The sequence below is a fragment of the Candidatus Magnetaquiglobus chichijimensis genome (assembly GCF_045865675.1).
Lineage (GTDB): Bacteria > Pseudomonadota > Magnetococcia > Magnetococcales > Magnetaquicoccaceae > Magnetaquiglobus > Magnetaquiglobus chichijimensis.
The window spans coordinates 576,714-807,399 of record NZ_BAAFGK010000004.1 but is presented as its reverse complement, the minus strand read 5'-3'; the positions used below and the strand labels follow the sequence as shown (position 1 = coordinate 807,399).

The window sequence follows — 230,686 nt, the reverse complement described above, 5'->3', positions numbered from 1 at the left end:
ATTTCCTTGGTCTCGGATACGCTCATTTGGCGGACTCCTCGGCAGGGGTTTTGAAGATCGTGTCCTGATTTTCCGCGTAATAATCCAGACCGCGCTTGATGGCGTTTACGATGGCGCGCGGGGTGATGGTGGCCCCGGCGAACTGATCGAACTCGCCGCCATCCTTTTTGACCCCCCATCTGACATTCTTGAGATTCTTGCCGATGAAGGCGCCGAGCCAGTTGTTTTTGAAGATCTTGTCCCCCAGCCCTGGCGTTTCGGCGTGGGAGACGATGTTGATGCCGGTGACGGTCCCCGTGGCATCGACGCCCATCAGGATATCGATGTTGCCGGAGTAGCCATCCGGGGCGGTGATCATGAAGGCCACGCCATGATTCGCGCCACCCTTGCGGGAGCGGTAGAACGGCACCGGTTTGGCCTTGCGGTTGATGCGTTTGTCGCCGAGTTGGACGAAATCCTTCTCCGGCGCGTTGTCGAATCCCTTGGGCAGCACCTGGGTCAGGGCGTTGAGCAGTTCCTGCCGTTGGGTGTGAGCGATCGGCGCGCGGGTGACATCCTCGACGCCAGCCAGGATCGCCGTGGCGATAAGACCCACGATCATGAGCGTGACACCCATCTTGAGAAAATGCGGCATTGGCGGTCTCCTAGAGGGTCTGTTTCTTTTTGCCGTAGGTCAACGGCCTGGTATATTGATCGATGAGGGGCACGGTGGCGTTCATGATGACGATGGCGAACGACACCCCTTCCGGATAGCTCCCCCAGGTGCGGATCAGGAAGGTCAGAAGCCCGCAGCCGACCCCAAAGATGATCTGTCCCTTGGGAGTGACCGGCGAGGTGACGTAATCCGTTGCCATGAAGAAGGCGGCGATGATCAGACCGCCGGTGACCAGATGGAACAAAGGATCCGGATATTTGGTGTGATCGATGAGCCAGAAGATCGCCGCAGGCACGATGCAGCCAAGAATCATGGACATCGGAATGTGCCAGGTGATGATCTTTTTGCGCAGCAGGTAGATGCCGCCCAGGGTGAGCAGAATCGCCGAGGTTTCGCCCAGGGATCCCTTGATCATGCCGCCCATGGCGGCCAGGATGTCGAAGCCGAAGGCGCCGCCCAGGGCCTCGCGCACGGTTTTCCCCATGCCAATCTCGGTGTGGTATTGACCGAGCGGGGTGGCGGTGGAGAGGGCATCCAGCATTTCCGGGGTGTTGAACGGGGCGGAGATGATCATCGCCAGTCCCTGGGAGAGGGAGAGGGCGTGATCGCCGGTCAACGGGGTTGGCGCCGGCCAGGAGGTCATCTGCACCGGGAAGGAGATGAGCAGGAAAACACGGGCGATCATGGCCGGGTTGAACATGTTGTAACCCATGCCGCCGTAGAGTTGTTTGCCCAGAACGATCGCGAAGACGCCGCCCACCAGGCAGAGCCACCAGGGGGAGTTGGGCGGCATGCTCATGGCGAGCAGCAGGCCGGTGAGCAGCGCGGATTGATCGCCCACGGTGGAGGGGCGTCCCCGGATGGCGTTGAAGAGCCGTTCCGAGACCACGCAGGCGGCAACGGTGATCAGCATGACGAACAGGGCCGACCAGCCGAATACCATGACACCCATGGCCGCGGCGGGCAGCAGGGCCCAGATCACGCTTTTCATCACCTCGGAAATGGACAATCCCCCATGCACGAAAGGCGAGGAGGAGATCTTGAAGCTGCTTTTGGTCATGCGACACTCTCCACGGTGGCGGGGTTGGCGGTTTCATCCGCGAATTTCGCGGCAGCCGCCTTTTTGCGTGTACCGGCAGACGGATGAATCTCTTGTTGCGGTGCGATGCACGGTTCGCGGGGCTTCCCGGAGCGCTGCTGCGGAGGAATCGACAACCGGGCGGGCATCGGGATCTTCTCAAGGGCGCCGTACCTGACGAGAGGGTTGATCTCGGCAGGGTGCACTCTGGCGTGAAAGTTTTTCAATGTGCGTTGTATGAGTCCCATGTTGACGCCTCACGTGCCTCGAGCTTGCATGATGTGGGATCCATCTCTCCCGGGCATCTCTTTTTGAGAGCCCCTTTGGAAACGTTGCCGACCGGATGGCGGCAGGGATTGTCCATCAGTGAAGCGTCTGATACGGGTTCGGTTTGACCCATTGCCAATTCTGGAGGGTAGTTTGAATCGGCACCATTTCGATGCAATCGACCGGACAGGGTTCGACGCAGGCCTCGCAGTCGGTGCACATTTCGGTGATCACGGTGTGGGACTGCTTGTTGGCGCCGACGATGGCATCCACCGGACAGGCCTTGATGCAGGCCGTGCAGCCGATGCACTTCTCTTCGTGGATGTAGGCGGTACGGGGTCCATGCTCTTCCATGGCCACCGGTTCCACCCCCAGGATGGCGGCGATGGCCTCCATGGCTTGGGTGCCGCCGGGGCTGCACAGACCGATGGAGACCGGTTCCTCGCCGGCCAGGGCCTCGGCGTAGGCGTGGCAGCCGGGATAACCGCAGTTGCCGCAGTTGGTGGAGGGCAGGGCGGACTCCAGATTGGAGACCAGGGGATCCTCCTCGACATGGAACTTGATGGCCGCGTATCCGAGGCCCAATCCGGCGACGAGGGCCATGCCGCCCATGCTCAAGACCGCTTCGATCATGGTTTACTCCTACTCGCAGTGAGACGTTCCTTGCTGGATGAGCGCCGCATTTCAAGAAAGGGGGGTCACTTGACCATGCCCGCGAAGCCCATGAAGGCCAGCGACAACAGACCGGCGTTGACCAGGGCGATCGGCGCCCCCTTGAACAGGGTCGGCACGTCCGACAGATTGATCCGTTCGCGCATGCCGGCGAACAGAACCAGGATCAGCCCGAAACCGGAGGCGGCTCCGAAGCCGTTGATGGTCGCCTGAAGAAAATTGAGTTCCTTTTGGATGTTGATGATCGTCACGCCGAGCACCACGCAGTTGGTGCTGATGAGCGGCAGGAAGATACCCAGCGAGTCGTAGAGGGCCGGGCTGGTTTTGTGGACGATCATTTCGGTCAGTTGCACCAGGGCGGCGATCACCAGGATGAAAGAGAGGGTGCGCAGGTAGTCGAGTCCCAGGGGATCGAGAATGTAGCGCTGGGTCAGCCAGGTGATGATCGACGACAGGGTGATGACGAACACCACGGCATAGGCCATGCCCACGGCGGTCTCGACCTTTTTGGAGACGCCCAGAAACGGGCAGATCCCCAGAAATTTACTCAAGACGAAGTTGTTGACCAGAATCGTGCTGACCAGAATCATGATATAGTCCGTCATGGCGAGCGCACCTTTCGTGGAAGTTGCTTGGTCTGGCGGATTTCGACGCCCCTCAACGTCAAGATCCGATTGCGTGGCAGGATGAAAGCGGAATATTAGATACTACTTATTTAAATGCCAGACAATGGAAAAAATTCTTCCCCAACATCATGATGCCCCGCGACATCGCTTGACGGATCGGTGAAAGGGGGGCAAAATGATATCTTTTTGTAGCGGTAACAATGGCTTGTCAATTCAACACGATCGGGAGGATCGGAATGCCACATATTCAAGCAGAACAAATTTTGGATGCCTTGAAACAGGTCATGGATCCGGATTTGAAGCGCAATATCGTGAGTCTGGGTTTCGTAAAGGATATCGTGATCCAGGGAGGTCAGGTCTCTTTCAAGGTTGAGCTGACCACACCGGCCTGTCCGGTCAAGGGGTTGCTGCAAAAACAGGCACACGACGTCGTCGCCGCCCTGCCGGGGGTGGAGTCGGTCGAGGTGACCATGACCGCCCAGGTGCGTCATGCCCAGAAAAAGGAGAACACCGATCTGATCCCTGGCGTGCGCAACGTGATTGCCGTGGCCTCGGGCAAGGGTGGGGTGGGCAAGTCCACCACGGCGGTCAACCTGGCCCTGGCCCTGGCTGCGAGCGGGGCGTCGGTCGGCATCCTCGACGCGGACATTTACGGTCCATCCTTGCCGCGCATGTTGAATGTGAGCGAAAAACCGGAACCGGGCGAGGGGCGCAAGATGTCTCCGTTGCGCGCGCATGGTTTGGAGGCGATGTCCATGGGGTTTTTCATGGACGAGGCTCAGCCGGTGGTGTGGCGTGGTCCGATGGTGGGCATGGCGGTGGAGCAGATGTTGCGGGATGTCGATTGGGGCGAGTTGGATTATCTGGTGGTGGATCTTCCACCGGGAACCGGGGATGCGCAACTGACTCTGGCCCAGAAGGTGCCGATCACCGGCGTGGTGATCGTCTCCACGCCCCAGGCCGTGGCCTTGGCCGATGTGCGTCGTGGGGTGAACATGTTTTTGAAGGTGGATGTCCCGGTGCTTGGGGTGGTCGAGAATATGTCGTATTATCTCTGCCCGCAATGTGGGCATCGGGCGGATATTTTCGATCATGGTGGTGCGCGTGCCGAGGCGGAGGCCATGGGCACGGAGTTTCTGGGTGATATTCCGTTGGATATCGTCATCCGTGAGAAGATGGATGTCGGCACGCCGATCGTGGTGGCGGCTCCGGAGAGTCCCCAGGCGCTCAAGTATCGGGAAATCGCGGAGAAGGTGGCGGCCAAGGTGGCCAGCATGGGATTTGGGGAGAGTCGGTTCCCCAACATCGTCGTGGAGTAGGGATGGGGGAAGGGGAAAGCCCTGCTTGAGGATGAAAACCGTTCGTGACTCGGCGTGCGAAAGACAAAGACTCAAGAAAATTCAAGATAAAAGCAACAGCCAAGGTGAAAACCTCAGGGCTTCGCCCCGAACCCCACCAGGGGCCATTGGCCCCTGGATCCCGCCAAGTTTTGAAACCTGAACGGGATCCGACCGCCACCACGCTCAGGCCGCCGCGCTCTGTACCGCCGACAACTCCTCAATCGAGAAGATCTTGTCGATGTCCAGAATCATGATGAATCGGCCATCCTGCTTGCCCATCCCCTTCAGGAACTCCGCACGCAACCGCATGCCGATCTTCGGCGGAGGCTCGACCTGATCCGGCTCCAACTCCATCACCTCGCGCACCGAATCCACCAGAGCCCCCATCACCACCACACCGTCATCCTGGGCGATCTCCAGAATGATGATGCAGGTGTTGACCGATTTTTCACTCTGACCCATGTTGAACTTCAACCGCATGTCCACCACCGGCACCACGCTGCCGCGCAGGTTGATCACCCCGCACATGAAATCCGGCGTCCGTGGCACCTTGGTGACCGAAGAGTATTCCAACACCTCGCGGATCTTGGCGATGTCCACCGCGAAAACCTCGGCGCCAAGGGTGAAGGTGAGATATTGGGTCGAGGTGGTTGTATTCTTGCCGTTCATGCGTATCTCTCGATCAGGCAGGAGGGGAAGATCCGGAGCCATCACGCGCATCCGATGCGGAGCTGGCATCCAATGACAAACGCGAGGCGACATCCAGAGTCTCATGGCCCCGCGATGAAATCACGGTTTCAGACGCATTAGTACCCGCACTCGCAACAGGATCGGTCGGCGCAAAATAGGAGGTCGCCTGTTTCAAGGGACCGGTGGTGATGTCAAACACCCCCTTGGCGGCCAGAATGATCTCCCGCGCGATCCTCTGATTTTTCTTGAGCTGGTCGTCCAACTTGTCCAAGGTGACGAAAATTCTGTCTGGATTGTGCTCCAGGGCCACCACGGGTGTCAACTCCGCCGGTTGGGGCATGGGCACCACGGGCATGAGCCCATCCAAAGAGGCCACGGAGTGGTTGGCAGCCTCGAGCCGTTCGACGATCTGCCGGTCCATCTCCGCAATCTCGGCCTGCAACTCACTCACGAGCCGCTGGAATGATTCGCCGGGCCGGGACTCTTCCCGGTCGTGCTTGCCATGCTTGCCGTGCTTGCCCGACTCCTCGCCGTTCTTGGGGCTGGATTGGGCCCGTTTGACCAGTTCCACCAGACCGGCACGCAAACGCAAGGTACGCTCCTGGAGCGCATGCAACGTGCTGGCATCCTCATGCACCCAATGCTTGCCCTCGGTGACCGCGCGGGCGGTGACCACCGCCAACTGCTCGGATTCGCGCAACAGACGATCATACGTCTCGACCAGGCGATTCCGATCGTCGATCAGCCGGGCGTTCTCCTCGGCGGTCTGACGCGCCCCCTCGAGAATGGCCGCACGCACCTCGGCGAGACTCTCCGAACCCACCGCCGACTCTCGGGAGATGAGCATGGCCTGGGAGGCGAGCCGGCGGATGCGGATCGAAAGGGGATCGGCAGCCTGATGAATGCGCTGTCCGGCCAGGGTCACCTCCTGGGAGAGGGTGGACAGGGAGCGGGTCAAGGCGCCGAATTCGTCCTGACGTGCGAAGGTATCCGGCGTGCCGAAATGACCCGAGGCCATGCGGTTCAGGGCAAACGCGGTCTCCTCGAGGGGAATGAAGAGCGTGCGTCGCAGAAAACGGTAGCCGATCAGGGTCAGAACCAGCACCAGCAGGATGCCGGCCAACAGAATCCATCCGTTGCCCTGGCCGGTTGACGGATCGTCCCACTCCGCCTCGACGATCATCGTCCAGGTGAAGCCGTCGAGCGGCAACGGGGCGATCGCGGCCAGAACCCGCTTGCCATCGGCGCGACGGGTTTCCAGGGTGACCGTCTCCCCCGCCAGTCCGCTTTGGATCGCCTCGGCGGAGGCCAACGCCGTGGCGGGAGAACCGATGAAAGCCGTGGCCGTGGTGGGATTGGCCGGATCGGTGAAGGCGTCCGAACGCAATTTCTGATCCGGGCCAACCAGGAGCAGACGATACGGGGTCGATTGCACCAGGGGATGCAGCAGGGCGGTGATGGCGTCCGGCGCCAGCTGCAAGGCGGCGATCAGCACGATCCGTTCCTTGTCGAGCACCGGTTGGGCCATGAAAAAGGCCGGCTGGTTGTCGCTGGGCGGGTAGGGGAGCAGATCCGAGAGACCGGCCTGACGGCTCTTGACCACCCGGCGGATCAACTGGCCCAGATTGGTGGCGGCGTAGGGTCCGGTGATCAGATTGGTGCCGAAATCGGCTTGTCGGGCGACGCTGTAGAAGATCTCTCCCTCGGGATGGATCAGGAACAGATCGAAGTAACCTGCGGTTTCGCTGAATTTTTGCAGTCCGAGACGCTTCCCACCGGCTTCGGGATTGAAGATCTGGCGGGTATCCCTGGTCGCGAGGATTCCCCAGCGCAACCCCTTCACCCGCAACGGCGCCCAGGCCCCAAGCCGGGACGGACCATTGGTGTCGGTGAGAAGACCGGACCCCTCCTGACCATCGGAGATGGCCTTCTTGACCGTTTCCGCGACAGGCATGGCCTTGCCGCCGGTCCCCGTCGCCTCGAAGGGCATCCCGTCGCCGTCGATCAGGATCAGTTGTCCAGCTGTCTGGCCATCCACGCCGGCCTGGGCCAGACGGGCCAGGGAGGTGCGCGCCACTCGCATCAGCAGAGAGCCGATCACCACGCCATCCTTTTTCACCGGAACCCCGAGAATCAAGGAGGCGGCGTGATCCGCGGGCGCGCCGGGAAGGGTATCCTGCACCGTCACCCCTTCCATGGCCTGACGATGCGCCACGGCCAGGGGACTCTCCTTCAACGGTTTTTGCAGGATACTGGAACCCAGGTCCGCGCGGTGTTGCAGGGTGTAGACCACATCTCCGAGCGGGGAGATGAAATAGAGATCCTCCACCCCTTGATTGGTCTGACGCCCTTGCATCCAGGGGACGAACCCCTCCACCGTTTCGCGCCAGTGTTTGTCGTCGCTCTTGCGCCCCCCTTGCCGGAACAGCCAGTCGATGGCCGCGACCCGTTTGACGAAATCCGGATTGGTGGACAGTTGGGTCAGGTCTTGGAGTTGGTTGGCCAGATGGGATTCGATCCGTTCCCGCTTGAGATCGCGCAAGGCTTCGAGGGCGCCTCGGGCCTGCTGTTCTCCCTCGGCGACCAGTTGCGTGAGGATCTCCAGGTCGGCGCGTCGTTCGGCCAGATGACGCTTGATCTCGGACGCGGCCATCTGACGCACCGCCTCCAGGCGGGTCGAGGTCTGGGTCAGACGGCTCTGTTCGTTTTGATGATCGCGCAGCCACCAGAGGATCGAGAGGGGAATCAGCCCACAAAGCAGCAACAGACCCGTGAGCTTGGTGCGCAAGCGGATGTCTTGCAGTCTGATCATGCCGATTCCACGAGGCTGTTTACCGTTTCGATCGCTTGGAGAGTCGCGAGGGACATGAAAGATGCGATCACCGTCCCCGCAAGGTACGTGGGAACGTTCCATCGAGGCGGTTTGGGGCACAAACCGGCCTCGGCGAACGTTTGGATCAACGTCAGCGGGCAACCAGGCAAACTTAAAGCCGCTCGCTTGATCAAGAGAACGGGTGGGGTGCGCTTACGCTGCATCCAACTCGCGGATCTCCTCCTCCTCGACGTAACGGACCATCTTGTTGAGGTCCAGAATCAACGCCACGCCGCCATTGCCCAGAATCGTGGCCCCGGAGAACTCCTCAGAGTGCTGGAAATTCTTGCCAAGGGTTTTGATGACCGTTTGATGCTGCCCGACCACCTTGTCCACCACGAAGCCGATCCGTTTTTCATCCACCTCGGCGATGACGATCTGTTCGATTTCGGGCGCGGTTCCGGAGATCTCGAACCGGTCGCGAATGCGGATGTAGGGGATGATCTCGCCACGCACGTTGATCACATGCCGGCCATGGGCCTTCTTCACGTCTTCGCGCGAAAGCTCGACACACTCCTCGACCGCAGCCAGAGGCAGCACGAAATACTCATCTTCCACCATCACCAGCAACCCTTCGATGATGGCCAGGGTGAGTGGAAGTTTCAGGGTGATGGTGGTGCCCTTGCCGAGCACGCTGGCCACATCGATCGAACCGCGCAGCCCCTCGATGGAACGACGCACCACGTCCATGCCCACGCCGCGACCCGAAACGTTGGTGATTTTGGCCGCCGTGGAGAAGCCGGCGGCAAAGATCAACAGGAACGCCTCCTTCTCGGTCAACTCGTCGTCCGCCGAGATGAGCCCCTTTTCGATCCCCTTGGCGCGCAGCTTCGCCGCGTCGAGCCCGGCGCCGTCATCCTCGACCCGGATCAACACGCTGGCGCCGGAATGGATCGCGGCCAGGGTTATCTTGCCGACCGGATTCTTGCCGCGCGCCCGACGCACATCCGGGGATTCAACGCCATGGTCGATGCTGTTGCGGATGATGTGGACCAGAGGATCGTTCAATTGATCGATCACCGTCTTGTCGAGCTCGGTTTCGCCACCCGAGGTGATCAGTTCGATCTCCTTGCCCAGTTCGGTGGAGAGATCACGCACCAACCGCTTGAATTTGTTGAACGTGGTGTCGATGGTCAGCATGCGGATGCTCATGGTGTTGTCACGCAGTTCCGCAGTGAGTCGCTCCACCTCCTCGGCGATCAATTGCAAGGTGTGATCGCCGATGGTGTTGGCCGTTTGGGTGAGACGCGCCTGCATGGTCACCAACTCGCCGACCAGATCGACCAGGTTGTCGAGCTTGTCGGAGGGGACACGCACGCTGGTGGCGGCCTCGGCGGTTTTTTTCTTGTCCTGCTTTTCCTGGACCACCTGCTGCTCGGTCAGGGCGGCCTTGACCTTGTCGTGGGAGATGACGCCGGCCTGAACCAGTCGATCCCCCAGGGGCAGCAGGGCGGTTTCCAGCTCCTTGGGGTTGATGTCGCCGCGCTCCAGAAGGATCTGTCCGAGCTTCTTGCCCTCCTGCTGGTCGCGCATCGCCTGGTCGCGGTCGATCAGACGGATGTTCAGCTCGCACTCATCCTCGACGAAGATGAAGACATCCCGAATGGCATTCTCGGCGATCTGTGCGGTGAGGAAAATTTCCCAACCCGTGTAGCAGGTCTCCGGATCCATATCCTCGAACTCCGGGATCTTGTCGGTGATCGCCACCACCCGGCAATCGCCCAGATCGCGCAGCTCGTTCAAAAGCAACAGAGGATTGGTGCCGGTGCCGAAGATGTCGGTGTTGGGCACGAAACGGACCCGGAAGATGTTGGATTCGTTGGCTGCGGGCGCGGGGGCCGGTCCCTTGCCGGGCGCGCCGCCAGACGAGGCGGGCGCCGCGCCGGCGGATTTTTTGTCCGGGGTCAGGGAGCGCAGACCGGCAATGATCTTGTTGGCATTGGCCTGATCCGCCGGTTCGCCGCCGGCAGCCGCGTCGAGCATGGCGCGGATCTGGTCTCGCGCCGCCAGCGTGAGGTCGATCAACTGCTTGGTGACCGGGATCGTACCGTTGCGCGCCATGTCGAAGACCGTCTCCACCTCGTGGGTGAATTCGGCCACGGCATCGAAACCGAACATCGCGCCCGAGCCCTTGATGGTGTGCATGGCCCGAAAGACCCGGCTGATCAGCTCCTGTTCCGCTGGAGAGGCTTCCAATTCCAGAAGCGAATCCTCCAGTTCGGAGAGCAGTTCGTAGGCCTCTTCGGTGAAGGCGCTGGTGTCGATTTCCACGTTCATGGCTCGTATTCCCTGCTGGCTTGCAAATGGGAAAACCCCTTCACGGACCGTCCGCCCTCCCGGGAGATCCAGACCGGACCCCAGGAGTGTGGATCAGCCCAAGACCTTCTTGACCACTTCCAACAGCTGTTCCGGCTTGAACGGCTTGACGATCCAACCTGTGGCCCCGGCGGTCTTCCCTTCCTGCTTGCGGGTCGCCTGGGATTCGGTCGTCAACATGACGATCGGCGTGAATTTGTAGGCCGGCAGAGTACGCAGATTGGTGATCAACGCGATGCCGTCCATGTTGGGCATGTTCAGATCGGTGATGATCATATCCAGATTGCTCGCCTTCGCCTTGGCCAGACCGTCCACGCCATCCACGGCCTCCACCACGGTATAGCCGGCACCCTTGAGGGTCATGCCCACCATCTGCCGCACGCTGGACGAGTCATCCACCGTCATGATCGTTTTTGCCATCAGTTCGTTACTCCCTTCCAAAGGCCACTGGTCTCTTTTTCTCCCGCGCACTCCGCAAAACCGGCAAGTTGCACGGTTTCGCGAAAGATGGCGGGAATCGAACCGCCAATCGATAAAATTCTACCTTTTTTCAACAGGGTGCGATGTGCTGCGCAAAGAATCTGCAAGGTGGTCAGATCCAAACGTTCCACTTCGCTGAGGTTCAGTTCCAGCTGTTTGGACTGATCCATGGCATTGGCCACGGCCTCCTTGAATTCTGCCGCGTTGCGAATGGTCAAGTCTCCGGAGAGGGAGAGCGTCCCGACGGAGCGGGCGGAGTCCAGACTGAAATGGAACACGATCTTTCTCCTTACATTCTGTTTCGGGGCAAGCGTGAGGCCGGCACAAATCCGGTCAGTTTAAAAATATAGCATATTCCATCTAATGCCGGAAGGAAAAGTTCGCCTGATGGGAAAATAGTGATCCAACCACGCGCGTTCAGGAGAAGCTAAGGGGCAATCGATGCACACGATTGCCCCATGATCAGGAGTTTTCGCACGGCATCTGCCGGATCCTGGGCCTGGAATACACCACGGATGAGCGCGATTCCGGATGCTCCGGCCTGCCAGACGGCATGGGCATTTTCCCCCTCGATGCCTCCAAGGGCGAGCACCGGGCCAGGTATGGCGTCCCGCATGGTCGCGAAACGTTCCAGACCCAACGGGGTGGCGTCGGGATGGGACAGAGTTACGAAAACAGGCGACAGGGTGACATAATCACCGCCAGCGAGCAAGTGTTTTTGGGCGCAGGCCACGGAATGACAGGAGCGACCCAGCAGTCTGTTTGTGCCGAGGAGTCGTCGAGCCTGGGCGGTTTCCATGCCGTGTTCGGAGAGATGGAGACCGTCGGCGTCGATGCGGAGCGCCATTTCGGGTCGCTCGTGCAGCAGCAGCCGACCGCCGGCGGCATGGAGGATTGTTCGAAGGGATCGCGCCAGGGGTTCGAGGTGCGCGTCGCTCGTGCCTTTGTCGCGGATCAACAGATCGAAAATGCCGCCGGTCAGGGCTCGGGCGATGGTCCGGTCGAGATCCGAGGGGAGCGGCGTGTCGGTGATCAGGAGGAGTTTGGGTGGGGTGGGCATGTCGGAGACGGAAACCGGGACACGCGACGAAAGCGCGTGTCCCGGTTGGGATGTGGAGAACGGGTGGATCAGAAGGTCTTGAGGAGACTGACCACGAAGTTGCTTCCGCCCAGATCATGCAGTTCGGTGCCACCCTTCACCGAGGTCGCCTTGTCGTACATGCGGGTGTTGTCGGCATAGATGTAGGCTGCGCTCACGCTGATCCCGCCGTCGAAGGCCTTGGTGAGACCGACCTTGTAATCGACGTAATCCGGATTGGTGGCGCCCGCGGCATTGGCGGCGGCCAACTTGTTGGTGTAGTTGGTATAGCCCACATGCAGCGGCATGGTCACGTCCTTGGTGAAAATCGACTCCGGCAGCGGCACGTTGGCGGTCAGATCCCAATAGGTGGTGCCTTTGGAATTGTCGCTGTAGAAGGTCTTTTTGTTGGCGCCGAAGTAGTCGGTCACGGCAACCGAAACCTTGGCCGAGACCCACTTGTAGCCGAGGCCCGCGTTCAACTCCAGGGTGTTGTAGGACTGGGAGTCCGGATAGGTGCCAGACGGGGTGGCATCCTTGAAGTTGGCGCTCGGATAGAGATACCCGATCGTACCCACGGTCCAGGTCCAGTCGTCGTTGATCTTGCCGTTGTAGCCGCCATACAGGTCGATTTCAGCCCAGCCGTCCGCGAAAAACTTGTCGCTGACGTTCGAGATCCAGGTTCCGGCATACAGCCCCGAGGCGTGGGAGTAGTCGATGCCACCCTGCACCGCCGGCTTGTCCCAGGTCTGGGTCAACCCCCGGAACAGGTAGTTGCTGACCACGCCCACGTTGGCCGTCACGGTGTGGGGAGAGGTCGGGGCCGCAGGGGCCGCATCTGCGGCGATTGAGGTGGTCGGGGTGGCGAGGATGGCCGCGCAACCCATGAGGCCAGCCCATTTCAAGGTGTTTGCAAAGATTTTCATGATTGTTTCGACTCCGAGTTCTGCTTCGGTTGAGTTAAGATGACACGATGATCGTATCGGTCAGGATTGGGTTTGGATAAATGTTTTTTTGACCATGAAGGGGTGTTGCCGTTTTTTATCAAAGCATGCCGGGGGCGTTGTCCGCCCCCGGCATGTTTGTTCATGGAAAGGTCTTGATTCCAGGGATCAGTAGTTGTAACCACGCTCGCCATGCAGGGCGATGTCCAGACCCGTGCTTTCCGACTCCTCATCCACCCGCAGACCCATCAGTCCGTCGATGATCTTCAAGAGGATGTAGGAGATGACCGCGCAATACAATCCGGTGGCGATCACACTCACGAACTGTACCCACACCTGAGCGGCCATGTCCACATCCTTGGCATACCCCACGCCACCCAGATCCGCGGAAGCGAAGACGCCGGTCAGGATCGCGCCGACGATGCCCCCGATGCCATGCACGCCAAAGGCATCCAGGGAGTCGTCATACCCCATCTTCCGCTTGATGGTCGTGGCGCCGATGAAGCAGACTACACCCGCGATGCCACCCAGGGCCAGGGCGCCCATGGGGCCCACGAAACCCGACGCCGGGGTGATGGCCACCAGACCCGCCACCGCGCCGGTGGTCAGACCCAGGGCGCTCGGCTTGCCATGCGACATCCACTCCATGAGCATCCAGGTCAGGGCCGCCATGGCCGTGGCCAGTTGCGTCACCACCATCGCCATGCCCGCCGCGCCATTGGCCGCCGCCGCGCTGCCGGCGTTGAATCCGAACCAACCCACCCAGAGCATGCCCGCGCCGGTCACGGTCAAAGGCAGGCTGTGGGGAGGCATGGCCACATGCGGAAAACCTTTACGTTTGCCGAGGACCAGCGCCGTCACCAGACCGGCGATACCCGCGTTGACATGGACCACCGTGCCGCCCGCATAGTCCAGGATCCCCTTGGTCATCATCCAGCCGCCACCCCACACCCAGTGACAGATCGGGAAGTAGACCAGCGTCACCCAGGCAGCCATGAAGATCAGCATCGACGAGAACTTCATCCGTTCGGCGAAGGCGCCGACGATCAGCGCCGGGGTGATGATGGCAAAGGTCAGCTGAAAGGTGAGAAAGACCGATTCCGGGATGGTATTGGTCAGGGAATCGACCTTGATGCCAGCCAGGAAGGCCTTGCTCAGGCCACCGATCCAGGCGTTGTTGTTGCCGCCGTCCGTGAAGGCCAGCGAATAGCCGTACAGACTCCAAAGCACCGTGACCACGGCGGTGATGGCAAAACACTGCATGAAGATCGACAAGGTGTTCTTGGCGCGCACCATGCCGCCGTAGAAGAGCGCCAGACCCGGCAGGGTCATGAACAGCACCAGGGCGGTGGAGGTGAGCATCCAGGCGGTATCGCCCGAGCTGAGCACCGGCGGAGGCGCTTCGACGACTGCGGCGGCGGCCTCCTCGGCCAGGGCCAGGGAGGGCAGGAGCAGCGTGGTGGGCAGGGTGGCCATGAGGCCGTACAGACTCAAGCGTTTCATCTTTGATGGCTCCTTCTGAATAATGGCGCGTGCGTCCTTAAAGGACGTCGGATCCGGTTTCGCCGGTGCGGATGCGCACCGCTTGTTCTATGGGCATGACGAAGATTTTTCCGTCTCCGATCTTGCCCGTCTTGGCCGACTCGCGGATTGCATCCACCACCTGATCGAGACGATCGTCCGAAACGGCGACTTCGACTTTGATCTTCGGAAGGAAGTCCACCTGGTATTCGGCCCCCCGGTAAAGTTCGGTATGTCCTTTCTGTCGTCCGAATCCCCGCACCTCGGTGACGGTCATGCCGGTGATGCCAATGGCGGTGAGAGCCTCGCGAACGTCATCCTGCTTGAAAGGTTTGATGATTGCGGTGACCCATTTCATGTCTAATCTCCCAGGAAAGCCTTGTGATGTCGATTGGTGCAAACGCGCACCGGATAATCCTATCCAGGGCAACATGCGGGCCATTCCTGATATTTTGTTGATTTTTATATATTAATAGACGTTTCAGGCGGGTTTTTCATGCGCGCTTCATTAGAATCTGATTATGATTTGATCAATAAAGTGTGCAATTGCGAGATGAATGCTTAATTCGCAGGCAGACAAAGGGCGGCGCTCAAACCTGAATCCGCAAGCATGCGGAGGCAACCGGGGGAACAACCTTCAAGATGGATCTGGCGGAAAGGGCTGAAAGCCGGGCGTGGGCCGGGCTGAAACACTCAGGGGAGGGGGACGACGGGGAGGTGCGGCACAAGGGGGGCGGGCGGCGTCGATGGACCCGGAGGGTTGGGGGAGACAACCCTCCGGGCATCTGGCCTTACGACTGTTTGCAAGAACAGGTGTTCAGGCCGAATAAAGGATAGAAGGGGCAGAATTTCAACAGTCCGGTCGCCAGGGGGATGATGCCGATCAATCCCCAAATGGTGTGCATGCCGAAAAAGACCTGGGACAGCAGAACCAAGCCGATCACAATCCGTAAAATGCGGTCCAAGCCGCCCACATTGGCCTTCATGCGAAACATCTCCTTAATGATTGAAAAAGAAGAAAACTGATTTTAGTTCTTTGGCGACGGCTGCGCTTTTTTGCCGTACACACCCATCAGATCCATGCGCTGAACGAAAAGTTCCAGGAATTTTTACCGGATTGGCCCAAACCTTGACCACGCGGCGAGCGGAATCTATACTTGAATCGTGGAAACAGGCCGCTCGGGGAGATCCCGGGGGAGGGGCGGCACTCCCCATCCTGACCCTTTCACCAAGGAGTTCGTTCGTATGGCTCAAATCGCTTTCAAAGGCAATCCCATCCACACCTGTGGACAACTCCCCGCCGTGGGTTCCCAGGCCCCGGATTTCAAGCTCACCGGCACGGATCTCGCCGATGTCACGCTCGCCACCTTCGCGGGCAAACGGGTGATCCTGAACATCTTCCCGAGCGTCGATACCGCCGTGTGCGCCATGTCGGTACGGCGCTTCAACGCCGAGGCCTCCAACCTCGACAACACCGTGGTGCTGTGCGTCTCCCTCGATCTCCCCTTTGCCCACAAACGGTTCTGCGGCGCCGAGGGGTTGTCTGCGGTCCATGCGGTCTCCGAGATGCGTGCACGGGGATTCGGCGAGGCCTATGGCGTGCGCATGGTGGATGGTCCCCTGGCCGGACTGCTGGCCCGTGCCGTGGTGATCATCGACGCGGCGGGGAAGGTGGTCTACACCCAGCAGGTGCCGGAGATCGTCGAAGAGCCCAACTACGAGCAGGTTCTGGCCGCCCTGGCCTGATTTTTTTCAACAGGTTGCGCGCAGGCGGGGGATCCCCATGTCCCACGGACTCCCCGCCTGCTTTGTGTCCCACGGACTCCCCCGCCCGCTTCGTGGGGATCCCCATGTCCCACGGACTCCCCGCCTGCTTCGTTTGAGTCTGCCGAGCCGCTCTCCCCAACCGAACCCCGCCCGTCTTCCCCTCGCATCACCATGGGACACGACTCGATCCGATCGAGCATCGATTCGTTCCTGTCGTCCCGGATCAGCAGATCCACCAGAACCGGCAGCTCGCTCTTAATCCGACGCCTCCTTGAGTTCGATCACCCTGGAACGCGCCTCGCGTGGACATAAGACCTCAAGACCCAGGCGGTCATGAGCGCGGCGGAAAGATCCCATCCCAGTCGGCGGGGGGCGGGTGGGCGAGCAGATGGTGGATCCGGGCCAGATAGAGTTCGTGAATCGACCGTTCCGGATCCCGTTCCATGAGCAGACGGAACCGCGTGCGCGCCTCGTCCCGGTCCCCGGCCCGGTAGAGCCGCAAGGCTTCGTGATACGCCTCCAGGGCATCGATCTGTTCGCTGGAGAGATCATCGGCGAACCCGAGCGGTTCGTGAATCTCCAGCGTCGTGGCTCCCAGGCGCGAACGAATCCGATCCAGTTGACGAAACACCGCCTCCGGCACGGCGCGTCGTGTTGCGTCGCCGACCACCACGGTCACGCCGTAACGTTTGCCGAGCAGTTCCAGACGTCGCGCCTGTTCCACCGTGGCGCCGACCGCGCCGTAGACCGAACGGAAACCGCTCGCCAGTTCACCCACATGGGCCTCGCCGGTATGAATGCCGATGGAGATGGTCAGGCTCGGCAACCCTTTGGCCCGGAGTTCGTCGTTGAGTTCATCCGTGGCGTTCTGCATGGCCAGGGCACAGCGCAGGGCCTCGCGGGCATGGCGTGGGTTCTCTTCAGGCGCTCCCCAGAATCCCATCACCACATCCCCGCTGAAATGGTCGAGGGTGCCGTGGTGTTCGTGGATGGCGCGGGTCATGCGGGTCAGATAGGGGTCGAGGAGCTGTTTCAATTCCCGTGAGGTCAGGTGGGTGGTCAGGGCAGGAAAATCGCGGATGTTGACGAACAGGACGCTGATCTCCCGTTGCATCCCGTGCAGGGTGGATTCGACCCGTGCCCAATCGAGTCGGGCGAGCAGCGCGCCTGGCAAGTGGTCCGCGAGCAGCCGGTTCGGACGCCCTCCCCAGGCACGAATCGCCCCGCGCGCGAATCCGAAATGCAGGAACAGCAAAAGGAGCGTGAAGAGCAGGGGGGTGACCAGCGGAAGGACCAGATCGGCGCGCCGCCAGAGCAGGGCGTTGCTCCAGGCGAGCAGGATCAGGATGATCGCGGCGCCCTGAACCGCGCGCCATGGGGCGAGACGGGGCATGAGGAACAGAAAAATTCCGGCGATCAACAGCATCTGGACAACCGTGAGGAGGCTTGCGAGCGGTTCGGGTTGACGTTTGATCATCCCGTCCAGGATGCCGCCGATGACGGTGGCGTGGATTTCGACCCCCGGATGGAAGGGGTGGAGCGGGGTGGCATGCAGATCCATCATGCCTGGAATCGCGGAGCCGATCAGGACGATGGCATCGTTCAGGGTTTCGACCGGCAGACTCTTTTCCAGCACGTCGAGGGCGGAGAGATGGGTGAAGCCGTTGGGTGCGGCGCGAAAGGGGATGAGGATCGCTCCCCGACCATCGACCGGGATGCGGTGCGGACCCAGACCGATCCACTCCAGAAGAGGATTGTCCCGACGGCTGCCGAATGGGGGGGGCTGGAGACCGAGCGTGACTGGCGGATCGCCCAGGATCGCGCGCACCACCCCCAGGGCGAGGGATTGATGCAACCCGCCCCGGAACTCCTGGATCAGGGGGATGGCGCGATGCACGCCATCGGCATCGACCAGGGGGTTGTCCAGAAAACCGCCCCCCTGGGCGGTCTTGCGCAGGATCTCCAGGTTGGCGCCGTAACCGCTGGGTTTGACCAGGGGCAGGCCTTCAACCCCCAGCTCTTTTAGGGTGATGAGCGGGTCGGGGAGCGCTCCGGTCTGGCTGGAGGAACCTGTCGCATCCGAGCGAAAATAGTGCCCCAGGATCACCGGACGACCCGCGAGGCTTTTGGCGAACCGCTCGTCCCGTTCCAGGGAGGGACGCAGACGGTTGAGTTCGAAGAGAAAGGCCGGTTGATTGCGCAACGGACCGGCGGCCAGGCGCTCGAGTTGCGTCAGGCCCGAACTTTCGTCGCGCTCCATGAACAGCACGTCGAAGCCGAGGGTGAGAATGCGGTAGTGATCGAACAGGGTATCGGTCAGTTGCGCCAGGTGATGCCGACCCCAGGGCCAGCGACCGAGACGCGCCAGACTCTTTTCGTCGATATCCACGATGACGATGCGACTGTCGTGGCTGTTGGGCAGGTTGATGCGCACGCGCAGATCGTAACCCGCCTGTTCCAATCGTTCCAGCACCGGCACGGGGACAAGGCCCAGCGCGTGCAGCGCGAAAAGCAGGGTCGCGGCAAACACGGTCAACGTCCGGATCCAGGAGAGTTGGTACAAGGGATGCGGCCCCCTGAGGGTCAGACCGGAAGCGTCGTCATGCGACGGGACCGGGAATCGGCTCCGGCATCACCGCGTCGATCGGAGCAGCGGGGAGGGACGGGAGGGCGAACGGATGCTGGACCGGGTTGTCGGTGAACGGTGTGCCGGGAACCGGATCGATAGGCCGGTCAATGTTCATGGTTCGCTCCAGACTGGCGTCGGACTCGAGGCACTCCCTTCGTGGATTCGGAATGCACCCAAATGTTTGGAGTATATACCAGCCTGGGCCGTTTGCACATGGTTTCGATGGGGCTGGACGCGGTTCGAAGGCAGGGTTCGTCGCGATTTGTGTGGGTGGTATCAAGGAGGTCCAGGGGAGGAAGGGTGAAACGAAAAAATACGAAAATTTACTGTATTAACAAACAGATATTGATTATTTTTTTGTGAAATTAACTTGATCGTACGCGGACTTCTTGATAATCTTGCATGGATTGCTGGTTTTTCCTGTTTTCTTTGTTGGTGTGTCATAAGAGGAAATCCAAACGATGCAGATGCGAATGCGGACCAAGTTCATCATCATCCTGCTGCTGCCGATCCTGGGATTGGTCATGGTCGGCGGGAATACCATTTGGGAAAAATATGATTTTGCCGGACGCATGGCGGCCATGGAGTCGTTGGGCGCCTTGGCGGTGCGCATCGGCGCCCTGGTGCATGAGCTTCAGAAGGAACGGGGCATGTCTTCGGGCTTTCTGGGCAGTAAGGGGGAGAAGTTCAAGGTCGAACTTCCCAGGCAACGTCAGGCTTCCACCGACCCCCGCGATGCCGATTTGCGCGCGTTCCTGAAGGATTTCGATCGACAGGCGCATGGCGAGGGGTTGAACACAAAGCTCGACGACTCCCTGAAACGTCTGGACGGCATCCAGGAAATGCGCGGCAAGGTCGATGGATTGGCCATTCCGACCATCGAGGCCCTGGGCTACTACACGGGGACCATCCAGGCATTGCTCGAGGTGGTCGGCGTGGTGAACACCCTGGCCGCGGACGTGGAGATGGCCAACCGCGCCACCGCCTATGTGAATCTGCTGTTGGCCAAGGAGCGCATGGGTCTGGAGCGGGCCACGCTCACCAACACCTTTGCCCGTGACGGTTTCGCGCCAGGCATTCTGCAAAAATTCGGACAACTGCTCGGCGGACAGGAGAGCCATTTGCAGGTCTTTCTCGCCAACGCCATGCCCGAGGATGTGTCCACCTACCGGGAGAAGATTCATGGCAAGGCGGTGGAGGAGGTGGATCGGATCCGGCAGATCGCCTTCGAGAAGGCCGGCACGGGTGGTTTCGGCATCGAGCCGGCCTACTGGTTCGGTCAGATCACCCAGAAGATCGATCTGGTCAAGCATGTCGAGGATGTGGTGGCCGAACGGCTTCAAAACCGTGCTTATGTTCTGCGGAAGGCGGCCACCCAGACCCTGTATGCCATGGTGGTGGGACTGGTGGTGATTCTGATCGTGGCCAACACCATGAGCGTGAAATATACCCGGCAGATCCTGCGTCAACTCGGCTGCGACATGGCCGATCTGGAGGATGTGACCCTGATCAGCCAGAGGGTGGCTCAGGGGGATCTGACGGTGCGGTTTACCGCCTGCAACACCGGATTGGGGATTTATGGGGCGATGCGGGGCATGGTGGACAACCTGCGCGACACGGTGGGGACGATTCGGCAGATCGCCGGCGCGGTGGTGGAGAGCAGCGAGGTGGTGCGCGGCGAGTCCGAACGGTTGGCCGAGGGGTCGCGGGCCCAGGCAACGAGCATCGCCGCCACCGGCCAGACCATGGCGTCGATGTCCGGCAACATCGCCCGCAATACCGACAGTGCCCGCGTCACCGGCGAGATGGCCATCCATGCCGCGCGGGATGCCGAGGCGGGCGGCAAGGCGGTGGCCCAGGCGGTGGCGGCCATGAAAGAGATTGCCAGCCGGATCGGCATCATCGAGGAGATCGCCCGGCAGACCAATCTGTTGGCCTTGAACGCGGCCATCGAAGCGGCGCGGGCCGGCGAGCATGGCAAGGGGTTCGCGGTGGTGGCCGCCGAGGTGCGCAAGCTGGCCGAGCGCTCCCAGGGGGCGGCAGGGGAGATCAACCGGCTGTCGATCGACTCGGTGCGGGTGGCCGAGGATGCGGGCGGGATCATCGCGCGACTGGTGCCGGAGATTCAGCGCACCGCCGGATTGGTACAAGAGATCGCGACGGCCTCCGAAGCGCAGAATCGCGGTGCCGAGGAGGTGTCACGGGCGGTCGGGGAGCTGGATCGGATGATTCGTCAGGTCTCGGAGTCGTCGGAGCGGATGAACGACATGGCTGGCGAAATGAGTCGGCATGCCGGGGATCTGGTGGAGAAGATGCGCTTCTTCCGGCTCGAAGGGGGAAGTTGAGCCGGACTTTGTGCCGAGGATGGTTCAGAACCAGCTCGACGGATGCCACAACCGTTGCCACCCCTTGGGCTTGCGCCGTTCCCACAGGCTGGCGATCAGGAATTGGAAACGGTTGGCAGGGGTGGTGATGTCGGTCAATTCGGCCAGAAACTGCTCCTGACGCCGATAACCCTCGGTCCAGCGCCGGATGCGCGCTTCGTAGGCCAGGATGCCGCCTTCCAGGGAAACCACCGTATAGGGGGTGCGTCGGTTTTTGCGCATGAACAGATCGACCGCCTCCTGGCTGCCGTTGCCGCTGGCGCACACCAGCACCACCGGCACGCCTGGCTCGAAACGCACGCCGAGCATGTCCTGGACCCAGTCTGCATCTTCATAGAACATGTCCGCATGGAAGCGGGTGGGAATCGCGCCGGGAAGGGCGTGCTGGTAGTCGCCGCGCAGATCGATGACCCGGAACCGTTCGCCACGCGCCACGCCTCGCAGATAGCTTTCCACGTCCAGGGATCGTTTCATGGCAAATGTCGCATAAGGAATATTATGTTAAATGACGACCCAATCGTAAAAAGCATTATAGATAACGATAATCAAATTATCAATACTTGAACTGCATGGAAAGATCTATCTGGATAACGTTACATGAATTAATGATTGTTTGGTTATCGAATCCAAAACGACCAGTTTACGTAACCATGGCCGGATTTGCCGTTTTTTGGCAATCAAAATGATTCAAAAGGGTCATCGCGAGTCTTGCCGGTCGCCGGGAACCGGCATAGAATATCCGTCGCATCAAGCTGTTCGGATTCAAAATTCAAGCCAGGACCACCATGCGCCGCATTCTCGTCACCAGCGCCTTGCCATATGCCAATGGACAGATCCATTTGGGGCATCTCGTCGAAACCATTCAAACCGACATTTGGGTGCGCTTCCAGAAGTTGCAAGGCCACGAATGTCGCTACTTCTGCGCGGATGACACCCACGGCACGCCGGTGATGATCCGAGCCCGCCAGGAAGGAATCACCCCGGAAACCCTGGTCGCTCGCATCCACGCCGAACATTCGAGCGATTTCGATGGCTTCCACATCGAATTCGACAACTACTACACCACCAACAGCGAAGAGAACCGCCTGCTCTCCGAAGAGGTCTATCGCAACAATCGTCAGGCGGGCAACATCCGTGTCAGTCAGGTCCGACAGGCCTATTGCGAACGGGATGGGATGTTCCTTCCGGATCGCTTCATCCGCGGTCGCTGCCCGGCCTGCGGCGCCGAGGACCAATACGGCGACGCCTGCGAGGTCTGCTCCGGAAGCCACGCCCCGCTGGATCTCAAGGAGCCCCGCTGCGCCCTCTGCGGCGATGCCCCGGTGGAACGGGAGTCCGAGCACTTCTTTTTTCGTCTCACCGCTTTCGAGTCGTTTCTGAAATCCTGGATCCGCTCCGGCGCCCTGCAAACGGAGATGGTCAACAAACTTGACGAATGGTTCGAAGCCGGCCTTCAGGATTGGGACATCTCCCGCGACGGACCTTATTTCGGCTTCGAGATCCCGGATGCGCCGGGCAAATATTTTTACGTCTGGCTGGATGCGCCCATCGGCTACATGGCCTCCACCTGGGCGTGGTGCAAGCGCGAGGGGCGCGATTTCGACGCCATCTGGCGTCGCGACGACCAGATGGAGGTCTACCATTTCATTGGCAAGGATATCCTCTATTTTCATACCCTTTTCTGGCCAGCCACCCTGCATGGAGCCGGATTCCGGGTACCCAACGCCGTCTACGTGCATGGATTCCTGACCGTCAATGGTCAAAAGATGTCCAAATCGCGCGGCACCTTCATCACCGCCCGCCAGTATCTGGAGTTGCTCGATCCGGAGTATCTGCGCTATTACTACGCCGCCAAACTCACCGCGCGGGTCGATGACCTGGACCTGAACCTCGATGACTTCATCCTGCGGGTCAACAGCGATCTGGTCGGCAAGGTGGTGAACATCGCCTCCCGCTCGGCGGGCTTCATCCAGAAACGGTTCGACGGCGAGCTTTGCGCGCGCTATCCGGAGGATGGCGGCCTGCGCGACCGTTTCGTCGCCGCCGGAGATGAAATCGCCACCTTCTACGCCGGACGCGAATACGCCAAGGCGATGCGCGCCATCATGCAACTGGCCGACGAGGCCAACCGCTACGTCGAGGCCAGGGCCCCCTGGACCCTGGCCAAGGATCCGGACAAGAGCGACGCCTTGCACGCCACCTGCACCGTGGCTCTGGAACTCTTCCGGATCCTGATGATCTACCTGCAACCGGTGCTGCCGAAACTGGCGGAACGGTGTCGCGATTTCCTGCGCCTGCCGCCTTTTACCTGGGAGGCCCGTCTGCAACCCCTCCAGGCCCATCGCATCGGTGAGTTCTCCCATCTTATGGCGCGGGTCGATCCCAAAAAGGTCGAACAACTGATCCAGAACGTGGCCCCGCCCGTCGAGAGCATCGCCCAGGCCAACGCCAAGTCGGCGATCAAGGCCGGAAAGAGCGCTCCAGCCGCTTCGAACGGCGATGCCAAGGTCGCCGCCTCGGCCTCCGCCCCTGCCGCGCCGACTCCGCCGGTTCCCCCCCCCTCCCCGACCTCGGCGAGCGCGACCATCGATATCGAAACCTTTGGAAAGATCGATCTGCGCGTGGCCCGGATCCTCGCCGCCTCGCTGGTCGAGGGGGCCGACAAACTGCTGCGCCTCACCCTCGACGTGGGGGAACTGGGCGAGAAAACCGTCTTCGCCGGCATTCGCGAAGCCTGTCCTCCCGATACCCTGCCCGGACGACTGACCGTCCTGGTCGCCAATCTCCAGCCCCGCAAGATGCGTTTTGGCCTCTCCGAGGGGATGGTTCTGGCAGCCGGACCGGGCGGCAAGGAACTTTATCTGCTCTCCCCGGACTCCGGGGCCACCCCCGGCATGCGCATTCGCTAAGCAACCCATTAAGGCAAGCACGCACCATGGATATCTCGCCGAAAAAAGTGCTCCTCCTGACCGACTCGGGCACGGTCAACCAGATGCTCAAAAGCACGCTGCAAAGCCATGGCTACGCGGTGACCATGCTGCAATCGGGCAATGCCGAATTTTTCGCCGCCATGGTCGATGATCCGCCGGACATCATCTTCCTGCGTACCGAACTCACCCATGCCAATGGCCTGGAGGTGTGCGACCGGATCAAGAAGGAGCCCACCCTTTCGTCCACGCGCATCGTCTTTCTCTCCTCCAACCCCAAGGTGCGCGAGCAGGCGATCGAACATCGGGCCGATCGTTTCCTCACCATGCCCTTCTCCTCCGCCGACGTGGTGGAGACCGCCAATCTCCTCTCGGTGGTCAAGCCGGTGATCCTTTATGTGGATGACAGCGACCTGATGCACCGCACGGTGGTCCCGCCGCTCAAGGAGGAGGGTTACGAGGTGGTCGAGGCCTGGGATGGTCGCGAGGCCACCGAGATCATCGACGAACGCAACGGGCGCATCGACCTGATCCTCTCGGATGTCGAAATGCCGGTCATGGACGGCATCAGCCTCTGCAAAAGCATTCGCGCCTCCCGCACCGAGGATATCCCCTTTGTGCTGATGACCTCGCTGGACTCCGCAGAGGCGGTGTCGCGCGGGTTTGCCGCCGGCGCGGACGACTACCTCACCAAGCCGGTGCTGGTCCACGAGATGCTTTCCCGCGTCAAACGGCTGATCAAGAGCGTGCGCTATGAAGCCGCCCGTCCCGAACGGATCCTGATCGTCGATGACTCGGCGGTGATTCGCGGCATGATGCTCACCGCCCTGCGTTCCCACGGTCTTTCCGCCGACTCCGTGGAACACGGCGTCGCGGCCCTGGCCAAGCTGCGCGAAAAACGCTACCACCTGATGATCTCCGACTATGACATGCCCCACATGAACGGTCTGGATCTCTGCATGAAGGTGCGTCAGGATCCCACCCCCTGGCAGAAGATGCCGATCATCTTCGTCACCGCCCGTGACGCCAAACAGGATGAAGTGCGTGTCAAGTCGCTGGGTATCCAGGCTTTCATCACCAAGCCGTTCCAGGCCGACCGTTTTCTGGCCGAGATCGAACGGGTGCTCTCCGAGGAGCATCTGGCCCGTCAGAACCGCAAGCTCGGCTACTACTTTGCCGAGCAGGTCTCCACCGGACAGACCAACCTGGCCAACGATCAATTCCGCACAATCCTTTCCGTGGGAATCGCCGATTTTCGCGTCATGTCCAAGAATTTCGATCCCAAGACCCTGGTCATGCTGCTCAACAACTATTTCGCAGCCCTCGGGGATGTGCTGGAGCGGTGCGAGGCGGTGGTGGACCGCATCCAGGAGGATCATCTGATCGTCTCCTTCGGCAATCAGGACAAGGGGGCCATGCAGGCGATCGAGTGCGCGCGCGCCATTCACGCCGCCCTGCCGGAGATCCAGCGTCGCACGGACAACAAGGAGTTGCGCATCCAGACCGGCATCCACTCCGGTCGGGTGATTCTGGGCGCTTTGGAACTCCTCTCCTCCCGCGACAAGACCATCCTCATGATCGGCGAGAGCGTGGATCTGGCCAGGCGAGTCCAGGAGGTGGCTCCCGCCGGGGATGTGGTCCTTTCCGAAACCACCTTCGCCCTGGTGCAAAGCCTGGTCAAGACCCAGCCCATGGGGTATGTGAAGACGGGTGAAGGAGCGATTCGCGCCTTCCAGGTGGTCGGTTGATGATCGCCCCCGATCTGGTCGATGGCAGCGGAAACGATTCTCCCCTTGCCGAGGTGGTGGGATTGGTGGAGCGGGCCGAGGCATTGGCCTGGTCCACGGAGTGGCGCAAGGGGGCCAAGGAGTTTCGTCAGTTGCGTGAACGCTGGGAGATCCTGGAACACACCTCCCCGGGCTGGGCCAGGGAGTTGACCACCCGATTCCGGGCCGCACAACAGACCTTCATGGATCGACGTGCCGATTTTTTCAATCGGGGCAACATCCGCAAGGGGGCGGGTCTGTTGGATCAGTTGGAGGGGAAACAGGTCGATATGGAACGGCTCACGGAGGAGTTGAACGGCTATCACGCCGCCCTGCGGGATTTCTCCCGTCGTCTCGCCGAAACCTCGATGGAAGGTCACGGACTGGCGATTCGCGCCTTCATCGGTGAGTCGATCACCAACCTTCAGGCGGAAATTCAACGCAAGGAGCGCGACCTGGCCAAGCTCGAGCGTTCCATGGTGGAGATCTCATCGCGTTATTATTGCGTGGAGTGAGGTTCCGGTTCCACCCCCCTCCCCGCTTCTTTCCCCACGCTGCCCCGCGTCGGTTCTGGCAGGTACGTCGAAAAAACCTCGCCGGCGGCACGTCGGAAAAGCCCCCTTTCCGGCGGGGCACCTGCGTCGGAAAAGCCCCTTTTCCGGCTGGCATCCACGTCGAAAAAACCTCGCCGGCGACACGTCGGAAAAGCCCCCTTTCCGGCTGGCACCCACGTCGAAAAAACCTCGCCGGCGACACGTCGGAAAAGCCCCCTTTCTGGCTGGCACCCACGACAACGCCCCTCTTTCCGTCTGGCCCGAAGGGTCACTGGCGTGGGGCGGGTCTCACGCCAGACCGATCTTCCTTAGCATCAGCAGCCAGATGCGCCGGGCCGTTCCCAACAGGGCATCCTGTCCGCTCGGACTCAGGGAGATATAGATGTTGCGCTTGCGCATCGTGTAGTAGACGATGCCGCCGAAAATGGCCAGGACAACGAAAAATTTGAACATGGGATCGTTCGTGGAGTCGCGACAGGCGGTTGATGGGGCGTGATCAACTGGAAAAAACGGTCGGATCCCCTGCCCCGGCACGCAGAACCTCTGGAGAGGGTCCGGTGAGATCGACCACCGTGGAGGGCGAGGCGGGCAGCATTCCGGCATCGATCACCAGATCGACCAGGTGATCGGTTCGTTCGTGGATGATGTAGGGATCGCTCATGATTTCGGTTTCGTTGGCGAACCGCATCGAGGTGGAGAGCAGAGGTTCCCCGAGGCTTTTCAACAGATCCAGACAGATGGGATGATCCGGGATTCTCAGGCCGATGGTCTTGCGGCGCGGCAGGATGCTTTTGGGAACTTCGCGGGTCGCATCCAGGATGAAGGTGTAGGGTCCGGGCAGAAACCGTTTCAACAGCCGGTAGGTGGCGTTATCGACCCTGGCGTAGTGGGCGATGTCCGAGAGATCCGAGACCAGAATGGAGAGTTGGTGGGAGTTGGCCAGTTGTTTGATGCGCATGATCCGCTCCACCCCCTTGCGGCTGGAGATGCCACATCCCAGGCCATAGGTGGTGTCGGTCGGGTAGACGATCACCCCGCCCTCGCGCAACACCTCGACCACCTGGGCGATCAGGCGTGGCTGGGGATTTTTTGGATGGATGTTGATGAACTGCGCCATGGACCCGGCCCGCTATAAAAAAGTAGTCCTGAATGTTTATTTTCTCTACCCTCTCTGGTGAGTTGACGGCATTATTCACCACATCGGCCCCTTTGACAATCCACTTTCACGTTCCAGCATCCCTTTCATAAGACCATCCGGAGTAGATTCATGCCTGCCTATCGTTCCCGCATCTCCACCCATGGCCGCAACATGGCCGGCGCCCGTGCCCTGTGGCGCGCCACCGGCATCGCCGAGTCCGAGTTTGGCCGTCCGATCATCGCGGTCGCCAACTCCTACACGCAATTCGTTCCGGGTCATGTCCACTTGAAGAATCTCGGGGACCTGGTGGCCGGGCAGATCCGTGCGGCAGGGGGCATTCCACGCGAATTCAACACCATCGCCATCGATGACGGCATCGCCATGGGCCATGGCGGCATGCTCTACTCCCTGCCCTCCCGGGAGATCATCGCCGATTCGGTCGAATACATGGTCAATGCCCACGCGGCGGATGCCATGGTCTGCATCTCCAACTGCGACAAGATCACCCCCGGCATGTTCATGGCCGCCATGCGACTCAACATCCCGGCGGTGTTCGTCTCCGGCGGTCCGATGGAGGCCGGCAAGGCCCGGTTGAGCAACGGCGTCACCCGCAAGCTCGATCTGATCGACTCCATGATCGCCGCCGGCGACATGGGGGTTTCGGATGGGGATCTGACCACCATCGAACGGTCCGCCTGCCCCACCTGCGGCTCGTGCGCCGGGTTGTTCACCGCCAACTCCATGAACTGTCTGATGGAGTCCCTGGGGCTGGCCCTGCCCGGCAACGGTACGTTGCTGGCCACCCATGCCGATCGCAAGTCGCTGTTCCTGGAGGCTGGTCGCTTGATCGTTTCGTTGTGCCAGCGGTACTACGAACAGGAAGACGCCTCGGTGCTGCCGCGCTCGATCGCCACCTTCCAGGCTTTCGAGAACGCCATGTCCCTGGACATCGCCATGGGCGGCTCGACCAATACCGTGCTGCATCTGCTGGCCGCCGCCCGCGAGGGCGAGGTCCCCTTCACCATGGACGACATCGACCGGCTCTCCCGCCGGGTGCCCTGTCTGTGCAAGGTGGCCCCATCCACCGATCGCTACCACATCGAGGATGTGCATCGCGCCGGCGGCATTCCGGCGATTCTCGGCGAACTCAAACGGGCCGGGCTTCTGCACGAAGGATGCGCCACCGTCCACGCTCCCACCCTCGCCGAGGCCCTCGACCGGGAGGACATCGCCGCGCCAGGCGCCACCGAGGCGGCCAAACGGCGTCATCTGGCCGCGCCCGGCGGCATCCCGACCACCGAACCCTTCGCCCAGGAGGCGCGCTGGCCGTCGCTGGATCTGGATCGCGCCAATGGCTGCATCCGCAGTCTGGAATACGCCTACTCCAAGGATGGGGGTCTGGCGGTGCTGTTCGGCAATCTGGCCGAGGAGGGATGCATCGTCAAGACCGCCGGGGTGGACGAATCAATCTGGAAGTTCTCCGGACCGGCACGCATCTTCGCCAGTCAGGATGCGGCCTGCGAGGCGATCCTGGGCGATCGGATCCAGGCCGGCGACGTGGTGCTGATCCGTTACGAGGGACCGCGCGGCGGACCGGGCATGCAGGAGATGCTCTATCCTACCAGCTTCCTGAAATCCAAAGGGCTCGGCAAGGCGTGCGCCCTGATCACCGATGGTCGTTTCTCCGGGGGAACCTCCGGGCTCTCCATCGGTCACGTCTCCCCAGAGGCCGCCGAGGGGGGAACCATCGCCCTGGTCGAGGAGGGAGATCGCATCGAAATCGACATCCCCAACCGCTCGATCCGTCTGGCGGTCGATGACGCGACCCTGGCCGCGCGTCGCGCCGCCATCCCGCGTTTCTTCCCGGAGGGGCGCGATCGTCCGGTTTCGGCGGCCCTGCGCGCCTACGCTGCCCTCACCACCTCTGCGGCCAAGGGCGCGGTGCGCGATTTGTCTCGGGTGGAGGCCCGACACGGATGAACAGGCGGCGCCTGATCAGCTTCGACTGGGCCTTGAAACAGCTGTTGCGCAGCAAGGCCAACTTCGTGATCCTCGAGGGGTTCCTCACCGAACTCCTCAAGGAGGAGATCACCATCCTGGAGGTGCTGGAGAGCGAAAGCAACAAGTTCGACCGCTTCGACAAATCCAACCGGGTGGATCTCAAGGTGCGGAACAGTCGCGGCGAACTGGTGCTCATCGAGGTGCAATACGAGCGGGAACTCGACTATTTCCATCGCCTCCTGTACGGGGGGGCGCGCGCCATCACCGAGCATCTGTCCGAGGGACGCCCCTACTCCGATGTGGTGAAGGTGATCTCGGTGAGCATCCTCTACTTCGATCTCGGCCAGGGCGACGACTACATCTACCACGGCACCACCACCTTCCGCGGACTGCACACGCGGGATGAACTGCGCCTCAACGACGGACAGAAGGCCCTGTTCAAACGGGAATCGGTGGCCGAGATCTTTCCGGAGTATTATCTGATCAAGGTCAACCGCTTCAACGATCTGGCCCGCGACACCCTGGACGAATGGGTCTATTTTCTCAAGAATGAGGAGATCCGCGAGGAGTTCACCGCCAGGGGGTTGCGTCAGGCCAAGGAGGAGTTGGACCTGATGCGCCTGCCCGAGCCCGAACGTCAGGCCTATGCCGCCTACAAGGACGATCTCCACTACCAGGCCAGCATGGTGGAGTCATCCTACGGACTCGGCAAGTTGGAGGGGCGCCAGGAGGGACGCCAGGAGGGGCGCCAGGAGGGGCGTTTGGAAGGCAGGGCCGAAATGCTGCTCGAACTGATCGAGGCCCGTTTTGGAACCGTGCCGACCACGGCGCGCCAACGGGTGGCTACGGCCAGCGACGGAGAGATCGCGCTGTGGAGTCGTCGGATCGTTCAGGTGGAGACCCTGGAGGGGATCTTCACCGATTGACCACCCAGGGGGGTGGCGCGGGTCGTGGGCGGTCGCCAGCCACGCCTCATGGCCATCTTGTTTCGAAATCATCATCAAACGAGGGTAGGCATGCTGCATCAATTACGTCTCTGGGCCAAGATCATGTTGGCGATGGGCTTTGCCATCGTGCTGGTCGGGCTCCTGTTGACCACGGACAACCTCCAGAACATGAGCGATCTGATCCGCCAGTCGGAACGGACCGCCCTGGATGCCCATCTCAAGGCCGCTCACAACGCCATCGCGGCGGAAAGCCGCTCCGCGGTCACCATGAGCGCCCTGGTGGCCAGCATGCCTCTGGTCCAGGAGAAGTTCGCCGCTGGCGATCGCAAGGCGCTGGCCGAGCTGTTCGTGCCCGGATATCCGGACCTCGCCAAGAATCACGGGGTGGAGCAGTTCCAGTTTCATACCCCGCCGGCCACCTCCTGGTTGCGGGTTCACAAACCGGAAAAGTTCGGGGACGATCTCTCCACCTTCCGGTATACGGTGGTGACCACCAACAAACAGCAAAAGATCTCGTCGGGTCTCGAGGGGGGCGTGGCCGGACTCGGAGCGCGCGGCGTGGTGCCGCTTTTGCACAACGGCAAGCATCTCGGTTCGGTGGAGTTCGGCCTCACCTTCGGTCAACCCTTTTTCGACACCTTCAAGCAGCGCAACGGCGTGGATGTCGGCATGCATCTGCTCGACAAGGACGGCTTCAAGACCGTGGGATCCACGTTGGGGGACAAACCGCTTCTGGAAACGGATCTGTTGAAAAAGGTCATGAACGGCGAACCGATTCTGGAGCATCGGGAGATCCACGGGGAGAGCCATGCCGTGCTGGCCGCGGAGATCTCCGATTTTTCCGGCAAATCCATCGGCGTCCTGGAGATCGCCATGGAGAGCACCGCCTATCAAGAGGCGTTGCGACACGCACGCCTCTCCTCGTTCGGCATGGGCGCGATTTCGATCGTGATCGGCCTGCTGCTGGCCATGTTCATCGCCCGGCATCTGGTGGGACGCATCCAGGCCGTGACCCAAGGGGTGAACCGGGTCGCCGCGGGTGATCTGACCATGGCCATCCCCCTGGTGGGGCGCGACGAGATCGCCGATCTGGCCCGCGCCACCGAAGAGATGCGCCTGAAACTCCACGAGATGGCCGCCGAGGTCGATGCCAGGGCCGGACAGGTGCATCGTGCCGCGCGCGAGATCGCCGACGCGATTTCGGGTCAGGCGACCACCACCAGTCAGATGTCCTCGTCGGTGGCCGAGATCACCTCCACCATGGAGGAGCTTTCCGCCTCCTCGACCCAGATCGCCGAGCAGGCCAAATCGGTGGTCGATATCGCCAACCAGACCCTGGACGGCAGCCGCAAGGGGTCCGAGGCGATGCAGACGGTGATGGGACGGATGAACGACATCCGCGATGACCGGCAGATGGTGTTGAAGGAGATCGTCGATCTGGGCACCAAATCCAAGCAGATCGGCAAGGTGATGGAGATCATCAACAATCTGGCGGATCAGACCCGCCTGATCGCTTTCAACGCGGCCCTCGAGGCTTCGAGCGCCGGCGAGGCGGGGCGTCGTTTTTCGGTGGTGGCCAGCGAAATCCGCCGACTGGCCGACAGCGTGACCGACTCCACCAAGGAGATCGAAACCAAGATCAACGAGATCCAGGATTCGATCAGCCGTCTGGTGGTGAACACCGAACGGGGTTCGGTGGGCATCATCGCCGGCACCACCGCCTCGACCCACACCGCCGAACGACTCGGCGAGATCGTCAAGGCGGCCACCCATGCCAGCCATTCGGCGCAACAGATCTCGCTTTCCACCCAGCAACAGAAGATCGCCAGCAATCAGGTAGTGATCGCGCTGCGGGAGATCGTCACCGCCAGTTCGGTGACCGCCCAGTCGATCACCCGCGTTTCGGGCGTGAGCCGGGAGATGCTGGGACTCTCGCAGCGTCTCGAGGAGATGGTGCGCCAGTTCAAACTCACGGATCCGATGGGGGGCAAGGTTTCATGATTGGCGTTCGGGAGTCCATGCATCCAGTCGTGGCACGGGAAAAGGAGGTTCCGTGGAATGAGGTGGTTCAGAAGGCTTTCACCAAAGGGCCACAGTTCATGGCATTGCAGGATTCACGCCCGCGGTTATCATGAGCCGTGAAGATTTATGCGGAGAGCGTTCCATGAGCTTCATCGACTTCATGCATTCCCGGTTGCCAGGACTTGTTGTGGTCAATCCATGGAAATTTATACACTGATACAGCCTCACATGCCGTTCATCGGGAGAAGCATGCATGATTCGCGTCGTCATTGCCGATGACAGTATGATGGCCCGTCAGATTCTGCGGCAGATTCTGGAGGATGCCGGCGGGATCGAGGTGGTGGGCGAGGCGACCAACGGACGGCAGGCCGTGGAGCTGGTGCGCGCGTTGCAACCGGATCTGGTCTCCATGGACCTGGAGATGCCGGTGATGGGGGGGCTCGGGGCGATCGAGGAGATCATGTGCGCCAAGGCGGTGCCGATTCTGGTGGTGAGCAGCGCCGCCGGAGCCCGTGAGGCCCTGGAGGCCACCATGCTCGGAGCCCTGGAGGTGATCGAAAAGCCGGGTTTGGTTGGCGAGTCGGCCACGCTGTTCGTGGATAAGGTTCGTCTGTTGGCCGGGGTGTCGGTGGTCACGCGCCTGAAGTCGAAAAATTTCTCTCCCAGGCCCCCTGTGGTGCCGTTGTCTCACGACGCCTGCCATCCGTTCGTCTATCCGCGTTTGTTCGCCATCGCCTCCTCCACCGGCGGACCCCAGGCACTGGCCAGGATTCTCGCCGCGTTGCCGAGCGATTTCGCCTGTCCGGTGCTCATCGCCCAACACATCTCCGACGGCTTTGCGGGCGGACTGGTGGAGTGGCTGTCCACGGTGACCCGGTTGCCGGTGCATCTGGCCGAGGATGGGGACTCCCTGCGGGCCGGCGTGGTCCACATCTCCCCTTCGGAGATGCACCTCACGGTCACCCCGCAACGTCGTCTGGCCCTTATAAAACGGGTCGATTCGGACATCTACCGACCGAGCTGCGACCGGTTGCTCGCTTCCACCGCCGAGGTGTTCGGATCGCGTGCCGTGGGGATCATTCTGACCGGCATGGGCAGCGATGGCGCGGCGGGAATGCTGAACATCCACCGCCGAGGAGGCGTCACCCTCGCCCAGGATGAAGCCACCTCCCTGATCTACGGCATGAATCAGGTGGCCATTCTCGCCGGCGCGGTGCAACGGATCGTGCCGTTGGATCTGATCGCCCCGGAAATGGTCCGCCTGGCCCAGACCGACCTGGCGTTTGCGGAGATCGGACGATGACCCTCGATCTCGCCCCCTTCAAGGCCCTGATCAAGAACGGCTGCGGTCTGGTTTTCGAAACGAGCAACGAAGCCAATCTGGTCCGCGTGCTTCACGAGCGGCTGGGCGCCTTGAATCTTTCCCCGCGCCTCTATCTGGATCATCTGCGCGCCAGCGATCAGGAGTTTCGGGAGCTGGTCAATCGGTTGACCATCAACGAAACCTTTTTTTTCCGCGAACCCGAGCAGCTCCGGTTTCTGGTAGAACGGATCGTGCCACGTTTGTTGTCCAGGCGTCTCCGGCTTGCGCCGGTGCGCATCCTGAGCGTGGGGTGTTCGTCGGGTGAAGAGATCTATTCGCTGGTCATGGCCTTGAACGAGCACCATGGAGAGGGGATTGGCGCGCGCTTCACCTTCGCGGGCTGCGACATCGACGGCACGATTCTGGCCAAGGCGCGCCGTGGCTGTTATTCGGATTTCTCCTTTCGCGGCGTGGAGCGGCACTGGCGTGAACGTTTTTTCACCAGTCAGGACAAATCCCACTGTCTGCACGAACGGATCAAGCAGGCGGTCACCTTTCACGAGTTCAACGTGGTCACCGATCCGATTCCGACCCGGTTCAAGGGGATCGACATTCTTCTGTTCCGCAACGTCTCCATCTACTTCGATCCGGCGACGCGTCTGGAGGTGTTGCGGCGCATCGCCTCGATGCTGAACGAGGAGGGGGTATTGATCGTCGCGGCCTCGGAGACGCTGGCCAACGATCTGGGGGTTTTGCGCCTCGTGGAGGAGGAGGGTCTGTTTTATTTCATCAACGCCGCGCGTTCCGAGGAGGCGCCTTCGCCCGTGCCCCTGGTGGCGTCGCCCCCGTTGTTCCCGATTGTGGAGCCTCATCCGACGATCGGGCGCGATCCGGCGATTTCATTCCCGTTGCCGGTGGTGGACTCCCCCTCTCTGGATGCCGCGCTCCAAGCGGCCCGATCCGATGTGTCCGACGGGCGTTTCGATCAGGCGCGCCGTCTGGTGGACGAAAAACGCCACGACGAAGCCCGCACACGGCTCGATGAGCTGCTTGCCAGCGATCCGGGCCATGTCGGTGCGTCGTTGCTCCGGGCCTATCTTTTGATCGAACGTCGTGAATTCGCGCAGGCCGAAAGCGTGGCCCGCATGGCCTTGGCGAGTAATCCGGACTCCATCGATGCCCTTCTGCTGCTGGGCGTGGCCGCGAAGTGGCAGAAAAAGAGCCACGAGGCGATTGCCTGGTTCAAGCAGGCGGTCTATCGGGCCCATCACTGCTGGCCGGCCCATTATCATCTGGCCGAACTGCACCGTTTCGGCCACGAATTCGAACGGGCGCGGCACGGCTATCGGGTGGTGTTGCAACTGCTCTCCGAGGGGGGCGGAGAAACCGGGTTGAATTACCTGCCGCCGGGGCTGCCATTGGCCGAGGTGCGATTTCTGAGCGCCCATCAGCTGGAGAAGATGCGCGCGGTCGGTTCTTCTTCCGGAGTCATGGCGACCCATGGCCCTTGACCTGAAAAAGTTCATCACCCGCTTCGTGGAAGAGGCGCGGGACCATATCCGGCAGTTGGGCGAAGGGGTGGCATCCCTCGAGTCGGGGGATGCCGGCGTGGTGCATGCCATGTTCCGTTCCGCGCATACGATCAAGGGATCGGCGCGCATGCTCAAGCTGGATCCGATCACCGAAACCGCCCATCGGGTCGAGGATTTTTTCGCCAGTCTGCGCGAAGGGCGGGTGCGTTTCCAGGCCGAGTCGGGTGAATGTCTGCGTCAGGCGCTGGATGCGCTCTCCGCTCAGGTGGACATTCTGGCCGAAACCCCGGATGGGGCGCGGCTGGCGCCATCCGATCCGGGGTTGTTGGCCACCCTGATCCGTCTGGCCGCCGAGGAGTCCCCGTCCGTGGCGCCGGAGAGCGTCCCCGCCCAGACCAACCCGGAGCCGGTCGTCTCGACGGGCGTGCCGGAGCGTTCCGACTCCCCGGCCCCGCCCGGGTCGGATGTCCGCTCAACGCCGCTCCCGCCGCCCCCCTCCCCCGTCGTCACGCCGGACCGGGCGCCATCCAAACCGGAGGGGCCGCGCGAGGAACCGCGTTTGAAAAACGTCGAGACCGTGCGCGTGCGGCTGGAGAAGCTCGACGAGTTGATCAAGCTCATGGGGGAGCTGCTCTCCAGTCACGCCCGCATGCGCCAGAGGCTGGTGGAGATCGCCACCCTGGATCGACAGTTGGCCACCAGCGGCCTGGACGGTTCCGTGACGGTTCCGTTGCATCTGTTCGCGGGACGGTTGCGCGAGGATGTGCTGGATCAGGAGTCGCTGATGACCGAGCTGCACGACAAAACCCTGATGATGCGCATGTTGCCGTTGGCGGTGATCTTCGAGCCCGCCCAACGGTTGGCGCGGGATCTGGCCCGTTCGGTGGGCAAGCAGGCGATGTGTCAGACCCGTGGCGCGGAGATCGAGCTGGACCGACGCATCATCGACAAACTCTCCGATCCGTTGATCCATGTGATCCGCAACGCCATCGATCACGGTCTGGAGACCCCGGATATCCGTCTGGCCGCCGGCAAGCCGGCCCAGGGACGGTTGACGTTATCGGCGCGCCAGGAGTCGGGACAGGTGGTGATCGAGATTCAGGACGACGGGGCCGGGATCTCCCTGGAGCGGATCCGGGCCAAGGCGCTGCGCATGGGGTTGGTGAACGAGGAGAGAGTGGCGGCGCTCACCGAGCGCGAAACGCTGGATCTGATCTTTCTGCCCGGTTTTTCCACCACCACCTTCGTGACCGACCTTTCCGGGCGCGGGGTGGGCATGGACGTGGTGCGCCAGACCGTGCTCGAAGAGTTGCGCGGGGCCATCGAGATCGATACCGTGGCGGAGGTGGGCACCACATTGCGGTTGCGGGTGCCGTTTTCGCTGGCGATGATGCGGGTGCTGCTGGTGGAGGTGAACGGAGCCCATTACGGCTTCACGGCCCGGCATGTGGGCGCGATCCGGCGTCTGTCCCGCTCGGCGGTGTTCTCCCTGGGCGATCGCGATATGGTGATCCTGGGCAATGAGTTCGTGCCGTTGCTCCGGTTGAGCGAACTGCTCGACGCGCCGGGAGCGGTCAGCTCCGGTTCGACGCCCCGCACCCATGCGGAGGAGCCGTTCGGGATGCTGGTCGTGGTACTGGCGATTCGGGATGAAAAACTCGCCCTGGAGGTCGATGACCTGGTGGATGAGCACGACATGGTGATCCACCCCATGCCGGAGCTGCTTCGGATGGCGCCGTTGGTGTCGGGACTGGTGGTCACGGGTGAGAACGCCCTGGTGAGCGTGTTGCATGCCCCTGGTTTGCTGGAGCGGGCGAGACGTTTGCGGGGTGGCCATGTGGCGACGATTCCGGAGCGTCGCGAGCCGGGACACGACCGGGTTCTGGTGGTGGACGACTCCCTGAACACCCGTGAGATCGAAAAGGACATGCTCGAGGCGTGCGGTTTTCGGGTCACTCTGGCCGAGGATGGCCTGGACGGTTTGCGGCATGCGTTGGCCGAGGAGTTCGACGCGGTGCTGACCGACGTGGAAATGCCGGGCATGGATGGTTTTTCGCTCACCGAACGGTTGCGGCGCGAGGATCGCTATCGGGACAAGCCGATCATCATCCTGACCTCCCGCGACCGGGAGGAGGACAAGCAGAGGGGCATGCGCGCCGGCGCGGATGCCTATATCGTCAAGGGGGATTTCAGTCAAGGTAACCTGGTGGATACGCTGCGCACCCTGTTGGGGTGGCGTGGTCACGGGGGATGAGGGAGGAGTCGGGACATGCGCATTCTGGTGGTGGATGACGATCCGGTGGCCGGGGAGATGTCCCTGGCGGTACTCGAGGGGTTGGGGCACGAGGTGGAATGGGTGGAAAATGGTCTGGATGCCTTGCGGGCGCTTGACACGGGTGGTGAATTCGCGATGATCATCAGCGACATGAATATGCCGCTGCTCTCCGGGATCGATCTGTTTCGGGAGTTGCGGGAGCGCGGGGACGATCGTCCCTTCATCCTGCTCACCGGGGATGATCCGGAAGGCCCCCTGGCCAAAGAACCGCGTCTGGATGGGTGCATCACCAAGGACTTCACCCTGGAAGAGAGTCTCTCCAGGGTGATCGACGAGGTGCGGGCGCGCCGCCGCGAGCTTTAGCGACAAACGCTTGATAGCTTGCATGATGGGGGATCCCCTCACCCCCGTACCATGGACCTCCCCTTCGGGAGTTCCATGATCCTTTGCATGATGGGGGGGAGATCCCTTCATCCCCCCGTACCATGGACCTCCCCCTTCGGGAGTTCCATGATCCTTTGCATGATGGGGGGAGATCCCCTCACCCCCCGTACCATGGACCTCCCCCTTCGGGAGTTCCATGATCCTTTGCATGATGGGGGGGGAGATCCCCTCACCCCCCGTACCATGGACCTCCCCCTTCGGGAGTTCCACGGTAAAACAGCCTGGAAAGTTGGATGATTTGATGGGAAAGGGACTGTCATCGGTGCAAGAGCGGATCAACCGGCTGCGGGCGGGGTTTGTCGATCAGTTGCCGGAACGGATCGCCCAGGCGCGGGGAAGCGTGGAAACCCTGAAAAGGCGCCCGGATGACCCCGGCGCGCGCGAGGAGTTGCACCGCTTTTTTCATGGCATCAAAGGCACCGGACGTTCGTTTGGTCTCAAGGAGTTGGGGGTGGTCGCCGCCCAGGGTGAGGCGTGGGTCACGCGTCACGATGCCGGGGAGGATGCAATGTCTCCCGAGGCGTGGCTGGAACAACTCGAGGAGTATCTGAACCTGCTCTCCTCCATGGCCGGGGAGATCGGCAACACCCAGCGACAGACTTTGCCTCCCGCGTTGGAGTGTCAATGTCCCGTGGCGGGCGAGAGCGACGAGGATGGTTTGGAGCGGCGCGGACGGGTGGTTTACGTCTGCGATGACGACAAGTTGATGCTCGACCAGCTCTCCATGCAGCTGCGCTGTTTCGGTTTCAAGGCCGTGACCTTCGTCGATACCCGTTCCCTTCGGAACGCGGTCATGAACCATCCGCCCGACGCGGTGATCATGGACATCATGTTCCCTTCCGGACACGATGCCGGCACCGAAGCGGTGTTCGCGCTGCAACAGGAGATCGGACGGGAAATTCCGACCATTTTCCTCTCCTCACGCACCGATTTCAGCGCGCGCCTGGATGCGGTGCGCGCTGGCGGGGATGCCTATTTTCTCAAGCCGGCGCGCACCTTGGAACTGGTCTCCTCCCTGGATGAGCTGACCACGCCCCGTCAGACCGATCCGTTCCGGATCCTGGTGGTCGATGACGAACCGGAGATCGGCGCGTATCACGCCCTGATCCTCGAGGGGGCGGGGATGGTGACCCGCTGTCTGCACGATCCGGGGCGCATCCTGGAGGAGTTGCGCGAGTTTCGTTCCGATCTGGTGCTGATGGACATGTACATGCCCGCCTGCAACGGTCGCGACTTGGCGCGGCTGATCCGGCAGATTCCCGATTACGTCGGGTTGCCGATCGTTTTTCTGTCTGGCGAGACCGATCGCAAGAAGCAGGATTCGGCCATGCGCATCGGCGCGGAAGGTTTCTTGACCAAGCCGGTCCAGCCTGCGGATCTGATCACCGCCGTGGCGGTGCGCGCCGAACGGATGCGCACGTTGCGCTCCCTGATGACCCGCGACAGCCTGACCGGGCTGTTCAACCACACCACCACCTCGCAACTCTTGGACAACGCCATCGCCAGCGCCCAGCGCACCGATGCCACGCTCTGTTTCTCGATGATCGACATCGACCATTTCAAGCTGGTCAACGACACCCATGGTCATCCGATGGGCGATCAGGTGATCATGGCTCTTTCGCGGGTTCTTCAACAACGGTTGCGCAATTCCGACGTGGTGGGACGGTACGGCGGCGAGGAGTTCGCGGTCATCCTTCAGGATGTCTCGTTGGAACGGGCGGCACGTTTGATCGATGATCTGCGGCTTGATTTCGGCAAGCTGGTCTTTCAATCGGCCCAGGGGAGTTTTTCATGCACCTTTTCCGCCGGTGTCGCCAGCCTCACCCAACACAGTTGTCTGGAGACCTTGCGCGAGGCGGCGGATCGGGCGTTGTATCTGGCCAAGCATCACGGTCGCAACCGTGTGGAGGTGGATTGACCGACGATGCCCCCAACTGTCGCAGAGATCCGAGGACCGTTTCGCATGCAACCCACCCTGGATGAGATGCTCGCCCAACCCCGCCCCTCCCGTGACGCCATCGTCTCCGTGGACGAGGAGACAAGCAAGTGGGTGATCTTCGAGCTGGCCGGAGAGCGTTTCGGGTTCCAGGGGGAGCGGGTGCGCGAGATTCTCGCCCGTGCGCGGGTCTTCTTCGTGCCCGGATGTCCGCCCAGCATGGAAGGGGTGATCAACGTGCGCGGGGATATCGAAACCGTGATACGTCCCCACGCGCTGTTGCAATTGCCGGAAGGGAGGGAGGAACCGGGACGCGCCTCGACGATTCTCATCGGTCGTGGCGACGGGATCACCAGCGGCATTCGCGTCGATCGGGTGGTGGATCTGCTCGATCTGCCGCAAAGCGCCATCCAGCCTCTGCCTGTCACCCTGCCCGAGGCGTGGCGGAGTTTGGCCGTCGGCGTGACCCGCCACGACGAGCGGGCGGTGACCCTGCTCGATCTGGTCCTGCTGCTTGCCGCCTACGCGCGTGGACTCGGATGAACGATGCCGCCACCCTGGATGTGGTGCGCTTTCTGGCGGGTGGTCATCCCATGGCCCTGCCGGCGGGTCAGGTGCGCGCCTGCCGTCCCATCGCCCCCGGATCCGAGTCGGAGGTCACCCCCATCGAACCCCTCCTGGGGCTCGATCGTCCGGATGCAACCGCCGATCACAGGCTTCTGGATGTGGCGCGCGGCGGTACGATCGTCACCTGGCGGGTGGGCGGACCGGTCACCCTGCATGCCCTCTCCCGAGGCGATATCCATCCCCTGCCCCCCCTTCTGGCCGCGCGTCTGGCCATCTCTGGCCCGCGCGCCCTGGCCCTGCTGTTGTCCGAAGGCGATCCGAACCCCGCGCCGATCCTGTTGATCGACGCGGAGCGGATCGAATCGTCCCCCCGGTGACTGACCAATCCCAGTGGGATCTGATCGTCCTCGGCGCCGGCGCCTCGGGGTTGATGTGCGCCGCGACAGCCGGAAAACGCGGACGCCGCGTGCTGGTTCTCGACCACGCCCGCCGCGCGGGCGAGAAGATCCGCGTCTCGGGTGGCGGACGCTGCAACTTCACCCATCTGGAGAGCCAACCGGAACGCTACCTGGGAACCGATCCCGATTTTCCGCGCGCTGCCCTGAATGCCTACACCCCGCGCGATTTTCTGGCCCTGCTCGCCCGGCACCGGGTCGCGCATCGGGAGAAGGCCCCCGGCCAGCTCTTTTGCGACGGCTCCGCCGAAACCATCGTCGCGGTGCTTCTTGAGGAGTGCCGTCGCGCGCGGGTGACCATCGTCCCCGGCACTGAAATCCGCCAGGTGGAACGGGTGGATGAACGGTTCGTGGTCACCACGGCCAAAGGCGCGGAGAGGGGCGCCGCCCTGGTGGTGGCCCTGGGCGGACGATCCATGCCCAAGCTCGGCGCCACCGGTCTCGGTCATGCCATCGCCCGTCAGTTCGGCCTCAAGATCACCCCCTTGAGACCCGGTTTGTGTCCCCTGAACTTCAACGGTCCGTGGCTCGAAGCCTGTCGCGACTGGAGCGGCATCTCTCTGCCCGTTTCGATCGCGAGCCCACGGGCACGCTTTGCCGATGATCTGCTTTTCACCCACCGGGGTTTGAGCGGTCCGGCCATTTTGCAGATCTCCTCCCATTGGTTGCCCGGAGAGCCTCTCGATATCGATCTGGCCCCTGGAATCGACCTGGCCGCACGACTTCTGAAGGCGAAACAGACCGAATCCAGGGTGTTGCCGCGTACCGTATTGTCACGCTTCTTGCCTAAACGACTGGCATGTCGGAAAATGGAGATGCCAGAGGTGGAGGTTCCATTGGCTGGAGTCGGCGACAAGGTGTTGCGGGAGTTGGCCGACACATTCCATCATTGGCGCGTCGTGCCGATCGGCACCGGCGGTTTCGAACGGGCCGAGGTGACGGTCGGTGGCGTGGATACCCGCGCCATCGATCCCGTGACCATGGGGTGTCGCACGGTGCCGGGACTCTTTTTCGTTGGCGAGGTGTTGGATGTGACCGGATGGCTCGGGGGGTACAATCTGCAATGGGCCTGGTCTTCGGGACACGCGGCGGGTCGCGCGGCATGAATTCCAGGCGCGGAACGGGGTATGGGATCACGGGAGGACCGGGTTGGCTGATGCTGGTCTGGCTCCTGATCGGATCGTTTCTCCCTGTCTCCGCGAGCCTGGCCGGCGAAGAGCGCACCTTGCATGCCGATCTGCGCCATCGACCGCCGGAGATGATCGTCGATGGGGCGTTTCTAAGCGGTCCCTTGAAGGATCTGCTCGACGAGGCCGCCGCCCGCTCCGGCTGGCAGGTCGAATGGCACGCCATCCCTTTTCCGGAGAGTCTGGAACGGCTGAAGAAAGGGACCGTGGATGTGGTGCCGCGCGTGATCCGCACCCCGGATCGGGAACCGTATGTCCAGTTCCTGGGACCGGTCAGCTCGCAGCGCAAGGATATCCTCTTCATGGTCCCCAAGGGCCGCGAGGCGAGCGTCACCGATTACGAGGATCTGGTCGGAAAACGGATCGGCATCAAGAAGGATACCGCCTATTTTGCCCGTTTCGATGGCGACGCCTCCTTGCGGAAGGTTCTCTCCGACGGCAGCGATTACGCCCTGGCCCGGGATCTGATCGAAGGACGGGTCGATACCCTCGCGGTCCTCGATCAGGGGGCGCTGGAGAGCGCCATGACCGGCTTCGGTTTTTCCGGCTTTGGCTACGCCTTTTTCCGGCATTCTCAAGTCCTGGACAACTATTACGGCTTTTCGAAGTTCTCCCGGAACGCCGAACTTGCCAACGGCCTGAGCGCCACCTTGCAATCCATGGCCACCTCCGGTCGGGTGGCGGAGATCTACGCCAAACACCAGCTTAAGGTGGAGACTCTCTCCCAGGAGAGCATCCTGTTGACCGAGGGGGAGAAGAACTGGCTGGCCAACCATCCCGGTCCCCTCAAGGTGTCGATTCCCGCCCCCTGGCCGCCGATCGCCTATCCCGATGAACAGGGTCGGCTCCAGGGGATCGCCATCGACACCTTGAAAACCATCGGCGAGCGGCTCGGCATCGTCTTCGAGGTGGTCGCGGATTCTGGAAAATCCCCTGGCGCGGATCTCACCCTGCTCATCGACCGCCAGTCGAAGATCCCCACCGGACTTCATGTCACCGATCCGCTGCTCGCCATTCCCCAGGTGATCATCACCCGTCAGGATGCCCCTTTCCTCGGCAGACTGGAGGGGTTGCACCACCGGCAGACACGGGTGGTGAACGGCTCCCGTGCCCATGCGGAGCTGCTCAAGGAGCATCCTGCCATCCGGCTGGAGATCACGGAGACCCTGCCGGAAGGGTTGCGACAGGTCTCCAACGAAGAGGCCCACGCCTTTGTCGGGGATCTTTTCGAAAGCATGCACGAGATCCAGAAGGGCGACCTGAACAATCTCAAGGTGGCCGCGCACACCCAGTTGACCAAGGAGGTGCGGTTCGGCGTGGCTGCGGACCGACCGGAGCTGGCGGCGATTCTCAACAAGGCCCTGGCCGCGATGAGCGATCGCGAACGCAACGCCATCCAGAACGCCTGGCTCAACATCCGGATCGAAATCGGCACCGACCTCTCGACCATTCTGGCCTGGGCCAGGCCTGCGGTCGGCGGAATCGTCCTGCTGTTTCTCACCTTCATTTTCTGGAACCGACGTCTGAAACGGGAGGTGCGGCAGCGGCGCGAGATCGAGGCGAGCCTGAACGCCGCCCTGGCCGGTGGCGAACTCGGGGTGTGGGATCTGGATCCACGCACCAGGATCATGCGCGTCAACAGCCGTGGAGAGAAAATGCTCGGGTTTCCTCCCGCCGGGGTGATCTCCCGGGATGAGTGGATCGCCAACATCCATCCCGATGACCGGCCCAGGGTGCGGGAGATGGATCGCGCCATCCTGAACGGTGAAACCACCCGTTACGAGGTGGAGTTCCGCGCCATGACCCAGGATGGCGGGGAACGGCTCCTGCTGGCCCGTGGCGCGGTGATGGACAAGGATGACCGGTGGGGAACGCCGACGCGGGTGGTGGGGACGATTCAGGACATCACCCAACGCCGGGCCATGGAGGATGCCCTCACCGAGTCCGAGGCGCGCAGCCGGTTGCTGCTTACCTCGGTGACCGATGGCATCATCGGCATGGATCGGTCGGGTCGGATCACCTTCGTCAACCCCGCCGCGCTGGCCATGCTGGGATTCACCGAAGAGGAGTTGGCCAATGCTCCGCTCCACGAAACCATCCACCACACCCGTATCGATGGCACGGCCTATCCTGCCGGGGAGTGCCGTCTGGCCCGCTCCTATCGGGAGGGAGAGACCTGTCACGTCGATGGCGAGATGTTCTGGCGCAAGGATGGCTCCGGTTTCTTCGTCGAATACACCGCCGTGCCCATGTGGCGCGAGGCGGTGCTGATCGGCGGGGTGACGGTGTTTCGCGACATCTCGGCGCGCATGCGGGAGCAAAAAAGGCTGCTCACCCTGTCCAATGCGGTGGAGAACAGTCCGGTGAGCGTGATCATCACCAATCCTGCCGGGATCATCGAATACGTCAATCCCCAGTTCACCCGTGTCAGCGGATTCTCCGCCCAGGAGGCCATCGGGCGGTCGCCGAACATTCTCAACGCCAGCATCCAGGATCGGGCATACTACCGCCATCTCTGGTCCACGATCCACTCCGGGCAGGTCTGGCGGGGCGAAATCTTCAACCGCAAGAAGAACGGTGAGCTGTTCGTGGAACAGGCATCGATCTCGCCGATCCGGGACGAAAACGACCGGATCACCCATTTCGTGGCGGTCAAGGAGGATATCACCGAACGCAAGCAGGCCGAGGAGAAGTTGGCCCTGGCCAACTACCTGAGTGAAAACGCGCTCGATCTGACCAAGGCCGGTCACTGGCATCTGCCGTTGCCTCTCGATGAGTTGGGGCACTACAACGCCTCGGAGCGGACCGCGCGCATCTACGGCGATCCGCCGCGCGAGGGGTGGCGTTACCGCTGGGTCGAAGAGTGGTTCGCCAACGTCCAGGCCGGCAACCGGATGGCCGCAGAGACCACCTGGAGCAACTTTCAGGATGCCTTGGCCGGACGCGTGCCCCGTTTCGACGCGGTTTACGCCTACAAGCGTCCGAGCGATGGCCGCGTGGCCTGGTTGCACACCATCGGTCATCTGGTGCGCGGACCCTCCGGGGATCCCACCGACATGTACGGCGTGACCCAGGACATCACCGATACCATGCTCACCACCCTGGAGATCGAACGGCAGCGTGCCACCATGCGGGCGCTGATCAACGCGATCCCGGATCCGATCTGGTACAAGAATCCGGAAGGGGTCTATCTGGATTGCAACGAGGCCTTCGCGGCGCGGGTCGGCAAACCGGTGGATCGGATCATCGAACGCACGGACCACGAACTGCTCGAACCCGAGATCGCCGACCGGTTCCGTGCCAGGGAGCAGGCCACCCTGGCGGATCTCAAGCCCCAGACCGACGAAGAGTGGGTGGTCTATCCGGATGGGCGCCGGGTTCTTCTGGAGGAGGTTCGCACCCCGTTCTGGAACGAACATGGACAGTTGTTGGGGATTCTGGGGATCAGCCGCGACATCACCGAACGCAAGCAGGTCGAGGAGAAGCTGCGCGAGAATCTGGCGTTGCGGGATCGGATGGCCGATGTGGAGCGGTTCAACCGGTTGGCCCTGGGGCGCGAACAGCGCATCATCGAGTTGAAGTATCTGGTCAACGCCATGGCCAAGGAGCGCGGACGGGAGCCGATGTTCCAATCCCCGGAACAGGATGACCTGCCAGAATCCGCGGAGCCGTCCACCGACGAGCTGTTTCAGCAGCGTCTGGCGGCCTTGAGTCTGGCCGAGGATGCGGAGCGGTCGCGGGTGGAACTGGAGGCCTACAAGGAGCATCTGGAGGAGCTGGTCGATGAGCGTACCCGCGAGTTGACCGTGGCCATGGGCAAGGCCCAGGCGGCGGCCAAGGCCAAGAGCGACTTTCTGGCCAACATGAGCCATGAAATCCGCACCCCGATGAACGCCATCATCGGCATGACCCATCTGGTGTTGCGCACCGAACTGAACGACAAGCAGCGCAACCACATCCAGAAGGTGGAGGGCGCGGCCAAGAATCTGTTGGGGATCATCAACGACATTCTCGACTTCTCCAAGATCGAGGCCGGCAAGATGAACGTGGAGCAGGCCGACTTCTCGCTCAAGGTGGTGCTGGATCATGTCAACGACATCTCGCTGCTCAAGGCCCGTGACAAGGGGTTGGACCTGGTGTTCCGGATCCCCTCCACGGTGCCGGATGCCCTGATCGGCGATGGGATGCGGTTGGGACAGGTGTTGACCAATCTGGTCAACAATGCCATCAAGTTCACCGAAAAGGGTCGGGTGTTGGTGGCCGCGAGCCGTATCGCCGACGAAGATGACCATGTGCGGTTGCGGTTCGCGATCACCGATACCGGCATCGGCTTGAGCCGGGAGCAGATCGGCAGGCTGTTCGAGGCCTTCTCCCAGGGGGATGGCTCCACCTCGCGCCGATACGGCGGCACCGGACTGGGATTGAGCATCAGCAAACGGCTGGTGGAACTCATGGATGGCGAAATCGGCGTGGAGAGCGAGCCGGGTGTGGGCAGCACCTTCCATTTCACCGCCCGATTCGGGCTCCGGCATGTGACCTGTAGGGCGGAGCCCGCCAATTTCCAACCCGACGGGGAGATTCCGGAAGCGGCTCGCTCCGCTCTGATGGGCCGGCATCTGTTGTTGGTGGAGGATCACCCGGTCAATCGGGAGCTGGCCCTGGAGTTGCTGCAACTGGCCGGAATCCGCGTCGAAGTGGCGGTCAATGGCGCCGAGGCCCTGACCAGGCTCGACCAGGGGAGCTTCGACGGGGTGTTGATGGATTGCCAGATGCCGGTGATGGATGGGTACGAGGCCACGCGCCGGATCCGCGCCAATCCCAGATTCGCGGATCTGCCGATTCTGGCCATGACCGCCAACGCCATGGTCGAGGATCGCGAGAAGTGTCTGGCGTGCGGCATGAACGACCACATCGCCAAGCCGCTGGATGTGTCGCAACTCTTCGTCACCCTGGCGCGCTGGATCCGGAGCGAACGGCAAGACATGCCCCCGTCCCCGGTCGAACCTCCGTCGCTTGCGCCCACCCCGCCGCCCGCCGCGCCCACGGTTCCCCATCTGCCCGGCGTGGATACCGCCCAGGCCCTCAAGCGCATGGGAGGCAGTCACAACCTGTTGCGCAAGATGATCGTCCGATTCCGTGAAACGCAGGCCTCGTTCGTCACCCGTCTGGATGCCGCGCTCAAGGATCGGGAGTTGATCATCGCCATTCGCGAAACCCATACGCTCAAGGGGTTGGCCGCCAATATCGGCGCCACCGATCTGGTCGAGAGGAGCCGTGAGGTCGAAGAGATCCTGAAAAAAGGCGGGGAACTGGAGGGGGTCGTCGAGGCGCGCGCTGCCCTGGATACGGAGTTGACCCGCATTGTGCGCGCCATCGATGCGGCGATGGAGGAAAACGGCCCCCCTCCTTCTCCCCCGTCCCCCCCTTTGGCGTCCGCGTCGGTCACGGTGGATCGGGAGGAGTTGGCCACCGGAATGAGCGAATTGGCCGTCCTGCTCGGAGAGTACGACTCAACGGCCAGCGGCAAGGTGTTGGGAATCTCCGAAAAATTGGGCGCCATGGGCATGCATCGGGAGGCGGATCGTCTCAAGCGGTTGATCGATCAATACGAGTTCGAGGATGCTCTGGACAAATTGCGGGAAATCGCCCAAAATTGCCAAATCAAGTTGTGATCCCTCTACCAAGATAGCCCATGTCCACGCACGCCCCTCTGCCGCGGACCATCCTGCTGGTGGACGACATCCCGGACAACATCACCGTGTTGACCGAGATGCTCACCCCCCCGTACCGCACCCGCGTCGCCACCCAGGGAGCGATCGCCTTGCGCATCGCCGCTTCCCCCAATCCGCCCGATTTGATCCTCCTGGATATCATGATGCCGGGCATGGATGGTTACGAGGTGTGCCGTCGTCTCAAGGAGAACCCGGATACCCGCCGGATTCCGGTGATCTTCATCACGGCCCTCGACGAACTGGAGGACGAACGGATCGGGCTGGAACTGGGCGCGGTCGATTATCTGACCAAGCCGATCCGACCCACGATCGTGCTGGCGCGGATCAAGACCCATCTGGCGTTGCGGGACCAGACCCTCGAGTTGGAACGACTGGTGGCCGAGCGGACCGCCGACCTGGAACGCACCCGCCGGGAGATCATCATGCGTCTGGGTCGGGCGGCGGAGTTCAAGGACAACGAAACCGGCCATCATGTCATGCGCATGAGCCACTTCGCCCGTCTGCTCGGACGGGCCGCCGGCATGGGCGAGGAGAGCGCCGAACTGCTCTTCAACGCCGCTCAGCTCCACGACGTCGGCAAAATCGGCATTCCGGACCATGTGTTGCTCAAAAAGGGCCGACTCGAAGGCGACGAGTGGGCGATCATGAAGCGTCATCCGGAGATGGGGGGCGCGATCATCGGGGAACACGACGACGACCTGCTCAAGACCGCGCGCATCCTGGCCCTGACCCACCACGAAAAGTGGGATGGCAGCGGCTATCCCGAGGGACTCGCGGGGGAGTCGATCCCCCTGGTGGGCCGGATCGTGGCGATTGCCGATGTCTTCGATGCCTTGACCGCGGAGCGTCCCTACAAACCGGCCTGGGAGATCGAGGATGCGCTCTACTACATCGAATCCCAGGCCGGCATCCATTTCGATCCACGGCTGGCGCCTTTGTTCCGGTCACTGCTCCCGGATATCCTCGCCATCCGGGCGCGATTCGCCGACACACCTCCTGCGGATATCGCCCCGTGACCATGCCATCCCCCATCCCCGCATCGGTTGACCCCCTCCCCTCCGAGTCTGGGGAGGTGGGGCAGAAGTCGCGTTTTGATGCCGGTTTTGTCCCTGCCCTGTTGGCGCGACTCGGCAGATCGGTCCCCATGCTCGTGCTGATCGCCGCCCTCGGGGGGATCATGCCGTTCTACTGGCTTCAGGCCCGTCCGCTCGCCGAAACCAACGCTTTTTTGCATCAGCAGGTCGTTGCGGATCGGGTGACACGGGAGTTCGCGGCCATGGCCGAGCAGATCGATGCCCTGCTGCTGTCGATTCGCGATCTGGCCAGGGATGGACGGATCAGCCTGGATGACACACCCGGCCTCAATGGTCTGCTCATCCCGATTATTCAGAGTCACGGACTGATCAGCAGCTTTCATCTGGCCGGCGATGGGGCACGGGAGACCATGCTGCTCAAGAGTCCGGAAGGATGGAAGAACCGGCTCTCCGATCTGAACAGGAATCCCAGGCGTCACCAGTGGCTTACCTGGCAAAATTCCCGCACTCCCGCCGGAGAGGAGTGGCGCGAACAGGATTACGACATGCGCAAACGCCCCTGGTTCGCCGGCGCCTTGTCCACCCCGGAGGATCAGGTTCACTGGACCGAGCCCTACATCTTCGCCACCACCAGGGAACCCGGCATCACCGCCTCCACCAGCTGGTCGGATCGGGCCAGCGGCCAGCGTTTCGTGGTGGCCTTCGATGTGCTGCTCAACGACATGTCGCGCATGACCACCCGGATGCGCTTCGGCAAGCGGGGATACGTGGCCCTGCTGGCCGCGGACGGCAAGGTGCTGGGTCTGCCGGGCGAGGAGCGTTTCGCGAATCGCGACGTCGTGCTTCAGTCCGTGCTGCGCGAATCCGGTAAGATCGGTCTGCCGGTCCTGGCCGAAGCCCTGCGGCTGGCCGCGAACAGCGACGATCGCGAAACCTTCCGGATCCCTCCCGAGATCGTCGGACAGGAAGAGGCCTGGCTGGTCGGCCTGCACCCCTTCATGGTGCATCAACAGAAATTCCGGGTGGCGACCTTTGCCCCGGAAAGCGAAAGCCGGGTGATCTCGGGCCATCTGTTGTCGGTTTTGCTGGGGGTGATGGGGGCCATTGCCCTGACCGCCATGCTGGCTGCGCGCGCTCTGGTGAGTCGTGTCCGCAAACCGCTTCTGCGGGCCTTCGCGGAGCTTGAGTCCAACCATGCCCGTCAGCGGCAATTGACCGCCCGGAGCGTTCTGGTCGGCGAGATTGTCACCCGTCTGCAACAGGCGCACACCCCCCTGGAGCTGGGCCAGACGCTTCTGTCGTCGCTGGCCGCGCCCCTGAATCTGGGACTCGGACTCATCTGCCTCTGGAACGAAGCGGAACAACGACTCGTTCCCCTGGCCCGTTACGCGGGAATCGGCGGCACGCCGGAGGAGACGGCCCGTCCCGTTGGCGCGCTGCTGAGGCAGTGTGCCCTGGAACGACGTCCGTTCACCCTCGACAGGCCGGGCAGAAGCTATTTCCACATCCGCTCCGGGCTCGGGGACAGCGTGCCGGGCACCATCCTGCTGCAACCGGTGATGCATGCCGGTCGGCTCTTCGCGGTGCTGGAGTTGGCCATGTTTCGCCCACTGACCGACGAGGATCATGCCCTGCTGGGTGAGTTGCAACCCACGGTGGCCATGAGTCTGGACATCCTGTTGCGCGCCGAGCGCACCGCGGAACTGCTGGCCCAGGCCACCGCCGCCGAGGAGTGGAGCCGGCAGATTCTGGGCGCGGTCGAAGGGGGCATCCTGGGGGTGGATGCCACAGGTCGGATCATCTTCATCAACCGGTCGGCCCTGGCCATGTTCGCCATGCCCGAAAATTCGGCGATCGGCCTGGCGATCGTCGATCTGTTCCATGCCAGCGCCGAGGAGCATCCTGCCTCCGGCGAGACGCCGATCGATCGGACCCTGCGCGATGGTCGCCCGCGTACCCGGCAGGAGGTACGCTGCCGACGTCGCGACCGGACCCCGTTGCTGGTCGATTACGCCTGCACCGCGATCGAACGGGATGGGCGGATCATCGGCGCGGTGGTGACCTTCGAGGAGAGCGAAACCACCGCGCCCGGTCCGGCGCGGTCCGGTGACTCCGAATCCGGGTCGGCGGGGTGAGCGGCATGCGCATTCAACTGGCCAATCGGATGATGATCGGCATCTACCTGGTGATCGCCTTGTTGAACACCGCCAGTCTGGTCTACCTGTGGGATCTCTCCAAGGAGCGCGACCGGATCGCTCTGTTGCGGGAGTCGGCCTTGCATCAGGCCGATGCGTTGATCGTGGCTTCCAAAAAGATGACCATGCACGTCCGGGTGTTCACCGCCACCGGGGATACCCTCGAAGAGGAGGAGTATTGGCGCGAGGTGCGGCATAACCGGACCCGCGAAAAGGCCGAGGCCGCCCTGATGGCCATGAAGCTCTCCATCGAGGAGATCAGCTGGATCGCCCAGGCCAAAAGCCATTCGGATCAGCTCATCGATCTGGAGTCCAAGGCCTTCACCCTGATGAATCAGGGTCAGAAGGAAGCCGCGATGAAACAGGTGTTTGACGATACCTATCAGCGGGTTCTCCACAATGTCCATGCCCCCATCGAACAGTTCCGGGATCGGGTCGGTTCTCGTCTGTACAGGACACTCTATCTCATCGATGACCAGATCAGCATCGTCTGGCAGCTCTGTCTCGGGCTGGGGGTGACGAATCTGGTGCTGATCATTGGCGTGCTGGGGATCTACTACCGTCGTTCGATCATCCTGCCCCTGGCACAACTGAACGAACTGGTGCAGGCGATGCTCTCCGGCGGACACGCCCCATCGGTTCATTTCGGGACGGCGGCCACCGAGGTGCGGGAATTGGCCAATTCTCTGGGCGCCTACAGCGTCATGGCGCGTCAGATCGCCAATGAACAGTGGATCAAAGGGCACCAGGCACGCATTTCGGCGGAGTTGCAGGGATCCGGAAACTTCACGGTCCTGGCGCGGCGCTTCTTGTCTCAGCTCGCGCCGATCTTAAGAATCGGACACGGGGTGTTCTACATCCACGACGAGGAGTCCAGACATCTGCGTCTGTTGGCCAGTCACGCCTTCCGGGAGCGCAAGGAGTTGTCGCGGGTCTTTGCGATCGGCGAGAGCCTGGTGGGACAGTGCGCGCTGGAGCGGACCCCTCTGATCATTCACGACCCGCCGGTCGATTACATCCTCGTGGGCGGTGCGCTGACCGAAACCCCGCCCAGGATGATCATGCTGTTGCCGGTGTTGAGCGCCGATCGGTTGATGGGCGTGGTGGAGCTGGCCAATTTCCAGGGGTTCGACGAGCGGGAACAGGCTCTGCTCGAAGCGCTGTTGCCGATCGTGGCGATGAATCTGGAGATCCTGGAGCGCACCGCGCGCACCCAGCGTCTGTTGCAGGCCACCCAGGAGCAGACCACGCAACTGCTGACCCAGGCCGAGAAGCTCGAAGCCCAGCAACGGGTGATCGCGGCCACGGAACGGTGGTTCAAGGGGATCGTGGAATCGGCCCCGGATGGATTGCTGGTGGTCGATGGCCAGGGTCGGATCATCCTGGCCAATGCCCGTGCCGAGGCGATGTTCGGCTATGCCCGGGGCGCGTTGGACGGTCTGGGGGTGGAGACGCTCCTGCCGCTCGGTCCCGAGGAGGATCCCAAGGCCCAACCCTTCTGGCGTGGCGCGGGGGACGGCGAACGGGCCGGCAGGCGTCGGGATGATGGTCTGTTCCCGGTGCAGGTCGGCATTTCGCGTCTGGCGGTCGATGACGATCGCGGCGTCAACATCTGTCTCTCCCTGCGGGACATCAGCCAGCAGAAAGAGGTCGAACGGGTCTTGCAGGAGGCCAAGCGGCTGGCCGACGACGCGGCACGCACCAAGAGCGATTTTCTGGCCAACATGAGCCATGAGATCCGCACGCCGATGAACGCGATCATCGGCATGTCGCACCTGGTGCTGAAAACCGATCTGACCACCCGGCAGCGCGATCAGATTCAAAAGATCTGGCAGTCCGGCCAGCATCTGTTGGGGATCATCAACGATATTCTCGATTTCTCCAAGATCGAGGCCGGGAAGCTCTCCATCGAACAGACCCCCTTCGAGCTGACCAGGGTGCTCGATAACGTCACCAATCTGATCGGCGAGAAGAGCAGTTCCAAAGGGTTGGAGCTGATCTTCGACGTGGCCCAGGATGTCCCGGACGCCCTGATCGGCGATCCGTTGCGTCTGGGACAGATTCTGATCAACTACTGCAACAACGCGGTCAAATTCACCGACCGCGGCGAGATCACCATCGTGGTGCGCAAGCTGGAGGAGCGTTCCAGGGATGTTCTGATGCGCTTTGGCGTGCGCGACACCGGCATCGGCCTCACCCAGGAGCAGATGGGACGGCTGTTCCAGAGTTTCAGTCAGGCGGATGCCTCGACCACGCGCAAATTCGGCGGCACCGGTCTGGGACTGGCCATCTCCCGGAATCTGGCCGCGCTGATGGGGGGCGAAGTGGGGGTGGAGTCCCAGGTGGGGGTGGGATCGACCTTCTGGTTCACGGCCCGACTCGGCAAGGGGCAGAGGTCCGAGCGGTTGCTGGTGCCCTGTCCGGACCTGCGCGGACGACGCGTGCTGGTGGTGGACGACAACGACAATGCCCGCGTGGTGTTGATGGATCTGTTGGGTGGAATGGGCTTTGTGGTCGAGGGGGTGGAAGGGGGCTATCAGGCGATCGACGCCATCCGGGTGGCGGATGGACGCGGTACGCCGTTCGAGATCGTGTTTCTGGATTGGCGCATGCCGGTGTTGAACGGCGCCGAGACGGCGGAACGGATTCAGGAATTGGTCTTGCGGCGCATGCCGCGTCTCTCGCTGGTCACCGCCTACGGACGCGAAGAGGTGTTGAAGGATGCCGAGGATGCCGGCATCGGCGAGGTGTTGATCAAGCCGGTCAATGCCTCGATGCTGCTGGATTGCGTGATGCGACTTCTGGGGGGGGAGCGGAACGACCCCGAGGATGCGGAGCGGCATGCCGGTGAGCCGAGCGATGCGGCCAACGATCTGGCCACGATTGCCGGAGCGCGGATTCTGGTGGTGGAGGACAACGATCTCAACCAGGAGGTGGCCAAGGGGATCCTGGAGGATGCCGGTTTTGTGGTGGAGTTGGCGGACAATGGCCGGATCGCGGTCGAGATGGTGCAACGGCATCGCTACGATGTCGTGTTGATGGATATGCAGATGCCGGTGATGGATGGGGTGACCGCGACCATGGAGATTCGCAAGATTCCCGATCTCGCCGGGCTGCCGATTCTGGCCATGACCGCCAACGCCATGCAACAGGATCGGGAACGCTGCTCGGCGGCGGGGATGAACGATCACGTCGCCAAGCCGATCGATCCGGACGTCTTGTGGCGCGCGCTGCTCAAGTGGATTCCTCCGAGACAGGCGGTCGCGGCTCCTGCCGTGACGCCACAACCGATCCCCGCTCCGCTCCCGACCGCGCCGGTCTCCCCCGCTCCGCTTGCGACCGCGCCGGTCTCTCCTGCTCCGCTCCCGACCGCGCCGGTCTCCCCCGCTCCGCTTGCGACCGCGCCGGTCTCTCCTGCTCCGCTCCCGACCGCGCCGGTCTCCCCCACCACGCCGCTCCAGCCCGCCGAAGCGGACGGCATCCCGCGTGACATTGACGGGCTGGATGTCAACCTCGGACTCAAACGGGTGGTGGGCAAGACACCCCTCTATCTCTCCATGCTGCGCAAGTATCTGGCCGGACAGGCCGATGTGCTCGCCCGGATTCGCGCCTCGCTGGACGCCGACGACTGGATCACCGCCGAACGGGAGGCCCATACCCTCAAGGGATCCTCGGGGAACATCGGCGCGAGCGGCTTGCAGGAGCAGGCCGGCGGGATCGAGTCGGCGATTCGCAATCACGCCGAACGGGAGGCTATTGAAGCGCTTCTCGAGGCGATCGAGCCTCCGCTGCGTGCCATGATCGAGGGTCTTCGGCGTGCCCTGCCCGAGGAGTCGTCGCCGACCCCGCCGGTTGCCGCGGCGATCGATCGGGAACGACTCGCGATCGTGGGCCGGAAACTGGCCAGAGTGCTGGCCGACTTCGGCAGCGAGGCCGAGGAGATCTGGAGCGGGGAGGCGTCGTTGTTTCAATCCGCCTGCGGCGCGAACTGGAGTCGCATCGACAAGGCCTTGCGGGCTTACGAATTCGAGGACGCGCTGGCCGCGCTCCAGGAGTCTCTCGCCGCCTGCCAGGTGGAGGTCTAGACCATGCGCGTCCTTTCCCACTGGTTGTTGAATCACGGACGGATCGCCATCCTGCTGATTCTGCTCGTGGCGGTGGCGAGCGGCATGTTGGCTGGCCATCTGTTCCGTTCGGTGATGGAACGGGACTACCGCAACCAGCTCGATGGCAAGGCGCAACGCGAGGCGATCGGTCTGGAACTCGAGACCATGCGGGGACAGGCCATGGGCGTGACCTCCCTGCTGGGGCTCAACGAACCGATTCTCAAGGAGTTGGTGACCGGAAAACGTTCGCAAAACGACCCGGAGGGGCTGGCGCGCATGAAGGTGGCGCGGCTGATGCTCGATGCCGACGGGGTATACGTGATGAACAACGAGGGCAAGATCGTGGTCCACGAGAGCGATCACGAATCGAGCGTGGGCAAGAACATCAAGTTCCGACCCTATTGGCAACAAGCCATGGCCGGCAATGAGAACGTCTATGCCGCAGTCGGTTCCAAGACTCTCGAACGTGGCCTTTATGTCGCAGATGCCATTTATACCGGCACCATCCGGCAAGGGACGATCATCGGCGTGGTGGTGATCAAGCTGTTGGGAGACTATCTGGATCAGAAGATTGCCGTGCCGGGCACCCTCTCCCTGCTGCTCTCCCCGCAAGGGGTGGTCTTCGCGACCACCGAAAAGGATTGGCTTTTCCGGCTTAACGGGGATCCCACCCCGCGTCAGCTGGAGGAGATCGCCAAACTCAACCAGTTCGGCAAGAGTTACGAAAAGGGCAATGTTCCCCACTCTCTGCCATTCGATGTTTATCGGGAGGAGATGATCCTCGGCGAAAGGCGCCATGCCCGCGCGATGGCGCCGGTGCGTTGGAACGATCCCGCCGGCGATTGGTCGTTGGTGCTGCTCGGCGATCTGGAGAGCGCCACGCCCTTGGAAGAGAGCCTGTTGGTGGTCTTTCTGGCCGGCTTCGGGGTGTTTGCCTTGCTGTTCATGGGGTTGCGCGCCATGCGCGAGTCGCGTGCCAAGCGGGAGGCGATGGCCAAGACCCACGAAGCCGCAGAGAAACTGGTGGTCGAGGCGCGCACCAGGAGCCGACATGCCGAATTCGCCGTCACCTTGCAGCAGGCCCGGGATCTGGAAAGCCTGAGCCGCAGCTGGTTCGGTCAGTTGAGTCAATTCTTTTCCGTGCATCAGGCCACCCTGTATATTCTGGAGGGAGAAGGCGCCGAGGCCGGTTTGACGCGGGTGGGTCGGTTTGGCGATGATCAGGCTCCCGAATCGATTCGTCCCGGCGAGGGGTGGTTGGGGCAGTGCGCGATCGACCATCAACCGATGGCCTTCAATCTCCCCGAGGAGGGGTTCTGGAAGATCCAGTCCGGGCTTGGTTCGGTGTCGCCGCGCTCGTTGCTGATCCTGCCGGTCCTGCGTGGCGAACGGCTGCTCGGGGTGCTGGAACTGGCTTCCCTGGATGCCACGTTCGGGGCGCATCTGCGTGAAATTCTGGAGATGACCCAGCAGTTGGCGGTCAACCTGGAGATTCTGTTGATCGCCCGACGCACCGAAGAGACCCTGACCGGAGCGCGTTGTTTCAAATCCTGGCTGTTGGAGCTTATTGACGGCATTCCCGATGCGGTGGTGGTGGTCGATGGGGAGGAACGGATCAGGATGGCCAATCGTCCGGCGCACCGCCATTGGGGGATCGAACATCCGGGGGACGGGTTCGTCTCGTTGATCGATCTCATTCCAGGGGAATGGGCAGGCGCGCCGACCGGCGCCCGCGACGTGAAAAATCGCGCCGGCGCGCTGGTCCCGGCGCATCTGGAGAGTTTTTCGGTCCCCGATCATCCGGATTGGGGGGCGTGCAAGGGAATTTTGATTCGACACCTTGGGGACGGTTTCATGCCATGAGAGCTGTTTCGATCGCATTATGCGCGGTGACGATGCTGATTGGCGCATTGGAGACCGTTTGGGCGGGTGAGGTGCCCCCGGTGGGGGCGTCGGTCGGCGAACTGTTGGAGTTGGCCCGGCGCATGAATCCGGAGTTGGCCGCCGCATCCCTGGAGCGTGATGCCGCCAGGGCGCGGGTGGATGGATCGGACGGTTGGCCGGATCCGAAGTTTCAGATCACCTTCGACGACATCTCCCGGAACGATGCCGGCTGGCCGAGCCGCACGGCCATTTACAAATACACTCTGATTCAAGAGGTTCCGGGCTGGGGCAAGCGTCAAACGAAACGGGAGATCGCCGAGGCCGGTCATCGGGAGGCCGAGGGACAGTTGCAGGAGCGGATGGCCGAGGTGGTGATGCGCGTCAAGAGCGCTTATGCCGACTATCACCGGGTCCATCTCTCCATGGATGCCACCTCGGAGTTGATTCAGGTGATGCGCGCGTTGGTGGAATTGGCGCGGGTGCGGTATGCCCAGGGGATGGGCGGTCAGTCCGAGGCCACTTCCGCCGAGGCGGAACGTGGGGCGATGAGTGCGGAGTTGGCGCGCATGGAGAAGGAGCGTCATCGGATTCGCGCCCGGTTGAATGCGTTGGTGAACCGCTCTCCGGACGCCCCCCTGGTCGAGCATCCCCAGATGCGTCCGATCCCTGCGGAGGAGGCGTTGCGATTCGTCCCGCTTTTGGAGCGGGCGATGGGGTCCAATCCGGGTTTGAAGATGAGTCAAGCCCGTCTGGAGGGCGCCCAGGGTGAGAAGCGGCTGGCCGGCAAGAACTGGCTGCCGGATTTTGAGTTGGGTTTTGGTCTGGTGGATCGCAAGGACGAGGGGATGAAGGACGGTTTCGAGGCCATGCTGAACCTCAATCTGCCTGTGGTGACCGGTTGGCGTCGGGCTGGGGAGCGGGAGGCCGAGGCGAAAACAGGGGCGGCGCAAGAGCGTTGGAACGCGGCCCGCTTGCAGCTCGAGTCAAGTCTGCGCGAGGCGTTGTTGAGCCTCGAGGAGGCCAGGCTGGTGGAAAAGAGCGCCGATGAGGTGTTGTTGCCCCAGGCGCGGGTGGCGGTGCGCTCCTCCTTGAAGGGGTACGAGACCGGCATCACCGAGGCAAGCATGGTGTTGGACGCGGTGCAGCGGTTGAAAAAATTCCAGATCGAGCGGCTCAAGGCGCAATTCGATCAGCAGGTTCGTCTGGCCGAAATCGAGCGGTTGGTGGGAGGAGATTTATGAACAGGGCCGGATCCGGACGAAAGTCGTTCATGAGGGTGGTCTGGTGGGTGGTGTTGGTTGCGATGCTGGCATCGTCATTCCTGGTCGAAGCGGGCGATGCCGAGCGAAAAATCCTTTATTATCGCAATCCCATGGGTCAGCCGGACATCTCGCCCACCCCCAAGAAAGATTCGATGGGCATGGACTACATCCCGGTCTACGAGGATGAGATGGCCGGGGATGCCGGATCGGGCGCGGTCCGCATCAATCTGGACAAGGTGCAAAAGTTGGGCGTCAAGACCGAGGTCGCCACGAAGCGTTTCTTGAGTCGCGAGGTTCGTGCCGTGGGTGCGGTGAGTGTGGACGAGCGCCGCTTGCGGGTGGTTACGCTGAAGTATGAGGGGTGGATCGAGAAGTTGCATGCCGATGTCACCGGTCAGAAGGTCAAGAGCGGTCAACCGCTCATGGAGGTCTATGCCCCGGTCGTGTTGCAGGCCCAGCAGGAGTATCTGGCGGCGTTGCGTGCCAGCGAGGCGTTGAAGCAGGCGGATGCCGAAACCCGGCGCACTGCCGACGATCTGGCCGAGGGAGCCTTGGCCCGGCTTGGCAACTGGGATTGGCCCGCGAGTCGGATTCGGCAGTTGGCCGAGAAGCGGGTTGCCACCCGCACCGTGACCATTCCTTCGCCGGTTTCCGGGGTGGTGATCGAGAAGAGTGCCGTGCAGGGGATGCGTTTCATGCCTGGCGAGATGTTGTATCGCATTGCCGATCTGTCGGTGGTGTGGGTGTTGGCGGACGTGTTCGAGCAGGATCTTCCGTTCGTGCGGGAGGGGCAGGAGGTGGAGGTGATTTTGAACGCCCTGCCTGGCAAGAGTTTCACCGGCAGGATCGCCTTCATTCAACCGATGCTCTCCCCGGAAACGCGCACTGCCAAGGTACGGGTGGAGTTGGCCAATCCGGACGGGCAGTTGCGACCGGCGTTGCAGGCCACGTTGCGATTGCAGGTCATGTTGGGTGAGGAATCGATTTCGGTGCCGGATTCGGCGTTGTTGGATAGTGGGGCGCGTCAGGTGGTGTTGGTGGAGCGTGGCGAGGGGTTGTATGAGCCGCGTATGGTGCGTGCCGGAGCCAAGGGTGGCGGGTATGTGGAGATTCTCGAGGGGTTGATGGCGGCGGAGAAGGTGGTGGTGCGCGCCAATTTTCTCATCGATGCCGAGGCGAATTTGAGGGCGGCGTTGGGTCATTTTTCGCACTGATGCAGAGCCAAGAGTGACACCGTTGCGGGGGACGGGGGGCCGAAGGCCCCCGGCGGGGGCGGGGCAGCGCCCCGCGACCTTGATTTTGACCTTGTTTCTGATGGTTCCTTTTTGACATTGGCTTTGTTGTTCGCGCGCTTTTCACGATAAGCGATTTTTCGCGTTTTCTGCGAAAAATCGTGCAAGCGCGCGGTTTTTTCTTTTGGCTTTTGTCTGTTCGCGCGCTTTTCACGATAAGCGATTTTTCGCGTTTTCTGCGAAAAAACGCGCAAGCGCGCGGGTCTCATGTGCCCTGAGTCGTTACCGTTTTTGGGTAACGACTCAGGGCGAATTGCACGCGGCGGAACGCCACCTTCGACGGCTTGTTTTCCGGGCCATGTTTGCCGGATCGTTTCGCCAAAAACGCGAAACGATCCGGCAGCCAAGGCGGCGCGCAGCGTTTTTTTCGCAAAAAGCGCGAAAAAAACGCTTTTTTGAAGAGCGCGCCAAAAGCAAAAGAACAGACAAAACAAAAGAACAGACAAAACAAAAGAACAGACAAAACAAAAGAAAACAAAAGAAAATAAAAGACAAAAGGCAAGCAAGACAACGCATGAGTCAAGCGTGAATCAAACAAACGGATAAAAACAAACGTCACAAAGGCAAAGTCGTGGGGCGCTGCCCCACTCCCCGCCGGGGACCTTCGGCCCCCCGTAACGGTTTTAGTCCGAACCTTTTTCACCCTCACCACCCCGAGGCCCGCATGATCGCCGCACTCATCCACTGGTCTGGCCGCAACCTCCTCCTGGTCCTGCTCGCCACCCTGTTCGTGACCGCCGCCGGCATCACCGCCCTCGCCCGCACCCCGCTCGACGCCATCCCCGATCTCTCGGACGTGCAGGTGATCCTCTACACCGACTACCCCGGCCAGGCCCCGCAAGTGGTCGAAGATCAGGTCACCTACCCCCTGACCACCGCCATGCTCTCGGTGCCACGCTCCAAACTGGTGCGCGGATTTTCGTTCTTCGGCACCTCGTTCGTTTATGTGATCTTCGAAGACGGCACCGATATCTATTGGGCTCGCAGCCGCGTGCTCGAATACCTCAACTTCGCCGCACGCCGCCTGCCCACCGGTATCACCCCCACCCTGGGACCGGACGCCACCGGCGTCGGCTGGGTCTACCAATACGTGGTGCTGGCCAAAGAGAAATCCCTGGCCGAACTCCGTACCCTGCAAGACTGGTATCTGCGCTATCATCTCGCCAAGGCCGAAGGGGTGGCCGAAGTCGCCAGCGTCGGCGGCTACGTGCAACAGTACCAGGTGATCGTGGATCCACAACTGTTGGAAGGGTTCAAAATTCCCCTCTCCACCGTTACCCGCGCCATCGCCATGAGCAACCGCGACGTCGGTGGACGGGTGGTGGAAATGGCCGAAACCGAATACATCGTGCGCGGCAAAGGGTATCTGCGCGGCATCGAGGATATCGAAAAGATCGTCTTGAAAGAGGAACGCGGCACCCCCATCCGCCTGCGCGACGTGGCCCGCGTGGAACTCGGACCCGACGAACGACGCGGACTGGCGGAACTCAACGGCGAAGGCGAGGCGGTGAGCGGCATCGTCATGCAACGCTTCGGACAAAACGCCTTGGCGGTGATCCGCAACGCCAAGGCCAAAATCGCCGAAATGGCCGGCAGCCTCGGGGAAGATGTGCGCATCGAGGCGGTGTATGACCGGTCGGAGCTGATTTTGCGGGCCGTGGAAACCCTCAAAATCACCCTGATCGAAGAGAGCCTGATCGTGGCCGCAGTGTGCGTGATCTTTCTGTTGCACATTCCGAGCGCCTTGGTGGCCATTCTCATGCTGCCGGTCGGGGTTCTGATCGCCGTCCTGCTCATGAACGCGTTGGGCATGACCTCCAACATCATGAGCCTGGGCGGCATCGCCATCGCCGTGGGCGCCATGGTCGATGCCGCCATCGTGATGATCGAAAATGCCCACAAACACCTGGAACGGGCCCCGCCCGACACCCCGCGAACCGAGGTGCTGATGAAAGCCGCGGTCGAAGTGGGTCCGGCGCTGTTCTTTAGCCTGTTGGTGATCACCGTGTCGTTCCTGCCGGTCTTCACCCTGGAAGATCAGGAGGGACGGCTGTTCAAACCCCTCGCCTACACCAAAACGTTCGCCATGGCCGGCGCGGCGTTCCTCTCCGTGACCCTGGTGCCGGTGCTGATGCTGTTGTTCGTGCGCGGCAAGATCATGCCGGAACAAAAAAATCCCCTGAACCGTCTGATGATCTGGCTCTATCGCCCGGTGATCCGCCTGGTGCTGCGTTTCAAACTCACCTTTATCCTCATGGCCGTGGTCACCCTGGTGGCCACCGTGGAACCGGCCAAACGGATCGGCGCGGAGTTCATGCCGGCCCTGAACGAAGGTTCGATCCTCTACATGCCCACCACCCTGCCCGGCCTGTCGATGACCAAGGCCGAAGAGCTGATCCAGACCCAGGACAAGATCATCAAGGGGTTCCCGGAGGTCGCCTCGGTGCTCGGCAAGGCGGGACGCGCGGCCACGGCCACAGACCCAGCCCCTACCGAGATGTTCGAAACCGTAATCACCCTGAAACCCGAGTCCGAATGGCGACCGGGCATGACCATGGACAAATTGATCCAGGAGATGGACGAGGCGTTGCGCATGCCCGGCATCAGCAACGCCTGGACCCAACCGTTGAAAGCGCGCATCGACATGCTCTCCACCGGCATCCGCACCCCGATCGGCATCAAGGTGTTCGGCAAGAGCCTGGAGGAGATCGAACCGATCGCCCAGCAGATCGAAGCGGTGGTGCGTAAGGTGCCGGGCACCACCAGCGCTTATGCCGAACGGGTGATCGGCGGCTATTATCTGACCATCGATCCGGATCGGGACGCCATCTCCCGCTATGGTCTGACCATCGGCGATTTGCAGGAAACCATTCTCACCGCGTTGGGCGGCGAGGCGGTCACCACCACGGTGGAGGGGCGCGAACGGTTTACGGTTAACGTGCGCTATCCGCGCGATTTCCGTTCCGATCCGGATGCCATCGCCCAGCGGGTGTTGTTGCGGGCGGAAAACGGCGCCTCGGTGCCGTTGGGACAGCTGGCCACCTTGCGTCTGGAGAAGGGACCGGCCACCATCCGCACCGAAAACGCCCTGCCGGCGGTCTACATCTACATCGACATTCGCGAACGGGACATCGGCGGCTATGTGGCCGATGCGCAAAAGGCGGTGCAGGAGGCGGTGCAGCTCCCGCCGGGCACTTTCTTGCAGTGGAGCGGCCAGTTCGAGTACATGGAGCGGGCCAAGGAGCGGTTGCGGGTCGTGGTGCCGCTCACCATTTTCATTATTTTTGTCTTGTTGTACATCAACTTCGGCAAGATCGCCGAGACGCTGATCGTGATGCTGTCGTTGCCGTTCTCGCTGGTGGGCGGCATCTGGCTGATGGATGCGCTGGGGTTCAACTGGAGCGTGGCAGTGGCGGTGGGGTTCATCGCGCTCGCCGGAGTGGCGGCGGAGACCGGGGTGGTGATGTTGATCTATCTGGAGCACGCCTGGGAGGCGATCCGCGCCGAACGGATCAAAGAAGACGTTCCGGTGACGCGGGACGATCTTTATGCCGCGATCATGGAGGGCGCGGTGGAGCGGGTGCGACCGAAGATGATGACCGTGGTGGCGATCATGGCGGGTCTGGTGCCGATTTTGTGGAGCAGCGGCACCGGTTCGGAGGTGATGCGACGCATCGCCGCCCCGATGGTGGGCGGCATGGTTTCTTCGACCATTCTGACGCTGGTGGTGATTCCGGCGATTTACGCGTTGGTCAAAGGTATTCGCCTGGCCGGGAGAAGATGAAATCCATGACCACCTCGTAGGCGTCTTCGGTGGCGGTGGTGGTGCAGTGCGAACAATCCTTGATGCCGGACTCGAGCCAGATGGGGGTTCCGGGACAGTTTTCGAAGGTGTAGAGCGGGCAGAAGCAGAAAAGGCAATTCAGATGTTTGCCTTCGGGCAGGTCGTGGCAGGGAAAGTACTCGCACGAACGGTTTTCGAAATAGCGATGGCTGTTGGGGATGGGATTGGGTGGGGAAGAGGGTGAAGGCGTGGTCATGGTTCGTCATCCCAGTCGATAGGAGGTCATCGTTCCGTGCTGCAAACTGTCACGGGGAACCGGGGACCGGAGTTCCCCGGCGGAGGTTTGGGGGCAGCGCCTCCGAGGTTTTGATTGGGAGGTCATCGTTCCGTGCTGCAAACTGTCACGGGGAACCGGGGACCGGAGTTCCCCGGCAGAGGTTTGGGGGCAACGCCTCCGAGGTTTTTATTTTGACTTAAGCGCACTTTACACAACAAGCGATTTTTACGTTTTTTGTAGGGAGCCCCCCTCACCCCCTGTACCATGGACCTCCCTTCGGGATCTCCATGGTGAAAAACGCGCGCGCCGCCTTGGTGTCAGGCGACTTGGTGATGATCATGCCAACCTGTCGCTTAAAACAAAAACGGGGGGCGAAGCCGTGGTGCTCCGCCCCCCGTTGGGATGCCACGTTTTTTTGTTTATCATCTCCCCTGAAACCCTCAAACGAACGTTCCAGGGTCAACCTGGACTGCCTACATGTTTTCCACCCACTTGCCGACCTTCATATCCGGCTTGGCGGTCGCCTCGGTGCCACCATCCTCGACGCCCAGATAGGCATCCACCAGTTTGAACCGTTTGCCGTTCATCACCATTCCGTAGATCTCGGCGGTATCGAACGTTCCCAGCTTGAAATGCAGCTTGCCCTCGGACAGCTTGCAATCCGAATCCACGGTTCCATTGCATTTCATGGAGGTATAGGTGGACGTCCAGTAGTTGTTCACATAGTGCCGGCAAATAATGGTGTTGTTTGTGCTGTTCAACTCCACTTGGCTTGAACCGTCGCTGTTGTCCCCGCAGTAGATTTGACGGGTTCGATAATGTCCTTCGTCCACTCCGACAACCAGACTGAACCGGCTGTCCGAATAGACCGGCAGGTTGAAGGTGGCATGGAACCACACCGGCTGTCCGTTGGTGTTCGGCAGGGTCAATGTTCGGTTGGACAGCTTTTCGATCTGTGTGTTGGGATTCCAACCGCTTGAATTGGTGCCAAAGGTCACGACCCCATTGGTCTGGGAATCGATCATATACTTGCGATTCCAGTCGTTGTAGTTTTCCCCCCGGAACAGGTTTCCGGTGTTCTCGGGCCCGGATTCGCAAGTCACCACCTGGGTGAGCGTGCGCGATTTTTCGCCCGTCGAGGTGTCCTGGGCGGTCACCATCCAGTAGTTGGCCGAATCCTCTTCGGCGCTGTACTCCCCACCCGTCATGCATCTGGAATCCCAGTTGTTGTGATGATGATGCAGCGGACCGTGACAGTGCTTGCGATGCCATTGCACATTTCGCCAGTGTTCCCGCTTGTCCGCATGGAGCCAGTGGTGATGGCGGTATTTATGGCCCATGTGGGATTTCAAATACCAGTATTTCAGAAAATACCTGCCCTTGTATTTGTACCAATAGGGGTGATGGGCATCTTCCGGATCGTCCTTCTCGTTCTCGGCCTGGGTGACATCCTCGTCTGTTGGCATCATGTCATCATCGAAACAGGTGCCGTCCATGGGACAGAAGATCAACTTGAAACTCTTCCCCTCCCCCAGGGTTTGTGTGACCACCGTGGAACCATCGGCTCCTTCCGGCACGGCCCCGGTCACCTGACTGGGGTCGCACTCCGCATCCTTGAACTGCTTGAGACCGATCTGCAAGGCAGATTCGGCTATGTTGAACGACTTGTTGCCACTGGTATACTTTGCCGCGACCTCCGTGCCGCTCACCTGCATTTTGGACAGGGAAGCACCCACGGCGGCCACGCCCGCCAACATCACCATGGCAATGACAACAAGCGCACCCCGTTCTCCCACGTGCGCGTTCATTATCAGGAACTCCTTACATAAACAGAACTTCGAAAAGGTAGAGTGACCGTCTCATTATCCGGGAAGCGTTGAAACACCGTGAAGGAGACAGTCACCAGGCCGGGTTTTTGCGGCACGGGTTGTCCCGTGCCGTCACAGGTGGGCACGACAAAACGCAGACTGTCTGCCTGGACATTCGCGCCCAGCAGCCAATTCACGTTGTCGTTGTTGTAGGTCATGTAGATGGACTGGGTGGTCGTATTGATCTGGTGGAATTTGACCGTGCGACCGTTGTTGTCGATCAATTGCAACGCTTTGCCATTGTCCAGTCGGGTGATCTGGTTGCAATGGGTGTTTCGCAGCTCCTTGAGGATGCGTTCCATCACGATCTGTCCGCCAAGCGACAGAGGAGCGATGGCTTGCGCGGTCGCCATGGCATTGAAGGCAGAAGTCAAGGCAACAAGACTCGTCCCGGTCACGATGCTCAAGATCATGATCGTGATGACCATCTCGATCAGGGTGAACCCTGTGGATCGTTGGCGCCTTTTTCCGAGCTTGCCGTGATGATTCGACATCGCTGGAACTCCTGTTTCCGTGGAACGCCTTGCGGGAGTTTCACGCCTGGGTGATGAAGGAACCCCGCATCGTGCCAGTCCGTTCAGGATCTTAAAGATCTGAACTGTAAATGGTGTACGAGAACAAATTTTCACTCGTACCCGTTTTCCTGACACTTACCGTGATGCATTTGAATGCTTCGTTGTTGTACTCCTGACCGGTGCAAGGCGTTGGCATCTGTCCAGGAATCATGCCCTCGATCTGTACGAAGCGATCAAAGCGCAACTGTCCGCCAACATCGATCCCATACTCCGGCGGGAAATTGGCTTCGATGAGATTGCCAAAGCCAGCTGGAGGATTGTAGCCATTGATCGACTTCAAGGTTTCAATCATCTCCCAGCCCAGGTAACTCGCCTGCATCCCTTCATTCATGACATGCAGGTTGGAGAGTACGTTGTTGTAGAGCGGAATGAGCCCTGTCGCGGTGATTCCGGTGATCACGATGAACAGGATCAGCTCGAACAACGTGAAACCGGCTGATTTTCGAGGTCCGCGCATGGTCGATCGCTCCTTTGGCACGATCATCACAACCGAATGACGGCACCGGTGTAACCGATGACGCGAAGGGTCACTGCCTCTCCGTCCATGCTCAAACGCACATCCTGGTTGAAGGTCACTTCCGCGTTGTTGGCCACGGGCGCGCCCCGACCGTCGAAGGAGATGCGAAAAGGCTGGATGGTCACCCGATCCAGCTTCGTCGCTGCTCCATCCAGGGGCACCCCCAGGTTATCCTCGATCCGATAGGAGTCGGATCCGACGTTTTGGATGGTGTAGGTGAGGTTTTTCAGACTCGTCATGGACTCGGCCTGGGCACGGCGGATGTCGTTCATCAACTGGTCCGCCTTGGCGTTCAAGGTCAGGTCGCCCTGCCACTTCGCCCCCGTGACGATGGCCAGAATTCCGATGATGACCATCACGATGATCAGTTCGATCAGGGTGATCCCGCGCTGCCGATCCATGCCGTGGAACACCCGACGGGGGTTCCACGGCATGGCGGTTTTTCGCCGATCAGGCCGGTTGCCCGAACCACGAACCAGGCTGAACCTCGACAAGGGTGATCGGTCCTTGGACATGTGGGCATCTCCCTTCGAACCAAACGTGCGCCGACCGTTCACCCTCATCCATCCGACTGGTTATTGCACGGTCAAGGCCGCCGTCGCCCGTCCGGTCGCGGTCTCTGCGGAGACGGTGATGGTGTAGGTTTTGCCGTCCTTGCCGGTGTGGGAGAGGACCAACCCGTTCTGGGTCCATCCGGCGGGAAGTCCACCGTCAAGAGTTGCAAGCAGTGTCGGGCCGGTGGTGATGGCGACCGCATCCGCCTTGCCGGCCTTGACCGCCGCGAAGTTGGTGGCGGTCGCGGAGTTGATCGCCGACAACACGCCATTGGCTGCCGCTGCCTCGGCCTCGGCGCTGAGATCCGTGAACTTGGGCACGGCCACCGCCGCCAGAATGCCAAGAATCACGATCACCATGATCAACTCGATCAGGGTGAAGCCCGCCTGACGGATCCGCGTTTGACGGACCTCTTCTTGTTGCTGCTGTTCTTCAGTGTGTTGTTGGATGGTGTTCATGGTGCGTACTCCTTGTTTGGTGCTGAGGTTCGGCCCGGGTCGCAACCCAAAAGCCCGACGAGGTCTCCTGCTTTAAAAATCCACCCCGCCGCAGCGGAATGGTTGGACTTTTCATGCAGGAAACCGATTGTGAACAAAGATACACCCATTGCGGGATTTTCACCAGTTTTTTGAGAGTGTGGCCTTGTTGGTTCCGGTCTCGCCGCCGGTCACGGCGATGGCATAGAGCATCCCGGATTTTCCTTGGAAACTTATGGTATTGCCAGAATCGTTCCAACCCAGTGGCCGGCTCTCCATGGCCTGGATCAGGGTGGCCCCATCGATGATCCGCGCGGCGCCCGTCCGACCCGCGCGCATTGCCGCGAAATTGATGCCCGTGGCCGATTGCGCCGCCGCATACACCCCGTCCGCGGAGGCCCTTTCGGCCTCCTGGTTGAGATCGACCAGTTCTGGCGCGATCATGGCCGCCAGGATACCGATCATGACAAGCACGATAATCATCTCGATCAGGGTAAACCCGGACGCATGACGAGCCAACCCCGGAAGATTCGAGACAAGCCTCATTGCTCCCCCCTGACCGCTGAGAACAAACCAAAATAACGTTCATTTATAATTATGGCCCATCTCGTTGCGAAACGCATGGTTTTTTTGTGAATTGTGCCTGTTCTGCTGACCTTTTTTCATTCGGGAGCCGATACGGTCCACTGGAAATCCAGGCGTTGTTCTGTTAATCCGAGTCCAAAGTCCCTTCAGACCATAGAGCCCTCAAGCTGGGTGCGATGTTTTTGGCCGCGCTGGGCATTCTGCGACTCTATCCTCTGCCGGTGTGGTACGTTCCCCCGGTCTCGCGCGGTGCAGATGGTGGTTCCGACCCCGGCCAAACAGCCCTTGGTTCCGACCCCGGCCAACCGATGCGTGGTTCCGATCCCGGCCAAACAGCCCCGGCGTTCACCCCCCCGCCGTTCGCCACCAGAAGCGCAGCAACAACGCCAGCGATACCGCCCCGCCCAGGGCCAACGCACCGGCCATGAGCCGGGGTCTGGCCCGCATGAGATTCAAGAAGAGTTGGCGCCAACGGGCCCGCCACAAGGCCAGATCCACCCGTTGATTGGCCCAGGTCTCGAACCTCTTCAGCCCGCTGGGACGAATCAGGATCAGCACGCCTGCCAGCAGGGTGAAAAAATTCCCCAACGCCACGAACAGCAACAGACTCTCCCACAACCAGGCCTGGAACCCGCCCGAATTCTGGATGGATCCGGCGAGCAGCGCCACGCGGCGTCCGTAAGCCCCCAGGGCCACCAGGGTGGCGAACGAACCCAACACGATGCCGGCACCGAACCAGCGGTGGTTGCGATAGACGAACCGCTCGATCCGCACCGGTCTGGAGAGCGTTTTCAAGGCCTCTGCCGCCGGACGCTCCAGGGTGGCGTTGGCGTCGGGATTCAAGAACAGCCAGGCGCCCAGCACCAGCCCGGCCAGGGAACCGATCCCGGCCAACAGGAGCAGCAGCAACAATAAAATGGAGCTGATGCCCATCGAATCTAGTGTCGCGCCTTGTTCATGGCCGCGGAACTCATGTCCCACATCGGCATGAAGATGCCCAACGCCAGAACCAGCACCATGGCGCCGATCACGGTCAACAGGATCGGCTCAATGGCGGAACTCAACCCCTTCACCTCGTATTCCACCTCGCGTTCGTAGAAGTCGGCCACCTCGGTCATCATCTCCCCCACCCCGCCGGTCTCCTCGCCCACGGACACCATCTGCAACACCAGGGGCGTGAACAATCCGCTGTTGTAGGATGCCTGGGTCAGGCTCTCGCCCCGTTCGATCCCTTCGCGCATGCCGGCGATTCTTTGTGCCATGAAGGCGTTGTCCACCGCGTCCTCGACCGCGGTCAGGATCTGGATCACCGGCAATCCGGCGCGGGAGCCCATCGAAAAGGCCCGTGCGTAACGGGCCAGGGTGGCCCGGTTGATGATCGAACCGACGATGGGGAGTTTCAGGCGCTGCCCGTCCCACCACAGCCGTCCATCCGTGGTTTTGATGTAAAGCAGAAACGAGTAGACCGAAGAGGAAATCCCCACGAGAATCCACAGCGCATACTGTTGCACGAAGGCGGATGTGGCGAGCAGGATCCGGGTGGCCAAGGGCAGATCCGCGCCCATCTTGGAAAACATGTTGGCAAAGTTGGGGATCACGTAGTAGTTGACCGCGAACATGGCCAGAACGATCGCCGTGACCACGAAGGTGGGATAGCGCAACGCGGTCTTGATCATGCGCCGGGTGTTTTTGTCCACCTCCATGTATTGATAGAGCTGGAGAAACGACTCCTCCATGCGTCCGGTCTCTTCGCCCATGCGGATGATGCGGGTGAAGAGCTTATCGAAGATTTTCGGGTGCTCGTTCATGGCCACGGAAAGCTCCTTGCCGGATTGCAGCTCCTCGATGATCTTGACCATGGCCTGCTTGAGTTTTTTGTTGTGGGTGCTCTCCACCAACCCCTGAAAGGAGCGCACCAGCGACACGCCGGATTTGGCCAGGGTGTACATCTGCCGGGCGAAGAGGATCTTGTCATCCTCGCTGGGCCACTCCACCATGATTTCCAACTCGAGCGACGCGCTCGAGGTTTGGACCTCATGAATCTCCAGAGGTTCGATGCGGCGGTTGAACAGTTGTTCGATCACCGCTTCGTGGTTGGCGGCGTTGATCACCCCATCCACGGATTTGCCTTCCATGCGACCCACGAAACGGAATTCGGGCATGAGAATCAGCGCTCCCTGTCGCTACGGGCCGCTGGTGTGCCCTCCACACCCGTCATCCCGTCCGACTCCTCAACGTAGGAGGCTTCTTCATCCTCGACATCTGTGACCAGGCGCATCACCTCCTCCAGGGTGATGATGCCGCGCAGGGCATACTCCAGGGCCACTTTGTGCAGGGGCTGGAAACCGGGTTGAGTCTCGGCCAGACGCATGAAACCGGTGGTATCGTTGGAACGCAGCGCCTCGGCCAGATTGCCGCGCATCTCCAGCAACTCCACCACCGCGATACGTCCCCGGTAACCGCTCTGGTTGCACTGCGGACAGCCCCGGCCACGACGGATACGCGCCCCGTTGGCCCGTTCGCCGAGCAGACCGCGCAGCAGGATCGTCTCCCCGGCATCCGCTTCCACGTTTTCAACGCAGTCCTGACAGATGCGTCGCACCAGCCGTTGCGCCAGGATGCACTTCAAGGCCGAGGCCACGGCATACCCCTCCACCCCCATCTCGACCAGGCGGATCGCGGTGGCGACCGCGCTGTTGGTGTGCAGCGTGGAGAGGACCAGATGGCCGGTCAAGGCGGCGCGAATGGCGATCTCGGCGGTCTCCTGATCGCGCATTTCGCCCACCAGCACGATATCCGGATCCTGACGCAGCACGGTGCGCAGCACTTTGGCGAAGGTCAGGCCGATGCGGGTGCGCACCTGCACCTGATTGATGCGCGGCAGGCGGTACTCCACCGGATCCTCGACGGTGATGATCTTCTTGCCAGGGGAGTTCAAGGCGTTCAGCGCGCCGTAGAGGGTGGTGGTCTTGCCGCTTCCGGTGGGTCCGGTGACCAGGATCAGGCCATGGGGACGGCTGAGCAGATAGCGGAACCGTTCGAGCATTTTCGGTTCCATGCCGACCATCTCCAGATTGAGATTGTCTGCGGATTGGTCCAGAAGACGCATCACCACCGATTCGCCATCCTGGATCGGCAGCGTGGAGAGACGCACATCCACGCTCTTGCCCTTCACCGAGATGTTGAAGCGTCCATCCTGGGGAAGGCGTTTTTCGGCGATCTCCAGACCGGCCATCAGTTTGAGTTTGGAGACCAGGGCCGGAGCGATCCGTTTTTCGTTGACGATCTGCTCCTGCAACACCCCGTCGATGCGCTGGCGGATGCGCAACACCTCGGCATCGGGTTCGATGTGGATGTCCGAGGCGTTCATGCGCATCGCATCTTCGAAGAGCGATTGCAGGATCTTGACCACCGGGGCATCGATCGACATCTCGGCCTGGACGATCCCTTCGAGGTCGAATTCGCTGCGTCCGACCTCTTCTTCCAGGGCGGCGGCCTGTTCGTGGATTTTTCCCTCGCCGCGATACAGCAGATCCAGGGCGCGCAGCAGCTGACTCTCGCTCACCAGGGCCAGATGCGGGGATTGACCCAGCAGACGGGTCAATTCGTCGAAGACGAAGATATCCGTCGGATCGGCCATGCCCACCCGGGTTCCCTGGGCATCACGGGTGAGCACCACGGCGCGGAAACGACGCGCGGTGGCCTCCGGCAGCAGCTGGACCACTTCGGTGACGAACGGGAATTTTTTCAGATCCACGAACGGGATGTGCAGTTGATTGGCCAGGAACTCGGCGAACTGGAGTTCGCTTAAGATGCCCAGTTGGGCGAGGCTCTGGCCGAGTTTTTTTCCGGAGCGTTTTTGTTCGGCCAGGGCGGCCTGGAGCTGTTCGGAGCTGATGACCTTGGCCTCGACGAGTTTGTCGCCGATGCGCAGTTTCTGGCGTTGCCGGTTCAGAAAATTCTGCAACGCCTGCTCGGTCACGAAGCCGAGATGGACCAACGCCTCGCCCAACTTGGCCCCGGTCTTCTCCTGATGGGCCAGGGAGAGCCGCAACTGCTCGGCGGAGATCAGTCCGGATTCGACCAGGACATCGCCGAGGCGGGGTTTGTTGGGCGGAGGCAAGGCCATGTGCTACAGTTTTTCAATCCTCTTGCGCACGAAGTTTTGCAGTTTGAGGTTCAGATCGCCGCTGGCCAGGGATTTTTTGTAGGCCCGCATCGCCTCGGCGTTCTCATCCACCTTTTCGAGCGAGATGGCCATGCCCATCTGCCAGAGTCCTTTGTTAGGATACTTCTTCAAAAGCGCTTCGTACAGGTCTATCGCCTGCCAATGTTCTTCGCGGCGCTGATAGAGGGCGGCCAGGAAGGCGGCCAGATTGGGATCCTCGTCGGCCAACGACGTATCGCCCCGTCCGCCGGCGGCCTGACGCAACAGATCCAGGGCCTTGTCGGCCCGGTTGCTCTCCACCATGATGCGCGCCATCCGTCGCACTGCCGCCTTGTGGCCGGGATCGGCCTTGATCACCTGTTGCAACAACCCCTCTTCGCCCTCGCGATCGCCGGCCTCCTTCTTGACCACCGATTGCTGATAGGTGCGTTCCACCCAGGCGGCCTGATCGGCGGAGATTCTCGCCCCATCGGTTTTCGCCCCACCCTCGCCCTTGCGTTTTTCGGACGGACGATCCGCGCCGGGACGGGACGATTCGGCCATTACATCCCTGGCCGTCCCGGTCATGGCCGGTTCCGGGGGATGCAGCGCCACCTCCTTGCGGGCATTCAACAGATGATCCTTGTCCGGCTCGCTCCCGCCGGCCATCGAGGCGACCACCTCCTTGGTGGCCGGATCGGGCTGCCCGGTCGGCGTCAAACCTGGATCGGACACCGTGATGCCGCCCGAAGCGGATCTGGACTCCGGTTTGACTCCCTTGGCGACCGGCTTGTCGGCGTGCGCCACAACCGGTTTTTCACTCCGCTTCTTTTCAGGCCGGGCAGTCTCGACCGGTTTGCTCTGGACCGGTTTGGTCTCGACCCGCGCCGACTCGGACGGCTTGACCGGCGCGCCATCGACCGCCGTGCCGACCGGTTCCGACTTGCCCGGTCCGGGCGGTACGGCGGGAAGGGAGGCCGGAACGACGCTGGCCGTCTCCATGACAGGCTCGGGCCAGGTCGAAGCGTCCTGGTGGGACGGTTTCGCATCGGCGCTCACCAGGGAGGTCGGCGTGGTGATTCCGGCTGCGTCCTTGCCGTCGCCGGAAATCTCCGGGGATCTCTTGTCGCCGGCAACCTGCGAAGCGTCCGCGCTTGAGGAGTCGGTTCTCTTGACGGCGGATGGCGTCACCTTGGCGTTTCGCGTGGTGGTCGCCACCTCGGGACCGGTAAAGGCATCGGAGCGGGCCACATAAAACTCCTTGACCTTCTCCTGATCCTTCTCGTACCGCTTCAACGCCTCCAACGCCTGCCGCGCCTGGGGCAGATCGGTGAATCGACCCACCCGCACGCTTTGCCACATCTTGGACGGATCCTTGACCCCATACAACTCCAACACATAGGCATCGTAGCCGCGCTTGCGCCACAAGGCGGCGTTGCGGATCGCGCTGTCCCGATCCACGAAGGCGGCCAGCTGAATCGCATACGAAAAATTCAGATTGTCCGAGGCCGAGGCCTCGGGCTTGCGCAACAAGGCCGCCAGTTCCGGATCCTTGGAGACCTCGCGCACATCCTGGGCCGTCACCCCGGCCATGTCGGCCTCGGTGGGAATCTCCGGCTTGCGCGTGCGGGAACTCCTGTTCGGCTTGGCATTCTCCTCCTTGGTTTTCTCGACGCTGGCCTTTTCCGTGCCGGGCTTCTCGGCACCGGACCTGGCCGGGTTTTTATCCGTCGGTTTGCTGCTGGCGTGGCCTTTGTTTTCAGGCGGATGGGTGATCACGTTGGCCAGTCGCAAGCTCCCGTCCTCGCCAGCCACGCCACCCGCGGGCCTGACGGGGCCATTCGCCGCGACCGGCTCCGCGCCCTCCCGAGGTGTGTCCCGCTTGACTCCGGCCACCGGCAGGGTCTCGGGTTGCAGCGAGACGCGGAAATCCACCTCCTTGGACACCGCCACCTCGAGCGGCGCGTTGAGATCCTGGAAGCCGTTCTTTTTCAACGTCAGGGTGACCGAACCCGCGCCCCACTGAAAACGCAACGGGGTCACGCCCACGAAGCGTCCATCCAGCAACACGCCGGCTCCAGCCGGTTCGCTCACCGCGTGGATGGTACCCAAGGCCCCGGATTGAGTCTGGCTCGTCCCGACCGGCGAATCGCCGATCATCGTCACCGGGGTGGCGTTCCCCTTGACATCGATCCGATCCAGAATCAGCGGTCCGGCGGTGATCACCACCACCGCGGCGATTCCCCAACCGGCCCAGGAACGCCAGGATCCTGGACGCTCACTTCCAACGGCGGCGGGCGCTTCCAGGGCGCGCATCGTCTCCTCGCCGATCGTGACGGATGGCTCCAGCACGGGCTTTGTCGCTTTTCCAAACATCTTCGTCATCAGGCTCACGGTTCCAGACTCCTCATCCGCTGCGAAGACCCATTCATCTCCCAAGGCTGCCAACTGCGCGGATCGCGCTGCATGCCGCCGACCCGCTCCACCGCGCGGTTGCGCTCTTTTTTCCAGTCATGCCGCGCATCGATCACCAGCGGACGGATCAGAATCACCATCTCGCTCTTGTACCAACTCTCGCGCGCCTTCTGGAACAACGCTCCCACGCCCGGCAGATCCCCAAGCAGCGGCAGTTTGTCCACATCGTAGCGCTGCTCCTTCTTCAACAACCCACCGATCACCGCCAGCTCGCCACTCTCCACCCGGATCACGCTGTCGGTCTCGCGGGTGCTGCTCCAGGCCATGGGGATCGAGTGATACTTATCCTTGATCTTGAAATTCTTCTCTTTGTCCTGCACGCTGCGCACCATGGGATGCACATGCAGGGTCACCATGTCGTTCTCGCCGACCTGGGGGGTCACATCCAGGGCGATGCCGTTGAACATCGAGGTGAAAACTGGCGTCGGATCCACATAGGAGGCCGTTTCACCCGCCCCGCTCGGGGTGTCCATGCCGGTGATGAAATAACCATCCTCGCCCACCTTGATCACCGCCTTCTGGTTGTTGATCGTGGCGATGCGCGGGCTCGACAACACCTGCACCTTGCCCTGCTTCTCCAAGAGTCCCAAAAACGTGGTGAAGTCATGCATCCGGAAGGCCAGACTGAACGGCGTTCCGGCGCCGGCCTGGGAAGCGACGAACCCCTTGGTGAAAAGCGGATTCATGTCCAAGACCTGTGGATTGTCGCTGCTGCCGGTAACCATCTGCTGCTTCTGGCTGCTGACGAAGGTCTGGGCGTTGTAGGGCTCCGAGGCCAACGGCGCGAACCGGTCGCTGCCCAACCCCTTGTTGATCGCCAGCCAGTCGATGCCGAACTGGAAACCATCGTTCAGCTCCACCTCCAGGATCTTGGCCTCCAGAATGACCTGCCGTTGACTGCGTGTGCGCAGATCGTTCAAAAAGGCATCGATCTCGGCCAACTCCTTGGGGAAGGCCCGTACCGTCACCAGACCGGCCTGACGGTTCAAGATCACGCTTTTGAGATCCTGACCCGCATTGATCGGCATGGAGGTGGTCTGCTGTCCCTTCTTTTCGCCTTTGTCGGCGCCATCCTGGCCCGCCACCGGCGTTGTCACCGTGACCGAATCGCGCTTGCGCATGATCGTCTGGGAGACCTCGCCCTTGTTGTTGATCGTCTCGTTGATCGAGTCGATGGCCAGATCCATCTTCAAGATCGCATGGATGGTGCTTTCCAGATCCTGCCAGAAATCCGACCGGTAATCGGTCTCCACCGAGGTGCCGGTGTTCTGGGTTTCGCTGGATTGGTTGGTCACCCTGCGATTCTCGGAGTTGGTGGTCGATTGGGTGTTGGTGGACTCCTTGCCCGTACCCGACGAGACCTGGGTATCCGTTCGTCCGCCGCGCTTCACCGGCAGAAAATCGACCCGATAGGTCTTGGTCACCAGCCGCCACGGAAAGATCTTGAAGCCGCGAATCGATCCGGAGCGATCCTCGGCGAACGAATGGCAGTCGTACTGGTACATCTCGCAGGCCACTTCGACCACCTCGTCCACCATGACCCGCTTCAACTCCAGGGTGATCGCCCCCTTGACATCCGGATGGACCACCATGTTGATGCCCGGCGAGTTCTGCACCAGGCTCATGAAGAACTCCCGCGCCTCCACCCCGCTCACGTTGACATCCAGTCGCGGCATGGGCGGTTCGGTGGGCGTGGTGGCCGGTTTGGCGTTCGCGGGAGGGGGCTCCTCAAGCAACTCCTTGAACACCGTGAAGGGAACCGCCTCCCGTCCGCTTCCCTCCGCCCCGCCTTCACGTTTGCCTTCCACCTCTTCCATCATGCTGTCGATGGCGCTCTGGAACTCCTTTTTCACCGACTCCTCGCGTCCCGGTTCCTGACCGGCGGCATCGACCGCGGTGGACTGGGGCGTGCAGGCCACGCACAGCCATCCCAACCCGCCCAGGATCAAGCCAACCGTGCGCGAACGCCACCCGGTCATCGGCATCTCCTCCGATCGGCAAACGGGTACGACGCGACGGATATCACGATCTCTCGCCAATATATTGACGACACGGCGCGCGGCTTGAAGCACCGATATGAGCTCTTGAAATCGAAATTCACGGCCTCGAGTCATCCGGGTTGAAATCTTGATCACCAATAGGCGCACCGGTATCCGGGTGATGGATCAAAGAGTGCAATCCGGTTTAATGCAAGATTAATACCAGTAGAATCAAAAAAACAAACGACCGTTTCCCCCGGCGATCTGCCGGGATGGACGAACAGGCGGTGTTTTGTAAAGATGTTTAGCAATCAATAAGATGAAGGATGGAGCGGATGCGAACGCTGCCGGAACGTGCCGTTTTGCGGAACGCGCGGGAGGGGTGTGCATGGAGCCCACTCCCGCACCCGCCGACGCCGGGCTTTCAGGAGTGGGGAACCGTTATTCGATCACGGCCACGGACTTGACCTGCACCCAGACCGGTTTGTCGGGGTTGAGTTCCAGATGGGCCGCCGAACGGCGGGTGATGCGTGCCACGAACGGGGTCTCGCCGACCAGAACCCGGGCCAGCGCGTTGGCCGGGTGTCGGTCCCCGGCCAACGCGCTCACCACGCCGGGCAGGATGTTCTGGATGCTGGTGTGGGCATGGTGTTCGAGGGCCAGGCTGACATCCCGAGCCAGAACGCGCACCCGTGCCCGCTGGCCGATCGCCAGACCGTGATCGCGAATCCACAGTGACCCGCCCGGAAAGTCGGCGCGGCAGAGCTGCCAAGGTTCGTCACGGGCGCCGATCACCGTCTCCAACACCACGCCGATCTCCTCGCCGAGTCGCACCGGCGGATCGAGTCGCGCCAGGGTGGCGCCCAACGGCCCCTCGGTCACCACCCGCCCCGCCTCCAGCACCACCAGATGATCGGCCAGACGGGCCACCTCGTCCGGTGCGTGACTGACATAGACCATCGGCATGGTCAACTCCCGGTGCAGACGCTCGAGAAACGGCAGGATCTCCCGTTTGCGCGCCACGTCGAGCGCGGCCAGGGGTTCGTCGAGCAGCAGCAGCTCCGGCGAGACCGCCAGGGCGCGGGCGATGGCCACCCTTTGCCGTTCCCCGCCCGACAGGGTGGTCACCCGTCGTTTTAACAACCCGCCGATGCCCAGCAGTTCGATGGCCCGATCCAGCGGCACGCGCCTGAGCGGCTCGGGAACCCGTTTCAGACCGTAGAGCAGATTGTCCTGGACATTCAGATGCGAAAAAAGGGCGGCATCCTGGAATACGTAGCCGATCGGACGGCGATGGGGTGGACGGAAGAGTCCCTGTGCGTCATCCTGCCAGGGCGTTCCGCGCATCGCGACGCGACCACCCGGCGGACGCTCCAGACCGGCGAGAATGCGCAACAGGGTGCTTTTTCCCGATCCCGATGGCCCGAAGAGCGCGCTTACCCCCCGATCGGGCCAGGCCAGATCCACCTCCAGGGTGAAATCGCGGCGCACCAGCCGACAGGCAACCTGGATCGTGTCGTTCATCCGCGTTGTCCCGAACGTTGCACCCCATTCAGAACCAGCAGAACCAGGAAGGAAAAGAGCACCAAACCACCCGCCAGGGTATGGGCATGGGCGTATTCCATGGCCTCGACGTGGGCATAGATGCGCACCGAAACCACCTGGGTGGCGTTGGGAATGTTGCCACCGATCATCAACACCACGCCGAACTCGCCGACGGTATGGGCAAAGCCGAGCACGGTGGCGGTGACGAATCCCGGCAGTGCCTGCGGGATCGCCACGGTCAGGAAGGCATCCAGCGGCGAGGCGCGCAGGGTGGCGGCAGCCTCGAGAGGCGCGGATCCGATGGCCTGAAAGGCGTTGTGGAGCGGCTGGACCACGAACGGCAGGGAGTAGATCACCGAGGCAACCACCAGACCGCCAAAACTGAAAGGCAGAATTCCCCAGCCGAGGGCATGGGTCAGACGGCCCAACCAGCCGTCCGGCCCCATGAAGACCAGCAGATAGAACCCCAGAACCGTGGGGGGAAGGATGAGCGGCATGGCGACCAGGGCCGAAATCGGCCCTTTCCACGTCGAGCGGGTGCGTGCCAGCCACCAGGCCAGGGGGGTGCCGAGCGCGAGCAGCAGCAGCGTGGTGACCGTGGCCAGCTTGACGGTCAACCAGAGCGCCTGCCAATCGGAGGGGTCGAGCCAGGTCACCGCGTCAGCTCGCTCATTCGTAGCCGAAGGTGGCGATCATCGCCCGGGTCGCTGGAGCGCGCAGATGGTCCAGCCAGGCGCGGGCGGCGGGATTGTCCCGTCCCTTTTCCAGCAACACGGCCTCCTGAAGGATGGGTCGGTGCAAACCGGCGGGCACGATCCAGGCGGAACCCTCGGGGATCTTTCCTTCTCGCATCACCTGGGAGAGGGCCAGGAAGCCCAACTCGGCACTGCCGGAGGTCACGAACTGATGGGTCTGGGCGATGTTTTCGCCTTGAACGAATTTGGGACGCAACCGTTCGACCAGGTTCCGTTTTTCCAGAACCTCCATGGCCGCGGCGCCATAGGGGGCCAGTTTGGGATCCGCGATCGCCAGATGCTCGAACGCGCCCTTGCCCAGAACCTCGCCCTGGTCATCCACCCATCCCGCCCGCCTGGACCAGAGCACCAACCGCCCGGTCGCATAGACGAACCGGCTTCCGGAGACCCCGAACCCCTCGGTTTCGAGTTTGGCCGGAGTTTGGGCATCGGCGGAAAGCAGCACGTCGAATGGGGCGCCATTCTTGATCTGGGCATACAGCTTGCCGGTCGATCCCGCGGACAGAGCCACCTTGTGACCGGTCGCGGCGGTGAAGGTTTCGACGATTTTCTGTGCCGGAGCGCTGAAGTTGGCCGCCACCGCCACCTGTATCTCATCCGCCGTGGCGCTGGAGATCAGAAGAACCCACAACCATACATCCCGTGCGATCGTCATGCGTGCGACTCCCTGGTTCATGGCGTGACCGCCAGAATGATGTGCGAGGCCTTAATTAACGCGCAGGCGCGCGAGCCTACCTGAAGTCCCAACTGACGGATGCTGTCGTTGGTGATGATCGCCGCCACCGATTTGCCACCGGGAAGATCGAGGATCACCTCTCCGTTCACCGCCCCCTCCACGCAGCGCGTCACCACCCCGCACAAACGATTGCGCGCGCTGCTCCGGAAATTTTCATCCGTGGTCACGATCACCCACGGGGCCTTCACCAGGGCATGCGCTTCGACGCCTGGTTCCAAGGCCAGATTCTCCACGCTGGTGTTGGTGATGATCGCCACCAGCGTGTCCCCACCACCGATGTCCAACACCACCTCGGCATTCACCGTCCCGCGCGTCACCTGGACGACGCGACCCAAATATTGATTGCGCGCACTTGTTCGCATCTCAAACCTCCTGATCCGTTGATAGGCCTGAAAAAAACGATCGAATGCCCTCCCGCTTCCCTCCATGGCCGCGATGAAGGCCTGAAAATCCCTGTCCATGTCACGCATGAATGTGAGCACCTGCCGGCCCCGATCCGTCAACCGGGTTCCACCACCCGAGGCCCCTCCGATGCTGCGTTCCACCAGAGGCGTTTCGGAGAGATTGTTGAGACTCTCCACCGCCTCCCAGGCCGATTTGTAGGAGATTCCCATCGCCTTGGCCGCGGCCTGCATCGAACCGAGGGTGTCGATCTGCCCGAGCAACTGGAGCCGGTCGAACCGCCGTCCCGTTGAAAAGGGGGATGCCACCAATTTCTCGCTCATCGTTATCACCTTTATATATATAACGCTGAATGAACGGCTGTCAATCGGACATCGCGCGAGGTGTCCCGAAAGGGTGTCATTCGCACGCGATCACGTACAGAATCCGATTCATGTCAGACCGACCCGATCCAGGGCCATTCCGTGTCCCGACGCCTGCTTGAGGGATTGCCAATCCAGGCGGATCAGGGATTCGTGACCACGCTCGGCCAAGGCCTGATGCAACCTGTCGATCCATGCCGGATCGTCGCGATATCCGCATCCTGTCCTGACGCCAGGCGATTTTCCCTCAGCGCGCATCTTCCACCAGACGTCCCTCCTCCAGAAACAGCACCCGATCCGCCTGGGCGGCGAAGTCGAGGCTGTGGGTCACCATGATCAGCGTGGTTCCCTCCTCGCGCACCATGGCGGTCATCAGGGCCATGATCCCGCGGGCGGTCTTGTGGTCGAGATTGCCGGTCGGCTCGTCGGCGCACACCAGCATCGGACGGTGGATCAATGCCCGTGCGATGGCCGCCCGTTGTCGTTCCCCGCCGGAAAGCCGGTCCGGAAAGGCCGCCGCGCGCCGTTCCAGCCCCACCCGTTCCAACAGTTCCAGGGCGCGCCGCGTCCCCTCGGCGTCATCGGCCCCGTTCAACGCCAGGGGAAAGCGGACATTCTCCAACACCGTCAACGAGGGGACCAGGTTGAAGAATTGAAACACGAACCCGATATGCCGACGGCGGAACCGGGTGCTGGTTTCGTCGTCAAAGGCGGTGGACTCCTCGCCGCCGATGAAGATCCGTCCGCGATCCGGACGATCCAGACCGGCGATGAGGTTGAGCAGGGTGGTCTTGCCCGAACCGCTGCGCCCGACCAGTGCGGTAAGCGTCCCGCGTTGGAAATCGGCGTTCAGACCGGTGAGGATCGGCACCAGGCCGGCCCCCTCCTCGACATAGCTCTTTTCGATTCCTGTCAGGCTGGCCAGGGGATCGTTGGCAACGCTCCCGGCACCCGGGGTATCCCTTGTCATGTTCGAATCCGTCCGATCACCCGCGTTATGGGGCGCGGACACTCCGCGCCATTCTAACTTGCATGATGGGGGGAGAACCCCCTCACCCCCCGTACCGTGGACCTCCCTTCGGGAGTTCCACGGTAATCCAAAGGATCGTACCATGCGGCAAGGCGATCGCCAAGTTTCCCGGCCCCTGCCCGCTTTCGAACCACGCGTCCACCCGACAACTTCCTTGCGCTCTGAAATCGGTGGAGTATGGTAGATGACATGTGACCCCGGTGGGAAACCATCTGCAAGAGTGATTCAACCATGTTGCGGCAACTGATCATCGAGAACATCGCGCTCATCGAACGGCTGGAGATCGAATTCGACTCCGGTCTGACCATTCTGACCGGCGAGACCGGCGCCGGCAAGTCGATCGTCATCGACGCCCTGGCCCTGACGTTGGGCGCGCGCGCCGACAACGCCCTGATCCGCGCCGATGCCGAACGCGCCATGGTCACGGCCCATTTCGTCCTGCCGCAAGCCCATCCGGCCCGCGACTGGCTCAAGGAACAGGCGCTCGTCGGGGACGAGGACGGGGGAGAGCTGTTTTTGCGCCGCACCTTGTCGGCCAACGGTCGCGGCAAGGCGTTCATCAACGAAATCCCGGTGCCGGTGGCGGTTCTGGCGCAACTGGGCGACGGACTCGTGGACATCCACGGTCAGCATGACCATCAATCCCTGCTCCATGCCGCGACCCATCTGACCATTCTGGATGGTTTCGCCCGTCACGACACCGAGTTGGCGCGGGTCGTCGAACTGGCGCACGCCTGGCGCGCCCGTCGGGATACCCTGGAGGAGGTGCGACGGCGCGCCCGTGATGCCGAGCAGCGTCGGGCGTATCTGGTGCATCAACTCGACGAACTGGAGTCGGCGGCGCCCGGCGAGGGCGAATGGACCCGGCTCGAGCAGCGTCGTTCCCGGCTGGCCCATGTGGTCAAGCTGGGGGAGGCGACCTCGGCGGCGCTGGAACTTCTGACCGGCGACGCCCAGGGCGAGGGAGAGGGCGCGGCGCGACTGATCTCGTATGCCGCAGGCGAGATCGAGGGGGGCGCCCGTCTGGATCCGGCTCTGGAGGCCTTGTCCGAACCTTTGCGTTCCTTGCAGTACGAACTGGAGGATCTGGCGGATCGGATCCGCCACTACGCCGATGCCCTGGAGAGCGATCCGAGCGAGCTGATCGAAATCGAGGAGCGGCTCTCCCTGCTGCGCAATCTGGCGCGCAAACATCGCCGCACGCCGGACGGGTTGCCGGAGCTGGTCGAGACCCTGCGCGCCGAACTCGATGGCCTGGACCGGCTCGACCACGACGAACAGCGCCTGGTCACCGCCCTTGAGGAGACCCGATGCGCGTATGACCAGGCGGCGCGCGTCTTAAGCGCATCCCGCGCGAAAGCCGCGCAAAAATTGACGAAAGAGACCGAGGGCCATCTGCGCCCCTTGGGGATGCAGGCCCGATTCGCCGTCGAATTGCGTCCCGCCGGCGGCGAGCCCCGCGCCACCGGCGCCGAGGATGCGGAGTTCCAGATCAGCGCCAATCCCGGCGAGCCGTTGAAACCGTTGCGACAGGTGGCCTCGGGCGGCGAGATCGCCCGCATCATGCTGGCGCTCAAGACCACGCTGGCCGAGGCGGTGACCATTCCCACCCTGATTTTCGACGAGGTGGATGTGGGGGTTGGCGGTCGCACTGCGGCGGCGATCGGCGCCAAGCTGGCCGAGGTCGCCACCCGACGCCAGACCCTGGCGGTGACCCACTCCCCGCAGGTGGCGGCCTGGGGCGCGCGTCACTTCAAGGTGATCAAAAGCACCCGACAGGGACGGGCGCGGGTCGAGGTGCGTCCCCTGGACGATGCGGCACGGGTCGAGGAGGTGGCGCGCATGTTGGCCGGCGAGGAGATCACCCCGGCAGCGCGCGAAAATGCCCTGACCCTGCTGCGCGGAGCGGGCCACGGGTGAGGCGTCACCCTCTTCAAGACCGGATTGGGTGGATCGATCGCGCCTGCTTTCTTGCGTTCGGACGGGCGGCCCCCCTTTTTTCGTTGGCCGCGCGGAGATGATTCCGCTAAACTGCGAAATGATTAAACCGATCTTCTAAAACCGGGGAGTCTGGTTCTTCCCTGTGGATTGTGAGCATCTGATCGACACCCGGAGCATGAGACTCATGAGTGAGTCCGAATTCAACGCCGATACCCTGCTGCACACGCGCGACAATCAAGGGCTGGAGGAGCCGCCGCTCTTCAAGGTGATCCTCCTCAACGACGACTTCACCCCCATGGAGTTCGTGGTGGATACCCTGATGCGCTTTTTCGACAAGAACCTCGACGAGGCCACTGAGGTGATGCTCAACGTGCATCACAAGGGTTTCGGGGTGTGTGGTCTGTTCACCCGCGACATCGCCGAAACCAAGGTCATGCAGGTCAACCGACATGCCCGCATGCACCAGCATCCCCTGAAATGCCGGATGGAAAAAAATTAACCCACGTTTGATCATATGGGATCCTTCATGATCAGCAAACATCTGGAACTCTCCTTGAATCGCGCCATTCGCGCCGCCAAGCAGCGTCGGCACCAATACGCCACGGTGGAGCATCTGCTGCTCGCCCTGACGGAAAATCCCGAGGTGACCGAAATCCTTTTGCAGGTCGGTTGCAATCTGCGTCAGCTCTCCCACGACCTGGAGAGCCACCTGCAAGTGCATGTTCCCACCATTCCCGACGACGCCGACACCTTGGAGATCACCCCGACGGTCGGTTTTCAACGGGTGATCCAGCGCGCGGTCTATCAGGTGCAATCCTCGGGACGCGACATGGTGACCGGCGCCTATGTGCTGGTGGCCATCTTCAGCGAGCAGCAGTCCCACGCGGTCCATTTTCTCAACCGGCAGAACATCAGCCGGCTCGACGTGCAGGCGGCCATCGCCCACGGCATGGAGGGCAAGGGGGCGGGCGACGGCGAGGAGGAGGACGCCGAGGAGGCGCGCACCCAGGAGAAACCAGCCGATCCCGGCCCGGCCAAGGATGACCCGTTGGCGCTTTATGCCACCAATTTGACCCAGCTGGCTCGAGATGGAAAGATCGACCCCCTGATCGGTCGCGAGGCGGAGTTGACCCGGACCTTCCAGATCCTGAGCCGGCGTCGCAAGAACAATCCCCTGTTTGTCGGCGACGCCGGAGTGGGCAAGACCCATCTGGCCGAGGGGCTGGCGTTGCGCATTGCGCGCGGCGACGCCCCGGAACTGCTCGCCGACAGCGTGATCTTTTCGCTGGACATGGGATCGCTGGTGGCCGGCACCAAATTCCGCGGCGACTTTGAGGCGCGTTTGAAGGCGGTGTTGAAACGACTGAGCGAAACCCAGGGCGCGATCCTGTTCATCGACGAGATCCACACCGTGATCGGAGCCGGCGCCACCAGCGGCAGCACCATGGACGCCTCCAATCTGCTGAAACCCTTGCTGGCCAATGGTGAACTGCGCTGCATCGGCTCCACCACCCACGAGGAGTTCCGGGGGGTTTTCGAGAAGGACAAGGCACTGGCGCGCCGGTTCCAGAAGATCGATCTGGCCGAACCCTCTCTGGAAGAGACGATTCTGATTCTCAAGGGGCTTAAAACCCGCTACGAGTCCCACCACGGCATCCGCTACTCCGCGCCGGCGATCCGGGTGGCCGCGGAGTTGTCCCACCGCCACATCCACGATCGCAAACATCCGGATTCGGCCATCGACGTGCTCGACGAAGCGGGCGCCGCCGCGCGCATCACCCCCGCCAGCAGGCGCAAGAAGGTGATCGGCGTGCGCGAGATCGAAGATGTGGTCGCCCGCATCGCCCGCATCCCACCCCGCACCGTTTCCCACGACGATCGGGAATTGTTGAAAAACCTGGAGACCAACATTCTGTTGAGTCTGTTCGGTCAGGACAAGGCGGTCACCCAGGTGAGTCAGGCCATCAAGCTCTCCCGCGCCGGATTGGGCAACCCCTTGAAGCCGATCGGCGCTTTCCTTCTGGCCGGTCCCACCGGCGTGGGCAAGACCGAACTGGCCAGGCTGTTGGCCCGTGAACTGGCCGTGGAGTTGATCCGTTTCGACATGAGCGAATACATGGAACGGCACACGGTATCGCGTCTCATCGGCGCCCCGCCTGGCTATGTCGGTTTCGAACAGTCCGGACTGCTCACCGAGGCGGTCACCAAAAATCCCCATGCGGTGCTGCTGTTGGATGAGGTGGAAAAGGCCCATCCGGATGTTTTCAATCTGTTGTTGCAGGTGATGGACCACGGCAGTCTCACCGACAACAACGGTCGGCGCGCTGATTTCCGCAACGTGATCCTGATCATGACCACCAATGCCGGCGCCCACGAACTGGAACGCTCCTCGATCGGTTTCGTCACCCAGGACCATCACGGCGACGAGATGAAGGAGATCAAACGGCTCTTCTCGCCGGAGTTCCGCAACCGTCTGGATGCCATCGTTCCGTTTGCCCATCTGGAGCAACCGGTGATCCTGCAGGTGACCGAGAAGTTCCTGACCGCCCTGGATCGGGATCTTTCCGGACAACAGGTGAGCCTGTCCGTGGACGAGGATGGCCGCCACTGGCTCGCCGAGCATGGTTACGACCGCAAGAACGGCGCCCGTCCCATGGAACGGTTGATCAAGGAGAAGATCCGTCAACCCCTGGCCGACGAACTGTTGTTCGGTCGCCTGCGTCAAGGCGGCAAGGTGCGGGTGCGGGTGGTGGACGGCAAGCTGGATCTGGAGATCGAAGCGCTCGCAGCGGTTGCCCCTGGCGCGGCGGCCTGAAGGTCGCATTTGGCGTCTGCGATCGGATTCTTGCTTTTTTTGACCTTTCCGCCACCGAAACGCTTGACTTTCCTGGCGGATGATCTATGATAAACAGCTTCTGGAAGCGGGAGGATAACCTTCCCCGGCGGAAAATGTACGAAAAAAGAGGTCGTCCCGGATCCTGCGGTTTGGGACAGGTCAGTACGGCGGATGTAGCTCAGTTGGCAGAGCCCCGGATTGTGATTCCGGTTGTCGTGGGTTCGAGTCCCATCGTTCGCCCCACTCCCTTTTTACTCCCCCCAAACGCTGACTCCCGTTCGGTAACGCTTCGTGCCCGGTCGCATCCGATTGGGTCCGCCCCCCGTTGTTCCGGCAAGCAATGTCCGCGCGCTGTTCCACGACGAAAGAGAGCCGAAGACGCTCCCGGCGTCAAACCCGTTGACAGCCCGGCCCGATTGCAACCATCCCTGCCCGATTGGTGAAATGGTAGACACGCGGGATTTAGGTTCCCGTGCCTTTGGCGTGAGGGTTCGAGTCCCTTGTCGGGCACCATCCAAGATTTCAAAGCCTTCCATCACTCTCCACGAATCTCAAAAAAACAACAAGTTAGCAAGATCCTTCTTCCATACTCGTCCATCGTTTTTCGCTTGCATCCGTGAATATTGTTGGTCAATTGTTGGTATCTATCCTGTTGACAAACGATTTGCCTGGAGGATACCAACATGCCGCTCACGGAACTGGCCATCAAACAGTTGAAACCGTCTGAAAAATCTAAAAAAGTTTCAGATGGTGGCGGTCTGTACCTGCACATCACGACAGCTGGTTCAAAGTTGTGAAGAGTAGCGTACCGGTACGATTCCAAACAGAAGGTGCTCTCCATCGGGTCGTTCCCGAATGTTCTCCAAAGATGCAAGACGCGCACGTGAAGCCTCGTCCACGAACAGGAAAACCGTGGACATCAAAATCGGGGCAACCGGGTTTACCCCGTCGAAATCGCGGGAGCGAATCGTATTCCCCAGGTCGCAAAGAAATGTCTCTTGCCACGCGCGCGGGCCGCTCATGCCGGCCAGTGAACCCTCGCCCCAGGGAAACATGATGCGCACGAATTGCAGCGGATCGGTATACCGCACGCACCGTGTTGAAAACCCCGGTAGCCTGCTGCTTGGTTTTGATCAGGGATTGGAGCTGCGCCTTGATCGCTGCGAACGCCTCCTTGCCGTCTTGCAGTTGCTCTTGAACCTGGCGTATCTGCTCCTTGATCAACGCCAGATCGGTCGCGTGCTGGCACGGAAGCATCGGATCCTGCACCGGGCAACGGTCGTGATTCACCTGGCAACTCCTTGGGTGGTGTTCGGTTGTTGATTCGCTTCCGGGCGGGACGGACTGACGCCGGTGAAAAACGCGAAACAGTCTTTGTTGCCGATTATCGGCAGATCCCTGGGCCACCGCTCCCAGCGCACCACGGGTATCTACGCGCGACTCGATCTGGATCCGGTGCGTGAGTCGATGCAAAGGGCCGCAGATCGAATGATGGCGTGGGGGGATTCCTGACAAAATCAAGGCGTTTCTTTTTTGAGCTTGCTTGTTAATACTGCATTTGATACTGTTTATGCATGAATACCTCCGTAAAACTCCTTGACGCGATGAACCGCCATCCTTTGGACTGGCGCATCGACCAACTGCAAACGGTGGCGCAGCAGTATGGCATCACCTGGAGACATCGGGGGACGAGTCATTGCTATTTCATCCGTGCGGATGGAAACGTGCTTTCCGTGCCGGCGCACAGACCGATCAAGGCTGTTTATATCAAAAAATTTATCCAATTCGTGGAAGGGGCATGAACCATGCGCAATCTTGCGGATTATCCTTTTGAGATACGTCCTCTCACGCCAGATGAAGGCAGCGGGTATCTGATCTCCTTCACCGATTTCAATGAATGCATCTCCGACGGGGAGAGTGTCGAGGAAGCCATTGAGAACGGGCTGGATGCTCTGAAAGGGATGATCGGGACGCTCGAAGAGCTGGGAATGCCGGTTCCCGCCCCGATGTCAGGCGGTTATTCCGGGAAATTTGTGGCCAGGGTGCCCAAGACCCTGCATGCCAGACTCGTCTCAAGGGCGCGGCGTGAAGGGGTCAGTCTCAATGCGTTGGTGACCGCGTTGTTGGCCGAAGGGATCGGCGCGGGCAAGCAGGATGGAGCGTTACCGCGTCATTCCAGGTCATGATCTTCGGGTGATTTGAGGCTCAATCCTCTGGTTTGGCATGTACCCGTCCATTGCGTTTTACTTTGGACAGATTCAGGGTATCCCGAACCTCGATATCCTTCTGGCGTCGTCGGGATTTTGGGTTTCGGATTCCATTGCGGTTGGTGGGATCCACCTTGCGTTGCTCCAGCCACCGATGCAAATCCGCCTCATCGTAGCTGATTCTCCCGCCAGTTGGCGTGTAGATCGGCCCGAAACCACGGACTGGCCAGTTGTCCAGGGTACGCGGCTTGAGACGTAGCACCTCGGCGGCCCCGGCCACGGTCACCCCAAACTCCGCCTTCGGATGCCTTTTGGGCGCGGTGTCTGGAGCGGATCAATTCTTCGTGTCGCCAGGGGGTCAGTTTCTCATGTCGTTTGACACGGCCAGAAAGACAGGCGGATGTGAATCGGGATACGGCTCTCCTCAAGCCGTACCCTCGCGCACCTTCTGAAAACGGACCCCGGACCACTCCTTTATGGCATCGTTCAGACGCCAGGTGTTGCGGGCCAGAAAGACCGGCGCGCCGTCGTAATCCTCGGCCATCTCCGCCTGGCAGGCATCCACGAACTTTTTCAACAGGCGGTGGTCGTCCGACTCCAGCCAGCGGGCGGTGATGTAGCCCGCATCCTCGAAGCGCACCGGAACGTCGTATTCGCCGCGAATCCGCTCGGCGAGCACCTCGAACTGCAAGGCGCCCAGCACGCCGACGATCCATTGGGAGCCCAGATGGGTCTTGAAGGCACGGGCCACCCCCTCCTCGCCCAACTGGCGCAGGGCGTTCTCCAGATGCTTGACCCGCATCGGATCCTCGGGCCGGACGCGACGCAGGATCTCCGGCGCGAAACTCGGCACCCCGGTGAATTTCAGGCTCTCCCCCTCGGTCAAGGTGTCCCCGATGCGCAACACCCCGTGATTGGGGATGCCGATCACGTCGCCGGCCCAGGCCTCCTCGGCCAGATCCCGCTCGCGGGCCATGAACAGCAACGGATTGTGGACCGAGAGGATCTTGCCGGTCACCGCGTGTTTGAGTTTCATGCCGCGTCGGAACTGCCCCGAAACCAGCCGGAAAAAGGCGATGCGGTCGCGATGGTTGGGATCCATGTTCGCCTGGATCTTGAATACGAAGCCGGAGACCTTCTCCTCGTCCGGCTTCACCAGGCGTTGTTCCGCCTGCTGGGGGCGTGGCGCGGGGGCCAGATCGAGCAGGGCGCGCAACAGTTCGCGCACGCCGAAATCGTACATGGCGCTGCCAAAGAAGACCGGGGTCAAATGGCCCTCGCGATAGCTCTCCAGGTCGAAGGTCGGGCAGAGGCCATGGGCCATCTCCACCTCTTCGCGCAGCGGGTTGAGAAAACGCGGCGAGAGCAGTCCGTCGAGTTGAGCATCGTCCACACCGGAAAGGGGCAACCCCTCCGGGGGCACCTGTTCCGGGCGGGTCCGTTCCATGCAGGACAGACGTGGTTTCAGCAGGTCATAGCACCCCTGGAACTCCCCGCCCATCCCCACCGGCCAGTTGAGAGGCGTCACCTCCAGGGCCAGTTGATCGGCGATCTGGTCCATCAGGGTGAAGGGATCCAGGCCATCCCGGTCCATCTTGTTGATGAAGGTGATGATGGGCACGTTGCGCAATCGGCAAACCTCGAAGAGTTTCAAGGTTTGCGTCTCGATCCCCTTGGCCGCGTCCAACACCATCACCGCCGAATCGACGGCGGTCAGGGTGCGGAAGGTGTCCTCGGAGAAGTCGGCGTGACCCGGCGTATCCAACAGGTTGATGACGTGACCGTCGAACTCGAAGGTCATCACCGAGGCGGTGACCGAAATGCCCCGTTCGCGTTCCACCTTCATCCAGTCGGAGCGGGCCCGGCGTTGTTCGCCGCGCGCCCGCACCCGTCCGGCCTCCTGGATGGCGCCTCCGAACAGGAGGAGCTTTTCGGTGAGGGTGGTCTTGCCCGCGTCCGGGTGGGAGATGATGGCAAAGGTGCGGCGTCTGCCGACCTCATGGGAAATGGCGCTCATGAACCGCGTGATCCTCGCTGGCGGGACGAAACACAAGGGAACGAAGCAACCCCGTTTTTCCGTGGCATTCCCGTCAGCGGGGCACGGTCGGGGGTGAGGGGATTCTTTCCCCTCCACGACGACAACCCCTCATTCTATCCGATTTGACCCGTGCCATAAAGAGTCGATCGAGGTGCCGGGGATCTCCGGCGGGTGAAAATCGTGCGGACCAACATCAGCGACCCAAGATCGTCGCGCGCTGGATGGGGTTGGCCGATCTCTCGCGGGTCATGCCAGGCGCGATCGGCGTGTAAACCTCACCCCCCGGTTTCCCAGCTCTGCTCCCCGAACTCCGGGAAGTTGCGGCGCAGAAGACCTTCCAGAAAAATCCGTTCCTCATGACCCGCATTCGGCAACCAGGTGGCCAGCCAGTAGAGAATCCGGGCGGCGCGCTGCTCCGCGCCGGCAGACTTGCAGGCGCTCTCCAACAAAACCGCGTCGATCTGAGCCAGAGGTTCGGGGATATACTCCCCCACCTGGGTCTCCCGTTCGATGCGGATCGCCCCATCGATGATCCCCGTGATCCGTCCCGAGCCCATGAACTCCCGAACCCCAAGCCAGCCATTCACCAACCGGCGCAGATTCTCCGGGGTCACCACCAGCACATAGATCGCCAACGTGCCGAGCAGCGACCGCACCGCGCTCAAGGTACGCCGTCCCACCGCGCCGCCGATCACCTCCATCAGCGTGTACTCATCCGTCTGACCGTTCGGTTGTTCATTCCAGGCCGGCGCGATCAGCACCACGCAGAACAGTTCCCGATCGGTCACCAGATAGAGATGCCAGCCGTGCTCCTCCAGGGACAACAGTTCGCGCAAACGTTGCACCGCCTCTTCATCCCCGCGCATGCGACCACCCGGAAACGGCGATCCATCCCCATGCAGCAACCATTCGCCGCGCACCCCTTCCAGACGACTCACCCGGTTCAGGAACGCCTGATTCCAGATTCCGCCATTCACTTCCAGCGCGGCGGAACTCCGATTGGTCACGCCCAGCCCGTTCAACCACCCCGCCACATCCCGCTCGGTGGTGGCCAGCATGCGCACCAGTCGGTCGCGGACCGTCCCCTTGGTCCCTTCCAGGAACATTTCTCCGCTGCCCGAAAGCAACCAATCGCCGGAGATGTGTACCTGATCGGTCAACTTGACGATGAAATTGCGCGACGGTTCCTTGCGTCCCGCCTCGACATCCGCGATGTAGGCGCGACTCACGCCGATCCGTTCGGAAAGCTCCTGTTGGGTCAGGTCGAGTTCCCGCCGGATTGCCCGCAATCGCAAGCTAATCATGCTTGTGGATTTTTGCATCATTTTTCGTACTGTTCGGAATTATTGTGGCCACAGACCGCAAAAATTATTACTTCGTGTCAATATACACGAGAACTGTTGATTCAGCAAGTTGTATATGCTATCACGGACAGAATCTTCATCAATCGTTGTGTTGACATGAATCCGTTGATTCAGCAAGTTGTATGTGCTATCACGGACAGAATTTTTATCAAAACGATGTGCCGGTATGGAGTCAGAATGAATCACCGCAACGAATCCAAAAATCCCGCGTTTGCCCAACGTTTCAAGTCGGCCCGCCTGCATGCCGATCTGACCCAGCAGGAGTTGGCGGGACAAGTAGGCATCAGCCAGGCCGCGATCCACAAACTCGAGTCCGGGCAGTTCGGCAGTTCCCGCAAAACGGTGGCGATTGCCATGGCCTGTCGGGTCAATCCGGTGTGGCTGGAGACCGGTGTTGGCGAGATGTTGCCTTTTCAGGACAAGGGGATCGAGGAGGACTCCGAGGAGGGGGCGATCACCGGGGGGACCAACACGCAACTGGGCTTTGTGGAAGGGGAGCTGGATAAAATGATCCACACCCTGTATGCCTTGCGCAACCAGGTGCGCCGGTTGCGCAACCGTCAACGGGCCCGCACCCGGTGCCGCAAGGATGCCTCGCAAGAGGCAGACGCGACGACCAACACGGAAAACGATGTCGGATCATGAGCAACCGTTTCGGCGGCGACGGAAACATCAGGCGTACAAGATTCCTTGTTTTGAACTCAATCCCACCACCTCCCGCACCAACCGTGGGACGGCATAGCCCGGAAGACACGCGCGCAGGGCGATCATCAACTCCCGCCCGCGGGCTTCGGGAACCTCGAAATGGGCCGCGCCGGCCACCGCGTCGAGCAGATGCAGGTAGTAAGGCATGACCCGCGCATCGATCAGCGCCTCGCACAAGGCGGCCAGGCTCTCCACGTCGTCGTTGACCCCTTTCAACAGAACCGATTGATTCAGAAGCGGAATGCCCGCATCCACCATCCTGGCCAGAGCCGCCCGCGCCGGCGAGTCGAGTTCGGCGGCGTGGTTGACATGCACCACCACGATGGGAGTCAGGCGACTGCCGGTGAGGATCCGGATCAGTCGCGGGGTGATGCGCTTGGGGAGAAAAACCGGCGCGCGGGTATGGATGCGCAACCGTTTGAGATGCGGGATGTCGGCCAGGCGTACCGCGAGGCGTTCCAGGCGACGATCCGACAGGGTGAGCGGATCGCCGCCCGAAAGGATCACCTCGCGGAGGGACGAATCCGCCGCGATCGCCTCCAGGGCAGGTCGAAACGCGCGCGGACGCATGGGGGTCGGTGTGGCGCGATCATGACGCCGGAAACAGAAACGACAATGCACAACGCATCCCGTGGTCACCTTGAGCAGCACGCGCCCCGGATATTTGGTGATCAGTCCAGGGATTTTTTGCGTGCAGGATTCGTTCAACGGATCGGTGGTGTATCCCGGAACCTCCTGCAACTCCTCGACGGTGGGGAGGAACTGCCGCGACAAGGGCCCCTCGCCCCGCTCGGCCATCAACCGCGCGGCCAGGGCCGGCGGCGCCAGAAACGGGAACGCCTCTGCCGCATTCCTGGCACCGGCAGGGAAATTTGTCGGGATTTCGACCGAATGATTCATGGCAGGGTGATCTGCGGCATCGGTTGCGGTATACTGGGGAGCGGATGTCATCGTTAGGACCTTTCGTGAACCCATTGCCAAGGAAATCGTATTCATCATGAGTGACATGCTCAACCACAACCAACTGCGCCAGGGCACCCGCGTCGAGATCGACGAGTTGCCATGGATCATCGTCGATGCCCAGTTCGTCAAGCCGGGCAAGGGCCAGGCCTTCACCAAGATCAAGATCAAAAACCTGATCGATGGCCGGGTGATCGAGCGCACCTTCAAGTCGAGCGAAAACGTCATCAAGGCCGATGTCGTCGATCGGGACATGCAGTTCCTGTACAACGACGGAGCGTACTGGCATTTCATGGATCCGGCCAGCTACGAACAGTCCGCCCTCGACGAAACCCAGGTTGGGGAAACCCGCTTCTGGCTCAAGGAGCAGGAGACCTATCTGGTGACGCTTTGGAAGAATCGCGCCATCGCGGTGATGCCGCCCTCCTTCGTCATCCTCACCATCACCCAATGCGATCCGGGCATCAAGGGTGATACGGTCTCCGGGGCCACCAAACCGGCCACCCTGGAGACCGGCGCCGAGGTCAAGGTGCCGCTGTTCATCAACGAGGGCGAGCGGATTCGTGTCGATACCCGTACCGGCCAATACGTCGAACGTGCCAAGGATTGATCCGGAAACCTGGCGACCCGCGGCCTCTCCGGACGGTTGGGCCGCGCGGGCGCGGGTGTTGCGACAGATTCGGGAGTTCTTCTTCGCCCGTGGCGTGCTGGAGGTCGAAACCCCGATCTTGAGCCGTTTCGCGGCTCCCGATGCGTCGCTGGATCCGATCGGCTGCGCGCTGGGCTATCTCTCCACCTCGCCGGAAACGGCGATGAAACGGCTGGTGGCGGCGGGATCGGGTTCGATTTATCAGATCACCCGCGCGTTTCGCGCCGGGGAGTCCGGACCCCTGCACAATCCCGAGTTCACCATGCTGGAGTGGTATCGTCCCGGCTGGAACTGGCGCGAACTCATCGATGAGAGTGTGACACTGGCGCTCGAAGTGCTGGGAACGACCGGGCGTCACGAATTCACCTTTGCCGAGGCGTTCACCCGATTCGCCGGCATCGATCCCTTCGCGGACGATTGGGCCACGCTCCGCAACGCCCTTCCCGGTCCGATTCCCGAGGGGCTGGAGCGTCTGGAACTTCTGGATCTGCTGCTGACCGAACGGGTGGAGCCGGCCTTCGCCGCGCTGGACGGCGTGGTGGTGCTGACCCGATTCCCGGCGGAGCGGGCGGCCATGGCGATCATCGATTCCGGCCCGCCGGCCACCGCGCTCCGTTTCGAGTTGTATGCGCGCGGGGTGGAACTGGTCAACGGCTACCAAGAGTTGACCGATCCGGACCAACAGGAGGCGCGTCTGCTGGAGGCCAACGCCAAACGAGCCGAGGCCGGGAAATTAAAATTGCCGATTGATGGGAACTTTCTTGACGCCTTGCGAGTCGGGATGCCCAAGACGGCGGGTGCGGCGTTGGGGGTGGATCGACTGGTGATGCTGGCCATGGGAGCGGGGCGACTGGCCGAGGTGATGGCCTTTCCCGAGGATCGTGCATGAAAATTGCATCGATCCCACCGATTTGCATTTTTCCACAGATCGGTCACGGCCATTAAGAGGAGATCCCCGCATGGTTCTGTTGCACTCACCCCCCGGAGAACTGGGCGCGTTCGCCCCGGAGTTTGCCTTGCCCGGCGTGGATGGCAAGACGCACACCCTGGAGAGTTACCAGTCGAGTCCGGTGCTGGTGGTGATGTTCATCTGCAACCACTGCCCGTATGTGCAGGCGATCGAGGAGCGTCTGATTGTCCTGGCGCGTGAACTGCAACCCCGGGGGGTGGCGTTTGTCGGCATCAGCAGCAACGATCCGACCAGTTATCCGGAAGACAGCTTCGAAAACATGCGTCTACGGGCCAACAAGAAAGGCTATCCCTTCGATTATCTGTACGACGGGAACCAGCGGACCGCCAGGGATTACGGCGCGGTCTGCACCCCAGACTTTTTCGTCTACGATCGGGAGCGCACGCTGCGCTATCGCGGTCGCCTGGACGACAGTCCGCGCAATCCGGCGGCGGTGCGCCGCGAGGAGATGAAAGAGGCGATTCTGGCGCTGCTCGAGGATCGGGCGATCCCGGAACCGCAAAATGCCGCCATGGGGTGCAGCATCAAGTGGAAGGAGTAACGGGCCGGATGGGGGGAGTTCCCCATCGCTCCCCCCCGCGTGGCGCCTGCATCGGGTGTGCCACGCCAAACCCCCTCGGGATCCGTCCCGATGTGAATCAGGAAGTCTCAAGGTGACCCAAAGCGCGAAAAATCGGGAAATTCCCTTCAACTACACCTCGTTTTCCGATCGGGAGGTCGTGCTCCGCTTTCTCGGTCAGCGCGCCTGGGAGTATCTGGAGAGTCTGCGCGGAAAACGGGAGACCGGACGTTCGGCCCGGGTGCTCTTCGAGATTCTCGGCGATCTCTGGGTGATCTCCCGCAACCCCTACCTGCAGGAAGATCTGCTCGAACATCCGCGACGCCTCGACGCCCTTCTGGAGAACATCGGTCAGCGCATTCAGTTGATCGTGGATCGGGCCAAGGGCAATGCCGAGGTGTTCGAACTGATCGAAAACCTGCGGGAGGCGGTCAAGGCTTTCGGGGCGTGGTTTCCGCAACGCGAAGCGCTGCGCAAGCGGGCCCGACACGCCTTCTCACGCGTCACCCGCGCGGAAAACATCGACTTTACCCCCATGGGGCGGGTGGCCCACATCACCGATGCCACCGACTGGCGCGTCGAGTGTCCGGCTTGTGTGTTGAAACCGGACCGCGAGGAGGAGGTGGCGGCGCTGGTGGCGGTGTGCGGCGAACTGGGTCTTCCGGTCATTCCGCGCGGCGGCGGGACCGGCTATACCGGCTCCGGCGTGCCCCTTCATCCCGACACGGTGATCATCAACACCGAAAAGATCGACTTCATCGCCCCCATCGAACGGATCGTGCCGCCGGGACTGACGTGCATGAAGGGGGGAGAACCCCCACACTCCCCGACCGAGAATCTTCCCGGCGGGAGTTCCACGGCCATGAATTCCGTACCCACGATCCGGGTGGGCGCCGGCGCGATCACCGCGCGGGTGGAAGAGGCCGCCGCCAGGTCCGGCTGGATCTTCGCGGTCGATCCCACCTCCAAGAACGCCTCGACCATCGGCGGCAACATCGCCATGAACGCCGGCGGCAAAAAGGCGGTGCTGTGGGGCACCACCCTGGACAACCTCCTCTCCTGGCGCATGGCCACCCCGGATGGCGGCTGGATGGAGGTGGAACGACTCGATCACAACCTGGGCAAGATCCATGCCCTGCCCGAGGCCCATTTCCGCGTCACCCGCTTCGGAGGCGACGGCCAGATCCCCGTGGGCGAACCGGTCACCCTGACCATCCCCTCGGAACAGTTCCGCAAGCCCGGACTGGGCAAGGATGTCACCAACAAGGCCCTCATGGGGCTGCCCGGCATCCAGAAAGAGGGGTGCGACGGTCTGATCACCAGTGCCGTGTTCGTGCTCTATCCCAAGCCGAAATTCACCCGCACCGTCTGTCTGGAGTTCTTCGGCGCGGATCTGGCGCAAGCCGTGCCGGCCATCGTCGAGACCAAGCGCTACCTGGAAGAGACTCCGGGCGTGGCCTGCGCGGGTCTGGAACACCTGGACGAACGCTATCTGCGCGCGGTGGGCTACAACGTCAAGGCCTCGCGCGGCGAACACCCGAAAATGGCCATTCTGGCCGACATCATCGGCGACGACGAAAACCGGGTACGCGAGGCGGCCCTGCATGTCACCGGACTGGCGCGGGCGCGGGATGGCGAAGGATTCATCGCGGTCAGCGAGGAGGAGCGGGCCCGCTACTGGGCGGACCGCTCCCGCACCGCCGCGATCGCCGCCCACACCAACGCCTTCAAGATCAACGAGGACGTGGTCATCCCCCTGGAGCGGCTGGCCGAATACAACACCGGCATCGAACGGATCAACATCGAGCAGTCGCTCAAGAACAAGATCCAAACCCTGGTGGTCATGGAGCGGTTTCTGGACGGCGAGGGGTTGGCGCGCTCCCTGCCCGCCGGCTATCCGAACAGCGACGAAAGCCTGACCTCGGTGGCCGCCAAGCGCGAAGCGGGATTGGCCCTGTTGGCCAGGGTGCGCCAGCGGTGGCAGAGGATTCTCGCCGCCCTCGATGCCTGGGCCACGGATTATCCCGATCTGCTCGACTCCCCGGCCCAGGCCCGTGCCAACATCCGGTTGATCGATCTGCTGTTGCGTCGCGAAATGCGCATCTCCCTGCGCCAGGAGGTGCTGCGTCCACTCCACAACGCCTTCGCCGGCGAACTGTGGGACGCCGCGCGCCGGGAGATCGACGCGCTGCATGGGGCGGAACGCTCCCGACGGCTGTTCGTGGCCCTGCACATGCATGCCGGCGATGGCAACGTCCACACCAACATCCCGGTCAACTCCAACGACTACGAGATGCTCCAGGAGGCGGAACGGATCGTGGATCGGATCATGGAGTTGGCCGTCTCCCTGGATGGACGGGTCTCCGGCGAACACGGCATCGGGCTCACCAAATTCCGCTATCTGGATCCCGAGATCATCGACGCCTTCGTTGATTACAAAATGACGGTCGATCCGGAAGGACGCTTCAATCCGGGCAAGCTGATGCCCGGCTCGGGTCTGGAACGTGCCTATACCCCGTCGTTGCGCCTGGTGCAGCAGGAGGCGCTCATCCTGCGCGAGACCGCCATGGGCGATCTGAACGACGACGTGCGCAACTGTCTGCGCTGCGGCAAATGCAAGAAAGTCTGCTCCACCCATGTGCCGCGCGCCAATCTGTTCTACTCCCCGCGTGACAAGATCCTGGCCACGGGTCTGATCATCGAGGCGTTCTTGTATGAGGAACAGGCGCGGCGCAAGGTCTCCCTGAGCCACTTCAACGCCCTGACCGATCTGGCCGACCACTGTGCGGTCTGCCGGCGCTGCGCCACCCCGTGCCCGGTGAACATCGACTTCGCCGCGGTCACCATGCGCATGCGCGAGATGCTCAAAAGTCGCGCGCGCCGCTCCGGACGCATCGGCCACCGCCTGGCCCTCGGTTTTCTCACCGCCACCGACCCGCGCCTGATCCGTATGGCCCGTCAGTTTTTCATTCTCGGCGGTTACGCGGGACAGCGACTGGCCCATCGCCTGTGGAAGCAACTCACCCGTCCGCACCGGCACGGCGACGAACCGCCCAAGGCCGCCGCCGGACGCGCCCCCAATCTGGTGGAACAGTTCGTTCCCCTGCTCGAGCGTCCCCTGCCCGCCGGTCTGCCGAGTCGCTCGGCGCGCGGGTATCTGGATATCGAAGATCCTTCGGTGATCCCGGTGCTGCGCGATGCCGATCGCTCGGAACCCAAATTCGAAAGCGTCTTTTATTTTCCGGGTTGCGGCTGCGAACGGCTTTTTTCCGACGTGGCCCTGGCCTCGATCGCCATGATGGTCCACATCGGCGCCCAGGTGGTGCTGCCGCCCGGCGCGATCTGCTGCGGGTTTCCCCAGAGCGCCTCGGGATTGGAAACCCTGGGACGCCAGATCACCATGCGCAACCGGGTGCTGTTCCACCGGGTGGCCCATGCCTTGAGCCACCTGGAGATCAAGACCGTCATCGTCTCTTGCGGCACCTGCATGGACCAGTTGGAAAAATACCACTTCGAGACCATCTTTCCCGGCTCCCGTCTGCTGGATGTGCATGAATTCTTGATGGAAAAAGGGGTCGGGCTCCATTCGCGCTCCCGGGAACCGATCCTGTTCCACGACCCCTGCCATTCGCCGATGAAGGTCCATCCGCCGCTGATGGTCGCTTCCAGGCTGCTGGGACGTCCGGCGGTGCTGGCGGACCGTTGTTGCGGCGAGGCCGGCACCTTTTCGGTCTCCCGTCCGGACATCGCCGCCCAGGTGCGCTTTCGCAAGGACGAGGAGGTCAACCGCAACCGCGAACCCGGCGAAACGGCCCGCATCCTCACCTCCTGCCCCTCGTGTTTCCAGGGGTTGTCCCGACTGGAGAACACCAGCGCCGACTACCTGGTGGTGGAGTTGACCCGTTCCCTGCTCGGATCCGGGTGGCGGACGGCATTTCTGGAACGCATGCGTCGCGGTGGACTGGAAAAAGTGCTGTTGTAACTTGCATGATGGGAGGAGAACCCCTCACCTCCCGTACCGTGGCCTTCTCTTTGGGCGTTCCACGGTAACCTGATGGGGGGGAGACCTCCCTCCCCCCGACCGTGGCCATCCTTTCGGACCTTCCACGGTAACCTGATGGGGGGAGACCTCCCTCCCTCCGACCGTGGCCATCCTTTCGGACCTTCCACGGTAACCTGATGGGGGGAGACCTCCCTCCCTCCGACCGTGGCCATCCTTTCGGGCGTTTCCATGGTAAGATGCATCTTGGCAGGAGAGACCCATGGGATCCATGCCCGCTCTTGACCATTCCAGGAGACCACCATCGACATCGCCTCGCACCTGCCCGAATGGCTCCCCGCCATCAGTCCGAAATTTGCCCTGGATCTGCTCCTGGTCTATCTCGGCACGGTGGTCCAGGCATCCTTGGGGTTCGGGTTCGCGTTGATCTCCGCGCCGCTGCTCAAGCTGATCGATCCCGATCTGCTCCCCGGTCCACTGATGGTGGCCGGCATGCTGCTCAATGCGGCCATGGGCGCGCGGGGATTGAAGGCGGCGGAAAAAGCCCCCCTGGCATGGATGGTGATGGGATCCCTGCCGGGCTTGTGGCTGGGTGTCCTATCCTACGACTGGTTGACCCCTCGTCAGGCGGACATGCTGTTCGGTGTGCTGGTGTTTTCGGCGGTGGGAATGTCGCGCCTGCATGGCGCCAAACACGCCACCGCCGGGGTGCTGATCGGCGCCGGTTTTTTTTCGGGCCTCATGAACATCACCACCACCATGGGGGGACCACCGGTGGTGCTGGCCCTGCAAGCCCTGCCCGGAAACCGGTTTCGTGCGACCCTGGCCCTCTATTTCCTGGTGATTGGCACGATCTCGTTGTTTGTGTTGCCCCACTCCGTGCAACTGGACCTGGCGAAATCGATCCGAGGGCTGGAATTGATGCCTGCGGTGCTCCTGGGGCTCTGGAGCGCCGGTCCGTTCGAACGCTGGCTCGACGCGGGACGCACCCGTGTCGCGGTCCTGCTGCTGGCGGCGGCAGCCGGTGGGATTCTGATCCTTCGCTCCTGGCCGCCGGTCGATCAGGCCGGCATGGCCGCCGTGATCTCCATCATCAAGGATGCCCTCCTTGATCTTGTCCTCGAATAAGGATGAACCATGGTTTCTCGTAAAGATCTTCAACCATCCCCTCTTCGGATGCAACCGGTCATCCGAGGCGATCAGACCCTCCTGCCCAACGAAAAGCACTCCACCCGCATCCCGCTCGGCGGGCGCCACCGGCTCACCAATCCGGGCGCCATTCCCCTGGCGATCATCGAGGTGCAATCCGGCAACCACCTGGGCGAGGATGACATCGTGCGTCTCGACGATCCTCGCGGACGCGGTTGAAGGCCAGCCATGTCCGATCATCAATCAGAACGACACCCTCCCCGAAGACAACCCCCTCTTGATCCAGCCATCCCCCCGAGCGACGATCCACCGCGCGCATCGGACCCGGAACAAGCCCGGAGCGCGCCGCTGGGACCGAACGGGCCGCAAGCCCGGAACGCGCCGCTGGGACCGAACGGGCCGCAAGCCCGGAACGCGCCGCTGGGACCGAACGGGCCACAAGCCCGGAACGCGCCGCTGGGACCGAACGGGCCGCAAGCCCGGAACGCGCCGCTGGGACCGAACGGGCCACAAGCCCGGAACGCGCCGTCGGGACCGAACGGGACGCAAGCCCGGAACGCGCCGCCGGGACCATCCAGCCCTGACGACTCCCTGCCCCACCTCGGTTCGTTGCGGGACTGCCTGATCCGCGACCGCCACCCGTTGCGCAAGCTGCATGGAGAGCTTTCCCGCCAGGCGCGGGAGGGGGTCTGCCCGGATCCCAGGCGGCTGGAGGAGTTGCGCGAACGGCTCAAACGCTCGCGGGAGGGGTTCGCGCGCCGACGCGCCTCGATTCCGGCATTGAACTTTCCCGAAGAGTTGCCGATCACCGTCCGGCGCGACGACATTCTGACCGCCATCGGCAAACATCCGGTGACCATCGTCCGTGGCGCCACCGGGTCGGGCAAGACCACGCAACTGCCAAAGATCTGTCTGGCAATGGGGTTGGGAAGCGCTGGCATGATCGGGGTCACCCAGCCGCGTCGCATCGCGGCCCGCTCGATCGCGGAGTTTCTGCGTCAGGATCTCAACGATCCGGATCGGCTCATCGGCCACAAGGTGCGCTTCAACGATCACACCAACCCGGATACCCTGGTCAAGATCATGACCGATGGGATCCTGCTCGCCGAGATCCAGGGGGATCGTCTGCTCAGCCGCTACGAGGCGATCATCGTGGACGAGGCCCACGAACGGAGTCTCAACATCGACTTCCTGTTGGGGCTGTTGAAACAGATCCTGCCCAGGCGTCCGGAATTCAAGCTGATCATCAGCTCCGCCACCCTGGACGCGGAGAAGTTTTCGCGTCATTTCGGGGATGCGCCAATCATCGACGTATCGGGCCGCACCTATCCGGTCGAAACCCGCTATCGGCCTCGTGTGGTGGAAGCCGACGAGGAGAACGATCTGGAAGATGCCGAGGAGCAGAGCCTGGAACAGGCGATCCTGGCGGCGGTAGCCGAGTTGTCCCGACCTGGCATGCACGGGGATATTCTGGTGTTTCTGCCTGGCGAACAGCAGATCCGCGAGATCGGCGAGTCGCTGGACAAAACGCTTCCCCTGGGCACCGAAATCCTGCCTCTGTTCGCGCGCCTGCCGGGCGCGGATCAGCAGCGCATCTTTCAGACCGGCGCGCAACGCCGGATCATCCTGGCCACCAACGTGGCCGAAACCTCGATCACCGTACCCGGCGTGCGCTATGTGATCGACTCCGGTCTGGTGCGCATCAGCCGCATCAGCGAACGAAGCCGCATCCAGCGTCTTCCGGTGGAAAAAACCTCCCGCGCCTCGGCGGATCAACGCCAGGGACGCTGCGGACGGGTCGCGGATGGCATCTGCATCAGGCTTTATTCCGAAGAGGATTATCTCGCCCGTCCCCAGTTCACCGATCCGGAGATCCTGCGCACCCCACTCGATGCGGTGATCCTGCAAATGAAGGCGATGCGCATCGGCGAGATCGATGCCTTTCCCTTTGTCGATCCACCTCCGAACCGGTCGATCAGTCAGGGGATGCGCTTTTTGGAAGAGATCGGCGCCCTGGACGACGCCGGTCATCTCACCGCCATCGGCAAACAGTTGGCCCAACTGCCGGTGCCGCCTGGTCTGGGACGGATCCTGCTGGAAGGGGGCAAGCGCGGACGGTTGAAGGAGATCCTGGTGCTGGTATCCGCCCTCTGCATTCCCGATCCCCGCGAGGAGCCTCTGGAACACCGCGACGCGGCACGACAGGCCCATGCCCGTCACAAGGATCCCAACTCCGATTTTTCCGCGCTGCTGACTCTCTGGCGCTTCATCGGGCAGGGTCGCCTCGATCACCCGAGCAACAATGGTTTTCGCAAGTTCTTAAAGGAGAATTATCTCTCCCGTGTCCGGGTGCGGGAGTGGCTGGAGATCCACACCCAGCTTGAGGAGATGTGTCTGGAGTTGGGACTCAAACCCAACGAAACCGAAGCCACCTACGCGGAGATCCATCAGGCGCTGCTGCCGGGACTGCTCGGCAACATCGGTTTCAAGCTGGACCATCGGGAGTTCGCCGGCGCCCGCGAGAGCCGTTTCTGGATCCATCCCGGCTCGGCGTTGCATCGCAAGGCGCCTGCCTGGGTGGTGGCCGCCGAGCTGGTCGAGACCACCCGTCTTTACGCCCGCACCTGTGCGCGGGTGGAACCGGAGTGGATCGAGGCTGCGGCGGGTCCGTTGTGTCGGCGCGCCTATCTGAACGCCCACTGGGAGAAGCAGCTCGGTCAGGTGATGGCCCAGGAGCGGGTGACCCTGTTCGGCCTGGTGCTGTTGGCCAACCGCAAGGTCCATTTCGGGCCGCTCAACCCGGTCGAGGCGCGGCAGATTTTCATCCAGTCGGCCCTGGTCGAGGGAGAGTTCAATTCGAGCGCCCCCTTTTTCGTCCACAATCAGGCGATGATCGCCGAAGTGCGGGAACTGGAGCACAAAACCCGGCGTCGGGATCTGTTGACCCCGGATCCGGAACGGTATGCCTTCTACGACGAACGAATTCCAGCCTCGTTGCACGCCTCGCGCCGCTTTCACGAATGGTATGCCGAAGCACGCAAGAAAAGCCCCCGGATTCTCCATTTCGAGCGCGAACATGTGCTGCGTCGTGACGACGGATCGATCCAGGGGGAGCGTTTTCCGGGTCATTTGATCATCGACGGGCGCGAATATCCATTGGAGTACACCTTTGATCCCGGCGGTCACAACGACGGGGTGAACGTGCGCATTCCGCTTTCGCTGTTGAATCTCCTCTCCCCCCTGCCTTTCGAGTGGCTGGTGCCGGGGGTGCTGCCGGACAAGATTCTGGCTTTGCTTAAATCCCTGCCCAAGGGACTGCGCAAACCATTGGTCCCGTTGCCGCAGACGGTTGAGTGGTGCATGGGGCGTTTGAGTTACGGTAATTCTTCATTAAAGGTTACGTTAATTCAATTATTGAAATCCAGAACCCCCCTCGACATCCCCCTGGACAGCTTCCGGGAGGACTCCCTGCCCGATCACCTGCGCATGAACTTCCTGATTGTCGATGAATCGGGCACCCGCATCCTCGGACGCGGGCGGGATCTGGAGGCGTTGAGAAGCGAGCTGTGCGCGGATGCCCGCGAACGACTTGTCAAGCAACCCAAGGCGGAGTGGGAGCGCACCGGCATCATCCGTTGGGATTTCGGTCCGATTCCCGAGCAGGTGATTCTCGATGCCGGTGGCATCCGGCTGCACGGCACACCGGTGTTGCAAGACGATGGGGATTCGGTCTCGTTGCGTTTGATGAACGACCCGATGCGGGCCATCCAGACCACGCGCGGCGGACTGGCGCGGCTGTTCATGCTCCATCTGGCTTCGGCGCTCCAGGGGATCCGACGTCACCATCCGCTCTCCAGGGAGGCGTCGATGGCCTTTCTCACCCTGACCATGGGCAAGCCCGGTCCGCATGTCACGGTGATCGATCAGGCCATCCAACGGGCGATCCGTGACCTTTTTCTCCCCTCGGAAGGGTCGATCATTCGCGATCCGGACGAATTCCAGATGCGCTTGCAATCCGGACGCACCCGGCTGGTCCCCGAGGTCCAGGCGGGCGTGAATCAGGCGCAAAAGATTCTCGAAGGCTACGCCGCGCTGCGTCAGGCGATCAAGCAGGCCCCCCCGCAGGTGCTCAAGGAGGCGGTGCCGGACATCCAGGAGCAGTTATCCCACCTGTTGCCGTCGGATTTTCTCCTGTCCACCCCTTCACCCTGGCTCGAACGGCTGCCGATATACTTGAAGGCGATCCAGATTCGCCTGGAGCGCTGCGCGCGGGATCCCTTGAAAGATTCGCGCGCCATCGTCGAGATTCTTCCTTTCTGGCGGGAGTACCGCAAGCGGGCGGAGCGGCACGCACGGGAGGGGCTGACCGATCCGGAGTTGGTCGTGTTGCGCTGGATGATCGAGGAGTGGCGGGTATCGTTGTTCGCCCAGGAACTCGGCACCGCCATGCCAGTCTCGGCCAAACGCCTGACCGCCCAGCTGCAAAAGAGCCTGGCATAGGAAGGAACTATAATATTAATTATAATTTAATATATTCATTTCCTTTTTCTATACACTAAGATCATTAACAAGCAAATACTAGAGTGCATATCAAAAGAATAATTCTATTAAAGTATTTTTCTTGACTTGGATATCACTTATTGATAAAATTATAATTATAAGTTGGTGTTGATGCTATTATTTCTTGGCGTTGGCTTTCTGACGGGATAGAACTTACACCATGGCCATGATCGAAGGATTCCGAATTCGCAACTTCCGAGCCCTCAAGGATATCACCATGGGGAGGATCGGAACCGACCCAACTTTTAGTAGAGCAGAGCCTTTGACCCCCTTGGTGTCCGTAATCGGTCGCAATGGAGTGGGCAAGAGTACAATTTTTGATGCTTTTAGTTTTTTGTCCGATTGCATGGTGATGGATGTAGAGAGCGCCTGTAACGAAGGTTGGCGTGGTGGGCTGGAAAAACTGCTCTCCGCCGATGTTCAGAACGACCCACACGCAACCCTCGATTTTGTCATCTATTATCGGGAAGCGCAAAATGAACGCCCGATTACCTACGAGGTCTCCATTGGTCTAGACCCCAAGAGCGGGCGAGCATGTGTCACTTCTGAAAAACTTCGGCAGCGACGACAAAGGGAGACCTCTGGCCGCCCTTATACCTTTCTGGATCTTAACTTCGGGGTGGGCCAAGCATGGGCCGGGCAGAGAAGTGTTCAAGACGATACCGATACCAGGGATAAAATGGAGGTGACTCTCGACCCTGGACGATTGGCCATCACCACCCTGGCCGAGCATATCAAGGATCACCCCCGCATCACCAGATTCCGTAATTTCATCAAGGGATGGTATCTGAGCTATTTCACCCCTGATGCTGCCCGTCAAACCCCGAAATTCAGACCAGAAAGGCATTTGAACCGGCGTGGGGAAAACATTGCCAATGTCGTCCACTACATGGCCACCCAGGATCAGGATCGGTTCAGAAACATCCTGAAGCGCATCGGACAAAAAATCCCCGGCATCGGGCAAATCACACCTTATGTGGACCCGGTAACCCGAAACGTCTACCTGCAATTCCACGACAAAGGGTTCACCACCCCCTTCTTCGCGCCACAAATGTCTGACGGGACATTGAAACTGTTCGCCTATATGCTGCTGCTTGAAGATCCGGAACCACCGCCATTCATCTGTATCGATGAACCGGAAAACGGTTTGCATCACAAGTTGCTCGCTGACTTGGCGCGGGAGTTTCGCTTTCACGCCACGGGTAGAAAATACAAACCGCAACTCTTCATCACAACCCATCAACCTTTTTTTGTGGATGCCCTGACTCCCGCCGAGACGTGGATTCTGGAAAAGCAGGCGAATGGATTTGCCACCATATCACGCGCCAGTGACAACGCCACCATCATGGCCATGGTCAACGAGGGCATCCCGTTGGGCAACTTGTGGTACAGCGACTACATGGATGATGGGATGGTGTGAGATGAAATTCGAAATTCTCGTCGAAGGGGTTTCGGACAAAACCACCCTGTGGGACATTCTCCCGGCGATCCTCGGTCCCCGTGAACAACCTCATCTGTGGTTCATCCGAAAACATCAAGGAATCGGCAAATTACCCGAGAATCTCGTGCCACGCCAAGGATCACGGACAACACCTTACTCGGTCAACTTCCCACAAAATTGAGAGCTTATTCAAAGACACTTGATCGTGATTCGATCGTCGTCGTATTGGTGGATTTGGATGAGAAGGATGAAGTTGTTTTCCGCACACAATTGGAAACGCTCGTAACCAGCACCATTCAACGACCAAACCATGTCAACGTATTGATTTGTATTGCAATTGAATAGCTCGAGGCGTGGTATCTGGGGGACCAGAATGCTCCTGGCGCGTATCGTCTTGAACCAGGATCCTGATACATTATGCAGTCGGGGGCGATGTGAAACGGGGGAGTTCAAGGTTCAACTGGCCAGCAAGATATCGCCTTTCATGGATGTGGAGACCAACAAGTCTGAAAGCTTTCAAACTTTCAGAAATGCGTTACGCTTTAAGGCCGGTTTGCCGACATCCTTGATCTCGAGAAAGCATTCTGGAGATTGATTTAACTTGCATGATGGAGGGAAAATCCACTCACCCCCCGACCGTGGACTTCCCTGGCGGGGGTTACACGGTAAGATTTCTTGCTGAAGAGATCCCAACGCAAAGAATGGGATTTCCGGCTTGTTGAAAGCTCCATCCCAAACCAAGTACCCTCACCCCGCTCCGACGCTGAAGAAATCCCGGGCCGAGGCCACATCCCGGGCGATCTGCTCGCGCAGGGCGGAGACGTGGGGAAAGCGCATCTCGGCGCGCAGGCGCTTTACGAACTGCACCCGCAGCACCTGACGGTAGAGATTGAGCGGGATGTCGGTCAGAACGTGGGTTTCCAGATGGATTTCGGCATCCCCGAAGGTGGGATTGCGACCGATGTTCACCACCGATGGCATCCAGCATCCCCCGGCGCAGGCCCTGGCCACATAAACCCCCACCGGCGGATGCAACATGCCGCTTAGCGCCAGATTGGCGGTGGGAAACCCCAGATCCCGTCCGCGTTGGAATCCCGACACCACCCGCCCCTCCACCTCGAACGGCCGGTCGAGCAGACGCGCCGCCATGCCGAAATCCCCGGCCTCCACCTCGCGACGCACCCAGGTCGAGGAGATCGGCTGATCCCCCACGAAGACCAGCGGATGAGCCTGAACCCCGAATCCCAGTTGATCCCCCATGCGCCGCAGATCCGTAAACGATCCGGCACCCCGCGACCCGAAGCGGAAATTCTCACCCACCACCACCTCGCGCACTCCCAACCCTTCGACCAGGATCCCGCGCACGAACGTTTCCGGTTCGGTTCCGGCCAGACTGCGATTGAAGTGCAACACGAACATCGCGTCCAGTCCTGCCTCTTCCATCCAGCGCGCCTTGCCGCGCATCCCGGTGATCCGGGGAGGGGCGCGCCGGGGATCGAGCAGACTCAAGGGGTGCGGTTCGAAAGTGACGGCCATGATCGGTACTCCGTCATGACCGGCGGCCAACTCCCGCAGTCGCGCGAACAGCGCCTGATGTCCCAGATGAACGCCGTCGAAATTGCCGATCGCCACAACCGCGTCGCGAAAACGTTCCGGCAGGTTATGCAGTCCACGAATGATGTTCATCCGTCCATCGCCGATGCTGGCCACCCTCTGTACCACCCTTTCCACGTTCAAGCTTCAGATGATCCGATTTTCCATTTCGATGATCCGGATTGCAAAACCCGTTCCTCAAACAGGCGAACGCCGCGCCACCTGTCACGCACGCGCGTTTGACCGCCCTTTCGCGCATAACGAAAATATGCCATGATTGGATCTGGCGGTCTCGGTGAGGGATCGCTTTACCTAATCTTGCGCGCGATGCATCAGTATCGAGCAACAGCGCGCATCGATCATCCTTGCACACCAGAATCGCCCGTCAAACCCGGAGCCTTTGCCAGATGTTGAACGCCATGCGCCGCGGCGCCAAATCCTTCATCATTCGCCTGCTTTTGATCCTGCTCGCCATGAGCTTCATGGTCTGGGGCGTAGACAGCTACGTCAGAAGCCAAGGGCAAAAACCGGTGGTGGAGGCCGATGGATGGAAGATCGGAGTTCGGGAGTTCAGCGCCGCCTACGAACAGGAGTTCCAAACCCTGCGCGAACGGTTCGGGGGCTCCATCGACAAAAAAACCGCCGAAATGCTGGGGCTCAAGAACCGGACCCTCAACTCGTTGATCAACCGCTACCTGATCCTCAATGCTGGTCATGATCTGCACCTGACCGTCTCCACCGATATCTTGCGCCAACGCATCGACTCCACGCCCGCCTTCCAGGTGGATGGCCGTTTCGACAAGAACCGCTATGAATTGGTTCTGCGCAACAACCGGCTCTCCCCGAAGGAGTTCGAAGCCCAACTCAAGGCCGATATCGTCTCGGATCAGATCCGTCGCGCGGTCAGCCAACCCACCGTGCTGCCCAAGGCGCTTGTGAACGACATTTACCGTCACAACAACGAAAAACGGGTCGCCAACATTGTAACACTCGATCCCAAGGAGCTGGAAGATTCCATCAAACCCGCGGATGCCGAACTCGAGGAGTTCCTGAAGAAAAACCAGGCGCAGTTCATGACCAAGGCCAAGGTCAAGCTCCGTTACGCCCTGCTCAACAACGACAGCGTGCGTGACGCGGTGAAGGTCACCGATGAAGAGATGCGGGAGTTCTACGAGGAGCACATCCGGGAGTATCGCAAGGGCGAAACCCGTCAGGCGCGTCACATCCTGGCCCGTATCGACGAAAAGAGCGATGCCGCGGCAGCCAACGAAAAGATCCGCAAGGCCTCCGACCGTCTCAAGGCCGGCGAACCGTTCGAAACCGTGGCCAAGGAGATGTCCGACGACGCCTCCGCCGGTCAGGGGGGCGACCTGGGCGAGTTCGGACCTGGAATGATGGTTCCCGAATTCGACAAGGCGGTCTTTTCCGCCGAGGTCGGCAAGGTCTCGGAGCCGGTGACCACGAAATTCGGGGTGCATCTGATTCGCGTGGAGAAGATCAACGCGCCGGAGACCAAACCGTTGGAAAAGGTGACCCTGGAGGTTCGCGGGCGCATCGTGGAGAACAAGGCCAAGGATCTGGTCTACGACCGTTCCGCCACCTTCGAGGATCAATTGGCCGCCTCCGGCAATCTGCAAACGATCGCCAAGGATCTCAATCTGCGCTACAAGGAGACCGACTTTTTCGCCCGCGATGAACCAGGTCGCGGCGGCGTGGAGAACGATCCCAAGTTCCTGGAAGTGGCCTTTTCGACTGCCAAGGGTTCTGTTTCACCGCTGCTGGAGTTGACCAATCATCAGTTTTTGGCCCTCGAGGTGCTGGATCGTCAAGAGCCGACGCCCAAGAGTCTGGAACAGGCCAAGGAGGAGGTGACCCGCGCTTTCCGGGCGGAAAAGGGACGCGAGGAGGCCGCCAAACTCATGCAAAACGCCCTCAAGGCTCTGGGCGAGGGCAAACCGATCCAGGAGATCGCTGCCGCGAACGACAAATTGCGGATTTCCACCCCTGCCCCGTTCCTGCGTGAGGGCAAGGAGAAGGAACCGGGCGCCAAGATCCGCGAGGCGGTTTTCAAACTCCATCCGGACAAGCCTCATTTCGGGGAGATCATCGACGACGAAGGTCGTTTGAGTCTGGCGCGGCTGGAAAAGATCATCGACGCCCCCGCCGAAATCGACAAGGAGGCGGAAAATGAACTGCTCGCCAAACTTGAGGAGTCGCTGGGACAAGAACAGCTCATCGCCTATCTGAACGGATTGTGGATCAAGGCCAACATCCACATCAATCAAGACATTCTGGATCGGTTGTGAGTCGTTTGTTCGTCCGGGGCACAGGCTGACGCTTCCAGGAGTTGATTGGACCATGCCATCCGGACACGTCACGGTTGAACCCACGCCACCCCCATCCAGGAGCACGTCCGTGCGGAGCGAATATCAGGTCGCTGTGATCGGCGCCGGACCAGGTGGCTACAGCGCCGCGTTTCTGGCTGCGGGACAGGGACTTTCCACCGTGCTGATCGATCCCGAGTCCGCCCCCGGCGGGGTCTGTCTGCATCGCGGCTGCATTCCGAGCAAGGCGCTCCTGCATGCGGCACGGGTGATCACCGAAAGCCGCGAGGCGGGTCGGATGGGGATCCACTTCCCAGCCCCCACGATCGACCTGGAGCGGCTGCGCGCCTGGAAAACCGAGATCGTCACCCGCCTTACCACGGGGCTGGCCCAGCAGTGCCAACTGCGCGGCGTGACCCTGGTTCGAGGTCGGGCCAGCCTGCTCGATCCCAACCACCTGCGCATCGAGCATCCGCCATCCGAACCGATCCAAATCCGCGCCGGGCACATCATCCTGGCGACCGGATCCCGACCCGCGACGCTGCCAGATGTCGATGCCAGCCTTGCCGGTGTCATGGACTCCACGACAGCCTTGTCTCTCGAAAAAATCCCCGCCTCCCTGCTGGTGGTGGGCGCCGGCAACATCGGTCTGGAGTTGGGGACGGTCTATGCCGCCCTGGGTGCGCAGGTGCATGTCGTCGAGGCGGGAACCGGCATCCTGCCCGGAACGGATCGCGATCTGGTGCGTCCCCTGGCCGCGCGTTTGGGAAAAACCTTGGCCTCGCTCACCATGAACGCGCGTCTCGAGCGGGTCGAATCCATCTCCGAAGGGGTGCGGGTGACCCTGACCGATGGCTCGGGCAACCGGATCGTGCATGACGTTGAACAAATGCTGATCGCCACGGGACGGACTCCGGCCAGCGACATCCCCGGACTGGAGAGGACCAGAGTGACACGGGACGGACGCGGCGCGATTCAGGTGGATGGATCCCTGCGCACCGCCGAGCCGACCATTCTGGCCATCGGGGATGTGACCGGCGGACCGATGCTGGCTCATCGCGCCTCGGCCCAGGCCCGGGTCGCCATCGCCACCCTTTGTGGCGCGCCCCCGCCGGAACGCCTGCCGATCCTGCCAGGCGTCACCTATACCGATCCGGAGGTGGCCTGGGCGGGTCTGACCGAAACCGTGGCCCGCGAACAGGGGATCCCGGTGCGGGCGGTCCGTTTTCCCTGGGCAGCCTCGGGTCGCGCCCACACCCTGGAGCGCACCGAAGGGGTGACCAAATGGATCCTGGAGCCGGATTCAGGCCGAATTCTCGGTGTGGGCATCACCGGACCGGGGGCAGGAGAGTTGATCGCCGAGGGGATTCTGGCCATGGAGCACGGCTTGACGATCGACCGGATCGCCCATTGCGTCCATCCCCATCCCACCCTGTCGGAGACGATGATGGAGGCTGCGGAGATCTTCTCCGGATCCTCCATCCATTTTCACGCCCCCCGTCGCGACCCGCGCGGCGCCCCGCCCCACCGCTGAGATTCCGACCGGCCAGACACTGAGATTCCGACCGGCCAGGCGTCACATTCCATGCAGGATGCAATTAAATTTGCAATGATCGCTACAATATTGTAGAAATCATGACAGATTTAATTTCTGACCACAGATCCGCTCATGACTTTAAATTCGGTTCCCTATCTGGCCCTGCTGTTCAGTCTGCCGGCACGCAACGCCACGGAGCGGATGCGCGCGTGGCGGGCGTTGAAAAGCATGGGGGGGGCGGTGCTGCGCGACGGGGTCTATCTGCTCCCCGCCGGCAACGGGCGGGAACTGCCCCTCATCGAGGTCGCCCGCGGCATCCAGGAGGCGGGCGGTCAGGCCGAGGTGGTCGGCATCGTGACCCGCTCCGAAGCACAGAACCTCACCTTTCGCGCCCTCTTCGACCGGCAGGCCGATTATCTGACCTTAAGCGACGAAATCGCCTGCATCGATCCCGATACTCTGGAGATCACCCCCCTGAAACGGTCGGTGCGGTTGCTCAGACGCCGTTTCAACGACATTGCCAGGATCGATTTTTTTCCCAGTGACCAACAAACCGGGCTGTTGAACGCCCTGACCGCCCTCGAGTCGCTCATCGCGCGCCGGATCGATCCCTCGGAACCCATGGCATGTCATGCGCCGATCCCGCGACTCGATCCCGCCGATTTTCAGGGTAGGGTCTGGGTCACCCGCGCCAATCCGTGGGTGGATCGGCTCGCCTCGGCCTGGCTGATCCGGCGTTTCATCGATCATCAAGCGCGCGTTGTCTGGCTGGAACCTGGATCCGTCCCTCCGGAAGAGTCGCCGGGATTCGATTTCGATGGCGCGACGTTCACGCATGTTGGCAATCGGGTCACCTTCGAGGTGCTGCTGGCCGCTTTCGGTCTGGAGGAGGATCCCGCGCTGATGGCCATCGGTCGGATGATCCACGCCCTGGATCTGGGGGGAAGCAGTCCCGAGGCGGCGGGGTTCGAGGCGCTTCTCAAGGGGATGCGGCATCGCGCGGGGGATGACGATGCCATGTTCGCGGCCTGCATCATTGTTCTGGATGATTATTATCTCTCTTTTTCCCATGACAAGGAACGCTTCGATGGTTGACGACCGACCGGCGTCCCAACGCCCGCCGCACCCCTCCTTTTGGGAGGCGTTTTTCTATTGGTTGAAACTGGGATTCATCAGTTTCGGCGGACCTGCCGGACAGATCTCGGTCATGCACCAGGAGTTGGTGGAAAAACGGCGCTGGATCTCCGAACACCGTTTTCTTCACGCCCTGAACTACTGCATGCTGCTGCCCGGTCCCGAGGCCCAGCAGTTGACCATCTACATCGGCTGGCTGCTGCATCGCACCTGGGGCGGCATCGTGGCGGGAACGCTGTTCGTTCTGCCATCGCTGTTGATCCTCATCGTCCTGACCTGGATCTACATCGCCTTTGGCGAGGTGCGTTGGGTGCAGGGGATCTTTGTCGGCATCAAGCCCGCCGTGGTGGCGGTGGTGCTGTTCGCCGCCTGGCGCATCGGCTCGCGCGCCTTGAAAAACCGTCTGCTCATGGGGTTGGCTTTCGCCTCGTTCGTGGCGATTTTCCTGTTTCACCTCCCCTTCCCGCTCATCGTGCTGGGTGCCGCCATCCTCGGCGCCATCGGTGGACGGATCAGGCCGGATCTGTTCAAAGGCGGCGCCGGTCATGGCGGTGGGGATAAACACTACGGCCCGGCCCTGATCGACGACGATACCCCGCCGCCGGAGCATGTCCGTTTCAAACCGGCGCGGCTGGCCTTCATGATCGCGGTTTTTCTCGCGGTCTGGGGGGCGATCATGCTGCTTTTGACCAACCCGACCCTGCACGACATGGGGATGTTCTTTTCCAAGGCGGCGCTGGTCACCTTTGGCGGGGCCTATGCGGTGCTGCCGTATGTCTATCAGGGTGGGGTGGAGACCTACGGCTGGCTGACCGGCGCGCAGATGGTCGATGGACTGGCCCTCGGCGAAACCACGCCGGGACCGTTGATCATGGTGGTGGCCTTCGTGGGATTCGTGGGCGGCTGGACCAAGGCGCTGTTCGGCCCGGACGCCCTGTTCTGGGCGGGCGCCGCCGGCGCGACCGTGGCCACGATCTTCACCTTTCTCCCTTCCTACCTCTTCATTCTGGCCGGCGGACCGCTGATCGAGGCCACCCACGGGGACATGAAATTCACCGCGCCCCTGACCGCCATCACCGCCGCCGTGGTGGGCGTGGTGGTCAATCTGGCGGTCTTTTTCGCCTGGCATGTGCTCTGGCCTCACGCCACGGAGGCATCCCCCTTTTCGGGAGGTTTCGCCGGGTTGCAGGCAGGGATCATCGTGGTCGCCTTTGTCGCGCTGTTTCGTTACAAACAGGATATCATGCGGGTGATCGGCGTTTGCATGGTGTTGGGTCTGATGCAGACCTTCCTGCTCCCTTGACGCTCCTGTTCGGAATACCAAGGCATGGCAATGGAACCCGTCCCTTCGCACACCCACCGATTGTGGTCCTTTCTGGCGCTCAAGCGCGAAACGGTGGGCCTGCTTTTGCTTGTGGTGCTGGTCGGGCTCGGAGAGCGGCTGGCCGAGCGGTTTTTGCCGATCTATCTGCTGGCATTGGGAGGCGGGGTGTGGGTGATCGGCACTCTGGGGGCGATGCAAAACCTGTTAAGCGCCCTTTATTCCCTGCCGGGGGGCTATCTGGCCGAACATCTGGGGATCCGCAAAAGCCTGATTATCATCAATGTGACCGCGATGTGCGGCTATCTGATCGTGATCCTGGTGCCGAGGTGGGAGGCGGTTCTGGTGGGGGCGGTGCTGTTTCTGGCCTGGAGTTCACTCTCCTTGCCGGCCAGCATGGGGTTGATCGCCCAGGTGCTCCCTTCCAACAAACGGACCATGGGGGTGACCATGCATTCGCTGGTCAAGCGACTCCCCATGGCGTTGGGGCCGGTGATCGGCGGGGTGTGCGTGGATCGGTTCGGCGAGGTGGAGGGGATCCGGATCGCCTTTGGCATCGCGCTGGTTCTGGCCGGGATCGGGCTGTTCGCCCAGCAACGGCTCATCCCGGAAGACAAGCCGGGCACCCCGCCCCCCTTCTCGCCGGCCAAGGTTCTGGCCCTGCTCACCCCGAACATGCGGCAGTTGCTGGTCTCCGACATCCTGGTGCGTTTTTGCGAGCAGATCCCGTATGCGTTCGTGGTGGTCTGGTGCATGAAGGTGATCGCCGAACCGGTTTCCGCCACGCAGTTCGGCTATCTGACCTCGATCGAGATGCTCACTGCGGTGCTGGTCTATCTGCCGGTGGCGTGGCTGGCGGACCGGAGCGGCAAGAAACCGTTCGTGGTGATCACGTTTCTGTTTTTCAGTGCCTTTCCCCTGGTGTTGTTGCACGCGGATTCGTTTGAATGGCTGGTGGTCGCCTTCGTGATCCGGGGGTTGAAGGAGTTCGGGGAGCCGGCGCGCAAGGCGTTGATCCTGGATCTGGCCCCGCCGGCCCATCGCGCCGCCGCCTTCGGGGCCTATTATCTGGCCCGCGATCTGGTGGTTTCGCTGGGCGCCTTGAGCGGGGCGTTGCTGTGGCAGCTCGGACCCGAGGTCAACCTGTGGTGCGCCACGCTGTTCGGCCTGCTCGGCACGATCTGGTTTGCCCTGTGGTGCCAGGAGAAGCCGACGGGAGACGGGTGAGGGGATCTCTCCCCATCATGCACGTTAGCTTAAGAGGGATCCATACCGCAGCAAATCTCCCAAGCGCTCCGCCCTTGGACCCCACCAAGGGGCCAACAGCCCATGATGGACCGCGTTCAAGAACGCCCCTCCCCGCCTGCCGCGCGCTTCTCCTCCACGCGAATCCGCCATTGGGAACTGCTGAGACAACGCTTCTCCCGGTTGCACGCCTGGCAGGCGGGCACCAGATTATCCCGCGCGCTGCGTCCGCCGCGAATCACCGGCACCACATGATCCATGGTCAACTCCGACGGATGGACCCGTGACCCGCAGTAGTGACATACCCCGCGTCCGATCTGACTCTTCCACCAGGCGGAACGTTTCAGCTCCTTGGCCTTGAGCCGCTCGCGCTCCATCACCTCCGGATCCGCCGGCACGAAGAGATCATCCAGGTTCATGGCTCCAGATATTTCCCATAGATCGGCACCACCCGTTCGAACCGCGTCTGCAACGCCGGGAAGATCGGCTCCTCCAGGGCGTGACAGAGCCGTTCCAGACGGGTACGGATCTTTTCATCCGGGCCGATGCGGTTTTCGGCGCGATCGTGCAACAAACGCAAACGGTTTTCGGTGAAGCGATAGAGCCCGTAGGCATCCTCGAGCACCCGCGCCTCATCCGGCTCGAGGATCCCGGCCCGACGCAACCCCCGCAGGGCGTTGGGGAGATTCGAGGAGAGAATCGTCGGATGGTCGGCGGCATGGGCCAGGGTCAGATACTGGACCAGAAACTCCACATCCACGATGCCGCCGCGGCTCTGCTTGATGTCAATCCACCCTTCCGGCGGGGTTTTCTCCTGGGCGATGCGTCGGCGCATGTCGGCCACCTCCTGACGCACCTTTTCCGCATCGTGGCCACGGGTGAAGATCGAGGCAATGGCCTGGCGCAATTCGTCGAGAAAGGCCGGATCCCCGGCGATCGGACGGGCACGGGTGAGGGCCTGATGCTCCCAGATCCACGCCTCGTGGGTCTGGTAGTGCAGAAACGCCTCCAGCGAGGTGACCACCGGCCCCGATTTTCCCGAGGGACGCAGCCGCATGTCCAGTTCGTAGAGCTTGCCGGCGCGGGTCATGCTGGTGATGGCGGTGATGACCCGTTGGCCCAAACGGGTGAAAAACAGCGCGTTGGGGATCGAACGGTTCGGATCCTCGGTGAACTGCCCCTCGCCGCGACTGCCATGGATGAAGATCAGATCCAGATCCGACGAAAATCCCAACTCCTTGCCGCCCAGTTTGCCCATGGCCAGGATGGCGAACGGGGCGATCTGTTTGACGCCCTCCGCGTCGAGGAACACCGGCATGCCATGCCGCTCCACCAGTTCGCGCATGGCATCGGCCAGCACCCGTTGCAGGATCACATCCGCCAGTTGCGACAGACCGGCCATCACCTCTTCGGGTTCGGCCAGGCCGGAGAGATCGCGAATGCCGAGTCGCAACGTTTCGGCGTTCTTGAACTCACGCAGGGTCAACAACACCGCCTCGGGATCTCCGGCCTTGGCCAGCGCCCGATCCAGATCCTGGGCCATTTCGCCCTTGCCGCGAAAATGGCCCAGAAAATCGGTGGTGACCAGATTGTCCAGAAGCTCGGGATGGTGAATCAGGAACCGGGAGAGCAAGGCCGAGGTGCCGAACAGGCGCACCAGCAGTTTCAAGACCGGCGGGGTCTCGCGCAGCATGGCCAGATAGTTGACCCGGTGGCCCAGGCCGCGCATGAACCCTTCGGCGTGTTGCAGGGCCATGTCCTGGTCCGGCGCGGCGAGGATTTCGTTCAGGAACGGGACCGCCAGGCGACCGTACCACTGGCGCGTCTCCTCGCGCAGACGGGAGAGATTGGGGCCGTCGCGCAGCACGGCGATCAGGTCGAGGGCCTGACGGGGGTTCTCGAAACCGGCATCGGCGACCGCGCGCAAGGCGCTCTCCTCGTTCGGATGGTACGCCAGCAGCGCCCCGGCCATGGGGGTGGCACGCACCACATCGACCTTTTCGCCTTCCAGAAAAAGCTGACCGTAGATACCATGCACGGTCTCGACCACCGCGGCGAAGCGACAGCGGAAGGTGTCGGCATCGGCAAATCCCATCCGTTTGGCCACCGCCAGATAGCCTGTCTCGTCCTCGGGCAGGGAGTGGATCTGCCGCTCCCGTTCGATCTGCAAGCGGTGCTCGACGGTGCGCAGGAACCGGTAATGGTGCACCAGGGTATCGGCCACCGGCTGGGTCAACAGGTTCGCCTCGACCAGCCGGGCCAGAACCTTTTCGGTGGGCCGAACCCTTAGGTTCACGTTTTTGCCGCCGTGGATCAACTGCTGGCACTGCACGAAGAATTCGATCTCGCGGATGCCGCCGTAGCCGAGCTTGACGTTGCGATGGTAATCCTGGCGGGCGCTGATCTTTGAGTCGATCTGCCTTTTCATGTCGCGGATGGCTTCCAGGGCCGCGAAATCCAGATACCTCCGGTAGACGAACGGCACCAGATTGGCCAGGAACTGTTCGCCCAACTCCAGATCGCCGGCCACCGGACGGGCCTTAATCATCGCCGCCCGCTCCCAGGTACGTCCCCAGGATTCGTAATAGATCTCCGCCGAACGCCGGGACAAGGTAAGATCCCCGCTCTCCCCCTCGGGACGCAAACGCAAATCGATGCGAAACACCATGCCGTCGGCGGTGGCCTCGCCCAGCAGGCGAATCAGTTCGCGTCCCAGCCGGTTGAAGAACTCCTTGATCGACACCGGTCTGTTCCCGGTGCAACCGCCGCGATCCTCGTCATACAGATAGATCAGATCGATGTCCGAGGAGAAATTCAGCTCACGAGCCCCGAGTTTGCCCATGCCCAGGATCACGAACCGGGAGGGATGACGCCCCTCCTCGTCGTTATCGGCCATCGGCGGACCGTGGATGGCCGAGAGATGGCGCCGCAACCAGCGATAGCCGGCCTCCAGGGCGGCATCCGCGAGCGCGGAGAGACCACCGGTGGTCTCGGTGAGGGGGGCTTCGTTGGTCAGATCGCGCAGACCGATGCCCAGAAAGGTGCGATGCTTGTGATACCGCAACAACCGCGCCACCTCGTTGCGCGACTCGGTGGCCAGAACCGCCTCCACCAGACCGCGATTCCAGGCCACCGGATCCTCGTGGTGGTATGCATCTTCGAGAAACTCCGGCCATTTGGCGAGCACATGGGCCAGATAGGGAGAGTTCCCCCAGGCGGTCATCAGGCGTCGCCGCCAGACCGGATCGGTCAGACGGGCATGCAGCACCGCGAGCAGTTCCGGTCGCTCGGAGGCCAGGGAGGCGGCCAGATCGCGCAGGCGACTCAAGGCCGGCTCGGGTTCGGCGGTCCGCTCGGCGAGCGCGCACAGGTCCGCTTCGATCTCGGACGAAAGATTCAAATGGGGCGAAATGGACAATCCAGACAAACTCCCAAAAAGACCACGCGAATGAACCGTTGCATGGTACCTCCTTTTGCGGCTTCGGTGCAATTCCCGCCCGATCTCTCTACACTGCCCGGCATGATCGAGCGTATACCCTCCCCCCTGGTTTATCGGCACTTTTGCCTGTATGATGCAACGGGTGATTAACGAGACCGGCAATCGGAACACGGGCCGGCTTCCCCATTTTTGGTTTCAAGTCTGTGTAAACGCTCGCGAGCAGGTGCCATTGTGGACGATTTCCGAAAAATGGTCGAATTGGCCGAACAGGGGGATGCCGAGGCGCAATTTTTCTTGGGCTTCACCTCCCACGATGGCGGGGATCTGCCCAAGGATGACCAGAAAGCGGCCCACTGGTGGAGCAAGGCGGCCAGGCAGGGCCATGCGGATGCCTTGTTCAACCTTGGCATTCTGTACGAAAACGGTCAAGGGGTTCCCAGGGATGCCGAACAGGCGGCCCACTGCTACCGTCAGGCCGCCACCCAGGGTCACGACGGCGCGCAGTTGAATCTGGGGCTGCTGTACGAAGAGGGGGTCGGGGTGCCCAAGGACGACGCCCAGGCCGCCTTCTGGTATCGCCAGGCCGCCACCCAGGGCAATCCTGGCGCGCAGTTCAACCTGGGGATTCTGTGCGAAAAAGGACGCGGGATCCCCAAGGACGACGAACAGGCCGCCTTCTGGTGGCGTCAGGCCGCAGAACGGGGCGAGGGGCGCGCCTGCGTCAATCTGGGCATCCTGTACGAAGATGGACGGGGCGTGGCTCACGACGACTCCCAGGCGGTTTATTGGTGGAGCCAGGGGGCCCATCTGGGGGATGCCAAGGCGCAATTCAACCTGGGGGTGATGTTCGAGGCCGGACGCGGCGGATTGAGAAAGGATGACGAACAGGCCGCCGGTTGGTGGCAAAAAGCCGCCGAACAGGGCTATGCCCGCGCCCGGTTCAATCTGGGCATCCTGTGCGAACAGGGACGCGGCGTGCCCAAGGATGATGAACGGGCTGCCCACTGGTATCGACTGGCCGCGGGCCAGGGGTTTCCGGACGCCCAGTTCAATCTGGGGGTTTTTTACGCCCAGGGACGGGGAGGTCTGACGCAAAGCGACGACCAGGCGGTGGCCTGGTATCGGCTGGCTGCCGAACAGCAGAACGCCGAGGCCCAATACAGCCTGGGCGGCATGTACATCACCGGTCGCGGGGTCGAGATCGACGAGGAGCAGGCGGTTTTCTGGTGGACGCGCGCTGCGGGTCAGGGGTTTGCCAAGGCCCAGTATAATTTGGGCGTGATGCACGAATCCGGACGCGGGGGATTGACCGCCAACGACGAACACGCGGTCTTCTGGTGGAGCAGCGCGGCGGATCAGGGGGATGCCCTGGCCCAGTACAACCTGGCGGTGATGTACGAACACGGTCGCGGCGGTCTGCCCCGTGACGACGAACAGGCCGCCAACTGGTATCGGCTGGCCGCCGAACAGGACCATCTGGCCGCGCAGTTCAATCTCGGGCTGTTGTTCGAGCAAGGTCGCGTCGGGCCGAGGGACGATCTCCAGGCCTTCTACTGGTTTGCGCGCGCCGCCGACAAGGGAGATGCCAAGGCGCAATACAACCTGGGGGTGATGCACGAACAGGGACGGAGCGGACCGAAGGACGATCGTCAGGCCGCGACCTGGTTTCGCAAGGCGGCGGATCAGGGCCACCCCAAGGCGCTCTTCAACCTCGGCATCCTGCACGCCACCGGACGCGGCGACCTCATCACGGATCCCATCAAGGCCATCACCTGCTGGACCTGGGCCGCGGCCCAGGAGCACGCCAAGGCGCAGTTCAACCTCGGGGTGATGTTCGAAAACGGCCAGGGGGTGCCTCGGGATTTTCTTCAGGCCCGGCACTGGTATCAGAAGGCCGCCAGTCTGGGCAATGCCCGTGCCCAGCTCAACCTCGGCTTCATGTACGCCAGCGGACGCGGGGTGTCCAAGGATGACCGTCAGGCCATCTCCTGGTTCTTCAAGGCCGCCCGACAAGGCGATCCGATCGCCCAGTTCAACATGGGCATCGCCTACGACAACTGGTCGGAGCTGGGACCGGATGCCAAACAGGCCGCCTTCTGGTTCCAGCGCGCCGCCCGGCAGGGTCACGCCGGCGCACAATTCAACCTGGCGATCAAATATTCGACCGGCGAAGGGGTGCCCAAGGATCTGATCCAGACCGTTTACTGGTTCCACCGCTCGGCGGATCAGGGCCATGCCGGCGCCCAGTTCAACCTCGGGGTGATGTACGCCATCGGTCGCGGCGTGCCCCACGACGACACCCTGGCGGTGGAGTGGTATCGCAAGGCGGCCAACCAGGGCAACGCCAACGCCCAATCCAACCTGGGCTTCATGTACGAACACGGCCTGGGGGTGCAGAAGGACGACAAACAGGCGCTGGTCTGGTATCTGAAGGCCGCCGAACAGGGACATGCCGGCGCGCGGTTGAATCTGGGGGCCATGTACGCCAAGGCCCACGGCGTACCCCAAGACTTCACGATCGCCCACGCCTGGCTGGAACTGGCCGCCCGCCATGGCAACGAGGAGGCGGCCAGCCTGCGCAACACCATCGCCCGCGAAATGAGCCTGGAGCAGGTCACCGCCGCCCGGATGCTGGCCGAGGAGTGGGACGAAAAGTTCCCGGCCCGGCTCGGTGGATAGCGCGGCCAGGGGGTCTCCCCAAACAAGCCGCAACGAGTGAAAAAAAACGTCATCATCGCCGGTCCCAAATGGTGCGGGGAAAACGGCCTTGGCGCGCGTGGCTGAACGGGTCAAACAGGGTGGGCACGATGTGCCTGAAATGATTGTCCGCCGCCGGTTAACATCCCAGTCAGACCAAAGTGCACGCAGAGAGGGCATGACCATGAAAAAACTGACCCCCAACGATCCGGAAATGCAAAGCGCCGACCTGGTGGCCGAGAACGTCGAGCGGCTCAAGAGCCTGTTCCCGGAGGCATTCACCGAGGGCAGGATCGATTTTGAGGTGCTCAAGGGGTTGCTGGGCGGTCATGTGGATGAACGGGAGGAAAAATACGGCCTCGACTGGCACGGCAAGCGTCAGGCCCGCCGACTGGCCCTGACCCCTTCCACCGGCACCTTGCGCCCCTGCCCCGAGGAGAGCGTGGATTGGGATACCACGCAAAACCTCATGATCGAGGGGGACAATCTGGAGGTGCTCAAACTCTTGCAGAAGAGCTACGCCAACAAGGTCAAGCTGATCTACATCGATCCCCCCTACAACACCGGCAAGGATTTCGTCTATCCCGACGACTACCGGGACAATATTCGAAACTATCTGGAACTGACCGGGCAGGTGGATGGCGAGGGGCGGCGTATTTCCAGCAATACCGAGGCCTCGGGGCGATTTCATACCGATTGGTTGAATATGATGTATCCCCGATTGCGGTTGGCGCGGAATCTGTTGCGGGACGATGGAGTGATTTTTGTGAGCATCGATGACAACGAAATTTGCGATTTACGAGCATTGATGGACGATATATTTGGTTGCGAGAACTTTATTGCAAATATTGTTTGGCAGAAAAAATATGCGGTCTCGAATGACGATCCTGGAATCGCTCCAATGCACGACCATATTCTTGTTTACCAGCGATCAGAAAAATTTGAGCGTAATCTCCTTCCAAGAACGGATAAACAAAAATCGCGTTATACTAATACAGATAATGATCCTCGCGGAAATTGGAGTTCTGATAATTATATAAGTAATAAATCAAGATTTGAGCGCCCCACACTCTGGTATGCAATTACTCATCCAAAAACTGGAGAGGATGTATGGCCCGAAGAAAGTGCTGTCTGGCGATATTCTCGGGAAAAGCATGCCCAGATTGAGCGTGAAAACAGGCTATATTGGGGGCCAGATCTATCTTATAAACGGCCTCGTCTGAAACGTTTCCTTTCAGAAGTTCAGGATGGTGTCGTACCTCCGACTTGGTGGACGTTCCAAGAAGTTGGGCACAACGATGAAGGACAGAAAGAAACAGCCGAGTTGATCGGACCAAAGATATTCAATACACCAAAACCAGTTCGCCTACTACGTCGTATGCTTGAGTTGGGATGTGATAAAAATGGTATAATTCTTGACTTCTTCGCCGGTTCCGGCACCACCGCCCACGCTGTTCTCGATCTCAACAAGCAGGATGGTGGCAACCGCCGTTTCATCCTGGTCCAGTTGCCCGAACCCACCGGACAGAAGGAATACCCCACCATCGCCGACATCTGCAAGGAGCGGGTGCGGCGGGTCATCAAGAAGCTCGACGCCGAAGACGCGGGCAAGCTTGACCTGAGTGACGGAGCCAAACAAGACCGGGGTTTCCGCGTTTTCAAACTCGATACCAGCAACCTCAAACCCTGGGATCCCAACCCGGAAAACCTGAACCGAACTCTGCTGGATCAGTCCGATCACATCCTCCCGGATCGCTCCGAGCAGGATCTGCTGTTCGAACTCCTCCTCAAGCTGGGGCAGGAACTGACCGCGCCCTTGACTACCCGCATCCTGGCCGGAAAAACGGTCCACGCCATCGGCTCCGGCGTGCTGATCGTCTGTCTGGACAGGGAGATCACCCGCGACCAGGCCGAACCCCTGGCCCTGGAAATGCTCGCGTGGCGGCGGGAACTGGCCCCGACCGACGCCACCACCTTTGTCTTCCGCGACGCGGCCTTTGTCGATGATGTCGCCAAAACCAATCTGGCGGCCATCCTGGAGCAGAATTTGCCCGCGAGCGCCCTGGCCCGCATTCGCAGCCTGTAAGAGACGCGACGATGACTACGCAAGCCTCGCAACCCACCGGCGAACTGTTGTTCTACGAAACCGAGGACGGTCGCACACGGGTGGAGTGCCGTTTTGTGGAAGAGAGCCTCTGGCTCTCCCAGGCGTTGATGGCCGAACTGTTTCATAAAGACATCCGCACCATCAACGAGCACTTGATGAACCTCTTCGAGGAGGGGGAATTGATCCCAGAGTCAACTATCCGGAAATTCCGGATCGTTCGCCGGGAGGGCGACCGGGAGGTGTCCCGTCTGATCGAGCATTACAATCTGGACGCCATTCTGGCCGTGGGCTACCGGGTGCGTTCGGCACGCGGCGCCCAGTTCCGGCGTTGGGCCACGGAACGGCTGCGGGAGTACCTCGTCAAGGGCTTCACCATGGACGACCAGCGGCTTAGGAATCCGCCGGTGGCCGGTTCCGGCATCCCCGACTATTTCGACGAACTGCTGGAGCGCATCCGGGACATCCGTGCCAGCGAGCGCCGCATGTATCTGCGGGTGCTGGAGATCTTCAAGCTGGCTGCGGACTATGCCCCCTCCAGCCGCGAGACGACCGCCTTTTTCAAACATATCCAGAACAAACTCCATTTCGCCGCCACCGGTCAGACCGCTCCCGAGTTGATCGCCAGTCGCGCCAACCATGCCTTGCCCAACATGGGGGTGAGCACCTGGAAGGGAGAGGTCGTGCGCAAGGGCGATGTGATCGTGGCCAAGAACTACCTGCAAGAATCGGAAATCACCGAACTGAATCGCATCGTCGTCATGTGGCTGGATTTTGCGGAAGATCAGGCCAAACGGCGCAAACAGGTGTTTCTCCAGGATTGGGAGCGCAGACTGGATGAATTCTTGCGCTTCAACGACCGGGAGGTTCTGCTCAGTCCGGGAAAGATCTCCAGAAAAGATGCCAATGACCATGCCGAAGCGGAATACGATCTGTTCGCTGCCAGGCGTCGCGCTTTCTTGGAGGCGGAAGGCGAACATGAATTGATCCATGCCCTGGAAGATGCGGCGGCCAAGCTTCCACCCCAACAAATCAACCCTGCCAAGCGGGGGAAACCGTCATGAAGCTCCACTTTGAACCCGACCTGGACTATCAGCTTGCCGCCATCGAAGCGGTGTGCGATCTCTTTCGGGGACAGGAGGCGTGCCGCACCGAGTTCACGGTCAGTCATGGCGGATCTCTTCACATGGCTGGAAACCGCCTTGAGGAGTTGGGCGTCGGCAACCGTCTGCTTCTGGCCGATGAGGTGCTCCTGGCCAACCTGCGGGCCGTGCAGTTGCGCAACGGTCTGCCCCCGTCCGACACCCTGGCCTCCGGCGACTTCACCGTGGAGATGGAGACCGGCACCGGCAAGACCTACGTCTATCTGCGCACCCTCTTCGAGTTGCACAAACGATACGGATTCACCAAGTTCGTCATCGTGGTGCCGTCGGTGGCCATCAAGGAGGGGGTCTATAAATCGCTCCAGATCATGGCCGACCATTTCCGGGGCCTCTACGCCAATACCCCCTTCGACTATTTCCTCTACGACTCCGGAAAACTGGGACAGGTACGCCATTTCGCCACCTCGCCCCACATCCAGATCATGGTGGTGACCGTGGGGGCCATCAACAAAAAGGAGGTCAACAACCTCTACAAGGAGACCGAGAAAACCAACGACGAACGTCCCATCGACCTGATCCGCGCCACCTGCCCCATCGTCATCGTCGATGAACCCCAAAGCGTGGATGGCGGATTGGAAGGCCAGGGAAAAAAAGCCCTGGACGAAATGCATCCGCTCTGCACCCTGCGCTATTCGGCCACCCACGTGGACAAGCATCACATGCTCTACCGCCTCAATCCGGTGGACGCCTACGAACGCAAACTGGTCAAACAGATCGAGGTGGCCTCCCTCGAAGTGCAGGGCGGCCACAACACCCCCTACATCAGATTCGTCGAGACCGGCAACAAACGCGGCATCGTCGCGCGGGTGGAACTCGATTGCCAGCAGGGCGACCGGGTACGCCGAATGGTCAAGAGCGTGAAAGCGGGCGATGATCTGGAGCGGATCTCCGGACGTTCGATCCATGCCGGCTGTCTGGTACAGAACATCGGCTGCAAGGCGGGTGAGGAGTTCCTGGAACTGGCCAACCTGGAGCGCCCCTTGCGTCTGGGCGAGGCTGTCGGGGATGTGGACCCGGACATCCTCAAGCGGCAGATGATCCGCCGCACCATCGAGGAGCATCTGGACAAGGAGTTGCGTCTGCTGCCCCAGGAGATCAAGGTTCTTTCGCTCTTTTTCATCGATGCGGTCGAGCATTACCGTGCCGGCCCGGATGTCGCATCCAAGAAGGGCAAGTATGCGGTAATGTTCGAGGAAGAGTACCGCCGGGCCATCGCCAAGCCAAAATATCACACCTTGTTCCAGGAGGTGGACATCCGCACCCTTCCCGAGGAGGTGCACAAAGGATACTTCTCAATCGACAAGAAGGAACGCTGGGCCGATACCGCCGAAAACAACCAGGCCAACCGGGATAACGCCGAACGTGCCTACAACTTGATCATGAAGGAGAAAGAACGTCTGCTCAGCTTCGAAACACCTCTGAAATTCATCTTTTCCCATTCCGCCCTGCGGGAGGGGTGGGACAATCCCAACGTCTTCCAGATCTGCGTCCTGCGCGACATGGGTACGGAGATGAAACGGCGCCAGACCATCGGTCGCGGATTGCGTCTGTGCGTCAACCAGCAGGGGGAACGGTTGCGAGGATTCGACGTCAACACCCTGACCGTCATCGCCTCCGAGAGCTATGAGCAGTTCGCCAAAACGCTGCAAAAGGAGATCGAGGAGGAGACCGGGATCCGATTCGGCATGGTGGAGCCCCACGCCTTCGTGACCATCCCGGTGGCGGGCACCGCCGGACAAATCGCGCCCATGGGCATCGAAGCCTCGACACGTCTTTGGCATCATCTTGTGGAGACCGGCCATCTGGATGGCAGGGGAACGATCCAGGACTCCCTGAGAACGGCCATCCAGACCGGAACCCTGCACCTTCCGGAACCCTTTGCCGCTTCGCTTCCCCAGGTGCGCGAGCTGTTGGGCAAGCTGGCCGGGAAACTGGCGATCAAGAATGCCGACGAGCGGATCTCGATCAAGACCCGTCAGACGATCCTGCACGGCGAGGCGTTTCGCGCTCTTTGGAACCGCATCAAACACAAAACCACCTACCGGGTGGCATTCGACAATGCGCGACTGCTGGACGATTGCACGCGGGCCATCCAGGAGGCCCCACCCGTCATACCGGCCCGCATGCGATTCCGCAAAGCCGATTTGACCATCGGCAAGGGAGGCGTGGCTGCCGTGGAAACGGCGCAAGCGGCGCCTGTGGGCATCGACGAACCCCCATTCGAACTTCCCGACCTGCTCACGGTGTTGCAGGATCAGACCCAACTCACGCGGAAAAGCATCGTGCAAATCCTGACCAGCAGTGGACGCCTGGAGGATTTTCGTCGCAACCCGCAACAGTTTCTGGAATTGGCCTCCGAGAGCATCCAACGGGCCAAACGTCTGGCCCTGGTGAACGGCATCCGCTATCAACGCATCGGCGCGGACCACTACTTTGCCCAGGAACTCTTCGAACAGGAGGAGTTGACCGGATACATCAAGGAGATGCTCCGGGATACCCACAAATCGGTTTACGAACACGTGGTGTATGATTCGTCCGTCGAACGGTCGTTCGCCGAACAACTGGAAACCAACGAAGCGATCCGGGTCTATGCCAAGTTGCCAGGATGGTTCAAGGTTCCCACACCGCTTGGGAGTTACAATCCGGACTGGGCCATCCTGGTGGACAAGGATGGCGACGAACGGCTCTACTTCGTGGTGGAAACCAAGGGTGGACTGTTCCAGGATGATCTGCGCCACCAGGAGAGGGCCAGGATGGCCTGCGGCAAGGCGCACTTCCAGGCCCTTGCCACAGACGACAACCCGGCCGTTTACCATGTGGCGACCAGCGTGGACGATCTGATGGCGCATGTCATCGCGTCGGGGACGACCATATCGTCCCCCGGAACGAAATAATCACCCCAGCCGGGCTGGAACCGAACTCACCCGGAAGAATCCCACCAGCGATTCCAGACGATGCGCCTGATTGGAGAGTTCGCCGGCGGTGGCGGCCATCTCCTCCGAGGAGCCGGCGTTGCGCTGAATCACCTGATCGAGCTGTTGCAGGGCCTTGTGGATCTGATCCACCCCGCTGTTCTGCTCCTGGGTGGCCGTGGCGATCTCCTCGATGCGTCCGGCGGTTCGTTCGATGTCCGGAACCACCCGCTGGATGATCGCTTCCGCTCTCTCCGCCGTGCGCGCGCTGTTGTCGGCCAGATGCATGATCTCCCCCGCCGCGCCTTGGCTGCGCTCGGCGAGCTTGCGCACCTCGGCGGCCACCACCGCGAATCCCTTGCCCTGTTCCCCGGCCCGCGCCGCCTCGATGGCGGCATTCAACGCCAACAGATTGGTCTGACGGGCGATCTCCTCGATGACGGCGATCCGTTGCGCGATCTCCTTCATGGCCACCACCGCCTCCCGCACCGCCACGCCCCCCTCCCTGGCGTCCCTGGCAGCCCGTGACGAAAGGGTGCGGGTCTCCTGGGCATTTTGGGTATTCTGCTGAATGTTGGCCAACATCTGTTCCATGGCTGCGGAGGTCTCCTCCACGGCGGCGGCCTGCTGGGTGGAACCCTCGGCCAACGCCTGGGCGGTGGCGGTGAGCTGTTCGCTTCCGGAGGTGACATGACCTGTGGCATCCTGGACCCCGGCGATCACCTCCCGCAACCTGGTCGCCACGCCGATCACGCTCTGGATCATCGAGCCGAATTCGTCGTGACGATTCAAGATGCAGTTGACGTTGAGGTCGCCCTGACTCAGTTGATGGATGTTCCGCTCGCATGTGCGGATCGGTTGGGTGAGATCACGGGTCAGCAGAATCCCGATGGCCAGCGTCAACAGCATGATGGAGATGCCCACCCCGATCAGGATGGATTGCACCCAGCCCACCTGGTCGCGAATATGTTTTGTATTTTCAATCGCTTCAGTGGTTTGGCTGTCTCGCAACCAGGCCAACTTCTTCTGTGTGTTCGTGGAAGCCTCGTCAAACACCTCCATGATTGCGTTGCCGGCCTCCAATCCCTCATTCAGATAGGCATGGGCCATTTCGCCGCCCTTGGCAAAATAAAGATCAAAGGCGCGGTCCAGGTCGCGCAGTTTCTCCAGGGCGGCGTGATCCTGTTCATTCTGGAACATGCGCTGAAATTTTCCCACGCCTTCCTTGAACACCTTGGCAGCCTCGTCGGCCTCCTTGATCCCATCGGTCTCGTGGGTGGCGGCCACATCGCTGAAAAACTGCTGAACATTGATCACCCCGGCGGTCATCTCGTGGGCCAGAAGCGCGAAGGGAAGACTCTCCTCCTCGACCTGCCGCGCGGCCACCTCGACGCTGTTCAACGACCAGTAGGTTCCCACGAATCCCACGAAGACGACCAACAAGATGAAAACAAACGCCAAGGCCAATTTGGTGCCGATGCGGATTCGATTCATGGAAATCTTTCCTTGATTGTTTCATTCATGGAAGAGTATATTTATATCATCCTACCATATTGCCGGGTTTGCCAATTTGTCAATATTTTTTCTTCATAAAGGTTCATTCTTAAGCAGCGGATCAATGGATTCCACCCAAACGAGGCATTCAAAAAAAAACTGCCTCGGAAATTTCAAGAGTGACAACTTCATCAGAATCTGGTAGATTGCAACTTTCCTTACCTCCAACCTTAGAGTCGATGGAAACCATGAAATATACCAATATCACCCTGTTGGCCATGGCCGGCGTCGTCACCCTGGGCCTGTCGGCCTGTACCCCCGCCTCCGTCAAGGAAGGTTGGATGGCCAAGAACGGCTATTCCCAGTGGCATCCGCAAAAGAGCAGCAACCAACTCGCCGCCGCCGGCACGCAGTGCTTCTTCTGCAATGGCGACGCGCCCGCCGCGCCGGCTCCGGCCCCCGCGCCGGCTCCCGCGCCGGTCGATGGTGACGACGACAAGGATGGCGTGCTCAACTCCAAGGATCAGTGCCCCGGCACCCCTCTGGGCGCCAAAGTCAACGCCGTCGGCTGCTGGGTGCTCGACAACCTGCACTTCAAGACCGACAAGGCCGTGATCGAGCCGATCTCCTTCCCGCTCCTCGACAGCGTGGTGACGGTCCTGAAGAACAATCCGAACGTCAAGATCGAAGTCCAGGGCCACACCGACAACACCGGCACCAAGCCCCACAACGACAAGCTTGCCAAGGCCCGCGCCGAGTCGGTCAAGCAGTATCTGGCCAAGAAGGGCATCGATGCCAAGCGTCTGACCACCGCCGGTTTCGGCGCCGAAAAGCCGGTCGCGCCGAACACCACCCCGGATGGCCGCGCCAAGAACCGTCGCGTGGAACTCAAGCCGATGAAGTGATGCCGCTCTCTCACCAGGCGCATCACGATGACAAAAAAGGAGGCACCTCACGTGCCTCCTTTTTTGTTACCATGGTACCATGGAACTCCCGCCAGGGATCTTCCATGGTGAAGGGGTTCTCCCCTCATCATGCTGACTGAAACGCCGGAACAACGGGAGGTCCACGGTCCGGATTGTCCCCCATCCGTGCCAAGACCAACAAACGAAAAAGGAGGCTCATCGCCTCCCTTTTCATGCGTCCTCATGATTCAACGATCTCAGGAACAACCGATGGCACCTGTGACCGGGCCACTTGCGAGCGTCATCGTCACCGACGGTTCCTTGAACCCCTAATGGTGCCGGCAACGGTTCCTTGGCCCCCTCACTCCCGCTCCATGGTGCCGGCAACGGTTCCTTGACCCCCCCTCACTCCCGCTCCGTGGTGCCGGCAACGGTGCCTTGAAAACCTCCTCACTCCCACTCAATGGTGCCGGGGGGCTTGGAGGTGATGTCGTAGACCACGCGGTTGATCCCCTTGACCTCGTTGATGATGCGGTTGGCGATGCGCGAAAGGATATCGTGGGGCATGGGATACCAACTGGCGGTCATGAAATCACGGGTCTCCACCGCGCGCAGGGCCACCACATAGTCGTAGCTGCGACCATCCCCCATCACCCCCACGCTCTTGACCGGCAGAAACACCGCGAAAGCCTGGGAGATCTTGTCGTAATGGCCGGTGTTGTAGAGTTCTTCCAGATAGATCGCGTCCGCGCGGCGCAGCAGATCCGCATACGGTTTCTTCACCTCGCCCAGAATGCGCACCCCGAGTCCGGGACCGGGAAACGGATGGCGCAGGATCATACGCGCCGGCAGCCCCAGCTCCAGTCCGACCGAGCGCACCTCATCCTTGAACAGTTCGCGCAGGGGTTCGAGCAACTTCAACCCCATCCGCTCCGGCAACCCACCGACGTTGTGGTGGGACTTGATGTTGGTGGCGGCCTTGGTATTGGCTCCGGCGGATTCGATCACGTCCGGATAGATGGTCCCCTGGGCGAGCCATCTGGCCCCGTCGATCTTTTTGGCCTCCTCCTCGAACACCTCGATGAAGGTGTGACCAATGATCTTGCGTTTTTGTTCCGGATCGCTCACCCCGGTCAGACGCGACAGAAACCGCTCCTCGGCATCGACACGGATCACCTTCACGCCCAGATGTCTGGCGAAGGTGGCCATCACCTCCTCCCCCTCGTTCAGGCGCAACAGGCCGTTGTCCACGAACACGCAGGTCAGTTGATCCCCCAGCGCCCGGTGCAGCAATACCGCGGTCACCGCCGAATCCACCCCGCCGGAAAGCCCCAGGATCACCCGATCCGCGCCGACCTTCTCGCGTGCGCGAGCGATTTCATGTTCGATCACGTTCCCGGCGGTCCACAGACCGGAACAGCCGCAGATATCCCGCACGAACCCTTGGATGAAGGTGGCGCCATCCTCGGTGTGGTTGACCTCGGGGTGAAACTGCACGCCCAGAATCGCCAACTCCACATGTTCCATGGCGGCCAGGATGCCGTTGTCGCTCATGGCCAGGGTTTCGAAGCCGAACGGCACCCGCGTGACGTGATCGCCGTGGCTCATCCACACCCGTCCCTCGCCACGGGAGAGGAATCCACCCGGAAACTCCCGCCCCTTGCTGGTGGCGCGCAACAGCGCATGGCCATACTCACGGGTCGCCGAGGGGGAGACCTCGCCGCCGAAGTGACGGGCCAACAGATGCATGCCGTAGCAGATCCCCAGAATCGGCACCTGTTGGGCCAGCGCGGCCTCGTTCATGCCCGGCGCGCCGTCATCGTACACCGAATGGTGGCCGCCGGAGAGAATGATCCCCTTGGGCGCGAAGGCTTGAATCTCTTCGGCCTCCATGCTCCAGGGGTGGATCTCGCAGTAGGCCCCGGACTCCCGCACCCGACGGGCGATCAATTGCGTGTACTGCGAGCCATAGTCGAGGACCAGGATCTTCTGGGCGTGCAACAGGTCATCCATCTACAGTAATCCCGATTGATAGTTGGGCGCTTCCTTGGTGATGGTCACGTCATGAACGTGGGACTCCTTGAGTCCGGCGCTGGTGATCTGGACAAAGACCGGCCTGGTGCGCATGGCGGGGATATCCGCGCAGCCGACGTACCCCATGGCCGCGCGCAGTCCACCCACCATCTGGTGGATCAACAGCGAAAGCGGACCCTTGTAAGGCACGCGCCCTTCGATCCCCTCGGGCACCAGTTTGCGGGTTTCGACCCCGGACTGAAAATAGCGGTCCTTCGATCCCTTGGCCATGGCCCCCAGGGATCCCATGCCGCGATAGGTCTTGTAGCTGCGCCCCTGGTACAGAAACACCTCGCCCGGTGATTCGTCCGCGCCGGCGAACATCGAGCCCATCATCACCGTCGAAGCGCCGGCGGCGATCGCCTTGCCGATTTCGCCGGAATATTTGATGCCGCCATCCGCGATGATCGGCACGTCGCTCTTGTCGGCCTCCTCGGAACAGTCGGAGATGGCGGTGATCTGCGGAATCCCTACGCCGGCGACGATGCGGGTGGTGCAGATCGATCCGGGACCGATCCCCACCTTCACCGCGTCGGCTCCGGCATCGATCAGGGCGCGGGTCGCCTCGGCGGTGGCCACGTTGCCGGCGATCACCTCCACCTGGGGATAGCGATTCTTGACCCAGGAGACGATCTCCAGCACCCCCCTGGAGTGGCCATGGGCGGTATCGACCACCACCACATCCACATCGGCCTCCACCAGCGCTTCGACGCGACGACGACCATCCCGACCAGTACCCACCGCCGCACCGACCCGCAACCGACCGGTTTCATCCTTGCAGGCATTGGGGTTGGTCTGGGATTTTTCGATATCCTTGACCGTGATCAGTCCCACGCAGCGGAAGGCGTCATCCACCACCAGCAGTTTCTCGATGCGGTGTTTGTGCAGCAACCGTTTGGCCTCGCTCATCGCCACACCTTGCTGCACGGTCACCAGTTTGGATTTTGGGGTCATCAACCCCTTGACCGGCTGGGTGAGATCGGTGGCGAAACGGACGTCGCGGTTGGTGAGAATGCCGTGCAGCTGACCATCCTCGGCGGTGACCGGAATGCCGGAGATGTTTTTTTCCCGCATGAGGTCGATGGCGGTTTGCAGGGTGGCCTCCGGGGTGACGGTCCAGGGATCGAGCACCAGGCCGGTGACGAACCGTTTGACGATGCGCACCTCGGTGGCCTGTTCCTTGATGGTCATGTTTTTGTGGATGATGCCGATGCCCCCCTCCTGGGCCATGGCGATGGCGGCGCGCGCCTCGGTGACCGTGTCCATGGCCGCGGAGACCAGGGGGATGTTGAGGCGGATTTTTCTGGTCAGGCGGGTGGAGATGTCCACCGTGGTCGGCAGCACCTCCGAGTAGGCCGGTACGAGCAGCACATCGTCGAATGTCAAAGCCTGTTTGATAACGCGCATGGCATGCCTCACGCTGGAGATGTCTACACAATACCCTTAAGACTCGAGTTTTCTTGACGCAACCCGAATCAATCGTCATTTTCCTTGAAAAGGTCGGATCGCCCCTTGAAACCGGAACCGATGAGATAAAGCTCCGCGCTGCGATCGCGACTGGCGGGTGGTTTTTCCACCTTGATGGAGGAAAAATGCAAGCGGGTCGAGCGGACCAGTGCGTGGAAATCGGGGCCCTGGAAGAGTTTCATCACGATGCGACCGCCTGGACGCAACACCTCGACGGCAAAATCGAGGGCCGCCTCGACCAGCAGCGAACCACGTCCCTGGTCGGCCACCTTGAATCCGGTCATGTTCGGGGCCATGTCGGACAACAGCACATCCGCCTGACCTGTTGGACCCATGCCGGCGCGCAAAGGTTCCAGGATGGTTTCGTCCAGAAAATCCCCCTGGAGAATCAGCGCGCCAGGCACCGGATCCATAGGCAGCAGATCCATGGCCACCACGCGACCCTGATCGCCGACGCGACTGGCGGCCACCTGGGTCCATCCACCAGGCGCGGCGCCGAGTTCCACCACCACGTCGCCGGGACGGAACAGTCCCCGTCCCTGGGAGCGGGCGGCCAGGGCGGCATCGATCTCGATGAGCTTGTAGGCCGCGCGGGAGCGATACCCGTCGCGTCTGGCGGCGGCCACATAGGGATCGTTGCGATGTTCTTCCAGCCAACGGGCGCTGGACGGGCGACGGTTGGCCATGGGACGGGACGACCTAGAACTGAATGGCGAGGATTTCGTAACGCAGCACGCCGCTCGGCGCGCGCACCTCGATGGTATCGCCCACCTCTTTCCCGATCATGCCGCGCGCCATGGGCGAGGTGATGGAGATCATGCCCTGCTCCAGATCGGCCTCGTCCTCGCCGACGATGCGGTAGACGGACTCGGTATCGGTCTTTTCGTCCACCACCGTCACCTTGGCGCCAAACACCACCTTGGTGGAGCGGATGCGGCTGGTATCGATGATCTCGGCGAGGGCCAGCATCGATTCGATCTCCTGGATGCGCCCCTCGTTGAAGGATTGCTGCTCCTTGGCGGCGTGATACTCGGCGTTTTCGGAGAGATCGCCGTGATCGCGGGCCACGGAGATCGCCTCGACGATGCGGGAACGCTCCTCGCTCTTGCGGCGTTTGAGTTCGGCCTTGAGTTTTTCCGCCCCTTGGAGGGTCATCGGTACTTTTTTATTCATGATTTTTCCCAAGCCCTCTCAAGCGTGATAATCCTGCAACGCCTTGCACTGAAGTTCGCTCGCGCGCACGGCGGTCATGGCCTCGACCGCGGCGCGCATTCCGGCCACGGTGGTGAAATAGGGTATGCCGGTCATCAGTGCCGTGCGCCGCAGCGAAAACGAGGCCGCCAGGGCCCGTTTGCCCTGGGTGGTGTTGAAGACCAGGGCCACCTCGCCGTTTTTCATCATGTCCACGATGTCGGGACGCCCCTCCTGGACCTTGTTGATCACCTTGACGGCCACCCCTTCGCGGATCAGGTGGCTGGCCGTGCCACGGGTGGCGCAGAGCTTGAAGCCCAACTCCAACAGTCCGCGAGCGGGGGCGATCACCGCCTGCTTGTCGGCATCCTTGACCGAGATGAACACCATCCCGCCATCCGCCGGCAGACGCGGCAGGATCGTGCCGGCCCCTTCCTGGGCCTTGGCGAAGGCGCGTCCGAAATCGCCGGCCAATCCCATCACCTCGCCGGTGGATTTCATCTCCGGACCGAGCACGGTGTCCACGCCCGGGAACTTCTGGAACGGGAAGACCACCTCCTTGACCGCGACGTGATCGAGTTTGGGATAGTGGCGCATCCCCACCTCATCCAGGGTGGCGCCGGCCATGACCCGCGCCGCCGCCTTGGCCAGGGCCACGCCGGTGGCCTTGGAGACGAACGGCACGGTGCGCGAGGCGCGCGGATTGACCTCCAGCAGATAGATCACGTCGTCCTTGATGGCGAACTGCACGTTCATCAGGCCGACCACGCCCAACGCATCCGCCAACTGGAGTGTCTGGCGCTCGATCTCCTCCAGCAGGGCCTCGCCCACCGAATAGGGGGGCAGCGAGCAGGCCGAATCCCCGGAGTGGACCCCTGCCTCCTCGATATGCTCCATGATGCCGCCGATCACCGCATCCTTGCCGTCGGAGACGCAATCGACATCGATTTCGATGGCATCGTTCAAGAAGTGGTCGATCAACACCGGATGGTCCGGGGAGGCGCGTACCGCGGTGACCATGTAGCGTTCCAGATTTTCCGCGTCGTGGACGATCTCCATGGCCCGTCCGCCGAGGACATACGAAGGACGTACCACCACCGGGTAGCCGACCCGCTCGGCGACGAGGCGCGCCTCTTCCGGAGAGCGGGCCAGACCGTTTTCAGGTTGTTTCAGATCCAACCGTTGCAGCAACACCTGGAACCGTTCGCGATCCTCGGCGATGTCGATGGCATCGGGCGAGGTGCCGATGATCGGCGCGCCGGCGGCTTCCAGGGATTTGGCGAGCTTGAGGGGAGTCTGTCCGCCGAACTGCACGATGATCCCTTCGGGCTTCTCCGTATCGACGATGGCCAACACGTCCTCGAGGGTCAACGGCTCGAAATAGAGCCGGTCCGAGGTGTCGTAGTCGGTAGAGACCGTCTCCGGATTGCAGTTGACCATGATGGTCTCGAAGCCGGCATCCTTCAACGCAAAGGCGGCGTGGACGCAGCAGTAGTCGAACTCGATCCCCTGGCCGATGCGGTTGGGACCGCCGCCCAGGATCATGATCTTGCGCCGGTCGCTCGGACGGGCCTCGCACGCCTGATCGTAGCTCGAATAGAGGTAGGTGGTCTGGGAGGCGAATTCGGCGGCGCAGGTATCGACCCGCTTGAAGACCGGTCGAATCTCCTTGGCCAGTCGTTCCGAGCGCACATCGGCGGCGGAACAGCCCAGCAGCGCACCAAGCCGCTGATCGGAGAAGCCCATGGCCTTGAGGCCGCGCAACCGCTCGGCGGGGAGGGCGGCGAGATCCAATCCGGCCAGGGACTGTTCGGCCTCGACGATCTGGGCGATCTGATCCAGAAACCAGGGGTCGATGACCGTGGTCTCGTGAAGCCACTGGGCGCTCTTGCCCATGCGCAGGGCATCGGCCAGCAACAACACCCGGTCCGGACCCGGATGGCTCAACCGCCAGGCCAGCTCCGCCTCCATGTCGGAGGTGTTGGCAAAGCCCGACGGGTCGAACACCGGATCGAATCCGCTCAGGCCGGTCTCCATGGAGCGCAACGCCTTCTGGAGCGACTCCTTGAAGGTGCGTCCGATGGACATCGCCTCGCCGACCGATTTCATCTGCGTGGTGAGGATCGCCTCGGCCTGGGGGAATTTCTCGAAGGTGAAGCGTGGGATCTTGGTGACCACGTAGTCGATGGAGGGCTCGAACGAGGCCGGGGTGACCCCGGTGATGTCGTTCATAATCTCGGGCAGCAGATACCCGACCGCCAGCTTGGCGGCCACCTTGGCGATCGGGAAACCGGTCGCCTTCGAAGCCAGGGCCGAGGAGCGCGACACGCGCGGGTTCATCTCGATGATGATCATCCGCCCGGTCTGGGGTTGGATGGCGAACTGCACGTTGGAGCCGCCGGTATCCACGCCGATCTCGCGCAACACCGCGATCGAGGCGTCGCGCAGCTCTTGCAACTCCTTGTCGGTCAGGGTCATGGCCGGGGCCACGGTGATCGAGTCGCCGGTGTGGATCCCCATGGGGTCGAGGTTTTCGATGGAGCAGACGATGATGGCGTTGTCGGCGCGATCGCGCACCACCTCCATCTCGAACTCCTTCCAGCCCAACAGCGACTCTTCGACCAGCACTTCGCGGGTCGGGGAGGCGGCCAGGCCGAAACGGATCAGCTCCACGTACTCCTCGCGGTTGTAGGCCACGCCGCCGCCGGTGCCACCCAGCGTGAAGCTCGGACGCAGGATGGCCGGGAACCCCACCTCCTCGAGCACCTCGAGGGCCTCTTCCAGCGAATGGGCGAACCCCGAGCGCGGCAGTCCCAGGCCGATGCGGTGCATCGCCTCCTTGAACTGCATGCGGTCCTCGGCCTTGGCGATCGCCTGGCTCGAGGCTCCGATCAGCTCCACCCCGAACTCGTCGAGCACCCCGGCCTTGGCCAAAGCCATGGCGAGATTCAAGGCGGTCTGCCCCCCCATGGTGGGCAGAAGCGCGTCGGGGCGCTCCTGGCGGATGATGCAGGTGAGGGAATCGACGGTCAGGGGTTCGACGTAGGTGCGGTCGGCCAGCTCCGGATCGGTCATGATGGTGGCCGGATTGGAGTTGACCAGGATGACCTTGTACCCTTCTTCTTTGAGGGCCTTGCAGGCCTGCACCCCGGAGTAGTCGAACTCGCAGGCCTGACCGATGATGATCGGGCCGGCGCCGATGATGAGAATGCTTTGGATGTCCGTGCGTTTTGGCATGTCACACCATCAGCGACGCGAATTGACGGAACAGATAATGGGCGTCGTGGGGCCCCGGACTGGCTTCGGGATGATACTGCACCGAGAAGACCGGTCGGGATTTCAACCGCACCCCCTCGACGGTGCCATCGAACAAAGAGAGATGGGTCACCTCCAGATCATTCGGCATGCCGTCGGGTTCGACCACGAAGCCGTGGTTCTGGGAGGTCACCTCGACCTGGCCGGTCAGGAGATTCTTGACCGGATGGTTGCCGCCGCGATGACCGAATTTCAGTTTTCGGGTTTTGGCGCCCAGGGCCAGGGAGAGCATCTGGTGGCCCAGACAGATCCCGAAGATCGGCAGATCGGTTTCGAGCAGCCGGCGGATCACGGCGATGGCATGGTGGACCGCCTCCGGATCGCCGGGACCGTTGGAGAGGAACACCCCGTCCGGTTTTCGGGAGAGGATGTCGTCCAGGGTGGCGGCGCGGGGCAGCACCTTGACGTGGCACCCCACGGAGACCAGCCCGCGCAGGATGTTGCGTTTGATGCCGAAATCCAGGGCCACGACCCGCTTGCCGGAGAAGGTGCGTTCCGACTCGTCGCGATCGGTGGCGCTCCAGATCTCCTTTTTCCAGGGAATCGGGCCATCGGTCCAGTCGTGCGGGGTGTCGCAGGTCACCTCGGGGGTGAGGTCCATGCCGGCCAGGCCGGGCCAGGCGCGCGCCTTGGCGACCAGGGAGGCGGTATCGAAGTCGAGGGTGGAGAGCACGCCGCGCAGCGCGCCGTTTTCGCGCAGATGGTTGACCAGTCGCCGGGTGTCGATCCCCTCGATGGCCGGCACGTCGTACCGTTTGAGAAACTCCGGCAGCGACTCGCGGGCTCGCCAGTTGGAGACGATCCGGGAGTTCTCCTTGACCACGAAGCCGCGAATGCGGGGTCGTTCGGACTCCATGTCCTCGGGGTTGACCCCCACGTTGCCGATCTGCGGCGCGGTCATGGTGACGATCTGACCCGCGTAGGAGGGATCGGTGATGATCTCCTGATAGCCGGTCATGGAGCTGTTGAAACAGACTTCGCCCACCTGCTCACCGCCCGCGCCGAAGGAAAAACCATCGAAGCGCGTCCCGTCCTCCAGCACCAGCACGGCCCGTCCGTTATCGTTCGCCATGCGACCATCCTTATCGTCGAGTAATTCCCATGCCATGATCCGGCCAGCCTCCCTGGGGAAGAGGATGCGCGGCATACCCGCGTTTTTTTTGTGCCGTGAAACTTCGGTCGCCCCCCACGGTGCCCGGATCAATCCCCATTTATACTCCCGGCGTGTTCCGAAAGTCAACGCAGGTGGACGCGCCGCAAAAATCCCTCTATGCTTTCTCGTAACCTGGCATGATGGCAGGAACCTCGCATCCCCCTGCCACGGGCACGCCAACCTGGGGAGTTTCTTGATCCATTATGCCGGATCGGATGGCGCTTCGCGACCCTTAATTTTCGCTTTCGGAGGCAGACCGCATGTCCGCGACCCGTACCCGCCGCGTCTTGACCATGACCGCGCTCGTTTCGCTTCTCGCCTCTCCGGCCATGGCCGGCGGCTGGCTGGGGATCACGGTGCAACCCCCGGAAGGTGTGCGGATCGGCGAGATTTTCAAGGATGGACCGGCGGACAAGGCAGGACTGACCCGCAACGACATCGTGTTGAAGGTGGATGGCAAGGGAATCGTCTCGACGCGGGATTTTCTCGCCACGCTCGCCTCGGCCCAGCCCGGCAAGGAGTTGACCCTGCTCGTGCAGCGCAAGGGCGAAGAAAAGGAGATCAAGATCACCCCGGACGACAGCCGCGATCACCCCTCCAGCGCCCCGGACGGACGAAACGAGGAGCCGCGCGGTCCGCAGCCGTCTCGCGAGCGACCCCGCGCCGAAGTCTGGCCGGGTCAGCCCCCCCTCTCCCCGGAGATGGCCCGTCAACTCCCGGATGCGTATGCCATGCCCCCGGAAGGGATGCCGCCCCTGGAAGAAATGGCGCCACCCCAGGCGCGGGAGATGCCCGCCGACCCTGCCGAACCACCGGCCACCGTCTGGCTGGGGGTGGCGCCGGAGCTGGCCCCCAACGGGGTCGCGGTCGCCCGCGTGGCTCCTGGCGGTCCCGGCGAACGGGCGGGTTTGAAAATCGGGGATCAGATCATCTCCGTGAACGGTCAATCGATCGGCTCGCCGCGCGCCATGGCCCGGGTGCTGCGCGGCTTCAAGCCCGGCGATCTGGTGGAGATGACCATCCACCGCAAGGGACAGCTGATCGACACCCAGGCCCAACTGGCCGCCCCTCCCGCGGATCCACCGTGATCCGGGCACTCTCATGATTGTGCAAAGTTCTTCTTGCGCAATAAAAAAATATTTTGCGCAATAACGGCGCACCTCATCCACATCGCGCCGCAAGATCACGCGTCACCGAGGAACCGGGAACCCCATGCCAACCATCAAAATAAAGACCGCCGAAGAGATCGAGTTGATGCGCGCCTCCTGCCGCCTGGCCGCGCTCACCTTGAAAATGATCGAGCCGCACATCCAGCCCGGCGTTTCCACCCAGCAACTCAACGACCTCTGTCACGAATTCCTGGTGAACAACAACGCCCGCCCCTCGCCGCTCAACTATCGGGGCTTTCCGAAATCGATCTGCACCTCGATCAACCAGCAGGTTTGCCACGGCATCCCCGGTCCGCGCACCCTGCGTGACGGGGATATCATCAACATCGATGTCACCGCCCACCTGAACGGCTTTCACGGCGACACCAACAAGAGCTTTCACGTCGGCACCCCCATCCCCAAGGCGGTCCGCCTGGTCCAGGTGGCCAAGAAGTGTCTGGACGCAGGCATTCGGGTGATCCGTCCCAAGGGCCATTTCGGCGACATCGGCGCGGCCATCGAGGTTCTGGCCCTGAAGAATCAATGTTCGGTGGTGCGGGAGTATTGCGGACACGGCATCGGTCGGGAGTTCCACGAGGAGCCTGCCGTGCTTCATTACATCACGGACAAGAACGGTCGCAAGCTTCCTCCCGGCGCGGAATTCAAACCCGGCATGATCTTCACCGTGGAGCCGATGGTCAACCTCGGCGGCGCGGAGATCCGCGTCCTTCCGGACCGCTGGACCGTGGTCACCAAGGACCATTCGCTCTCGGCCCAGTTCGAGCACACCATCCTGGTCACCGAGACCGGCTACGAGGTGTTGACCGATCTGGATGGGGAGTATGCGGAAGGGAATCTTGCCGTTCTGGCGTGAACCTGGCGCGTTCGCGTCGGACGGACAGCGCGCGCGGCCAGACCGGCGCATGAAAATTCCAACGATTGAGGCCGCCCACTCTTGCAGGGCCTTCTGCAAGAGTGGGCGGCCTCAATCGTTACGAATCCAGAAGTTTCCGATTCATGCCCCGATCGAAATTCAAGACGTGATGGAGCAGCGCGCTCACCCACTCATACAGCGATTGAGCGGTCTTGTCCCGGTTGAAGATCGAATCGCTCAACCAGATCGCCTCGAGCTGGGTTCGAAGCAGAAGATGCTTGTTCCGATGCGCCTGGAATATCTCCTCGCCAAGCGGACGCCAGATCACCTCTTCGTCCCGAAAATGTCGGCGGGTGTATTCGAACAGTTCATCGAACAGTTCGCTCAAGACCAAGATCTGCTCCTCGGTGCCCAGGGTCTGGAAAATACGATTGGCGATGTCAAACAAAAACCGATGCTGTCCGTCGATCTCGGCGTTGCCGATCTCGTACTCCGGTTTCCATTCCACACTGATCATGGGTATGCCCCTCCCTGCAAGGGCTGAATGGATGAGAGCGCGCGGTCCGATCCCGTGAATGGACGCGCTCTCCGGATGGTCCACGCAAGCATAGCCTCGATCAGTCCCCGTTTCCAGCCCTCATGAACCGATCCGGTCCGGATCCCGCCGCGCCGGAGAGATCCGGATCCAGTGTCCCATCAATCGTTCATCGCCTTGATGATCTCATCCTTGGCCTGCTGATAATCCTTCTGGATCTCCTGCATCAACTTTTCCGTGGTGGACAGACGACTCCAGGCCAGTTCAACGTCCGTGCCCTCGATCATCCGGGTGAGGTTGCGGATCTCATGTTCCTCGGTATTGAGCAGATTCAGCGCGGAAAGATCCCCGCGCAACACCGCCAATCGATGGTCGCAGGTTCTCTCCTCGTCGTTTCCGCCACAGGTGCACGAAACCGTCAGATTGGACCCCTCGCGCCGCAACAGAATGGTGAACGGTTCCGAATCCGGCTCCTGGGCGAGCAAATCCAGTTCCTGGATCGGACTGAGCAGCGCCTCGTAGGCCTCCACCGCCTTCTTGACGGTTGGGAACAGGTATCCAGGCTCGAGATTCCTGGTCAATCCCATGCGTTCGAGTTGCCGGCGGAACGGATAGGTGGTGTCGGCGATTTTCACCTCGATCCCCATGGCGTTGACCTCGCGCAGGAATTCGGCAAACCGTTGCGCGGCGGTGATATCCATGTCGGTGATTGCCTGGGCGTCGATGATCAACCATTGGATCGGCACATTGGACGAGGTGATCAACTGCCGAAGCCGGTTGGTCACATGGCGGGCATTGGCATAGATCAACGGGGCATAGAGCCGGTAGACCAACAACCCGTCGATGGTTTCGCCCTCCACGGAGTTGACGCCGAAGTCACGGAATTTGCGTCCCGGTCCAGGCCGACGGAGCACCGCGTCGCCGGGGCGGGAGACCTCGACGATCAGCCCGATGAGGGCGATCAGAAGTCCCAGGATGATGCCGGGCACCACCCCGGAGATCAGGATCCCCAGGGTCACAGCCATGGAGATGGAGAATTCGAAACGATCCTGGCGCAGGAGTTCCCGCAAGGGGGCGATCTCCAGCATCCCCAGACCGGTGAAGATCAGAATCGCCCCCAGGGTCACCTTGGGAAGGAAAGCGAGCAGATCGGTCAAAAAGAAGAGGAACAGCAACAGCCCGGCGGCGGCGACCAGTTGCGCCATCTGTGACTTGCCGCCGGTGGAATCGACGATCGAGGTGCGGGATTGACTGGCCGAGACCGGGAATCCACTCAACAGACTGGCGCCGATGTTGGCCATGCCCAGGGCGCTCAACTCCTGATTTGGATTGATCTGGTAGCGGTTTTTGTCCGCGAACACCTGGGCCAGCAGAATGCCGTCGGAAAAGGCCAGAAAGGCGATCGCCAGGGCGGCGGGTACCAGCGCGGGCAGATCGGACCAGTGGATGATCGGCATGGCCAGTGCCGGAGCGCCAGCCGGAACGGCCCCCACCAGGATCACCCCCATTTCGCCCAATCCGAGGTAGCGGGCCGCCAGGATCCCCAATACCGACACCACCAGCGCGCCGGGCAGCCAGGGCAGATGTCGGGCGATGACGATCAGGGTCAGGATCGTGGCGATGCCGAAGATCAGGGTAGGCGCGTGGGTCTGATGGATCTGCGTGGCGATCTGCCAGAGCAGGGGAAAAAAGTCCTCGCCGCTGGTCTTGATGGCGAACAGCTTGCCCAGTTGGGTCGAAACCAGGATCAACGAGGCGCCGTTCAGATAGCCGACCAGAACCGGTCGGGAGAGGAAATCGGCGATGGTGCCGATGCGCAGATGGGCCGCGAAGACCAGGATGGTGCCGGAGAGCAGGGCCAGCAGCGCGGCCAGGGCCGGAATCCGCGACGGGTCACCGGCGGCGAGCGGCAGGATGGCCGTGCCGGCCAGAAGGCCGATGGCCGCATCCGGACCGGCGATCACATGCCGGGAAGAGGCGAACAGGGCGTAGCCGACCGATGCGGCCAGGGCCGCGTAAACCCCGGAAATGGGCGGCATGTGCACCAGTTCGGCATAGGCGATCACCGAGGGAATCATGACCACGCAGGCGGTGAGTCCGGCAACGAGATCGTAACGCAACCAGGAGAGTTGATAGGTTTTCAGGGTGTCATAAAACGGGAGCGAATGGGATCTTGACATGGTGGGTTGGTCGAATTTTATGAGAAATGGTCATTGTTGAGAACCCCCCAATATTGCAGAGGTCCGAGGACCGCAAGCCCCCCGGCTTGGATGCGGAGGCAGCGACTCCGAGGTTTTGTCTTTGATTTTAAAACGCAGAGGTCCTGAATGGTGACGATCAACAGTTGACAATCAAGACGAAAACGCCCGGCGACGCATCGCCGGGCGTGGTGAAACCTGCAATCTGACGGATCAGTGGGCGTGGCTGGAAGCCGCTTCCGCGCCCGAAGCCTCCTCGCCTTCCGCCTTGACAGGCTTGACGATGCGTTCGAATTTTACCTTGGTGATGCGGTGATTGTCCATCTCCAATACCGAAATCTTGGCATCATCCAGATTGACGGCATCCTCGGCGCTCGGGACATGACCGAGTTCGTGATAGATCAAACCACCGATGGTCCGGTATTCGTCCACTTCCGGGAAGTTGTAGTTCAAGACCGTGCGCAGGTCCGAGATGCGCATCGAGGCATCGATCACAAACTGACCGGAATCCAGTTTCTTCACGCGCCGCGTGCCCTGGGTGAATTCGTCCTCGTAGTCGCCAACGATCTCCTCGAGGATATCCTCAAGGGTGATGATCCCCTCGGTTCCGCCATACTCGTCGATCACCACCGCCAGTTGCTGACGGTTGGCCTTGAACTCCTTGAGCAGATCCCGCAACCGCTTGCTGTTGGGTACGATGTAGCACGGATGCAAATATTCGGCGATGGGGCGGTCGATCTGGGACTCCTTGGATTCGGCCATCACGCTCAAAAGCTCCTTCATGGCCACGTAACCGAGGATGTTGTCCAGGTTGCTCTCATACACCAGGTAACGGGCATGCGGCACATCGCGGAACCGGGTGAGGGCATCCATGAGGGTGGTCTCCTTGCTGAAGGCAAGGATGTCGGTACGCGGCACCATGGCCGAACGAACCGTGCGCTCACCCATGTCGATGATGCCGTGGATCATCCGGGTATCTTCGGGTTTGAGCACGCCGGCGCCTTCGCTGGCGGTGATGATGGTGCGGATTTCATCCTGGGTCATGGTGAAGTGTTCGCCATGAGAACCGATCAGGTCCCCCTGCCCCCAGGTCCAGAGCAGGAAATTGGAGGCGTGCTTCATGGCCCAGATCACCGGGGTCCAGAGGGTGTACTGGAAGTTCACCGACCAGGAGACCGCCATGGCCACGGCCTCGGCCTTGTGGAAGGCGAGGATCTTGGGGGCCAGCTCGCCACCCACGACATGCAGGAAAGAGATGATGATGAAGGCGGTGATGTAGGCGGTGAAGCTGGCGGTCTTGGTCAACTCCGCGCTGGAACCGAACACGCCGAAAAGTCCCTGGAACCAGGGATCCATGATCAGGGCCAGGGTGTCCATGCCCACGGCGCCCAGCGCCAGGGAGACGATGGTGATGCCGATCTGGGTGACCGAATAGAACCGCTCCGGCTCCTGATGGAGATCTTGGACCCGTTGCGCCGCCTTGTTGCCGTTTTCGGCCAACTGGCGGATTTTGCTGCGTCGTGCGCCGGTGATCGCGACTTCAGAACCGACGAAGTAGGCATTCCCGATGATCAGAAGCAGAATCAGGAACAGTTTCAACCATAAATAAGTTTCCATGCGAATGAGATCCTCAGATTTCCATGAAATGGGGCCAGCAGGTATGTCGGGAGTGAATCCTCTCACCCCCTATCGCCATGGAAAGTTCCTCGAGAGTTCCATGGCGTGGCGATGATCAATCTTTCAAGGCCTTGATCAGCCGTTTGCGCGCGTCGGCAAAATCCTCTCGGGCATTCTCGAGATGCTTGATCGCGTCAACCATGTCTTGGAGCGCTCTGCCGACATCGGTGCCCGCGATCCAGGCTACCACCTTTTTGACATCTTCGGGATTGTTGCTGATGACATCCTTGCTGGAACCGGAGAGCAGGGTGATCCGGTGTTGGCAGATATCATCGACTCCCGCGGAGCAGGAGCAGGTGGCGGTGAGGTTTTTTCCGGTTTTGCGGACAACGATTTCCAGGGGAACCCCTCGTTCGCCGCGGACCTGAAAGTATAGCTCTGGCATCAAAAAATCTCCGTAGTAAGTTGAAGTGGAATTCAAACCAAATTTCACGAATCAGTCAAGAATGTGAGCAAGCATTCACGACTCATGGGTGAATCTGATGTTGCATCAAAGTTGAATTCCTTTCTGGCCAAGATGTTACAGATTCCATGTAAAGTTTCAATGATTTTTTTTTCCTTTGCAATGGCATTTTTTATCACGAAAAAATTATTCATACGAAAAATCTTAGATGTAAAATATTTATATTCAAGAGACTTAAATATATTAAAAATCATATTAATTTACAGAAGGATTTGATGAAATCCAACCTCGTGACAAGTTTGATAATCTAATGTGAGATATGAAACAGCCATTCAGACCCCACGGATGTGAATGAAAAATCACAAAGGAGAGAATCATGAGCATGCAAGCCAAACAGTTCCGGGAGCAGGTCGTTCGACCCGCCCTGGCCCTCGTCGCCATGGAGTCGCCGGCGGCGGAGGCGCTTTTGATGGGCACGGCGGCGCAAGAGTCGGGCATGGGACGCCATCTCAAACAGGTGGGCGGCGGACCGGCCCTCGGGGTGTTCCAGATGGAACCCGCCACCTATCGGGATATCTGGGAGAATTTTCTCAACCATCAACCGGCGACGCTCCAGAGGGTGCGCGGATGGTGGCCCACCCTGCCCCTTCCCGAACGCATGATCACCGACCTGATGCTGGCCGCGGTCATGTGTCGGATCCACTATCGGCGGGTACGCGAACCCCTGCCCGCCGCCGAGGATCTGCCCGGCCTGGCCCGCTACTGGAAAAAACATTACAACACCTTGCTCGGAGCCGGAACCGAAGCGGAATTCATTCACAACTGGCATCGCTATGTGGAGGAGAAGGTATGAACACACTTTGGATCGAACGTTTTCGCGAACCCTCAACCTGGCGCGGGGTGGTGATGCTGCTGACCGCATTCGGTGTGTCGATCTCGCCGGATACCGTGAATGACGTGGTGGCCGTGGGCACCGGGGTATCGGGGTTGATCGGCGTGCTGACCGGGGATACCCGCCCATGAACGGCGCCGGCAACCCTTTCGATGCCCTGCTGCATGACCTGCTGTTGAGCATGGGCAAGGTGCAGGGCAGTCTTGAGGCGATCCAGCAACAACAGGAGCACCAGACCGACTGGATGGCCAGACTCGATGATCGTCTGCGACGCGTGGAACGCAAGGCGGCGGTCAACGGCATGATCGGCGGTGGGGTGGTGGGAACGGGTCTTTCGGTGATGGCCGAATACATGCGCACCCGCATGATGGGCGGGTGATGGGAGGTGTCAGGACAAGGCGCCATTCCAAACGGAGCTTGAAGTGACGGACGGGTGATCGGGAGGGGCGGAGGAAGACGGTTCCCAAACGGGGCTTGAAGTCGTATCATCTCCATCGTGCGTCAAACCGCCCGGCTGGTTGCGGGACCGATCCGGGATCCCCGACCAGGCCGGGCGTCACGACGCCCTCCTCCGCTCCAATCACCCGAACCGCCCGTGGAAAGTCACCATGCCCAGCCAAGACCGTTCATGCGCATCAAACCGGCATCATCCTCTGCGCCGCTCCGGGTTGTTCCCGTCGTTCCTCATCCTGCTCCTGCTTGTCGCCACGCTTCCCGCATGCACCTCCCAGGAGGTGGGGCGTTCGGTCTACCGGGCCTTTGAACAGAAAAAATGCCAGGAGGAGAACGGTTCCATCGAGAGCTGCAACCACGCCATTTCCGCACGTCCTTGACAAGCCGAATGCCCTGGAACAACCGATGCGTCGGATAGAGGAGGCGGGAGAAAACAATGCCGAAAATCGCAGGAAAGCTGACGGAAGAGATTCTGGATCAGGCCACCAAGGCCAGACAGGCTCTGGACGCCCTGGAACGGCTGGCCAGAAACGATCGCGGGGAGTTCGCCGACCCCGCCGCCGTGCGGGCGCAACTCAACGCCGCCCAGGCACACGTCATGCGCGCCACGGAGAAGACGCGAACACTCCGGTGAGCTGAAACAAACGACGTTCAGGCGCGGTAGAACACCTCGACGAAAAACAGACCGGTAAGCTGAAACAAACGACGTTCAGGCGCGGCAGAACACCTCGACGAAAAACGGACCGGTGAGCTGAAACAAACGACGTTCAGGCGCGGTAGAACACCTCGACGAAAAACAGACCGGTGAGCTGAAACAAACGACGTTCAGGCGCGGTAGAACACCTCGACGAAAAACGGACCATTGTCGGTGCGAAAATAGCACTTGGTGCTGCCCAGGGGCTTGGTGTAGCCGATCTGATGATCCCGTCCGACGATCACCTGGGGCGGGGTGAGATTGATCATGTCCTCGCAGATGCGGCTCTTGACCGCGCCCGCGATGATGTTGGCCAATTCGCCGATGGCGTCCTTGGCCGTGTTGTTGAAGGTTTCAAGCTCATCGCCGGAGAAGGCGGCGGCCAGTCCCACCGCGCAGTGGAACGGCGCCGAAACATGCACCCCCCCCTCCATGGCGCCGTTGAAGGCGATAACCGCCGTGACGTCGGCCTGCGGTGGCACATAGGTCTCATCCGCGGTCGTGGAGACCGATGGACCGGCCTTGATGCCGATATCGGTGGTGAAAAAAGCAACCACCGTCTCGTCGATGGCTTCCCGGATCACATCGGCTAGATTAGCGATGACCATGATAATAAGCTCCCCATTCAGGCATGGACTCTTGGCGGCCTTTGGTTTGACTTAAAACACCCCCATTTTCCCGTGCAACAACTCCTAAAGAGAGCCTCACGGTGGAGATGAGGGGGCGTTCCCCCATCATGCAAAAAATTGCCACCTGGATCTATCATACATCAAAGAATCTGACTTTCAATGTCTCATCTCGCAAATCTCGCCGAATCGTAAACAAGCATTAACAATCAATGGCGGGAAAATTTCCCGATCTCCCCTCTTGCACAATGGCCGACTCGTATCCATCTGTTTACGAAAAATCATCAAAGGCACTGACGGGCATGCCGGTGGAACCGGCGTCCAAGGCACGACACCCACGGTTCAGGCATCACAAATCAAGATTGATTTCAAGGAGACCCCCCCTCATGACCATTCCATTCCAACCCCTGCATGATCGCATTCTGGTTAAGCGGGTCGAGCAACAGGAGAAGACCACCGGCGGCATCCTCCTCCCAGACACGGCCAAGGAAAAACCACTCCAAGGCGAGGTGCTGGCTGTGGGTCGTGGCGCGGTGCGCGACGATGGCACCATCCGTCCTCTGGAAGTCAAGGTCGGCGATCGGATCCTGTTTGGAAAATACGGCGGAACCGATGTGAAATTGCAGGGCAATGAGTATGTCATCCTGCGGGAAACCGACGTCATGGGCGTGATCGGATAACATCATCCATTCAAGATCCTTCGGGATCGAACATCGAGGGAGCGTGTTGAGCATGGCTGCCAAGGAGATCAAATTCGGAGTGGACGCGCGCGCGTCCATGATCAAGGGGCTGAACACCCTGGCCAATGCCGTCAAGGTAACGTTGGGTCCGAAAGGGCGCAACGCGGTGTTGAACAAATCCTGGGGCGCGCCGCGCGTCACCAAGGATGGGGTCTCCGTGGCCAAGGAGATCGAACTGGAGAACAAATTCGAAAACATGGGCGCGCAAATGGTGCGCGAGGTGGCCTCCAAGACCGCCGACGCGGCGGGTGACGGCACCACCACCGCCACCGTGCTGGCCCAGGCGATCGCCCGCGAGGGTCTCAAGGCGGTGGCCGCCGGCATGAACCCCATGGATCTGCGTCGCGGTATCGACGCCGCCACCCAGGTGGTGGTGGATGAACTCAAAAAGCGGGCCCGTCCGGTCACCAAGTCCGAAGAGATCTCGCAGGTCGGCACCATCTCCGCCAACGGTGACCAGGAGATTGGCCGGATGATCGCCGAGGCGATGGACAAGGTGGGCAAGGAGGGGGTGATCACCGTGGAGGAGGCCAAGGTGTTGGCCAACTCCCTGGATGTGGTCGAGGGAATGCAGTTCGATCGCGGCTATCTCTCCTCCTACTTTGTCACCAATCCCGAAAAGATGGTGTGCGAACTCAAAGACCCCTACATCCTGCTGGTGGAGAAGAAAATCAGCAATCTCCAGCAGATGATCCCGATTCTCGAGGGCGTGGTCCGCTCCGGATCCTCCCTTCTGATCGTGGCCGAGGATGTCGAAGGCGAGGCACTGGCCACCCTGATCGTCAACAAGTTGCGCGCCGGCCTCAAGATCTGCGCCATCAAGGCCCCCGGTTTCGGCGATCGCCAAAAGGCGATCCTGGAGGATGTGGCGGTGTTGACCGGTGGCACGGTGGTCTCCGAGGCCTTGGGCCTCAAGCTCGAAAGCACCACCCTGGACATGCTCGGTCGGGCCAAGTCGGTGGTGGTGGGCAAGGACGAAACCACCATCGTCGATGGCCAGGGCGTCAAGACGCAGATCGATGCCCGCATCGCCCAGATCCGGCGTCAAATCGAGGAGACCACCTCGGATTACGATCGCGAAAAGCTCCAGGAACGGATGGCCAAGCTGTCGGGCGGCGTCGCCGTGCTCAATGTGGGTGGAGCCACCGAAATCGAGGTGAAGGAGCGCAAGGATCTGGTGGACGACGCCCTGCACGCCACCCGGGCCGCCGTCGAAGAAGGGATCGTGCCCGGTGGTGGCGTGGCGCTGCTGCGCTCGGCCAAAGCCCTGGAGAGCCTTAAACTCGCCAATGCGGATCAGGATGTGGGGGTGCGCATCGTGCGCCGCGCGCTCGAGGAACCGACCCGCATCATCGCCGAAAACGCCGGTCGCGAGGGATCGGTGGTGATCAACAACGTGCTCGAGAACGACTCGGGCAACTTCGGTTACGATGCCCAGACCGATGAATATGCCGATCTGGTGGCGCGCGGCGTGATCGATCCGACCAAGGTGGTGCGCATCGCCATCCAGTCGGCCTCCTCGGTCGCGGGACTCATGATCACCACCGAGGCCATGATCGCGGACCTCCCCAAAAAAGATGCCGCACCCGCGCCCGGCGGTGGTCACGGCATGGACGACATGGATATGTGATCTCCCACCGTCAGGGAGGGAGGGCCACGCCTTCCCTCCCTGACGCCCTTTCGTATCATGACACGGCCATCCGTAGCCATCCGCATCTTCGTTATTCCTGGCAAAGGCTGGGAACCTTCTGTAGACTATCGGACCATCATTCACACAAAATGGTCTGCCTCTTCTTCAACCCCTCGCATCCCCCCCGGCAACCCATCACGAAACAGGAGAGCACCATGAAAACAAGCATCGAAACCACGGAATGGGCCATCTGGGGTGGATTCGTCGCCTTCGTGATGCTGTTGAGTTGGCAGTTCGGACTGGCGGTCGGATTGGCGGTATCCCTGACCATCCCGTTCGTCATCATGCTCAAGAACGACTACCTGCGCCGCAAGCACGGCTGGAAAAGCGAATACAGCGTCGGTGTCGCAATCCTGGACGATGACCACAAAAAATTGCTCGACATGGTGTGGCGGGTCTATCAGTCCATGCAGAAGTCCTACGGCAAGGAGGACGCGGAACAGGTTCTCGGGGAGCTTCAGGCCTACACGATCGAACATTTCGGTCGCGAAGAGGGGCTGATGCGGAAACACGGCTATCCGGAGTTGGAGCGTCACCTGGCCGAACATGAAGCCATGAAGGCCAAGGTGGTGGAGTTCAAAAGTCACTTCGCCACCAACAGCCTGGAGGTCTCCCACCAAATGCTGCGGTTTCTCGAGAACTGGCTGATCACCCACATCACCAAGACCGATCAGGCCTATTCGGCGTTTCTGACGGAAAAAGGGGAGCGGTGATCCGAACCACCCGGTTCGGCACGCTCATCCAAAGGGAAGACAACCAATGGGGGCCGGCACCCCACGTACAACCGCCGGCGGGAGATGCGCGATGGAAAGAAAAAATGAAATGCAGCGGTCTGTTTCAGCGAGAACCTGGATGGGGTGGATGGTCGGCGTGGCGTTTCTGCTGGTCGGCATCGCATCCGCCACGGCGCGTGACCTGCCGGATCTCACCGCCCTGGTGGAGAATCTCAAACCGGTCGTGGTCAACATCCAGACCAGCAAAAAAGCCCGGGGCGGCAAGCAGGCGATGCCGAACAACCCCTTCAAGAACAGCCCGTTCGAACACTTCTTCCAACCCTTCATGGACCGCATGCCCCAGGGTGAGATGCAAACCCAGAATCTCGGCTCCGGAGTGATCATCGACGCCGACGGGTTCATCCTCACCAACAACCATGTGGTGGAAGAGGCCGACGAAATCAAGGTCCGGCTCGTCGATGAGCGGGAGTTCGTGGCCAAGGTGATCGGCAGCGACCCGAAAAGCGATCTGGCGCTGATCCAGATCCCGGTGAAACAAAAACTCCAGGCCGCCAAGCTCGGCGATTCCGACGCCATCAAGGTGGGCGCCTGGGTGGTGGCGATCGGCAACCCCTTCGGCCTGGAAGCCACAGTCACCTCGGGGATCATCTCCGCCAAGGGCCGCGCCATTGGCAACGGTCCCTACGAAGATTTTCTGCAAACCGACGCGGCCATCAATCCCGGCAACTCCGGCGGTCCGCTCTTTGACCTCGATGGCAACGTCATCGGCATCAACACCGCGATCTTTTCCCGCTCCGGCGGCTACATGGGCATCGGCTTCGCCATTCCGGTCAACATGGCCAAAAACGTCGTGACCCAACTCAAGAGCTCCGGCAAGGTGACACGCGGCTGGATCGGTGTCGGCATCCAGATGGTCACCCAGGAGTTGGCGTCCGCCCTCGGATTGGAAACCGCGCGCGGCGCGCTGGTCTCCCAGGTGGTCAAATCCGGTCCGGCCCAGGAGGCCGGGATCAAGGCCGGGGATGTGATCCTGAAGTTCAACGGCCAGGAGATCCACAAAATGCGCGATCTGCCCACCATCGTGGCCGCGACAGCCGTGGGCAACAAGGTTCCGGTGGCGATCCTGCGCGATGGCAAAGAGCAGACCGTGCAGATCAAGGTGCGCGAATTGCCCAAGGAAGAGAGTTCCGCCGCAGCCAGCAAGGGGGACGCCGACGCCGACAAAACCGATCCTCTCGGCATCAAGGTGAAAGCGCTCGGCGACAACCAACGCCGTCAGGGTCGCCTGGGCGACGACATCAAGGGGGTGGTCGTGGCCAAAATCGATCCGGATGGCGCCGGGGCCAAGGCCGGGTTGCGCGCCGGCGATGTGATCGTGGATGTGAACCGGCAGTCCGTGGAGAGCCCCAACGACTACGAACAGGCCATTGACAAGCTCGGCAAAAATCGCAACGTGCTGTTGCGCGTGGCGCGCGATGGCGGCGTGCTGTTCATCGCGGTCAATCTCGATCGTTGAACCCTGGTCAGGGTTGCCCCCCTCGAAAGAGGGGGCAACCCTGACGCTTCCGCACCCCCGCACGAAACCCATCCCCGGTTGTCACGGCGGGGTCAGCCCTCCCGCTCCTGGATCACCCGCACGAAATCTATCCGGTTGTCGCGGCGGGATCAGCCCTCCCGCTCCTGGATCATCTGCACGAAACCCACCTGCTGTTCGCGCTGCTGATAACGGTTGTCGCGGCGGGGTCAGCCCTCCCGCTCCTGGATCACCCGCACGAAACCCACCTGCTGTTCGCGCTGCTGATAACGATCACGGGCCGCCTTGGCGTCGGCGTGACGCTCGAAGACCCCGATCCAGACCTGCTTGACCGACACCCCCTCTGCATCTCGGGTCTCGTGGATCCGCAGCGAATACCCCTTGGCGCGCAGACGCTCGATCAAGGAGTCCAACGCGGCGGAGTTGGCACCCGAGGCCACCTGCACCGCATAGCGAACCTTGCTCTCCGGTTTCACGACCGACGGTGTGGGCAACGGTGGACGCGGCGCGGGAGCAGCCACCGTGACGGGTGACGGTTCGCCGACCTCCGCCTTGGATTCCGCCAACGACATCGCTCCCCCCTTCCGGTCAAACGACAACACGACCGGCGCCTGGTCCCAACGCACCGGCGCGGACGTATCCAGACGACTGGATGCGGGGTTCGCGCCCGCCGGCGCGGACGTATCCAGGCGACTGGATGCGGGATTCGCGCCCGCCGGCGCGGACGTATCCGGGCTTGCGCGTTCGGACCAACCGGGCGCGGGATTCGTGCCTACCGGCGCGGACGTATCCGGGCTTGCGCGTTCGGACCAGGATGAGAGCGTGGGGCGAACCATCCGCGCCAGCGGCTTGACGAACGGCAAGGGGGTGGTTTCGAAGGCCACCGGTTCTTCGCCGCTCCCGGCTGGACCCCAAGACACGGAGGGTGGCGGCGTTTTGTTCGTTTCGGTCGAAATCGCGCCGCGCGCCCCATCCTTTTGGGCCGTTTGCGACCCCGACGCACGCCAGGGGAGCGGCTTCTCGGTCAGGGCATCCCGGATCGCCGTGTCGTCCCCTTGCGCAAAAAGCCGCTTCTGCCACTCGGCATCGTGAACGCGCAACAGCCGGGTCAACCGCACCAGTTCCAGATCCCCACCCAACTCGTCCAAGGGATCCCAGCCGAGGGTGGCGTACAACCGACCGAGGGCGCTCTGGAAGCGGGCGAAGGATTCGTACTGCCGCACCCGTCCGAGCACCCCCGAAGCCACGGCATGCACATAGGAGAGCTGGCTGTCCAGCCCCATCTCCCCACGGTTGGCGGCATGGTCGCGCAAGCGTGCGCGGGTGGTGTTCTCCTCCTGCACCCGCTTGAGGCCATCCCGCGCGGCCAGGTATTCGTGATAGGCGATGCGCGTTTGGCCAAGGATCGCCATGTGCATCACCAGCCGCCGCATCTGGATCACCTTTTCCCGGCTGTCGGCCAGATCCAGTTGTTGTCCGCCGTTCAGCGCGCGCAAGAGATTCCAGCTCAACCGCGCCCCGGCCTGGGCCCAGTGCTGATAAAGCAGATAGCGACTGCCATCGAAGTTCTCGCCGACATCGAACTCCAGTCCGGGAAAGAGACGCGCGATCGCCTTGCGGGTTTCGTCGGCCTCGATGCGCGCCTGATAGGCCTCGACGCGCAACTCCGGTCGCTGGGTCAACGCCTGCCGTTCCAGCTCGTCGATCGGCGCGGCCAATGCCAAAGGCTCGGCCCCCGAGCTGCCATCGTCCACCAGTTCGAACCGCTCACCGGGGGGCAGATGGATCAGGGTGGCCAGCTCTTCCCGCGCCACCGTCAACTCGGCCCGCGCCCGCTCCAACTGGTTGACGATCTCCAGCAACCCCAATTGATACTGCAGGCTGTGGACCGGAGAACGGAGTTTCTCCTGTTCCACCTGGCGCGCGGTGGCCAGCGCCTCGTCGGCGGATTTGAGCACCGCGGCCACTTCCCGTTCCAGCCCCTGGGCGGCCACAGCGCGCCAATAGGCGAAACGCACATCCTTGAGAAGGTTGTGGGCCGCCTTGCGGCGCTGTTCGCCCTGAATCAGCCGTTTGTTCCCCTCCTGGCGGGCCTGGTAGTAACTGACGCCGAAATCCAACAGATTCCAGCTCATGGTGAAATCCGCCGTGCCGGTCGCCTTCTCGCGCGAGATCGATGGATCGGTCTCGACGATGCCCGTGGAGAGCGACCGGCTCACCGAGGCGTTTTCCGGAGTGCGCGCCGAATACCCGGCGGCAAGGGTCCAGCGGGGCAACATGTCGAGCCGCGCCACCTCCGCCTGCTGGCGCGCCACCACCTCTTCCATGCGCTTGAGTCGATAATCCAGATTGTATTTCAACGCGCGGGCCATGGCCTCGTGCAGGGTGAGCGGACCCTCCAGGGGCTTGCCATCCTTGAACAGCCATCCCCGATCCGCCTCGACCTGTTTTTCCCGTTCGTCCGGGGTCAAGGCGCTGGTCACCACCGAACAGCCGCTCAAGGAGAGCGCCGTCAAAACGGCCACCACCCCACCCAGATTCCTCCGGGTGACGCGACGTGGTGGTTGCCTTCTGGTTCGATGAGAAGATACGCTCAAGGTGTACGGCTCGCTTATGTTGGTCGGGAGTGATGCGTGATCTTTGGACCAGGAAGCAAGCATGAATCATGCCGCACAAAATATTACCCAACAGCCCCCCATCCGAACCAGGATGAACGCAGTGTCAATTATTTTTACACTTGATAAATACATTCAATTTCAATATTTTAAACTTAAAACCCTTCCATGATTGTAAAAAAATATGACACTATCTTCCAAACCGTCAGACCAACCTGTTGATAAACAAGAACTAAAAAAGATCTGGTCGAATGGCGCGCGAGTTGCTAAATTGGTTGTTAAACTGTTGATAACCACTGATTAAAAAACAAGAAAAACCGGAAAAACCTCGCAAGCACCACGGGAGCGACCTGCGATGAGACTTTGGCCCTGGATCCGCGACAAACTCTGGCCGAGCCACTCCAAGGGGACGGTCCGGCCACCCGTTCCGACGGCCAACCCTGCGCCGATCCGCTCCAGACTGGCCCTGCGTCTGGAACGACGCCTGATGTTCGATGCCGCCGGCGTCCTGACCGCCGTGGCCGCCTTGCATCACGACGCCGACGGGCACGACGCGGACCAGTCCGCCGACCACGCCCCGATTCTCACCCCGCCCGGTCACGATGCCGCCACACCGGCGCCACGGGAAATCCTCTTCATCGACGCCACGGTGGAGAATCACCAGGCGCTGCTCAAGGATCTGCCCACGGATGTCCAGGTGGTGATGCTCGATCCGAATCGGGATGGGGTGGAACAGATCCGCGCCACCCTGTCCGGGCTGGCGGGCATCGAGGCGCTGCACATCGTCTCCCACGGCGCCGAGGGAACCTTGGCGCTCGGCAAAACGGAGCTGGATGTCGTCAACCTGGAAGACCATGCCCACGCGTTGCAGGATTGGGGCGCGGCGCTTTCCGAACATGCCGACATCCTGATCTACGGCTGCGATGTCGGGGCCGGCATGAGCGGCGCGGCCTTCGTGTCGCGGGTCGCCGAGTTGACCGGCGCGGATGTGGCCGCTTCCAACAACCTCACCGGCGCCACCGAACGAGGGGGAGACTGGAACCTGGAGGTAGCCCACGGCAGCATCGAAACCGATGTCTTCGTCTCTTCGAGCGCGCGACTGGCGTTTCACGGTGTTCTGCCTTCCGCTAATCCGATTATCGTAAGTGTAAATGGGGATGTACTCTCCTACAACGAGGGAAGCGGCGCCCTTGTGATCGATCAGGGCGGCAACGTCACGGTCACAGATGCCGATTCGCCGGACTTCAACGGCGGGCAACTCACCGTGTCGATCACCGCCAACCGTGACACCACCGACGACGTGCTGGCCATCCGCAATCAGGGCACCGGCGTCGGCCAGATCGGCGTCTCCGGAGCCAACGTCACCTATCAGGGCAGCGTGATCGGCACCTTTGCCGGCGGTACCGGCAGCAACGACCTGGTGGTCACCCTCAACGCCAATGCCAACCCTACCTCGGTGACCGCGCTGCTGCGCAACATCACCTACACCAACACCGACACCAATGCCCCCTCGACCGCCACCCGTTCCATCGCCTTCCGGATCACCGACGGCGACGGCGGCACCTCCACCACCTCGACCGCCAGCACCACCGTGACCGCGGTCAACGACGCCCCCACCATCACCGGCGGATCGGCGCTCACCTACACCGAAAACAATCCGGCCACGGTGATCAACCCCACCCTCACCCTGGCCGACGTGGACAACGCCAACCTGCAAGGGGCCACCATCACCATCAGCGGCAACTACCAGAGCGGCGCCGACACCTTGAGTTTCACCAACACCGCCAGCATCACCGGCACCTGGAACAGCGCCACCGGCACCCTCACCCTGACCGGCGCCGACACGGTGGCCAACTATCAGGCCGCGCTGCGTTCGATCAAGTACGCCAACAGCAGCGACGCCCCCACCACGCCGACCCGGACCGTCACCTTCCAGGTGAGCGACGGCACCACCTCCAGCACCACCGCCACCTCGACCGTGGCGATCACCGAACTCAACGACGCCCCGGTCCTGGTCGCGAGCGGTCAGTGGTTCATCCCCGCCGTGTTGCGCACCGACGCCACCAACACCGGCGCCACGATCGCATCGCTCTTCGCGGCCAGCGACATCACCGATGCCGATCCGACTCCGCTCGAGGGCGTGGCCATCTACTCGGCCAACGACATGGGGGTGGGAACCTGGCAGTATCGCGTCGATGGCGGGGCCTGGACCAATTTGCCCAACCCGTTGCTCACCACCCATGCCCTGCTTCTCAAATCCAGCGATGAGGTGCGTTTCGTTCCCAACAACACCAACGGTGGACAACCCACGCTCTTCTTCTATGCCTGGGACCGCACCAATGGCGTGGCCGGCACCACGGTCAACGCCAACACCCGCGGCGGCACCACCGAGTTCAGTTCCACCGCCGGCATCATCAACGGCACGGTCAACGCCGCGCCAGTACTCGACATCGCCCCCAACCCGGCCTTGCCGACCATCACCGAGGACAACCTCACCAATACCGGGGCCACGGTCAGCTCCCTGCTCGGCACCTCGATCAGCGACATCGACTCCGGCGCGCTCCAGGGGATCGCCATCCGTAGCGTCACCACCGACAACGGCACCTGGCAGTACTCCCTCAACGGCGGCACCAGCTGGACCGCCTTCGGCACCATCTCCAGCACCCAGTCGCTCTTGTTGCGTCCCACCGATCTGGTGCGCTTCGTTCCCGATGGCGCCAACCCACCCAACGACACCTCCCCCGGATCGCTGAACTTCACCTACGTCGCCTGGGACCGCACCGGACGCTCCTCGGTGTGGTCGGCGGGAGGCAAGGTCTCGACCATCTCGCGCGGTGCGGCCACGCCGTTCTCCGCCAACATCGAAACCGCCACCATCACGGTCACCGACCTCAACGACGCCCCGGTCCTCACCGCCGCCGCGCCGATCCTGCCGGCCATACTGCACACCGATACCGACAACGCCGGCGTCACCATCGCCAGCGTGGTGGGCAGCTCGATTGGCGATGTCGATGCGGTCACCACCCCCCTGGAAGGGATCGCCATCCACACGGCCAACAGCGGTTCGGCGGGTTGGTGGGAGTACTCCACCGACAACGGCGCCACCTGGACCGCCACCGGCACGGTGAATGCCACCTCTGCCCTGCTGCTGCGTCCCCAGGATAAAATCCGCTTTCAGCCCGGCGGCACGCTCACCACCACCAACAACGCCAGTTTCGGCTATTACGCCTGGGACCAAACCCAGAATTTCGGCCAACAAGGCACCAAGGTCAACGTCTCGACCCGTGGCACCACCACGGCATTCAGCACCGCCAGCGATACCGCCTCGATCCGGATCAACATCGCCCCCACCCTGAATGCCGCCGCCACGCCGACCCTGCCGACCATCACCGAGGATGAAACCACCAACAGCGGTGCGCTGGTCTCGACCCTGCTCGGAGGAGCCTCGGATATTGATGTCGGGGCCTCGCAAGGGATCGCCGTGTATGGTCTGTCCAGCGGCAACGGCACCTGGCAATACAACACCGGCAGCGGCTGGACCAACATCGGCACAGTCAACGGCACCTCGGCCCTGCTGTTGCGCGCCTCGGATTCGATCCGTTTCGTGCCCAACGCCATCAAGGGAACCACGCCGAATGTATCGTTCTACGCCTGGGACCAGACCACCGGCAGCGTCGGCGCCAAGGTGGATGTCTCGACGCGCGGCACCACCACCGCCTTCAGCGTGAATGCCAACACCGCCACCCTGTCGGTCACCGAGGTCAACGACGCCCCAACCCTGTCGGTCACCGCCTCCACCCTCACCTTCACCGAGGGCGGCGCGGCCCTGGCGATCAACAACACCCTCACCCTGTCCGATGTCGATGATCTCAACATCGCCGGGGCCACGGTGCAGATCACCGGGAATTACCAGTCTGGGGAAGACGTTCTGGCTTTCGTCAACCAATCCGGCATCACCGGCTCCTGGAACAGCGCCACCGGCACCCTCACCTTGACCGGAACCGCCACCAAGGCCCAGTATCAAACCGCGCTGCGCTCGATCACCTATCAGAACACCAACAACGATACCCCCAATCCGGTCACCCGCACCGTCACCTTTTCCATCACCGACGGCAACTCCGATGGCACCGGTTTCGGCGCCCTGAGCGCCTCGGGCTCCCGTCCCATCGCCATCACCGCCATCAACGACGCCCCAACCCTCACCACCACCGGCACCACGTTGAACATCAGCGAAGGGGATGGGACCACCCTGATCGATCCGAATCTGCTGCTCGGCGATGTGGATGACACCCAACTGACCGGCGCCACGGTGCGCATCACCAGCAATTACCTCTCGAGCGAGGATGTTCTGGCCTTCGTGAATCAATCCGGCATCACGGGTTCCTGGAATTCGGCCACCGGTACGCTTACGTTAACCGGAAGCGCCGCCAAGGCCGATTACCAGGCGGCGCTGCGCTCGGTCACCTACTTCAACAGCAACACCATGGCCCCGAGCATCGCCGCGCGCACCGTCACCTTCACCCTCACCGACGCAAACTCCGCCGGACAAGGGGCCGGCGCCCAGAGCGTTTCGGCGCAACGGATCATCGCTCCGGTTTCGATCAACGATGCGCCACTCATGAGCGGTTCGGCCTCCGCGCAAAATTATTCGGAAGGATCCGCGCCAGTCGTCATCGACAACGGCATCGTGCTCTCCGACATCGACGACGCCAACATCAGCGGGGCCACGGTTCAGATCGTCGGCCATTTTCTCGCCAGCGAGGATCAACTGGCCTTTTTCAATGTTTCTGGGATCACCGGTTCCTGGAACAGCGCCACCGGCACCCTCACCTTGACCGGAACCGCCACCAAAGCCCAGTACCAAGCCGCATTGCGCACCATCACCTACCGCAACAACAACACCGACGACCCGAATCTGAACACCCGCACCATCCGTTTTACAATCACCGATGCCAACTCGAACGGACAAGGCAACGGTGCCCTGAGTGTCGATTTTGAACGCGATGTCGCTGTTGCGGCGGTCAACGACGCACCGACCATCGCCACCACCGGCATGCCTTTCGCCTACACCGAAAGCGATACCGCCAAGGTGATCGATTCCGCCCTCACCCTGACCGATGTGGATGACACGCTGGTCACCGGGGCCACGGTGCGCATCACCAGCAATTACCTCTCCAGCGAAGATATTCTGGAGTTTGCCGACCAATCCGGCATAGCCGGCTCCTGGAATTCGGCCACGGGAACGCTCACCTTGACCGGAACCGCCACCAAGGCCGATTACCAGGCGGCGTTGCGCACCATCACCTATCGCAACAGCAACGACAACGATCCCTCCATCGCCACGCGCACCGTGCTTTTTTCGGTCATGGACGCCGATTCGCAAGGTCATGGCTCTGGCGTGCTCACCGGTTCCGCCGGTCGCAACATCATCATGACCGCCATCAACGATGCGCCCGACATGACCACCGACACCCCCCTCGCCTACACCGAGGGGAATCCGGCCACCTGTGTGGATGCGGGTTTGAGTCTGGTGGATGTGGATGATTCGACGATCATCCAGGGACTGGTACAGATCACCGGCAATTACCGTGCATCCGAGGATGTTCTTTCATTCACGAATCAATCCGGCATCACCGGCAGTTGGGACTCTGCCACCGGCACCCTGTCACTGACTGGAACCGCCAGCAAGGCGGCTTACGAGGCGGCGCTGCGCTCGATCACCTACACCAACACAAACACCGACAACCCGAGCACCGCCATGCGCACCGTGACCTTCACGGTCACGGACGGCAACTCGAACGGTGTCGGCGATACCAACCTCACCACCAGCGGCAGCCGTTCGATTCTTGTCTCGGCAGTCAACGACGCCCCAGGCGTTGCCACCACCGCCGCGCCCCTTGCCTACACCGAAAGCGACGCCGCCACCCCAATGGATCCCGGCATCTCCTTGGCCGATGTGGACGACACCCACATTTCGGGCGCGACCATTCAGATCACCGGGAATTTCCTGTCGAGCGAAGATGTTCTTTCATTCGTGGATCAACCCGACATCACCGGTTCCTGGAATTCCGCAACAGGTACGCTTACGTTAACCGGATCCGCCACCAAGGCCGATTACCAGGCAGCGCTTCGTTCCATCACTTATCAGAACAGCAACGACGACAACCCGAGCCCGGCAACCCGAACGGTCACCTTCTCTGTCAGCGATTCGAACTCCAACGGCGAGGGGTCGGGCGCGCTCACCACCACGGCCACGCGCCAGATTCTTTTTTCGGCAGTCAACGACGCCCCTGGCATCAGCGCAACCGCCGCGCCGTTGGCCTATACCGAAAGCGACGCCGCAACCCTAATGGATCCCGGCATCTCGCTTTCCGATGTGGATGACAGCCATATCGCGGGCGCGACCGTTCAGATCACCAGGAATTTCCTGTCGAGCGAAGATGTTCTTTCATTCGTCGATCAATCCGGCATCACCGGTTCCTGGAACCCGGCCACCGGAACGCTTATGTTAACCGGCACCGCCACCAAGGCCGATTACCAGGACGCGCTTCGTTCCATCACCTATCAGAACAGCAACGACGACAACCCGAGCCCGGCAACCCGAACGGTCACCTTCTCGGTCACCGATTCGAACTCCAACGGCGAAGGGTCCGGCGCGCTCACCACCACGGCCACGCGCCAGATTCTTTTTTCGGCAGTCAACGACGCCCCAGGCATCAGCGCAACCGCCGCACCGTTGGCCTATACCGAGAGCGACGCCGCCACGGTTCTTGATCCCGGCATCTCGCTTTCCGATGTGGATGACAGCCATATCGCGGGCGCGACCGTTCAGATCACCGGGAATTTCCTGTCGAGCGAGGATGTGCTTTCATTCGTGGACCAATCCGGCATCACCGGTTCCTGGAATTCGGCCACCGGAACGCTTACGTTAACCGGCACCACCACCAAGTCGGACTATCAGTCCGCGCTTCGTTCCATCACCTATCAGAACAGCAACGACGACAACCCGAGCCCTGCCACTCGAACGGTCACCTTCTCGGTCACCGATTCGAACTCCAATGGCGAGGGTTCCGGCGCGCTCACCACCACGGCCACACGCCAGATTCTTTTCTCGGCAGTCAACGATGCCCCTGGCATTAACGCAACCGCCGCGCCGTTGGCCTATACCGAAAGCGACGCCGCCACGGTTCTTGATCCCGGCATCTCGCTTTCCGATGTGGATGACAGCCATATCGCGGGCGCGACCGTTCAGATCACCGGGAATTTCCTGTCGAGCGAAGATGTTCTTTCATTCGTCGATCAATCCGGCATCACCGGTTCCTGGAACCCGGCCACCGGAACGCTTACGTTAACCGGAACCGCCAGCAAGGCCGATTACCAAGCCGCGCTTCGTACCATCACCTATCAGAACAGCAACGACGACAACCCGAGCCCGGCCACCCGAACGGTCACCTTTTCGGTCAGCGATTCGAACTCCAACGGCGAGGGGGCCGGAGCGCTCACCACCACGGCCACACGCCAGATTCTTTTTTCGGCAGTCAACGACGCCCCTGGCATCAGCGCAACCGCCGCGCCGTTGGCCTATACCGAGAGCGACGCCGCCACGATTCTTGATCCCGGCATCTCGCTTTCAGATGTGGATGACAGCCATATCGCGGGCGCGACCGTTCAGATCACCGGGAATTTCCTGTCGAGCGAGGATGCGCTTTCATTCACGGACCAATCCGGCATCACCGGTTCCTGGAACCCGGCCACCGGAACGCTTACGTTAACCGGAACCGCCAGCAAGGCCGATTACCAAGCCGCGCTTCGTTCCATCACCTATCAAAACAGCAACGACGACAACCCAAGCCCTGCCACCCGAACGGTCACCTTCTCGGTCACCGATTCGAACTCCAACGGCGAGGGTTCCGGCGCGCTCACCACCACGGCCACACGCCAGATTCTTTTTTCGGCAGTCAACGACGCCCCTGGCATCAGCGCAACCGCCGCGCCATTGGCCTATACCGAAAGCGACGCCGCCACGGTTCTTGATCCCGGCATCTCGCTTTCCGATGTGGATGACAGCCATATTTCGGGTGCGACCGTTCAGATCACCGGGAATTTCCTGTCGAGCGAAGATGTTCTTTCATTCGTCGATCAATCCGGCATCACCGGTTCCTGGAACCCGGCCACCGGAACGCTTACGTTAACCGGAACCGCCAGCAAGGCCGATTACCAAGCCGCGCTTCGTTCCATCACCTATGAAAATCTGAACAACGACAACCCAAGCCCTGCCACCCGAACGGTCACCTTCTCGGTCACCGATTCAAACTCCAACGGCGAGGGGTCGGGCGCGCTCACCACCACAGCCACGCGCCAGATTCTTTTCTCGGCAGTCAACGACGCCCCTGGCATCAGCGCAACCGCCGCGCCATTGGCCTATACCGAAAGCGACGCCGCCACGGTTCTTGATCCCGGCATCTCGCTTTCCGATGTGGATGACAGCCATATCGCGGGCGCGACCGTTCAGATCACCGGGAATTTCCTGTCGAGCGAGGATGCGCTTTCATTCACGGACCAATCCGGCATCACCGGTTCCTGGAATTCGGCCACCGGAACGCTTACGTTAACCGGCACCGCCACCAAGGCCGATTACCAGGCCGCGCTTCGTTCCATCACCTATCAGAACAGCAACGACGACAACCCGAGCCCGGCCACCCGAACGGTCACCTTCTCGGTCACCGATTCGAACTCCAACGGCGAGGGGGCCGGAACGCTCACCACCACGACCACGCGCCAGATTCTTTTTTCGGCAGTCAACGACGCCCCTGGCATCAGCGCAACCGCCGCGCCATTGGCCTATACCGAAAGCGACGCCGCCACGATTCTTGATCCCGGCATCTCGCTTTCAGATGTGGATGACAGCCATATCGCGAGCGCGACCGTTCAAATCACCGGGAATTTCCTGTCGAGCGAGGATGCGCTTTCATTCACGGACCAATCCGGCATCACCAGTTCCTGGAATCCAGCCACCGGAACGCTTACGTTAACCGGCACCGCCAGCAAGGCGGACTATCAGGCCGCGCTTCGTTCCATCACCTATCAGAACAGCAACGACGACAACCCGAGCCCGGCCACCCGAACGGTCACCTTTTCGGTCAGCGATTCGAACTCCAACGGCGAGGGATCGGGCGCGCTCACCACCACGGCCACACGCCAGATTCTTTTTTCGGCAGTCAACGACGCCCCTGGCGTTGCAACCACCGCCGCGCCGTTGGCCTACACCGAAAGCGACGCCGCCACGATTCTTGATCCCGGCATCTCGCTTTCAGATGTGGATGACAGCCATATCGCGGGCGCGACCGTTCAGATCACCGGGAATTTCCTGTCGAGCGAGGATGCGCTTTCATTCACGGACCAATCAGGCATCACCGGTTCCTGGAACCCGGCCACAGGAACGCTTACGTTAACCGGAACCGCCACCAAGGCCGATTACCAGGCCGCATTGCGTTCCATCACCTATCAGAACAGCAACGACGACAACCTGAGCCCGGCTACCCGAACGATCACCTTCTCGGTCACCGATTCGAACTCCAACGGCGAAGGGGCCGGCGCGCTCACCACCACGGCCACACGCCAGATTCTTTTTTCAGCAGTCAACGACGCCCCAGGCATCAGCGCAACCGCCGCGCCGTTGGCCTATACCGAAAGCGACGCCGCCACGGTTCTTGATCCCGGCATCTCGCTTTCCGATGTGGATGACAGCCATATCGCGGGCGCGACCGTTCAGATCACCGGAAATTTCCTGTCGAGCGAAGATCTGTTGAACTTCGTGGACCAACCCGGCATCACCGGTGCCTGGAATTCGGCCACCGGAACGCTTACGTTAACCGGCACCGCCACCAAGTCGGACTATCAGTCCGCGCTTCGTTCCATCACCTATCAGAACAGCAACGACGACAACCCGAGCCCGGCCACCCGAACGGTCACCTTTTCGGTCAGCGATTCGAACTCCAACGGCGAGGGATCGGGCGCGCTCACCACCACGGCCACACGCCAGATTCTTTTTTCGGCAGTCAACGACGCCCCTGGCGTTGCAACCACCGCCGCGCCGTTGGCCTATACCGAAAGCGACGCCGCCACGGTTCTTGATCCCGGCATCTCGCTTTCCGATGTGGATGACAGCCATATCGCGGGTGCCACGATCCAGATCACCGGGAATTTCCTGTCGAGCGAAGATCTGTTGAACTTCGTGGACCAATCCGGCATCACCGGTTCCTGGAACCCGGCCACCGGAACGCTTACGTTAACTGGCACCGCCAGCAAAGCGGACTATCAGGCCGCGCTTCGTTCCATCACCTATGAAAATCTGAACAACGACAACCCGAGCCCGGAAACCCGAACGGTCACCTTCTCGGTCACCGATTCAAACTCCAACGGCGAGGGGTCGGGCGCGCTCACCACCACGGCCACACGCCAGATTCTTTTTTCGGCAGTCAACGACGCCCCTGGCATCAGCGCAACCGCCGCGCCATTGGCCTATACCGAAAGCGACGCCGCCACGATTCTTGATCCCGACATCTCCTTGGCCGATGTGGATGACAGCCATATCGCGGGCGCGACTGTTCAGATCACCGGGAATTTCCTGTCGAGCGAGGATCTGTTGAACTTCGTGGACCAATCCGGCATCACCGGTTCCTGGAATTCGGCCACCGGAACGCTTACGTTAACCGGCACCGCCACCAAGGCCGATTACCAGGCCGCATTGCGTTCCATCACCTATCAGAACAGCAACGACGACAACCCGAGCCCGGCTACCCGAACGATCACCTTCTCGGTCACCGATTCGAACTCCAACGGCGAAGGGGCCGGCGCGCTCACCACCACGGCCACACGCCAGATTCTTTTTTCAGCAGTCAACGACGCCCCAGGCATCAGCGCAACCGCCGCGCCGTTGCCCTATACCGAAAGCGACGCCGCCACCCCAATGGATCCCGGCATCTCGCTTTCCGATGTGGATGACAGCCATATCGCGGGCGCGACCGTTCAGATCACCGGGAATTTCCTGTCGAGCGAAGATCTGTTGAACTTCGTGGACCAACCCGGCATCACCGGTTCCTGGAATTCGGCCACCGGAACGCTTACGTTAACCGGCACCGCCAGCAAGGCGGACTATCAGGCCGCGTTTCGTTCCATCACCTATCAGAACAGCAACGACGACAACCCGAGCCCGGCTACCCGAACGATCACCTTCTCGGTCACCGATTCGAACTCCAATGGCGAGGGTTCCGGCGCGCTCACCACCACAGCCACGCGCCAGATTCTTTTCTCGGCAGTCAACGACGCCCCAGGCATCAGCGCAACCGCCGCGCCGTTGGCCTATACCGAAAGCGACGCCGCAACCCTAATGGATCCCGGCATCTCGCTTTCCGATGTGGATGACAGCCATATCGCGGGCGCGACCGTTCAGATCACCGGGAATTTCCTGTCGAGCGAGGATGCGCTTTCATTCACGGACCAATCCGGCATCACCGGTTCCTGGAACCCGGCCACTGGAACGCTTACATTAACCGGCACCGCCAGCAAGGCCGATTACCAGGCCGCATTGCGTTCCATCACCTATCAAAACAGCAACGACGACAACCCGAGCCCGGCCACCCGAACAGTCACCTTCTCGGTCACCGATTCCAACTCCAACGGCGAGGGGGCGGGCGCGCTCACCACCACGGCCACGCGCCAAATCATTCTTACCGCGATCAACGATGCACCACTCATGAGTGGAACGACCACCACGGTCAATCATACCGAAGGGGAAGCTCCCATCTTCCTGGACACAGCCATCCTCCTCTCCGACGTCGATGATGCCAATATCAGCGGGGCTTTGATCCAGATCATCGGCAACTACCACGCGGATCAGGATCGATTGGCCTTCTTCAACGTTCCAGGCATCACCGGCAGTTGGGACAGCGCCACAGGTACCCTCACCCTTACGGGAACCGCCTCGAAAGCGGATTATCAGGCGGCCTTGCGTGCCGTCACCTACCGCAACTCCGATACCGATGATCCCAATCTGGATACCCGTACCATCCGTTTCACGATTTTCGACGCCAACTCGAATGGACAAGGAGATGGCGCGCTCGGGGTGAGCATCCAAAGAAATCTCACCATCACGGCGGTCAACGACGCTCCATCCCTTACCTCCACCGGAATGCCGCTCTCCTACACCGAAAGCGACATCCCCAAGGTGATCGATCCCTCCATCACCCTCGCCGATGTGGATGACAGCCACATCGTGGCTGCGACCGTTCAAATCGCCGGCAATTACCTATCCAACGAAGATGTTCTTTCATTCGTCGAGCAATCCGGCATCACCGGTGCCTGGAATTCGGCCACCGGAACGCTTACGTTAACCGGAACCGCCACCAAAGCCGACTATGAAACCGCATTACGCAGCGTGACCTACTGCAACAGCAACGACAACGATCCTTCCATCGCCACGCGCACCGTGCTTTTTTCGGTCACAGACGCCGATTCGCAAGGCCATGGATCGGGCGCGCTCACGATTTTTTCTGGTCGCAACATCGTCATGACCGTCATCAACGACGCCCCCAACATGACCACCAACACCCCGCTCGCCTACGCCGAAGGGGATCCGGGTATCCCTGTCGATACGGGGTTGAGTCTGGTGGATGTGGATGATGCCACGATCATCCATGGATTGGTGCAGATCACCGGAAACTACCGGCCTGGCGAAGATTTTCTTTCATTCAACGATCAATCCGGCATAACCGGAAGCTGGAACGCGATCACCGGCACCCTGATCCTGACCGGCACGGCAGCCAAGGGGGACTATGAAAGCGCCTTGCGCTCCGTGACCTACCGCAACCTCAACACCGCCGATCCGGACACCACCCCGCGCACCGTCACCTTTACCGTCACGGATGGCAACTCCAACGGCCAAGGCGCTGGCAGTCTCTCCACCAGTGGCAGTCGCACGATTCTTGTCTCGGCAGTCAACGACGCCCCAGAGGTCATCACCACCGTGACACCCCTGGACTACATCGAAAGTTCCTCCGCCATACCCGTGGATCCAGGGCTTATCTTGAATGACGTGGACGATGGCCAGATCACCGGGGCCACGATTCAAATCACCGGAAATTTTCTGGCCAGTGAAGATGTACTTTCGTTCGTCGATCAACCCGATATGACCGGAAGTTGGAATTCGGCCACCGGAACGCTTACGTTAACTGGCACCGCCACCAAGGCCGATTACCAGGCCGCGCTTCGCTCCATCACCTATCAAAACAGCAACGACGACAACCCGAGTCCGGCTACCCGAACGATCACCTTCTCGGTCACCGATTCGAACTCCAACGGCGAGGGTTCCGGCGCGCTCACCACCACGGCCACGCGCCAGATTCTTTTTTCAGCCGTCAACGATGCCCCAGGCGTTGCCACCACCGCCGCGCCCATTGCCTACACCGAGAGCGACGCCGCCACGGTTCTTGATCCCGGCATCTCCTTGGCCGATGTGGACGACACCCATATCGCGGGTGCGACCGTTCAGATCACCGGGAATTTCCTGTCGAGCGAAGATGTTCTTTCATTCGTCGATCAATCCGGCATCACCGGTTTCTGGAACCCGGCCACCGGAACGCTTACGTTAACCGGAACCGCCACCAAGGCCGATTATCAGGCCGCGCTTCGTGCCATCACCTATGAAAATCTGAACAACGACAACCCGAGCCCGGCAACCCGAACAGTCACCTTCTCGGTCACCGATTCAAACTCCAACGGCGAAGGGACCGGCGCGCTCACCACCACGGCCACACGCCAGATTCTTTTTTCGGCAGTCAACGACGCCCCTGGCATCAGCGCAACCGCCGCGCCGTTGGCCTACACCGAAAGCGACGCCGCCACGGTTCTTGATCCCGGCATCTCCCTGGCCGATGTGGACGACACCCATATCGCGGGTGCCACGATCCAGATCACCGGGAATTTCCTGTCGAGCGAAGATGCGCTTTCATTCACGGACCAATCCGGCATCACCGGTTCCTGGAACCCGGCCACCGGAACGCTTACGTTAACCGGAACCGCCAGCAAAGCCGATTACCAGGCCGCATTGCGTTCCATCACCTATCAAAACAGCAACGACGACAACCCGAGCCCGGCAACCCGAACGATTACCTTCTCGGTCACCGATTCAAACTCCAACGGCGAGGGGTCAGGCGCGATCACCACCACAGCCACACGCCAGATTCTTTTTTCAGCCGTCAACGATGCCCCTGGCATCAGCGCAACCGCTGCGCCGCTTGCCTACACCGAAAGCGACGCCGCCACGGTTCTTGATCCCGGCATCTCGCTTTCCGATGTGGATGACAGCCATATCGCGGGCGCGACCGTTCAGATCACCGGGAATTTCCTGTCGAGCGAAGATGTTCTTTCATTCACCGATCAATCCGGCATCACCGGTTCCTGGAACCCGGCCACCGGAACGCTTACGTTAACCGGCACCGCCAGCAAAGCCGATTACCAGGCCGCATTGCGTTCCATCACCTATCAAAACAGCAACGACGACAACCCGAGCCCGGCCACCCGAACGGTCACCTTCTCGGTCACCGATTCGAACTCCAACGGCGAGGGTTCCGGCGCGCTCACCACCACAGCCACACGCCAGATTCTTTTTTCAGCCGTCAACGACGCCCCTGGCATCAGCGCAACCGCCGCGCCATTGGCCTATACCGAAAGCGACGCCGCCACGGTTCTTGATCCCGGCATCTCGCTTTCCGATGTGGATGATAGCCATATTTCGGGTGCGACCGTTCAGATCACCGGGAATTTCCTGTCGAGCGAAGATGCGCTTTCATTCACCGATCAATCCGGCATCACCGGTTCCTGGAACCCGGCCACCGGAACGCTTACGTTAACCGGCACCGCCAGCAAGGCGGACTATCAGGCCGCGCTTCGTTCCATCACCTATCAGAACAGCAACGACGACAACCCGAGCCCGGCCACCCGAACGGTCACCTTCTCTGTCAGCGATTCGAACTCCAACGGCGAGGGGTCGGGCGCGCTCACCACCACGGCCACGCGCCAGATTCTTTTTTCGGCAGTCAACGACGCCCCTGGCATCAGCGCAACCGCCGCGCCGTTGGCCTATACCGAAAGCGACGCCGCAACCCTAATGGATCCCGGCATCTCGCTTTCCGATGTGGATGACAGCCATATCGCGGGCGCGACCGTTCAGATCACCGGGAATTTCCTGTCGAGTGAGGATGTGCTTTCATTCGTGGACCAATCCGGCATCACCGGTTCCTGGAATTCGGCCACCGGAACGCTTACGTTAACCGGCACCGCCACCAAGGCCGATTACCAGGACGCGCTTCGTTCCATCACCTATCAGAACAGCAACGACGACAACCCGAGCCCGGCAACCCGAACGGTCACCTTCTCGGTCACCGATTCGAACTCCAACGGCGAAGGGTCCGGCGCGCTCACCACCACGGCCACGCGCCAGATTCTTTTTTCGGCAGTCAACGACGCCCCAGGCATCAGCGCAACCGCCGCACCGTTGGCCTATACCGAGAGCGACGCCGCCACGGTTCTTGATCCCGGCATCTCGCTTTCCGATGTGGATGACAGCCATATCGCGGGCGCGACCGTTCAGATCACCGGGAATTTCCTGTCGAGCGAGGATGTGCTTTCATTCGTCGATCAATCCGGCATCACCGGTTCCTGGAACCCGGCCACCGGAACGCTTACGTTAACCGGCACCGCCAGCAAAGCCGATTACCAGGCCGCATTGCGTTCCATCACCTATCAAAACAGCAACGACGACAACCCGAGCCCTGCCACTCGAACGGTCACCTTCTCGGTCACCGATTCGAACTCCAACGGCGAAGGGTCGGGCGCGCTCACCACCACGGCCACGCGCCAGATTCTTTTCTCGGCAGTCAACGACGCCCCTGGCATCAGCGCAACCGCCGCGCCACTTGCCTACACCGAAAGCGACGCCGCCACCCCAATGGATCCCGGCATCTCCTTGGCCGATGTGGATGACACCCACATTTCGGGCGCGACCGTTCAGATCACCGGAAATTTCCTGTCGAGCGAGGATGTGCTTTCATTCACGGACCAATCCGGCATCACCGGTTCCTGGAACCCGGCCACCGGAATCTTGACCCTGACCGGCACCGCCACCAAGGCCGATTATCAGGCCGCGCTTCGTGCCATCACCTATGAAAATCTGAACAACGACAACCCGAGCCCGGCAACCCGAACAGTCACCTTCTCGGTCACCGATTCAAACTCCAACGGCGAAGGGACCGGCGCGCTCACCACCACGGCCACACGCCAGATCCTTTTTTCGGCAGTCAACGACGCCCCTGGCATCAGCGCAACCGCCGCGCCGTTGGCCTACACCGAAAGCGACTCCGCCACGGTTCTTGATCCCGGCATCTCGCTTTCCGATGTGGATGACAGCCATATCGCGGGCGCGACCGTTCAGATCACCGGGAATTTCCTGTCGAGCGAAGATCTGTTGAACTTCGTGGACCAACCCGGCATCACCGGTTCCTGGAACCCGGCCACCGGAACGCTTACGTTAACCGGAACCGCCAGCAAAGCCGATTACCAGGCCGCATTGCGTTCCATCACCTATCAAAACAGCAACGACGACAACCCGAGCCCTGCCACTCGAACGGTCACCTTCTCGGTCACCGATTCGAACTCCAACGGCGAAGGGTCGGGCGCGCTCACCACCACGGCTACGCGCCAGATTCTTTTCTCGGCAGTCAACGACGCCCCAGGCGTTGCCACCACCGCTGCGCCGTTGGCCTACACCGAAAGCAACGCCGCCACCCCAATGGATGCGGGCATCTCCTTGGCCGATGTGGACGACACCCACATTTCGGGCGCGACTGTTCAGATCACCGGGAATTTCCTGTCGAGCGAGGATGTGCTTTCATTCACGGACCAATCCGGCATCACCGGTTCCTGGAACCCGGCTACCGGAACGCTTACGTTAACCGGCACCGCCAGCAAGGCGGACTATCAGGCCGCGCTTCGTTCCATCACCTATCAAAACAGCAACGACGACAACCCGAGCCCGGACACTCGAACGGTCACCTTCTCGGTCACCGATTCGAACTCCAACGGCGAAGGGTCCGGCGCACTCACCACCACAGCCACGCGCCAGATTCTTTTCTCGGCAGTCAACGACGCCCCAGGCGTTGCCACCACCGCCGCGCCGTTGGCCTACACCGAAAGCGACGCCGCCACGGTTCTTGATCCCGGCATCTCGCTTTCCGATGTGGATGACAGCCATATTTCGGGTGCAACCGTTCAGATCACCGGGAATTTCCTGTCGAGCGAAGATGCGCTTTCATTCACCGATCAATCCGGCATCACCGGTTCCTGGAACCCGGCCACAGGAACGCTTACGTTAACCGGCACCGCCAGCAAGGCGGACTATCAGGCCGCGCTTCGTTCCATCACCTATCAAAACAGCAACGACGACAACCCAAGCCCGGCCACCCGAACGGTCACCTTCTCGGTCACCGATTCAAACTCCAACGGCGAAGGGACCGGCGCACTCACCACCACGACCACGCGCCAGATTCTTTTCTCGGCAGTCAACGACGCGCCAGCCTGGAATGGCCGGAAACTTCCGGAACCGCGTGGACGGGAAGAGGCGTTTCTGAAAGTCGCCCTGGATCCGCACCTCTTTTTTTCCGACGTGGACAGTCCGGTTCTGACCTATGCCGTGGACGCATTGCCCGATTTCCTTCATTTCGATCCCGACACCCACACCGTGAGCGGCACGCCGGGTCAGGGGGCGCGTGGAACGTATGCCATCCAGATCACCGCGACCGATGAAGCGGGGGCTTCCGCGACGATCACCATGACCCTGGTGATCGATCCCGCGCCAACGCGGGTCGGCGAGCCAACGGTCCCGCAACAGCCCTTGCCGGTGAGCGATCCCACGCCACCACGCAACGAACCGCTCATGGTGGTCACCCCATCGGACCACCCCCTGAAAGATAGGGACGAGGAGCCCCATCGACCGCGACTGATCGACGAGGGGACCGATCCCTTCCAGTTTTCGGCCTTGCGCGATGGACGGCATACGTTCGGCACTCCACCGGTCTTTCCGGATCCGGTCCAGGAGATCCGGGCAAACACTCCGAACCAGGGGGCCACGGAAAGCACCTTCCAGTTGTTGGTGGAGCGCTCCGACGCCATCCATGCCGACGATGGCGCGACCCGGTCGATCGCGGGGAGTCCATCCGTGGAGGAGATCAACCTGGAATCCTTGCCCGAATCCGGCAACGGCTCCAAACGATTGGAATTGCAAATCGGCACCACGCTGCGGGAATCGGATGCCCAATGGGTCATGCCGCAACCCAGGGAGGATGATCGGAGGCATCAACGGGGCGTCAAGGGGTATGGCGCCACCGAGGGGAGTCACGACGAACGGGGCATGCCCGGCCTGACCAATCAGTTGAACGTCCACGGAACCAAGGGGTTCCATGCCGCGACTCAGGAGCTGTTGCGCATGCTCAAGGAGGGAAAAGGGTAACCCATGCGTTTTCGGCTTGCCTTGACGAGGGCGTCCCCTCTCCCGACCGTGGAGAGCCCTGGCGGAAACTTTATGCCGATAGCACGGTTCTTGCATAAACAGAGGAGCAACCTGTTCTCTTGACCACCGTGGACGCCATGAACTTCGCACCCGAGTCCAAGCCGCCGCGCCCGTTTTCTTTCCCAGCCTGGTTGATCGTGACCATGCTGGCATTTCCCGGTGTGCTGCTGGCCGACAACACGCCCGCCGCGCCGACCGACTCGCGCCCCGCCTTCCCGTTGACCGAAATCCGCGCCTACCTGGTGCCACGCGTCCAGACCACCCTCTCCGCGCAGGTGGATGCCGCCATCCAGAGCCTGCCGCTCAAGGAGGGCGACACCTTTGCCGCCGGCGCCACGCTGATCGCGTTTGACTGCACCACCCTGAACGCCCAGCTCAACAAGGCGCGCGCCGTCCTGACCGCGGCCAGGGATAAGAATCAGGTCATGCAACGGCTGGCGCAACTCCACTCCGTGGGCACCCTGGAGGCGGATGCCAGCCGCTCCGAACAGGCCCAGGCCGAGGCGGATGTCAAATTCCAGGAGTCCCGATTGCGCGGCTGCCGCGTTCCCGCGCCGTTCGCCGGACGGATCGCCACGCTGATGGTGCGCGAACACCAGTTCGTCACCCCTGGACACAATCTCATGAAAATCATCGACCACCGCCACCTGGAGATGGAGATGGTGGTCCCCTCCCGTTGGCTCGGGTGGCTCAAGGTCAAGGACCGCTTCACCATCCAGATCGACGAAACCCGAAAAACCTATCCATCGCGGGTGCTGCGTCTGGGCGCGGAGGTCGATCCGGTGAGCCAGACCGTAAAAATCATCGGCGAACCGATCGACACATCGGAAGAACTGGTGCCCGGCATGAGCGGCGTGGCACGCTTTACGCAACCGGCTGAAACCTCCGGCGCCGCGCCATCCTCCTCCAAACCCGTGGAATAAGGCATGCCTGTCCAGGGTGAAAAACTGATTCTCGGTCTCAGCGCGCTGTTGCAGCTGAACAAACGGGCCTTTGCCGCCGAAAACGAAGCCGCGTTCGGCTTTCTGGTGGTCAACGAAACCCATCTGATGACCCCTTATCGCCAGGCGGTGCTGTGGCGACACGCGGACAAGGGATCGGGGGAGGTGGTGGCGGTTTCGGGATCCCCGGATCCGAACGCCCGCGCGCCCTACATCGTCTGGCTGACGCGCATCCTCAACGCTCCGAAATGGCGCGAACAGACCGCGCCGGTGGGCCTGACCGCCGCCGACATCGACGGGGACGACGCCAAGGAGTGGGAACAGTGGCTCCCCACCCATGCCATCTGGATACCGTTGATCACCGGCGCCGGTCAACGGATGGGAGGGATGCTGCTGGTCAAATCGGTACCCTGGACCGATCCGGAAATCAAACTGCTCACCAAACTCGCCGACAGCCATGCCAACGCCTGGGAGTTGCTGCTCCATCGCGCCCGAGGTCCGGGATGGCGCGTGCAATCGCTCTTTTCCGTCCCGGCCACCCGATGGCGCTGGGGTGCGGTGATGCTGCTGTGCCTGGTGATGCTGCTGCCGGTGCGGCAATCGGTGCTGGCTCCGGCAGTGGTGGTGGCTCTGGACCCGGCGCCGATCCGCGCCCCCCTGGATGGGGTGGTGGAACGGGTGCATGTGCAACCCAACCAGACGGTCCGACGCGGAGAACTGTTGATCACCCTCGACGAGGCCCCCCTGAAAAGCAAACTCGAGGTGGAAGAGCGCAACATCGCCACCCTCGAGGAGGAGTATCACCAGGTTTTGAAACTCGCGGTGACCGATGCCGAAAGCCGCATCCAGAAAAACATCCTGGAAAAGCGTCTCGCCAGGCAACGCGCCGAGGCCGACGGGATCCGGATTCTGTTGCGCCGCACCCGCATCGAGGCCCCCAGGGATGGGGTGGCGCTGTTCAACGACGTTCACGCCTGGCTGGGCAAACCGGTGCAGGTGGGTGAACGGGTCATGGAGATCGCCGCGCCCGATCGGGCCGAAATGGAGATCCGACTGCCGGTGGCCGATGTGATGGCCATGGAGCCGGATGCCGAGGTGATCCTTTATCCCAATCTCGACCCGCTTTCCACCTGGCGCGGCCACGTCAACCGCGTCGCCTACGAGGCGCGCGAGATCGAAGGGGTGCTCGCCCACGCGGTGCGCGCCCGCTTTGCGGAGGAACAACCCGCGCCCCGCATCGGCCTGCGCGGCACGGCGAAAATTCAGGGCGGGCGGACCACCCTGTTCCACTACCTGTTCCGCCATCCCCTCACTCTGCTGCGGCAACGGTTGGGACTGTGAACGAATCGGGCGCCGATGCCGGTCGTCCACCGCCGCTGCGCGAGGAGGTGCATCTGTTTCCCGGACCCACCGCCCGGGACGGCTCCCCGACCTGGACCTTGCGCGATCCGGCCACCAACCAGTTTTTCCGCCTCGGCTGGCGGGAGTTCGAGATTCTGTGCCGCTGGCGCCGCGGCGGTCCTGGCCGCATCGCCGAACTGGTCTCCGAGGAGACCATGATCGACACCACCCCCGCCGATGTTCAGGAGTTGATCCGTTTCCTGCTCGGCGCCAACCTGCTCCGTCCCCAGGGCGAGGGCGGGGTGGAACGCATGCAACGCCATGTGAAGGCCGGCAAGCAGACCTGGTTTCAGCATATCCTGCATGCCTATCTCTTCTTTCGCATTCCGCTGGTCGATCCGGAACGATGGCTGAAAAGAACCCTGCCATGGGTCGAATGGTGCTTTTCGCCCGTTTTCTTCTGGATGAGCGCACTGGCCGGCCTGTTCGGTCTGCACGCCATCTCCCGTCAGTGGGAGGTGGCCCTGGCGACCCTCGGCGAAACCGACTTCATGACCGAAGCGCTCTTCATCGCCCTGGCCATGGTGGTGACCAAGGCGATCCACGAACTCGGGCACGCCTATGCCGCCATCCGTGCCGGCTGTCGGGTGCCGACCATCGGGGTGGCGTTTCTGATGCTCCTGCCGGTGCTCTACACCGATACCAGCGAGGTGTGGCAGTTGGCCGACCGGCGCAAACGACTGACCGTCGCCTCGGCGGGAATCGTTTCCGAGCTGTTGCTGACCGCCTGGGCCGCGCTGCTGTGGGGGGCGCTGCCGGTGGGCGGAACACGGGATGCCCTGTTTTTTATCGCCACGGTGAGCTGGATCTCCACCCTGCTCCTCAACGCCAGCCCTTTTTTGCGTTTCGACGGCTATTATCTGCTCTCCGACTGGCTGGACATCGAGAATCTCCACGAACGGGCCGGTCACCTGGGACGCTGGAAGCTGCGCGAATGGCTGCTCGATCTGAAAGCCCCGTTTCCGGATGCCGCGCTCCACGACCGACGGCACATGCTGATCCTGTTTGCCTGGGTGACCTGGATCTACCGGTTCTTTCTCTATCTGGGCATTGCCCTCACGGTCTATCACCTTTTCTTCAAACTGCTCGGGATTCTGCTCATGGCGGTGGAAATCGGTTGGTTTCTGGTGCGACCGGTCTGGCAGGAGCTGGCCATCTGGAGGCGGCCCGAAACCGGGGTGCGGCTCAATCGACGCACGATCATCACGTTGGGGATCTTCACCGGGTTGATCCTGGCAAGTTTCATCCCCTGGAAAGGCGCCTCGCAAGCCCCGGCCCTGCTGCAACGGAGCCGCCACGTCACCCTGCACGCCCCGCATGCCGCCCGCGTCGCGGAACGACTCGTGGCCGAAGGGGATCGGGTCGAAGCCGGACAAGCGCTGATTCGTCTGGACTCCCCGGAGCTTTCCAACCAGCTGGAGGTGGCCGGTCACAAGATCGACCTGACCCTGTGGAAACTCGATTTTCGCGGTGGCGCGCCAGCGCTGCTCAAGCGGGCCCTGGTCAACGACAGGGAGCTGGAGGCCGAACGAAGCCAACAGAGGGAACTGCGACGTCAACTCGACCAGCTGACCCTCCGCGCCCCCCTGACCGGTCGGATCGTGCGTCTCGATCCGACCATCACGACCGGACTCTGGGTGGCACAAGGCGAGCCTCTGCTGGAGGTCACCGATCCCGAGAGCTGGCAGGTCACCGCCTACGTGCGCGAGGTGGACATTCCCCGCATCGCGCCGGGCGCGCCGGGACGATTCCACTCCGAGGGGATCGACTGGCCGACGCTTGCCGGCACAATCGAAACGATCGCGCCAGTCGGGAGCGATTCCATCGAAGAGGCGGCCCTGTTCACCCAGTACGGGGGCAACGTGCCGGTAAAAAAAGATCCGCGCGGTTTCTGGCAACCAACCACCGCCTTGTATCGGGTTGTCTGGCGACCCGAGCCGGGTTTCACCCCACCGCCCCACACCCTGCGCGGCACCCTCTTCGTGGAGAATCACCGGGCCGAAAACCTCTTCACCCGCTTCCAGCGTCTGGCGCTGGAAGCCTGGATCCGCGAAACCGGGTTCTGACAAGGCATGAAACCTCTTCTCCCCACGTTCGGACTCCTGGGAGCGCTGCTGGCTCTCGGACTCTGGCTGCGCCCACCCGCCGTTCCGCCAAATCCGGCCCCCCTGACCATCGACGCGGCTTTGGGGGAGACCTCGCGGGATCACGGCTATGAAAAAGCCCGCGAGCACCGCACCTTCCACTTTCCCCGCGACCACGGCCCACACCCGGAGTTTCGTCAGGAGTGGTGGTACGTGACCGGCAATCTCGCCACCCCGGATGGCAAGCGCCATTTCGGCTATCAGTTGACCCTCTTCCGGATCGGGCTTCAGGCCGACCCACCCCCGCCCGGCTCCTCGGCCTGGCGCACCAACGCCCTCCATCTGGGGCATCTGGCGTTGAGCGACATCGGATCGGGCCGCTTTCATCACTTTCAACGGTTGATCCGCCCGGCTCTCGGCATGGCGGGGGCTGACGCCGAACCGTTCCGGGTGTGGCTTGGGGATTGGTCCTTGGGCATCGACGGTGGCACGACGGAGCAGCCGCGCTTCAAGCTGGTGGCCGCCCAGGAGGGGATCGCCCTCGATCTGACGCTTGAGGCCACCAAACCGGTGGTGTTGCAAGGGGAGCAGGGATTGAGCCGCAAAAGCGCGACCCGTGACACGGCCTCGTATTATTATTCGTTGACCCGTCTGGCCACCGCAGGGGAGATCCGCGTCGGGGAAGAGCGGCATGTGGTGGCGGGATCGAGTTGGTTCGATCGGGAGTGGAGCACTTCGGCGTTGACCCCGGAGCAGGCGGGTTGGGACTGGTTCGCCTTGCAACTCGACGACGGACGGGAGCTGATGTTCTACCGCATGCGGTTGAAAAACGGCCAGGACGACCCGGCAAGCCAGGGCACATGGATCGGGACCGATGGCCGGTCGGCGCGGCTGGAACGATCCCAGTGGCGGCAACGGGAGAGCGGGCACTGGACAAGTCCCAAAACCGGCAACCGCTACCCTTCCGGCTGGGAGATCGAGCTGCCCGAGCATGATCTGGCCTTCGAGGTGACGCCGCGTCTGGTGGATCAGGAGCTGACCGATGCCGCGCTCCACTACTGGGAGGGAGCGGTCACGGTGCGTGGTCGGTCGAAAGGGGCGCCGATCGCCGGGGTCGGCTACGTGGAGTTGACCGGGTACGGTCCGGCGACGCCGTGAGTCCCCCCCGGTCTAAAGCAGGGTCGCCTTGACCCCCGGCGGCATCCCCTTGCGTTGCGGATTGGGGGCGAACGCTTCCTCCAACGCCCGGCCCAGCTGGGCAAAAATCATCGGCCACCCTGCCTCGGGATCCGGGATGGTGGCAAAATGAATCATCAACGAGGCGCTCATGCCGCCCACCAACCCATCGAGAAAATCGTCCAGATCCTCGGAACGAATCCCCCCGGCCACCTCGCGACCGATCAGAAAACCCTCCCGCAACGCCGCATGATCCCCCGCGAGAGGCACCAGAGAGAGGAATTTCCGGCCCTCTACGCTGATTCCGACCCGAATCGGCGCATGCAGATCCTCGGGCGCGCGCACGCTTGATCCCGCGCCGTTCACCCCGCTCTCCTCCATGCGGATCTTCAAGATCTCGAACAGAACCCGTCCGAGCACCAACGCGGTATCCTCGAGCACCACATGGCTGGAACTCAACGCCAGAGCCCGACACTCGACCTGCAACGAGAATCCGGCCCGATCCGCGAGCAACGCCAGCAGAGCCGGAAATCCATCGACGCGGATCGAATCGGCCACCTCGAACCGAAACCGATGCTCCCCGACGCGGGTAAAATCCACGCTTAAACTCAAGGCGCTCTCGGCGGTCACGCGGATCGCCCGGCAGTGGTTGGCGGTTTTCTCTTCCAGCGTGAAACGGCTCTCCACCGGTTTGGCTGCCGGCGCGTCCGGGAGCGCGACCACCGGGACGACCGGCGGTTCAATCACCCGGCGCAGGGCGATCCCCAGGGTGCGGTAGATCCCCTCCCAGGCGTGATGGGGATCTTCGGCGGAGCAGAGCCGAACCTGGATCCGCGCACCCAGCCCCAACGCCAGCCCGTTCATCAACTCCCACATCGGGCGACCCGAGGCCGCCTGCTCGCAGCGCAACGCCAGAAACCAACCCGTATCCACCCCGCCGCCGGAGAGGAATTCCGCCCCATGGTCGGCGCTGTTCCAGTCGATCAGAATCTCGGCACTGCCGTCGTCGATCATGCCGAGGGCGGCGGCTTGCGCGTTCCGGCGCGGCAGAAGGGCCAACTCGACCCCCAACAACCGCCCCAGCTCGAACCAGAGGTCGTTGTTCCAATCCAGACAGATCGCCACCCCGAGTCGCCAGGCGATGTGTTCCACCATGTGGCTGACGAAATCGTTCGGGGTGAGGATGCGCTTGGCGCGGATATCCCCGCCCGCCACGACCAGTTCCAGGGGGGTGAAGGCGGACTGGACCTGCCGGGCCAGTCCGGAGGCGGCCAGCACCTCGAACGGGGTGCCGCCGGTGGCCACCGCGATCGTGTGGCATCCGGCGGCATGACCCGCCTCAAGCCCCAGCAGGGAGTCCTCGACCACCACTGCCTGGTCGGGCGCCACCCCCAGCAGACGGGCAGCGTGCAGATATCCATCCGGAGCCGGTTTCTTGCGGAACCCCTCCAGGTCGTTGCCCACGGTCAGATCGAAGGGGGCCAGAATGCCGGAGCGTTCCAGAATCGCCCGCACATCGTTGCCGGTGTTGTTCGAAACCACCGCCATGCGCAGGCCGAGACGACGCGCTTCGGCCAGAATCTCGGCGATGCCAGGCAGAAGCTCGAACGGCGTGGTGACCCGCGCCTCCTCGTATCGGGCGAGGATCCCGGCTCGGGTCGCCTCATCGGCCCGAACCCCATGACGGGTGGCCAGTTCCGCGAAAATTTTCTCCCAGAAGGCCGGCGGATGGAGCGCGAAGATCGACTGGATGAACGGGTCGTCGATCGACTTGCCGGGTCCGAAGTGGGCTTCGATCAACTGGTTGCAGATCTTGAAATCCAACCCCAACGAGTCGATCAACACCCCGTCCATGTCCCACAGGATGGCGCGGGTGGTGGCTGGAACCAGCATCCGGTTGGCGATGCGGAGATGATCCGGCGCGACCCGGACGGACGTGGCGCGTTGTGCCTGTGTGTTCATGCGTGTTTTCAATCGCTAATCGTGCTCTTGATCGAGCGGATGGCTTCCATGTTGTCGAGCATTGCATCGACGACCCTGGGATCGAAGTGCCGATTCCGTTCGCGAACGATGTATTGCACGGCATCGTCGATACTCCAGGGCTGTTTGTAGGGACGCCAGGAGGTCAAGGCGTCGAACACATCGGCCACCGCGCAGATGCGGCTTTCGATGGGAATCGACTCCCCGGAGATTTGGTTGGGATAGCCCGAACCATCCCATTTTTCGTGGTGGGTCAGGGCAATGGTACGGGCGGTGACAAGGGGTTCCTCGCGATAGCCGGACAGGATGTTGCCACCGATGACGGCATGGGTCTTGATGATTTCGAACTCCTCCGCCTCCAGACGGGCCGGTTTGAGCAGGATGTGATCCGGAATGCCGATCTTGCCGACATCGTGCATCGGCGTGGCATGCATGATCAGATCGCAATGGTGCTCGGACAGTCCCATCACCCGCGCCAGAAGCGCCGAGATCTGACCGATGCGGATGACATGACGACCGGTTTCGTTGTCGCGGTATTCGGCGGCGCGGCCCAGACAGCGGATCACCTCCAGGCGGGTTTCGTGAAGCTGACGGGTTCGCTCCTGGATCTTCTCCTCCATGCGTTTGTAAAGGATGCGCACCGAAAGCATGTTGCGGATGCGCGAGATCACCTCGGAGGGGTTGAAGGGTTTGTTCAGGAAGTCCTGGGCGCCGTGAGACAGGGCTTCGAGACGGGTGGTCTCTTCGGTGTTGGCGGTGATCACCAGTATCGGCAGATAGGGATCCCGACCGATGCGCTCGAGAATTTTCATCACCTCGATGCCGGGCAGGTTGGGCATTTCCAGATCCAGAAGCATCAGATCGAACCGTTGCCGGCTCCAGAGTTCCTCGACCTCGCGGGGATCTTCGACGGTGGTGACGTTCACGTAGCCGTGCTGTTTGAGCAGACTCTTGAGGACGATCAGGTTGAGTTTCTGATCATCGACGATCAGGATGCTGGCTTGATGACGATCGGCATCCAGGCTGGAATCGAAGGCGTGAGACATGGTATCATTCACCTGGACGACGACGGCGTTGCGACTTGGAATCAACAGACTCATTTCACCATTCTCCGTCACGAACTATAACGACCATCCGGCCCGGATTCAAGTTTTTCGCCTGTTTCTCCAAACCATTTTTCCAGGTGTTCCATGCGCATCGACCCCATGCGAATCGATTGGTTGCTCTCCGTTCGGGAACGACTGCCGCCATTTCTCGCCAGCCTGCGCCGTGGCGACCAGCCAGGAGCCTACAACCCCTGCCCGCACGGCTCGATTCTGGCCGGAGAACAGGCCTCTTTGGGCTTTTCCTGCTTTGCCAAAAAGATCCTCGATGCCCTGGGTCTCTGGGAGTCGCTGCCAGAAGGCGAACGCAACGCCTGGCTGGAGTTCATCCGCGCCTATCAACGTCCAGATGGAACCTTCGTCGATCCCGCTCTGCTCGCCGGCATCGCGCGTCCGGTCCCGACCTGGCGGGCACGGCTGAAACGACGCCTGAAGGGCCAGGCCATCCCGGATCCGATCACCGACGCCATCCTGGCCGAAACCAAACAGGCCATCGCCACGCTGGCCGCCTCCGGACAGAGCCCACGTTATCCCTATGCCGGCTTTCCCCACGATGCGCTCGCCTTGGAAAATCGGTTGAAAAGCCTCGACTGGCACCATCCCTGGTCCGCCGGGGCCAAAACCGCCATCCTCGCGCTCTTCGTGCAGAGTCAGGGACCACGGCTCCCCGAGGTGGACACGCCCTTGTTGCGCCAGACCCTGATCCGTTTTCTGGCCAGCAAGGCCGATCCGGAAAGCGGAGCCTATTTCGCCCCACCCACCCCGCCGGCTCGTGGACAGTTGATCAACGGCGCCATGAAGGTGCTCAACGCCCTGGAGTGGCTGGAAGAGCCGATCCACCATCCAGAACGGCTCATCGACACCTGCCTGTTGCAGGGGCCGCCGCCCGCCGGCTGTCATGTGGTAGACTGGATCTACGTGTTGCATCGCGCCGCGCGTCAGACCGGACACCGGCGCGCGGAGATCGAGGGTCACCTCGTCGATATCATGGATCGGATCCGTCTCCATCAGGCCGCGGACGGGGGGTTCTCCTATCTCCCTGGCCAGGCGCAAAGCGGCTATTATGGGGCCACCATCTCCCGTGGTCTGAACGAGGGGGATATCCACGGCACCTGTCTTTTGACCTGGGGATTGGCCATGTGCGTCGAACTGCTGGCGTGGGATCTGCCCGGCTGGAAGCCGTTCCGGGCATGAACGGGACGGACGCCTCCGCCGAACCGCCCCCAACGGTCACCCCAAGGGTGACCGTATTGACCAGCGTGTACAACGGTGCCCCGCATCTGGACGCGGCCATTGAAAGCATCCTGGCGCAAACCTGGAGGGATTTCGAATTCCTGCTGATCGACGACGCCTCGACGGATGCCTCACCGATGATTCTCGCCGCCTGGGCCGGGCGTGATCCGCGCATCCGCCTGGTGCGCAATGCGGAAAATCTGGGCCTGACCCGCTCGTTGAACAAGGGGATCGCCCTGGCGCGGGGTGTTTGGATCGCCCGTCAGGACGCGGACGATCGATCGTTGCCCGAACGGCTGGAACGACAACTGCGCTTTCTGGAGTCCCATCCGGAGGTGGGGTTGCTGGGCAGTGCCGCCTGGATTCTCCAAGAGAACGGCCAACGCGAGTCCATCCCCAGAGGCGTGCCCTCCCGTCACCTGGCCATTGCCTGGCATCTGTTGTTCGCCAATCCGTTTTTTCACGCCTCGGTGATGGTTCGTCGTGAATTGCTCCTGGCCAACCCGTATGACGAATCCGTCCGTCACAGCCAGGATTTCGAGTTGTGGGGCCGTCTGGTCTCCAAAACCCGCGCCGCCAATCTGGCAGAGCCCCTCATCGAGCTGCGTCATCACGACGCGCGCATCAGCGTCCGTCAGCATGCGAGTCAACAGGCGACCGGCATGGGGATTGTTCAGGGACGGTTGGAAAAGCTCTGTCCGGATCTGAGCTGGGACGAGGCGCGTGTCGCGGCGGTGCGCCAGTTGATCCACGCCGAGTGGCCCAAGGCGGGGGAGACGACGGAGGTCTATCTTGTGTGGTTGCGTTTGCTGGAATGTTTTGAGCAGGACATGGCCCACGATCCGGAACGGTCGGAGATGCTGCGCGTTCAAGAACGTGTCCTGCGTCGCTGCTGGCGGGCCGTGATCGGCATGCATGGTTTGGCGGACCGCTTGCGCCTGTTGCGCGCGATGGTGCGTGTGGCTGGTTGGCGTTCGGTAAAAGTTCTGACCCGGCTGGCGTTGGTGCGGTTTAAACCGCACCCATGGTGAGGGATTATCTACGGTAGGGGAGATCCCTCTCCCCCCCCGTACCATGGACCTCCCTTCGGGAGTTCCACGGTAAAAAAAGAGCCATCTGGTTGCGAAGTTGGATCAGGCGGGCGACGTCACGCGCTTCAAGGTCGCCGTGCAAGATGCGCGCTTCGTTTCCAAACACCGGAAACGAAGCGCGCCAAGGCTGCGCGCGGCGCATTTTTCGCAACAGACGCGAAAAATGCTTCTTTGTGAAGAGCGCGCTAAAAACAAAGTCAAAGGCAGGAACAAAGGCAGGAACAAAGGCAAAAAAAGCAAGAACAAAACCCTGGGAGAGGAATCTCCCAGACTCTCTCTTTTTTTTAACAGTTAAAAACAATAGATTCCAAGCTGTGCCCCTACCCCCTATGGCGCGTCAAAACGCAACGCCTGCACCCGGTTGCGCCCCGCCGACTTGGCGGCATACAACTGCTCATCCGCCAAAGCCACCACATGCAACGGCGAACGCCCGGCGATGCAACGCACCGTCACCACCCCAAGACTGGTGGTCACCATCTTGGCCGCCGATGACTTGGCGTGCGGAATCTTCAACCCCTGAATGCCGGCACGCAGCTTCTCCGCCATCACCACCGCCCCATCATGACTGGTCTCGGGCAACAGACAAACGAACTCCTCCCCGCCGTAACGCGCTCCCAAATCCGCAACACGGGTCAAGGTCTGCAATACCATCCCACCCACCTGACGCAGACAATCATCCCCGGCCAGATGGCCATAGGTGTCGTTGAAAGCCTTGAAATGGTCCAGATCGAACAAAATCAACGACAACAAACCCCGCGAACGGGCCAAACGCTGATGCTCCTTCTCGAGCGCCCCATCGAAATGACGCCGATTGGAAAGCCCGGTCAACCCGTCGGTGATGGCCAGCCGCATCAATTGATCGCGGGCATTCTTCAACTCGATCTGATTGCGCACCCGCGCCTTGACCACCGGAGGAGAGACCGGCTTGGTGATGTAGTCCATGGCGCCCAACTCCAAACCGCGCGCCTCGTCATTCACATCGCTCATCGCGGTGACGAAAATGATCGGAATGTTCGCCGTGTCACGCTCCTCCTTGAGTCGCGCACACACCTCATGACCGTCCATGCCCGGCATCTTCACATCCAGCAAAATCAAATCAGGCTGGGCCGTCTTCGCCAACTCCATCGCTTTCTTGCCATCGGTGGCAAAAAGAATCTCGTAGCGCTCCTCGAGAATGTCGGTCAACACCGCAATGTTGATCGACTCGTCATCCACAATCAGAATCGTTCCAGGTTGTTCCAGACTCATCGTGACTGCTCCTCAACGCCTTGCAAATGCACCATGATTCGATTCAACGCCTGGCTTGCCGCCTCGAAATCCAGCCGCTCCACGCCGGATTCCATGGCCCCGAGCGCCTCTTCGCAACCACTGCCAACCAACAACTCACTCCAGCGGGGAAACCGCTTGCGAATCGACATGCTGTTGCGCTCCAACAACACACGCAACTCCCCGGCCATGACCCGGATCTCCTCCCAGGGCAGCGTGTGCGACGTCACGACAGGAGCCGGACGGGCAACCGGCTCCGGGGCCATCCCGGCAATCGCCCGCAAGGTCTCTTCCATTGCGGTCCGCAACGGCCCGAACAACCCCTCAAGGGTCCCCTGATCGGCCTCTTCCCGCAACGCCAACTCCATGTCACGGGCGGCGACATGCACACGCTCCGCCCCCAGCGTCGCCGCAACCCCCTTCAAACCATGCACCAGTTGGGACGCCTCGTGCAGCCCGCGGGCATCCAGCAACGCCCGCAAGCGCGTCATGCCGTCGCTGTTCTGCTCCGCAAAACTGCGCAACAAACGACGCAACAACAACGGCTTGCCGTTCACCCGCGTCAAGGCGGATTCCAGATCAAAGGCCGGCCCCAGATCCGGCAACACCTCGCACTCGCCCACCAACGGACGACGGGTGATCACCGGCTCCTCGGCCTCCCGCATCTTGATCCAGCGTCCCAGCACCGCCCCCAGCACCGCCGGATCGATGGGCTTGGCAACATGATCCACCATGCCCGCCGCGAAACACAACTGGCGTTGACTTTCCATGGCATGGGCGGTCATGGCGATCACAGGCGGCGATCCGTCGCCCAGGGCCGCGCGAATGCGCCGCGTCGCCTCCAGACCATCCATCTCCGGCATCTGCACATCCATCAACACCGCCTCGTAAACGGCAGGACGGGCCAAAACCGCCTCGACCGCCAACCGTCCGGTGCCCACCACGTCCACCAGAACCCCCATATCGCCAAGCAGTTCTTCGGCCACCTGCTGGTTGATCTCGTTGTCCTCGGCCAACAACACCCGCGCTCCGCGAATCCGCATGCCAGGCAGCGTCACCGTCAACTCTCCGGTGGAACCCTCCACGATGGATCCGTTCTCCGCGCGTCGAAACACCGAAACAATGGCATCGAACAGCATCGAGGCACCCACCGGCTTCATCAGGCAGGCGCGCGCCCCCTCGCGTTCGGCGCGCGACAACACCGCCTCGTCACCGAAGGCGGTCACCAGAAAAATGGTCGGCGACTCCTCGAAACGGGGCAAGGCGCGAATGCGGCGCAAGGTCTCCACCCCGTCGAGTTCCGGCATCTGCCAATCCATCAGCACCAGGTCGCACGGTTCACCCTGATCGACCATGCGCTCCAATTGCGCCAGGGCATCGATGCCGTCCACAGCCTGGGTCACCCGCATCGACCAGTGGTGAAGCAATTCGGTCATGATCTCACGGGCCGACGGGTTGTCATCCACCACCAGGGCATGGAGGTTGCTCAAATCCCACCACACCTCGCGCGCTTGATACCCCTCGATGAGCGATTCAGGCGCCCGTCCGAACCGCCCGATGAAGGTAAACGTGCTCCCCTCGCCCAAACGACTCTCCACCGAGATGGTTCCGCCCATCAACGTGGCCAGACGGTTGCTGATCGCCAACCCCAGTCCGGTACCGCCGAAGCGACGCGTCATCGACATGTCGGCCTGAGAGAAAGACTGGAACAGACGGGCCATCTGCTCTTCGCTCATGCCGATGCCGGTATCGCGGATGGCGATCGAGAGGGTCAGCCAATCCTCCAGACTCTCCAGCACCATCACCGAGACCATCACCTCGCCGCGCTCGGTGAACTTCACCGCGTTGTTCACCAGATTCAGAACGATCTGTCCCAAACGGGTCGGGTCGCCAACCAGTTCCATGGGCAACGACGGCGGTACCGAAAACAACAGCTCGATCCCCTTCTCCGCGGCTCGCAGGGCGATCACATTGGCGATGCCATCCAGAACCTGCCCGAGATGAAAGGGAATGTGCTCCAGGGAGAGCTTGCCGGCCTCGATCTTGGAAAAATCCAGAATGTCGTTCAACACCCCCAGCAGCGACATGGCCGCGTTGCGGATCTTGTGCAGATAGTCCCTCTGCCGGGGTGGCGGGTCGCCGCGCAAGGCAAGATGACTCAACCCGATCACCGCGTTCATCGGCGTGCGGATCTCGTGGCTCATGTTGGCCAGAAACTCACTCTTGGCGCGGGTCGCCTCTTCGGCGGCCAGACGCGCCGCCTCCATCGCCCGCGACGCCTCCTTGCGCTCCGTCACATCCACCAGCAGTCCGACGAAATTCTTCACCGCGCCATGATCGTCGCGAATCGCGCTCACCACCAAATCGACCCAGATGATCGCGCCGCCATTCACCAGGCATCTTTTTTCAAGACGGTAGTTGTCGCGTTCCCCGTTCAGGATCTCCTGAACGAAACCGTTCTCCACCTGCGCATCATCCTTGTGGGTAAAGCAGGCAAAATTGACTCCTGTCAGTTCAGATTCCGGATAACCTAAAAGTTGTTGAAAGCTGTCGTTGAAATGCAACAGGTTACCATGGGCGTCCGCGAAGGCGATGCCGGCATTGGCCTGCTCGAAAATGCTCCGAAAACGCATCTCCGAGTTGCGACGCGCCTGTTCGATAAGAACTTGTGTTGTTATATCCTGTACCGTACCCAAGGCCATCCTGGCCACGCCATAGGGGTCAAAGGTGATTTCCGCCTGCTCGCGTACCCATTTGATCTCCCCATCCAGGGCAAGACGATGAATGATATCATAGGGAGCCCCCTGCAACGCCGCCTGCCAGGCCCCGTCCACATCCACCCGGTCGTCTTCGGGAATACGCGACAGAAACAGCTCATAGGTGATCGGTGTGCCCGCCGGCACACCGAAAATCCGATAGCTCTCCTCGGACCAGACCAACTCTCCGTCATCCAGATCCAGATGCCAGCTCCCCACCTTGGCCACGGACTGGGCGCGTCGCAAGGTCTGTTCGCTTTTGGCCAGGGCCTGTTCGATGCGCATCCGCTCGGTGATGTCGCTGACGATGCCGTTCCACATGGCATCCCCATTCCGCAGAGCCTTGCCGGTGGATTCGATCCGCAGCCAGCGGATCTCGTCGCCGATGGTGAAGCGTCCTTTCCACAAAAACGCCTTCAAGGTGAGCGACGCCTCCTGGTTGGCTTCCAGAAAGGAGACGCGATCCTCGGGATGGACCAGGGAGAAGGGGCGGGAGGGATTGGTGAGGATCTCGCCAGGTTCCAGACGGAACATGGCGCAGAAGCGGGCGCTGACGTATTCGAATCGTTTGTCCCCTGTCGCGCTCACGCGGAATTGATACACCCCGATCGGGATGCGTTCGATCAGATCGTTGTACTGCTCCTTGCTGAGTTGCAGCTCCTGGGTACGCGCCGCGACCCGTTGTTCCAGCCCCAGATTCTGCTCGGCGATACGGGCGTGACTCTCATGCACCTGGTGCATGAGCTGGTTGAACACCTGGCGCAGCGTGACGAACTCGGCGATATCCCGTGATCCGTCGGATTCGATGGTCTGGCCCTGCTCGGTGACGTTGGCCACCTGGCGGGTAAAGCGCATCAGGGGACGCACCACCAGGGAGCGGGTCAACAACCACTGGGTCACCAGCAGCAGGATCAGCAGTCCGACCACCGAAACCGCGACCTGACGCATGGTTTCCTGCAAATCCGCCAGAACCTTGGCATGATTCGAGGCGATGACCAGCTCCCCAAGGGGGCGTCCCGGATCGGCATCGCGCCGCAAGGTCCGATGAATGGTCAGGTCCGGATCGGGTTTATCCGCGCCATCCCGATTCCAGACCGCGTTCATCTCCCCCTTGAGATCGCGAATCTGGACATGAACCACCACCGGATGGGTGCCGATGCCGGTGGCCTGGGCTTGCAACAGATGCTGTTGATAGTCCCAAATCGCCGACGCCGCACCGTTTGCGGAGATGTCGGCCAGAGTCCCCAGCGTCTCCAGAGTGGCTTTGCGCGCATCCCGATAGGCCATTCCCAACTGCAAACCGGTCAGGACCAACGCAAACAGCAGATAGGCCAGCAACAGCTTGCGCAAAAGAACCTTGGAAAGCGTCGCGTTGCCACCATGCTCCGGAACCACGACCCGTTTCCAACCAAAGGATGCGCCCATCGATCACCCCAGCCGAATTCATTCAGACAACATCGCATCCGCATCCTTGGCCGGGAGATATTTCAAGAAGATCGTGCGCAACACACCTTCCCGTTTCATCTCTTCCATCAAGGCACGCCACTGTTCGACATCCATGGCATCATACCGGCTCCGGGACAGCACCAGACCATAGGATTGCCCCTTCTCCTCGGGTGACCAGTCCTGCACCTCCACCAGATTGTCCATGGCCAGATCGCGCAGATATTTCCGGTACACCGGTGGTTGGGCGAACACCACATCCACCCGATGGCTCTGGAGTTTTCGAAAGATCGATTCTACCTCCGGCGTCTCCTGGACACGATCGGCCAGTCGCAGTTGCTCCAACCACGAATCGTGCGTCCTGCCATATTTCAAGGAGCTGACCACCCCGATCTGCAACCGGGTTTGATGCAGGAACTCCCGGGCGCTCTGCACCCGGCTTGCCACGTCGTTGTGGACGATCGCATAGGTCTTCATGCGCATGTAGTCGAGAAACCAGAACAACGTGTCCCGCTCGGCGGTTTTCAGCCCGGATACGCTCATGTCCAGATCGCCCGAGGCCAGATCGGCCCAGATGCGTGCCCGTGTCATCACCTTGGTTGCGAACCGGCAGCCACTCCGGTTGCGCAACTCCTCGACGATATCCTGGTTGATCCCGACCCCTTTGTCGTACAAAAAACCATTTTCGTAGAATCCCAGGAGGATCGGTCGATCGCCACACTTCACCGGATCGGCCCAGGCGCCGGTCCCGGCCACCAGACCGAGGAGCGGACCAAACAGCAGGGCCAGGATACGATTGCGAGCCATCATGGTTTGCGTCATCACGGTTTCCTGATCACGAAGCCAATGGTATACTAGAATATAAACCATCACACGGATTTATTATGCATATAATACAGATTGACACAATCAATAACAGCCCGCTCAAGCCATCCAATTTTATGCCGTTATTGTAAGCCTGACAACCTGAATCGACCAGAATCCGACTGCCGCGAAACTCCCGCCAGGGAGGTTCATGGCAAGGGGGGTGAGGGGGTGGCTCCCCCCCCATCATGCAAGACCGCGAAACTCCCGCCAGGGAGGTTCATGGCAAGGGGGGTGAAGAGGGCTCCCCCCATCATGCAACAAGTTGCAGGATCACATGGCCTTGCACAGGAGAAACTTTGGCGAATCGACAAAGAAGATTGATCGCCCGGAGTCGCGCTGGATGTGTGGTGGGGATTCTGGAAAAATTCCATGCGCGGCGGATGCCGGGAACCTGGCGTCCCCATGCGGGCAACGCCAGGATTTGGAATGCCTGTAACGTACAGGATGGGGGTTGACCGTCAACGCGACACGTTTGAATCGCGATGCCTGTGACGGTCAACCCCCCATCAAACCACCTCAGCCCAGGGAGACCGGACGCAGGGCAGCCAATGAGGCGTTGATCTTCTCTTCGGGATAGGCATAATCCTCCAGATCACCGGCAAAATAGCGATCGTAGGCCGCCATGTCGAAGTGACCATGACCCGAAAGGGTGAAGAAGATGGTCTTCGCCTCGCCGGTCTGCTTGCAGGCGAGCGCTTCGTCGATGGCGACACGCACCGCATGGTTGGCTTCCGGTGCGGGCAGAATCCCCTCGGAGCGGGCGAACAGCACACCAGCCTGGAAGGTGGCCAACTGCGGCACGCCCACCGCCTCGATCAATCCGAGGTGGACCAGATGGGAGACCAGGGGCGAATCGCCATGATAACGCAGACCACCGGCATGGATCCCCGGCGGGATGAAGTCATGGCCCAGGGAGTACATGGGCAGCAGCGGGGTCAACTTGGCGGTATCGCCATGATCGTAGGCGTAACGGCCCTTGGTCAAGGTCGGGCAGGAGTCCGGCTCCACGGCCACCAGGCGAACCTGCTTGCCCGAGGCTTTGTCCATCAAGAACGGGAAGGCGGTGCCGCCGAAGTTCGATCCACCGCCGCAGCAGCCGATCACCACATCCGGGAACTCATTGATCTTCTTGAACTGCTCCCGCGCCTCCAGGCCGATGACGGTCTGATGCAGCACCACATGGTTGAGCACCGAACCCAGCGCATAGTGGGTATCCTCGCGGCTGGCGGCATCCTCGACCGCTTCGGAGATCGCCAGGCCCAACGAGCCGGGAGTGTTCGGATCCAGGGCCAGGGCGGCGCGACCGCTTTGGGTCATGTTGGTGGGGCTGGCGAACACCTCGGCGCCCCAGGTCTCCATCATCGAGCGGCGGAAAGGTTTTTGCTGATAGCTCACCTTCACCATGTAGACCCGCACGGTCAGGCCGAACATCGCGCCAGCCAGCGCGATCGACGATCCCCATTGTCCGGCGCCGGTTTCGGTGGTCAGGCGGCGGCAGCCCTCTTTCTGATTGTAATAGGCCTGGGCCACGGCGGTGTTGGGCTTGTGGGATCCGGCGGGGCTCACCCCCTCGTATTTGTAGTAGATCTTGGCCGGCGTGCCGAGGGCCTGTTCGAGCTGACGGGCGCGAAACATCGGCGAGGGACGCCACATGCGATAGATATCCCGCACCGGCTCCGGGATTGGAATCCAGCGCTCGGTGGAGACCTCTTGTTCGATGAGCGCCATGGGAAAAAGCGGCGTCAGGGCTTCGGGGCCGATCGGATTGCCATCCGGTCCGAGCGGCGGCGGCAGAGGAACCGGCAGATCGGCGGCCACGTTGTACCACTGTTTCGGGATTTCCGACTCATCGAGCAGAATCTTGACATCACCCATGGCAATTCATCCTCTGTACGCAACAAAAATTAATGACGAATGAAGCCCCCACCCCGGCGGAAGAGTACTCCGCGCGCTCCCGCGATGCAACCTCGGGTGATCTTCAGGGTTTGAAAATCGCCGCCAGAAAGGTGCTCAGCTCCTGCCATGATTTCTGATCCGCCTCGGCGTGATAGGCGATCGGGAGTTTGAATTTGGCGCCGAGTTCCGTGGCCTCGGGATTGGTGAAGGCGTGGGTCACCCCCGGATAACCGACGAACCGCATGTCGGCTCCGAGATCCTTCATCTCCGTTCGAAAGGCCTCGACCTTGGCCGGCGGGATCATCGGGTCGTCATCCCCGTGCAGAACCAAAATCCTGGCCTTCACCGCGCCTGGTTTGGCTGGCACGATCGGATCCAGGCCGCCGTGGAAGCTCGCCACCCCTTTCAGCGGCACGCCCTGGCGCGCCATGTTGAGCACCATGCCGCCCCCGAAACAGTAGCCGATGGCCGCGATGCGGGTTCCGTCCACCTTGGGTTGTTGGGCCAGAAAGGCCATGGCCGCCTCGAAACGGGCCTGGGCGGTCGGGAAATCCTTGAAAAGCGCGGAGGAGAATCCATTGGCATCATCCGGATGTTCCGCAGTCTTGCCATCGCCGTACATGTCCACGGCCAGGGCGGCGTAGCCCATCTCGGCCAGCATGCGCGCCCGTTTGCGGGCGTATTCGTTGTGTCCCCACCACTCATGCACCACCAGCACGCCGGGCAGTTTGCCGTCGCGGGATTCGTCGATGGCCAGGTAGCCTTTCAGGGTCACGCCCTGGGCCGCGTAGCTGACCGGTTGGCCGGTGATCCTGCTTTCGGCTTGTGTCTCGCCGGTGAATCCGGCGAACAGAAACAGCATCAGCAAAGAAAGAAACGCTCGCATGTGTCACCTCATGATCCCACGGAATCAACCGACCTCGACCCACTACGCCCTGCGCGAAAAACTCCCCGGTACCACCGGCCCATCCACCTCCCCGTCCGCCCTGCCCCCCCGCACCGGCTTGGGCTCGAACTTCATGCACGGCGAACCGGAACTGCGCAACACCTCCTGCCAAGGCCACAACGCGGTCTTGAACCCCATGGCCCGACAGCCGCGCGGGTGATCGGCCTCCCAGGTGATCTGAAAATGACGGCAACGCAGACAATCCACCGGTTGCCCGACATGATGCCCAGAATCGTCCATGGCAGGACCAAGACTCCTCGCGATTGGAATTCAGTGTTTCCAGAACCGATGCGAGAATAACATCAAAATGGTGAAGATCTCCAGGCGTCCAACGATCATCATCGACGCCAGAATGATTTTTCCGAAAGCCGGCACATGGGCAAAGTTGTCCATGGCCCCGACCGTGTTGAAACCTGGCCCGACATTGGCCCAGGCGGTCAAGGAGGCCCCCATCGCGGAGAGCAGATCCAATCCAAGCGCATTCAGCAAAATCCCCCCGAACAACACATACCCCATGGCCAAAATGAACAGGGCCACGGCATTCTCGAGAATTTCGCGCGGAATCGGTTGATGGTCGATCTTCGGGACCACCACCTGGTTGGGCTGCAACAGACGCATGGTGACGCTCGGAATGGTCTTGAGCAACACCACCACACGCACCACCTTGAGACCTCCACCGGTGGATCCGGACATGCCGCCCACCACCATCACCAGACCCAGCATCATTTGCAACACCGGCGGCCAAAGCTCCCAATCGGTGCTGGCAAAACCGGTGGTGGTCATGATGCTCACCACCTGGAACAACGCATGGCGCACCACATCTGCAAAGCTCCAGATCGGGTTCCAGCCGATCAACTTGGCCACCAGAAAAGAGGTGACCAGCCCGATGATCACCAGATAGCCTATCAGCTCCTCATAGGTGAACGCCTTCCAGTCCCGATACGCGATCACCCGATAGTGGATCAGAAAGTTCATGCCTCCCATACCCATGATCACGATCGACCACCACTGGGCAGCATCGGAAAAATGCCCCATGCTCAAATTCTTGGTGGAAAAACCACCCGTGGCAATGGCCGCAAACGAATGGTTCACCGCGTCGAGCCATGTCATGCCACAAAACCAGTAACCCACCACGCCCACCACGGTGAACAGGGTATAGACCCCCCACAAGGCGCGCGCGGTCGAGGCCAGCCGCGGGGTCATGCGGTCCTTGGTGGGACCGGGCACCTCGGCCTTCATGAGCTGGGTGCCGCCCACCCCCAAAAACGGCAGAATGGCGATGGCCATAAGGATCATCCCCATGCCACCCAGCCAATGGGTGGTGCTGCGCCAAAGCAGAATCCCCTGCGGCCACACCTCGATGTCGGTCATGGCCGAAGAGCCGGTGGTGGTGAACCCGGAGGCGGTTTCGAAAAAGGCCGAAGACCAGTCCAACCCTTCGGGATGGAACACATACGGCAAGCCCCCGAAAAAGGCGGCCAGAAACCAACCGAGACTGGTGATCAGAAAACCATCACGCGGCGTGAGTTCCGGGCGGGCCTTGCGGGTGACGAACAATCCGATCGCCACCGCGACCGAGGAGACCGCGATCGATTGGATGAGCGCCATGGGATCCTCGCCCAGATACAAGGCAAGGATCAGCGGAAAAATCTCGAACCCGGTGATCAGGGCGATCAGCAGGCTCAACACGCGCAGATCGAACAGAAGGTTCATTTGCGTCCCAGATAGTCGTCGATATGCTGGAAAGAGCCCGGATAGGTGATCAAGAGGACATGATCACCAGGATTGAGCACCAGGTTGCCGTTGGGCACGACCATCTGCCCCTTCTTGATCACCGCGGCCACGATCAAGGTTTTGGGCAGGCCCAAATCCTTGATCGGCTTGCCGAGCATGCGCGAATGTTCCTGAATTTCGACATACACCGCATCCAGCCGGCCATTGAGCATCATCGCGGCATCGATGACCTTGCCATGGCTGAGAAAACGCAGGATCTTGCCGACCGCCGCCAGCTTGGGACTCACCACCGCGTCGATCCCCAGCGAGGGGGCCATGGTGAGATAGGCTTCGTTGTCCATCAGGGCGATGGAACGGCGCGCGCCGAACTTGCGCGCCAGAAGGCAAAGAACCAGATTGACCTCCTGCTGGCCGGTCACGGCGATGAAGGTGGAGGTGCCCTGGGCGATCTTCTGGATGGTTTCCGGATCCGTGGCGTCGGAATGCAGCACCGCGGTCTCATCGAGGTTGGCCGCCAACTCCTGACACCGCTCCAGCCGTTTTTCCAGGATGAAGACCGGAATTCCCTCTTTTTCGATGCGCGCGGCGATCTGTTCGGCCTTCCAGCCGCCGCCGGCGATGACGATCTTGCGATTCTGCACCGGACGACGACCCAGCAGGGTGATGATCTTGGCAAGTTCGGTGCGGGCGCCGGTGGTGATGAACACCCGATCCGTCACGTTCAGGATCGTGCGTCCGTTCGGGATCACCACCTCGCCCCCCTTGTCCACGGCCACGATCAGGGCCCCAACCTTGGAAAGCTCCTCGATCTCCATCAGCGGTCGCCCGATCAACGGACTCTCTTCGCCGAGCCGGAAGCCGGCGATGCTGATCGACCCGTTGTCGAACGGCACCACCTCGAAGGCCTGATCGACCTGCAACAGGTCGAGCACGTTCTCCACCGCCGCGTATTCGGGACTGAAGATGGTGGCGCCACCCAGGCTGTCGCCGCGCAAAAGGGCCGGATTGTCCAGGAATTGCTTTTTGCGCACCCGCGCGATGATCCGCGCCGACGGATTGACCGCCCGCGCCATCAGGGTGATGATGATGTTGCTTTCGTCCGAATTGGTGACCGCCAGGATGATGTTGGCCTTGTCCAGGCCTGAGGCGAGCAGAAAGGCGCCGTCCGAGGTGTCGCCGTGAACGGCTTGCAGGTCCATGGTCTCCTGCAAGTGGCGGATCACGCCCAGATCGTTGTCGATGATGACCACGCTGTGGCCTTCACCTGTGAGACTCTTGGCAAGGGTGATGCCCACCACCCCCGCGCCGACGATCATGATTTCCATGTTCAATCAACCAACCGATCTGGCGTGCATGAAAACGGAGAAAAAAACTCCGCTTCCCGTCGTGAAACGCCCTCACGGCGCTTCACGAGGAACAATTCATGCAACAACGTCTATGGAAGGGCGTTCCGGATCGGATTGGGGATCCCTGGAAACACCACCGCTCTTGGCCTGCTGCAAAAACAAGGTGTTTACCGCGCGTTGGTTGAGACTCACCTTGCCCTGCCGGGCCAAAAGAAGGCGTTCCTGGATGGTTGGTTTGTGGCGAGGTTGTGGAAGGGACTCATCGCCCCCTTCGGGTTCCTCCTCCTCGGATTCGTGCCGACGACGGGCATTGCGACTCTTGGCGTTCTGTTTGACGGTTTCGACGTTGCGCGCTTCCAGCCGCTCCGAATTGTTCGTGCGGATATCATGGGGCACCTTCACGAGGTTGGACTGCTCCAACATCGGATTGCTTGTCCCCAGGAGGTTGATGGCTGGTATGGCGTTGAACATGTCACACCCGATTCAATCCAAAAAACGTCTTTTGTCCCATACCTAAAGATTATCGACAAAACCCGACAAACTTCCACTCACGCATCTTATCGGCCTTGATGCCTGGCAAGTCAACCCATTTTCGCGCTTGCGCCTCTCTTTTCCCTCCCTATACTTTGCCTGATGGGGGGAGAACCCCCACACCCCCCGTACCCTGGACCTCCCTTTGGGAGTTCCAGGGGAACTTGGCAAGCTCTGAATGGCCCGCGTCATCTGTCTGGCCTTTGCCAAACGACCTCCCCTGGCGATCCTCATGGCTCGACTCATCTCACCAGGTTCAACAGGGTCTGATTCATCTGATCCAGCCTCTGCACCAGGATTTCGATCAATTGATCCTTGATCTTGTGCTGCATCTGGGAATCCAGATCGCGCATCGTATCGCTGGTGATGGTGAAGCAGATCATCTTTTCGTTGGCGACCACGTTGGTGGTGCGTGGACGCTGGGTGAGAAAGGAGATCTCCCCGAACACCGTGCCTGGTTCCAGAAAGGTGATCACCCGATCCGGATGGGACTTCTTGGTGACATTCGCCGTGCCCTTCAGAATGATGAACAGCGAGTTGTCCTCCGCGCCCTCGCGAATCAGGTACTCCCCGGCATCATAGGTCTCGAAGTAGCAATCCAGACCCATGAGCTGCTCCTTCTCCTCATCGGTGAAGGACCAGAAAAAAGGGATATTGTCGAGCAAACGTTGCATGATCATGCGTTCACCTGTTGTCCTGGTTGAAAAACCATGTATTACTCCAAGGTTTATAGCAGGACTTGATCATCTTGCACCGTTTCCTGATCAAGACCTTATCAAATCCTGCTTTCAAACGATAGGGGAAGCGTGTTTTCTTGATGAAATCTTGATACGCCCCCTCTCCAATCCCCCAACGTAAAGCTCCCGAACGGGCATGCCACGGTCAGAATTCATGCGATCCAGCCTCCCCCCAGAACCCGGTCGTCGTCATAAAAAACACACGCCTGTCCAGGCGCGATCGCCCGTTGCGGAGAATCGAAGCTCACCCGCGCCCGTGTGGCGGAGAGGGGTTCCAGCCGTGCCGGTCGCGGCGGGGTGGCGTGGCGAAGCTGGGCCAGAACCGGCATGGGATCCTGCAAGGGCTGTGGATCGAGCCAGTGCAGCCCTTCCACCTCCAGGGAGTCCCGAGCCAGGGCCTCGGCGGGTCCGACCACCAGACGGTTCGCGCCCGGCTCGATGGCGAGCACATGCAACGGATGGCCGACCGCCACCCCCAGCCCATGCCGCTGTCCGATGGTGTAGTTCCCAACGCCCCGATGGGTGCCCAACACCCGTCCCAGCGCATCCACGACCGGTCCGGGCTTCAGACTCTCCTCCCGGCCCATGCGCTTGAAAAACGCCGCATAATCCCCATCCGGCACGAAACAGACATCCATGCTTTCGCGTTTTTCGGCCAGATGCAGACCAAACCCCTCGGCCAGACGCCGGGTCTCCTCCTTGTTCATCCCGCCCAGGGGAAAACGGATCCGGGCCAGATCCTCGATCCGGGTGGCAAAAAGAAAATAGGATTGATCCTTTTTCGGATCCTTGCCGCGCAGCAGCCACGGCACCCCACCGACCTGCTCGATGCGGGCATAGTGGCCGGTGGCCAGGAATTCGGCATCGAGCGTCATGGCCTTGTCGAGCAGCAGACGGAATTTGAGGAGCTGATTGCAGCGGATGCAGGGATTGGGGGTTCGTCCGTGGGCGTAGGCGGCGAGAAAATCCTCCACCACCGCCTCCCGGAACGACGCCTCCAGATCCAGGGCATAGAAGGGGATTCCCAGGGTTTGCGCCACGCGGCGGGCATCGTGGAGATCCTCCGGAGCGCAGCAGGTGCGACCCTGACCAGGCAGGGTCTGGCCATGATCCCACAAACGCATGGTCAGGCCGATCACCTCCCACCCCTGGGAGAGCAACAGGGCCGCCGCGGTCGCGGAATCGACCCCGCCGGAAAGGGCCACCGCCGCCCGACGGCGCGACGTGGCGGGAAGGGATGCCGGGAATCCGGACTCCGTTCGGCCAGTCATGGAACGCTGCTCGCCGACTCGCGCATCACCCGCCTCACGGTTCCAGCAACTGTTCTCGGAACAGATCCAACCAGGCGGGCAGACGCCCCACCTCGCCGGCGGTCGGTTTCGCCCCTCCCTTCTTCCCCTCCTCCACCGCCAGGGCGCACCGTCCCATGGGCAGATCGGGAGGACGCTTGACGCTCGAGGCATCGCCGACCCGCCGGAACTCCAGACGCATCTCCACGCGCCGGCTCTCCTCGGGACTCGACTTGATGGCCGTGACCGACGCCCCATCGATGATCAGCAACTCCTGCAGGCGCCGCAGTTTCTCCGGGGGCAGATCCACGGAGAGCAGCGCGCACAACACCGACTGGGCCCGCTTGAGGCTCAAGTCCACGTTGTACAGATAACTCCCCGCCGCATCGGTGTACCCCTCGATGTGAACCCGTTCCATCCACTGCTCGCCCTCGGCCCCGGCACGGGCCTCCAGAAGAACCGGCACGAAGGCGCGCAACGTCTCCACCGCCTCGGGGGTGAGTTGATAACTGTTGAAGGCGAACCGGGCCTTGTCACCGAAATTGATCGAGTGATCCTCATGGTTGACGCGCAGATCCAGCCCCGCCTCCTCGGCCATGAGATCGAGCTGGGTGAGGATCATGCGGATATCCCCGGCGCGCTGACGCTTCTCCACCATGGGACGCGAGGCGATCGCCACCATGGAGATGCTCATGACCACCAGAAACAGCATCACCAACGCGGTCATCAGATCGGCATAGCTGATCCAGAACGGATTGCCCGGCCCCTCATCGACCCCGGATCGACGCCCTTGTCGGATTGACACCATCATGGTGCGACTTCACCCCTCATTCCCGTCCGATGAACGGCGCGGAGGTGGTCAGAAAACGCTCCCGCGCCAGACGAAACGTCTGGATCACCCCCTCCAGCCGGGCCGCGTGCCACCCCTCGAGCCAGCCGGAGAGACGCGCGTCGTGGGGATGACCCGCCAGGGCGGCACGCCAGCCCCGTCCGCGCGCCTCCAGATCCCGCCACATCCGGGTCGCCCCCGCCAGTTCGTCCAGCGCCGCGCAATAACCACCCGCCTTGCGCTCCGCGAACAACCCGCCAAACCAGATCACCGCCTGCTCCAGCGCCAGCAGGGAGTCCGCGAATTCGCGGGTCGGCTCGAGCAGACCGATGCCGAACTCCCCCTCGCTCTTGACCACCCCGCGCCAGGCCCGATGCAATCCCCGCATCAGCTCGCGGGCCATCCCCTCGACCGGAAGATCCAACCGTCCAGAGTGGGCCGCGTCGCTCTCCACCGCCGCGGCCCGCACCCCCTCCGCGCCATGCAGCCAGATGGCCATCCCCAACACCAGCCGGGCGAAACGCACCGATCCCATCGCCTGCCGGGCCCGTTGCAACGCCCGCTCCAGGTCGCTCTCCGCACCCTGGATCAACGAGGAGAAGGGCTCGGGTTGGGTGATGAAGATCGACTGGGCGCGCAACTGCTCGAGCAGACCGGCACGCTCCCGACAGACATCCAGCTCCGTGCGCGCCCAGGCCAACTCCGCCAGCATCTCCCGCTGCCAGACGAGCGGCAGGAACTCCCCCCACCAGGTGACCAGAAACCCCAGACCGCCCAACGCCTCGGACAGATGACCCGCAGCCCGCGCGGCCCGCGCTCCGGACCCGGCGTGCAGAGGCGCCAGTTGCTCCCCCACCCCCACCAGTTGCGCCCATCCCAGACGGATCAGCCCATCGATCAATCGCTCGCCGGCCAGAGCCGTTCCAGCCACACTCTCCGGCACCACGACCCGTCCCGGATCCAGACGCGCCACCCCCCGCTCGAAGGCGGAAAAAGGCTCCAGACCCGCCTCGCCGTGACGCGCCAGGGCCAGCGCGGTCTGAAGAGAACGCCCGGTCACCCCGGATTCGCTCTCCAGCGCCACCTCGTGCCAGCTCTCCTCGCCCCACGACCCGCTGGTCAGACCACGCACCTCCCGCAACACGATCCGCGTGCCGTCCGGATACTCCAGACGCCAACGCTCCTCGCGGCTCGCCACGGTGAAACAGGAGACGAGTCCCTTGCCCTTCACCCCCTCCAGAAGCATCTCCGGCACCTGCCGTTTCAGCTCGCTCCAGTCGGGACGGTCGCCATCCCCACACCCCCACTCCCGCGCCCGCTCCTGATCCGGAGGCGCGAACCGGACCCCGGCCATCCATTTTCCGCCCAACCGCCAGGCCGTCAACCGCACCCCCCGGCTGGTCAAACGCAAGTCCGGGGTATCGAACAGGCTCTCCACCCGTTCCACCACCCGCGCCTTGCCGGAGACCGCCGCGCGCACCGCCGGATGATCGACCAGGGAGGTCGTCCGTCCAGCGTCGTTCACCCGCAAGCGTATCGTTTCGAAGTTCATCGCCGCCACCCGCCGTCACTTGACCCGCAACCGGCGCCGCAGCGTATCCAACCGTTCGCCGAGCATCTCGATGAAGACGCTCTGCTCGCGGCCCAACGAGGTCACCACCCCCTCGAGCAGCTGACCAAGCTCGGTCAGGTGGCTCTCCATGTGGCGCGTAGACTCCTCGTTCTTGTGATACAGACCATCGCGCAGCTGCACCAGATCCCGCTCCAACCCCTTGCCCAACGAATCGATCACCCCGATCACCCCCTGATGACGTTCGTCGAAATGGCTGCGCACCTCCATCAACCGGCGCGCCAGCTCCCGGCTCTCCTCGACCGTGGAACGGGATGCCTCGGCCACCCAGGTTTGCAACGACTGCTCCATCGCCGCCCGTTCGGCCTCCAGACGACCGCGCATCTCGGCCAGCTCCCCGGCCACCCCGCCAAAGGCGCTCTCCATCCGCGCGGCGATGCCATCCACCACCTCGCGCGCCATCTCCTCCCGCGAGCGTGCCAACGCCTCGCCCGAGGCGCGCAGATGCGAGGCCAGCAGCTTGGCGGTCTCGTCCAGCTCCTCCAGAACCGCCACCTTCACCCCCTCGGCCTGCTCGGCGGTCTGGCTCAACAACCGCTCCACCAGCACGCTCTCCCGATCCCCCTCCTGCTGGGAACGTTCGTCGGCCAGGGTGTGCAACGCGCTCTTGACCTCCTCGGAGACCCCGCGCGCCAGGGATTGCAACTTCTCCTCGCCACCCAGGGCGTTCGAGGTCAACCACTCGCGGGTCTGCGAGGTCAACTGACCGGCGGACTCGCGGATCTGCCGACGCATCCGCTCCATCTCGCGACCCATCTCCCCGAACAGCAGCGCCATCCCCTCCTCGCCGGACGAGGATGCCCGCTCCACCTTGAGCAGCAACTCACGCAACAACCCATCCGACTGGCTCGCCGCCTGAGCGACCCGCGCCACGATGTCGTCGATCCCCTCGCGCCACCCGCCGCGCAGCGCCTCCAGACGCTGCCCAACCCCTTCGAGCAGCCGATCCAACCCGGCATCCGCGTCGCGCATCGCCTCCAGGAGATGCAAGCCGCCGTCGATCCGCGTCGCGATCTCTCCCTGACCCGCCCGCACGGCCTCGATCGCCTCCACGCCCTGCCCGATCCGCGTCGCGATCTCCCCCTGACCCGCCCGCACGGCCTCGATCGCCTCCACGCCCTGCCCGATCCGCGTCGCGATCTCCCCCTGACCCGCACGAACCAGCTCCTCAAAGCGAGTCTGTCGCGCCTCGGCACCCGCCGTCCACTCCGTGGCCGCCTCCCGCAACCACCCCGCGACCTCCCCGCGTTCGGGGAAGCGATCGGTCAGCTCGTCCAGCCCCGCGCGCAACCGGGCCACCGCATCCAGGATTTCGCGCCACCGGGCCGCCCCTTCGGCGCCCTGTGCCTCCAGTCGTCCATCCAGCGCGCTCAACAGGGCCTGGCCCTCGACCACCACCCGTTCCCAACCCGCCAGCCGCTCCAGGAGCCTCCCGGCTTCGCTGGCCTGCTGACTGGCCAGGCTGGCCAGTCTCTCGGACAGCGCGGCGACTTGACGCCCCGACTCCTCCGCCAAACGGATGAGCAACGGTTCCAGCGTGGCGGAAAAACCATCCAGACGTTCGGCCAGACCCGCCTCACCATCAGGGCGGCCCAACCGCTCCACGCTGTCCCTCACCCCACCCAGACCCGAAACGATCTCGGCGACGTTCTGCCGCCAGGCGACCTGAAACTCCCGATCCAGATCGAAATGCCGCTGGGCGAGGCCGCGTTGCGCCTCCACCCCATCGGCGAGACGATCCAACCCCACCGCCCACTCCTGGGAACGTTCGATCTGCTGGGCCGACTGCATCTCCAACCGCCGCCCCAGATCGCTCACCCCCTGACCGAGGCTTCCGACTCCCCTGGCCAGCTCGCCCACCCCACGCTCCAGGGAGTCCAATCCGCTTCCCAGACGCTCGAAACCGTCGTTCCCCCGGGTATGGAGCTCCCCGAGCGCGCCGAAACGGACCAAACCCTCGTCCAGCCGCGCCTCGATGCGGCTCAACACCGTTCGCAACGCTTCCGCGCTGGTGAGTTGAACGGCCTCGTCACGGTTCTTGTCGGCGCCCAACGTGGCCAACCCCTCCCCCATGGCGCTCAATTGGCCTGCCAGGGGCGCCAAATGTCCATCGATCCCGTCCAGACGGCCATCCAGCCACTCGCGGGTCGCCACCTCCCGTCCGATCCCCTGTTCCAGCATCCCCAACTGCCGCCGCGACGCCTCTTCGACCCCGCGCAACAGGGTGGTCATGTCGGTCATCCAGGCGCGCTGCTGGAGCCGGTATTCCGACTCGCGCGCGGAGAGATTCTCGGCGATCCGCTCCATGGTGGCCATGACGCTGCTCAACCCCAGGTTGACCGCCATGATCGCATCCTCGCGTTCGCCATGCTCGCGGGTCAAAAGCGGCTCCAGACGCTCGATGGCCGCGACAATCCTCTCGACCGATCCATCCCAGGCGCTGGTGGTGGCGAGGGCATCCCCGCCACGCTCGATCGCCGGCACAAACAGCCGGTTGAGCAGCCCCTGCAAGGCGATCACCTGGGCGTAACGCCCATGGAGCAGGAACTTTTCGACCACGGTGACCAGGATGGCGGTGATGATGGCGAAAAAGGAGGCGGTGAAGGCGGTCGAGACCCCCATGAAGAGTCCCTGAAGTTCGCGGGACACCTGATCGGCGCCCACCGAGGGGTCGAAGCCGGTCAACCCCATGAGGATGCCGGCAAAGGTGCTGACGATGCCGGCGCCGGTGAGGATGCCGGGCAGATGGCGGAAGAACTCGACCCGCATCGGCACATCGACGAGACTTTGCTGGGTAAAGACCAGATCCGCCGGCAGATGGGCCACCCAGACGGTTCGCGCCGGGGCCTGGGTGGATTCCGGCAGGGATTCCGGGGTCAGGGAGCGGGCGAACTCACGCCACAAACGGGTAAAGCGACCGTAATAAGGCCAGCTCCACGCTGCGGGGTTCTTGTCGCCGCTGGCCACACGCGCGCGTACCGATCGGGCCACCCAGCCGAGACGCAGCGCATCGACGAAGGCCTGAAGCAGGTAGCCGAAAAGAAAAAGAAACAGAAAACCCGCCACCACGCCGGCCAGGGTGGCGATGATGAGCCCATCCCCCTGTCGTTGCAGCGGGATGCTCAGGAAAGACGGCAGGGAGGCCCACTGGGCCAGGGCCACCACATCCAGTTCGCGAAAGACCCTCAAGCCGACGAGCATGGCGCCCCCGGCCAGAAGCACGGCCCAAACCATGGAAAAGAGCCCTGAAATCAAACGGGATTCACCGTCGCGCATCCTTGTCTCCCTTGTCGGACACTCCTGCCATGCCACGCCCGCAAGGACGTTCCACGCTCGGGAGTGCCACGTTCGGGAGTGCCACGGATAGTCCTGGTGGCTGTCAGGCTCCGATCACTTCGCCGATCTGATCCCAATATTCGGTCGGGAGTTCGGTGGCCAGTTTCAGGGCCCCCTCGGCGCCGGCGAAGTCGGGATCATCGGCCAGGGTGACCCGGATCTGGCCATAATCCCGCAACTGGGATTCGATCATCGGGCCCAGGCCGCGAATGCGCGACCCGCCCCCGGCCAGCAACAGATTGGCGAGGGCCTGGGATTGGCTTTCGGGATCGAACTGGAGCAGCATGCGCTTGATCCCCTCCACCATGTCGGCGACGATGGTTTCGCAGGTGATGCGCAGAGGTTCGGTGACATCCACGTCCGCCGGCTTGCCCTGGATGCGCAGCGGCACCATCACCCGTTGTTGCGTCTCGCCGACGAAGCCGTGGCGCTCCTTGATTCCCTGGGCCAGATAGCGATCCACCTGCACGCCGGGATTGGCGTCGCGGATGGCGGTTTCGAGCAGGGCGTCGATGTAGTTGCCACCCTTCAAGATGCTCATCTGGCTCTCGGGACCAGGCACGGTGCCGCGCATGGCGCAGATGTCGATGGTGCCGGCGCCCACGTCCAGGATGATGGCATTGTTGAGACGGTTCTGACCGTAGGCCACCATGAACGGTTCGGAGACCACCATGGCGACGTCCATGAACTCCTTGGCGATCTTGAGAAGTTGGCTCTTGTCCGAACCCGAGGCCCTGGCCGGAACGCCGATGATGCCGCAGATGCGCTCGCCGGTTTTGGGTTGGGCCAGTTCCACGACGTGTTGCAGGATTTCATGGGCCGCGTCGAGATCCTTTTCGCTGGCCTCCTTGAGCACGCCGTCCTGCAACGGGTGGTAAAGATCCAGGATGGCCCGTTTTTCGATCGCCTCCACGCCGATGACCTGGGTGCGGTTGAGGATCTTCACCCCGATGATGTCCTTGGGGAAACCCACGACCGTATGGACCAGCGCCCTGAACTGGCGATTGCTCATGACCGCGGTGCGCGCCGTTCCCAAATCGATGCCCAACAGTAAGACGCCTTCGGTCTTTTTGATCGTCATGACTTCCTCCAGGGGATAATTTCCTTGGCCCAAAATAATTCGGCTCGAAAGTGACTATAAACGATCCCGAGCCACACCTCAATCCGTTTTAAGGAAGTGTGATCGCGGTCTGGTAATGGACCTGCGACAGATAGAGGCCGTGGGCCGGCGCCATGGGACCGGCGGCCCGCCGGTCGAGTCCGGTGAACACCGTCACGAACCGCTCCTCGGACCACTTGCCACGTCCGGTCAGAACCAGGGTTCCGACGATGTTGCGCACCATGTGGTAGAGAAACGCATTGGCGCGGATGACGAAATGGATCTCCTCGCCCATGGGGATCCATTCCGCCCTGTGCACCTCGCGCACCGGGGTCAGGGATTGGCAGTTGGCGGAACGGAACGCCGAGAAGTCATGCTTTCCCACCAGATAACGCGCGGCACGGTTCATCGCGTCGAGGTCCAGGGCGCCAGGATGGTGCCAGACCCGATCGCGCTCCAGTGCCGAGGCGGCGCGACGCGGCAGAACACGATAGCGGTATTCGCGCCAGGCGGCTCTCCGGGCGTTGAAAACGGAGGGGACCAGGGCCGCGTCCAGGATCGTCACCTCGGGCGGGGTCAGGACGTTGAGCGCCCGACGGAACACCTCGGGTTCGCGAGGTTTGAGCGTATCGAAGTGGGCCACCTGACCCAGGGCATGCACCCCGGTATCGGTGCGACCCGCCCCCACGAGCAGCACCGGATGGCCGCAGAGGCGGGTCAACGCCTCCTCGACCACCCCCTGCACGGTCCTGGTTCCCGGTTCCTGGCGTTGCCAGCCGAAGAAGCGGCCCCCGTCGTACTCCAGAGTCAACCGATAGCGGGTCGCCCCGGGCCATGCGGAACTCACGCCTCGTCCGTCCCCTCGGCGGCGGCACCCTTGACGGGGCGCTCCTTCTTGGGCGGTTTGCCCAGCGCCGGGCGGTAGATCTCCACCCGATCCCCATCGGACAAAGCATGTTCCAAGGGCACGATCTTGCTGAAAATCCCGATTTTGTTCACCCCCAGGTCGAGCTTGGGGAAACGAACCAGCACACCGGATTGACGGATCGCCGCCTCGGCGGTGGTCCCATCGTCCACATCCAGGTTGAACACCACCTGACGTTGATCCTCGGCATAGGCCACGGCTACTTTCATAAGTCTCCTCCCCGTTGATTATTCTTGCAATCGCGACTTGACGAAACCCATTCTGACAAGAATACCCACATTGACGCCTTTCTTTCAACCAACAATGCCGATATAATTTCCTTTTCTACCCTCCCCTCCCGTTCCCTATCGACGATCGGAATGGATTCACGCAAGGAGCGCAAGTTCGCGTATGAAGATTTATTCCCTGTACAACATCAAAGGCGGCGTGGGCAAAACCACCACCGCCGTCAATCTGGCCTACCTCTCCGCGTCCGAAGGGGCCCGAACCCTGATCTGGGATCTGGATCCCCAGGGTAGCACCAGTTTCTATCTGTGCGTGAAACCTTCCGTGAAGGGGGGCGCCAAGGAGATCCTCGGCGGTCATCCCGACGTGAAATCCTCCCTGCGCATGACCGGATTCCCGAATCTCGATCTGCTGCCCGCAGACCTCTCCTACCGGCACATGGAGGCGCAGATCGATCAGCGTTCCAAACCCCTCACCGCCTTCCACAAACTGATGAAAAGCCTCGAGTCGCATTATGACCACGTTTTCATCGACTGCCCGCCGGGCATGGGCATCCTGGCCGAAAACGTCTTTCACATCTCCAACCTGCTGGTGGTGCCGCTGATCCCCACCCCGTTGTCGCTGCGCGCCTACAACAGCCTGGTCCAGTTTCTGGTCAAGCGGCGCGCCAACCGGTTGCACGTTCTGCCGTTCTTCAACATGATCAACGAGCACAAACCGATCCACCGGGTGGTGACCCGCAACGTCTTCGGCAAGCATCCGATCTTTCTGCAATCGATCATCCCCGAGTCCAACATCATCGAGGCCATGGGGGTGAAACGGTCGCCGGTCTTCTCCTACGCCCGTGACAGCCAGGAGGCCAACGCCTACCGGAGCCTCTGGAACGAGATCAAACAGCGTGAAGCGCGGCGGACCGCCCAGGCTCACAAGGGATCGCCCGCTTCCTGAGTTGGAACCTCCGACGGGCTTGCCTTGCAATCTTCATTGGGAAGGTTGGACCAAACATGAACATCTCATCCCATCCGGTGCATGACCACCATGCCCACCACTCCCTGGGGCTTCTGCACGGACTGGCCACGATCGCCGCCTTCCTGACCGGTCGCAAGGTGACGAAAAAATCCCAGGAGACCTGGAACCACTGGGTCTTTCTGCGACTGCACGGCTTCGAGGTGCGCATCGCCGGTCCCGGGGTGCCCACCGATCCGGCCACCCTCGTCGATTGGCAACCCGCGGCGGGCGAAATCGCCACCCTGGAGTTCCATCCCACCAGCATGGACGAGGCCGAAGAGAGCGGTCCGGTGAGTCCGGGACCGCACCTCTCCGAGGGGGCTGAAGAGCTTCTGGCCCGGTTGGGACCGATCCTGGCCTCGGACGAGATCCGCTGGGTGCCCGAAAAGGAAGATCCCAACCCCTCCGGCGTCCCGGAGTTGCTGGCCAAGCGGTTCGTCGCCGAAAAGGTGATCCGGGATTTCGAGCTGACCGAACGTCTCTTTCGTCAGGCTGTCGAACTGGAACCCAACAACGGCGAGCTGTTGGGCAAGTTCGCCCTCTTCATGCACGAGGTCAAGCGCGACTCTGCCCAGGCCGAGGCCCTCTATCGCCACGCCATCGGGGTCGATCCGAACCAGGCCACCAATCTGGCCAACTTCGCCGCATTCCTCCACGATGCGCGCCGCGCGCCGGACGAGGCGGAAACATACTACCGCCAGGCCTTGAAACTCGAACCCAACAATGCCATCCACATGGGCAATCTGGGGCTTTTCCTGCACGAAATCCGCGGGGATGAGAACAAAGCGGACGCGATGTTCCGCCGCGCCCTGCGCGCCGACGAACAGGATGCCTCGGTGCTGGCCAACTATGCCTTTTTCCTCCACGACACCCGGCGCGATGACGATCTGGCGGAGAATCTCTACCGGCGCGCCCTGACCCTGGATGGACAGGATGCCAACAGTCTGGGCAACTTCGCCCTGTTCCTGAAAAATGTGCGGCACGACCACAACGCGGCGGAAAAATATTTCCGCGCGGCGCTGGAGATCGATCCCAACCACGCGGCGCACCTGGGCAACTTCGCCCTGTTCATGAAAAACATTCGCCACGACTACGACGCCGCCGAGGAGTATTATCATCGCGCCCTGGAGGCCGATCCGCACGATTCGAATCATCTGGGCAATTTCGCCTTGTTCATGAAGAATCTGCGCCGCAACCACGAAGCTGCCGAGGATCTTTTCCGCCGTTCGTTGGACGTCGATCCGAACAACATTCACCGGTTGAGCAATTTCGTGCAGTTGTTGCTCTGTCAGGGACGACACGCCGAAGCCCTGCCCCTGCTGGACAGGGCCATCACCCTGCTTGGCGATGCCAACCCGGTCCTCTCCCTGGAACTCTGGTTTTATGTTCTGGCCCACGATTCCAAGCGTTTCGACACCGCCCTGGCACGGGTCAAGAAACTTCTGTTGGCCGGAGCCCGTTCGCCGGGATGGGATCTGCGCTGCAACTGCCAACGGGCGGTCAAGGATGGTCATGCCCAGCCGGAGTTGCTTGTCATTCTGGCCGAGATCATCAGCGGTGAGGGTGAGATCGATACCTTGAGCGACTTTCTGATCTGGAATCGTGTTCTGCCGGCCTGATCATGGCGGATGGTTGAATCGTTGCAGGGAACCGGGGCGGGGCCGAAACTCCCCGGCGAAAATCGTTTGCGGGGGACCGGGGGCCGAAGGTCCCAGGCGGAGGTTCGGAGGCAGAGCCTCCGAGGTTTTGCCTATGATTTTCTCAAGCTTTTATCTTTCTTAATCTGTAACTATTCACCACCCCCTCATGCAAATTCACATTCCCCCGTTTCCCTGCGGTCAACGGGGGAATGTACAAAGGACGGCGCGCGCTTGCGCATTTTTCGCAAAAACCGCGAAAAATTCTTATCGTAAAAGCGCGCGAAAGGCAAAGTCAACGTCATAAAAGCCAAACCTCAGGGCTTCGCCCCGAACCCCACCGGGGGCGATAATCGCCCCCGGCCCCCCGTAATAGAGGGGGGACCTGAATCGTTACGTGCGTTTTTTGCAAAACGTCAAACCAGGGCAGCGACAGAACAGACTGCCAGAGGCGAGGCGGGTTGATCCCGCATCACACATTGAACCGGAAATGCATCACATCCCCATCCACCACCAGATAGTCCCGCCCCTCGACCCGCAACAATCCACGCTCCTTGGCGCCCTGCTCACCACCGGCACTCATGTAGTCCTGATAGGCGATCACCTCGGCACGAATGAAGCCACGCTGAAAGTCCGAATGGATCGCACCCGCCGCATCGTAGGCGGTTGACCCCTGCGGAATGGTCCAGGCACGGGTCTCCTGCGGCCCGGCGGTAAAATAGGTCATCAACCCCAACAGATGATAGGCGGAACGGACCATGCGGTCCAACCCGGACTCCTCCAGACCCAGATCGTCCAGAAAGGCACGGGTCTCCTCGGGATTCAACTCGGCGATCTCGGATTCGATCTTGCCACAGATCGCCACCACACCAGCCCCCTCGGCAGTGGCAATGGCACGCACCGCATCCACCAGCGGATGGTTTCCGGATTCCTGGGCCGTTGCCACATCGGTGTCCGCGACGTTGCACACATACATCACCGGCTTGGCGGTAAGCAGAAACAGATCCCGGATCGACTGCTTCTCCGGCTCGGTCAGCTTCTGACGCCGCACCGGAATGCCGTTGTCCAGTCCGGCCATGAGCGATTCGTACAAAGTGACCAGATCCTTGGACTCCTTGTCGCCGAATCGGGCCTTCTGCACGATGCTCTTGTGACGCTTCTCCAGGCTGGCCATGTCGGCGAGCATCAACTCGGTGTCGATGATGTCGATGTCACGGGCCGGATCCACCTTGTCGTGCACATGGGTGATGTCGTCATCGACGAAACAGCGCACCACATGGGCCACGGCCTCCACCTGACGAATATGGCCGAGGAACTGATTGCCCAACCCCTCCCCCTTGCTCGCGCCACGCACCAGACCGGCGATGTCCAGAAATTCCATCACCGCCGGAAGTTTCCGCTTGGGACGTATCAGAGCGGTCAGGGCATCCAGACGCGGATCGTTCACCGCCACGGTGCCCTGATTGGGCTCGATGGTGCAGAACGGATAGTTGGCCATTTCGGCGCCAGCAGCGGTCAAGGCATTGAAAATGGTTGACTTGCCCACGTTGGGCAGTCCCACGATGCCACATCTCACGGCCATGGGGAGTCCTTTTTACCTGGGGGTGCGGGAAGTTGGGAAAGGTTGTAGCGGTTCATCGCCCCGGCGAGATCGCCGTTCAGAATCAACGGCAAAACCGGGGGCAGGTAGGTCAACATATGGTCACGCAAGGGATGTTCGCCGGGCGAAAAGCCGGCCAGAACGAATTGGGCGGTATCCACACCCGAAGGGGGACGCCCGACGCCCAGACGAATGCGGGTGAAATCCGGGGATCCCAGATGCTGTTGGATCGACTTGAGGCCGTTGTGTCCGCCGTTGCCGCCGCCGACCTTCATGCGCACCTTGCCGCAGGCCAGATCCACGTCGTCGTGCAGCACGATGATATCCTCCGGGGTGAGGCGGTAAAAACGGGCCAGCGCGCCCACCGCCTCACCGGAGAGATTCATGTAGGTTTCGGGGATCAGCCAGAACACCCGCTCCCCATCGATGCGCCCATCCCCGAACTGTCCGCCGAACCGTTTGCCCCCGGAGGGGAACTGGAAATGACGGATCATTTCAAGGAGCAGATCCTGCCCCAGGTTGTGGCGCGTCCGGGCGTAGGTCGCGCCGGGATTGCCCAGCCCCACCAACAGCTTCACGTTCGCACCCCCGAGCGCATCCGGGATTCACCAAACCGGCATGATGGGGATCTTTTCCCCCATCTCCCACCCGAGGAGCCCCGACCCGGAGCCCCACGGAGTATTCATTCAGGCGCTCAGCCGGCGACCGCGTTCTCGGCGGCTTCGCCGTGGACACCCACCACCGTGACCACGGTGAAGTTGTCCTCGGCGTTGATGTGCACGCCCTCGGGCAGTTGCAGATCACGCACATGGATGGCATCGCCGATTTCCAGTTTGGCCACGGAGACCTCCAGGAAGTTCGGGAGATCGTCGGCGCGGCACTGCACCTCGACCTCTTTCTGGATCAAATCCAGCATGCCGCCGCCCTTGAGTCCCACGCAGATCTCCTCATCCTTGAGGCGGATCGGAACCTCGACCTGAATGATCTGGTTGGGATCGAAGCGCATGAAGTCCACATGCTCGGGCATGCCGGAAATCGGATGGATCTGATAGTCACGCAGCAGGACCGCGACGCGGACGTCGCCATCGATCACCATGTCCTGACGGTGGGTGCGCAGACCGGAGCCCTCGGTCTCGAGGAGCTTGAGCAACTCCTTCCGGTCCAGGGAGAGATTCCGGTTCTGCCGCGTTCCGCCGTAGAGAACCGCAGGAACACGGGCTTGGCGGCGCAAGAAGCGTGAAGCCCCCTTGCCGAGACCTTCACGGGTTTGTGCCTGAATGATCGCCATGGTTGAAACTCCCAAGAAAAGATGATCCAATCGAAACAGTATGCAAAAAAATCATACGAAGAGCGAACTGACCGACTCCTCGTCACAGATGCGTCGAATCGCCTCGCCGAGCAGGGGCGCCACGCTGCGCACCTCGATTTTCGGGCAGGACAGGGCCTCGGGGGACAACTGGATCGTATCGGTGACCAGCAGGCGGGCGAGCACCGAGGATTGGATCCGTTGCACCGCCACGCCCGACAACACGCCATGGGAACAGACGGCGGAGACCGACAGGGCGCCGTGGGCGAGGAGCGCCTCGGCGGCCTTGATCATGGTTCCGGCGGTATCCACCATGTCATCGACGATGATGCAGTGTTTGTTTTCCACCTCACCGATGATGTGGTGGACTTCGGCCACGTTGGGCGCCGGACGCCGTTTGTCGATGATGGCCAGATCGACATGCAACCGTTTGGCGTAGGAGCGGGCCCGCACCACGCCACCGATGTCCGGGGAGATGACCACCGCATCCTCGATCCCCCACTTGCGCACCGCAGCGAGCAGCACGGGGGTGGCGTAGAGGTTGTCCACCGGCATGTTGAAGAAGCCCTGGATCTGCCCGGCGTGGAGATCGAGGGTCAGGACGCGCTTGACGCCCGAGGCGTGCAGCAGATCGGCCACCAGTTTGGCGGTGATCGGGGTGCGTCCGGCCTCCTTGCGATCCTGGCGCGCGTAACCATAATAGGGGATCACCGCGGTGATCCGTCCCGCCGAGGCGCGATGCAGGGCATCGACCATGATCAGGAGTTCCATGAGATGGTCGTTGGCCGGATTCGAAGTCGGCTGCACCACGAAAACATCGCGCCCCCGGACGTTCTCGTCGATCTGGATGAAGATCTCGCCATCCGCGAACCGCCGGACCGTGGCATTGGCCATGGGCACCGAGAGATATTCGGCGATGCGGCGTCCCAACTCAAGGTTGGCGGTGCCGGAGAAGATGCGCATTTTTTCGATGGTCATGGGCCAGACAATCCGCGTCTTTTGGAGGGAATGGAAGGATCGAAGGCCGTTCTCCCGAACCGATCAGCCATTCCCGCCTTCAAAGGATCCACAAATCAGCAGATAATTATAGCGACCTGCCCCACCCGATGCAACCTCTTGTGTCGAATCCCCTGAAAATGCCCGACTCTGACCGCGCTCCAGCCGGCTCACGCTGCCACGAGCGGCGCAACCGGTCATCCACCCCGCGACCAGGCCAGCAGGCCCGCGTCAGGCCGACACGATGATGGGCCAGTTTGGCAACAAAAACATCGTCAGGATTGCAGGATCTCCCCCTCGATCCAGCCTGCATCCGGTTCGTGCCGCCCCTCTCCATCCATGACCTTGAACAGCATCCCATACGAAACCCGCCATCGCTCCCCGGTTCGGGTCACGACGGTGGCGGTCTTGGGGTTGAGTTGGACAAGGGTGCCATAGACCTCGCGGTTCTGACGATCGCGGTACCCAACCGCATCGCCGACCTTGAGTTGATTCTTGTCCAGTTTTTCGGCTCCGGACCCGGCATGAATATCGGTGTCCGCGCCCGCCAGATTGACCATATACAAGGGCAGGCGCCATTTCTTGCCACCCTCCTTGTCGCGCACATGAACATTGGTGCGTTGCACCTCTTCCACGATGGCCTCGGTCAGGCGATTCTGACGACCGTCGAACCAGGTGATCGTCATGCCGGGTTGCATGCGTTGCCGGACCCGTTGCAACCGGTCGGGCTGATCGAGCATGTTGTCGATCCCGACCCGCAGACGGTACAGATCGAAGAGACTGGCCTGTTGCAACGCTTGCAGAATCGATGAATAGTCCATGATTGGATCACCCCAGTCCGTTCAACGACCCAAAGCACCGCGCGTGAATCGCATCCGAACTGTCAGGCGGACTCAAACGCGGTCCGATGCCCCCAAACGCGCCCGCCCCCCAAAACAAAAAGAGCCACCTTGCAGGCGGCTCTCAATGTTTGAAATCATGGTGGGTCGTGTAGGATTCGAACCTACGGCCCGCTGATTAAGAGTCAGCTGCTCTACCAACTGAGCTAACGACCCATGATGCACTTATCGCGCGCAATCAATCCGCATATAGTATTGAAGAACGCGGATCCGGTCAAGAAAAAAAACACAACCCCATGCCATCCACTTCAATTCCGCCCACCCGACGCGCCCCCGTGCACCAGGCCCCCTTGTGACCGGCGCGCCCAGGCGGAACCGGTCGATCAGAACAACGTGCTGGAGAGATAGCGATCCCCACGATCCGGCAGAACGACCACAATCACCCCTGGTTCGGTCAACTCACCGGCCAGACGCAACGCCGCCGCCACCGCCCCACCCGCCGAATGGCCGGCAAAGATCCCCTCCTCCCGCGCCAGACGATGGGTGGTCTCCCTGGCCTCCTCCTCGTTGACATCCAGAATCCGGTCCACCCGCTCGGGCTGGAAGATCTTCGGCAGATACGCCTTGGGCCAGCGACGAATGCCGGGAATGCGCGATTCGGCATCCGGTTGCACGCCAATGATTCGCACCCCCGGATTGCGCTCCTTCAAGGCGCGCGACACCCCCATGATCGTGCCGGTGGTGCCCATCGCACTGACGAAATGGGTCACCTGTCCGTCGGTTTGCGCCCAGATCTCCGGTCCGGTGGTGCGATAATGGGCCCGCCAGTTGTCGTCGTTGGAGAACTGATCAAACATCAACCCCTCGCCCGCCGCCACCATCTCCCGCGCCCGATCGATGGACCCCTCCATGCTCCCCGCCTCGGAGGTCAACTCCAGATCGGCGCCGAAGGCCTTCATGATCGCCCGACGCTCCAGGGTCATGTTTTCCGGCATCACCAGGGTGATCTTGTACCCTTTGCGCGCCGCGATCATCGCCAACGCGATGCCGGTGTTGCCGCTGGTCGGCTCGATGATGCGCGCGCCGGGTTTCAGGACTCCCCGCTCCTCGGCACCGTTGAACAGACTCAAGGCGGCCCGATCCTTCACCGAACCGGCAGGATTGTTCCCCTCCAGCTTCACCAGAATCCGCGTACCCGCGAAAGGGGCGGTCATGCGGGTCAAATCCACCAGCGGCGTATGGCCGACACACGCTTCCAACGTGATCATCCTCTCCCCCCTTCGTTCATGCGCGTCCAAGGATCCTGACGAAAATAGATTTTCAAAAGTTCGTACACCTCCGGATACCCCTCCTTGAGATCCTCCGGCGCCACAAAAAAGGTTTCACACGCCACGGCAAAAAATTCGGCGGGCGCCTCGAGCGCATAAGGATCCAGAAAGGTCTCCTCGCGCCGCTTCTCGGCCTCCTCCAAACGTGCGAACGCCTCGGAAAAAACCCGGATCCACCGCGAAGAGGCGATCCCGGACGGCAATGCCGGCATGCCGTCAAAACCACCATTGCCGTGATCGAGCTGATGGCACATCTCGTGGATCACCACGTTCATGGCGTAATCCCATTCACCGGCCAGATCGCGTTCCAGATCGCGCCACGACACCAGCACCGGACCATGCGGCCACGCCTCGCCCACCCGAGGTCCGATGGGATGGACCACGCCAGCCTCGTCCGTTTCGGAACGGCGTGGCACGAAGGTGCGCGGATAGACGATCAGGGTTTGCCAGGTGTCGTAGGGATCGAGTCCCAACGCCAGTACCGGCAGACAGGCCACTGCGGCCAGCAACAGACGCTCTTTCTCGTCCAGTCGCGCGCCCTGGGCCAGATCGAGCCGCTTCTCATGCAAAAAGATCTCCGCGAGCCCACGCAACGTCCTCTGTTGCGACGCATCCAGCCCCGCGAACAGCGGGTAGCGTTCCAGGATTCCCTGCCATGTCGTCGAATCCGACGACATGGCAGACAGAATCCGCCGACGTCGAAAGGTGCGAAAGAGTCGGATCAGGGTCGGATCACTGTTTCAAGGCTTTGATCAGACACCCCTGGGCCACGCAGCTCAACGGGTCGCCGGCATAACGGACCTCGGAAAGCTCCAGAGGCCAGGCCACCTCCTCCACCTGGGAGCGGATGTAGTCCAGGAAACCGCCGGCCAGCGAGGTGCCGCCGGAGATGATCATTGGAATGCGATTCGGGAATCCAAGATCCAGATCGCGACGGTCCAGCTCCTGCAAGGCGCTCTTGACCACGTACTGGATGAGATTCTTGTAGTAGAAGCCCAGCGCCTCGCGCACCTTGCGCTCCTTCTTGCGCCCCATGTCGAAACGATCCAGATGGAAATCCTTCTCCTTGATGGCCACCACCCGGTTGGGAATGGTCCCCACGGCCATGGCCACGTTGTCGTCGATCCAGTCGCCACCGCGTCCCAGGGCGAACTCGAGCACCGGGATCGACTTGTAGACCACCGCGACGTTGGTCAGCCCCGCGCCAAAGGAGATACTGATGCCGGAGAAGTCCGAATCCGCGCACTCGGCGTAGATGATCGCCGTGGCCTCGTTGAGAGGTTCGGCCTCAAAGCCGATCTCGTTGATGATCCGCCCGAGGATGTTGCGGTGATAGAGCACGTTGGATTTGGAGTTGACCGGATCGCCGGGCACCGAATAGACGCATTTGCCCGGCTTGCCCCCCGGTTCGAGGGCGAGAAGTTCCCGGATCATCACCGCCAGGATGTCGGTGGAGTTGATATCTTCCGGGCTGATCATCCCCTTTTGCATCGAGCGGCTCAGACGATAGCCGAAGATGTTGGCGAAGTTATAGGCGTCGTGGGAGAGGATGAACACCCCGTCGTCGATGCGGGCGTGGCTGATCTTGGAGAGATCCATCCCCTCGATGTGGACATCCTCGACGGTCAGGAAGACGTTGCGCAGGCTGGCGATTTCGATCTTGCCCAGGGCATTGGCGCGGGCGCACACCAGGTTCATGGTGCCCACATCCAGACCCAGATGGGTCGGCGCGACACGCATCGGAGCCACGGGCCGGGCCGGTTGCGGGGTCTGGGCTGGAGCCGGTGGCGGGGCGGCGCTGGTGACGGGTTGCGGGGCGGCGGGCTGGACAGGTTGCGCGACCGGTTGGGTCGCGGGCGCCATCGTTTCGGAAGTGCTCATGCGCGGAGATTCCTTGGAATGGGATTGGATGATCAAGACACTCATGAAAGGTACCGTGTGTTTTCCGCGAAGGGGTGCCACGGGTGGAAAGGGTCGGGGGGCAATCCCCCATTTGGACGGTATATCAACGTTTCGATAAAGTCAACCCATCGCCCGGCGACGCGCCCCGTCACCAGGCAAAGCGCCTCATCAGGCATGCCGAAACGCCCCGCACCAGGCTTCGATAAAGTCAACCCATCGCCCGGCGACGCGCCCCGTCACCAGGCGTCAACCGCCCTCGCGCTGCATGGAGGCGAGCTTGCGGGCCACATCCTCGACGCTGCATTCCACGGTACGCCGGCCATGGGGCATCACGGCGCGATTCTCCGCCAGTCCGGCTCCATAGGCCGGAATGTACCGTTCCGGCTCCGGACTCTCGCGGATTTCGAAACGCGGGGTCGGCTCCTCCTCCTCTTCCTCGTCCAACCGTGTTTCGATGGTGGTTTCGAGTTTTTCCAGGCGCCCCTCGACCTTTTTCAGTCGCTCCTCCACGCCTCGGGACATGGCGATCAGCTTCTCCATGCGGCGCTCCTGGGATTCGAGGGGAATCAGCACCCCGACCAGAACCAGCAGCGCCAGGGAGGCCTGATAGATCTCCGAGGACAACCCCGTGGTGTAAAAGAGGGCGAATCCCAACCCGAGCCCCACCAGGATCCCGCGCAGCAGCTTGATCATTCCGCCTCTCCCCGTTTTGGATTCAAGGCATTCAACCGATTGACGTTCCGCAACAGATCCCCGTCATTCATCACCTTCTTCTCGGCGGCTGAGGATCCGCCCTCGAGCTTGCCGGGATGGATCGAGGGGATGAAGGGCATTTTTCGCGACTCGACCTCGCGGACCACTTCGGTGGCCAACTCCGGATACTCCCGGGCGGTCACGGCCAGGAGATGTTTGAGGCCATCCTCCTGGGCCTGCCGGTTCCAACGCCGTCCCAGCCACACCAGCACCCCGGCGAACGCCAGACCCAAAAACGCGAACAGCACTCCCAACGCCCCACCGCTCCGCGCCTCCTGGACGACATCACCACCGGCATGGCCTTGAACCGCCGAGGTCACCTCCCGTCCGGAGAGATCGCGCACCCCCTTTTCCAACACCGCCACCCGCTGCGCCAGGGCATCCTGATCGCCACGCGCCATCTCCAGGGAGGCGACGCGGGTATCGAGCTTGGCCTGCTGGGCCTGGTTTTGTTTGAGCACCTCGGTCAACTCGCCCAACTGCCCCTGCAACCGGACCAACACGTTCTCCAGACCGCCGCCGGCTGGCGGGGCCACGCTCTGCAACTGGGCGCGGGGCGGGGTGGTATCCGGCAGGATGATCACCGGTTCGTCGCGCCCGGAGGCGGAGGATTTGGCCTCTGAGGCCGGGATCCTGGCCGCTTCGGGGCTGGAACTGGCCAGCAGGGCGGTCTGAGGGGGCGGCGGGACGTTCTGGCCGGCCAGTGCCTGCTCCCAGGCCTTGGTGTGCGACAAGCACATGGCCCGCGCCCAACGATCCGGAATCGCCCGCGCCTCGGCGATCGACGGAATGGTGAGCATGCCGCCGGAGATCAGGTTGTTCATGTTGCCGAGCAGAAAATGTTCCGGGTTGCGCTCGTAGATGCCGGCCATGATCTGATAGATGGTCACCGAGCGGCTTGAAACCAGGCCGCGGGCGATCGAGGTCAGGGTATCCCCCTCCTTGACCGGGCCGTACTGTTTGCCGGCGGCGGGCGTCTCGGAGGCGGCCTGCCCCTTGGCCGGTCTGCCTCCCCCTTTCGCCTCGGACTTGGACTCCTCAACGCGCGCCTCGACGACCGGTCTGGTCTCGGCGGGTCTGGTCTCGGCGGGTCTGGTCTCGGCGGGCGGTTTGATCTCGCTTTTTTTCAACTCCACGCCGCTCCTGGCCTCGGCGGTGGCGGGCGGTTCCTTGTCGCGGCCCTCCGGCTTGGGCGCGGTGGAACCGGCGATGCGAAAGACCGGGAAGTTGGTCTGTTTGGAAGAGGTGACCCGCAGCAGAAGATCGAATCCCTTCGGGTTCAGGGGGGTGTCGGAGGTGAGACGGATGCGCGTTTCACCATCCTTTTCGAGGGTTTCGACCCGCACATTGTTGAGCATCTGGGCGCGATTGAGCCCCATGACCTTGTAATCGGCCTTGGAACCCACCTTGACCAGTTTGAGCTTTTCGCCCTCGGCCAGACGCAGGGGAATTTCCGCCTGGAATTTCTGGCCCGAAGGGGATTGAACGGCGATTTCTCCCACCGCGAACGACCAACCATCCATGGGCCGAAGGCCCATCAGGCCGATCAATCCCGCGAGAATCAGGCGCTTATCCACGTTGTCGATCCTTGCTCGCCAGTTCGAATGGTTCCCCAAGATGCGTTAAGGCGACTAGCATACCCTGGGAACCGACGCGCGACAAGTTATCATGTGGCAAGCTTGGCCAATCCGGGCTTACGTCATCAGGAAACGCTGGCTCTCCCCCTCCAGCACCAGACAGGTGAGGTGACCGGAATGATAGGCCCCGGTATCGATGCTGATCCGGTTCGAGGTGGTCATCGGGGTGGCCATCACCGTATGGCCATGCACGATCATCTTTTCGAACCGCCCTGGATAAAACAGGAACGGATCGCGAATCCAAAGCAGATCCGGCGGAGTCTGACGGTTGAGCGGAACGCCGGGTCGCACGCCGGCATGACAGAAAAAATAGTCCCCGATCTCGTGGCGGAAGCGCAAACCGGTGAAAAAGGCCTGATGGGTGGCCGGCATCGCCTCGAGCAACCGGTCGCGCAACTCGCGCATGCGCTCGTCGGCTGAGATCCGTCCCGGCACCCGCACCTGGTAGCTCAACGCCATGGCCATGCCGCCGTATTGGGGCCAACCGTGCCCACCCACCGGATTGACCAGAAAATCCTCCATTTCCGCCTCGTGGTTGCCCTTGAGGTAGATCGTCTCGCACCCGGTCAGGGGTTCGTCGAGCAGGATGTCGATCACCCCCTTGCTATCCTCGCCGCGATCCACGTAATCCCCCAGATAGATCACCACCCGACGCACGGATCCGGGCAGATCGGCCCAATCCGCCCGGATCATCCCGTGCAACTGGCGCAACAGATCCGCGCGACCGTGAATATCCCCGATCGCATAGACCCGCATTCCCTCAGGCAGGGACGGGGTGTAGGGCGGGAGGTGATCGTGATCCTCGACCCACTCCCCCGACTCGTCGTCGTCCTCGTCGTCATCCGTCATGGTCGGACGCCCAAGAAGCAACCGTTTGAAAAATCTAAACATGCCTTGTATCACCCTTCCGTCAGATACCCGATCCCGTTCCAACCCTTCGTCTCCGATCGTCTCCCACCCGGCTCTTTTCGGCAATCCCCGCTCCGAACTCAAGCGCCAAGAACCGGTCAATTTCTCCACCCCGGCCCGGCAAAATTTGCCGCCCAACCCCTGATCAAACTCACGTCAACGCGCATGGAATCACAATCGCCACACCCGGCACGGAGATTGCTTTTTCCCAAACCAGGCCGTTCCCATTGCCGCCAAGCGACAAATCTTGCTGGGAGGAGAACTCCCTCACCCTTGACCATGGAACTCTATCGACGAAAAGTTCCATGGTGCAGAGAACTGGAGCACACGATGATGATCTCGCCGATGAACATGGAATCCTGGATCAATCAAGCCCTGGCCATTGTCGAAGCCGGTCCGGAACACCCCGCCTTCGACGACGCCTGGGAATACCTGGCCATGAGCAAGGAGCCGCAGGTGCGTCAGGCGATGCGTCAGGCCATGGAGGAGATCTTCGGACCCCATCCGGCGCCCACCGGCTACGACGACCTGGGCGAACCCTACTGGCGCACCTCGGTGATCGCCGCCTACCTGAACATCCCGGAAGACGAAATCCTCGAAACCGCTTATGAGATGAAGGAAAAATGGGGCTATTCGGCAGGCGTGGCCCAGACCCGCGAGCTGCACGCCGTCCATTGACCCGGCCAGACGCGAGGCGAACCCTCTCCCACTCCGCCGCAAACAGGCCCCAAAGGAATCGCGTCGAAAGGCGATTCCGCACACCGGAACCACGCCAAACCCCCAGTGTCCGCGGAATCGTCGCCCCGCGATCTTGACCCGTTGCCACGGCATGGTCTAAAGTGGTGAGGTTGGCTCGCCGGTCGGGCCCGACAAAAACCCTTCCCATCGCCACTTTGCCGAGAAGTTCAGCCGTGTCTGATCACACCCTGGAACCGGATCTCATCGAACGTCTGTTGCAAGACCCGATCCTGGGACTGAGCAACTACACCTCCCTGGCGCGCCTCATGCCGCTCATCGAGGTGCGGGCGTATCCCGTGGGCGCCATGCTCTGCCAGGCCAACAGCCCGGTCGAAGGAATGTTCCTGTTGAACGAAGGGCGCATCGCCCTCTCCCGACCCGACGGAACGCCGGTCACCGATCAGGAGGTCCGCTGCGGCGAAGAGAGCGCCACCGATTTCAAGGAGTGCCTGGTCCAGGCCGTGGTCGTCGAACCGGTTCGAGCCCTGTTCATTCCGCGCGCATCCGTCCAACTCCTGGCCGCCGAACAACCGATCATCAAACAGGCCAGCATCACCTCCCTGATGTCCCATGTCAGCGGACACCCGCTGAAACTTCCAACCATCAAACAGGCCCCATCCGGCGAAATCCCCAGCACCTTCGCCACCCGTATCGGCTGGATCCTGGCCATCCTCCTGCCGGCGGTGATGCTCTATTACGGCGAACGGCTCAATCTCGAATCCAACATCACCACCTTTCTGGCCATCTCCACGGCCACCATCCTGATGTGGATGTTCTCCCTGGTCGATGACTACATCCCAGGACTGTTCGCCATCGTCTCCATCCTGATGGCCGGTCTGGTGCCACCCACGGTGGTGCTCTCCGGATTCTCCTCCAACAGCTTCCTGATGGCCATGAGCATCCTCGGCCTGAGCACCGTCATCGCCTCGTCGGGACTCGGCTACCGCACCTTGCTGCTGCTGCTCTACCGTCTGCCCAACACCCGTTTCTGGAACAACCTCGGCCTGATCCTGATCGGATTCGTGCTCACGCCGCTGATCCCCTCGATCAACGCCCGACTCGCCATGGTCACCCCCTTCTTCACCGACATGGTGAAAAGCCTGCGCCTGGCCCCCGAAGGAAAGGCCGCCACCCGCCTGGCCATCAGCGCCTTCACCGGCGTCTCGCTGATGTCGGCCATGTTCATCACCAGCAAGTCCGTCAACTTCGCCATGTTCAGCCTGCTGCCCACCCAGGCGCAAGACCAGTTCCAGGGGTTCCGCTGGCTCGTCGCCGCCGGCGTCTTCGGGATCTCCATGCTGGTCGCCCATATCATCGGCGACCTGCTGCTCATGCGCACCCAGGAACAACCCCAACTCGACAAATCCCGCGTCGTCCTGCAACTCCAGCTCCTCGGCAAACTCAAACACCGCGAATGGGCCGCCCTGCTCGGCATCGGCGTCTTCATCATCGGCATGATGACCGCCTCCTGGCACCAGATCCAACCCACCCTGCTCGGCATGTCGATCTTTTATGCCCTGCTGCTGTTCGGCTCGCTGCGCAAGAAGGAACTCACCGAAAAGATCGATTGGCCCTTCCTGCTCTATCTGGGGGAACTCACCGGCCTGGTAAGCGTGTTCAACTACCTGGGACTCGATCAACACCTGGCCTCCGCGCTGCCCACCCTGGGCGCCACCATGCGCGACAACTTCGAACTCTTCGTGTTGCTGCTCTTCGTGATGATCTCCGTGGTGCGACTGGTCATCCCCATCAGCATCACCATCGTCATCCTCATCACCATTTTTATGCCCCTGGCGGAAATCTATGGCATAAGCCCCTGGATCGTCGGCTTCATCATCCTGATCTTCGGCGAAATCTGGTTCATGCCCTACCAGTGCTCCTATTACCAGAAATACCAGGAGATCAACAAAAACCAACCGCTCTACAAGGACTCCTCCTTCCTGATCTTCAACGCCCTGATGAACATCTTCCGTCTGCTGGCCATCTACGCCTCGTTCCCCTACTGGCGCGCCATGGGGCTCTTATGAACCGCTCATCCTGGTCCCTCCAGAAATGGCTCATCGGCTTTTTCTGCATCGCCTCGGTGCTGGTCACCGGCTGGTTCAACGCCAACAAACCCCGTCTGGTGATCCTGCAAAGCTATGACAAAAGCTACTCCTGGACCAAAGACGTGAACATCGGCATCAACCGCGTCCTGGATGCCCATCGCGATTACACCATCAACTGGTACTACCTCGACACCAAGCGCCACCCCTGGACCGAATTCAAGACCAACGCCGGACAGGCCATGCGCCGCATGCTCAACGCCTCGCCACCGGACGTGCTCCTGGCCGTGGACGACGACGCCCAACAGTTCGTCACCCGCCATCTCCTCAACCACCCCACGATCCGCATCGTCTTCTCCGGGGTCAACAACCCACCCGAAGACTACGGCTTCGACAAGGCGGACAACATCACCGGCATCCTGGAACGCAAACCCTGGGCCGCGCTCCGGGAGACGCTGCTTATCCTGGCCGAATACAACAACCTGAAAAAACCCCTGACGATCCAGTTTCTCGGGGATCAGTCGGATTCGGTGATCGCCGACGAGATCGATTTCCGGGAGTTCGACATGACCCCGATCCAGGTGGTCGATTCCCGACTGGTCAACACCTTCGCGGAGTGGAAACAGGCCCTGGCGGAGAGCGCCGGCAAAGTCGATTTTCTGATCACCACCAACTACCGCAAAATCAAACGCACCGAGGGGAGCAACGACCTGATGCCGCCCAGGGAGTTGATCGACTGGAGCGAAAAACACTCCCCGACCCCGCTGATCGGCACCAACGCCTTCTACGCCGAGGACGGCGGCATGCTGGCCATCGGCACATCCCCCTACGAACAGGGCGAGGTGGCCGCGCACATGGTGGTGGAACTGCTCTCCAACGACAAAAGTCCCAAACAACTGCCCATGCGCAGCACCGAACAGTTCGTGGTGGCGGTGCGCTCCAAACTGCTCGCCGACCGCAACCTGAAACTGCCCAAGGTGTATGAATCGGCGGCCCGCTCCATCAATAAATATTATTGAACCAAATCCAACTTACCCACTCTATATGCGTTGCATCCCAAACGTGCCGGTTGGTGGCATCCCTCTCACCCCCGACCGTGAACCTCCCGCAAGAGCGTTCCACGGTAAAAGTCTCGCATCCGGAAACCGCAAGATTGATATTTCTGAATACATCCTCTATCTTCACAACGAACCGGCAAAATGCCATCCACCCGGAATCCCGGATGCCGACACACGGCTTCACCAGGCGACATCCAGGATCTCATGCCCCTCTTCTCTATCTGAACATTTCACGAAGGAGTCCATTCCATGTCCATTTCCCTGACTCTCAGCGCGGCCACCAAACTGGGTGAGTTGTTGCAAGAGGAGAACAATCCCCAAACCAAACTGCGCATCTTCGTCTCCGGCGGAGGCTGTTCCGGTTTCAAGTACGGCTTCACCTTCGACGACACCCAGGAGGAGGGCGATACCCTGATCGAATCCCATGGGGCCAAGGTGTTGGTCGATCCCACCTCGCTGGGCATGCTGACCGGTGCTGAGGTCGATTACGTCGAGGATCTCTCCGGCGCCCAGTTCGTCATCCGCAACCCCAACGCCTCCAGCTCCTGCGGCTGCGGTCAGTCGTTCACCCCGAACAGCATGGGCGGGTGTTCCAACGCCTGATTCGGGTTGATCCCCTGCCTTGACACGGATGCAACCGGAAAAATCCGAAAAAAGATCCATTCTCCGGTTGCATCCCAGGCATGGCCATACCATATAATTCGCATGCATCCAGTCTGGTCCGTTTTCTTCACCCGAGTGCGAACAGGTATCCGCCATGGCTGACGATTCCCCAAAGAACGACGATCCCAACGCACCCGCGCCCCCCACGGTCGAAGCCGTCTCCCCGCCGGAGGACGAAAGCGTCGCCGAAAAAGCCGAACCCAAGGTCGCGCCCCCACCCGCTCGGGTCGAGGATGTGCTGCCGCCGGAGATGGTGATCTACCCGCTGGGTGGCCGCCCCTTCTTTCCGGGCATGCTCACCCCGATCCAGGTGGAGGGTTCGCCCTACTACGACACCATCAAATACGCCCTGCACTCGCCCGGCAAGATGTTCGGCATCGTGTTGAGCCACGCCGAGGATGGCGAGGAGGTGTTCAACGCCGACAAGCTGTACCGTTTCGGCGCGGTGGCCCGCATCATGGAAGCGGCGGTCAACGACGAGGACAAGCAGATCAAGCTGCTCGCCGAGGGGATCGCCCGGTTCGAGATCATGGAGATCGTCAAACCCGGTCCGCCGATCGTGGCCCGCGTGATCCATCACGACAAGATCTCCCTGCATCTGGATCTGGACGCGCTCAAGCCCTACACCATGGCGGTGATCAGCGCCCTGAAGGAGATCCTGAAATACGACTCGCTCTACCAGGAGCAGGTCAAGATGTTCCTGTCGCGCCACAACTTCGGCGAACCGGATCGTCTGGCCGATTTCGTCGCCTCCATGACCAGCTCCAAACGCGAGGAGTTGCAAGAGGTGCTCGAAACCCTCAACGTGCGCGAGCGGTTGGAGAAGGTGCTCGGGCTGTTGAAAAAAGAGCTGGAGATGGTCAAGTTGCAGGACAAGATCTCCCGGCAGGTCGAGGAGGGAATCTCCAAGAACCAGCGGCAGTTCTTTCTGCGCGAGCAGTTGAAGGAGATCCAGAAGGAACTCGGCATCACCAAGGACGACCGCACCGCCGACATGGAGCGGTTCCGCGAACGGGTGGAAAAGCTCAATCTCACCGACGAACCCAAAAAACGGATCGAGGAGGAGCTGGACAAGCTCTCGATTCTGGAGACCGGCTCCTCGGAGTACGGAGTGACGCGCAATTATGTGGATTGGCTCACCAGTCTGCCGTGGGGAATCCACACCAAGGACAAACTCGACATCGGTCGGGCGCGCCAGGTGCTCAACAAGGATCACGACGCCTTGAACGACGTCAAGGAGCGGATCCTGGAGTTTCTGGCGGTGGGCAAGCTCAAAGGAGAGATCGGCGGTTCGATCATTCTGCTGGTCGGTCCGCCGGGGGTGGGCAAGACCTCGATCGGTCGTTCGGTGGCCCGGGCCGTGGGTCGGAAGTTCTTCCGTTTTTCGGTGGGCGGCATGCGCGACGAGGCGGAGATCAAGGGCCATCGACGCACCTACGTGGGGGCCATGCCCGGCAAGATGATCCAGGCGCTGCGCCGCACGGAAACCTCCAATCCGATCATCATGCTCGACGAGGTGGACAAGATCGGCGCCAGCTATCACGGCGATCCGGCCTCGGCCCTTCTGGAGGTGCTCGATCCGGAGCAGAACAGCGAGTTTCTCGATCACTACCTGGACGTGCGCTTCGATCTCTCCAAGATCCTGTTCATCTGCACCGCCAACCAGCTCGACACCATCCCACAGCCGCTTTTGGACCGCATGGAGGTGATCCGTCTTTCGGGTTACATCACCGAAGAGAAGATCAAGATCGCCCGCAACCACCTGATCCCCAAACAGTACGACAAGAACGGCATGCAGTATGCCCAGCTGCGCATCAGCAACGACGCGGTGCGGGTGATCGTGGATGGCTACGCCCGCGAAGCCGGGGTGCGACGTCTGGAACAAAAAATCGCCGCCATCGTCCGCAAGGCGGCGGTGAAGATCCTGGAAGAGAAGTCCGCCATCCCGATCCGGGTCGGCAAGGATCAGGTGGAGGAGTTTCTGGGCAAGCCGAGTTTCCGCGACGAACAGCCGTTCAGCGGCGTGGGGGTGGTGACCGGTCTGGCCTGGACCGCCATGGGCGGTGCCACGCTCGATGTGGAGGCGGTCAATCCGGGCGGCGAGAAGGCCGGCCTGACCCTGACCGGCGCCCTGGGCGACGTGATGAAGGAGTCGGCCCACATCGCCATGAGCTATGTATCCGCCAACTGCGCCACGTTGGGCGGGGATGCCAAGATTCTCACCCACAACCCGGTCCATCTGCATGTGCCGGAGGGTGCGACCCCGAAGGATGGTCCCTCGGCGGGAATCACCATGGCCACGGCCATGCTCTCGCTGGCCAAGAACCAGCCGGTGAACCGTCGCCTGGCCATGACCGGCGAGATCACCCTGACCGGCCAGGTGCTGGCCGTGGGCGGCATCCGCGAAAAGGTGATCGCCGCCCGCCGGGTCGGCATCCGCGAACTGATCCTGCCAGAGGCGTGCCGCAAAAGCTACGAGGAGGTGCCGGACCACATCCGCGAGGGGTTCACGGTCCACTTCGTGCAAAAATACCCGCAGGTGGCCAGGCTGGTTTTTGGAGGGTGATTCCCCGCTC

Annotated in this window: 164 protein-coding genes, 3 tRNA genes and 1 pseudogene (1 of these 168 running past the window's edge); 80 read left to right on the top strand and 88 right to left on the bottom strand. The window is 61.7% G+C overall.

What is annotated here, in order from left to right; translation table 11 throughout:
* The 5 genes from ACOY6C_RS07735 to rsxA form a co-directional block, all read right to left on the bottom strand.
* Positions 1-26: the beginning of an RnfABCDGE type electron transport complex subunit E gene (locus tag ACOY6C_RS07735; RefSeq protein WP_420904901.1), read on the bottom strand. The gene continues 586 nt to the left of window position 1, outside the view; 26 of the gene's 612 nt are visible here — the first part of the coding sequence; it begins with the start codon at positions 24-26; its stop codon lies off the left edge, out of view.
* Positions 23-616 carry an electron transport complex subunit RsxG gene (gene rsxG, locus ACOY6C_RS07730; protein ID WP_420906104.1) on the bottom strand — a complete coding sequence of 198 codons (594 nt, stop codon included), beginning with the start codon at positions 614-616 and terminating at the stop codon, positions 23-25. The genes ACOY6C_RS07735 and rsxG overlap by 4 nt, the downstream gene beginning before the upstream one ends.
* A gap of 28 nt (positions 617-644) precedes the next feature.
* Positions 645-1,715, bottom strand: coding sequence for an RnfABCDGE type electron transport complex subunit D (locus ACOY6C_RS07725; protein ID WP_420904900.1), 1,071 nt, complete (start codon positions 1,713-1,715; stop codon positions 645-647).
* A 381-nt stretch (positions 1,716-2,096) separates the two neighbouring features.
* Positions 2,097-2,633: an electron transport complex subunit RsxB gene (rsxB, locus tag ACOY6C_RS07720; RefSeq protein WP_420904899.1), complete on the bottom strand. Its 537-nt coding sequence runs from the start codon at positions 2,631-2,633 to the stop codon at positions 2,097-2,099.
* A gap of 65 nt (positions 2,634-2,698) precedes the next feature.
* The gene (gene rsxA, locus ACOY6C_RS07715) at positions 2,699-3,277 is read right to left on the bottom strand and encodes an electron transport complex subunit RsxA (protein WP_420904898.1); all 579 of its coding nucleotides are present in this window, start codon (positions 3,275-3,277) and stop codon (positions 2,699-2,701) included.
* A gap of 257 nt (positions 3,278-3,534) precedes the next feature.
* Here rsxA and apbC point away from each other — a divergent pair, with 257 nt between their 5' ends.
* Positions 3,535-4,617 (top strand): iron-sulfur cluster carrier protein ApbC, encoded by a 1,083-nt coding sequence (apbC, locus tag ACOY6C_RS07710; RefSeq protein WP_420904897.1) that lies wholly within the window; start codon positions 3,535-3,537, stop codon positions 4,615-4,617.
* A 204-nt stretch (positions 4,618-4,821) separates the two neighbouring features.
* Here the strand turns inward: apbC and ACOY6C_RS07705 are convergent, their stop codons facing one another.
* From ACOY6C_RS07705 to ACOY6C_RS07660, 10 genes are all read right to left on the bottom strand, one after another.
* A complete protein-coding gene (locus tag ACOY6C_RS07705) occupies positions 4,822-5,307 on the bottom strand; it encodes a chemotaxis protein CheW (protein WP_420904896.1) in 486 nt (161 codons plus the stop codon).
* Between the two features lie 13 nt (positions 5,308-5,320).
* Positions 5,321-8,140, bottom strand: a complete 2,820-nt coding sequence (locus tag ACOY6C_RS07700; protein ID WP_420904895.1) for a PDC sensor domain-containing protein — start codon at positions 8,138-8,140, stop codon at positions 5,321-5,323.
* A gap of 213 nt (positions 8,141-8,353) precedes the next feature.
* A complete protein-coding gene (locus ACOY6C_RS07695; RefSeq protein WP_420904894.1) occupies positions 8,354-10,477 on the bottom strand; it encodes a chemotaxis protein CheA in 2,124 nt (707 codons plus the stop codon).
* Between the two features lie 93 nt (positions 10,478-10,570).
* Entirely contained in the window at positions 10,571-10,936 is a 366-nt protein-coding gene (locus ACOY6C_RS07690) for a response regulator (protein WP_420904893.1), read from the bottom strand.
* On the bottom strand, positions 10,936-11,274 hold the full coding sequence (locus tag ACOY6C_RS07685) for an STAS domain-containing protein (RefSeq protein ID WP_420904892.1): 339 nt from the start codon (positions 11,272-11,274) through the stop codon (positions 10,936-10,938). The genes ACOY6C_RS07690 and ACOY6C_RS07685 overlap by 1 nt, the downstream gene beginning before the upstream one ends.
* A 149-nt stretch (positions 11,275-11,423) precedes the next feature.
* Positions 11,424-12,056 carry a thiamine phosphate synthase gene (locus tag ACOY6C_RS07680; RefSeq protein WP_420904891.1) on the bottom strand — a complete coding sequence of 211 codons (633 nt, stop codon included), beginning with the start codon at positions 12,054-12,056 and terminating at the stop codon, positions 11,424-11,426.
* Between the two features lie 68 nt (positions 12,057-12,124).
* Entirely contained in the window at positions 12,125-13,000 is an 876-nt protein-coding gene (locus ACOY6C_RS07675) for a TorF family putative porin (protein ID WP_420904890.1), read from the bottom strand.
* Between the two features lie 186 nt (positions 13,001-13,186).
* Positions 13,187-14,521 (bottom strand): ammonium transporter, encoded by a 1,335-nt coding sequence (locus ACOY6C_RS07670; protein WP_420904889.1) that lies wholly within the window; start codon positions 14,519-14,521, stop codon positions 13,187-13,189.
* Positions 14,522-14,558: 37 nt separating this feature from the next.
* Complete coding sequence (locus ACOY6C_RS07665; protein WP_420906103.1) at positions 14,559-14,897, bottom strand: P-II family nitrogen regulator; 339 nt, start codon at positions 14,895-14,897, stop codon at positions 14,559-14,561.
* Positions 14,898-15,330: 433 nt separating this feature from the next.
* Positions 15,331-15,525: a YgaP family membrane protein gene (locus tag ACOY6C_RS07660; RefSeq protein WP_420904888.1), complete on the bottom strand. Its 195-nt coding sequence runs from the start codon at positions 15,523-15,525 to the stop codon at positions 15,331-15,333.
* A gap of 259 nt (positions 15,526-15,784) precedes the next feature.
* Here ACOY6C_RS07660 and tpx point away from each other — a divergent pair, with 259 nt between their 5' ends.
* The gene (tpx, locus tag ACOY6C_RS07655; protein WP_420904887.1) at positions 15,785-16,285 is read left to right on the top strand and encodes a thiol peroxidase; all 501 of its coding nucleotides are present in this window, start codon (positions 15,785-15,787) and stop codon (positions 16,283-16,285) included.
* A 352-nt stretch (positions 16,286-16,637) separates the two neighbouring features.
* On the opposite strand, the gene ACOY6C_RS07650 is transcribed toward tpx, so the two are convergent.
* Positions 16,638-18,869, bottom strand: coding sequence for a CHASE2 domain-containing protein (locus ACOY6C_RS07650; protein WP_420904886.1), 2,232 nt, complete (start codon positions 18,867-18,869; stop codon positions 16,638-16,640).
* A gap of 37 nt (positions 18,870-18,906) precedes the next feature.
* Complete coding sequence (locus ACOY6C_RS07645) at positions 18,907-19,050, bottom strand: hypothetical protein (RefSeq protein ID WP_420904885.1); 144 nt, start codon at positions 19,048-19,050, stop codon at positions 18,907-18,909.
* Positions 19,051-19,396: 346 nt separating this feature from the next.
* On the opposite strand from ACOY6C_RS07645, the gene ACOY6C_RS07640 reads away from it, so the two are divergent.
* Positions 19,397-21,280, top strand: coding sequence for a methyl-accepting chemotaxis protein (locus ACOY6C_RS07640; RefSeq protein ID WP_420904884.1), 1,884 nt, complete (start codon positions 19,397-19,399; stop codon positions 21,278-21,280).
* Positions 21,281-21,304: 24 nt separating this feature from the next.
* Here ACOY6C_RS07640 and ACOY6C_RS07635 read toward each other — a convergent pair whose 3' ends face one another.
* Positions 21,305-21,793, bottom strand: coding sequence for a rhodanese-like domain-containing protein (locus ACOY6C_RS07635; protein ID WP_420904883.1), 489 nt, complete (start codon positions 21,791-21,793; stop codon positions 21,305-21,307).
* 293 nt (positions 21,794-22,086) lie between these two features.
* Between ACOY6C_RS07635 and metG the strand changes: the two genes are divergently transcribed.
* Genes metG through ACOY6C_RS07620 form a run of 3 tightly spaced genes read left to right on the top strand, consistent with a single transcriptional unit; the run spans position 22,087 to position 26,527 of the window.
* Entirely contained in the window at positions 22,087-24,228 is a 2,142-nt protein-coding gene (gene metG / locus ACOY6C_RS07630; protein WP_420906102.1) for a methionine--tRNA ligase, read from the top strand.
* A 26-nt stretch (positions 24,229-24,254) separates the two neighbouring features.
* On the top strand, positions 24,255-25,994 hold the full coding sequence (locus ACOY6C_RS07625) for a response regulator (protein ID WP_420904882.1): 1,740 nt from the start codon (positions 24,255-24,257) through the stop codon (positions 25,992-25,994).
* On the top strand, positions 25,994-26,527 hold the full coding sequence (locus ACOY6C_RS07620; RefSeq protein ID WP_420904881.1) for a DUF349 domain-containing protein: 534 nt from the start codon (positions 25,994-25,996) through the stop codon (positions 26,525-26,527). Before ACOY6C_RS07625 ends, ACOY6C_RS07620 begins: the two co-directional genes overlap by 1 nt.
* A 327-nt stretch (positions 26,528-26,854) precedes the next feature.
* Here the strand turns inward: ACOY6C_RS07620 and ACOY6C_RS07615 are convergent, their stop codons facing one another.
* Positions 26,855-27,019 (bottom strand): hypothetical protein, encoded by a 165-nt coding sequence (locus ACOY6C_RS07615; RefSeq protein WP_420904880.1) that lies wholly within the window; start codon positions 27,017-27,019, stop codon positions 26,855-26,857.
* Between the two features lie 43 nt (positions 27,020-27,062).
* Positions 27,063-27,683 (bottom strand): L-threonylcarbamoyladenylate synthase, encoded by a 621-nt coding sequence (locus ACOY6C_RS07610; protein ID WP_420904879.1) that lies wholly within the window; start codon positions 27,681-27,683, stop codon positions 27,063-27,065.
* 150 nt (positions 27,684-27,833) lie between these two features.
* On the opposite strand from ACOY6C_RS07610, the gene ilvD reads away from it, so the two are divergent.
* The 18 genes from ilvD to ACOY6C_RS07520 all read left to right on the top strand — a co-directional run bounded on the left by ilvD (position 27,834) and on the right by ACOY6C_RS07520 (position 59,800).
* Positions 27,834-29,684, top strand: coding sequence for a dihydroxy-acid dehydratase (gene ilvD, locus ACOY6C_RS07605; RefSeq protein WP_420904878.1), 1,851 nt, complete (start codon positions 27,834-27,836; stop codon positions 29,682-29,684).
* Positions 29,681-30,631: an Rpn family recombination-promoting nuclease/putative transposase gene (locus ACOY6C_RS07600; RefSeq protein ID WP_420904877.1), complete on the top strand. Its 951-nt coding sequence runs from the start codon at positions 29,681-29,683 to the stop codon at positions 30,629-30,631. Before ilvD ends, ACOY6C_RS07600 begins: the two co-directional genes overlap by 4 nt.
* Positions 30,632-30,721: 90 nt before the next feature.
* A complete protein-coding gene (locus tag ACOY6C_RS07595) occupies positions 30,722-32,653 on the top strand; it encodes a methyl-accepting chemotaxis protein (protein ID WP_420904876.1) in 1,932 nt (643 codons plus the stop codon).
* Positions 32,654-32,927: 274 nt separating this feature from the next.
* Positions 32,928-33,977 carry a chemotaxis-specific protein-glutamate methyltransferase CheB gene (gene cheB / locus ACOY6C_RS07590; protein WP_420904875.1) on the top strand — a complete coding sequence of 350 codons (1,050 nt, stop codon included), beginning with the start codon at positions 32,928-32,930 and terminating at the stop codon, positions 33,975-33,977.
* Positions 33,974-35,488 (top strand): CheR family methyltransferase, encoded by a 1,515-nt coding sequence (locus tag ACOY6C_RS07585; RefSeq protein ID WP_420904874.1) that lies wholly within the window; start codon positions 33,974-33,976, stop codon positions 35,486-35,488. Before cheB ends, ACOY6C_RS07585 begins: the two co-directional genes overlap by 4 nt.
* On the top strand, positions 35,478-37,763 hold the full coding sequence (locus ACOY6C_RS07580) for a hybrid sensor histidine kinase/response regulator (protein WP_420904873.1): 2,286 nt from the start codon (positions 35,478-35,480) through the stop codon (positions 37,761-37,763). The genes ACOY6C_RS07585 and ACOY6C_RS07580 overlap by 11 nt, the downstream gene beginning before the upstream one ends.
* A 15-nt stretch (positions 37,764-37,778) precedes the next feature.
* Positions 37,779-38,147, top strand: a complete 369-nt coding sequence (locus tag ACOY6C_RS07575) for a response regulator (protein WP_420904872.1) — start codon at positions 37,779-37,781, stop codon at positions 38,145-38,147.
* Positions 38,148-38,469: 322 nt separating this feature from the next.
* On the top strand, positions 38,470-40,146 hold the full coding sequence (locus ACOY6C_RS07570; protein ID WP_420904871.1) for a GGDEF domain-containing response regulator: 1,677 nt from the start codon (positions 38,470-38,472) through the stop codon (positions 40,144-40,146).
* A 45-nt stretch (positions 40,147-40,191) separates the two neighbouring features.
* On the top strand, positions 40,192-40,707 hold the full coding sequence (locus tag ACOY6C_RS07565; RefSeq protein WP_420904870.1) for a chemotaxis protein CheW: 516 nt from the start codon (positions 40,192-40,194) through the stop codon (positions 40,705-40,707).
* On the top strand, positions 40,704-41,108 hold the full coding sequence (locus ACOY6C_RS07560) for a hypothetical protein (protein ID WP_420904869.1): 405 nt from the start codon (positions 40,704-40,706) through the stop codon (positions 41,106-41,108). The genes ACOY6C_RS07565 and ACOY6C_RS07560 overlap by 4 nt, the downstream gene beginning before the upstream one ends.
* Positions 41,105-42,292, top strand: coding sequence for a BaiN/RdsA family NAD(P)/FAD-dependent oxidoreductase (locus tag ACOY6C_RS07555; RefSeq protein ID WP_420904868.1), 1,188 nt, complete (start codon positions 41,105-41,107; stop codon positions 42,290-42,292). The genes ACOY6C_RS07560 and ACOY6C_RS07555 overlap by 4 nt, the downstream gene beginning before the upstream one ends.
* 50 nt (positions 42,293-42,342) lie before the next feature.
* Positions 42,343-48,045, top strand: coding sequence for a PAS domain S-box protein (locus tag ACOY6C_RS07550; protein ID WP_420904867.1), 5,703 nt, complete (start codon positions 42,343-42,345; stop codon positions 48,043-48,045).
* A gap of 20 nt (positions 48,046-48,065) precedes the next feature.
* The gene (locus ACOY6C_RS07545; protein WP_420904866.1) at positions 48,066-49,121 is read left to right on the top strand and encodes an HD domain-containing phosphohydrolase; all 1,056 of its coding nucleotides are present in this window, start codon (positions 48,066-48,068) and stop codon (positions 49,119-49,121) included.
* 2 nt (positions 49,122-49,123) lie between these two features.
* Positions 49,124-51,274, top strand: coding sequence for a PAS domain-containing protein (locus ACOY6C_RS07540; protein ID WP_420906101.1), 2,151 nt, complete (start codon positions 49,124-49,126; stop codon positions 51,272-51,274).
* Positions 51,275-51,279: 5 nt separating this feature from the next.
* Positions 51,280-55,419, top strand: coding sequence for a response regulator (locus ACOY6C_RS07535; RefSeq protein ID WP_420904865.1), 4,140 nt, complete (start codon positions 51,280-51,282; stop codon positions 55,417-55,419).
* Positions 55,420-55,422: 3 nt separating this feature from the next.
* Positions 55,423-57,303, top strand: a complete 1,881-nt coding sequence (locus ACOY6C_RS07530) for a GAF domain-containing protein (protein ID WP_420904864.1) — start codon at positions 55,423-55,425, stop codon at positions 57,301-57,303.
* Positions 57,300-58,565 carry a TolC family protein gene (locus tag ACOY6C_RS07525; RefSeq protein ID WP_420904863.1) on the top strand — a complete coding sequence of 422 codons (1,266 nt, stop codon included), beginning with the start codon at positions 57,300-57,302 and terminating at the stop codon, positions 58,563-58,565. The genes ACOY6C_RS07530 and ACOY6C_RS07525 overlap by 4 nt, the downstream gene beginning before the upstream one ends.
* Positions 58,562-59,800 carry an efflux RND transporter periplasmic adaptor subunit gene (locus ACOY6C_RS07520; RefSeq protein ID WP_420904862.1) on the top strand — a complete coding sequence of 413 codons (1,239 nt, stop codon included), beginning with the start codon at positions 58,562-58,564 and terminating at the stop codon, positions 59,798-59,800. Before ACOY6C_RS07525 ends, ACOY6C_RS07520 begins: the two co-directional genes overlap by 4 nt.
* Before the next feature lie 283 nt (positions 59,801-60,083).
* On the opposite strand, the gene ACOY6C_RS07515 is transcribed toward ACOY6C_RS07520, so the two are convergent.
* On the bottom strand, positions 60,084-60,521 hold the full coding sequence (locus tag ACOY6C_RS07515) for a hypothetical protein (RefSeq protein WP_420904861.1): 438 nt from the start codon (positions 60,519-60,521) through the stop codon (positions 60,084-60,086).
* Between the two features lie 21 nt (positions 60,522-60,542).
* On the opposite strand from ACOY6C_RS07515, the gene ACOY6C_RS07510 reads away from it, so the two are divergent.
* Entirely contained in the window at positions 60,543-63,662 is a 3,120-nt protein-coding gene (locus ACOY6C_RS07510) for an efflux RND transporter permease subunit (RefSeq protein WP_420904860.1), read from the top strand.
* Here ACOY6C_RS07510 and ACOY6C_RS07505 read toward each other — a convergent pair.
* The 17 genes from ACOY6C_RS07505 to ACOY6C_RS07425 all read right to left on the bottom strand — a co-directional run bounded on the left by ACOY6C_RS07505 (position 63,631) and on the right by ACOY6C_RS07425 (position 81,886).
* Entirely contained in the window at positions 63,631-63,918 is a 288-nt protein-coding gene (locus tag ACOY6C_RS07505; protein WP_420904859.1) for a cysteine-rich small domain-containing protein, read from the bottom strand. The two genes, ACOY6C_RS07510 and ACOY6C_RS07505, sit on opposite strands and share 32 nt — an antisense overlap.
* 494 nt (positions 63,919-64,412) lie before the next feature.
* Complete coding sequence (locus tag ACOY6C_RS07500; protein WP_420904858.1) at positions 64,413-65,747, bottom strand: hypothetical protein; 1,335 nt, start codon at positions 65,745-65,747, stop codon at positions 64,413-64,415.
* A 2-nt stretch (positions 65,748-65,749) separates the two neighbouring features.
* A complete protein-coding gene (locus tag ACOY6C_RS07495; RefSeq protein WP_420904857.1) occupies positions 65,750-66,301 on the bottom strand; it encodes a prepilin-type N-terminal cleavage/methylation domain-containing protein in 552 nt (183 codons plus the stop codon).
* 91 nt (positions 66,302-66,392) lie between these two features.
* The gene (locus ACOY6C_RS07490) at positions 66,393-66,839 is read right to left on the bottom strand and encodes a type II secretion system protein (protein WP_420904856.1); all 447 of its coding nucleotides are present in this window, start codon (positions 66,837-66,839) and stop codon (positions 66,393-66,395) included.
* Between the two features lie 26 nt (positions 66,840-66,865).
* Positions 66,866-67,414, bottom strand: coding sequence for a prepilin-type N-terminal cleavage/methylation domain-containing protein (locus tag ACOY6C_RS07485; RefSeq protein ID WP_420904855.1), 549 nt, complete (start codon positions 67,412-67,414; stop codon positions 66,866-66,868).
* Positions 67,415-67,474: 60 nt separating this feature from the next.
* Positions 67,475-67,912, bottom strand: a complete 438-nt coding sequence (locus ACOY6C_RS07480; RefSeq protein WP_420904854.1) for a prepilin-type N-terminal cleavage/methylation domain-containing protein — start codon at positions 67,910-67,912, stop codon at positions 67,475-67,477.
* A gap of 159 nt (positions 67,913-68,071) precedes the next feature.
* Positions 68,072-68,476, bottom strand: coding sequence for a type II secretion system protein (locus tag ACOY6C_RS07475; protein ID WP_420904853.1), 405 nt, complete (start codon positions 68,474-68,476; stop codon positions 68,072-68,074).
* A 384-nt stretch (positions 68,477-68,860) separates the two neighbouring features.
* On the bottom strand, positions 68,861-69,448 hold the full coding sequence (locus ACOY6C_RS07470) for a hypothetical protein (protein ID WP_420904852.1): 588 nt from the start codon (positions 69,446-69,448) through the stop codon (positions 68,861-68,863).
* A gap of 5 nt (positions 69,449-69,453) precedes the next feature.
* Positions 69,454-70,677, bottom strand: a complete 1,224-nt coding sequence (locus ACOY6C_RS07465) for a type II secretion system F family protein (RefSeq protein ID WP_420904851.1) — start codon at positions 70,675-70,677, stop codon at positions 69,454-69,456.
* Positions 70,678-70,682: 5 nt separating this feature from the next.
* Positions 70,683-72,644 carry a GspE/PulE family protein gene (locus ACOY6C_RS07460; protein WP_420904850.1) on the bottom strand — a complete coding sequence of 654 codons (1,962 nt, stop codon included), beginning with the start codon at positions 72,642-72,644 and terminating at the stop codon, positions 70,683-70,685.
* 3 nt (positions 72,645-72,647) lie between these two features.
* Positions 72,648-75,014, bottom strand: a complete 2,367-nt coding sequence (locus ACOY6C_RS07455; RefSeq protein WP_420904849.1) for a PEGA domain-containing protein — start codon at positions 75,012-75,014, stop codon at positions 72,648-72,650.
* A gap of 38 nt (positions 75,015-75,052) precedes the next feature.
* Entirely contained in the window at positions 75,053-77,116 is a 2,064-nt protein-coding gene (locus ACOY6C_RS07450) for a secretin N-terminal domain-containing protein (protein ID WP_420904848.1), read from the bottom strand.
* A 441-nt stretch (positions 77,117-77,557) separates the two neighbouring features.
* On the bottom strand, positions 77,558-78,640 hold the full coding sequence (gene modC / locus ACOY6C_RS07445; protein WP_420904847.1) for a molybdenum ABC transporter ATP-binding protein: 1,083 nt from the start codon (positions 78,638-78,640) through the stop codon (positions 77,558-77,560).
* Positions 78,637-79,317 (bottom strand): molybdate ABC transporter permease subunit, encoded by a 681-nt coding sequence (gene modB, locus ACOY6C_RS07440; protein WP_420904846.1) that lies wholly within the window; start codon positions 79,315-79,317, stop codon positions 78,637-78,639. The genes modC and modB overlap by 4 nt, the downstream gene beginning before the upstream one ends.
* A gap of 13 nt (positions 79,318-79,330) precedes the next feature.
* Positions 79,331-80,071 carry a molybdate ABC transporter substrate-binding protein gene (modA, locus tag ACOY6C_RS07435; RefSeq protein WP_420904845.1) on the bottom strand — a complete coding sequence of 247 codons (741 nt, stop codon included), beginning with the start codon at positions 80,069-80,071 and terminating at the stop codon, positions 79,331-79,333.
* 17 nt (positions 80,072-80,088) lie between these two features.
* Positions 80,089-80,877, bottom strand: coding sequence for a TOBE domain-containing protein (locus tag ACOY6C_RS07430; protein ID WP_420904844.1), 789 nt, complete (start codon positions 80,875-80,877; stop codon positions 80,089-80,091).
* A gap of 286 nt (positions 80,878-81,163) precedes the next feature.
* Entirely contained in the window at positions 81,164-81,886 is a 723-nt protein-coding gene (locus ACOY6C_RS07425) for an ABC transporter ATP-binding protein (protein WP_420904843.1), read from the bottom strand.
* A 291-nt stretch (positions 81,887-82,177) separates the two neighbouring features.
* Between ACOY6C_RS07425 and recN the strand changes: the two genes are divergently transcribed.
* The 9 genes from recN (at position 82,178) to ACOY6C_RS07380 (ending at position 88,909) form a co-directional block, all read left to right on the top strand.
* Positions 82,178-83,866: a DNA repair protein RecN gene (recN, locus tag ACOY6C_RS07420; protein ID WP_420904842.1), complete on the top strand. Its 1,689-nt coding sequence runs from the start codon at positions 82,178-82,180 to the stop codon at positions 83,864-83,866.
* A 205-nt stretch (positions 83,867-84,071) separates the two neighbouring features.
* Positions 84,072-84,386 carry an ATP-dependent Clp protease adapter ClpS gene (clpS, locus tag ACOY6C_RS07415; RefSeq protein WP_420904841.1) on the top strand — a complete coding sequence of 105 codons (315 nt, stop codon included), beginning with the start codon at positions 84,072-84,074 and terminating at the stop codon, positions 84,384-84,386.
* A 27-nt stretch (positions 84,387-84,413) separates the two neighbouring features.
* On the top strand, positions 84,414-86,702 hold the full coding sequence (gene clpA / locus ACOY6C_RS07410) for an ATP-dependent Clp protease ATP-binding subunit ClpA (protein WP_420904840.1): 2,289 nt from the start codon (positions 84,414-84,416) through the stop codon (positions 86,700-86,702).
* 188 nt (positions 86,703-86,890) lie between these two features.
* Positions 86,891-86,966: transfer RNA gene (locus ACOY6C_RS07405), tRNA-His, on the top strand.
* A 187-nt stretch (positions 86,967-87,153) separates the two neighbouring features.
* Positions 87,154-87,236: transfer RNA gene (locus tag ACOY6C_RS07400), tRNA-Leu, on the top strand.
* 170 nt (positions 87,237-87,406) lie between these two features.
* Complete coding sequence (locus ACOY6C_RS07395) at positions 87,407-87,520, top strand: Arm DNA-binding domain-containing protein (protein WP_420904839.1); 114 nt, start codon at positions 87,407-87,409, stop codon at positions 87,518-87,520.
* Between the two features lie 256 nt (positions 87,521-87,776).
* Positions 87,777-88,046, top strand: coding sequence for a hypothetical protein (locus ACOY6C_RS07390; RefSeq protein ID WP_420904838.1), 270 nt, complete (start codon positions 87,777-87,779; stop codon positions 88,044-88,046).
* 251 nt (positions 88,047-88,297) lie between these two features.
* Positions 88,298-88,525 (top strand): hypothetical protein, encoded by a 228-nt coding sequence (locus ACOY6C_RS07385; RefSeq protein ID WP_420904837.1) that lies wholly within the window; start codon positions 88,298-88,300, stop codon positions 88,523-88,525.
* A gap of 3 nt (positions 88,526-88,528) precedes the next feature.
* Positions 88,529-88,909, top strand: coding sequence for a toxin-antitoxin system HicB family antitoxin (locus tag ACOY6C_RS07380; RefSeq protein WP_420904836.1), 381 nt, complete (start codon positions 88,529-88,531; stop codon positions 88,907-88,909).
* Positions 88,910-88,928: 19 nt separating this feature from the next.
* Here the strand turns inward: ACOY6C_RS07380 and ACOY6C_RS07375 are convergent, their stop codons facing one another.
* The 3 genes from ACOY6C_RS07375 to ACOY6C_RS07365 form a co-directional block, all read right to left on the bottom strand.
* The gene (locus ACOY6C_RS07375; RefSeq protein WP_420904835.1) at positions 88,929-89,216 is read right to left on the bottom strand and encodes a hypothetical protein; all 288 of its coding nucleotides are present in this window, start codon (positions 89,214-89,216) and stop codon (positions 88,929-88,931) included.
* 138 nt (positions 89,217-89,354) lie between these two features.
* Positions 89,355-90,947 (bottom strand): peptide chain release factor 3, encoded by a 1,593-nt coding sequence (locus ACOY6C_RS07370; RefSeq protein WP_420904834.1) that lies wholly within the window; start codon positions 90,945-90,947, stop codon positions 89,355-89,357.
* Positions 90,948-91,243: 296 nt separating this feature from the next.
* Positions 91,244-92,272: a helix-turn-helix domain-containing protein gene (locus ACOY6C_RS07365; protein ID WP_420904833.1), complete on the bottom strand. Its 1,029-nt coding sequence runs from the start codon at positions 92,270-92,272 to the stop codon at positions 91,244-91,246.
* A gap of 237 nt (positions 92,273-92,509) precedes the next feature.
* Here ACOY6C_RS07365 and ACOY6C_RS07360 point away from each other — a divergent pair, with 237 nt between their 5' ends.
* Complete coding sequence (locus ACOY6C_RS07360; protein WP_420904832.1) at positions 92,510-92,977, top strand: helix-turn-helix domain-containing protein; 468 nt, start codon at positions 92,510-92,512, stop codon at positions 92,975-92,977.
* A gap of 27 nt (positions 92,978-93,004) precedes the next feature.
* Here the strand turns inward: ACOY6C_RS07360 and ACOY6C_RS07355 are convergent, their stop codons facing one another.
* Entirely contained in the window at positions 93,005-93,937 is a 933-nt protein-coding gene (locus ACOY6C_RS07355; RefSeq protein ID WP_420904831.1) for a KamA family radical SAM protein, read from the bottom strand.
* A 106-nt stretch (positions 93,938-94,043) separates the two neighbouring features.
* On the opposite strand from ACOY6C_RS07355, the gene efp reads away from it, so the two are divergent.
* The 9 genes and pseudogenes from efp to ACOY6C_RS07310 all read left to right on the top strand — a co-directional run bounded on the left by efp (position 94,044) and on the right by ACOY6C_RS07310 (position 107,506).
* Positions 94,044-94,607, top strand: a complete 564-nt coding sequence (gene efp, locus ACOY6C_RS07350) for an elongation factor P (RefSeq protein WP_420906100.1) — start codon at positions 94,044-94,046, stop codon at positions 94,605-94,607.
* Positions 94,561-95,535, top strand: a complete 975-nt coding sequence (gene epmA, locus ACOY6C_RS07345) for an EF-P lysine aminoacylase EpmA (protein WP_420904830.1) — start codon at positions 94,561-94,563, stop codon at positions 95,533-95,535. The genes efp and epmA overlap by 47 nt, the downstream gene beginning before the upstream one ends.
* A gap of 70 nt (positions 95,536-95,605) precedes the next feature.
* Complete coding sequence (locus ACOY6C_RS07340; protein WP_420904829.1) at positions 95,606-96,157, top strand: thioredoxin family protein; 552 nt, start codon at positions 95,606-95,608, stop codon at positions 96,155-96,157.
* Between the two features lie 112 nt (positions 96,158-96,269).
* Entirely contained in the window at positions 96,270-100,157 is a 3,888-nt protein-coding gene (locus tag ACOY6C_RS07335) for a DUF3683 domain-containing protein (RefSeq protein WP_420904828.1), read from the top strand.
* 321 nt (positions 100,158-100,478) lie between these two features.
* Complete coding sequence (locus tag ACOY6C_RS07330) at positions 100,479-101,303, top strand: sulfite exporter TauE/SafE family protein (protein WP_420906099.1); 825 nt, start codon at positions 100,479-100,481, stop codon at positions 101,301-101,303.
* A gap of 57 nt (positions 101,304-101,360) precedes the next feature.
* Positions 101,361-101,543, top strand: a pseudogene (locus ACOY6C_RS07325) (cupin domain-containing protein); the annotation flags it as partial.
* A gap of 390 nt (positions 101,544-101,933) precedes the next feature.
* Positions 101,934-105,824 (top strand): ATP-dependent RNA helicase HrpA, encoded by a 3,891-nt coding sequence (gene hrpA, locus ACOY6C_RS07320; protein ID WP_420904827.1) that lies wholly within the window; start codon positions 101,934-101,936, stop codon positions 105,822-105,824.
* A 220-nt stretch (positions 105,825-106,044) separates the two neighbouring features.
* Positions 106,045-107,304, top strand: a complete 1,260-nt coding sequence (locus ACOY6C_RS07315) for an AAA family ATPase (RefSeq protein WP_420904826.1) — start codon at positions 106,045-106,047, stop codon at positions 107,302-107,304.
* Between the two features lies 1 nt (position 107,305).
* A complete protein-coding gene (locus ACOY6C_RS07310) occupies positions 107,306-107,506 on the top strand; it encodes a hypothetical protein (RefSeq protein WP_420904825.1) in 201 nt (66 codons plus the stop codon).
* Positions 107,507-108,072: 566 nt separating this feature from the next.
* Here ACOY6C_RS07310 and ribF read toward each other — a convergent pair.
* A complete protein-coding gene (gene ribF, locus ACOY6C_RS07305) occupies positions 108,073-109,056 on the bottom strand; it encodes a riboflavin biosynthesis protein RibF (protein WP_420904824.1) in 984 nt (327 codons plus the stop codon).
* 269 nt (positions 109,057-109,325) lie between these two features.
* Between ribF and ACOY6C_RS07300 the strand changes: the two genes are divergently transcribed.
* From ACOY6C_RS07300 to ACOY6C_RS07280, 5 genes are all read left to right on the top strand, one after another.
* On the top strand, positions 109,326-111,224 hold the full coding sequence (locus ACOY6C_RS07300) for a SurA N-terminal domain-containing protein (RefSeq protein WP_420904823.1): 1,899 nt from the start codon (positions 109,326-109,328) through the stop codon (positions 111,222-111,224).
* A 109-nt stretch (positions 111,225-111,333) separates the two neighbouring features.
* The gene (lpdA, locus tag ACOY6C_RS07295; RefSeq protein WP_420904822.1) at positions 111,334-112,776 is read left to right on the top strand and encodes a dihydrolipoyl dehydrogenase; all 1,443 of its coding nucleotides are present in this window, start codon (positions 111,334-111,336) and stop codon (positions 112,774-112,776) included.
* Positions 112,777-112,911: 135 nt separating this feature from the next.
* Entirely contained in the window at positions 112,912-113,874 is a 963-nt protein-coding gene (locus ACOY6C_RS07290; RefSeq protein WP_420904821.1) for a chromate resistance protein ChrB domain-containing protein, read from the top strand.
* Entirely contained in the window at positions 113,867-115,216 is a 1,350-nt protein-coding gene (gene chrA, locus ACOY6C_RS07285) for a chromate efflux transporter (RefSeq protein ID WP_420904820.1), read from the top strand. Before ACOY6C_RS07290 ends, chrA begins: the two co-directional genes overlap by 8 nt.
* Before the next feature lie 24 nt (positions 115,217-115,240).
* Positions 115,241-116,461, top strand: a complete 1,221-nt coding sequence (locus tag ACOY6C_RS07280; RefSeq protein WP_420904819.1) for an MFS transporter — start codon at positions 115,241-115,243, stop codon at positions 116,459-116,461.
* 116 nt (positions 116,462-116,577) lie between these two features.
* Here the strand turns inward: ACOY6C_RS07280 and ACOY6C_RS07275 are convergent, their stop codons facing one another.
* The gene (locus ACOY6C_RS07275) at positions 116,578-116,898 is read right to left on the bottom strand and encodes an HNH endonuclease (RefSeq protein WP_420904818.1); all 321 of its coding nucleotides are present in this window, start codon (positions 116,896-116,898) and stop codon (positions 116,578-116,580) included.
* Positions 116,895-119,897, bottom strand: a complete 3,003-nt coding sequence (gene glnE / locus ACOY6C_RS07270) for a bifunctional [glutamate--ammonia ligase]-adenylyl-L-tyrosine phosphorylase/[glutamate--ammonia-ligase] adenylyltransferase (protein WP_420904817.1) — start codon at positions 119,895-119,897, stop codon at positions 116,895-116,897. Before glnE ends, ACOY6C_RS07275 begins: the two co-directional genes overlap by 4 nt.
* Positions 119,898-120,167: 270 nt before the next feature.
* Here glnE and ACOY6C_RS07265 point away from each other — a divergent pair, with 270 nt between their 5' ends.
* The 4 genes from ACOY6C_RS07265 to ACOY6C_RS07250 all read left to right on the top strand — a co-directional run bounded on the left by ACOY6C_RS07265 (position 120,168) and on the right by ACOY6C_RS07250 (position 128,776).
* Entirely contained in the window at positions 120,168-122,597 is a 2,430-nt protein-coding gene (locus tag ACOY6C_RS07265) for an SEL1-like repeat protein (RefSeq protein ID WP_420904816.1), read from the top strand.
* A 202-nt stretch (positions 122,598-122,799) separates the two neighbouring features.
* The gene (locus ACOY6C_RS07260; RefSeq protein WP_420904815.1) at positions 122,800-124,701 is read left to right on the top strand and encodes a site-specific DNA-methyltransferase; all 1,902 of its coding nucleotides are present in this window, start codon (positions 122,800-122,802) and stop codon (positions 124,699-124,701) included.
* Between the two features lie 11 nt (positions 124,702-124,712).
* Positions 124,713-125,783 carry a virulence RhuM family protein gene (locus ACOY6C_RS07255; RefSeq protein ID WP_420904814.1) on the top strand — a complete coding sequence of 357 codons (1,071 nt, stop codon included), beginning with the start codon at positions 124,713-124,715 and terminating at the stop codon, positions 125,781-125,783.
* Positions 125,780-128,776, top strand: a complete 2,997-nt coding sequence (locus ACOY6C_RS07250; RefSeq protein ID WP_420904813.1) for a type III restriction-modification system endonuclease — start codon at positions 125,780-125,782, stop codon at positions 128,774-128,776. Before ACOY6C_RS07255 ends, ACOY6C_RS07250 begins: the two co-directional genes overlap by 4 nt.
* Here ACOY6C_RS07250 and ACOY6C_RS07245 read toward each other — a convergent pair whose 3' ends face one another.
* Entirely contained in the window at positions 128,777-130,288 is a 1,512-nt protein-coding gene (locus ACOY6C_RS07245; RefSeq protein WP_420904812.1) for a methyl-accepting chemotaxis protein, read from the bottom strand.
* Between the two features lie 248 nt (positions 130,289-130,536).
* Between ACOY6C_RS07245 and ACOY6C_RS07240 the strand changes: the two genes are divergently transcribed.
* Positions 130,537-131,193 carry an OmpA family protein gene (locus ACOY6C_RS07240; protein WP_420904811.1) on the top strand — a complete coding sequence of 219 codons (657 nt, stop codon included), beginning with the start codon at positions 130,537-130,539 and terminating at the stop codon, positions 131,191-131,193.
* A 450-nt stretch (positions 131,194-131,643) separates the two neighbouring features.
* Here the strand turns inward: ACOY6C_RS07240 and guaA are convergent, their stop codons facing one another.
* The 6 genes from guaA to carA all read right to left on the bottom strand — a co-directional run bounded on the left by guaA (position 131,644) and on the right by carA (position 140,311).
* Positions 131,644-133,206, bottom strand: coding sequence for a glutamine-hydrolyzing GMP synthase (gene guaA, locus ACOY6C_RS07235; RefSeq protein WP_420904810.1), 1,563 nt, complete (start codon positions 133,204-133,206; stop codon positions 131,644-131,646).
* On the bottom strand, positions 133,207-134,673 hold the full coding sequence (gene guaB, locus ACOY6C_RS07230) for an IMP dehydrogenase (protein ID WP_420904809.1): 1,467 nt from the start codon (positions 134,671-134,673) through the stop codon (positions 133,207-133,209).
* 68 nt (positions 134,674-134,741) lie between these two features.
* Positions 134,742-135,419: an RlmE family RNA methyltransferase gene (locus tag ACOY6C_RS07225; protein ID WP_420904808.1), complete on the bottom strand. Its 678-nt coding sequence runs from the start codon at positions 135,417-135,419 to the stop codon at positions 134,742-134,744.
* Positions 135,420-135,432: 13 nt separating this feature from the next.
* Positions 135,433-135,906, bottom strand: a complete 474-nt coding sequence (gene greA / locus ACOY6C_RS07220) for a transcription elongation factor GreA (protein WP_420904807.1) — start codon at positions 135,904-135,906, stop codon at positions 135,433-135,435.
* An 18-nt stretch (positions 135,907-135,924) separates the two neighbouring features.
* Positions 135,925-139,161, bottom strand: a complete 3,237-nt coding sequence (gene carB, locus ACOY6C_RS07215) for a carbamoyl-phosphate synthase large subunit (RefSeq protein ID WP_420904806.1) — start codon at positions 139,159-139,161, stop codon at positions 135,925-135,927.
* A 1-nt stretch (position 139,162) separates the two neighbouring features.
* Positions 139,163-140,311 carry a glutamine-hydrolyzing carbamoyl-phosphate synthase small subunit gene (gene carA / locus ACOY6C_RS07210; RefSeq protein ID WP_420904805.1) on the bottom strand — a complete coding sequence of 383 codons (1,149 nt, stop codon included), beginning with the start codon at positions 140,309-140,311 and terminating at the stop codon, positions 139,163-139,165.
* Between the two features lie 341 nt (positions 140,312-140,652).
* On the opposite strand from carA, the gene ACOY6C_RS07205 reads away from it, so the two are divergent.
* Both ACOY6C_RS07205 and map read left to right on the top strand, forming a co-directional pair.
* Positions 140,653-141,480: a PDZ domain-containing protein gene (locus ACOY6C_RS07205; protein ID WP_420904804.1), complete on the top strand. Its 828-nt coding sequence runs from the start codon at positions 140,653-140,655 to the stop codon at positions 141,478-141,480.
* A 124-nt stretch (positions 141,481-141,604) separates the two neighbouring features.
* Positions 141,605-142,414, top strand: a complete 810-nt coding sequence (map, locus tag ACOY6C_RS07200) for a type I methionyl aminopeptidase (protein ID WP_420904803.1) — start codon at positions 141,605-141,607, stop codon at positions 142,412-142,414.
* A gap of 118 nt (positions 142,415-142,532) precedes the next feature.
* Here the strand turns inward: map and ACOY6C_RS07195 are convergent, their stop codons facing one another.
* The 4 genes from ACOY6C_RS07195 to ACOY6C_RS07180 form a co-directional block, all read right to left on the bottom strand.
* Positions 142,533-142,931, bottom strand: coding sequence for a bacteriohemerythrin (locus tag ACOY6C_RS07195; RefSeq protein ID WP_420904802.1), 399 nt, complete (start codon positions 142,929-142,931; stop codon positions 142,533-142,535).
* A gap of 179 nt (positions 142,932-143,110) precedes the next feature.
* Positions 143,111-145,129 (bottom strand): SulP family inorganic anion transporter, encoded by a 2,019-nt coding sequence (locus ACOY6C_RS07190; protein WP_420904801.1) that lies wholly within the window; start codon positions 145,127-145,129, stop codon positions 143,111-143,113.
* A 231-nt stretch (positions 145,130-145,360) separates the two neighbouring features.
* Positions 145,361-146,764: a hemolysin family protein gene (locus tag ACOY6C_RS07185; protein ID WP_420904800.1), complete on the bottom strand. Its 1,404-nt coding sequence runs from the start codon at positions 146,762-146,764 to the stop codon at positions 145,361-145,363.
* Between the two features lie 115 nt (positions 146,765-146,879).
* Positions 146,880-147,257, bottom strand: a complete 378-nt coding sequence (locus ACOY6C_RS07180; RefSeq protein ID WP_420904799.1) for a hypothetical protein — start codon at positions 147,255-147,257, stop codon at positions 146,880-146,882.
* A 346-nt stretch (positions 147,258-147,603) separates the two neighbouring features.
* Here ACOY6C_RS07180 and ACOY6C_RS07175 point away from each other — a divergent pair, with 346 nt between their 5' ends.
* From ACOY6C_RS07175 to ACOY6C_RS07155, 5 genes are all read left to right on the top strand, one after another.
* Positions 147,604-148,080 (top strand): hypothetical protein, encoded by a 477-nt coding sequence (locus ACOY6C_RS07175; RefSeq protein WP_420904798.1) that lies wholly within the window; start codon positions 147,604-147,606, stop codon positions 148,078-148,080.
* Positions 148,077-148,250 carry a hypothetical protein gene (locus tag ACOY6C_RS07170; RefSeq protein ID WP_420904797.1) on the top strand — a complete coding sequence of 58 codons (174 nt, stop codon included), beginning with the start codon at positions 148,077-148,079 and terminating at the stop codon, positions 148,248-148,250. Before ACOY6C_RS07175 ends, ACOY6C_RS07170 begins: the two co-directional genes overlap by 4 nt.
* Complete coding sequence (locus tag ACOY6C_RS07165) at positions 148,247-148,498, top strand: hypothetical protein (protein WP_420904796.1); 252 nt, start codon at positions 148,247-148,249, stop codon at positions 148,496-148,498. Before ACOY6C_RS07170 ends, ACOY6C_RS07165 begins: the two co-directional genes overlap by 4 nt.
* A gap of 229 nt (positions 148,499-148,727) precedes the next feature.
* Complete coding sequence (locus tag ACOY6C_RS07160; RefSeq protein ID WP_420904795.1) at positions 148,728-148,952, top strand: hypothetical protein; 225 nt, start codon at positions 148,728-148,730, stop codon at positions 148,950-148,952.
* Between the two features lie 56 nt (positions 148,953-149,008).
* On the top strand, positions 149,009-149,206 hold the full coding sequence (locus ACOY6C_RS07155; protein WP_420904794.1) for a hypothetical protein: 198 nt from the start codon (positions 149,009-149,011) through the stop codon (positions 149,204-149,206).
* A 191-nt stretch (positions 149,207-149,397) separates the two neighbouring features.
* Here ACOY6C_RS07155 and ACOY6C_RS07150 read toward each other — a convergent pair whose 3' ends face one another.
* Complete coding sequence (locus tag ACOY6C_RS07150) at positions 149,398-149,874, bottom strand: chemotaxis protein CheX (RefSeq protein WP_420904793.1); 477 nt, start codon at positions 149,872-149,874, stop codon at positions 149,398-149,400.
* 410 nt (positions 149,875-150,284) lie between these two features.
* On the opposite strand from ACOY6C_RS07150, the gene groES reads away from it, so the two are divergent.
* The 4 genes from groES to ACOY6C_RS07130 all read left to right on the top strand — a co-directional run bounded on the left by groES (position 150,285) and on the right by ACOY6C_RS07130 (position 154,572).
* A complete protein-coding gene (gene groES, locus ACOY6C_RS07145; RefSeq protein WP_420906098.1) occupies positions 150,285-150,572 on the top strand; it encodes a co-chaperone GroES in 288 nt (95 codons plus the stop codon).
* A gap of 52 nt (positions 150,573-150,624) precedes the next feature.
* Complete coding sequence (gene groL, locus ACOY6C_RS07140; protein ID WP_420904792.1) at positions 150,625-152,262, top strand: chaperonin GroEL; 1,638 nt, start codon at positions 150,625-150,627, stop codon at positions 152,260-152,262.
* 215 nt (positions 152,263-152,477) lie between these two features.
* The gene (locus ACOY6C_RS07135) at positions 152,478-153,035 is read left to right on the top strand and encodes a bacteriohemerythrin (protein WP_420904791.1); all 558 of its coding nucleotides are present in this window, start codon (positions 152,478-152,480) and stop codon (positions 153,033-153,035) included.
* Between the two features lie 139 nt (positions 153,036-153,174).
* The gene (locus tag ACOY6C_RS07130; protein ID WP_420904790.1) at positions 153,175-154,572 is read left to right on the top strand and encodes a DegQ family serine endoprotease; all 1,398 of its coding nucleotides are present in this window, start codon (positions 153,175-153,177) and stop codon (positions 154,570-154,572) included.
* A gap of 227 nt (positions 154,573-154,799) precedes the next feature.
* Here ACOY6C_RS07130 and ACOY6C_RS07125 read toward each other — a convergent pair whose 3' ends face one another.
* Positions 154,800-157,115, bottom strand: a complete 2,316-nt coding sequence (locus ACOY6C_RS07125) for an SPOR domain-containing protein (protein WP_420904789.1) — start codon at positions 157,113-157,115, stop codon at positions 154,800-154,802.
* Between the two features lie 445 nt (positions 157,116-157,560).
* Here ACOY6C_RS07125 and ACOY6C_RS07120 point away from each other — a divergent pair, with 445 nt between their 5' ends.
* From ACOY6C_RS07120 to ACOY6C_RS07100, 5 genes are all read left to right on the top strand, one after another.
* On the top strand, positions 157,561-175,767 hold the full coding sequence (locus ACOY6C_RS07120) for a DUF4347 domain-containing protein (RefSeq protein WP_420904788.1): 18,207 nt from the start codon (positions 157,561-157,563) through the stop codon (positions 175,765-175,767).
* A gap of 128 nt (positions 175,768-175,895) precedes the next feature.
* Positions 175,896-176,750, top strand: a complete 855-nt coding sequence (locus ACOY6C_RS07115) for an efflux RND transporter periplasmic adaptor subunit (RefSeq protein WP_420906097.1) — start codon at positions 175,896-175,898, stop codon at positions 176,748-176,750.
* A gap of 3 nt (positions 176,751-176,753) precedes the next feature.
* Positions 176,754-178,109, top strand: coding sequence for an efflux RND transporter periplasmic adaptor subunit (locus ACOY6C_RS07110; RefSeq protein ID WP_420904787.1), 1,356 nt, complete (start codon positions 176,754-176,756; stop codon positions 178,107-178,109).
* The gene (locus ACOY6C_RS07105) at positions 178,106-180,235 is read left to right on the top strand and encodes a site-2 protease family protein (RefSeq protein ID WP_420904786.1); all 2,130 of its coding nucleotides are present in this window, start codon (positions 178,106-178,108) and stop codon (positions 180,233-180,235) included. Before ACOY6C_RS07110 ends, ACOY6C_RS07105 begins: the two co-directional genes overlap by 4 nt.
* Before the next feature lie 6 nt (positions 180,236-180,241).
* Positions 180,242-181,411 carry a lipocalin-like domain-containing protein gene (locus tag ACOY6C_RS07100; RefSeq protein ID WP_420904785.1) on the top strand — a complete coding sequence of 390 codons (1,170 nt, stop codon included), beginning with the start codon at positions 180,242-180,244 and terminating at the stop codon, positions 181,409-181,411.
* Between the two features lie 12 nt (positions 181,412-181,423).
* Here the strand turns inward: ACOY6C_RS07100 and ACOY6C_RS07095 are convergent, their stop codons facing one another.
* Positions 181,424-183,391 carry an HAD-IA family hydrolase gene (locus ACOY6C_RS07095; RefSeq protein ID WP_420904784.1) on the bottom strand — a complete coding sequence of 656 codons (1,968 nt, stop codon included), beginning with the start codon at positions 183,389-183,391 and terminating at the stop codon, positions 181,424-181,426.
* Positions 183,392-183,399: 8 nt separating this feature from the next.
* Positions 183,400-184,509, bottom strand: coding sequence for an HD-GYP domain-containing protein (locus ACOY6C_RS07090; RefSeq protein WP_420904783.1), 1,110 nt, complete (start codon positions 184,507-184,509; stop codon positions 183,400-183,402).
* 90 nt (positions 184,510-184,599) lie between these two features.
* Here ACOY6C_RS07090 and ACOY6C_RS07085 point away from each other — a divergent pair, with 90 nt between their 5' ends.
* On the top strand, positions 184,600-185,706 hold the full coding sequence (locus tag ACOY6C_RS07085) for a hypothetical protein (RefSeq protein ID WP_420904782.1): 1,107 nt from the start codon (positions 184,600-184,602) through the stop codon (positions 185,704-185,706).
* The gene (locus ACOY6C_RS07080; RefSeq protein ID WP_420904781.1) at positions 185,703-186,776 is read left to right on the top strand and encodes a glycosyltransferase family 2 protein; all 1,074 of its coding nucleotides are present in this window, start codon (positions 185,703-185,705) and stop codon (positions 186,774-186,776) included. Before ACOY6C_RS07085 ends, ACOY6C_RS07080 begins: the two co-directional genes overlap by 4 nt.
* 387 nt (positions 186,777-187,163) lie before the next feature.
* On the opposite strand, the gene ACOY6C_RS07075 is transcribed toward ACOY6C_RS07080, so the two are convergent.
* The 5 genes from ACOY6C_RS07075 to ACOY6C_RS07055 all read right to left on the bottom strand — a co-directional run bounded on the left by ACOY6C_RS07075 (position 187,164) and on the right by ACOY6C_RS07055 (position 195,950).
* On the bottom strand, positions 187,164-188,084 hold the full coding sequence (locus ACOY6C_RS07075) for a diguanylate cyclase (protein WP_420904780.1): 921 nt from the start codon (positions 188,082-188,084) through the stop codon (positions 187,164-187,166).
* Complete coding sequence (locus ACOY6C_RS07070; protein WP_420904779.1) at positions 188,081-192,283, bottom strand: response regulator; 4,203 nt, start codon at positions 192,281-192,283, stop codon at positions 188,081-188,083. Before ACOY6C_RS07070 ends, ACOY6C_RS07075 begins: the two co-directional genes overlap by 4 nt.
* Positions 192,284-192,301: 18 nt before the next feature.
* The gene (locus ACOY6C_RS07065; RefSeq protein WP_420904778.1) at positions 192,302-193,123 is read right to left on the bottom strand and encodes a substrate-binding periplasmic protein; all 822 of its coding nucleotides are present in this window, start codon (positions 193,121-193,123) and stop codon (positions 192,302-192,304) included.
* A 561-nt stretch (positions 193,124-193,684) separates the two neighbouring features.
* Positions 193,685-195,043, bottom strand: a complete 1,359-nt coding sequence (locus ACOY6C_RS07060; RefSeq protein WP_420904777.1) for a TrpB-like pyridoxal phosphate-dependent enzyme — start codon at positions 195,041-195,043, stop codon at positions 193,685-193,687.
* Positions 195,044-195,146: 103 nt separating this feature from the next.
* Positions 195,147-195,950 (bottom strand): dienelactone hydrolase family protein, encoded by an 804-nt coding sequence (locus ACOY6C_RS07055; RefSeq protein ID WP_420904776.1) that lies wholly within the window; start codon positions 195,948-195,950, stop codon positions 195,147-195,149.
* A gap of 10 nt (positions 195,951-195,960) precedes the next feature.
* Between ACOY6C_RS07055 and ACOY6C_RS07050 the strand changes: the two genes are divergently transcribed.
* Positions 195,961-196,170, top strand: a complete 210-nt coding sequence (locus ACOY6C_RS07050; RefSeq protein WP_420904775.1) for a hypothetical protein — start codon at positions 195,961-195,963, stop codon at positions 196,168-196,170.
* Positions 196,171-196,280: 110 nt separating this feature from the next.
* On the opposite strand, the gene ACOY6C_RS07045 is transcribed toward ACOY6C_RS07050, so the two are convergent.
* The 11 genes from ACOY6C_RS07045 to ACOY6C_RS06995 all read right to left on the bottom strand — a co-directional run bounded on the left by ACOY6C_RS07045 (position 196,281) and on the right by ACOY6C_RS06995 (position 209,675).
* Entirely contained in the window at positions 196,281-197,723 is a 1,443-nt protein-coding gene (locus ACOY6C_RS07045) for a TrkH family potassium uptake protein (RefSeq protein WP_420904774.1), read from the bottom strand.
* Complete coding sequence (trkA, locus tag ACOY6C_RS07040) at positions 197,720-199,069, bottom strand: Trk system potassium transporter TrkA (protein WP_420904773.1); 1,350 nt, start codon at positions 199,067-199,069, stop codon at positions 197,720-197,722. Before trkA ends, ACOY6C_RS07045 begins: the two co-directional genes overlap by 4 nt.
* 96 nt (positions 199,070-199,165) lie before the next feature.
* Positions 199,166-199,561, bottom strand: a complete 396-nt coding sequence (locus ACOY6C_RS07035; RefSeq protein WP_420904772.1) for a hypothetical protein — start codon at positions 199,559-199,561, stop codon at positions 199,166-199,168.
* A 302-nt stretch (positions 199,562-199,863) separates the two neighbouring features.
* Positions 199,864-200,301, bottom strand: a complete 438-nt coding sequence (locus ACOY6C_RS07030; RefSeq protein WP_420904771.1) for a Crp/Fnr family transcriptional regulator — start codon at positions 200,299-200,301, stop codon at positions 199,864-199,866.
* Between the two features lie 209 nt (positions 200,302-200,510).
* Positions 200,511-201,629, bottom strand: a complete 1,119-nt coding sequence (gene mnmA / locus ACOY6C_RS07025; protein ID WP_420904770.1) for a tRNA 2-thiouridine(34) synthase MnmA — start codon at positions 201,627-201,629, stop codon at positions 200,511-200,513.
* Positions 201,630-201,663: 34 nt separating this feature from the next.
* Positions 201,664-202,458: an OmpA/MotB family protein gene (locus ACOY6C_RS07020; protein WP_420904769.1), complete on the bottom strand. Its 795-nt coding sequence runs from the start codon at positions 202,456-202,458 to the stop codon at positions 201,664-201,666.
* A 16-nt stretch (positions 202,459-202,474) separates the two neighbouring features.
* Complete coding sequence (locus tag ACOY6C_RS07015) at positions 202,475-204,028, bottom strand: CYTH domain-containing protein (RefSeq protein WP_420904768.1); 1,554 nt, start codon at positions 204,026-204,028, stop codon at positions 202,475-202,477.
* Between the two features lie 15 nt (positions 204,029-204,043).
* Positions 204,044-207,382 (bottom strand): hypothetical protein, encoded by a 3,339-nt coding sequence (locus ACOY6C_RS07010; protein ID WP_420904767.1) that lies wholly within the window; start codon positions 207,380-207,382, stop codon positions 204,044-204,046.
* Between the two features lie 103 nt (positions 207,383-207,485).
* Complete coding sequence (gene mamK, locus ACOY6C_RS07005; RefSeq protein WP_420904766.1) at positions 207,486-208,523, bottom strand: MamK family actin-like protein; 1,038 nt, start codon at positions 208,521-208,523, stop codon at positions 207,486-207,488.
* A gap of 88 nt (positions 208,524-208,611) precedes the next feature.
* Positions 208,612-209,388, bottom strand: a complete 777-nt coding sequence (truA, locus tag ACOY6C_RS07000) for a tRNA pseudouridine(38-40) synthase TruA (protein WP_420904765.1) — start codon at positions 209,386-209,388, stop codon at positions 208,612-208,614.
* Positions 209,385-209,675 carry an RnfH family protein gene (locus ACOY6C_RS06995; protein WP_420904764.1) on the bottom strand — a complete coding sequence of 97 codons (291 nt, stop codon included), beginning with the start codon at positions 209,673-209,675 and terminating at the stop codon, positions 209,385-209,387. The genes truA and ACOY6C_RS06995 overlap by 4 nt, the downstream gene beginning before the upstream one ends.
* Before the next feature lie 181 nt (positions 209,676-209,856).
* Between ACOY6C_RS06995 and ACOY6C_RS06990 the strand changes: the two genes are divergently transcribed.
* Together ACOY6C_RS06990 and ACOY6C_RS06985 are read left to right on the top strand one after the other, a co-directional pair.
* Positions 209,857-210,639, top strand: coding sequence for a ParA family protein (locus ACOY6C_RS06990; protein ID WP_420904763.1), 783 nt, complete (start codon positions 209,857-209,859; stop codon positions 210,637-210,639).
* 56 nt (positions 210,640-210,695) lie between these two features.
* Positions 210,696-212,318, top strand: a complete 1,623-nt coding sequence (locus ACOY6C_RS06985; protein WP_420904762.1) for a hypothetical protein — start codon at positions 210,696-210,698, stop codon at positions 212,316-212,318.
* Between the two features lie 490 nt (positions 212,319-212,808).
* Here ACOY6C_RS06985 and ychF read toward each other — a convergent pair whose 3' ends face one another.
* The 12 genes from ychF to ACOY6C_RS06925 form a co-directional block, all read right to left on the bottom strand.
* Positions 212,809-213,918, bottom strand: a complete 1,110-nt coding sequence (ychF, locus tag ACOY6C_RS06980) for a redox-regulated ATPase YchF (protein WP_420904761.1) — start codon at positions 213,916-213,918, stop codon at positions 212,809-212,811.
* On the bottom strand, positions 213,909-214,514 hold the full coding sequence (gene pth, locus ACOY6C_RS06975; RefSeq protein ID WP_420904760.1) for an aminoacyl-tRNA hydrolase: 606 nt from the start codon (positions 214,512-214,514) through the stop codon (positions 213,909-213,911). The genes ychF and pth overlap by 10 nt, the downstream gene beginning before the upstream one ends.
* Positions 214,515-214,630: 116 nt before the next feature.
* Complete coding sequence (locus ACOY6C_RS06970; protein WP_420904759.1) at positions 214,631-215,224, bottom strand: 50S ribosomal protein L25/general stress protein Ctc; 594 nt, start codon at positions 215,222-215,224, stop codon at positions 214,631-214,633.
* A gap of 51 nt (positions 215,225-215,275) precedes the next feature.
* Entirely contained in the window at positions 215,276-216,214 is a 939-nt protein-coding gene (locus tag ACOY6C_RS06965) for a ribose-phosphate pyrophosphokinase (RefSeq protein WP_420906096.1), read from the bottom strand.
* A gap of 299 nt (positions 216,215-216,513) precedes the next feature.
* On the bottom strand, positions 216,514-217,059 hold the full coding sequence (locus ACOY6C_RS06960; RefSeq protein ID WP_420904758.1) for a hypothetical protein: 546 nt from the start codon (positions 217,057-217,059) through the stop codon (positions 216,514-216,516).
* A 158-nt stretch (positions 217,060-217,217) separates the two neighbouring features.
* A tRNA-Lys gene (locus tag ACOY6C_RS06955) sits at positions 217,218-217,293 on the bottom strand.
* 167 nt (positions 217,294-217,460) lie between these two features.
* Complete coding sequence (gene cysM / locus ACOY6C_RS06950) at positions 217,461-218,345, bottom strand: cysteine synthase CysM (protein ID WP_420904757.1); 885 nt, start codon at positions 218,343-218,345, stop codon at positions 217,461-217,463.
* Positions 218,342-219,127 carry a M90 family metallopeptidase gene (locus ACOY6C_RS06945; RefSeq protein WP_420906095.1) on the bottom strand — a complete coding sequence of 262 codons (786 nt, stop codon included), beginning with the start codon at positions 219,125-219,127 and terminating at the stop codon, positions 218,342-218,344. The genes cysM and ACOY6C_RS06945 overlap by 4 nt, the downstream gene beginning before the upstream one ends.
* Positions 219,128-219,137: 10 nt before the next feature.
* On the bottom strand, positions 219,138-220,286 hold the full coding sequence (locus ACOY6C_RS06940) for a disk-shape morphogenesis protein volactin (RefSeq protein WP_420904756.1): 1,149 nt from the start codon (positions 220,284-220,286) through the stop codon (positions 219,138-219,140).
* A 267-nt stretch (positions 220,287-220,553) separates the two neighbouring features.
* Positions 220,554-221,000, bottom strand: coding sequence for a hypothetical protein (locus ACOY6C_RS06935; protein ID WP_420904755.1), 447 nt, complete (start codon positions 220,998-221,000; stop codon positions 220,554-220,556).
* Entirely contained in the window at positions 220,997-222,637 is a 1,641-nt protein-coding gene (locus tag ACOY6C_RS06930; RefSeq protein ID WP_420904754.1) for a type IV pilus assembly protein FimV, read from the bottom strand. Before ACOY6C_RS06930 ends, ACOY6C_RS06935 begins: the two co-directional genes overlap by 4 nt.
* A gap of 117 nt (positions 222,638-222,754) precedes the next feature.
* Positions 222,755-223,588 carry a metallophosphoesterase family protein gene (locus tag ACOY6C_RS06925; protein WP_420904753.1) on the bottom strand — a complete coding sequence of 278 codons (834 nt, stop codon included), beginning with the start codon at positions 223,586-223,588 and terminating at the stop codon, positions 222,755-222,757.
* Positions 223,589-223,936: 348 nt separating this feature from the next.
* On the opposite strand from ACOY6C_RS06925, the gene ACOY6C_RS06920 reads away from it, so the two are divergent.
* The 5 genes from ACOY6C_RS06920 (at position 223,937) to lon (ending at position 230,676) form a co-directional block, all read left to right on the top strand.
* Complete coding sequence (locus ACOY6C_RS06920) at positions 223,937-224,284, top strand: hypothetical protein (protein ID WP_420904752.1); 348 nt, start codon at positions 223,937-223,939, stop codon at positions 224,282-224,284.
* Positions 224,285-224,517: 233 nt separating this feature from the next.
* Entirely contained in the window at positions 224,518-226,371 is a 1,854-nt protein-coding gene (locus tag ACOY6C_RS06915; RefSeq protein ID WP_420904751.1) for an SLC13 family permease, read from the top strand.
* Positions 226,368-227,408: an ABC transporter substrate-binding protein gene (locus ACOY6C_RS06910; RefSeq protein ID WP_420904750.1), complete on the top strand. Its 1,041-nt coding sequence runs from the start codon at positions 226,368-226,370 to the stop codon at positions 227,406-227,408. Before ACOY6C_RS06915 ends, ACOY6C_RS06910 begins: the two co-directional genes overlap by 4 nt.
* A 288-nt stretch (positions 227,409-227,696) precedes the next feature.
* On the top strand, positions 227,697-228,050 hold the full coding sequence (gene erpA / locus ACOY6C_RS06905; protein ID WP_420904749.1) for an iron-sulfur cluster insertion protein ErpA: 354 nt from the start codon (positions 227,697-227,699) through the stop codon (positions 228,048-228,050).
* A gap of 154 nt (positions 228,051-228,204) precedes the next feature.
* Positions 228,205-230,676: an endopeptidase La gene (gene lon, locus ACOY6C_RS06900; RefSeq protein ID WP_420904748.1), complete on the top strand. Its 2,472-nt coding sequence runs from the start codon at positions 228,205-228,207 to the stop codon at positions 230,674-230,676.
* Positions 230,677-230,686: the final 10 nt, after the last annotated feature.

Coding starts and splice junctions, on each gene's coding strand:
- ACOY6C_RS07310 (WP_420904825.1), top strand. CDS start 107,306: ATGAAATTCGAAATTCTCGTCGAAGGGGTTTCGGACAAAACCACCCTG.
- ACOY6C_RS07020 (WP_420904769.1), bottom strand. CDS start 202,458: ATGATGGTGTCAATCCGACAAGGGCGTCGATCCGGGGTCGATGAGGGG.
- ACOY6C_RS07500 (WP_420904858.1), bottom strand. CDS start 65,747: ATGAACGCGCACGTGGGAGAACGGGGTGCGCTTGTTGTCATTGCCATG.
- apbC (WP_420904897.1), top strand. CDS start 3,535: ATGCCACATATTCAAGCAGAACAAATTTTGGATGCCTTGAAACAGGTC.
- ACOY6C_RS06990 (WP_420904763.1), top strand. CDS start 209,857: ATGAAGATTTATTCCCTGTACAACATCAAAGGCGGCGTGGGCAAAACC.
- ACOY6C_RS07615 (WP_420904880.1), bottom strand. CDS start 27,019: ATGTTCAAATTTTTCGTTGTCCTGGCCATTTTCGGCGGCATCGTCTAC.
- ACOY6C_RS07070 (WP_420904779.1), bottom strand. CDS start 192,283: ATGGGCGCATCCTTTGGTTGGAAACGGGTCGTGGTTCCGGAGCATGGT.
- guaA (WP_420904810.1), bottom strand. CDS start 133,206: ATGGATGACCTGTTGCACGCCCAGAAGATCCTGGTCCTCGACTATGGC.
- ACOY6C_RS07645 (WP_420904885.1), bottom strand. CDS start 19,050: ATGAACATTGACCGGCCTATCGATCCGGTTCCCGGCACACCGTTCACC.
- ACOY6C_RS06985 (WP_420904762.1), top strand. CDS start 210,696: ATGAACATCTCATCCCATCCGGTGCATGACCACCATGCCCACCACTCC.
- ACOY6C_RS07055 (WP_420904776.1), bottom strand. CDS start 195,950: ATGCGAGCGTTTCTTTCTTTGCTGATGCTGTTTCTGTTCGCCGGATTC.
- cysM (WP_420904757.1), bottom strand. CDS start 218,345: ATGATCACGTTGGAAGCGTGTGTCGGCCATACGCCGCTGGTGGATTTG.
- tpx (WP_420904887.1), top strand. CDS start 15,785: ATGGCTCAAATCGCTTTCAAAGGCAATCCCATCCACACCTGTGGACAA.
- recN (WP_420904842.1), top strand. CDS start 82,178: ATGTTGCGGCAACTGATCATCGAGAACATCGCGCTCATCGAACGGCTG.
- lon (WP_420904748.1), top strand. CDS start 228,205: ATGGCTGACGATTCCCCAAAGAACGACGATCCCAACGCACCCGCGCCC.
- erpA (WP_420904749.1), top strand. CDS start 227,697: ATGTCCATTTCCCTGACTCTCAGCGCGGCCACCAAACTGGGTGAGTTG.
- ACOY6C_RS06920 (WP_420904752.1), top strand. CDS start 223,937: ATGATGATCTCGCCGATGAACATGGAATCCTGGATCAATCAAGCCCTG.
- ACOY6C_RS07100 (WP_420904785.1), top strand. CDS start 180,242: ATGAAACCTCTTCTCCCCACGTTCGGACTCCTGGGAGCGCTGCTGGCT.
- ACOY6C_RS07700 (WP_420904895.1), bottom strand. CDS start 8,140: ATGATCAGACTGCAAGACATCCGCTTGCGCACCAAGCTCACGGGTCTG.
- ACOY6C_RS07155 (WP_420904794.1), top strand. CDS start 149,009: ATGCCGAAAATCGCAGGAAAGCTGACGGAAGAGATTCTGGATCAGGCC.
- ACOY6C_RS07485 (WP_420904855.1), bottom strand. CDS start 67,414: ATGTCCAAGGACCGATCACCCTTGTCGAGGTTCAGCCTGGTTCGTGGT.
- ACOY6C_RS07530 (WP_420904864.1), top strand. CDS start 55,423: ATGCGCGTCCTTTCCCACTGGTTGTTGAATCACGGACGGATCGCCATC.
- chrA (WP_420904820.1), top strand. CDS start 113,867: ATGGTTGACGACCGACCGGCGTCCCAACGCCCGCCGCACCCCTCCTTT.
- ACOY6C_RS07510 (WP_420904860.1), top strand. CDS start 60,543: ATGATCGCCGCACTCATCCACTGGTCTGGCCGCAACCTCCTCCTGGTC.
- ACOY6C_RS07165 (WP_420904796.1), top strand. CDS start 148,247: ATGAACGGCGCCGGCAACCCTTTCGATGCCCTGCTGCATGACCTGCTG.
- ACOY6C_RS07585 (WP_420904874.1), top strand. CDS start 33,974: ATGACCCTCGATCTCGCCCCCTTCAAGGCCCTGATCAAGAACGGCTGC.
- ACOY6C_RS07525 (WP_420904863.1), top strand. CDS start 57,300: ATGAGAGCTGTTTCGATCGCATTATGCGCGGTGACGATGCTGATTGGC.
- ACOY6C_RS06970 (WP_420904759.1), bottom strand. CDS start 215,224: ATGGCGATCATTCAGGCACAAACCCGTGAAGGTCTCGGCAAGGGGGCT.
- map (WP_420904803.1), top strand. CDS start 141,605: ATGCCAACCATCAAAATAAAGACCGCCGAAGAGATCGAGTTGATGCGC.
- ACOY6C_RS07550 (WP_420904867.1), top strand. CDS start 42,343: ATGCTGGTCTGGCTCCTGATCGGATCGTTTCTCCCTGTCTCCGCGAGC.
- ACOY6C_RS07450 (WP_420904848.1), bottom strand. CDS start 77,116: ATGACCGGGTGGCGTTCGCGCACGGTTGGCTTGATCCTGGGCGGGTTG.
- ACOY6C_RS07160 (WP_420904795.1), top strand. CDS start 148,728: ATGCCCAGCCAAGACCGTTCATGCGCATCAAACCGGCATCATCCTCTG.
- ACOY6C_RS07245 (WP_420904812.1), bottom strand. CDS start 130,288: ATGAATCGAATCCGCATCGGCACCAAATTGGCCTTGGCGTTTGTTTTC.
- ACOY6C_RS07190 (WP_420904801.1), bottom strand. CDS start 145,129: ATGTCAAGATCCCATTCGCTCCCGTTTTATGACACCCTGAAAACCTAT.
- ACOY6C_RS07565 (WP_420904870.1), top strand. CDS start 40,192: ATGCAACCCACCCTGGATGAGATGCTCGCCCAACCCCGCCCCTCCCGT.
- ACOY6C_RS07150 (WP_420904793.1), bottom strand. CDS start 149,874: ATGGTCATCGCTAATCTAGCCGATGTGATCCGGGAAGCCATCGACGAG.
- ACOY6C_RS07670 (WP_420904889.1), bottom strand. CDS start 14,521: ATGAAACGCTTGAGTCTGTACGGCCTCATGGCCACCCTGCCCACCACG.
- modC (WP_420904847.1), bottom strand. CDS start 78,640: ATGAACGACACGATCCAGGTTGCCTGTCGGCTGGTGCGCCGCGATTTC.
- ACOY6C_RS07185 (WP_420904800.1), bottom strand. CDS start 146,764: ATGGAAACTTATTTATGGTTGAAACTGTTCCTGATTCTGCTTCTGATC.
- ilvD (WP_420904878.1), top strand. CDS start 27,834: ATGCCTGCCTATCGTTCCCGCATCTCCACCCATGGCCGCAACATGGCC.
- ACOY6C_RS07545 (WP_420904866.1), top strand. CDS start 48,066: ATGTCCACGCACGCCCCTCTGCCGCGGACCATCCTGCTGGTGGACGAC.
- ACOY6C_RS07580 (WP_420904873.1), top strand. CDS start 35,478: ATGGCCCTTGACCTGAAAAAGTTCATCACCCGCTTCGTGGAAGAGGCG.
- ACOY6C_RS07675 (WP_420904890.1), bottom strand. CDS start 13,000: ATGAAAATCTTTGCAAACACCTTGAAATGGGCTGGCCTCATGGGTTGC.
- ACOY6C_RS07010 (WP_420904767.1), bottom strand. CDS start 207,382: ATGCGCGACGGTGAATCCCGTTTGATTTCAGGGCTCTTTTCCATGGTT.
- rsxA (WP_420904898.1), bottom strand. CDS start 3,277: ATGACGGACTATATCATGATTCTGGTCAGCACGATTCTGGTCAACAAC.
- ACOY6C_RS07080 (WP_420904781.1), top strand. CDS start 185,703: ATGAACGGGACGGACGCCTCCGCCGAACCGCCCCCAACGGTCACCCCA.
- ACOY6C_RS07475 (WP_420904853.1), bottom strand. CDS start 68,476: ATGAGGCTTGTCTCGAATCTTCCGGGGTTGGCTCGTCATGCGTCCGGG.
- clpS (WP_420904841.1), top strand. CDS start 84,072: ATGAGTGAGTCCGAATTCAACGCCGATACCCTGCTGCACACGCGCGAC.
- ACOY6C_RS07060 (WP_420904777.1), bottom strand. CDS start 195,043: ATGGGTGATGTCAAGATTCTGCTCGATGAGTCGGAAATCCCGAAACAG.
- ACOY6C_RS07660 (WP_420904888.1), bottom strand. CDS start 15,525: ATGAAGGCCAATGTGGGCGGCTTGGACCGCATTTTACGGATTGTGATC.
- ACOY6C_RS07170 (WP_420904797.1), top strand. CDS start 148,077: ATGAACACACTTTGGATCGAACGTTTTCGCGAACCCTCAACCTGGCGC.
- ACOY6C_RS07385 (WP_420904837.1), top strand. CDS start 88,298: ATGAATACCTCCGTAAAACTCCTTGACGCGATGAACCGCCATCCTTTG.
- trkA (WP_420904773.1), bottom strand. CDS start 199,069: ATGGAAATCATGATCGTCGGCGCGGGGGTGGTGGGCATCACCCTTGCC.
- ACOY6C_RS07255 (WP_420904814.1), top strand. CDS start 124,713: ATGACTACGCAAGCCTCGCAACCCACCGGCGAACTGTTGTTCTACGAA.
- ACOY6C_RS07680 (WP_420904891.1), bottom strand. CDS start 12,056: ATGCCCACCCCACCCAAACTCCTCCTGATCACCGACACGCCGCTCCCC.
- ACOY6C_RS07705 (WP_420904896.1), bottom strand. CDS start 5,307: ATGAACGGCAAGAATACAACCACCTCGACCCAATATCTCACCTTCACC.
- ACOY6C_RS07205 (WP_420904804.1), top strand. CDS start 140,653: ATGTCCGCGACCCGTACCCGCCGCGTCTTGACCATGACCGCGCTCGTT.
- ACOY6C_RS07050 (WP_420904775.1), top strand. CDS start 195,961: ATGATCCCACGGAATCAACCGACCTCGACCCACTACGCCCTGCGCGAA.
- ACOY6C_RS06960 (WP_420904758.1), bottom strand. CDS start 217,059: ATGGACTATTCATCGATTCTGCAAGCGTTGCAACAGGCCAGTCTCTTC.
- rsxG (WP_420906104.1), bottom strand. CDS start 616: ATGGGTGTCACGCTCATGATCGTGGGTCTTATCGCCACGGCGATCCTG.
- ACOY6C_RS07665 (WP_420906103.1), bottom strand. CDS start 14,897: ATGAAATGGGTCACCGCAATCATCAAACCTTTCAAGCAGGATGACGTT.
- ACOY6C_RS07135 (WP_420904791.1), top strand. CDS start 152,478: ATGAAAACAAGCATCGAAACCACGGAATGGGCCATCTGGGGTGGATTC.
- ACOY6C_RS07085 (WP_420904782.1), top strand. CDS start 184,600: ATGCGCATCGACCCCATGCGAATCGATTGGTTGCTCTCCGTTCGGGAA.
- ACOY6C_RS06925 (WP_420904753.1), bottom strand. CDS start 223,588: ATGTTTAGATTTTTCAAACGGTTGCTTCTTGGGCGTCCGACCATGACG.
- ACOY6C_RS07110 (WP_420904787.1), top strand. CDS start 176,754: ATGCCTGTCCAGGGTGAAAAACTGATTCTCGGTCTCAGCGCGCTGTTG.
- ACOY6C_RS07090 (WP_420904783.1), bottom strand. CDS start 184,509: ATGAGTCTGTTGATTCCAAGTCGCAACGCCGTCGTCGTCCAGGTGAAT.
- ACOY6C_RS07265 (WP_420904816.1), top strand. CDS start 120,168: ATGGTCGAATTGGCCGAACAGGGGGATGCCGAGGCGCAATTTTTCTTG.
- ACOY6C_RS07640 (WP_420904884.1), top strand. CDS start 19,397: ATGCAGATGCGAATGCGGACCAAGTTCATCATCATCCTGCTGCTGCCG.
- ACOY6C_RS07490 (WP_420904856.1), bottom strand. CDS start 66,839: ATGCGCGGACCTCGAAAATCAGCCGGTTTCACGTTGTTCGAGCTGATC.
- ACOY6C_RS07275 (WP_420904818.1), bottom strand. CDS start 116,898: ATGAACCTGGATGATCTCTTCGTGCCGGCGGATCCGGAGGTGATGGAG.
- ACOY6C_RS07355 (WP_420904831.1), bottom strand. CDS start 93,937: ATGAATCATTCGGTCGAAATCCCGACAAATTTCCCTGCCGGTGCCAGG.
- groL (WP_420904792.1), top strand. CDS start 150,625: ATGGCTGCCAAGGAGATCAAATTCGGAGTGGACGCGCGCGCGTCCATG.
- ACOY6C_RS07575 (WP_420904872.1), top strand. CDS start 37,779: ATGCGCATTCTGGTGGTGGATGACGATCCGGTGGCCGGGGAGATGTCC.
- ACOY6C_RS07625 (WP_420904882.1), top strand. CDS start 24,255: ATGGATATCTCGCCGAAAAAAGTGCTCCTCCTGACCGACTCGGGCACG.
- ACOY6C_RS07380 (WP_420904836.1), top strand. CDS start 88,529: ATGCGCAATCTTGCGGATTATCCTTTTGAGATACGTCCTCTCACGCCA.
- ACOY6C_RS07130 (WP_420904790.1), top strand. CDS start 153,175: ATGGGGTGGATGGTCGGCGTGGCGTTTCTGCTGGTCGGCATCGCATCC.
- ACOY6C_RS07075 (WP_420904780.1), bottom strand. CDS start 188,084: ATGAGTCTGGAACAACCTGGAACGATTCTGATTGTGGATGACGAGTCG.
- ACOY6C_RS06935 (WP_420904755.1), bottom strand. CDS start 221,000: ATGATCAAGCTGCTGCGCGGGATCCTGGTGGGGCTCGGGTTGGGATTC.
- ACOY6C_RS07290 (WP_420904821.1), top strand. CDS start 112,912: ATGACTTTAAATTCGGTTCCCTATCTGGCCCTGCTGTTCAGTCTGCCG.
- ACOY6C_RS06910 (WP_420904750.1), top strand. CDS start 226,368: ATGAACCGCTCATCCTGGTCCCTCCAGAAATGGCTCATCGGCTTTTTC.
- ACOY6C_RS07535 (WP_420904865.1), top strand. CDS start 51,280: ATGCGCATTCAACTGGCCAATCGGATGATGATCGGCATCTACCTGGTG.
- ACOY6C_RS07600 (WP_420904877.1), top strand. CDS start 29,681: ATGAACAGGCGGCGCCTGATCAGCTTCGACTGGGCCTTGAAACAGCTG.
- ACOY6C_RS07610 (WP_420904879.1), bottom strand. CDS start 27,683: ATGGCGCAGTTCATCAACATCCATCCAAAAAATCCCCAGCCACGCCTG.
- ACOY6C_RS07365 (WP_420904833.1), bottom strand. CDS start 92,272: ATGATTAGCTTGCGATTGCGGGCAATCCGGCGGGAACTCGACCTGACC.
- guaB (WP_420904809.1), bottom strand. CDS start 134,673: ATGCGCGTTATCAAACAGGCTTTGACATTCGACGATGTGCTGCTCGTA.
- ACOY6C_RS07370 (WP_420904834.1), bottom strand. CDS start 90,947: ATGAGCGCCATTTCCCATGAGGTCGGCAGACGCCGCACCTTTGCCATC.
- cheB (WP_420904875.1), top strand. CDS start 32,928: ATGATTCGCGTCGTCATTGCCGATGACAGTATGATGGCCCGTCAGATT.
- ACOY6C_RS07280 (WP_420904819.1), top strand. CDS start 115,241: ATGGCAATGGAACCCGTCCCTTCGCACACCCACCGATTGTGGTCCTTT.
- ACOY6C_RS07195 (WP_420904802.1), bottom strand. CDS start 142,931: ATGATCAGTGTGGAATGGAAACCGGAGTACGAGATCGGCAACGCCGAG.
- ACOY6C_RS07520 (WP_420904862.1), top strand. CDS start 58,562: ATGAACAGGGCCGGATCCGGACGAAAGTCGTTCATGAGGGTGGTCTGG.
- ACOY6C_RS07015 (WP_420904768.1), bottom strand. CDS start 204,028: ATGAACTTCGAAACGATACGCTTGCGGGTGAACGACGCTGGACGGACG.
- ACOY6C_RS07260 (WP_420904815.1), top strand. CDS start 122,800: ATGAAAAAACTGACCCCCAACGATCCGGAAATGCAAAGCGCCGACCTG.
- mamK (WP_420904766.1), bottom strand. CDS start 208,523: ATGACGATCAAAAAGACCGAAGGCGTCTTACTGTTGGGCATCGATTTG.
- ACOY6C_RS07395 (WP_420904839.1), top strand. CDS start 87,407: ATGCCGCTCACGGAACTGGCCATCAAACAGTTGAAACCGTCTGAAAAA.
- ACOY6C_RS07120 (WP_420904788.1), top strand. CDS start 157,561: ATGAGACTTTGGCCCTGGATCCGCGACAAACTCTGGCCGAGCCACTCC.
- ACOY6C_RS07635 (WP_420904883.1), bottom strand. CDS start 21,793: ATGAAACGATCCCTGGACGTGGAAAGCTATCTGCGAGGCGTGGCGCGT.
- efp (WP_420906100.1), top strand. CDS start 94,044: ATGCTCAACCACAACCAACTGCGCCAGGGCACCCGCGTCGAGATCGAC.
- ACOY6C_RS07315 (WP_420904826.1), top strand. CDS start 106,045: ATGGCCATGATCGAAGGATTCCGAATTCGCAACTTCCGAGCCCTCAAG.
- ACOY6C_RS07240 (WP_420904811.1), top strand. CDS start 130,537: ATGAAATATACCAATATCACCCTGTTGGCCATGGCCGGCGTCGTCACC.
- carA (WP_420904805.1), bottom strand. CDS start 140,311: ATGGCGAACGATAACGGACGGGCCGTGCTGGTGCTGGAGGACGGGACG.
- ACOY6C_RS07695 (WP_420904894.1), bottom strand. CDS start 10,477: ATGAACGTGGAAATCGACACCAGCGCCTTCACCGAAGAGGCCTACGAA.
- ACOY6C_RS07300 (WP_420904823.1), top strand. CDS start 109,326: ATGTTGAACGCCATGCGCCGCGGCGCCAAATCCTTCATCATTCGCCTG.
- ACOY6C_RS06940 (WP_420904756.1), bottom strand. CDS start 220,286: ATGAGCACTTCCGAAACGATGGCGCCCGCGACCCAACCGGTCGCGCAA.
- ACOY6C_RS07460 (WP_420904850.1), bottom strand. CDS start 72,644: ATGGCCTTGCCTCCGCCCAACAAACCCCGCCTCGGCGATGTCCTGGTC.
- ACOY6C_RS07430 (WP_420904844.1), bottom strand. CDS start 80,877: ATGAGCGAGAAATTGGTGGCATCCCCCTTTTCAACGGGACGGCGGTTC.
- ACOY6C_RS07045 (WP_420904774.1), bottom strand. CDS start 197,723: ATGAACCTTCTGTTCGATCTGCGCGTGTTGAGCCTGCTGATCGCCCTG.
- ACOY6C_RS07065 (WP_420904778.1), bottom strand. CDS start 193,123: ATGACGCAAACCATGATGGCTCGCAATCGTATCCTGGCCCTGCTGTTT.
- ACOY6C_RS07095 (WP_420904784.1), bottom strand. CDS start 183,391: ATGAACACACAGGCACAACGCGCCACGTCCGTCCGGGTCGCGCCGGAT.
- ACOY6C_RS07250 (WP_420904813.1), top strand. CDS start 125,780: ATGAAGCTCCACTTTGAACCCGACCTGGACTATCAGCTTGCCGCCATC.
- ACOY6C_RS07595 (WP_420904876.1), top strand. CDS start 30,722: ATGCTGCATCAATTACGTCTCTGGGCCAAGATCATGTTGGCGATGGGC.
- clpA (WP_420904840.1), top strand. CDS start 84,414: ATGATCAGCAAACATCTGGAACTCTCCTTGAATCGCGCCATTCGCGCC.
- mnmA (WP_420904770.1), bottom strand. CDS start 201,629: ATGACTGGCCGAACGGAGTCCGGATTCCCGGCATCCCTTCCCGCCACG.
- ACOY6C_RS07570 (WP_420904871.1), top strand. CDS start 38,470: ATGGGAAAGGGACTGTCATCGGTGCAAGAGCGGATCAACCGGCTGCGG.
- ACOY6C_RS07175 (WP_420904798.1), top strand. CDS start 147,604: ATGAGCATGCAAGCCAAACAGTTCCGGGAGCAGGTCGTTCGACCCGCC.
- ACOY6C_RS07225 (WP_420904808.1), bottom strand. CDS start 135,419: ATGGCCAACCGTCGCCCGTCCAGCGCCCGTTGGCTGGAAGAACATCGC.
- ACOY6C_RS07425 (WP_420904843.1), bottom strand. CDS start 81,886: ATGACAAGGGATACCCCGGGTGCCGGGAGCGTTGCCAACGATCCCCTG.
- ACOY6C_RS07465 (WP_420904851.1), bottom strand. CDS start 70,677: ATGCCCGAATTCCGTTTCGTGGGTCGCATGGAAGGCAAATCCGTGGAT.
- ACOY6C_RS07560 (WP_420904869.1), top strand. CDS start 40,704: ATGAACGATGCCGCCACCCTGGATGTGGTGCGCTTTCTGGCGGGTGGT.
- ychF (WP_420904761.1), bottom strand. CDS start 213,918: ATGGCCGTGAGATGTGGCATCGTGGGACTGCCCAACGTGGGCAAGTCA.
- carB (WP_420904806.1), bottom strand. CDS start 139,161: ATGCCAAAACGCACGGACATCCAAAGCATTCTCATCATCGGCGCCGGC.
- rsxB (WP_420904899.1), bottom strand. CDS start 2,633: ATGATCGAAGCGGTCTTGAGCATGGGCGGCATGGCCCTCGTCGCCGGA.
- ACOY6C_RS06995 (WP_420904764.1), bottom strand. CDS start 209,675: ATGAAAGTAGCCGTGGCCTATGCCGAGGATCAACGTCAGGTGGTGTTC.
- ACOY6C_RS07690 (WP_420904893.1), bottom strand. CDS start 10,936: ATGGCAAAAACGATCATGACGGTGGATGACTCGTCCAGCGTGCGGCAG.
- ACOY6C_RS07480 (WP_420904854.1), bottom strand. CDS start 67,912: ATGAACACCATCCAACAACACACTGAAGAACAGCAGCAACAAGAAGAG.
- ACOY6C_RS07725 (WP_420904900.1), bottom strand. CDS start 1,715: ATGACCAAAAGCAGCTTCAAGATCTCCTCCTCGCCTTTCGTGCATGGG.
- ACOY6C_RS07495 (WP_420904857.1), bottom strand. CDS start 66,301: ATGTCGAATCATCACGGCAAGCTCGGAAAAAGGCGCCAACGATCCACA.
- greA (WP_420904807.1), bottom strand. CDS start 135,906: ATGAATAAAAAAGTACCGATGACCCTCCAAGGGGCGGAAAAACTCAAG.
- ACOY6C_RS07030 (WP_420904771.1), bottom strand. CDS start 200,301: ATGATCATGCAACGTTTGCTCGACAATATCCCTTTTTTCTGGTCCTTC.
- ACOY6C_RS07035 (WP_420904772.1), bottom strand. CDS start 199,561: ATGTTCAACGCCATACCAGCCATCAACCTCCTGGGGACAAGCAATCCG.
- ACOY6C_RS07505 (WP_420904859.1), bottom strand. CDS start 63,918: ATGACCACGCCTTCACCCTCTTCCCCACCCAATCCCATCCCCAACAGC.
- ACOY6C_RS07340 (WP_420904829.1), top strand. CDS start 95,606: ATGGTTCTGTTGCACTCACCCCCCGGAGAACTGGGCGCGTTCGCCCCG.
- modA (WP_420904845.1), bottom strand. CDS start 80,071: ATGACGATCGCACGGGATGTATGGTTGTGGGTTCTTCTGATCTCCAGC.
- ACOY6C_RS07360 (WP_420904832.1), top strand. CDS start 92,510: ATGAATCACCGCAACGAATCCAAAAATCCCGCGTTTGCCCAACGTTTC.
- ACOY6C_RS07390 (WP_420904838.1), top strand. CDS start 87,777: ATGATGCGCACGAATTGCAGCGGATCGGTATACCGCACGCACCGTGTT.
- ACOY6C_RS07470 (WP_420904852.1), bottom strand. CDS start 69,448: ATGGGCATCAGCTCCATTTTATTGTTGCTGCTGCTCCTGTTGGCCGGG.
- ACOY6C_RS07620 (WP_420904881.1), top strand. CDS start 25,994: ATGATCGCCCCCGATCTGGTCGATGGCAGCGGAAACGATTCTCCCCTT.
- ACOY6C_RS07540 (WP_420906101.1), top strand. CDS start 49,124: ATGCCATCCCCCATCCCCGCATCGGTTGACCCCCTCCCCTCCGAGTCT.